Source organism: Herbidospora sp. NBRC 101105 (genome assembly GCF_030269205.1).
GTDB lineage: Bacteria > Actinomycetota > Actinomycetes > Streptosporangiales > Streptosporangiaceae > Herbidospora > Herbidospora solisilvae.
In genome coordinates this window covers 541,299-770,596 of sequence record NZ_BSSX01000002.1, presented here as the reverse complement: position 1 = coordinate 770,596, position 229,298 = coordinate 541,299, and the positions used below count along the sequence as shown (strand labels likewise).

At 71.6% G+C, this 229,298-nt stretch carries 197 protein-coding genes and 1 other RNA gene (1 of these 198 only partly in view); 100 read left to right on the top strand and 98 right to left on the bottom strand.

What is annotated here, in order from left to right; all coding sequences use genetic code 11:
* Positions 1-7 precede the first annotated feature (7 nt).
* From QSK34_RS12320 to QSK34_RS12310, 3 genes are all read right to left on the bottom strand, one after another.
* Positions 8-766, bottom strand: coding sequence for a citryl-CoA lyase (locus QSK34_RS12320; protein ID WP_202609744.1), 759 nt, complete (start codon positions 764-766; stop codon positions 8-10).
* Positions 763-1,869 (bottom strand): CaiB/BaiF CoA transferase family protein, encoded by a 1,107-nt coding sequence (locus QSK34_RS12315; RefSeq protein ID WP_285583343.1) that lies wholly within the window; start codon positions 1,867-1,869, stop codon positions 763-765. The genes QSK34_RS12320 and QSK34_RS12315 overlap by 4 nt, the downstream gene beginning before the upstream one ends.
* A gap of 69 nt (positions 1,870-1,938) precedes the next feature.
* Positions 1,939-2,748 (bottom strand): IclR family transcriptional regulator domain-containing protein, encoded by an 810-nt coding sequence (locus QSK34_RS12310; RefSeq protein WP_285583341.1) that lies wholly within the window; start codon positions 2,746-2,748, stop codon positions 1,939-1,941.
* Between the two features lie 118 nt (positions 2,749-2,866).
* Here QSK34_RS12310 and QSK34_RS12305 point away from each other — a divergent pair, with 118 nt between their 5' ends.
* A complete protein-coding gene (locus QSK34_RS12305; protein ID WP_285583339.1) occupies positions 2,867-4,258 on the top strand; it encodes an amidohydrolase family protein in 1,392 nt (463 codons plus the stop codon).
* A gap of 28 nt (positions 4,259-4,286) precedes the next feature.
* Here the strand turns inward: QSK34_RS12305 and QSK34_RS12300 are convergent, their stop codons facing one another.
* The 5 genes from QSK34_RS12300 to QSK34_RS12280 all read right to left on the bottom strand — a co-directional run bounded on the left by QSK34_RS12300 (position 4,287) and on the right by QSK34_RS12280 (position 7,013).
* Complete coding sequence (locus QSK34_RS12300) at positions 4,287-5,201, bottom strand: ROK family protein (protein WP_285583337.1); 915 nt, start codon at positions 5,199-5,201, stop codon at positions 4,287-4,289.
* 14 nt (positions 5,202-5,215) lie between these two features.
* On the bottom strand, positions 5,216-5,467 hold the full coding sequence (locus QSK34_RS12295) for a hypothetical protein (RefSeq protein WP_285583335.1): 252 nt from the start codon (positions 5,465-5,467) through the stop codon (positions 5,216-5,218).
* 80 nt (positions 5,468-5,547) lie between these two features.
* Positions 5,548-5,988, bottom strand: coding sequence for a peroxiredoxin (locus tag QSK34_RS12290; protein WP_285583333.1), 441 nt, complete (start codon positions 5,986-5,988; stop codon positions 5,548-5,550).
* A 66-nt stretch (positions 5,989-6,054) separates the two neighbouring features.
* Positions 6,055-6,480, bottom strand: coding sequence for a DUF3052 domain-containing protein (locus QSK34_RS12285; protein ID WP_285583330.1), 426 nt, complete (start codon positions 6,478-6,480; stop codon positions 6,055-6,057).
* A 122-nt stretch (positions 6,481-6,602) separates the two neighbouring features.
* On the bottom strand, positions 6,603-7,013 hold the full coding sequence (locus tag QSK34_RS12280) for a secondary thiamine-phosphate synthase enzyme YjbQ (protein ID WP_030454529.1): 411 nt from the start codon (positions 7,011-7,013) through the stop codon (positions 6,603-6,605).
* 268 nt (positions 7,014-7,281) lie between these two features.
* On the opposite strand from QSK34_RS12280, the gene aceE reads away from it, so the two are divergent.
* Entirely contained in the window at positions 7,282-10,029 is a 2,748-nt protein-coding gene (gene aceE / locus QSK34_RS12275) for a pyruvate dehydrogenase (acetyl-transferring), homodimeric type (RefSeq protein WP_353051380.1), read from the top strand.
* 13 nt (positions 10,030-10,042) lie between these two features.
* Here aceE and QSK34_RS12270 read toward each other — a convergent pair whose 3' ends face one another.
* Both QSK34_RS12270 and QSK34_RS12265 read right to left on the bottom strand, forming a co-directional pair.
* Positions 10,043-10,627: a TetR/AcrR family transcriptional regulator gene (locus tag QSK34_RS12270; RefSeq protein WP_161478930.1), complete on the bottom strand. Its 585-nt coding sequence runs from the start codon at positions 10,625-10,627 to the stop codon at positions 10,043-10,045.
* Positions 10,627-11,109 carry a hypothetical protein gene (locus QSK34_RS12265; protein WP_285583326.1) on the bottom strand — a complete coding sequence of 161 codons (483 nt, stop codon included), beginning with the start codon at positions 11,107-11,109 and terminating at the stop codon, positions 10,627-10,629. The genes QSK34_RS12270 and QSK34_RS12265 overlap by 1 nt, the downstream gene beginning before the upstream one ends.
* Positions 11,110-11,438: 329 nt before the next feature.
* Between QSK34_RS12265 and QSK34_RS12260 the strand changes: the two genes are divergently transcribed.
* The 7 genes from QSK34_RS12260 (at position 11,439) to QSK34_RS12230 (ending at position 18,492) form a co-directional block, all read left to right on the top strand.
* A complete protein-coding gene (locus QSK34_RS12260) occupies positions 11,439-13,205 on the top strand; it encodes a S1 family peptidase (protein ID WP_285583324.1) in 1,767 nt (588 codons plus the stop codon).
* 116 nt (positions 13,206-13,321) lie between these two features.
* Positions 13,322-13,831, top strand: a complete 510-nt coding sequence (locus tag QSK34_RS12255; RefSeq protein WP_285583322.1) for a hypothetical protein — start codon at positions 13,322-13,324, stop codon at positions 13,829-13,831.
* Positions 13,828-14,841: a peptidoglycan-binding protein gene (locus QSK34_RS12250; protein WP_285583320.1), complete on the top strand. Its 1,014-nt coding sequence runs from the start codon at positions 13,828-13,830 to the stop codon at positions 14,839-14,841. The genes QSK34_RS12255 and QSK34_RS12250 overlap by 4 nt, the downstream gene beginning before the upstream one ends.
* The gene (locus QSK34_RS12245; RefSeq protein WP_285583317.1) at positions 14,838-15,506 is read left to right on the top strand and encodes an ABC transporter ATP-binding protein; all 669 of its coding nucleotides are present in this window, start codon (positions 14,838-14,840) and stop codon (positions 15,504-15,506) included. Before QSK34_RS12250 ends, QSK34_RS12245 begins: the two co-directional genes overlap by 4 nt.
* A complete protein-coding gene (locus tag QSK34_RS12240; RefSeq protein WP_161478935.1) occupies positions 15,499-16,686 on the top strand; it encodes an ABC transporter permease in 1,188 nt (395 codons plus the stop codon). Before QSK34_RS12245 ends, QSK34_RS12240 begins: the two co-directional genes overlap by 8 nt.
* Before the next feature lie 49 nt (positions 16,687-16,735).
* Positions 16,736-17,389 carry a response regulator transcription factor gene (locus tag QSK34_RS12235; RefSeq protein ID WP_030454518.1) on the top strand — a complete coding sequence of 218 codons (654 nt, stop codon included), beginning with the start codon at positions 16,736-16,738 and terminating at the stop codon, positions 17,387-17,389.
* Between the two features lie 5 nt (positions 17,390-17,394).
* Positions 17,395-18,492 (top strand): sensor histidine kinase, encoded by a 1,098-nt coding sequence (locus QSK34_RS12230; RefSeq protein WP_285583989.1) that lies wholly within the window; start codon positions 17,395-17,397, stop codon positions 18,490-18,492.
* A gap of 6 nt (positions 18,493-18,498) precedes the next feature.
* On the opposite strand, the gene QSK34_RS12225 is transcribed toward QSK34_RS12230, so the two are convergent.
* From QSK34_RS12225 to QSK34_RS12215, 3 genes are read right to left on the bottom strand one after another with little or no spacing between them, the layout of a single operon-like run.
* The gene (locus QSK34_RS12225) at positions 18,499-19,194 is read right to left on the bottom strand and encodes a helix-turn-helix transcriptional regulator (protein WP_030454515.1); all 696 of its coding nucleotides are present in this window, start codon (positions 19,192-19,194) and stop codon (positions 18,499-18,501) included.
* A 9-nt stretch (positions 19,195-19,203) separates the two neighbouring features.
* On the bottom strand, positions 19,204-20,136 hold the full coding sequence (locus QSK34_RS12220) for an alpha/beta hydrolase (RefSeq protein ID WP_285583309.1): 933 nt from the start codon (positions 20,134-20,136) through the stop codon (positions 19,204-19,206).
* Between the two features lie 13 nt (positions 20,137-20,149).
* Positions 20,150-20,365, bottom strand: coding sequence for a hypothetical protein (locus QSK34_RS12215; protein WP_030454513.1), 216 nt, complete (start codon positions 20,363-20,365; stop codon positions 20,150-20,152).
* Positions 20,366-20,515: 150 nt separating this feature from the next.
* On the opposite strand from QSK34_RS12215, the gene QSK34_RS12210 reads away from it, so the two are divergent.
* Genes QSK34_RS12210 through QSK34_RS12200 form a run of 3 tightly spaced genes read left to right on the top strand, consistent with a single transcriptional unit; the run spans position 20,516 to position 23,441 of the window.
* Complete coding sequence (locus QSK34_RS12210) at positions 20,516-21,649, top strand: sensor histidine kinase (protein WP_285583305.1); 1,134 nt, start codon at positions 20,516-20,518, stop codon at positions 21,647-21,649.
* On the top strand, positions 21,646-22,761 hold the full coding sequence (locus tag QSK34_RS12205; protein WP_285583303.1) for a hypothetical protein: 1,116 nt from the start codon (positions 21,646-21,648) through the stop codon (positions 22,759-22,761). Before QSK34_RS12210 ends, QSK34_RS12205 begins: the two co-directional genes overlap by 4 nt.
* Positions 22,758-23,441, top strand: a complete 684-nt coding sequence (locus tag QSK34_RS12200) for a response regulator (RefSeq protein WP_161478940.1) — start codon at positions 22,758-22,760, stop codon at positions 23,439-23,441. Before QSK34_RS12205 ends, QSK34_RS12200 begins: the two co-directional genes overlap by 4 nt.
* Here QSK34_RS12200 and QSK34_RS12195 read toward each other — a convergent pair.
* Positions 23,426-24,487, bottom strand: a complete 1,062-nt coding sequence (locus QSK34_RS12195) for a Gfo/Idh/MocA family protein (RefSeq protein WP_285583300.1) — start codon at positions 24,485-24,487, stop codon at positions 23,426-23,428. The two genes, QSK34_RS12200 and QSK34_RS12195, sit on opposite strands and share 16 nt — an antisense overlap.
* Positions 24,472-25,134, bottom strand: coding sequence for a ThuA domain-containing protein (locus QSK34_RS12190; protein ID WP_285583298.1), 663 nt, complete (start codon positions 25,132-25,134; stop codon positions 24,472-24,474). Before QSK34_RS12190 ends, QSK34_RS12195 begins: the two co-directional genes overlap by 16 nt.
* Before the next feature lie 91 nt (positions 25,135-25,225).
* Between QSK34_RS12190 and QSK34_RS12185 the strand changes: the two genes are divergently transcribed.
* Positions 25,226-26,131 carry a DUF6518 family protein gene (locus tag QSK34_RS12185; protein ID WP_285583296.1) on the top strand — a complete coding sequence of 302 codons (906 nt, stop codon included), beginning with the start codon at positions 25,226-25,228 and terminating at the stop codon, positions 26,129-26,131.
* On the opposite strand, the gene QSK34_RS12180 is transcribed toward QSK34_RS12185, so the two are convergent.
* Complete coding sequence (locus QSK34_RS12180) at positions 26,100-27,848, bottom strand: ABC transporter ATP-binding protein (protein ID WP_285583295.1); 1,749 nt, start codon at positions 27,846-27,848, stop codon at positions 26,100-26,102. The genes QSK34_RS12185 and QSK34_RS12180 overlap by 32 nt on opposite strands.
* A 52-nt stretch (positions 27,849-27,900) precedes the next feature.
* Between QSK34_RS12180 and QSK34_RS12175 the strand changes: the two genes are divergently transcribed.
* From QSK34_RS12175 to QSK34_RS12160, 4 genes are read left to right on the top strand one after another with little or no spacing between them, the layout of a single operon-like run.
* Complete coding sequence (locus QSK34_RS12175; protein WP_202609747.1) at positions 27,901-28,311, top strand: MarR family winged helix-turn-helix transcriptional regulator; 411 nt, start codon at positions 27,901-27,903, stop codon at positions 28,309-28,311.
* A gap of 34 nt (positions 28,312-28,345) precedes the next feature.
* On the top strand, positions 28,346-28,714 hold the full coding sequence (locus QSK34_RS12170) for an MmcQ/YjbR family DNA-binding protein (RefSeq protein WP_285583293.1): 369 nt from the start codon (positions 28,346-28,348) through the stop codon (positions 28,712-28,714).
* A gap of 11 nt (positions 28,715-28,725) precedes the next feature.
* Positions 28,726-28,935: a hypothetical protein gene (locus QSK34_RS12165; RefSeq protein ID WP_285583291.1), complete on the top strand. Its 210-nt coding sequence runs from the start codon at positions 28,726-28,728 to the stop codon at positions 28,933-28,935.
* Positions 28,936-28,948: 13 nt separating this feature from the next.
* Positions 28,949-29,623 (top strand): hypothetical protein, encoded by a 675-nt coding sequence (locus QSK34_RS12160; protein WP_285583289.1) that lies wholly within the window; start codon positions 28,949-28,951, stop codon positions 29,621-29,623.
* 633 nt (positions 29,624-30,256) lie between these two features.
* On the opposite strand, the gene QSK34_RS12155 is transcribed toward QSK34_RS12160, so the two are convergent.
* The 7 genes from QSK34_RS12155 to QSK34_RS12125 all read right to left on the bottom strand — a co-directional run bounded on the left by QSK34_RS12155 (position 30,257) and on the right by QSK34_RS12125 (position 35,358).
* The gene (locus QSK34_RS12155) at positions 30,257-30,526 is read right to left on the bottom strand and encodes an HPr family phosphocarrier protein (RefSeq protein WP_161478948.1); all 270 of its coding nucleotides are present in this window, start codon (positions 30,524-30,526) and stop codon (positions 30,257-30,259) included.
* Entirely contained in the window at positions 30,526-31,551 is a 1,026-nt protein-coding gene (locus tag QSK34_RS12150; RefSeq protein WP_161478949.1) for a zinc-dependent dehydrogenase, read from the bottom strand. The genes QSK34_RS12155 and QSK34_RS12150 overlap by 1 nt, the downstream gene beginning before the upstream one ends.
* On the bottom strand, positions 31,548-31,985 hold the full coding sequence (locus tag QSK34_RS12145; protein WP_285583284.1) for a PTS mannitol transporter subunit IIA: 438 nt from the start codon (positions 31,983-31,985) through the stop codon (positions 31,548-31,550). Before QSK34_RS12145 ends, QSK34_RS12150 begins: the two co-directional genes overlap by 4 nt.
* A complete protein-coding gene (locus tag QSK34_RS12140) occupies positions 31,978-32,289 on the bottom strand; it encodes a PTS sugar transporter subunit IIBC family protein (RefSeq protein ID WP_285583987.1) in 312 nt (103 codons plus the stop codon). The genes QSK34_RS12145 and QSK34_RS12140 overlap by 8 nt, the downstream gene beginning before the upstream one ends.
* 5 nt (positions 32,290-32,294) lie before the next feature.
* Positions 32,295-33,395 carry a mannitol-specific PTS transporter subunit IIC gene (gene mtlA / locus QSK34_RS12135; protein ID WP_285583282.1) on the bottom strand — a complete coding sequence of 367 codons (1,101 nt, stop codon included), beginning with the start codon at positions 33,393-33,395 and terminating at the stop codon, positions 32,295-32,297.
* Positions 33,396-33,494: 99 nt separating this feature from the next.
* A complete protein-coding gene (pfkB, locus tag QSK34_RS12130) occupies positions 33,495-34,433 on the bottom strand; it encodes a 1-phosphofructokinase (RefSeq protein ID WP_285583281.1) in 939 nt (312 codons plus the stop codon).
* Positions 34,434-34,596: 163 nt separating this feature from the next.
* Entirely contained in the window at positions 34,597-35,358 is a 762-nt protein-coding gene (locus tag QSK34_RS12125; protein WP_161478954.1) for a DeoR/GlpR family DNA-binding transcription regulator, read from the bottom strand.
* 207 nt (positions 35,359-35,565) lie between these two features.
* Between QSK34_RS12125 and QSK34_RS12120 the strand changes: the two genes are divergently transcribed.
* From QSK34_RS12120 to QSK34_RS12105, 4 genes are all read left to right on the top strand, one after another.
* Positions 35,566-36,693: an ROK family transcriptional regulator gene (locus tag QSK34_RS12120; protein WP_285583277.1), complete on the top strand. Its 1,128-nt coding sequence runs from the start codon at positions 35,566-35,568 to the stop codon at positions 36,691-36,693.
* 61 nt (positions 36,694-36,754) lie between these two features.
* On the top strand, positions 36,755-36,898 hold the full coding sequence (locus tag QSK34_RS12115; protein ID WP_285583275.1) for a lasso RiPP family leader peptide-containing protein: 144 nt from the start codon (positions 36,755-36,757) through the stop codon (positions 36,896-36,898).
* Between the two features lie 88 nt (positions 36,899-36,986).
* Complete coding sequence (locus tag QSK34_RS12110; protein WP_285583273.1) at positions 36,987-38,726, top strand: asparagine synthase-related protein; 1,740 nt, start codon at positions 36,987-36,989, stop codon at positions 38,724-38,726.
* Positions 38,723-39,400: a lasso peptide biosynthesis B2 protein gene (locus QSK34_RS12105; protein WP_285583271.1), complete on the top strand. Its 678-nt coding sequence runs from the start codon at positions 38,723-38,725 to the stop codon at positions 39,398-39,400. Before QSK34_RS12110 ends, QSK34_RS12105 begins: the two co-directional genes overlap by 4 nt.
* Here the strand turns inward: QSK34_RS12105 and QSK34_RS12100 are convergent.
* The 8 genes from QSK34_RS12100 to QSK34_RS12065 all read right to left on the bottom strand — a co-directional run bounded on the left by QSK34_RS12100 (position 39,373) and on the right by QSK34_RS12065 (position 56,834).
* Positions 39,373-40,395 carry a hypothetical protein gene (locus QSK34_RS12100; RefSeq protein WP_285583269.1) on the bottom strand — a complete coding sequence of 341 codons (1,023 nt, stop codon included), beginning with the start codon at positions 40,393-40,395 and terminating at the stop codon, positions 39,373-39,375. The genes QSK34_RS12105 and QSK34_RS12100 overlap by 28 nt on opposite strands.
* A gap of 35 nt (positions 40,396-40,430) precedes the next feature.
* Positions 40,431-42,869 (bottom strand): LuxR C-terminal-related transcriptional regulator, encoded by a 2,439-nt coding sequence (locus tag QSK34_RS12095; RefSeq protein ID WP_285583267.1) that lies wholly within the window; start codon positions 42,867-42,869, stop codon positions 40,431-40,433.
* 130 nt (positions 42,870-42,999) lie between these two features.
* Positions 43,000-44,337, bottom strand: coding sequence for a DUF1996 domain-containing protein (locus QSK34_RS12090; RefSeq protein ID WP_285583265.1), 1,338 nt, complete (start codon positions 44,335-44,337; stop codon positions 43,000-43,002).
* 177 nt (positions 44,338-44,514) lie between these two features.
* Entirely contained in the window at positions 44,515-46,917 is a 2,403-nt protein-coding gene (locus QSK34_RS12085) for a glycoside hydrolase family 3 C-terminal domain-containing protein (RefSeq protein ID WP_285583263.1), read from the bottom strand.
* A 65-nt stretch (positions 46,918-46,982) separates the two neighbouring features.
* Positions 46,983-50,018 (bottom strand): non-ribosomal peptide synthetase, encoded by a 3,036-nt coding sequence (locus QSK34_RS12080; RefSeq protein WP_285583261.1) that lies wholly within the window; start codon positions 50,016-50,018, stop codon positions 46,983-46,985.
* Complete coding sequence (locus QSK34_RS12075; RefSeq protein ID WP_285583259.1) at positions 50,015-51,253, bottom strand: glycosyltransferase; 1,239 nt, start codon at positions 51,251-51,253, stop codon at positions 50,015-50,017. The genes QSK34_RS12080 and QSK34_RS12075 overlap by 4 nt, the downstream gene beginning before the upstream one ends.
* On the bottom strand, positions 51,241-51,561 hold the full coding sequence (locus QSK34_RS12070) for an acyl carrier protein (protein ID WP_030454484.1): 321 nt from the start codon (positions 51,559-51,561) through the stop codon (positions 51,241-51,243). Before QSK34_RS12070 ends, QSK34_RS12075 begins: the two co-directional genes overlap by 13 nt.
* Positions 51,558-56,834: a non-ribosomal peptide synthetase/MFS transporter gene (locus QSK34_RS12065; RefSeq protein WP_285583256.1), complete on the bottom strand. Its 5,277-nt coding sequence runs from the start codon at positions 56,832-56,834 to the stop codon at positions 51,558-51,560. Before QSK34_RS12065 ends, QSK34_RS12070 begins: the two co-directional genes overlap by 4 nt.
* 518 nt (positions 56,835-57,352) lie before the next feature.
* Here QSK34_RS12065 and QSK34_RS12060 point away from each other — a divergent pair.
* Positions 57,353-60,742 (top strand): discoidin domain-containing protein, encoded by a 3,390-nt coding sequence (locus QSK34_RS12060; RefSeq protein ID WP_285583254.1) that lies wholly within the window; start codon positions 57,353-57,355, stop codon positions 60,740-60,742.
* 318 nt (positions 60,743-61,060) lie between these two features.
* On the opposite strand, the gene QSK34_RS12055 is transcribed toward QSK34_RS12060, so the two are convergent.
* Complete coding sequence (locus QSK34_RS12055; RefSeq protein WP_285583252.1) at positions 61,061-61,618, bottom strand: hypothetical protein; 558 nt, start codon at positions 61,616-61,618, stop codon at positions 61,061-61,063.
* Between the two features lie 167 nt (positions 61,619-61,785).
* On the opposite strand from QSK34_RS12055, the gene QSK34_RS12050 reads away from it, so the two are divergent.
* Genes QSK34_RS12050 through ppgK form a run of 3 tightly spaced genes read left to right on the top strand, consistent with a single transcriptional unit; the run spans position 61,786 to position 66,040 of the window.
* Positions 61,786-63,744, top strand: a complete 1,959-nt coding sequence (locus QSK34_RS12050) for a sensor histidine kinase (RefSeq protein ID WP_285583250.1) — start codon at positions 61,786-61,788, stop codon at positions 63,742-63,744.
* Entirely contained in the window at positions 63,741-64,373 is a 633-nt protein-coding gene (locus QSK34_RS12045) for a response regulator transcription factor (RefSeq protein WP_285583248.1), read from the top strand. Before QSK34_RS12050 ends, QSK34_RS12045 begins: the two co-directional genes overlap by 4 nt.
* 29 nt (positions 64,374-64,402) lie before the next feature.
* A complete protein-coding gene (gene ppgK, locus QSK34_RS37760; RefSeq protein WP_353051379.1) occupies positions 64,403-66,040 on the top strand; it encodes a polyphosphate--glucose phosphotransferase in 1,638 nt (545 codons plus the stop codon).
* Positions 66,041-66,140: 100 nt separating this feature from the next.
* Here ppgK and QSK34_RS12035 read toward each other — a convergent pair whose 3' ends face one another.
* On the bottom strand, positions 66,141-67,040 hold the full coding sequence (locus QSK34_RS12035; RefSeq protein WP_285583245.1) for a diacylglycerol/lipid kinase family protein: 900 nt from the start codon (positions 67,038-67,040) through the stop codon (positions 66,141-66,143).
* A 109-nt stretch (positions 67,041-67,149) separates the two neighbouring features.
* On the opposite strand from QSK34_RS12035, the gene QSK34_RS12030 reads away from it, so the two are divergent.
* Genes QSK34_RS12030 through QSK34_RS12020 form a run of 3 tightly spaced genes read left to right on the top strand, consistent with a single transcriptional unit; the run spans position 67,150 to position 72,119 of the window.
* On the top strand, positions 67,150-67,593 hold the full coding sequence (locus tag QSK34_RS12030; protein ID WP_285583243.1) for a winged helix-turn-helix domain-containing protein: 444 nt from the start codon (positions 67,150-67,152) through the stop codon (positions 67,591-67,593).
* 48 nt (positions 67,594-67,641) lie between these two features.
* Positions 67,642-71,475 carry an ATP-dependent RNA helicase HrpA gene (gene hrpA / locus QSK34_RS12025; RefSeq protein WP_285583242.1) on the top strand — a complete coding sequence of 1,278 codons (3,834 nt, stop codon included), beginning with the start codon at positions 67,642-67,644 and terminating at the stop codon, positions 71,473-71,475.
* A complete protein-coding gene (locus tag QSK34_RS12020; protein WP_285583240.1) occupies positions 71,472-72,119 on the top strand; it encodes an HAD family hydrolase in 648 nt (215 codons plus the stop codon). The genes hrpA and QSK34_RS12020 overlap by 4 nt, the downstream gene beginning before the upstream one ends.
* Here the strand turns inward: QSK34_RS12020 and QSK34_RS12015 are convergent, their stop codons facing one another.
* The 3 genes from QSK34_RS12015 to QSK34_RS12005 all read right to left on the bottom strand — a co-directional run bounded on the left by QSK34_RS12015 (position 72,120) and on the right by QSK34_RS12005 (position 76,359).
* Positions 72,120-73,586, bottom strand: coding sequence for a serine/threonine-protein kinase (locus QSK34_RS12015; protein ID WP_285583238.1), 1,467 nt, complete (start codon positions 73,584-73,586; stop codon positions 72,120-72,122). It lies immediately after the preceding gene.
* A gap of 18 nt (positions 73,587-73,604) precedes the next feature.
* Positions 73,605-75,134 carry a choice-of-anchor I family protein gene (locus QSK34_RS12010; protein ID WP_285583236.1) on the bottom strand — a complete coding sequence of 510 codons (1,530 nt, stop codon included), beginning with the start codon at positions 75,132-75,134 and terminating at the stop codon, positions 73,605-73,607.
* A gap of 70 nt (positions 75,135-75,204) precedes the next feature.
* The gene (locus QSK34_RS12005; RefSeq protein ID WP_161478972.1) at positions 75,205-76,359 is read right to left on the bottom strand and encodes an SGNH/GDSL hydrolase family protein; all 1,155 of its coding nucleotides are present in this window, start codon (positions 76,357-76,359) and stop codon (positions 75,205-75,207) included.
* Between the two features lie 157 nt (positions 76,360-76,516).
* On the opposite strand from QSK34_RS12005, the gene QSK34_RS12000 reads away from it, so the two are divergent.
* From QSK34_RS12000 to QSK34_RS11990, 3 genes are all read left to right on the top strand, one after another.
* Positions 76,517-79,108: an ATP-binding protein gene (locus QSK34_RS12000; protein ID WP_285583233.1), complete on the top strand. Its 2,592-nt coding sequence runs from the start codon at positions 76,517-76,519 to the stop codon at positions 79,106-79,108.
* 66 nt (positions 79,109-79,174) lie between these two features.
* A complete protein-coding gene (locus QSK34_RS11995) occupies positions 79,175-79,990 on the top strand; it encodes a tyrosine-protein phosphatase (RefSeq protein ID WP_285583231.1) in 816 nt (271 codons plus the stop codon).
* Between the two features lie 79 nt (positions 79,991-80,069).
* Positions 80,070-80,867, top strand: coding sequence for a hypothetical protein (locus QSK34_RS11990; RefSeq protein ID WP_285583230.1), 798 nt, complete (start codon positions 80,070-80,072; stop codon positions 80,865-80,867).
* On the opposite strand, the gene QSK34_RS11985 is transcribed toward QSK34_RS11990, so the two are convergent.
* Positions 80,854-81,864: a Gfo/Idh/MocA family oxidoreductase gene (locus tag QSK34_RS11985; RefSeq protein ID WP_285583228.1), complete on the bottom strand. Its 1,011-nt coding sequence runs from the start codon at positions 81,862-81,864 to the stop codon at positions 80,854-80,856. The two genes, QSK34_RS11990 and QSK34_RS11985, sit on opposite strands and share 14 nt — an antisense overlap.
* Positions 81,857-82,756, bottom strand: coding sequence for a proteasome assembly chaperone family protein (locus tag QSK34_RS11980; RefSeq protein ID WP_161478976.1), 900 nt, complete (start codon positions 82,754-82,756; stop codon positions 81,857-81,859). Before QSK34_RS11980 ends, QSK34_RS11985 begins: the two co-directional genes overlap by 8 nt.
* 102 nt (positions 82,757-82,858) lie before the next feature.
* Here QSK34_RS11980 and QSK34_RS11975 point away from each other — a divergent pair, with 102 nt between their 5' ends.
* Positions 82,859-83,245, top strand: a complete 387-nt coding sequence (locus QSK34_RS11975) for an ankyrin repeat domain-containing protein (protein ID WP_285583226.1) — start codon at positions 82,859-82,861, stop codon at positions 83,243-83,245.
* Here QSK34_RS11975 and QSK34_RS11970 read toward each other — a convergent pair.
* The gene (locus QSK34_RS11970) at positions 83,242-85,341 is read right to left on the bottom strand and encodes an ATP-binding protein (RefSeq protein WP_285583223.1); all 2,100 of its coding nucleotides are present in this window, start codon (positions 85,339-85,341) and stop codon (positions 83,242-83,244) included. The genes QSK34_RS11975 and QSK34_RS11970 overlap by 4 nt on opposite strands.
* Positions 85,342-85,469: 128 nt before the next feature.
* On the opposite strand from QSK34_RS11970, the gene QSK34_RS11965 reads away from it, so the two are divergent.
* Positions 85,470-85,634 carry a hypothetical protein gene (locus QSK34_RS11965; protein ID WP_285583221.1) on the top strand — a complete coding sequence of 55 codons (165 nt, stop codon included), beginning with the start codon at positions 85,470-85,472 and terminating at the stop codon, positions 85,632-85,634.
* Here QSK34_RS11965 and QSK34_RS11960 read toward each other — a convergent pair whose 3' ends face one another.
* The 4 genes from QSK34_RS11960 to QSK34_RS11945 form a co-directional block, all read right to left on the bottom strand.
* Positions 85,635-86,738: a terpene synthase family protein gene (locus tag QSK34_RS11960; protein ID WP_285583219.1), complete on the bottom strand. Its 1,104-nt coding sequence runs from the start codon at positions 86,736-86,738 to the stop codon at positions 85,635-85,637. It abuts the gene before it with no gap.
* Between the two features lie 186 nt (positions 86,739-86,924).
* A complete protein-coding gene (locus QSK34_RS11955) occupies positions 86,925-87,767 on the bottom strand; it encodes an ABC transporter permease (RefSeq protein ID WP_285583217.1) in 843 nt (280 codons plus the stop codon).
* Entirely contained in the window at positions 87,764-90,334 is a 2,571-nt protein-coding gene (locus QSK34_RS11950) for an alpha/beta fold hydrolase (RefSeq protein ID WP_285583215.1), read from the bottom strand. The genes QSK34_RS11955 and QSK34_RS11950 overlap by 4 nt, the downstream gene beginning before the upstream one ends.
* Positions 90,331-92,622, bottom strand: a complete 2,292-nt coding sequence (locus QSK34_RS11945; protein WP_285583213.1) for a beta-glucosidase — start codon at positions 92,620-92,622, stop codon at positions 90,331-90,333. Before QSK34_RS11945 ends, QSK34_RS11950 begins: the two co-directional genes overlap by 4 nt.
* Before the next feature lie 56 nt (positions 92,623-92,678).
* Here QSK34_RS11945 and QSK34_RS11940 point away from each other — a divergent pair, with 56 nt between their 5' ends.
* Positions 92,679-93,800, top strand: coding sequence for a hypothetical protein (locus tag QSK34_RS11940; RefSeq protein ID WP_285583211.1), 1,122 nt, complete (start codon positions 92,679-92,681; stop codon positions 93,798-93,800).
* Here the strand turns inward: QSK34_RS11940 and QSK34_RS11935 are convergent.
* From QSK34_RS11935 to QSK34_RS11910, 6 genes are all read right to left on the bottom strand, one after another.
* A complete protein-coding gene (locus QSK34_RS11935; RefSeq protein WP_285583210.1) occupies positions 93,781-94,803 on the bottom strand; it encodes a CopD family protein in 1,023 nt (340 codons plus the stop codon). The two genes, QSK34_RS11940 and QSK34_RS11935, sit on opposite strands and share 20 nt — an antisense overlap.
* Positions 94,800-95,369 carry a copper resistance CopC family protein gene (locus QSK34_RS11930; RefSeq protein WP_285583208.1) on the bottom strand — a complete coding sequence of 190 codons (570 nt, stop codon included), beginning with the start codon at positions 95,367-95,369 and terminating at the stop codon, positions 94,800-94,802. Before QSK34_RS11930 ends, QSK34_RS11935 begins: the two co-directional genes overlap by 4 nt.
* A 181-nt stretch (positions 95,370-95,550) precedes the next feature.
* On the bottom strand, positions 95,551-96,189 hold the full coding sequence (locus QSK34_RS11925) for a cupin domain-containing protein (RefSeq protein ID WP_161478985.1): 639 nt from the start codon (positions 96,187-96,189) through the stop codon (positions 95,551-95,553).
* Complete coding sequence (locus QSK34_RS11920; RefSeq protein ID WP_285583205.1) at positions 96,177-97,016, bottom strand: DUF6807 domain-containing protein; 840 nt, start codon at positions 97,014-97,016, stop codon at positions 96,177-96,179. The genes QSK34_RS11925 and QSK34_RS11920 overlap by 13 nt, the downstream gene beginning before the upstream one ends.
* Positions 97,004-98,038, bottom strand: coding sequence for a Gfo/Idh/MocA family protein (locus QSK34_RS11915; RefSeq protein WP_285583203.1), 1,035 nt, complete (start codon positions 98,036-98,038; stop codon positions 97,004-97,006). Before QSK34_RS11915 ends, QSK34_RS11920 begins: the two co-directional genes overlap by 13 nt.
* 250 nt (positions 98,039-98,288) lie before the next feature.
* Entirely contained in the window at positions 98,289-100,085 is a 1,797-nt protein-coding gene (locus tag QSK34_RS11910; RefSeq protein WP_285583201.1) for an alpha/beta fold hydrolase, read from the bottom strand.
* A 229-nt stretch (positions 100,086-100,314) separates the two neighbouring features.
* Between QSK34_RS11910 and QSK34_RS11905 the strand changes: the two genes are divergently transcribed.
* Genes QSK34_RS11905 through QSK34_RS11895 form a run of 3 tightly spaced genes read left to right on the top strand, consistent with a single transcriptional unit; the run spans position 100,315 to position 103,467 of the window.
* Positions 100,315-101,604 (top strand): extracellular solute-binding protein, encoded by a 1,290-nt coding sequence (locus QSK34_RS11905; RefSeq protein ID WP_285583198.1) that lies wholly within the window; start codon positions 100,315-100,317, stop codon positions 101,602-101,604.
* Between the two features lie 7 nt (positions 101,605-101,611).
* Positions 101,612-102,613: a carbohydrate ABC transporter permease gene (locus QSK34_RS11900; RefSeq protein ID WP_285583196.1), complete on the top strand. Its 1,002-nt coding sequence runs from the start codon at positions 101,612-101,614 to the stop codon at positions 102,611-102,613.
* Positions 102,610-103,467, top strand: a complete 858-nt coding sequence (locus QSK34_RS11895) for a carbohydrate ABC transporter permease (RefSeq protein WP_161478990.1) — start codon at positions 102,610-102,612, stop codon at positions 103,465-103,467. Before QSK34_RS11900 ends, QSK34_RS11895 begins: the two co-directional genes overlap by 4 nt.
* On the opposite strand, the gene QSK34_RS11890 is transcribed toward QSK34_RS11895, so the two are convergent.
* Positions 103,442-104,470: a LacI family DNA-binding transcriptional regulator gene (locus QSK34_RS11890; protein WP_030454448.1), complete on the bottom strand. Its 1,029-nt coding sequence runs from the start codon at positions 104,468-104,470 to the stop codon at positions 103,442-103,444. The genes QSK34_RS11895 and QSK34_RS11890 overlap by 26 nt on opposite strands.
* Before the next feature lie 157 nt (positions 104,471-104,627).
* Here QSK34_RS11890 and QSK34_RS11885 point away from each other — a divergent pair, with 157 nt between their 5' ends.
* From QSK34_RS11885 to QSK34_RS11870, 4 genes are all read left to right on the top strand, one after another.
* Entirely contained in the window at positions 104,628-105,998 is a 1,371-nt protein-coding gene (locus QSK34_RS11885) for a glycoside hydrolase family 5 protein (RefSeq protein ID WP_285583192.1), read from the top strand.
* 12 nt (positions 105,999-106,010) lie between these two features.
* Positions 106,011-108,893, top strand: a complete 2,883-nt coding sequence (locus QSK34_RS11880) for an endo-1,4-beta-xylanase (RefSeq protein ID WP_285583190.1) — start codon at positions 106,011-106,013, stop codon at positions 108,891-108,893.
* 85 nt (positions 108,894-108,978) lie between these two features.
* Complete coding sequence (locus QSK34_RS11875; protein WP_285583188.1) at positions 108,979-110,511, top strand: glycoside hydrolase family 43 protein; 1,533 nt, start codon at positions 108,979-108,981, stop codon at positions 110,509-110,511.
* A 65-nt stretch (positions 110,512-110,576) separates the two neighbouring features.
* Positions 110,577-111,419 (top strand): hypothetical protein, encoded by an 843-nt coding sequence (locus QSK34_RS11870; RefSeq protein ID WP_285583186.1) that lies wholly within the window; start codon positions 110,577-110,579, stop codon positions 111,417-111,419.
* Here the strand turns inward: QSK34_RS11870 and QSK34_RS11865 are convergent.
* Positions 111,416-113,200 (bottom strand): S9 family peptidase, encoded by a 1,785-nt coding sequence (locus QSK34_RS11865; protein ID WP_285583183.1) that lies wholly within the window; start codon positions 113,198-113,200, stop codon positions 111,416-111,418. The genes QSK34_RS11870 and QSK34_RS11865 overlap by 4 nt on opposite strands.
* Positions 113,201-113,275: 75 nt before the next feature.
* On the opposite strand from QSK34_RS11865, the gene QSK34_RS11860 reads away from it, so the two are divergent.
* The 6 genes from QSK34_RS11860 to QSK34_RS11835 are packed head-to-tail and all read left to right on the top strand — an operon-like array spanning position 113,276 to position 121,289.
* Entirely contained in the window at positions 113,276-114,499 is a 1,224-nt protein-coding gene (locus QSK34_RS11860; protein ID WP_285583181.1) for a metal-dependent hydrolase family protein, read from the top strand.
* Entirely contained in the window at positions 114,496-115,515 is a 1,020-nt protein-coding gene (locus tag QSK34_RS11855) for a DMT family transporter (protein WP_285583179.1), read from the top strand. The genes QSK34_RS11860 and QSK34_RS11855 overlap by 4 nt, the downstream gene beginning before the upstream one ends.
* On the top strand, positions 115,482-116,648 hold the full coding sequence (locus QSK34_RS11850; RefSeq protein WP_285583176.1) for an acyl-CoA dehydrogenase family protein: 1,167 nt from the start codon (positions 115,482-115,484) through the stop codon (positions 116,646-116,648). Before QSK34_RS11855 ends, QSK34_RS11850 begins: the two co-directional genes overlap by 34 nt.
* Positions 116,645-118,231: a thiamine pyrophosphate-binding protein gene (locus QSK34_RS11845; protein WP_285583171.1), complete on the top strand. Its 1,587-nt coding sequence runs from the start codon at positions 116,645-116,647 to the stop codon at positions 118,229-118,231. Before QSK34_RS11850 ends, QSK34_RS11845 begins: the two co-directional genes overlap by 4 nt.
* Positions 118,228-119,346: a Glu/Leu/Phe/Val dehydrogenase dimerization domain-containing protein gene (locus QSK34_RS11840; RefSeq protein WP_285583169.1), complete on the top strand. Its 1,119-nt coding sequence runs from the start codon at positions 118,228-118,230 to the stop codon at positions 119,344-119,346. Before QSK34_RS11845 ends, QSK34_RS11840 begins: the two co-directional genes overlap by 4 nt.
* Positions 119,343-121,289 (top strand): acetate--CoA ligase family protein, encoded by a 1,947-nt coding sequence (locus QSK34_RS11835; RefSeq protein ID WP_285583168.1) that lies wholly within the window; start codon positions 119,343-119,345, stop codon positions 121,287-121,289. The genes QSK34_RS11840 and QSK34_RS11835 overlap by 4 nt, the downstream gene beginning before the upstream one ends.
* Here the strand turns inward: QSK34_RS11835 and QSK34_RS11830 are convergent.
* Together QSK34_RS11830 and QSK34_RS11825 are read right to left on the bottom strand one after the other, a co-directional pair.
* On the bottom strand, positions 121,277-121,858 hold the full coding sequence (locus tag QSK34_RS11830; RefSeq protein ID WP_285583166.1) for a TetR/AcrR family transcriptional regulator: 582 nt from the start codon (positions 121,856-121,858) through the stop codon (positions 121,277-121,279). The two genes, QSK34_RS11835 and QSK34_RS11830, sit on opposite strands and share 13 nt — an antisense overlap.
* Positions 121,859-121,888: 30 nt before the next feature.
* Complete coding sequence (locus QSK34_RS11825) at positions 121,889-123,277, bottom strand: sensor histidine kinase (protein ID WP_285583164.1); 1,389 nt, start codon at positions 123,275-123,277, stop codon at positions 121,889-121,891.
* 57 nt (positions 123,278-123,334) lie between these two features.
* Between QSK34_RS11825 and QSK34_RS11820 the strand changes: the two genes are divergently transcribed.
* Complete coding sequence (locus QSK34_RS11820) at positions 123,335-124,777, top strand: AMP-binding protein (protein ID WP_285583163.1); 1,443 nt, start codon at positions 123,335-123,337, stop codon at positions 124,775-124,777.
* A gap of 23 nt (positions 124,778-124,800) precedes the next feature.
* Positions 124,801-127,635 carry an NACHT domain-containing protein gene (locus QSK34_RS11815; RefSeq protein WP_285583162.1) on the top strand — a complete coding sequence of 945 codons (2,835 nt, stop codon included), beginning with the start codon at positions 124,801-124,803 and terminating at the stop codon, positions 127,633-127,635.
* Here the strand turns inward: QSK34_RS11815 and QSK34_RS11810 are convergent.
* The 4 genes from QSK34_RS11810 to QSK34_RS11795 are packed head-to-tail and all read right to left on the bottom strand — an operon-like array spanning position 127,617 to position 131,913.
* On the bottom strand, positions 127,617-128,336 hold the full coding sequence (locus tag QSK34_RS11810; RefSeq protein WP_285583160.1) for a GNAT family N-acetyltransferase: 720 nt from the start codon (positions 128,334-128,336) through the stop codon (positions 127,617-127,619). The genes QSK34_RS11815 and QSK34_RS11810 overlap by 19 nt on opposite strands.
* Positions 128,333-129,436 (bottom strand): M20 family metallopeptidase, encoded by a 1,104-nt coding sequence (locus QSK34_RS11805; RefSeq protein ID WP_285583158.1) that lies wholly within the window; start codon positions 129,434-129,436, stop codon positions 128,333-128,335. Before QSK34_RS11805 ends, QSK34_RS11810 begins: the two co-directional genes overlap by 4 nt.
* Positions 129,433-130,455 (bottom strand): dipeptidase, encoded by a 1,023-nt coding sequence (locus QSK34_RS11800; protein WP_285583156.1) that lies wholly within the window; start codon positions 130,453-130,455, stop codon positions 129,433-129,435. Before QSK34_RS11800 ends, QSK34_RS11805 begins: the two co-directional genes overlap by 4 nt.
* A 36-nt stretch (positions 130,456-130,491) precedes the next feature.
* Positions 130,492-131,913, bottom strand: a complete 1,422-nt coding sequence (locus QSK34_RS11795; protein WP_285583154.1) for a flavin-containing monooxygenase — start codon at positions 131,911-131,913, stop codon at positions 130,492-130,494.
* A 37-nt stretch (positions 131,914-131,950) separates the two neighbouring features.
* Between QSK34_RS11795 and QSK34_RS11790 the strand changes: the two genes are divergently transcribed.
* From QSK34_RS11790 to QSK34_RS11780, 3 genes are read left to right on the top strand one after another with little or no spacing between them, the layout of a single operon-like run.
* Positions 131,951-132,781 carry a Nif3-like dinuclear metal center hexameric protein gene (locus QSK34_RS11790; RefSeq protein ID WP_285583152.1) on the top strand — a complete coding sequence of 277 codons (831 nt, stop codon included), beginning with the start codon at positions 131,951-131,953 and terminating at the stop codon, positions 132,779-132,781.
* A 2-nt stretch (positions 132,782-132,783) separates the two neighbouring features.
* Complete coding sequence (locus tag QSK34_RS11785; protein WP_030454429.1) at positions 132,784-133,524, top strand: zinc ribbon domain-containing protein; 741 nt, start codon at positions 132,784-132,786, stop codon at positions 133,522-133,524.
* The gene (locus QSK34_RS11780) at positions 133,521-134,780 is read left to right on the top strand and encodes a bifunctional RNase H/acid phosphatase (protein ID WP_285583148.1); all 1,260 of its coding nucleotides are present in this window, start codon (positions 133,521-133,523) and stop codon (positions 134,778-134,780) included. The genes QSK34_RS11785 and QSK34_RS11780 overlap by 4 nt, the downstream gene beginning before the upstream one ends.
* 73 nt (positions 134,781-134,853) lie before the next feature.
* Here QSK34_RS11780 and QSK34_RS11775 read toward each other — a convergent pair whose 3' ends face one another.
* Complete coding sequence (locus QSK34_RS11775) at positions 134,854-135,429, bottom strand: GNAT family N-acetyltransferase (protein WP_285583146.1); 576 nt, start codon at positions 135,427-135,429, stop codon at positions 134,854-134,856.
* A gap of 229 nt (positions 135,430-135,658) precedes the next feature.
* On the opposite strand from QSK34_RS11775, the gene rnpB reads away from it, so the two are divergent.
* An RNA gene (rnpB, locus tag QSK34_RS11770) (RNase P RNA component class A) lies at positions 135,659-136,050 on the top strand.
* 143 nt (positions 136,051-136,193) lie between these two features.
* Here rnpB and QSK34_RS11765 read toward each other — a convergent pair.
* Positions 136,194-136,538 (bottom strand): hypothetical protein, encoded by a 345-nt coding sequence (locus tag QSK34_RS11765; RefSeq protein WP_285583144.1) that lies wholly within the window; start codon positions 136,536-136,538, stop codon positions 136,194-136,196.
* A gap of 88 nt (positions 136,539-136,626) precedes the next feature.
* On the opposite strand from QSK34_RS11765, the gene QSK34_RS11760 reads away from it, so the two are divergent.
* The 5 genes from QSK34_RS11760 to QSK34_RS11740 all read left to right on the top strand — a co-directional run bounded on the left by QSK34_RS11760 (position 136,627) and on the right by QSK34_RS11740 (position 140,312).
* The gene (locus QSK34_RS11760) at positions 136,627-136,809 is read left to right on the top strand and encodes a hypothetical protein (RefSeq protein WP_285583142.1); all 183 of its coding nucleotides are present in this window, start codon (positions 136,627-136,629) and stop codon (positions 136,807-136,809) included.
* Between the two features lie 4 nt (positions 136,810-136,813).
* Positions 136,814-137,914, top strand: coding sequence for a sensor histidine kinase (locus QSK34_RS11755; protein WP_285583140.1), 1,101 nt, complete (start codon positions 136,814-136,816; stop codon positions 137,912-137,914).
* Entirely contained in the window at positions 137,911-138,540 is a 630-nt protein-coding gene (locus QSK34_RS11750; RefSeq protein ID WP_285583138.1) for a response regulator, read from the top strand. Before QSK34_RS11755 ends, QSK34_RS11750 begins: the two co-directional genes overlap by 4 nt.
* A gap of 423 nt (positions 138,541-138,963) precedes the next feature.
* The gene (locus QSK34_RS11745; protein WP_285583136.1) at positions 138,964-139,407 is read left to right on the top strand and encodes a hypothetical protein; all 444 of its coding nucleotides are present in this window, start codon (positions 138,964-138,966) and stop codon (positions 139,405-139,407) included.
* 119 nt (positions 139,408-139,526) lie between these two features.
* Complete coding sequence (locus tag QSK34_RS11740; protein WP_285583134.1) at positions 139,527-140,312, top strand: hypothetical protein; 786 nt, start codon at positions 139,527-139,529, stop codon at positions 140,310-140,312.
* On the opposite strand, the gene QSK34_RS11735 is transcribed toward QSK34_RS11740, so the two are convergent.
* Together QSK34_RS11735 and soxR are read right to left on the bottom strand one after the other, a co-directional pair.
* The gene (locus tag QSK34_RS11735; RefSeq protein WP_285583132.1) at positions 140,306-141,373 is read right to left on the bottom strand and encodes a YhaZ family DNA alkylation repair protein; all 1,068 of its coding nucleotides are present in this window, start codon (positions 141,371-141,373) and stop codon (positions 140,306-140,308) included. The two genes, QSK34_RS11740 and QSK34_RS11735, sit on opposite strands and share 7 nt — an antisense overlap.
* Before the next feature lie 36 nt (positions 141,374-141,409).
* Positions 141,410-141,793, bottom strand: coding sequence for a redox-sensitive transcriptional activator SoxR (gene soxR / locus QSK34_RS11730; protein WP_161479022.1), 384 nt, complete (start codon positions 141,791-141,793; stop codon positions 141,410-141,412).
* 52 nt (positions 141,794-141,845) lie between these two features.
* On the opposite strand from soxR, the gene QSK34_RS11725 reads away from it, so the two are divergent.
* Positions 141,846-142,370: an NADPH-dependent FMN reductase gene (locus QSK34_RS11725; protein ID WP_285583127.1), complete on the top strand. Its 525-nt coding sequence runs from the start codon at positions 141,846-141,848 to the stop codon at positions 142,368-142,370.
* Complete coding sequence (locus tag QSK34_RS11720; protein ID WP_285583124.1) at positions 142,363-143,325, top strand: nitroreductase family deazaflavin-dependent oxidoreductase; 963 nt, start codon at positions 142,363-142,365, stop codon at positions 143,323-143,325. Before QSK34_RS11725 ends, QSK34_RS11720 begins: the two co-directional genes overlap by 8 nt.
* Here the strand turns inward: QSK34_RS11720 and QSK34_RS11715 are convergent.
* Positions 143,322-143,777 carry a MarR family winged helix-turn-helix transcriptional regulator gene (locus QSK34_RS11715; protein WP_285583120.1) on the bottom strand — a complete coding sequence of 152 codons (456 nt, stop codon included), beginning with the start codon at positions 143,775-143,777 and terminating at the stop codon, positions 143,322-143,324. The genes QSK34_RS11720 and QSK34_RS11715 overlap by 4 nt on opposite strands.
* Positions 143,778-143,835: 58 nt before the next feature.
* Between QSK34_RS11715 and QSK34_RS11710 the strand changes: the two genes are divergently transcribed.
* The gene (locus QSK34_RS11710) at positions 143,836-144,210 is read left to right on the top strand and encodes a cupin domain-containing protein (RefSeq protein ID WP_285583117.1); all 375 of its coding nucleotides are present in this window, start codon (positions 143,836-143,838) and stop codon (positions 144,208-144,210) included.
* Here QSK34_RS11710 and QSK34_RS11705 read toward each other — a convergent pair.
* The 6 genes from QSK34_RS11705 to QSK34_RS11680 all read right to left on the bottom strand — a co-directional run bounded on the left by QSK34_RS11705 (position 144,207) and on the right by QSK34_RS11680 (position 151,887).
* Entirely contained in the window at positions 144,207-144,482 is a 276-nt protein-coding gene (locus QSK34_RS11705) for a hypothetical protein (RefSeq protein WP_285583114.1), read from the bottom strand. The genes QSK34_RS11710 and QSK34_RS11705 overlap by 4 nt on opposite strands.
* Before the next feature lie 4 nt (positions 144,483-144,486).
* Positions 144,487-146,244, bottom strand: a complete 1,758-nt coding sequence (locus tag QSK34_RS11700; protein WP_285583108.1) for a hypothetical protein — start codon at positions 146,242-146,244, stop codon at positions 144,487-144,489.
* A 102-nt stretch (positions 146,245-146,346) separates the two neighbouring features.
* Positions 146,347-147,348: an NAD-dependent epimerase/dehydratase family protein gene (locus QSK34_RS11695; RefSeq protein WP_285583105.1), complete on the bottom strand. Its 1,002-nt coding sequence runs from the start codon at positions 147,346-147,348 to the stop codon at positions 146,347-146,349.
* Positions 147,349-147,421: 73 nt separating this feature from the next.
* The gene (locus QSK34_RS11690) at positions 147,422-149,557 is read right to left on the bottom strand and encodes a SulP family inorganic anion transporter (RefSeq protein ID WP_285583102.1); all 2,136 of its coding nucleotides are present in this window, start codon (positions 149,555-149,557) and stop codon (positions 147,422-147,424) included.
* A gap of 93 nt (positions 149,558-149,650) precedes the next feature.
* On the bottom strand, positions 149,651-151,144 hold the full coding sequence (locus QSK34_RS11685) for a hypothetical protein (protein ID WP_285583098.1): 1,494 nt from the start codon (positions 151,142-151,144) through the stop codon (positions 149,651-149,653).
* Between the two features lie 185 nt (positions 151,145-151,329).
* Positions 151,330-151,887 (bottom strand): YbhB/YbcL family Raf kinase inhibitor-like protein, encoded by a 558-nt coding sequence (locus tag QSK34_RS11680; protein WP_030454410.1) that lies wholly within the window; start codon positions 151,885-151,887, stop codon positions 151,330-151,332.
* A 238-nt stretch (positions 151,888-152,125) separates the two neighbouring features.
* Between QSK34_RS11680 and QSK34_RS11675 the strand changes: the two genes are divergently transcribed.
* Together QSK34_RS11675 and QSK34_RS11670 are read left to right on the top strand one after the other, a co-directional pair.
* Positions 152,126-152,635, top strand: a complete 510-nt coding sequence (locus QSK34_RS11675) for a PH domain-containing protein (RefSeq protein WP_161479032.1) — start codon at positions 152,126-152,128, stop codon at positions 152,633-152,635.
* Positions 152,632-154,089: a PH domain-containing protein gene (locus QSK34_RS11670; protein ID WP_285583094.1), complete on the top strand. Its 1,458-nt coding sequence runs from the start codon at positions 152,632-152,634 to the stop codon at positions 154,087-154,089. The genes QSK34_RS11675 and QSK34_RS11670 overlap by 4 nt, the downstream gene beginning before the upstream one ends.
* On the opposite strand, the gene sepH is transcribed toward QSK34_RS11670, so the two are convergent.
* From sepH to QSK34_RS11655, 3 genes are all read right to left on the bottom strand, one after another.
* Positions 154,086-156,119 carry a septation protein SepH gene (sepH, locus tag QSK34_RS11665; RefSeq protein WP_285583092.1) on the bottom strand — a complete coding sequence of 678 codons (2,034 nt, stop codon included), beginning with the start codon at positions 156,117-156,119 and terminating at the stop codon, positions 154,086-154,088. The two genes, QSK34_RS11670 and sepH, sit on opposite strands and share 4 nt — an antisense overlap.
* Before the next feature lie 314 nt (positions 156,120-156,433).
* The gene (locus tag QSK34_RS11660) at positions 156,434-157,711 is read right to left on the bottom strand and encodes a D-arabinono-1,4-lactone oxidase (protein ID WP_285583090.1); all 1,278 of its coding nucleotides are present in this window, start codon (positions 157,709-157,711) and stop codon (positions 156,434-156,436) included.
* Positions 157,708-158,910: an MFS transporter gene (locus QSK34_RS11655; protein ID WP_285583088.1), complete on the bottom strand. Its 1,203-nt coding sequence runs from the start codon at positions 158,908-158,910 to the stop codon at positions 157,708-157,710. The genes QSK34_RS11660 and QSK34_RS11655 overlap by 4 nt, the downstream gene beginning before the upstream one ends.
* A 175-nt stretch (positions 158,911-159,085) precedes the next feature.
* Here QSK34_RS11655 and QSK34_RS11650 point away from each other — a divergent pair, with 175 nt between their 5' ends.
* Positions 159,086-160,240, top strand: coding sequence for a lytic transglycosylase domain-containing protein (locus QSK34_RS11650; RefSeq protein ID WP_285583086.1), 1,155 nt, complete (start codon positions 159,086-159,088; stop codon positions 160,238-160,240).
* On the opposite strand, the gene QSK34_RS11645 is transcribed toward QSK34_RS11650, so the two are convergent.
* Positions 160,231-161,193 carry a ferrochelatase gene (locus tag QSK34_RS11645; RefSeq protein ID WP_285583084.1) on the bottom strand — a complete coding sequence of 321 codons (963 nt, stop codon included), beginning with the start codon at positions 161,191-161,193 and terminating at the stop codon, positions 160,231-160,233. The genes QSK34_RS11650 and QSK34_RS11645 overlap by 10 nt on opposite strands.
* Before the next feature lie 30 nt (positions 161,194-161,223).
* Between QSK34_RS11645 and QSK34_RS11640 the strand changes: the two genes are divergently transcribed.
* Both QSK34_RS11640 and QSK34_RS11635 read left to right on the top strand, forming a co-directional pair.
* On the top strand, positions 161,224-163,149 hold the full coding sequence (locus QSK34_RS11640) for a S9 family peptidase (protein ID WP_285583082.1): 1,926 nt from the start codon (positions 161,224-161,226) through the stop codon (positions 163,147-163,149).
* Positions 163,150-163,182: 33 nt separating this feature from the next.
* Positions 163,183-163,992: an inositol monophosphatase family protein gene (locus QSK34_RS11635; protein ID WP_285583079.1), complete on the top strand. Its 810-nt coding sequence runs from the start codon at positions 163,183-163,185 to the stop codon at positions 163,990-163,992.
* 70 nt (positions 163,993-164,062) lie between these two features.
* Here the strand turns inward: QSK34_RS11635 and QSK34_RS11630 are convergent, their stop codons facing one another.
* On the bottom strand, positions 164,063-164,227 hold the full coding sequence (locus tag QSK34_RS11630) for a hypothetical protein (protein WP_169806295.1): 165 nt from the start codon (positions 164,225-164,227) through the stop codon (positions 164,063-164,065).
* Between the two features lie 192 nt (positions 164,228-164,419).
* On the opposite strand from QSK34_RS11630, the gene QSK34_RS11625 reads away from it, so the two are divergent.
* The 5 genes from QSK34_RS11625 (at position 164,420) to QSK34_RS11605 (ending at position 169,311) form a co-directional block, all read left to right on the top strand.
* Complete coding sequence (locus QSK34_RS11625; RefSeq protein ID WP_030454400.1) at positions 164,420-165,073, top strand: response regulator transcription factor; 654 nt, start codon at positions 164,420-164,422, stop codon at positions 165,071-165,073.
* 59 nt (positions 165,074-165,132) lie between these two features.
* On the top strand, positions 165,133-166,425 hold the full coding sequence (locus QSK34_RS11620) for a sensor histidine kinase (protein WP_285583074.1): 1,293 nt from the start codon (positions 165,133-165,135) through the stop codon (positions 166,423-166,425).
* A gap of 233 nt (positions 166,426-166,658) precedes the next feature.
* The gene (locus tag QSK34_RS11615) at positions 166,659-166,958 is read left to right on the top strand and encodes a DUF4193 domain-containing protein (protein WP_161479042.1); all 300 of its coding nucleotides are present in this window, start codon (positions 166,659-166,661) and stop codon (positions 166,956-166,958) included.
* Between the two features lie 19 nt (positions 166,959-166,977).
* On the top strand, positions 166,978-167,775 hold the full coding sequence (locus QSK34_RS11610) for a hypothetical protein (RefSeq protein ID WP_285583071.1): 798 nt from the start codon (positions 166,978-166,980) through the stop codon (positions 167,773-167,775).
* A gap of 162 nt (positions 167,776-167,937) precedes the next feature.
* Positions 167,938-169,311: an alpha,alpha-trehalose-phosphate synthase (UDP-forming) gene (locus QSK34_RS11605; protein WP_161479043.1), complete on the top strand. Its 1,374-nt coding sequence runs from the start codon at positions 167,938-167,940 to the stop codon at positions 169,309-169,311.
* A gap of 38 nt (positions 169,312-169,349) precedes the next feature.
* On the opposite strand, the gene QSK34_RS11600 is transcribed toward QSK34_RS11605, so the two are convergent.
* A complete protein-coding gene (locus tag QSK34_RS11600; protein WP_161479044.1) occupies positions 169,350-169,649 on the bottom strand; it encodes a DUF4235 domain-containing protein in 300 nt (99 codons plus the stop codon).
* 68 nt (positions 169,650-169,717) lie between these two features.
* On the opposite strand from QSK34_RS11600, the gene valS reads away from it, so the two are divergent.
* The 6 genes from valS (at position 169,718) to QSK34_RS11570 (ending at position 175,742) form a co-directional block, all read left to right on the top strand.
* On the top strand, positions 169,718-172,240 hold the full coding sequence (gene valS, locus QSK34_RS11595; protein WP_285583066.1) for a valine--tRNA ligase: 2,523 nt from the start codon (positions 169,718-169,720) through the stop codon (positions 172,238-172,240).
* A 42-nt stretch (positions 172,241-172,282) separates the two neighbouring features.
* Entirely contained in the window at positions 172,283-173,452 is a 1,170-nt protein-coding gene (locus QSK34_RS11590; protein ID WP_285583064.1) for an AI-2E family transporter, read from the top strand.
* Positions 173,453-173,463: 11 nt separating this feature from the next.
* Complete coding sequence (dut, locus tag QSK34_RS11585) at positions 173,464-173,901, top strand: dUTP diphosphatase (RefSeq protein WP_030454392.1); 438 nt, start codon at positions 173,464-173,466, stop codon at positions 173,899-173,901.
* Between the two features lie 14 nt (positions 173,902-173,915).
* Positions 173,916-174,596 (top strand): DUF3710 domain-containing protein, encoded by a 681-nt coding sequence (locus tag QSK34_RS11580; protein WP_285583059.1) that lies wholly within the window; start codon positions 173,916-173,918, stop codon positions 174,594-174,596.
* 70 nt (positions 174,597-174,666) lie between these two features.
* Positions 174,667-175,053, top strand: a complete 387-nt coding sequence (locus QSK34_RS11575; protein WP_030454390.1) for an OB-fold nucleic acid binding domain-containing protein — start codon at positions 174,667-174,669, stop codon at positions 175,051-175,053.
* Between the two features lie 20 nt (positions 175,054-175,073).
* Positions 175,074-175,742 (top strand): DUF3159 domain-containing protein, encoded by a 669-nt coding sequence (locus tag QSK34_RS11570; RefSeq protein ID WP_285583054.1) that lies wholly within the window; start codon positions 175,074-175,076, stop codon positions 175,740-175,742.
* 4 nt (positions 175,743-175,746) lie between these two features.
* Here QSK34_RS11570 and QSK34_RS11565 read toward each other — a convergent pair whose 3' ends face one another.
* Both QSK34_RS11565 and QSK34_RS11560 read right to left on the bottom strand, forming a co-directional pair.
* Complete coding sequence (locus QSK34_RS11565) at positions 175,747-176,406, bottom strand: potassium channel family protein (RefSeq protein ID WP_030454388.1); 660 nt, start codon at positions 176,404-176,406, stop codon at positions 175,747-175,749.
* The gene (locus tag QSK34_RS11560; RefSeq protein ID WP_161479046.1) at positions 176,406-177,077 is read right to left on the bottom strand and encodes a potassium channel family protein; all 672 of its coding nucleotides are present in this window, start codon (positions 177,075-177,077) and stop codon (positions 176,406-176,408) included. The genes QSK34_RS11565 and QSK34_RS11560 overlap by 1 nt, the downstream gene beginning before the upstream one ends.
* A gap of 98 nt (positions 177,078-177,175) precedes the next feature.
* On the opposite strand from QSK34_RS11560, the gene QSK34_RS11555 reads away from it, so the two are divergent.
* Both QSK34_RS11555 and QSK34_RS11550 read left to right on the top strand, forming a co-directional pair.
* On the top strand, positions 177,176-179,224 hold the full coding sequence (locus QSK34_RS11555) for an APC family permease (protein WP_285583050.1): 2,049 nt from the start codon (positions 177,176-177,178) through the stop codon (positions 179,222-179,224).
* A 7-nt stretch (positions 179,225-179,231) separates the two neighbouring features.
* Positions 179,232-180,464: a class I SAM-dependent RNA methyltransferase gene (locus tag QSK34_RS11550; RefSeq protein ID WP_285583048.1), complete on the top strand. Its 1,233-nt coding sequence runs from the start codon at positions 179,232-179,234 to the stop codon at positions 180,462-180,464.
* 4 nt (positions 180,465-180,468) lie between these two features.
* On the opposite strand, the gene QSK34_RS11545 is transcribed toward QSK34_RS11550, so the two are convergent.
* Both QSK34_RS11545 and QSK34_RS11540 read right to left on the bottom strand, forming a co-directional pair.
* Positions 180,469-181,554: a hypothetical protein gene (locus tag QSK34_RS11545; RefSeq protein ID WP_285583046.1), complete on the bottom strand. Its 1,086-nt coding sequence runs from the start codon at positions 181,552-181,554 to the stop codon at positions 180,469-180,471.
* Positions 181,551-182,093 (bottom strand): RNA polymerase sigma factor, encoded by a 543-nt coding sequence (locus QSK34_RS11540; protein ID WP_285583045.1) that lies wholly within the window; start codon positions 182,091-182,093, stop codon positions 181,551-181,553. Before QSK34_RS11540 ends, QSK34_RS11545 begins: the two co-directional genes overlap by 4 nt.
* A 149-nt stretch (positions 182,094-182,242) precedes the next feature.
* Here QSK34_RS11540 and QSK34_RS11535 point away from each other — a divergent pair, with 149 nt between their 5' ends.
* On the top strand, positions 182,243-182,614 hold the full coding sequence (locus tag QSK34_RS11535; protein WP_285583043.1) for a hypothetical protein: 372 nt from the start codon (positions 182,243-182,245) through the stop codon (positions 182,612-182,614).
* Here the strand turns inward: QSK34_RS11535 and QSK34_RS11530 are convergent.
* Positions 182,608-183,579, bottom strand: a complete 972-nt coding sequence (locus QSK34_RS11530; RefSeq protein ID WP_285583041.1) for a glycoside hydrolase family 18 protein — start codon at positions 183,577-183,579, stop codon at positions 182,608-182,610. The genes QSK34_RS11535 and QSK34_RS11530 overlap by 7 nt on opposite strands.
* Before the next feature lie 79 nt (positions 183,580-183,658).
* Here QSK34_RS11530 and QSK34_RS11525 point away from each other — a divergent pair, with 79 nt between their 5' ends.
* From QSK34_RS11525 to QSK34_RS11510, 4 genes are all read left to right on the top strand, one after another.
* The gene (locus QSK34_RS11525) at positions 183,659-184,570 is read left to right on the top strand and encodes an LLM class F420-dependent oxidoreductase (RefSeq protein ID WP_161479053.1); all 912 of its coding nucleotides are present in this window, start codon (positions 183,659-183,661) and stop codon (positions 184,568-184,570) included.
* Between the two features lie 231 nt (positions 184,571-184,801).
* Entirely contained in the window at positions 184,802-186,187 is a 1,386-nt protein-coding gene (locus tag QSK34_RS11520; protein WP_285583038.1) for a 3' terminal RNA ribose 2'-O-methyltransferase Hen1, read from the top strand.
* A complete protein-coding gene (locus QSK34_RS11515) occupies positions 186,184-188,637 on the top strand; it encodes a polynucleotide kinase-phosphatase (RefSeq protein WP_285583036.1) in 2,454 nt (817 codons plus the stop codon). Before QSK34_RS11520 ends, QSK34_RS11515 begins: the two co-directional genes overlap by 4 nt.
* 283 nt (positions 188,638-188,920) lie before the next feature.
* On the top strand, positions 188,921-190,330 hold the full coding sequence (locus tag QSK34_RS11510) for a sugar porter family MFS transporter (RefSeq protein WP_285583034.1): 1,410 nt from the start codon (positions 188,921-188,923) through the stop codon (positions 190,328-190,330).
* On the opposite strand, the gene QSK34_RS11505 is transcribed toward QSK34_RS11510, so the two are convergent.
* From QSK34_RS11505 to QSK34_RS11490, 4 genes are all read right to left on the bottom strand, one after another.
* Positions 190,284-190,892: a DUF6879 family protein gene (locus QSK34_RS11505; RefSeq protein WP_285583032.1), complete on the bottom strand. Its 609-nt coding sequence runs from the start codon at positions 190,890-190,892 to the stop codon at positions 190,284-190,286. The two genes, QSK34_RS11510 and QSK34_RS11505, sit on opposite strands and share 47 nt — an antisense overlap.
* 228 nt (positions 190,893-191,120) lie before the next feature.
* On the bottom strand, positions 191,121-192,200 hold the full coding sequence (locus QSK34_RS11500; protein WP_285583029.1) for a HesA/MoeB/ThiF family protein: 1,080 nt from the start codon (positions 192,198-192,200) through the stop codon (positions 191,121-191,123).
* A 24-nt stretch (positions 192,201-192,224) separates the two neighbouring features.
* Entirely contained in the window at positions 192,225-192,716 is a 492-nt protein-coding gene (locus QSK34_RS11495) for a DUF1707 SHOCT-like domain-containing protein (RefSeq protein ID WP_285583027.1), read from the bottom strand.
* A gap of 9 nt (positions 192,717-192,725) precedes the next feature.
* Positions 192,726-193,448, bottom strand: a complete 723-nt coding sequence (locus QSK34_RS11490; RefSeq protein ID WP_285583025.1) for a PadR family transcriptional regulator — start codon at positions 193,446-193,448, stop codon at positions 192,726-192,728.
* Between the two features lie 617 nt (positions 193,449-194,065).
* Between QSK34_RS11490 and QSK34_RS11485 the strand changes: the two genes are divergently transcribed.
* The 7 genes from QSK34_RS11485 (at position 194,066) to QSK34_RS11455 (ending at position 204,207) form a co-directional block, all read left to right on the top strand.
* Positions 194,066-194,785, top strand: coding sequence for a metal-dependent hydrolase (locus tag QSK34_RS11485; protein ID WP_285583022.1), 720 nt, complete (start codon positions 194,066-194,068; stop codon positions 194,783-194,785).
* Positions 194,786-194,880: 95 nt separating this feature from the next.
* Entirely contained in the window at positions 194,881-197,667 is a 2,787-nt protein-coding gene (gene acnA, locus QSK34_RS11480) for an aconitate hydratase AcnA (RefSeq protein ID WP_285583020.1), read from the top strand.
* Positions 197,668-199,169: 1,502 nt separating this feature from the next.
* A complete protein-coding gene (locus QSK34_RS11475; protein WP_285583019.1) occupies positions 199,170-199,448 on the top strand; it encodes a hypothetical protein in 279 nt (92 codons plus the stop codon).
* Positions 199,449-199,703: 255 nt separating this feature from the next.
* Positions 199,704-200,831, top strand: a complete 1,128-nt coding sequence (locus QSK34_RS11470; RefSeq protein WP_161479065.1) for a sugar ABC transporter substrate-binding protein — start codon at positions 199,704-199,706, stop codon at positions 200,829-200,831.
* Between the two features lie 85 nt (positions 200,832-200,916).
* Positions 200,917-201,693 (top strand): ATP-binding cassette domain-containing protein, encoded by a 777-nt coding sequence (locus QSK34_RS11465; protein WP_062345540.1) that lies wholly within the window; start codon positions 200,917-200,919, stop codon positions 201,691-201,693.
* On the top strand, positions 201,690-202,943 hold the full coding sequence (locus tag QSK34_RS11460) for a sugar ABC transporter permease (RefSeq protein WP_161479066.1): 1,254 nt from the start codon (positions 201,690-201,692) through the stop codon (positions 202,941-202,943). Before QSK34_RS11465 ends, QSK34_RS11460 begins: the two co-directional genes overlap by 4 nt.
* A 43-nt stretch (positions 202,944-202,986) precedes the next feature.
* Complete coding sequence (locus QSK34_RS11455; protein WP_030454357.1) at positions 202,987-204,207, top strand: ROK family transcriptional regulator; 1,221 nt, start codon at positions 202,987-202,989, stop codon at positions 204,205-204,207.
* Here QSK34_RS11455 and QSK34_RS11450 read toward each other — a convergent pair.
* From QSK34_RS11450 to QSK34_RS11435, 4 genes are all read right to left on the bottom strand, one after another.
* The gene (locus tag QSK34_RS11450) at positions 204,155-205,576 is read right to left on the bottom strand and encodes an MFS transporter (RefSeq protein WP_285583009.1); all 1,422 of its coding nucleotides are present in this window, start codon (positions 205,574-205,576) and stop codon (positions 204,155-204,157) included. The genes QSK34_RS11455 and QSK34_RS11450 overlap by 53 nt on opposite strands.
* Positions 205,577-205,636: 60 nt before the next feature.
* Complete coding sequence (locus QSK34_RS11445; RefSeq protein ID WP_285583007.1) at positions 205,637-206,125, bottom strand: MarR family winged helix-turn-helix transcriptional regulator; 489 nt, start codon at positions 206,123-206,125, stop codon at positions 205,637-205,639.
* 51 nt (positions 206,126-206,176) lie between these two features.
* The gene (locus QSK34_RS11440; RefSeq protein ID WP_285583005.1) at positions 206,177-207,040 is read right to left on the bottom strand and encodes a neutral zinc metallopeptidase; all 864 of its coding nucleotides are present in this window, start codon (positions 207,038-207,040) and stop codon (positions 206,177-206,179) included.
* A 100-nt stretch (positions 207,041-207,140) separates the two neighbouring features.
* Positions 207,141-207,749, bottom strand: coding sequence for a neutral zinc metallopeptidase (locus QSK34_RS11435; RefSeq protein WP_285583003.1), 609 nt, complete (start codon positions 207,747-207,749; stop codon positions 207,141-207,143).
* A gap of 286 nt (positions 207,750-208,035) precedes the next feature.
* On the opposite strand from QSK34_RS11435, the gene dxs reads away from it, so the two are divergent.
* Positions 208,036-209,913 carry a 1-deoxy-D-xylulose-5-phosphate synthase gene (gene dxs, locus QSK34_RS11430; protein WP_285583002.1) on the top strand — a complete coding sequence of 626 codons (1,878 nt, stop codon included), beginning with the start codon at positions 208,036-208,038 and terminating at the stop codon, positions 209,911-209,913.
* Here the strand turns inward: dxs and QSK34_RS11425 are convergent.
* The 4 genes from QSK34_RS11425 to QSK34_RS11410 are packed head-to-tail and all read right to left on the bottom strand — an operon-like array spanning position 209,910 to position 214,322.
* On the bottom strand, positions 209,910-210,515 hold the full coding sequence (locus QSK34_RS11425) for a DedA family protein (RefSeq protein ID WP_285583000.1): 606 nt from the start codon (positions 210,513-210,515) through the stop codon (positions 209,910-209,912). The genes dxs and QSK34_RS11425 overlap by 4 nt on opposite strands.
* A 20-nt stretch (positions 210,516-210,535) precedes the next feature.
* Positions 210,536-211,138, bottom strand: a complete 603-nt coding sequence (locus tag QSK34_RS11420) for a LysE family translocator (protein WP_285582998.1) — start codon at positions 211,136-211,138, stop codon at positions 210,536-210,538.
* Positions 211,139-211,149: 11 nt separating this feature from the next.
* Positions 211,150-213,141 (bottom strand): 3-hydroxyacyl-CoA dehydrogenase NAD-binding domain-containing protein, encoded by a 1,992-nt coding sequence (locus QSK34_RS11415; protein WP_285582995.1) that lies wholly within the window; start codon positions 213,139-213,141, stop codon positions 211,150-211,152.
* Entirely contained in the window at positions 213,138-214,322 is a 1,185-nt protein-coding gene (locus tag QSK34_RS11410; protein ID WP_161479074.1) for a thiolase family protein, read from the bottom strand. The genes QSK34_RS11415 and QSK34_RS11410 overlap by 4 nt, the downstream gene beginning before the upstream one ends.
* 851 nt (positions 214,323-215,173) lie before the next feature.
* Between QSK34_RS11410 and QSK34_RS11405 the strand changes: the two genes are divergently transcribed.
* The 3 genes from QSK34_RS11405 to QSK34_RS11395 are packed head-to-tail and all read left to right on the top strand — an operon-like array spanning position 215,174 to position 218,455.
* Positions 215,174-216,724 (top strand): hypothetical protein, encoded by a 1,551-nt coding sequence (locus QSK34_RS11405; protein ID WP_285582992.1) that lies wholly within the window; start codon positions 215,174-215,176, stop codon positions 216,722-216,724.
* A 22-nt stretch (positions 216,725-216,746) separates the two neighbouring features.
* Positions 216,747-217,739, top strand: coding sequence for a LacI family DNA-binding transcriptional regulator (locus QSK34_RS11400; RefSeq protein ID WP_285583984.1), 993 nt, complete (start codon positions 216,747-216,749; stop codon positions 217,737-217,739).
* Entirely contained in the window at positions 217,736-218,455 is a 720-nt protein-coding gene (locus tag QSK34_RS11395) for a sugar phosphate isomerase/epimerase family protein (protein ID WP_285582991.1), read from the top strand. The genes QSK34_RS11400 and QSK34_RS11395 overlap by 4 nt, the downstream gene beginning before the upstream one ends.
* On the opposite strand, the gene QSK34_RS11390 is transcribed toward QSK34_RS11395, so the two are convergent.
* The 3 genes from QSK34_RS11390 to QSK34_RS11380 are packed head-to-tail and all read right to left on the bottom strand — an operon-like array spanning position 218,406 to position 221,415.
* Positions 218,406-219,236, bottom strand: coding sequence for a sugar phosphate isomerase/epimerase family protein (locus QSK34_RS11390; RefSeq protein ID WP_285582989.1), 831 nt, complete (start codon positions 219,234-219,236; stop codon positions 218,406-218,408). The genes QSK34_RS11395 and QSK34_RS11390 overlap by 50 nt on opposite strands.
* Entirely contained in the window at positions 219,233-220,282 is a 1,050-nt protein-coding gene (locus QSK34_RS11385; protein ID WP_285582988.1) for a dihydrodipicolinate synthase family protein, read from the bottom strand. Before QSK34_RS11385 ends, QSK34_RS11390 begins: the two co-directional genes overlap by 4 nt.
* Positions 220,279-221,415 (bottom strand): Gfo/Idh/MocA family protein, encoded by a 1,137-nt coding sequence (locus tag QSK34_RS11380; RefSeq protein WP_285582987.1) that lies wholly within the window; start codon positions 221,413-221,415, stop codon positions 220,279-220,281. The genes QSK34_RS11385 and QSK34_RS11380 overlap by 4 nt, the downstream gene beginning before the upstream one ends.
* A 105-nt stretch (positions 221,416-221,520) precedes the next feature.
* On the opposite strand from QSK34_RS11380, the gene QSK34_RS11375 reads away from it, so the two are divergent.
* Positions 221,521-223,068, top strand: a complete 1,548-nt coding sequence (locus QSK34_RS11375) for an alpha-amylase family glycosyl hydrolase (protein ID WP_285582985.1) — start codon at positions 221,521-221,523, stop codon at positions 223,066-223,068.
* A 4-nt stretch (positions 223,069-223,072) separates the two neighbouring features.
* Here the strand turns inward: QSK34_RS11375 and QSK34_RS11370 are convergent, their stop codons facing one another.
* Complete coding sequence (locus tag QSK34_RS11370; protein ID WP_285582983.1) at positions 223,073-223,939, bottom strand: NmrA family NAD(P)-binding protein; 867 nt, start codon at positions 223,937-223,939, stop codon at positions 223,073-223,075.
* A 58-nt stretch (positions 223,940-223,997) separates the two neighbouring features.
* Here QSK34_RS11370 and QSK34_RS11365 point away from each other — a divergent pair, with 58 nt between their 5' ends.
* Entirely contained in the window at positions 223,998-224,384 is a 387-nt protein-coding gene (locus QSK34_RS11365; protein ID WP_285582981.1) for a winged helix-turn-helix transcriptional regulator, read from the top strand.
* Here QSK34_RS11365 and QSK34_RS11360 read toward each other — a convergent pair.
* Positions 224,368-225,594: an HRDC domain-containing protein gene (locus QSK34_RS11360; RefSeq protein ID WP_285582979.1), complete on the bottom strand. Its 1,227-nt coding sequence runs from the start codon at positions 225,592-225,594 to the stop codon at positions 224,368-224,370. The genes QSK34_RS11365 and QSK34_RS11360 overlap by 17 nt on opposite strands.
* Positions 225,591-226,193 carry a DUF3000 domain-containing protein gene (locus QSK34_RS11355; protein ID WP_030454338.1) on the bottom strand — a complete coding sequence of 201 codons (603 nt, stop codon included), beginning with the start codon at positions 226,191-226,193 and terminating at the stop codon, positions 225,591-225,593. Before QSK34_RS11355 ends, QSK34_RS11360 begins: the two co-directional genes overlap by 4 nt.
* 489 nt (positions 226,194-226,682) lie before the next feature.
* Between QSK34_RS11355 and hemE the strand changes: the two genes are divergently transcribed.
* Genes hemE through QSK34_RS11340 form a run of 3 tightly spaced genes read left to right on the top strand, consistent with a single transcriptional unit; the run spans position 226,683 to position 228,952 of the window.
* Positions 226,683-227,720: a uroporphyrinogen decarboxylase gene (hemE, locus tag QSK34_RS11350; RefSeq protein ID WP_285582977.1), complete on the top strand. Its 1,038-nt coding sequence runs from the start codon at positions 226,683-226,685 to the stop codon at positions 227,718-227,720.
* Positions 227,720-228,178, top strand: coding sequence for a GNAT family N-acetyltransferase (locus tag QSK34_RS11345; RefSeq protein WP_285582975.1), 459 nt, complete (start codon positions 227,720-227,722; stop codon positions 228,176-228,178). The genes hemE and QSK34_RS11345 overlap by 1 nt, the downstream gene beginning before the upstream one ends.
* A gap of 12 nt (positions 228,179-228,190) precedes the next feature.
* Positions 228,191-228,952 (top strand): hypothetical protein, encoded by a 762-nt coding sequence (locus QSK34_RS11340; RefSeq protein ID WP_285582973.1) that lies wholly within the window; start codon positions 228,191-228,193, stop codon positions 228,950-228,952.
* On the opposite strand, the gene QSK34_RS11335 is transcribed toward QSK34_RS11340, so the two are convergent.
* A protein-coding gene (locus QSK34_RS11335; RefSeq protein WP_285582971.1) for a DUF4349 domain-containing protein crosses the window boundary here: on the bottom strand, positions 228,935-229,298 show its final stretch. The gene runs 614 nt beyond the window's last position; 364 of the gene's 978 nt are visible here — the last part of the coding sequence; its start codon lies off the right edge, out of view — the gene reads right to left on this strand; it ends in the stop codon at positions 228,935-228,937. The two genes, QSK34_RS11340 and QSK34_RS11335, sit on opposite strands and share 18 nt — an antisense overlap.

Sequence of the window (229,298 nt, the reverse complement as noted above, 5' to 3'; positions counted from 1 at the left end):
ACCTTCTCTACGGTTCGTACGTCGCGTTCCGGTCGACGGTCAGGTAGACATCCATGCCGATGGGGCGGCGGCGCTCCTCGGCCAGGTGACCGAGCAGGCCGGCGGCGCGGGCCAGCAGGGCGAAGCCGCGCAGCAGGTCGACCGGGAGGCCGAGGTCGGCCAGGGCCGCCCCGCAGACCCCGGCGCCGTTCAGCGGCAGCCTGCGGCCCAGCACCTCGGGGTGCACCCGCCCGATGGCCTCGAACAGCGCCAGATGCGGGCCGAAGACCCCCTCTTCACGGGCCAGCGCGAACAGCACCGGCGTGCGGGGGTCCTCCTCCTTGTGCACCGGGTGTCCCAGGCCGGGGATCAGCCGCTTCTCGGCCCGCGCCTCGCGTACGGCCTCCAGCGCCACGTTGTCCCAGCAGTCGTCCCCGTTGGAGAACTCGACCAGCTCGTGGAGGAACCGCCCCGCGTCCTCGGTCACGCCGAGGAACCGGGAGCCGCCGCCCAGCAGCCCGGCCGCCAGCGCCCCCTGGACGCTCTCGGGGGCGCTCAGCAGCGTCAGCCGGGCCGCGATGGCGGTCGGGGTGAAGCCGTGGTCGGCCAGGGCGACCAGGACCGCCTCGAACACCCGGGTCTCCCCGGGGGTGGGGCGGCGTCCGGCCACCAGCCAGAAGGCCAGCTCCCCGAAGCCGACCTTGCCCATCAGGTCGTGGGCCAGGTCGTGCCCGAGCAGGCTGATGGAGTCGGCGTCGGACGTGCCGATGCCGGTGGGAAAGTTCATCGCAGCCACTTCCTGATCTCGTCCCCGTGCTCGTCCAAGGCGGGCGGCGGCCGCCGGTAGCCGGCGGGAGTGCCGGAGAAGCGGATCGGGTGCCGCACCGACGGCACGCCGCCCGGTTCCACCACCGGCTCCAGGCCCAGGCTCTCGGCCAGCGCGACCCCTTCGGTCACCGTGTTGATCGGGCCGCAGGCCACCCCCGCCGCGCTGAGCTCGGCGAACAGGTCGGCTCGCGTCCGCTTCCGCAGCTCCGCGACCAGCAGCGGTTTCAGCTCGGCCCGGTTCGCGGTGCGATCTCTGGTACGCGCGAAGCGCGCGTCGTCGGCCAGTCCGGGCACGCCCAGGACCTCGCACAACCTGCGGAACTGCCCGTCGTTGCCCGCGGCGACGATCAGGTCGCCGTCGGCGCACTCCAGCGGCTCGTAGGGGAACAACGACGGGTGGGCGTTGCCCATCCGGTGGGGAGTGACCTCCCCGGCCACCACGGCGCTCGAATGGTTCACCAGCGCCGACAGGGCCGACGACATGAGGTTGACCTCGACACGCTGGCCGCCGCCGGCGTAGAGCGCGGCGAGGATGCCCGACACGGCGTGCAGGCCGGTGATCACGTCGAACACCGACATGCCCGCCCGGTAGGGCGGGCCGTCGGCCGAACCGGTGAGGCTCATCAGCCCCGAGACCGCCTGCACGATGAGGTCATACCCCGGCAGGTGGGCGCCGCCCTCGGCGCCGAAGCCGGTGATGGAGGCGTACACCACCTTGGGATTGCGCTCCCGGACCGCCGGATAGTCGAGCCCGTAGGCGGCCAGGCCGCCGGGCTTGAAGTTCTCGATGAAGACGTCGGCGCGGGCCGACAGCTCGTGGGCCAGGGCCTGGTCGGCGGGGTCCTTCAGGTCGAGGGCGACCGAGCGCTTGCCCCGGTTCACCCCCAGGTAGTACGTCGAGACGCCGTCGCGCTCCGGGGGCAGCCAGTTGCGGGTGTCGTCGCCGCCGGGCGCCTCGACCTTGATGACGTCGGCGCCCATGTCGGCCAGCAGCATCGTGGCGTAGGGCCCGGCGAGCACCCGGGAGAAATCGGCCACGAGGATGCCGTCGAGTGCGCCCATGAGATCCCTTCGTCCGTTACGCGGACAAGTGTCCGCGAGCCCGAGTCTTGTCGGGCGGCGAAGGTGATGTCAAGCGGAGACCTGGGAGACCGACTGGGGGATGGACTCGTGGAGGGCCACGTCGGCGCCGATCGCGCCGGCCGTGCGCAGCAGCGCGGGCAGGAACTCCTCGGTCAGCGTCTCCATCGAGGTCTCGGCCGAGTGGGCGTTCACGTTGATGGCCGCGATCACCCTCCCGTGGCCGTCGCGCAGCGGCGCGGCGACCGAGCGGATGCCCGGCGCGAGCTGCTCGTCGGTCACCGCCCAGCCGCTGGCCCGGACCGCGCGCAGCACCGCGTGGCGTTCCTCGGCCGAGGGGCGCCAGCGGGGCGTGATGCCCGACTGGCTCGGCGTCTCCAGGACGGCGTCGGCCTCGGCGGCCGGCAGGGCCGCCAGCAGGACCTTGCCCAGCGACGTCTGGAGCGCCGGGAACCGGGTGCCGATGCTGACCGACAGGGTGACGATCTTGGGTACCGCGACCCGGGCGACGTAGACGATGTCGGAGCCGTCGAGCTGCGCGATCGAGCACGACTCGCGGGTCAGCGCCGAGAGCTGCTCCAGGTGGGGACGGGCGATCTCCCACAGGCCCATGGAGTGGACGTAGGCGACCCCCAGCTCCAGCACCCGGGGGGTGAGCGCGAAGCCCCCCTCGGCGGCCCTGACGTAGCCGAGCTCCTCCAGGGTCAGCAGGATGCGGCGGGCGGTCGGGCGGGCCAGTTCGGTCGCCGTGGCGACCTCGGTGAGGGTCATCACCCGCTGGCGCGGGCCGAACGCCTTGATCACATCGAGTCCCCTGGCCAGCGCCTCGATGAAGTCGGGTCCGGTGTCCTTGCGTGGCATGGGTCGACTTTAGACCGCCCCGCGTGTCTTGACATCGGCGTAGGGGGCTCGCATTGTTGCATTCACATTTCTGCGACCGCCAGGCGGACGTTGGTCCGCGACTCTGGGAGGCAGCTCTATGCCCATCGTCCTCCGCAACGGACTCGTGCTGACCATGGACGACCGGCGAACCGTGCTGGCGCGCGGCGACGTGCTGGCCGACGGGGAGGACATCGTCGCCGTCGGGCCCGATCTGGAGGTGCCCGAGGGCACCGAGGAGATCGACGCGTCCGGCGGCATCGTCATGCCGGGCATGATCGACACCCACCGCCACCTGTGGCAGACCGCGATGCGCGGCTACGGCGCCGACTGGACCCTCACCCAGTACTTCGTCTGGTACTACCTCGAATGGGGCAGGAAGTTCCGCCCCCAGGACGTCTACGCCGGCAACCTGCTGGGCGGCGTCGAGGCCCTCGACGCCGGGGTCACCACCACCGTCGACTGGTCGCACGGGCTCCAGACCGTCGACCACGCCGAGGCGGCCGTCGACGCGCTGGAGGCGGTCCCGGGGCGGTTCGTGCTCGCGTACGGCAACATCCAGCAGGCCCCCTGGGACTGGGCGCCCTCCGCCGATCTGCGCGACTTCATCGGGCGGCGGTCATGGGGCGACATGCTGGGCCTCCAGCTCGCCTTCGACGTCACCGGCGACCCCGCCTTCCCCGAGAAGGCCGCCTTCGAGGCCGCCCGCGACCTCGGGCTCGCGGTCACCACCCACGCGGGCGTGTGGGGCGCGACCAACGACGACGGCATCCGGCTCATGTACGAGAACGGCTTCATGACGCCGGAGACGACCTACGTCCACGCGGCGACCCTCAGCCCCGACTCCTACCACCGGATCGCCGCCACCGGCGGCTCGGTGTCGGTCTCGACCGAGAGCGAGCAGAGCGCCGGGCAGGGCTACCCGCCCACGTGGCAGCTCCGGCACCACGGCATCCCCGTGTCGTTGTCGATGGACACCAGCGTGTGGTGGAGCGGCGACCTGTTCTCCGCCATGCGGGCCACCCTGGGCGCCGACCGGTCCAGGGAGCACCTGGAGGCCCACCTCAGGTCGGAGACCGTGACCCACTGCCACCTGCGGGCCGAGCAGGTCGTCGAGTGGGCCACCCGCGGCGGCGCGGCGGCCCTGGGCCTGTCGGACAGGATCGGCAGCCTGGAGCCCGGCAAGAAGGCCGACGTCGTCCTGATCAAGAACGACGCCTCGCCCGTCATGTTCCCGATCCTCAACCCCTACGGCCACATCGCCTTCCAGGCCCAGCGCGGCGACGTGCACACCGTGCTCGTCAACGGCCGGGTCGTGAAGCGCGACGGCCGGGTCGAGGGCGTGGACGCCGCCCGCGCGGCGGTCACCCAGACGGTCGACCACCTGATGAGCGAACTGGGCGACGCCTGGCTCTCCGGAATGAACCCCGACATCCCGGAGACCAAGATCCTCGACAACCCCTACATGTACACCGACTACCGATCGAGCTGAGCAGCCGAATCGAGGCGCCTCTCCTCGCCTACAGGTCGAGCTGAGGAGCCCAGTCGTGGACTCCCGCCGCGCGCCAGCCGAGGACGCCCGCTCCCAGCATCCCCGCGCGGACGCCGAGCGCCGTCTGGCGCAGCGGCGGGGGCTTGCGGAAGCTCAGGCGTTCGGTCATGCGGTCTCTGAGCGGGGTCAGCAGGGCCTCGCCGGCCTCGCCGAGGCCGCCGCCGATCACGATCATCGCCGGGTCCATGAGCAGCGTGTACGACGCCAGCGAGATCGCCAGCGCCTCGACGGCGTCGGCCAGGACCGCGTAGGCGTGGGGATCGGAGCCCGCCTGGGCCATGACGTCGACCGCCGTGGCGGGCTTGCCGGTGCGCTCGGTGTAGCGGCGGCCCAGCGAGGCCGCCGAGGCGTAGGTCTCCAGGCAGCCGGTCTGGCCGCAGGCGCAGCGCTCGCCGTCGGGCCACACGGGGGTGTGGCCGATCTCGCCGCCCCAGCCGTTGACGCCCCCGTAGGGCTCGCCCTTGATGATCAGGGCGCCGGCGATTCCCGTACCGATGGGCAGGAAGAGGAAGTCGGTCACGTCGCGGCCGGCCCCGAAGACGCTCTCGGCCAGGCCCGCCGTCCGGACGTCGTGGCCCAGGCTCACCGGCAGCCCCTCGGGCACGAACGTGGCCGCCGGGACGTCACGCCACCCGATGTTGGCCGAGAACAGGGCCGTGTCGGCGTCGACGATCCCGGGCACCGCCAGGCCGACGCCGCGCGGCGGCCCGTCGCCCGAGGCGGCCAGTTCGGCCACGTAGGCCCGGATGTTGGCGACGACGGCCTCGGGCCCGTCTTCCCGCCCGGTCGCACGCCCGGGGAAAACGGTCACCTCGCCCGATTCGCTGACGAGGCCGCCCTTCATCGATGTCCCGCCCACATCCAGGGCGACCACGTAACTCATCCGGACATCTAATCTCACGACCGGCCGAGTACGCGAGACAGGGCCGCCTCCACCTCCGCCGCCAGGTCGGCCGGCACGGAGGGTCGCCGGTAGTCGCGCCGGGGGCCGCCCTCGCCGGCGTTGCGGACGTGGCCGCAGGAGCGGCACTCCACCTCGCCCAGGCGGCAGACCAGGGTCGTGGAGCCGCACGAGAAGCAGGTGTCGAGTTGGAGATCGTGGGCCCGCTGGCAGTCCGGGCAGATCAGGACCTGGGCGTCAGAGCGCACCCCGCGCCTCCACGGGCTCGCGCCACGAACCGGGTCGGTCTGCCGGGCCCCGCATCGGTAGCAGGGCATGTCGGCCTCCCCTACAGCTCGCTGAGGACTTTCCGATAGTCGGCGACGTCGCGCGGCTGCCCGATCGCGGTCGCGACCGTCCAGCGCACCACGCCTTCGGCGTCGATGACGAAGGTCCCCCGGGAGGCGACCCCCTTCACCTCATCGAAGACACCATAAAGACGCGCGACCTGACCGTGGGGCCAGAAATCCGAGAGCAGGGTGAGGTCCCAGCCCTCGCGGTCGGCCCAGGCCCGCTGCGCGAACATCGAGTCGACGGAGACGGCCAGCACGACCGCGTCGCCGAACCCGTGTAGATCGTGAAGTTCCGCCTGGCAGACGCCGGTGAAGGCGAACGGGAAGAAGACGAGCAGCACCTTCCGGCCGCGCAAGCCCGAGAGCCGGACCGGCGTGCCGTGCTGGTCGGTCAGCTCGAAGTCGGGCGCGGGAGACCCGGCGGTCAGCATGTCCATGATCGCTCCGCCCGTAGTGAGCCTGCCGTACGGCGGCGGCCGTACGGCAGGACGGGGCCCAGCCGGCTAGCGGCGGCCCTTGAAGACGAGTCTCGTGCCCGACCAGTCTCTGGCCGCGCTGATGCTGCTGGTCTGCGCGAGGCCGGCGGTCGTGGCATCCTCGCCGATGTCGCTCGGCTCGACATGGCCGTCACGGCCCGCCTTGGGGGTCAGCAGCCAGATCTGGCCGCCGTCCGCCAGCGCCGTGGTCACACTGCTCAGGATGTCGAACAGATCGTCGTCCCCGTCGCGGTACCACAGGAGCACCACGTCGACGACCTCTTCATAGTCCTCGTCGACCATCTCGTTGCCGGTCAGCTCCTCGATGGACTGACGAAGCGCCTCGTCGCTGTCCTCGTCCCAGCCGACCTCCTGCACCACCTGACCCGGCTTGAGGCCAAGTCGTTCGGCCAGGCCGCGCTCGCCCTGCGCCTGACCCGCGGTCGCGCTCACTCTCATCCCTCCTGCTCGGATCGACCCCGCTCGGAAACCGCTGCGGGTATCGTTCGGCACAGTCCACACGCTGTGACCCATCGTCGTCAACGGTCGCCACGGTCAGTGACCCGCACCGTTATCTACGATTCGGACAAATAGGACAAACGAACACGACGTTCCATGTTGTCCACGTTGAGATCCACGATGGCGATCGACTGCCAGGTGCCCAGAGCCAGCCGCCCCCCGATGACGGGCACCGTCGCATAGGGCGGAATCAGGGCCGGCATCACGTGAGACCGCCCGTGGCCCCGGGAGCCGTGGGCGTGCCGCCAGCGGTCGTCGGCCGGGAGCAGGTCGCCCAGCGCGGCCAGCAGGTCGTCGTCACTGCCGGCGCCCAGTTCGATCAGCGCCACGCCCGCCGTCGCGTGAGGGACGAAGACGTTGAGAAGGCCGTCGCCTCCCTGGTCTCCGACGAACCTCGCGCATTCCGCGGTGATGTCGTGCACCCGTTCCCGGGAGCCCGTCCGCACCTCGATGACCTGAGATCTCACATCGGGATACTAAGGTGCGGCCTGCCCGTAAATCGGGGTCGTGCGACCAGGTGAGGGACAACCTAGGTCAAAACGTTACGCTGACGAAGTGAGCACACCCGGTGGTGGCGGGATGTGCAAGCTTGGGCGAAAATCGTCCTACCATCGGTGGTCTAGGCCAAAGACCACCCGGTTACCCCGCGGTAGAGATGCATCTTCCGCAGGGAGCAGCCAGGATGGAACCCGAACCCTAGACCGACAAAAGTCCATTCTCGGAAGGCGAGACCCAGTGGCTTCCGGACGCCAGCGTTTCTCGATCATCAGTGACGGCCTACCCAGCCAGTTCCCTGATGTCGATCCAAGCGAGACCCAGGAGTGGCTTGAGTCGCTCGACAACGTCGTCAGGACGGAGGGGCGAACCCGAGCGCGCTATCTGATGCTCCGCCTGCTCGAACGGGCGCGTGAGCACCAGGTCGGCGTCCCGGGTCTGCGCAGCACCGACTACATCAACACGATCGCCCCCGAGCGCGAGCCGTGGTTCCCCGGCGACGAATACGTCGAGCGGCGGATCCGCGCCTACAGCCGGTGGAACGCCGCGATCATGGTGACCCGGGCCAACGCCCGCACCAACGTGGGCGGCCACATCGCCACCTACGCCTCCGCGGCGTCCCTCTACGAAGTGGGCTTCAACCACTTCTTCCGCGGCAAGGACCACGGCGAGTCGGGCGACCAGGTGTTCTTCCAGGGCCACGCGGCCCCGGGGATCTACGCGCGCGCCTTCCTCGAGGGCCGCCTCACCGAGAACCAGCTCGACGCCTTCCGGCAGGAGCTGTCCCACGGGTTCAAGGGGCTGCCCTCCTACCCCCACCCGCGCCTGATGCCCGACTTCTGGGAGTTCCCCACGGTCTCCATGGGCCTGGGCCCGATCGGCGCGATCTACCAGGCGCGGTTCAACCGCTACCTGCACGACCGCAAGATCAAGGACACCTCGCGCAGCCACGTGTGGGCCTTCCTCGGCGACGGCGAGATGGACGAGCCCGAGTCGCTCGGCGCCATCGGTCTGGCGGCCCGCGAGGAGCTCGACAACCTGACCTTCGTCATCAACTGCAACCTGCAGCGGCTCGACGGCCCGGTCCGGGGCAACGGCAAGATCATCCAGGAGCTGGAGTCCTACTTCCGCGGCGCAGGGTGGAACGTCATCAAGGTCGTCTGGGGCCGTGACTGGGACCCGCTGCTGGCGGCCGACGTCGACGGCGTGCTGGTCAACCAGATGAACACCACGCCCGACGGCCAGTTCCAGACCTACTCCGTCGAGAACGGCGCCTACATCCGCGACCACTTCTTCGGCGGCGACCCGCGGCTGCGCAAGATGGTCGAGCACCTGTCCGACGACGAGATCCGCAAGCTCTCGCGCGGCGGCCACGACTACCGCAAGGTCTACGCGGCGTTCAAGGCGGCCCGCGACCACGTGGGCCAGCCGACGGTCATCCTGGCGCAGACGATCAAGGGCTGGACGCTGGGCAAGGACTTCGAGGCCCGCAACGCCACCCACCAGATGAAGAAGCTGAGCAAGGCCGAGCTCAAGGAGTTCCGCGACCGGCTCTACCTTCCGATTCCGGACAAGGACCTCGAGGGCGACCTGCCGCCCTACTACCACCCGGGTCCCGACAGCGACGAGATCGCCTACATGAAGGAGCGCCGCCACGCGCTGGGCGGCTTCCTGCCCAAGCGGGTCGTGCGCGCCAAGACCCTCAAGCTGCCGGGCGACGACGCCTACAAGCAGCTCTCCAAGGGCTCGGGCAAGCAGAACGTCGCCACCACCATGGCGTTCGTCCGCCTGCTGAAAGACCTCATGCGCGACAAGGAGATCGGCAACCGCTTCGTGCCGATCATCCCCGACGAGGCCCGCACGTTCGGCATCGACGCCATGTTCCCGACCGCCAAGATCTACTCGCCCTACGGGCAGACCTACGAGGCGGTCGACCGCGACCTGCTGCTGTCCTACAAGGAGTCGACCGAGGGTCAGATCCTCCACGAGGGCATCACCGAGTCGGGCTCGATGGCCTCCACGATCGCGGTCGGGTCGTCGTACGCCACCCACGGCGAGCACATGATCCCGATCTACATCTTCTACTCGATGTTCGGCTGGCAGCGGACGGCCGACCAGATGTGGCAGCTCGCCGACCAGATGGGCCGGGGCTTCCTGCTCGGCGCCACCGCCGGCCGCACCACCCTGAACGGCGAGGGCCTCCAGCACGAAGACGGCCACACGCCGCTCATCGCCTCGACCAACCCCGCCGCGATCTCCTACGACCCGGCGTGGGCCTACGAGGTCGCCCACATCGTGCGCGACGGCCTGCGGAGGATGTACGGCGAGAACGCCGAAGACGTCTTCTACTACCTGACCGTCTACAACGAGCCCTACCAGCAGCCCGCCGAGCCGGCCGGCCTCGACGTCGAGGGCCTGCTCAAGGGCCTCTACCTCTTCGCCCCGTCGCAGGGTGACGGCCCCAAGGCCAACATCCTGGTGTCGGGCGTCGCCGGGCCGTGGGCCCTGGAGGCGCAGCGCATGCTGGCCGAGGAGTGGGGCGTGGCCGCCTCTGTGTGGTCGGCCACCTCGTGGTCGGAGCTGCGCCGCGACGCCCTCGCGTGCGAGGAGTACAACCTGCTGAACCCTGAGGCCGAGCAGAAGGTCCCCTACGTCACGACCAAGCTGTCGAACGTACCCGGGCCCTTCGTGGGCGTCAGCGACTACATGCGGGCCGTACAGGACCAGATCGCGCAGTGGGTGCCGGGCGACTGGACGTCGCTCGGGACCGACGGCTTCGGCCTGTCCGACACCCGGTCGGCGCTGCGGCGGCACTTCCACGTCGACGCCGCCTCGATCACGCTGGCGGTGCTGACCCAGCTCGCCAAGCGCGGCGAGGTCAAGCCGGAGACGCTGAAGGACGCGATCGCCCGCTACCACCTCAAGAACGGCGTCACCGAGATCGGCACCACCGCCGAGTCGAACGACACCGAGGCGATGGGCGTCTGAGCCCACCCGTCTCTCAGAAGGCCCCCGAGTGCTTCGGGGGCCTTTTCGTTTCCGGTACGCCCCAGAGCCGGGCCAGCAGGACGAGGAGCGGCCCGGCGGGGTCGGGCTCGTCCGGGTGGTCCAGGGCCCACCGGTCGACGGCCGCGAACACCCCGGCCGTGGCGGCCTCGATGCCAGGGACCACGTCGACCAGCCCGATGCGGGTCGCGTCGGCGACCAGGTCGGCGATCCAGCCGTCGCTCCCGGAGCCGCCGCCCGCCGCCAGCACGGCCCGGTCGTCGGGGTGGTCGCGCAGGTGGGCCGACAGGCGTGCCGAACCCGAGCGGAGCCGCTCCCACAGGTCGTCGGCCGACTCCGCCGGCCGCCACGGGCCGAGCACACGCAGCGCCCGTGCCGAGGCGTCGGCGACGACGGCCGACCACAGGTCGTCCTTGCCGTCGAAGTAGTGGTAGGCCGAGGTCTTGGAGATGCGGGCGTCGGCGATGATCTGGTTGAACGAGGCCGCGTCCTTCCCGTCGCGGGCGAAGTGGGCGCGCGCGACCGCGAGGATCGCGGCACGGGACCCGGCGGGCAGCCGGTCGAAGCGAGGCAGCGGCATCAGGTTCCCAGGGTGTGCTGGAGGCGGGACGTCATGATCCAGTGTGCCGCCCACAGGGGGACGGCCACGGCCCCTCCGGCGTAGCCGGGCAGGCCGGGGAGCAGCGACAGGATCTGGAAGGCGCACCAGCCGTACCCGAGGATCGACCACCACCGCAGGAACTCCGGCGTGACGCGCCCGGCCAGCGCGGCGCGGACCCTCCCGACGATGAAGAAGTCCTCGGTGAAGTTGTACGGGATCGCGAACATCCACCACACCGCCCCGGGGCGGTCGGCGCCCGCCAGGACGAGGGTGCGCTCCAGGGCCCGGCAGTAGAGGGCGACCAGGCCGAAGAAGACCGCGACGAAGACCGGCCCGCCGACCGGCCCGGCGGCGGTGACCTCACCGAGGATGCCCGTGCCCCAGTGGGGGGCGTAGAGCGGGTGGGCGATCAGCGCGGTGACCAGCACGGTTCCGGTGACCTTGACTAAGACGGTCTGCATGTACTGATGGTACACACACCTGGTTCCCGTCTAGTTGAACCCGTTGTGACGGCGGCCAGGGCGTGGCCGGTGCGGGAGGCCCCCTCCTGGGTGAGGACCCGCCGGCCGGCGCGGTTGTCGGCCACGTCGGGCGGCGGCCGCAGGAGGGGGCGGCACGGGAGGTCGCGGACGGTGACGGTCCCGGGCGGGACGGCTCCGGCCATGACCGCAACGGTAGGAACGGGACAACGTGCCCGCCACGGGGTGTGCCCTGGGGTTTTCCCCCGGGTAATGGAAACCCCAAGTCACTCACAAGTGGTGGACAAGGCGGCTGTCCGACGATCAGTGCCGTGAACCTCAGAAGAATCATCGTCGCCACTGCGGCGGTGTCGGTGCTCGCCGCATCTCCCGCGTACGCGGACGAGACGCCCAACGTCCCGATCGGGACCAGGCTGGCCGCGCAGACCCACCCCGCCGTCCAGCTCACCAGCCTCACCTACACGGGCAAGGTCAGCGTGCCCACCCCGGCCGTCAACGAGGCCAACCTGTACGCCCTCGTCGACAAGATCACCGCCGACGTCGTGGCCGGCAAGGTCGCCTCCGACCAGCGGACCATCGCCAAGTACATGTTCGAGCAGATGAACGCCAACGTGGGCGCCTACCTCGTGCCCGGCACCCCGGAGCGCGTCGTGGACGCCGAGGTCGGCGGCATGTGCACCGGCTGGTGGGTCACCCCCGACGGCTACATGGTCACCGGCGCGCACTGCGTCGAGATGGGCGAGAAGGAGCTCTACGACGTCTTCGCCCAGCAGGCGCTCTCCAAGTTCTACGAGGAGGACGCCCAGGGGATCCTGGAGATGGTCAAGGACCTCTCGCCCGACGAAGAGATGATCAAGCTCGCCGAGAACCTCTTCATCAACTTCAACGCGGCCAACATGCAGGTCAACGGTCTCAAGAAGGAGATCGCCGTGCTGCAGGCCCACCCCGGCGGCGGCGTCGACAAGACCGCCAAGCCGATCGTGGCCGAGCTGGTCGACGTCGGCGAGAGCTACCCCGGCAAGGACTACGCGCTGCTCAAGGTCAACGGGCAGCAGAACCTGCCGACCGTGCCGCTGGGCGACGACGCCGACGTGCAGGTGGGTTCGACGCTGTACATCAGCGGGTTCCCCGGGCTGGTCACCAACACCCCGTTCTTCAGCCTGGAGTCGAAGCTCGACCCGGCGCTGACCGAGGGGCCGTACAACGCGCTGCGGACGACCGACAAGGGCGTGCCGTACATCCAGACGCAGGCGCCCTCCTACCACGGCAACTCCGGCGGGCCGGTGTTCTCCAAGGACGGCGACGTCATCGGCATGCTCATCGCGGGCACGGTCTCCGAGGGCGGGGAGGCGTCGGAGAACGAGTCCTTCGTGCTCCCGATCTCGGTGATCAAGGAGAAGCTGAACGAGAAGGGCATCAAGCCGACCGCGTCGGCGACCACGACGCGCTGGAACACCGCCCTGGACGCCTTCTTCCTGAAGCACTACTCCGAGGCGCTGCCGATCTTCCGCGAGGTCCAGGCGCTGCACCCGACCCACCCGTGGGTCGCCGAGTACATCACCAACTCGCAGCAGGCCATCACGGCGGGCAAGGACGAGTCGCCGCAGTCGACGGGTTTCTGGGTGCTGATCGGCGCCGGGGTGCTCGTGGCGATCCTGCTCGGCCTGGTGCTGCTCCGCCTGGTGGTGCGCAGGGCCAAGCGCAAGAAGCGTCCCCAGATCCCGGTCTACAACGGCGCCCCGCCCTACCAGGCGCAGGCCCAGCAGATCCCGGCCTACCAGCCGCCGCCCGCCCACTCCCTGCCCCCGGCCGAGAGCACGACCCGCTACCGGCCGCCGTCGCAGCCCTACCAGGCCTACCAGCAGGCCCACGGCGGTCAGCAGGGGCAGCAGCCGGGCAACCAGTACGGGCAGCACGGGCAGCACGGGCAGCACGGTGGTGGACCGATCCCGCAGCATCAGCCCTACGGCCAGCAGCCGCAGTCCCAGCCTCAGCAGCCGCAGGAGCGGAACGTCGCCGACCTGGAGCGCGAGCTGGAGCAGCTCCGCCGCCAGCTCGGCAACCGGCCGCAGCAGTAACGCCGACGGACCGAGAGAAAGGCCCGTCTTCCCCACGGGCCTTTTCTGTTCGCATAAACATGGGATAAGCGAATTCGCTTAATGGGTGTTTAACGGCGTCTCGCTAGAAATCACGCATGACCCGATTCAGAATTGCCTTGGTCGCGGCGGTCCCGCTGTTCCTGGCCGCCTGCGGAACCGCTCAGCAGAGCGGAGTCGCGACCGCCGGAGGCGGGTCCGCCTCCGCGGCGGCGGCGCCCAGCCCGGCGGCGTCCGGAGACGCCGTCAAGTTCGCCCAGTGCATGCGGGAGCACGGCATCGACGTGCCCGACCCCGAGCCCGGCGGCAACGCCGTCCGGGTGCGGATCAAGGAGGGCGTCGACCCGGCGACCGTCGAGAAGGCCAACGAGGAATGCGCCGAGTTCCGGCCGATCGGGGGCGGGCCGCCGATGGGCGACGCGGCCTTCGCGGACGCCGTGCAGAAGTACACCGACTGCATGCGGGACAACGGCGTCGACATGCCCGACCCGAAGGTCGACGGCGGGCGGATGCTCATCCGGGCGCCCAAGGACGTCATGGACTCCCCGGAGGCGGAGAAGGCGCAGGCGATCTGCGAGAAGCACCTGCCCGGCGGGGGCCCGAAGTGAGGAAGGGGCTGCTCGCCGGGGGAGTGGCGGTCGCCGCGCTGGCCGGGGGCGGCGTCGCGGCGGCCACGCTCGACACGCCCCCGCCGCCCGCGCCGGCCGCGGTGGCGACGGCCGAGATCACCCGCGGGGACCTGGCCGACGCCGAGACCGTCGGCGGCACCCTCGGCTACGAGAACCGGCGCGACCTGCCCAACGCCGCCCGCGGCACGGTCACCTGGACGCCCGAGGAGGGCGCCGTCGTCCGGCGCGGCAAGCGGCTCTACTCCGTCGACGGCAAGCCCGTCGTGCTGATGTACGGCTCCACGCCCATGTACCGCCGGCTCGACACCACCACGTCGGGGCGCGACGTCCGGCAGCTGGAGCGCAACCTGAAGGCGCTCGGCTACGACCCCGGCACGGTCGACGACGACTTCACCTGGTCCACGCATGAGGCCGTACAGGACTGGCAGGAGGACCTGAACCTCGACGAGACCGGCACGGTCGGGCCCGAGGAGGTGGTGGTCGCCTCCGGCGCGGTGCGTGTCGCCCAGGTGAGCGCCGAGGCGGGCATGCCCGCCGGGCGGTCGGTCATCGCCACGACCGGCACCAAGCGGGTCGTCCACGTCGACCTCGCCGCCTCCGACCAGCAGCTCGCCCGGCTCGGCGCCCCGGTGACGCTGGAGACCCCCGACGGGCGGACCGGGAAGGGGCGGATCACCTCGATCGGCACCGTCGCCCGGCCGCCCGCGCAGGAGGGCGGGGAGGCGACGATCGACGTCGAGATCACCGCCGAGGGGCGGCTCGGCCGGTTCGACCAGGCCCCGGTCGACGTCGGGCTGACCGGCGAGACCCGCGAGGGCGTGCTCTCGGTGCCGGTCGAGGCGCTGCTGGCGCTGCGCGAGGGCGGCTACGGCGTGCGGATCGCGGGCACGGTCACGAAGGTGACGACCGGGCTGTTCGCCGCCGGGCGGGTCGAGATCGAGGGCGCCGGGCTGGCCGAGGGCATGAAGGTCGAGGTGCCCGCCGAATGACCGCCGTCATCGAACTGGCCGGCGCGGCCAAGACCTACCCGGGGGGCGTGCGCGCCCTGCGCGGCGTCGACCTGCGGGTCGAGCAGGGCGAACTGGTGGCCATCGCCGGGCCGTCGGGATCGGGCAAGTCGACGATGCTGCACCTCATCGGCACCCTCGACCGGCCCTCCGAGGGCACCGTCACGATCGCCGGATACGACGTCGCCACGTTGTCGGACCGGGAGTTGTCGGCGCTGCGGGCCCGGCGCATCGGGTTCGTGTTCCAGCAGTTCCACCTGGCCGACGGCGTGACCGCGCTCGACAACGTCGCCGACGGCCTGCTGTACGCCGGGGTCGGCCGCCGCGAGCGCCGGGAGAGGGCCGCCGACGCGCTGGCCCGGGTCGGCCTCGGCCACCGGCTGGAGCACCGGCCGAACGAGCTCTCGGGCGGCGAGCGCCAGCGGGTCGCGGTGGCCCGCGCCGTCGTGGGCGAACCGGCGCTGCTGCTCGCCGACGAGCCGACCGGCAACCTCGACTCGGTGTCCGGCACGGGGGTGCTCACCCTCCTCGGGGAGCTGAACGCGGCCGGCACCACCGTGGTGATCATCACGCACGACGCCGACGTGGCCGCCGCCGCGCCGCGCCGGATCCGGCTGCGCGACGGCCTGGTGGTGTCCGATGGCTGAGCTGCGTCCGGCCCGGCTCACCTGGGGCGACCTGGTCAGGGTCGGCGCGGCCGGGCTGCGGGTGCGGCCCGCGCGGGCGGTGTTGTCGGCGCTCGGCATCGCCATCGGCATCGCGACCATGGTCGCCGTCGTCGGGATCTCCTCGTCGTCCAAGGCGCAACTGCTGGCCGAGCTCGACCGGCTCGGCACCAACCTGCTGCGGGTCACCCCCGGCCAGAGCCTGTTCGGCGAGCAGACCGCGCTGCCGCAGACCGCGCTCGCGATGGTCGGGGCGGTCGGGCCGGTCGAGGTGGCGGGCGCGACCGGCGACACCGGGACACCCGTCTACCGCACCGACCGGATCAACCCGCAGTCGACCGGCGGGCTGACCACCCGGGCGGCCTCCCCGGAGCTGCTGCGCACGTTGCAGACCCCGGTCGCCAAGGGCGTCTGGCTGAACGAGGCCACGGACTCCCTCCGGGCCGTCGTGCTCGGCGCGGTGGCCGCCGAGCGGCTCGGGGTGCGCGCCGTGGGCGAGCAGCTCTGGATCGGGGGCCGGTGGTGGACCGTCGTCGGCATCCTCGCCCCCTCGCCGCTCGCGCCCGAGGTCGACCGGTCGGCGCTCGTCGGGTTCGACGCCGCCGGGACGTACCTGAACTTCGACGGGCACCCGACCACGATCTACACGCGGACCGACCCGGCCCAGGTCGACGCCGTGCGGGCGGTCCTGCCGGCCACCGCCTCGCCGGAGAGCCCGGAGGAGGTGGAGGTCAGCCGGCCGTCCGACGCGCTGGCGGCGCGGGCCGCCGCCGACTCGGCGTTCACCGGCCTGCTGCTGGGGATCGGCGCGGTCGCGCTGCTCGTCGGCGGGGTCGGGGTGGCCAACACGATGGTCATCTCGGTCCTGGAGCGGCGCAGGGAGATCGGCCTGCGCCGGTCGCTGGGGGCCACCCGGGGGCAGGTGCGCGGCCAGTTCCTCGCCGAGTCGCTGCTGCTGTCGGGCCTGGGCGGGGTGGCCGGGGCGGTGCTGGGCGCGGCGGTGACGGTGGCGTACGCGACCTGGATGGACCTGCCCCCGACGGTGCCGGCCTGGGCGCCGGCCGGGGCGCTCACGGCGACCCTGTTCGTCGGGACGGTCGCCGGGCTCTACCCGGCGATGCGGGCCGCCCGCATGTCGCCCACCCTCGCCCTGAGCGCCTGACACAGGGCGCTTAACCGGTGTTTACCCCCGGACCGGCAGGATGCGGACCATGCGGGTGCTGGTGGCGGAGGACGAGAAGGTGCTGGCCCGGGTCGTGGCGGCCGGGCTGCGCCGGGAGACGATGGCGGTGGACGTCGTGCACGACGGCGACGCCGCCCTGGAACGGGCGCTGACCAACGACTACGACGTCATCGTGCTCGACCGCGACCTGCCGGCGGTGCACGGCGACGACGTGTGCCGCCAGCTGGTCGCCCGGCGTGTCCCGGCCCGCATCATCATGCTCACCGCCGCCGGCGACCTGCGGTCGAAGGTCGAGGGCCTGTCGATCGGCGCGGACGACTACCTGGCCAAGCCGTTCGACTTCCCCGAGCTCGTCGCCCGGTTGCGGGCGCTGGCCCGGCGGGTGCCGCTCGCGCACCCGCCGGTGCTGGCGCGGGCCGGGGTGCGGCTCGACCCCGCCCGCCGCGAGGTGTTCCGCGACGGGCGGTACGTCGCGCTCAGCCCCAAGGAGTTCGCCGTGCTGGAGATCCTGCTGCGGGCCGAGGGGACCGTGGTCAGCGCCGAGGACCTGCTGGAGAAGGCCTGGGACGAGAACATCAGCTACTTCACCAACTCCGTCAGGGTCACCGTCATGACCCTGCGCAAGAAGCTCGGCGACCCGCCCGTCATCGAGACGATCACCGGCGCCGGGTACCGCCTGTGAACCGCATGCCGATCAGGGCCCGGCTCACCCTCGTCTACGGGAGCCTGTTCTTCGCGGCGGCGCTGGTCCTCGTGATGATCAACTACATCGTCGTCAGCCGGCAGCTCACGCGGCGCGTGACGATCCGGCTGCCGATCGACGACCTGCCGCCGCTCACCGGCGACAAGCAGCTGTTCTTCTTCAACAAGCAGGTGGAGGACTACCACGAGACCGTCCTGGGCTCGCTGGTGTGGTGGTCGCTGCTCGCCGCCGTGCTCGTCGGCCTGGTCGGCCTGGCCGTCGGGTGGTACGTCGCCAAACGTGCCCTCGACCCCCTCCAGCACGTCACCGAGACGGCCCGCCGCCTGTCGACCGACACCCTGCACCGGCGCATCTCCATGACCGGCCCGCACGACGAGATCAAGGACCTGGCCGACACGTTCGACTCGATGCTCGAACGCCTCGACAACGCCTTCGACGGCCAGCGCCGTTTCGTCGCCAACGCCTCCCACGAACTGCGCACGCCGCTGGCCATCAACCGCGTGCTGCTCCAGGTCTCCATGCCGGACGAGCTGATCCCCGCCGCGCTCCGGCCGGTCCGCGACGAGCTGCTGGCGTCCAACTCCCGGCAGGAGCGCCTCATCGAGGGCCTGCTCACCCTGGCGCTGAGCGAACGCGACCTGTCCGGGCGGGAGCCCGGCGACCTGGCCGAACTGGCCCGGCCGTCGCTGCTGGCCCACGGCCTGACGGTGGCGCGGCAGTTCCCGGCCCCGGTGGCGGGCGACGGGGTGCTGCTGGAGCGGATGATCCGCAACCTGGTCGACAACGCGGTGACCTACAACGACGACCGCGGCGAGGTGACCGTCAGGACCGGCAGCGGCGGGGGCCATGCGTACGTGACCGTGGAGAACACCGGCCGCGAGATCGCCCCCGCCCAGGCGGCCCGGCTGTTCGACCCCTTCATCCGCCTCGACCCCGACCGGACCGGGTCGGCGGGCGGGGCCGGGCTGGGCTTGTCGATCGTGCGGGCCGTCGCGCGCGCCCACGGGGGCACGGCCGAGGCCCGTCCCCGGGAGGGCGGCGGCCTCATCGTGACGGTCCGGCTACCGCTTCTCGCCGTCTGAGCCTGTTCAGCTCAGGACGGGCTGGCGCAACATCCCGGTCTCGGAGGCGAAGGTCGCCGCCGGGCGGGCCGGCGCGCGTTCGCCCGTGGCTTCGGCGCCCGCGATGCGGTCGAGGCGGAACACCCGCACCGCCTCGCGTAACCGGCACCAGCCCACCAGATACCACTCGCCGCGCCGGTTGCCGACGAACACCCCCGGCTCGACCTCGCGTTCGGTCGGCACGCCCTTGGCGTCGGCGTAGCCGATGCGCAGCACGCCGCCCGACAGGACGGCCTGGTCGATGACGGTCGCGATCGGGTCGGCGGGGCGCTCGTCGTCGCGGATCAGCTGCACGCGCTCGGCCAGGGCCCTGGCGCGGTCGCCCTCGCCGTCGGGCATGGCCTCCATCACCTTGCGCAGGGCGCTCCTGGCCTGCTCGGCGAAGGGCAGCTCCTCGTGGCTGAGGGCGACCGCGATGGCCACCGCCTCTTCGGGGGTGAAGTTGAGCGGCGGCAGCGACATGCGCTTGTCGAGCACGTAGCCGCCGCGGCGGCCGAACTCGGCGTAGATGGGGACGCGGGCCTCCTGGAGCGCGGCGACGTCGCGCTCGATGGTGCGCACGCTCACCTCGAACCTCTCGGCCAGCTCACGGGCCGACCGGGGCCGGGGCGAGACGGCCCGCAGTTCCTCGACGAGGGCGTAAAGCCGATCCGTACGGTTCACACGGGCAGCCTAGATATCCCCACCGACAAAACCGCGCCGCAGCGCCTCGATCTGCTCGGCCGTCGAACGCCGCCCGATCGGGGTGTCGGGCAGCGCGCCCGCGAAGCCGTGGAACGCGCCCGGCCACAGGTGGAACTCGACCGGCACCCCGGCCGCCGCCAGGCGCAGCGCGTAGAGGGCGTCCTCGTCGCGGAAGACCTCCAGGTCGCCGACGTCCACGTAGGCCGGGGGAAGGCCCGACAGGTCGGTCGCGCGGGCGGGGGCGGCGTAGACCGGCACGTCGGTGAGGTCGCCCAGGTAGGCCTTCCAGGCGAACCGGTTGTTGCCGCGCGGCCACGAGACGGCCTCCTCGAACTGGGCCGCCGACGCCGTGTCGTCGCGGTCGTCGAGCATCGGGCACAGCAGGAGCTGGAACCGCAGGCGGGGGCCGCCCCGGTCCCTGGCCAGCAGGGCGAGCCCGGCGGCCAGGCCGGCGCCCGCCGAGTTCCCGCCGATCGCCAGCCGGTCGGGGTCCACCCCCAGGGCGGCCGCGTTCTCGGCCGTCCACAACAGCCCGCGGTAGCAGTCGTCCAAAGGGATGGGGTAGGGGTGCTCGGGCGCCAGCCGGTAGTCCACGGAGACCGCCATACAGCCGAGCGCCTCGACGAAGCGGGAGATCCGGGAGTCGTCCATCTCCGGCAGGCCGATGATCATGCCGCCGCCGTGGATCCAGTACAGGCACGGGAGCGGTTCGTCCCCCGCGCCGGCCGGGCGGTAGACGCGCAGCCGCAGGCCGTCGGCGTCGACGTCGCTCACCTTGGTCCCGGCGCCCGGCGGGAGGCACGCGGCGGCCCGCGCCCGGCGGATCTCCGCCAGGTCGGCGGTGTTGAGGTCGTAGGAGAGCGGCGGGAGCGCTTCCAGAGCGGCGCGCAGGTCAGGGTCCAGATTGGGGTGAAGCGTCATGAACCCATGCGTATCAGGCGAGGTAGGAGCGCGCCACCCGCGAGGCCGTCTCGTCGTCGATCTTCTTGGCCAGGCCCAGGAACAGCCGGACGATGCTGGAGATCAGGCTGACCAGGGCGGGCAGGTCGCCGCGGCTCACCCGGTCGTCGAACTGGATCGCGATGCCCGGATCCGTGACGCGCGCCGAAGTGATCGTCGAGCGGATCTCGCTCTCCGTCGCGTACTGCATGCTCCCCGGCCCTCCACAGGTGACGAATATCGTCTCAATTAGACCGGGTTACAGACGCGTACCTATGACGGTCATTCGGCTGACAGCCGGACGAACCGCTTTACACTCTCAGGGCGCGGTCATGATCCGGCCTTCCGAGTGGGGCGTCTGATGGCATTGGGTGTTCGGCTCGACGCGGGTGGCCGCATGCCCGCGACGGCCGCCCTCGACCGCGTGACCGCGCGCTGCGGGTCGGTCATCCGGGGCGTGGCGGGGCTCGTCGCCGTCACGGCGGCGCTGCTGGGGCTCGCCCCGCCGGTCGACTCCACGGTGCTGGTGCCGGTCATGGCCGGGCTGCTGTGCTGGAGCGTCTTCTTCACCTGGGCGGGCTGGACCTACGGCCTGCTGCCCTGGGTGATCACCGTCGAGGTGCTCATCACCTCGGCGTTGTGCCTCTTCCAGAGAGAGCTCGTCGCGGGCACCCTCATCGGCGACAGCGCGAGCTGGGTCGGCGGGCTGGTCACCATGACGATCGTGGTGGTCAACCTGGCCTGGCGGGCGGGTCCGGCCGTCCCGGCCGGGCTCGTGGTGGTCGTCGCGCACCTCTGCGGCTCCGGCGCCTTCGCGGTCGCCGGGATCCACGTGCTGCAGGTGGGCGCGACCGCCGTGCTGATGAGCCTGCTGCGCAAGGGCGCGGCCGACGCCGACCGGGAGCTCGCGGCGGCCCGCGACGCCGAGGAGAAGGCCACCGTCGAACGCGAACGCCGCCGCGACGAACGCGCCCAGAACAGCCGCATGCACGGCAGCGTGCTGGCCACCCTCATGATGATCGGCGCCGGCGGCATCGGCGCGACCTCCCCCATGCTGCGCGAGACCGCCGCCCGCCACCTGGCCGACCTCGACCGCATGTCCGAGGGCGGCGGCGCCGGGCCCGACCACGTGCCGCTGCACGAGCGGCTGACCGCCGTCGCGGCCCGGTCGGGGCTGACCATCCACACCCGGCTGACACCCGCCTCGGTGCCGTGGGAGGTGGCCGAGGCCTTCCTCGAAGCCGTCGCCGAGGCGATCGCGAACGTGGTCAGGCACGCCAACGTCACCGTCGCGGTCGTCACGCTGACCGAGACCGGCGGCGAGGTCGTGGTCGAGGTCCGCGACCGCGGGATGGGCTTCGACCCGGCCCGCGTGCCCGACCACCGCTACGGCCTGCGGGTGTCGATCCTGGCCAGGATGGAGATGGTCGGCGGCCGGGGCGTGGTCGAGTCGGGCCCGCAGGGCACCAGGGTCACCCTCCGGTGGGCGCCGTGAGCGCCTCGGAGACGAGCGTCCGCCGCAACTACAGCCTGGGCGCGCGCCGCGCCGCCGTGTCGATCGTCGCCGCCTGGCATCTCGGCTTCGACCTCGTCGGCACCGTCGGCACCTGGGAGGCCTACCGGTTCCCGTGGCTGGCCGGGCTCGCCTGGGTCCTGTACGCCGCGATCGGCGTGGTGGCCGGCGTCGCCCTGCTGCGCGAACGGCCGCTCGGCGTCGGCGTGTGGCCACTCGCGGTCGTCACGCTGGCCGTGTCGGCGATGGTGATGGCCGCCTGCGAGCCCGGCGACGTCGTCAACGCCGCCGACTGGGGGTGGGGCTCGGTCGGCTGGCTGGCCATGATCCTTTTCTGGCCCCGCCCGACCTGGCTGCGCGACCTGAGCGGGTTCCTGCTGGCCAACGTGGTCGTCACGCTGGCCGGGCTGGCGCTGGCCGGGGCGCTCGACGCGCGGTCGCTGAGCAAGTTCCTCGTCGTCAGCGTCGGCGCGATCCTCCTCCAGGCGGGCGCGAGCGCCGGCGGCCACGCCCTCGACCTGGCCGCCCGGTGGGCGGTGGAGAACTCCAACCGGACGGCCGGCGCCGAGGCCGCGCGGAAGGCGGCCGACCAGGTCCACGCCGACCGGCTGGCCCGCTACGCCGAGGTGCGCGCGGCCGTCGCGCCCGTGCTGACCCTGCTCGCCGAGGGCGCCGACCCGGCCGACCCCGACGTACGGCACGAGAGCGCCGTCGGCGCGGCCCGCCTGCGCCGCCTGATCGCCGAGACCGACGACGCCCCCGACCCGCTCCTGCACACCCTGCGGGCCTGCGCGTTCGACGTCGAACGGCGCGGCGTCGTGGTGCTCTTCCTGACCGCCGGCACGGTGCCGCCGCTGCCGCTGGAGGTCCGCCGCGCGCTGGTCGAGGCGCCCATCGAGGGCATGGCACGGGCCCGCAGCCAGGCCAGGGTCACCCTCGTCGCGACCCCGCGCGAGGTCATCGTCAGCGTCCTCACCGACGCCCCGTCGCTGCCCTCGGCCGACGGGTCCCGCGCCGCCAACGTCGCCACCCGCGTCGAGGCGGAGAACGGAGGAACCCAACTGTGGATAGAGAGCCGCTGGACCGCCCCGTGACCCTCGCGGTGGTGGAGGACACGCCGGTGGTGCTGGAGGGCATCCGGTCGTGGGTGGCCGCCGACCCCGGCAGACGGGTGGAGATCGTGGCCAGCGGCAACACCGTCGACTCCGTCCTCGGCGGCGAGGGCGCGCACGCCGACGTGATCCTGCTCGACCTCGAACTCGACGGCGTCAACTCGCTGCCGCGCATCCCCGAACTGGTCGCCGCCGGGCGCCGGGTGGTCGTCTACTCGGTGCACGAGGACGACGCGACCGTGATGGCGGTGCTCCGGGCGGGCGCGGCCACGTTCATCGCCAAGACCGAGACCAGGGAACACTGCGTCGACACCATCGTGGCCGTCGGCCGCGACCGGCCCTACGTGCCGCCGGTGATGGCCGGGGCCCTGGTTGCCGCCGACGGCCAGACCTCCCGGCCGATGTTGTCGGCCCGCGAGCGCGAGGCGCTGCTGCTCTGGTTCCAGGGCATGAACAAGCAGTCGGTCGCGCTCCGCATGGGCATCTCCGAGGCGACCGTGAAGCAGTACATCGAACGCGCGCGGGTGAAGTACGCCAGCACCGGCAGGGCCGCCCCGACGAAGACGACCCTGCTGGCCCGCGCCATCCAAGACGGCCTGATCACGGCCGACGACATCATCGAATACCAGTCACTCGCCGCCGACCATCACACGAGGGACTGAAGGGCGACCGGCTCCGGACGCTCGCAGGTGCTCCCCACCGTCTCCGCCCGCCCCGTGGCGGCCGAGCGCAGCAGCGACTCCATGACGTCGAGCACGTGCAGGGCCAGTTCGCCGGAGGCGCGCGGGCGGGGGGCGGTGACGAGGTCGTACACGCCGATGCCGCGGCCGGTGTCCCGGTAGCCGGCGGTCACCGGGAGCGTCTCCCACGCCCCGCCGACCCGGTGGACCAGCACGTCGCCGTCGAACCGGTTGGGGTCGGGGACGATCATCGTGCCGAGCTCGCCGTGCACCTCGATGTTGGGCGCGCGGGAGGCCGCGCCGTCGAACGACATGATCAGCGTCGACAGGGCGCCGGAGGCGTGCGTGAGGACCCCGGTGACGTGCGTGTCGGTGGTGACCGGGAGTCGCTCGCCCTGCCGGTAGCCGCTGCCGATCACCCGTTCGTCCCGGGTGCGGCTCGCCGCCCCGATCGCCGACACGACCGGCCCGAGCAGCGTCACCAGGGCGGTGACGTAGTAGGGCCCCATGTCGAGCAGCGGGCCGCCGCCCGGCCGGTAGTAGAAGTCGGGATCGGGGTGCCACGGCTCCGGACCGGCGGTGACCATGGTCGCCACGGCCGCCGCCGGGCGGCCGATGAGACCGGCGTCGAGGTGGTGGCGGGCGGTCTGGAAACCGGTGCCGAGCACGGTGTCGGGGGCGCAGCCGAGCCTGACCCCGGAGCCCTTCGCGACGATCGTCCTGGCCTCGTCGAGGGTCGCGGCCAGGGGTTTCTCGCCGTAGACGTCCTTGCCCCCGGCGATGGCCCGCAGCGCGATTTCGGTGTGCGCCGCCGGGATGGTGAGGTTGACGACCAGGTCGCAGGCGTCGACCAGGTCGTCGACGCTGAGGGAGCGCGCGCCCGTTTCGGTGGCGGTGGCCAGGGCGGGGGCCGGGTCGAGGTCCGCGACGGCGTACAGGACCAACCCGGGAAGCTTCGTGAGGGTCGCGGTGTACTGCTCGGAGATCTTGCCGCAGCCGACGATTCCCACCTTCACCGGCTCGCCCATGCCAGCCCCCTCTCGATCAGGGTCCGCACGCTGTCGTGTTCGAGGGTGGCCAGGTCGTGGCCCGGCGTGGCGACGAAGACGCGGCCCTCGCCCCACTCGCGGACCCACACGGCCGGCACGGTGACCGGCCTGCTCCACGGCCCCTGCGCGGCGTGGGTGGTGGTGGCCAGAACCGTGTTGTACGGGTCGGTCAGCACCCAGTACTGCTCGGTGACCAGGTCGAAGTCGGCGATGCCCTTGGTGATCGGGTGGTCGTGGCCGGTGATCTCGATCCGGTGGGGGACGAAGGTCTCCCCGCCCGCCTCGGGATGGCAGGCGAACTGCCCGCCGGTCAGGTGGAGGTAGTCGGGCTCGGCGCGGAAGGAGTCGACGACGCCGCCGTGCCAGCCGGCGAACCCGGTGCCCGCCGCGACCGCCCGGGACAGGCCGGTGCTCTGCTCGCGCGTGATCGTGCCCATCGTGAAGCACTGGACGACCAGATCGACCCCCGCCATCAGATCGGGGTCGGCGTAGGGGGCGGGGGAGTCCTCGACCGTGAGGGAGAACCCCTGCTCGGCGAGGTACGGGAGGAAGAGATCGGTGGCGGCGACGGGCTCATGGCCCTCCCAGCCGCCTCGGACGACTAGAGCGTGACGTAACTTCACCATCCGAATTATCCCATTTTGCGGGGCAAATGAGCAGATCTCGCGGCGCTTTCGCTACAGTTCCGGCCTCGACGGACGACCGAGGGGGACACCGATGCGATGGTGGCGGGCGGCGGTGACCGCCCTGGTGGCGGGGCTCGTGCTGGGGGTGCTGACCAACCTGGCGCAGGGCTGGCTGCCGGGGGCCTGGAACAACCTCGCCAACTCGGGGGCCGTGTGGTCGGTGGCGGCGTTCGTGGCGGGAGCGCTGGTGGCCGGGGGCCTGCCCCGGGAATTCACCATGTACGGGCCGGGAGTGGAGGCGGCGTACCGGGATCCGGGCCAAGGGCTCACTTCAGCCGGGCCGGAAGCCGAGGGCGAGGACCCCGGGCTCACCTCGGTCGGGCCGGAAGCCAGGGGCCGGGGCCGGGGTTTCGACCGGCCAGGTCGGGGCCCTGAGGCCTGGGAGGAGGACTCTGGCGGCCGGCGTTTCGAGGCTGGTTCTGACGCGGGCTTCGGTGCCGAGGCGTCGCCCTATGGTGCGGGCGTCACGCCCGCTGAGCTGCTCCGGTTGGTGCCGCCTGCTCCTTCCGCGCTGCCTCGGGCCCTGTTCGCGGGGCTCGCCGTCGAGGTCGGGCTCGTCGCCGGGTACTACGGCTTCGCCGAGTTCGGGCGCGGCGGGATGGGGGACCTGTTCTGGCCGCTCGTCTGGGTGGTCGTCGCGTGCGTGGCGGGGCCGGTGTTCGGGGTCGCGGGGTCGTGGTGGCGGCGCGGGGTGGCGCGGTGGCAGCGGGTCGGGGGACTCGCCGCGCTGGCGGGGGTCTTCGGGATGGAGGGCGTGCACTACGCGTTCGGCCTGGGTTACGCCCCGCAGGCGTGGGCCTGCCTGGTGGTGTTCCTGCTCGTGCCGCTGCTGGCGCACGCGGTGCGGGAGATCGGGCTGACGCTGCTGGCGGCGGTGCCGCTCGTCGGCGTCGCCTACCTGGTGGTCATCCTGCCGCTTCGGTCGCTGTCAGGGTGAGCTCGTCGCGGTTGACCAGGGCCGCGTAGTGGCCGCCCAGGGCGAGCAGCTCCTCGTGGGTGCCGCGCTCGACGATGCGGCCCCCGTCGAGCACGATGATCTGGTCGGCGTCGCGGACCGTCGACAGCCGGTGGGCGATCGTGAGGGTGGTGCGGCCTTCGGCCAGCTCGTCGAGGGCCTCCTGGACGGCCCGCTCGGTCTGGGTGTCGAGCGCGCTGGTGGCCTCGTCGAGGATCAGCACCGGAGGGTTGCGCAGGAGGGTGCGCGCGATCGCCAGGCGCTGCTTCTCGCCGCCGGAGAAACGGTAGCCGCGCTCGCCGACGAGGGTGTCGTACCCCTCGGGCAGCGACATGAGATGGTCGTGGATGCGGGCCGCCCGCGCCGCCCCGTGCAGCTCCTCGTCGGTCGCGCCGGGCTTGGCGAAGCGCAGGTTGTCGGCCACCGAGGCGTGGAAGAGATAGGTCTCCTGCGAGACCACGCCGACCGTCTCGGCCAGTGACTCGAAGGTCAGCTCCCGCACGTCGACGCCGTCGATGGTGACCCGGCCGCCCGTGACGTCGTAGAGGCGGGGGAGCAGGTAGCTGAGGGTGGTCTTGCCCGATCCGGTCTCGCCCACGATCGCGAGCCGGGTGCCGGGCGGGACCGCGACGTCGATGCCGGTGAGGGTGGGGGCCGAGCCGTACGAGAAGTCGACGTTCTCGAACCGCACGTCGCCCTTGACCCGGTCGAGCGTGCGCTCGCCGGGGTGGATGTCGACCTTGAGGTCGAGGTATTCGAAGATCCGCCCGAACAGCGACATCGAGCTCTGCACCTCGACCCCGAGCTGCAGCAGCTGCACCGACGGCCGGAACATCGAGGTCTGCAGGGTGGTGAACGCCACCAGCGTGCCGACCGACACCGCGCCGGTCCACCCCACGGCCCAGTAGACGACGGCCGGCATGGCCGCCATCACGATCTGGATCGACGACTGCCGCCACCGCCCCGCCATCGACGACCGGACCTCCAAATCGGCGAGGTCGTCGGAGGAGGCCGCGAACCGGTCGGTGAGCGTGCCGGTACGCCCCATCGTGCGCCCCAGCAGGATCCCGCTGATCGACAGCGACTCCTGCACCATCGAGGCCATCGACGCCATCTTGACCTGCCGCTGCGTGGTGATCCGCCGCCGCTCCTTGCCGACCTTCCGGCTGATCCCCACGAACACCGGCAGCAGCCCCAGGGAGATCAGCGTCAGCCGCCAGTCGAGCGCCACCATGGCCGCGATCGTGGCGAGCACCGAGGTCAGGTAGGAGATGAACGAGGTCGCGGTGGTCGTCACCACGGCCTGCATGGCCCCGATGTCGTTGGCGATCCGCGACTGGACCTCACCCGTCTTGGTCTTGGTGAAGAAGGCCAGCGACATGCGCTGGAGGTGGTTGTAGACGGACTTGCGCAGGTCGTGCATGACCCGCTGGCCGACCGTCGTCGAGATGAACGTCTGCAGCACGTCGAAGACGCTGGTCGTCACGGCGATCACGATCATGCCGAGCGCCAGCAGCGACAGCAGCCGCGCGTCGCGGTTCGGCAGGGCGACGTCGAGGATCTCCCGCAACAGGAACGGCGAGGCCAGCGACACCACCGACGACAACACGATCAGCGCCCCGACCGCGCCAAGCTTGCGGCGGTAGGGCCGGAAAAGGCGGATGACGCGCCCCAACGGCGCTCGGGGTTCATTGTCCATGATGTACACTCAAACGGAGGTTAGCTCACATTCATTCCACGAGGCGAGTGCTTTGTCCGACGGAGAACTGTTCGAGCTGCTCCACCGGGTCGACCACCGCATCCGGCGGGGCTTCCGCGAACGCCTCGAACCCCTCGGCATCAACCCCGGCCAGTCGCGCGCCCTGCGCGCTCTGGTCTCCGCCGGAGAGCCGCTGCGCATGGCCCGGCTCGCCGAACTGCTCGGCATCGTCCCCCGTTCCCTGACCTCGGTCGTGGACGCCCTGGAGGAGGCCGGCCTGCTCGCCCGTTCCGTCGACCCCACCAACCGGCGCTCCACCCTCGTCTCCGTCACCCCCGCCGGCCTGGCCGTCCACGAACAGGCGCGCGTGGCGCGACGGGAGGCCGCCGCGGAGGTCTTCTCCGTACTTTCGGACGAACAGCGCCGGCAGTTGTCCGCCCTGCTGCGCCTGCTCGACGGCTGAGAATTGTCGGTGGGGTCTGGTAGGCCTAGGGGGCATGGCGGTGAGTGTGGACGAGTTCCTGAAGATGCTTGACCATCTGCCCGAGGTGAAACAGGGCTTCGGTGGCGAGTGGGTGTCGCTGAAGGTGCGCGGCAAGGGGTTCGGCTACCTGTGGGAACGCACCCAGACCGTGGGCCTCAAGTCGACCATTGAAGAACAGGCCGCCCTGGTGGCCGAACGGCCCGACGTCTTCGAGGTGCAGTTCACCACGGAGTCGACGGGGTGGGTGGTCGTCCACCTCGACCGGATCGAGGCCGACGAACTGTTCGAGCTGGTGACCGAGGCGTGGTGCATGACCGCCCCGAAGTCGCTGGTCGAAAGCCATGAGATCGTGTTGTGGCCGGAGCTCTACCCCTCCTCCTGAAAGGCCGCGACGTGGCGACGTTCGAGATCAGGCGGTGGCGGCAGGATGATTTCTCCGCCGGCGCGGCCAGCCGCCGCCAGTGCACCTGGGGCGGCGACGGCGTCACCCCGTGCGCCGGCCCGCCGGCCTACACCGTGACCGACAGGGCCGAGCGCCGGTGGGCGGCCTGCTCTCGGCATGTGCTCTCATACATCGACGACCGGCTCCGCGACGACGAATAGGAACCTCATCACTGTGGCATCCGCCTGGGAATCCGCGCTGACGCACGCCTTCGGGCACCTGCTCGGCCACCCGCTCGCCGACCATGACGCCACCGCGACCTACGGGGCGTTCTACGGCGGCAACTGGCTCTACGAGACCGGGCTCGACCGCCACCCCGGCTGGGTGCGCCGGGAGGCGCTGTCGGGGCAGGAGACGGTCAGCCATCCCCAGGTGCTGATCCTCCTCGACGGCTACGCCGACCTGGTGTTCGACGCGAGCGGCTCCCTCTTCGAGGTCGACCCGGCCGACTTCGACGACGGCCTGGTCGCGTCGGTGTCGGTGTTCGCCAAGCCGGGGATCGTGCGGGGGTCCGATCTGGCCGTGCTGCTCGACCGGCATCCGGGGGAGCCGGAATGGCAACTGTGGCAGGCGCGCATCGCCTCCGACGGAACCCTTCTCGGGGCGCTCAAGGCCGCGACCGCGATCGGTGACTCACCCCGGAGCCTCATTCCTCCGTCTGACGAGCCTGACGAGCGGGCGGTGCTCGCGCACCTGGAGGCGTTCTCCGACCCGGTGTCCGATGACCTGGCCTACTGTCCCCAGGCGCTGAACGAGGCGGTGATCGCGATGTGGGAGGGCGCGGTCGACCAGTACGAGATCACGATCTGGAACCTCGACCAGCTCACCGCCCAGGGGGCGACAACCTAGCGCGCTCAACGGGGAGGTCGGAGGGGTGGGCATTCGGCAGATCCACCAAAAAGGGTTGCGGCAGGTCCACCACGAGAGGCTCGGCAGGTCCACCGAGAGGCTCGGCAGGTCCACCACGAGAGGTGCGGCAGATCGACCGCGACCCCCTCGGCAGATCCACCAGAAGGGCTGCGTCAGATCCGCCACGAAGGGCTGTGGGGTAGGTCCGCGGTAAGAGGCTTTGGGGCATCCGCCACGAAGGCTGTGGCAGATCACCATGACGCGTTCGGCAGATCCGCCATGTGCGTCTGGCGAACCACCGCACCCCTCGCGGCAGATCGACGAACCTTGGCCTCGCCGGATATGCATGGTGGAGGTTGTGGTAGGCACGTGAGCGGTGGATGCGGTCGATGGGCGGCCTGCCCAGGCTGGGCCTCGCAGAGCGAGTTCGTCCAAGGCCTCTTCGATCCTGGCGGCCGTCTCGGGATCCTGCTCGCAGATGTCCAAGTACCACCGGTTCGCCTTGTCGTGAGGTGGGATTTCCCGAGTCATCCCTCGCCGAGCAAGTCAAGCCTGGAACCCCCACTGATCGGCGGGACAATGCAGAAGACGGCCGGGCGCCCCCCGAATGGGTGCCCGGCCGTCCCTGATGTCCTACTCCGCGTCGAGGTCCCGTTCCAGCAGTTCCGCCAAGGTCGACAAGGCCGCCTCCGCGCCCTCTCCCTCCGCCGACAACGTCACTTCCGTCCCGTGGGTCGCCCCCAGCGACAGGACCGCGAGCATGCTGTCGGCCCTGACCGCCTTCCCCTCCCCGACGCGGATCTTCACCGGTACTCCCGTTCCGGCCGCGGCCTGGACGAAGAGTTTGGCCGGGCGGGCGTGCAGGCCTGTCGAGGAGGCCACGGTCACTGTTCTCTCTGGCATCACGGCTCCACGGTGACTTTGATGGCCTCGCCGCGCATGACGATGTCGATGCCCTCCAGGACGTCGGTGAGCGGCAGGCGGTGGGTGATCAGGTCGGCGACCGGGACCGCGCCGGTCGCGATGAGTTCGAGGGCCTGCTTGTTGTGGGCGGGGCTCGAACCGTTCGCGCCGACGATGGTCAGCTCGCGGTAGTGGACGAGGTTCGAGTCGAGGCGGATGATCGGGTTGTCCTTCGGCAGGCCGCCGAAGAAGCTGATGCGGCCCTGGCGGGCGACCATGCCGAGGGCCTGCTCCTGGGCGACGCCCGAGGCCGCGGCCGTGATGACCACGTCGGCGCCGCGGCCCTCGGTCAGCTTGAGCACCGCCTCGGTCACGTCGTCGCCGTGCAGGGCGGCGTCCGGGTTGACCAGGACGGCGGCCATCTCCAGGCGGTCGGGGTTCAGGTCGGCCAGGATCACCCGCCGGGCGCCGCGGGCGCGGGCCAGACGCACGTGCAGGCAGCCGATCGGGCCCGAGCCGATCACGACCACGTCGTCGCCGGGGCCCACCCGGGCGAGTTCCTGGCCGTTCAGCACGCAGGCCAGCGGCTCGGCGACCGACGCCTCGGCGAAGCCGACCCCGGCGGGGATGCGGTTGACGCCGTCGACGGCGAGGACCTTCGCGGGCACGACCATGTACTCGGCGAAGCCGCCGTCGTAGTGGTAGCCCATCGACTCCTGGTTGGGGCAGACGGTCATCCGGCCCCGCCTGCACTCGCCGCACTCCCCGCACGGGATCGCCGCGATCACCTGGACCCGGTCGCCGGGCTCGAACGCGCCCGTCCCGGTCACGACCTCACCGGCGATCTCGTGGCCCATCACGCGCGGGGGCCGGATGTGGTGGTGGCCGAACTTCAGGATCTTGGCGTCGGTGCCGCAGGTGGAGCAGTTGCGGACCCGGATCAGGAGTTCGCCCGGACCCGCCACCGGCTCCGGGGCGTCTTCGACCCGGATGTCGCCGGGCGCGTGGAAACGCGCGACCTTCATTCTGTTCCCTCCATGAGGAGTCGGAGGACCTCCGCCTCGTCGGCCGTCTCGCGCAGAGCCTCGGCCGCGTCGGGGTCCATGAGTATTTCGGCCAGTTCGGCCAGCAGGCGGACGTGGCCGTCGCCCTTGGCGGCGATGCCGACGCACAGGTTGACCTGTTCGCCGTCCCAGTCGACGCCGCCCGGGAAGCGGAGCACGCAGACCGCGTCGCGGTGCACGACCTCCTTGGCCTGCACCGTGCCGTGCGGGATCGCGACGCCCTCACCCACGTAGGTGGAGAGCGTGCGCTCGCGTTCCAGCATCGCCGCGATGTACGGCTCCGCCGCCGCCCCGACCGCCACGAGCGTCTCCCCGCACTGGCGGATCGCGTCGTCGCGGTCCTTCGCCACGCAGTCGAGCCTGATGGCGCTCGGGTCGAGCGGGATGTCAGCCACCGACCACGCCGCCGTTCTTGATGGTGTTCACCAGCTTCGTCACCGCCGGGTCGCCGATGAACACCTGGAACGGGATCAGCACCGCCCCTTCGGGCGTCGACTTGCGGGCGCGGGCGGCCAAGCCCGCGTGGGTGACGACGACGTCGGCGTCGGCCGGGATCTGGTCGACCGGTGAGTGGACGACCTCGATGCCGTTGCCCTTGAGCTGCTTGCGGAGCGTGGAGGCCAGCATGACGCTGCTGCCCATCCCCGCGTCGCAGGCGATGACGATCTTCTTGACTGCCGCGCTCTCGATGCCGGCCATGGGGATCACGCCTCCTGCGGAGTGGTGGTGGGCTCGGTCTCTTCCGCCGCGGTCTCCTTCTCGCCCCGGCCGAAGCCGAGCAGCGCCGAGGCGACCACGAAGGTCACGCTGGTGGCGACGAGGATGCCCGCGAGTACGCCGAAGTAGCCGCCCGCCGGGGTAACGGCCAGATAGGCGAAGATGCTTCCCGGCGCGGGGGAGGCCACCAGGCCCGACCCTGTCGCGATGAAGACCAGGATGCCGGAGGCGCCACCGGCGATCATGGCGAGGATCAGGCGGGGCTTCATCAGCACGTACGGGAAGTAGATCTCGTGGATGCCGCCGAAGAAGTGGATGATGATGGCCGCCGGGGCGCTCGGCCGCAGGGCGCGCGGGCCGAAGAAGAAGTACGCCAGCAGCAGGCCCAGACCCGGTCCGGGGTTGGTCTCCAGCATGAACAGGATCGACTTGCCGGCATCGGCGACCTGGGCGGCGCCGAGAGGGGTCAGCACGCCGTGGTTGATCGCGTTGTTCAGGAACAGCACCTTGGCGGGCTCGATGATGATCGAGGCCAGCGGCAGCACGTTGTGGGTGACGAGCCAGTTGGCGGCGTCGCCCGCCACCTCGGTGACCTTCTCGATGATCGGGCCGATGCCCCAGACGCCCAGCAGCGCCACGGCGCCGCCGATGATGCCCGCCGAGAAGTTGTCGACGAGCATCTCGAAGCCGGCCCTGACGCGGTCCTTCACCGCGCCGTCGAACAGCTTCAGCAGGAACGCGGCCAGCGGGCCGATGATCATCGCGCCGAGGAACATCGGCACCTCGGCGCCGACCACGACGCCCATCGTGGCGACCGCGCCGACCACGGCGCCACGCTGGCCGTGCACCATGCGACCGCCGGTGTACCCGATCAGCACCGGCAGCAGCACCTTGATCATCGGGTCGACCAGGGCGGCGAACATCTCGTTCGGGATCCACCCGGTCGGGATGAACAGGGCCGTGATCAGGCCCCACGCGATGAACGCGCCGATGTTCGGCATGATCATCCCGGCCAGGTAGCCGCCGAACCTCTGGATCGTGGCCTTTATCCCGGTGCCCTCGACGGGCGGGGTGTAGTCGGTGGTCATGTGTGCTCCTTTCCGGGGAGCTCGGGGGGTGGAAAGGGGAGGGCGAGCCGTGGCTCGCGTCGTGAACCTGCCTTCCGGAGACAGGCGAGCGGGCCGCGATCAGCCCCCCGAAAGCGGCCGCGTGGGATCGGGTTCGCTGACGGTCACCCGATCACGTCTGATGTCGCCGGGCCCCGGCATGCGGCTGCCCGGCAGCTGCACCGCCGCGGTCGCCCAGGCCAGCCCCTCGACGAGGGCCGCCTTCCCGCGGGCCCCGGCGGCGAGGAACCCGGCCAGTAACGCGTCGCCGGCCCCGACGGAGCTGCGCGGCTCCTCCGCCGCGCACTCGCCGTGCCAGACGGTTCCGTCGTCGACCAGCAGGGCGCCGTCACGTCCGAGGCTCGCCAGTACGGTCTCCGCCCCCATGGCGCGCAGTTTCGCGGCGGCCTCCAGGGCGTCGCCGACCGTCTCGATGGGGGAGCCGGTGGCCTCGGCGAGCTCCTCGCGGTTGGGCTTGACCAGCCGGGGACCGGCCTGCACCGCCGCCAGCAGGGCCGGGCCGCTGGTGTCGACGGCCACGTTGATGCCGGCCTGGCGGAAGCGGCGGCAGAGGGTGGCGTACACGTCGGAGGGGACCTGGGGCGGCAGGCTGCCCGAGGCGACCACCCAGTCCGCGCTGTGCGCGGCGCCGAGCACGGCGGTGGCGATCTCCTCCAGCTCGCGCCCGCTGAGCGTGGCGCCCGGCTCGTTGACCTTGGTGACGGTGCCGTCGGGCTCGGCGAGCGTGATGTTCGACCGGGTGGTCCCGGCGACCGGCACCATGATCATGTCGATGCCCTCGGCGTCGAGCAGCTCGATCAGCCGCCGCCCCTCCTCACCGCCGTAGGGCACCACCGCGCACGAGCGCACGTGGTTGGCCAGCAGCGCACGCGAGACGTTGACGCCCTTGCCGCCGGGGTCGAGGTGCGCGGCGGCGGCCCGGATGACCTCGCCCCGCGCCAGCGAGGGGACGTCGACGGTGCGGTCGAGACTGGGATTGAGGGTCAGCGTGAGAATCATGCGCGCCTCACCTCGGGTTCATGTGGCGTCGCATGAACGAGGCTCGGGATGCGCGAGAGAACCATGCGCGTCACCTCGGGTTCGTGAAGCGTCGCATGGATCAGGTTCGGGGTGCGCGGGGGATTCATGCGCGTCACCTCGGGCTTCGGGGTCCAGGGGGAGGTCATGCGCGGACCACTTCCGGGCCGTGGAGGGCCAGGTCGGCGGCCACCTGGGGGTCGAGGACGGTGTCGGTGATCACGACGTCGATCTCCGACAGGGCCGCGAAGCGAGCCAGGTAGGTGTCGCTGAACTTGGTGTGGTCGGCCAGCAGGACGCTGCGCTGCGCGGAGGCGATCATCGCGCGCTTGATCGCGGCCTCGGCCGGGTCGGGGGTGGTCAGGCCCTTGGCGACGGAGATGCCGTTGGTGCCCATGAACGCCACGTCGACGTGGATGTCGGCCAGGGGCCGCAGCGCCCAGTCGTCGACGGTGGCGAGGGTCCGGCCGCGGACCCGGCCGCCGAGCATGATGACGTTCAGGTTGGCCCGCGCGGCCAGGATCGTGGCCAGCGGCGGGGAGTTCACGATGACCGTCAGCTCGCGGTCGGCGGGGAGCTCCTGGGCCAGCCGCCGGGTCGTCGACCCGGCGTCGATGATGATCGCGCCGTCCTGCGGCAGCTCGCCGAGGGCGGCCTTGGCGATGCGTTCCTTCTCGGACGTCATGACCTCGTCGCGGGCCGCGAGCGCGGGCTCGAAGCCGAGCCGCTCGACGGGGATGGCCCCGCCGTGGACGCGCCGCAGCACCCCGGCCTTCTCGAGGGCGGTCAGGTCGCGGCGCACGGTCTCGGTGGTGACGGCGAACTCCTCGGCCAGGGTCACCACGTCGACCCGCCCGGCGGCGCGGGCCCGGCGCAGGATCTCCTGCTGTCGCTCCTCGGCGTACATGATGTTGGTTTCATCCTTGGGTGTGTTGTTTTATCTGTGATTACACCCGTTTTACGGGGAGGGTCAAGGGGTGAAACCACACCGAAACACTCCCGACCACGACATGTCATGACTTGGATGCGTATGGTGATCGCTTTTCGATGTGAAGGCGCTGTGTCACGATCGAGGCGGCACGACTCGTAATTCGAATTCGGCGGCGGGGTGCCCGTGCACGAGACACGTGACCTACTCGACCCGGAGGCCAGGAGCGACAGCGTCCTCCAGGTCATCAGGGCGCTGATGTGCCGTTCCGGCCTGCGCACGGAGCTCGCCAGGCGCACCGGCCTGTCGATCGCGTCGGTCAGCACGGCGGTGCAGCGGCTGCTCGACGACGACATCGCCCACGGCGGCAAGAAGGAGCCCGTCGCGCTGCGCCCGGTCACCGGGGTGGCGGTCGGGATACAGGTCGGCGCCCGGCACGTCACCGTGGCCGCGCGGTTACCCCACTGGCCCCGGGATCAGGTGCGGCTCGTCTCGCTCGGGCGGGGGCTGCGCGACGGCGGGGCCTGGATCGACGCCGCGGCCGGCGCGGTGGCCGACCTCGCCGAATCGATCGGGCGTGGTCCGGGCGACGTCGCGACCGTGGGGCTGGCCGTGCCGTGGCCGGTCGACCCGCGCGACCTGTCGCCCTCGCCCCCCTCGCCCTGGTTCGCCGCGCCCGACCTGCACCGCCGCCTCTCGGCCCGGTTCGGCGAGGTCAAGGTGGTCGTCGACGCCGACGCCCGGCTGGGCGCGCTGAACGAGCAGACCTACCACCATCCGTACGAGACCCTGCTCTACGTCGAGCTCGCCGAGCACGTGCTCGGCGGGCTGGTCGTCGGGCCGCGCATGCTGCGCGGCGCGCTGGGCCGGGCGGGGAGCGTCGGGCACCACTCCGTCGATCCCGTGGGGCTCGACTGCTGGTGTGGCCAAAGAGGATGTTTGGAACGTTACATCAGCGTTCCGGCGGTGCTGGAGGAGGTGTACGTGAGCATCCGGGCCCGAGGGGAGGAGCCGCCCACCTCGATCGGCGCGCTCATCGACCGCGCCCGGGGCGGCGACCCCGACTGCCGCTGGGCCCTCACCGTCGCCGCGAAGAGGCTGGCCCGCGCCCTGCGCGCGAGCGCCGTCACCCTGGAGACCCAGGCGGTCGTGCTGGGCGGCCCGCTCGCCCCCGGCCTGCGGCTGGTCGCCGCCGAGTGTGAACAGGAACTCCGCCGTTCGGTGTGGACCCGCCACATGGAACTGCGGTTCGCCCAGCCGGACGCCGCCGCCCACGGGGCGCTGATTCTCGGGCTCATCGGCCATCTCCGCTGACTCTCGGTAGAGTCACTCTGGTCTCTTCCGTATCCCACTTCACAGGCACAGGTGGTCATTCATGTCAGCAGAGGGGCCCGAACCGCCTTCGCCGGAGCCCGACTATGAGCCGCCCACCCTCATCCGCCTCGGCCGGGTCACCGAACTGTTCGGCGGAAACTCCAGCAGCGGAAACGCCGACGCGAATTCCGACTATTACTGGTGATTTCGGAATTCTGATCAGAACGGTCGGCGGCCGTCTCGACGGAGGCGCGGCCCTCCCGGGAAGACCGGCCTGGCCCGGCGCCGACGCGGTGCGGATCTACGGAACGCCTCCGTCCGGCCTGGTCAGAGCCGTCGACCGCGGCGACCGCCGGGTCGTCTTCCTCGGCCACGTCCTGGCCACCGAACGGGAACTGCGGACCGCCCCGATCCGGGAACTGCCCGGCGCCTATTCCTGCGTGATCGTCACCGAAGACGAGGTGGAGCTGCACACCGACCGCGCGGGTCAATTCCCCTTTCACATCTCGGTACGCGGCCACGAGACGCTGATCGCCCATCACGCGACCCTCCTGGCCGCGCTCCATTCCCGCACGCCCGACCCGCTCTCTGCGGCCATTCAGATCACGTGCCCGAATGTGCTCGCACTGACAATGGGCCGTTCCTTCTTCACCGATGTCGGCCGCTACGAGAATGCGCACCACGGCCCCGTGCTCCCGCTGCGCGAGGCGCTGACGGAGGCGGTCTCCCGGCGCGGCCCGGGAGTGAGCGCCGACTTCAGCGGCGGCATCGACTCGACCTCCCTCGCCTTCCTCGCCGCGGCCGACGGCCCGGTCGACGCGGTCGTCTACCACCACGAGCAACTCCCCGCCGCCGACCTCGACGCGGCCCGGCGAGCCGCCGCCCTGACCGACCGCATCACGCTGAGCGTGGTCACCGGAGACCGGGAGACGCTGCCCTACCAAGGGATCGACCAAGCTCCGGCGGTGCCGCGGCTCGACCTGCCCGCGCCCGGCCTCCGGGCCCATCGCAGTGCGGCGGGACTCCATGCGAACGTGCCGGGAGGTCCGGCGGTGCCGCGGCTCGACCTGCCCGCGCCGGGCCTCCAGGCCCATCGCAGCGCGGCGGGACTCGATCCGAACGTGCCGGGGCTCGACTGGCCGGCGCCCGGCATCCTGGCGCATCGACGGGCGGCGCTGCGACTCGACTGGGCCCGGCGGGCCGGAGGGCGGGTGCATCTCACCGGAGAGGGCGCCGACGCGCTGTTCCAGCCGCCGCCCTCCTACCTCGCCACCCTCGTCAGACACGGCGACCTGCGGAGATGGGCCGGTCACAGCGCCCGGCTGAGCCGGTTGCGGCAGGCGTCGGCGCTCGACCTCGCGCTGCGGGCGGCCCGCCTCGCCGCCACCTCCCACGGCCGGGCGCTCCGCGTGCTGGCCCGCTCCCTGACCCGTCCGCCCGCCACCACCCCGCCGCGCCCGGCCGACGCCGTCGCCTGGTGGAACGTGCCGGGCGAGACCGCCGGATGGCTCACCCCCCGGATCCGCCGCGACCTGGCCGACCTGGCCGCCGACCCGGCCACCGCCCGCGGGCTCCCGCCGGGCCTGACCCCGGCCCGGCACGCGACGCTGGCGTCCCTCCGCTCGGCCGCCGCCGCGCAGCGCTTCCTCCGCACCCTCGGCGACCACCTCGGGGTGCGGGTGCACGCCCCCTACCTGGACGACGCGGTCGTCGGCGCGGTCCTCGACGCCCGGGCCCCGATCCCCGACCCGTCGAGGGCCAAGCCGCAACTGGCCGACGCCCTGACGGGGCTGGTCCCCGAGGCGGTCCTGACCCGCCGCACCAAGGGCGCCTACCAGGCCGAGGAGTACGCGGGCGCCCGCGCGGCCCGCCGCCGGATCGCCGCCCTGCTGGCCGACTCACGCCTGGCCGACCTCGGAGTGGTGGATCCGGCCGCCGTGAGCGGCACGCTGACCCGGTTGAACGCCGGGGCGCCGGTCCCGCTGAGCGCGCTCGGGCGGCTCGTGGCCCTGGAGGTGTGGCTGCGCGGATGATCTACCAACTGGCCGACGACGAGCGGGGCCTCGTCCTCGTCGACGTCCGCACGGGCGAGTGCCACGTCCTCAACCCGCCCGGCATGGTGACCTGGAGCGTCCTCAGCTCGGGCGGCAGCCGCGACGACGCGGTGAGCGCCCTGGCCTCCCGCTATCCGGCCGTCCCGGGAGAGCGGCTGCGTGCCGACGTCGACGCGCTGCTCGACGATCTCCACCAGGTCGGGCTGGTGCCGGTCGCCGCGCCCCCGGCGGCGGCGACCGGCCGGGTGCGGCCCTTCGATGTGCCGATGGCGGCCGGGCCGCCGGGCCGCCCGGGTCTCCGGGCGGCCCTGTTCCTGGTGGTGGCCGCGGCGGTGCTGCTGCTGTTCCCGTTCCGGGTGGCCCATCGGCTGGCCCTGCGCGCGGGGCGGAACCGGCGGCCCCTCGATCCGGCGACCGCGCGCCGGATGGTGGCCGACGTGGGCCGGGCCGCCGCCTGGTTCCCCGGCCGGGCCGCCTGCCTCCAGATCTCGCTGGCCACGGTGTTGTGGGCAGGGGCCCGGGGACGCCGGGCCGAGTGGTGCTTCGGGGTGCGGCCCGATCCCTACACCTTCCACGCCTGGGTCGAGGCCGGCGGCGAGCGGGTCGCCACCGGCGACGAACCGTCCTACCACCGGCTGCGGTTCCTGCCGTAGTCCATGGGGAGGGCCTGGAGGCGTTCGACCGGGATTTCCGACAACACGACGTACTTCTCCGGGCCGTCGGGCTCGACGAGGTGGTCGGGGTCGAACAGCTCGAAGTAGGGGTCGACGCCGCCGTTGCGGGCCATGTGGGGGCGCGGGTCCTCCGCGTACGTCACGAGGGCGCCGCCCTTGTCGGTCATGATCAGGCCGTATTCCTGCATCGCCCGTGCGATGGTCCGGGCGGCGGGGGAGGTGAGGGTCGAGACGTCGAAGGCCGGGTCGAGGCGGAAACGCTGGCCCTCGCACGGGATGTCCTCGCCCTCGACGAAGCCGTCGTTGCGGGTGGCGGGCCAGCTGTTGCAGTTCGCCCTGGTGCGGACCGTCACGATGTTCAGCGCGTGGTCGATGTAGCCCCGCCGGAGTTCCTCGATGCGGATCGTGAACGCGCCGAACGGCAGGCCCGTGGCGGTCGCGCCGAGCGGGTTGTCGAAGATGCCGGGGTTGCGCGAGTAGTTCTCGATCTTGCCGCCCCAGCAGGCCGACCAGTTGCCCAGGGCGTCCTTCTCGGCGCGCCAGAAGTCCCAGTAGGTGTCGGTGGAGGGTTGGTAGATCGCCACGGAGGCGTCGGTGCCCTTCGAGACGATCAGGTCCCCGGGGGTGGGCACCGAGCGCAGCGAGTCGGTGATGACCGGGGCGAGGTGGGGCAGGCCCAGGCAGTCGGAGAAACGCCACTGCCTGCGGGGGGTGTGCCTGCCGACGGTGTAGACGGGCGCCGAGTACTCGTCGGTGTTGATCGCCCAGCTTCCGTAGTTCTGCTCCTTGTCGAGCTTGATGTTGTCCACGATGGCCTGCGAGTTCGGGGCCAGCGGCACGTTCCGGGGCAGCTTCTGGTTCCACGGGCCCCACTTCGCGAAGCCGTTGGTCGGCCTGGGGTGGGCGCCGGCCGTCGCCGGGGCCATCACCAGCGCGGTCGTCAGGGCCAGGATGAGCGCTTTGCGCAGCAGCATGGCGCGAGGGTAGGCGGGGCCGCCCTCCGGAGGCTTCAGGGTGCGACCCCGGGAATTCCGGCCGCCGACCCCAGCTCGCGCAGCTCCCGCCGCGAGCTGATGTCGAGCCGCCGGAACACGTGCCCCAGGTGGAACTCGACCGTCTTCACGCTGACCACGAGCCGGTCGGCGATCTCCCGGTTGGTCAGGCCGTCGCAGGCCAGCCCGGCGACGGCGCGTTCGGCGGGGGTGAGGTCGTCGAAGGGGCGGCCGGGGCCGTCGACGGCGAGGCCCGCGTCGCGGGCGGCGGTGCGCGCCAGGTCCTGGTAGGCGCGGGCGCCGATCCGCTCGAACTCCCGGTACGCCGCCCGCAACGCCCGCTCGCCCGCCTTCGACCTGCCCCGGAGCAGGTGGCAGCGGCCCGTGAGGAGGTCGACGAACGCGCGCTCCAGCGGGAACGGCGCGGCGTGCACGCGGGCCTCGGCGAAACAGGCCAGCGCCCGCTCGTGCTCGCCGCGGGCCATCGCGATCAGCCCTCGGGCCCGGGAGGCGCCCAGGCCGTCCAGGAGATCCGGGGGGTCCCCGAGATCGCCCGCCCGGCCCAGCTGGGCGAGGGCCTCCTCCCGGACCGCGCCGAGCAGGTGGGTGCCCGGTTCGCCGGCCGGATAGATCCCGGCCAGGTCGGTCGACGCGGCCAGCGCCCACGACGGGTCGTCGCGGGCCCGCGCGATGGCGATGGCCGCCGTGGCGGCGTAGACGCGGGCGGCCGGCACGCCGGTGGCGCGGGCCCAGCGGGCCGACTCCTCGGCGTGGGCGCCCGCGCGGGCCCACTCGCCCATCGCGGCCAGCGGGTAGGCGGCCTGGGCGTGCAGCATCGCGTAGTCCCAGACGCGCTCGTTGTCCTGGGCGTCGGCGACGGCGAGTTCGGTGTGCAGCACCGCCTCGGCCAGCTCGCCGCGCCGGTAGAGCGCCTCGCCGAGGAAACCGAGCGCCTGCCCGACCCGCAGCGGTTCGCCCTCGGCGGCGCGGTGGACGGCCAGCCGCAGGTCGGCGCAGGAGCCGTCGAGGTCGCCGCGCCACAGCCGGATGACGCCGCGGGCCACCAGGCCGTCGAGCCCGGCGGGCGCGCCGGGGGTGTCGGCGGAGGCCAGCAGCTCCAGCGCCTCCGCGCCGCGTCCGGCGACGGCCAGGCCGAGCGCCCGCGCGAACCACGCGAAGGCCGCCACCCAGGGCTCCCGCGCGCCCGCGACCGCCCGCGCGCCGAAGGTGATCATGTCGTGGTCCGAGACGGTGACGACGCCGATGACGGCGAGCTGGCTCGCGATCCGGGCGTCGAGGTCGGCCGGGCCCTCGTCGGCCTCCAGGTCCAGCGCGTGCAGCAGGAGGGTCCTGGCCTCGGCGACCTGGCCCATGAGGAGCGTCTGGTAGCCGTACACATAACGACCCCGCCTGCTCCGGTCGGCGGCCAGCCAGCCGCGGAACGGCAGGGTGCGGGCCAGGTCGCCGGCCACGAGCATGGCCTCCAGCGCGGCCAGCCGCAGGCCCCGGTCGCCGGTCAGCGGGAGCGACTGGGCCAGCAGCACCGCCGCCTCCTGGGTGCGGGAGTCGCGCTGCAGCCGGGTCGCCTCCCGGGCGATGTCGGCGGCCAGCGTCTCGTCGGGCGTGCCGCCCGCGGCGGCGATGCGGTGCCGCAGCGAGTCGTGCCGGGCGTGCAGAGTGCGGCGGCGGGGCTCGGGGATGTCGTGGTAGAGCACGCTGCGGACCAGCGCGCTGGTGAACTCCAGCCCCTTGCCGGTCCGCCTGACCAGGCCGGTCGCCACCGCCGCGTCTGAGTCGGCGGGCCAGCGCCGCCCCTCGACCGAGCCGGCCTCCAGCAGAGCTCTGACCTCTGGCGTGCATCTGCGCAGGCGGTCGCGGACGGCCGTCACGACCGAGCGGGGCGCGGGCAGCGGGCCGGCGCCGTAGGCGAGGGTGTGCGGGTCGAGTTCGTCGAGCAGGTGGCGGGCGTGCAGGGGATGGCCGCCGGTGTGCTCGTGCAGGCGGGCCGCCCCGGCCGCCGACAGTTCCGGGTGCCCGCATAGGGCGGCCAGCCGGATCAGGTCGCCGGCGGTCAGGCCGGACAGCGTGACACGTTCGGTCATCAGGCGTCGCCAGCCGTCGCCCAGGGCTTCCAGGTCGCCGACGACCAGCACCAGCACGTCGGGACGCCGCCGGATCGCCAGGCGCAGCGCGCCGAGCTGGTCGCGGTCGGCCCAGTGGGCGTCGTCGAGCACCACGACGCAGTCGCGGAACACCGGTTCGGGGCCCTCCCAGGCCAGTTCCGGCTCGTGTTCGTCGGCGGCGGCCCAGAAGACCGGCCGGTCCTGGCTCGCGGTGAAGCGGCGGGCCAGCGCCGTCTTGCCGATGCCCGGTTCGCCGTCGATCCCCACCACGTGTGCGCGGGTGGTGGCCAGCCAGGTCAGCTCGGCCTCGCGGCCGACGAAAACCTCCTGCATTCCGGCTATTCAACGCGCTCGCGCCGACTTCGCCCAAGTGTGGGCGGTAGCCGTAAAGAAAGCTGCTTTTGGCTTGTGAATCTTTCACGGGCTCCCGGCCGCGCCGAGCCGGGAGCTCTTCAGCGGCGCGTCACGGAAGTTCGAAGTTCTCCGTCAGCGCCGCGCCTCGATGGGGTTTGTAGAGGTCGTAGCCGCGCGGGTTGCACTGGAGCCCGCCGTTGATGCAGTGGCGGACCAGCGCGGCCAGGATCGCCGGGTCGTCCCAGGCGTTGAAGAAGTCGTAGTGCCACGAGTAGCCGCGGCCACTCGACAACCTGGCGTTCGACAGGTCTCCGCTCGCCGGGAAGGCGATCTTGAATTCCAGCATCGGCACCGCCACCGGGTGGGACGACGGGCAGTAGCCGCCGACCGGGTAGGCCATGTGGCTCTTGTGGTTGGCGCTGTCGAGGTTCACGCCGTCCCAGCAGCTCGGGGCCTGGTAACGCACGTTGACCTGGCTTCCGGCCGGGCAGCTGGCCGGAATGTCCCACTGGAAGGAGATGTCGCCGCACTCGAAGCCCTCGACCCGGCCGGGCGAGTCGCGGAACTCGGCGAGCGTGGCGGTCGGGCTGCCGACGACGAAGCGCAGGCCCTGCGGGAAGGGCACCACGCGCCAGTACTCGTGGATGCCGGACTTGTAGTAGATGACCTGATTGCCGATCGGGGCGATGAGCTGGTCGCCCTTGTAGAAGCTCGGGAACCAGTAGGCCGACTTGTCATGCGGGTTGGTGCACGACGTCGAGCCGTTGAGCAGCGACGCCGAGGTGCTGGACGCGTTCGTCGTGGTGTTGCCGACGAAGGTGTGCATGTGGGAGGCGCCCGGCAGGTTCGGGTAGACGATGGGGTCGTCCGGGCGGTGCTGGGTGAGCGAGCAGTTGGCCTGGAACTCGCGGTGGGTGACCGGGTCGGTGAACGTCGGGCTCGGGACCGGCTGCTGGCCGGAGCCGCCCGTGCCGTAGATCTTGAACTCCCAGAGCGAGTAGCCGTAGCCGGTGCCGCGCTGGGTGCCGTAGAGGCGGACGTAGCGCCCCGAACCGGTGACGTTCAGCGTCTGCGTGCCGCCCGTGCCGGTCGTGGTGGTGTAGACGTCCGTGTACGGCCCGCCCGCGTTGGCGGAGGTCTGGATCTTGAACGACTTCCCGTAGGCGCCCTCCCACTGGAGGACCACCTGGGAGATCACGGCGTTGCCGCCCAGGTCGACCTGGATCCACTGGGGGTCGCTGAAGGCGCTGGCCCAGCGGGTGCCGGTGTTGCCGTCGAACGCGGCGCCGGCGGCGTAGCCGTCGCCCTCGTTCGACGAGGCGGTGGCCGGCCGGTTCTGGGAGATGAGGGCGTCGGCGGCCATCGCGGGCGCGATGACGGCCAGCCCGGCCGTGATCGTCGCCACGATGGTGGCGACGATCAGGCTCAGGCGTATTCGTGGATGCACGGCGTCTCCTCGGCAGGAAGGGGGGTGATGGAGAGCGCTCTCCAAAGGAGAGTGGGCCGTGTCATCTCACCTTGTCAAGAGCGTGCCGGAAACACGCAGTTCACATACCGTGCTCCCAGACCAGATCGACCTGGTGCTCGATGGTGACGTCGGTGCCGGCGCGGATCCTGGGAACGCTCACGGCGAGGGGGACGCGACGCATTTGAGCCGCAGATCGACCACCGAGCGTCCGGCGTGCACGACGAACTCCCCGTCCTCGGTACGCCACCCGCCCGCCTCCCAGTGCTGGAAGGCCCTCCGGGGCAGCTCGACGACCACGTCGACCGCCTCGCCCGGATCGGCGCGCACGACGGCGAACCCGGCCAGCCAGCGCGGCGGCCGGCCCGAGCCGGGTTTGGACAGGTAGACCTGCACGACCTCCCGCCCCGGCCGCTCGCCGGTGTTCCTGACCCTGACCCGGACCCCGCCGCCGACCGGCGTGAGACTCTCGTAGGACCACGTCGTGTAGCCGAGGCCGTGGCCGAACCAGTAGCCGGGCGACCGGTCGGCGGTCAGCCAGCCGCGATGGCCGACGTTGAGCCCCTCGGCGTAGATCACCTGCCCGTGCACCGGCGCGGCCGGGACGAGCGGGACGTCGCTCCAGGTCGTCGGCAGCCTGCCGCCCGGTTCGCGGCGCCCGGACAGCACGTCGGCGACGCCGTGCCCGCCCTGCTGCCCGGGGAACCAGCAGAGCAGCAGCGCGTCGACCTCGTCGCGCCAGGGCATCGCGACCGGCCCGCCCGAGTTGACCACGACGACCGTGCGCGCGGCGGCGGCGACGGCCTTGACGAGGTCGTCCTGGCGGCCGGGCAGTCCGAGGCCGGTCCGGTCGTGCGCCTCGCTCTCGATCTCCTCGGTGGTGCCGACCACGACGACCGCGACGTCGGCGCTGCGCGCCGCGTCGACGGCGGCCCGGATCGCGGCGTCGTCGTCGGGCCGGGGCGGGTCGGCGGCCAGTACGCAGGCCCGGCCGGTGTGGGGCTCGATCGCCCGGGTGCCCGTGACGAGCACCTCGACGCCCTCTTCGAGCCAGACGACGGCGTGCCGGAAGGGCGGTTTCAGGTGGACGGTGGCGGGGTCGTCGCTGTCGCAGGGCACGTGGGTGTCGAGCACCCGCTGACCGTCGACGCTCAGGGTGAGGCGTCCCCAGCCGGCGACGGAGAGCCGCCAGTGCCCGGAGACCTCCGGGCGCAGGAAGGAGCTGACCTCGACGGTCGTGGTGCCCTCGACCACCGACGGCTCGGGCAACCATCCGGTCCGCCGGTCCTCGGCGAACAGCTCCTCGCCGTCGGCGCCGAGCATCCGGACCCACGCCCGGTCGACGGGAGAGGGCCCGGCCTGCACGTCGACGCCCGGCACGTGGACCAGTCCGGGCGCGACCTCCCGCAGCCCGTCGAGGATGGAGACGACCCCCGAGGGGTAGACGCCTCCGCTCCCGCCGCCCTGGATCCGGGTCCGCGCCGCGTGCGCCCCGATGACCGCGATCCGGGGCGTGGCCAGCGGCAGCACCCCGCCGTCGTTCTTCAGCAGCACGCACGAGTCGGCCACCGCCCGCCGCAGCAGCGCGAGTTCGGCGGGGTCGCCCGCGGGCCCGCCGGCGGCTCGCTCCGATCCGGCCGTCTCCGGCGCGAGCCCGCCGTTCCGGGTGAGCTGCACCCGCTCGGCCAGCGTCATCGGAACTCCACGGGGAGCCTCACGACCGGGGTGCGGCGTCGGCGCGGTCGCCGCCTCGGGCAGGACGCGGACCCGGTCGGCCAGCAACCTCAGCCGGGCGATCTTGTCGTGGACGACCTCCTCGGGGACCGTTCCCTCGCGGACGGCCGCGCGTAACGGGTCGCCCCAGAAGTCGTTCGGCCCCGGCATCGCGAGGTCCTGGCCCGACAGGGCCGAGGCGACCGTCGACCGGACGCCGCCCCAGTCGGACACCACCACCCCGTCGAAGCCCCACTCGGTCTTCAGCGGGTCGCGCAGCAGCGGGCTCTCGGCCATCGGCGTCCCGTTGACCTGGTTGTACGCCGACATCACCACCCACACCCCGGCCGCCACCGCCGCCTCGAACGGCGCGAGGTAGACCTCGCGCAGCACACGGGCGGCGATGAGCGAGTCGTAGGTCATCCGCTCGGTCTCGGCCTCGTTGCCCACGTAGTGCTTGGCCGTCGCCGCCACCCCGCGCGACTGCACGCCTACGACGTAGGCGGCCCCGATCAGGCCGGTGAGCAGGGGGTCTTCGGAGAAGCACTCGAAGTGGCGGCCCCCGAGCGGGGAACGGTGCAGGTTGAGGTTGGGGGCCAGCAGGACGTCGACCCCCTTGCGGCGGGCCTCGGAGCCCAGGAGGGCGCCGAGCTCGCCGACGAGGCCGACGTCCCAGGTCGCCGCCAGGGCGGTCGGTGAGGGCAGGACGAGCGAGGTGCGCCGCTCGTCCCAGCCGGGGCCGCGCACCCCGACCGGGCCGTCGGACATGACGAGCTCGGGCAGCCCCAGGAGAGGTTCCGAAGCGGTCCGCCATACCGACGACCCGGACAACAGCCGGACGAAGTCCACAGATCCCCCCGCGTCTGAGTGGGTTGGAGAGCGCTCTCCATTGAAGGGATCCGGGACGTGCCCTGTCAATCCACCAGCCGCGCCGCCTCCTCGTCGGTGAGGGCGTCGAACTCCTCGGCCAGCAGGTCCTCGATGGTCCTGGCCAGCTCCTCGACCGTCCGGCGGAGGAACAGATACCGGATCGGCACGTCGAGGTCGATGATCGCGCGGATGCGGGCCGCCACCCGTACCGCGATCAGGGAGTGGCCGCCGACGGCGAAGAAGTCGTCGAGCGCGCCGACCCGTTCGAGGCCGAGGACCTCCTGCCAGATGTCGGCCACCAGGCGTTCGGCGTCGGTGCGCGGCTCGACGAACGCGGCCCCGCTCTCGGCCACCGGATCGGGCAGCGCCTTGCGGTCGACCTTGCCGCTGATGGTCATCGGCATCGCGGCCAGGCGGGTCCAGAGCGCCGGCATCATGTACGCCGGAAGGATCTTCTCCAGGTGGTCGCGCAGGTCGCCGAGGTCGGCGTCGCCGACGACGTAGCCGACGAGGATGTCGCCCCGCGCGGTCACCGCCGCCTGGTCGACCCCGGGGCAGGTGAGGATCGCCGCCTCGACCTCGCCGGGTTCGACCCGGAACCCCCGGACCTTGACCTGGTTGTCCATCCGTCCGAGGAACTCCAGGTTCCCGTCGAAGCCCCACCGGGCCCGGTCGCCGGTCCGGTAGACCCGCTCACCCTCGAACTCGACGAAACGTTCGGCGGTCAGCTCCGGGCGGCCGTGGTAGCCGTCGGCCACCCCGGCCCCGCCGATGAGCAGCTCACCGGCGACGAAGGTCGGCGCGACGCCGCCCGCGCGGTCGGCGACGTAGCAGGTGGTGTTGGCGATCGGCCGCCCGATCCGGGGCTCCCCGCCGCCGGGGGGCACCTCCCAGGTGGTGGACCAGATGGTGGTCTCGGTGGGGCCGTACACGTTGACCAGGCGGCCGAGCCTCGGCCGCAGCTCGCGCGACAGCTCCTCTGGCAGCGCCTCGCCGCCGACCAGCCCGGTGATCGCCGGGTCGGAGAACCCGGCCTCGATCAGCACCCGCCAGCCCGACGGCGTCGACTGGATGTGGGTGATCCCGGCGTCCCGGATGAGCTTGATCTGCGCCGCGCCGTCGACCGCGACGTCCCGCCCCGCGATGACCGCCCTGCCCCCGCCGATCAGCGGCAGGTAGAGCTCCAGCGCCGAGATGTCGAACGACACCGACGACAACACCAGCCAGACCTGCCCGGGGTCCGACCCCAGCAGGTCGGCCATCCCGGCCAGGAAGTTCGCCAGCGCCGAGTGCCGGATCACCACCCCCTTGGGCCGCCCGGTGGAGCCGGAGGTGTAGAGGGTGTACGCGTGGTCGTCCGGCCCCGGCGGGAACCCCTCGGACGGGTCGGCGGCGAGGGCCTCCGACACCGTGACGACCTCGACGCCCGGCGGCAGCCGCTCGGCGGGCCCCTCGTCGGCCAGCACCAGCACCGCGCCGGAGTCCTCCAGCATGTACTGGATGCGGGCCGGCGGGTTGTCGGGGTCGATCGGCAGGTAGGCCGCCCCCGACCGCATCACGCCGAGCAGCGCGGGCAGCACCCGCACCGACCGGTCGACGCACACCGCGACGACCGACCCGCGCCGGTCGCCGAGCCGCCCCGCGATCCGGGCCGCGGCCTGGTCGAGTTCGGCGTAGGTCAGCACGTGCTCGCCGTCGGAGAAGGCGATCGCCTCGGGCGTGCGGGCCACCTGGTCGGCGAACAGGCGGGGCAGCGGCGCCGGGATGGGCCGCTCGGTGGCGTTCCACGTGGTGACGAGCCTCTCCCGCTCGCCGTCGGTCATGAGGGGCAACCGCGAGAGCGGCAGCGCCGGGTCGTCGGCGACGCCGTGCAGCAGCACCCGCCAGCGCTCGAACAGGGCCGCGACGGTCGGCTCGTCGAACAGGTCGGTGTCGTAGCGGACCACGGTCACCAGGTCGCCGCTGTCGTCGCCGGCCCAGAAGACGTCCACAGCGACGTCGCAGCGCACCCACTTCCACCCGTGCGGGAAGGGGGTCGCGGTCAGCCCGGAGAAGCGCTGCTCGCGCTCCAGCTCGCCCGGGTGCAGGGTGAGCGTGGTCTGGTAGAACGGCGTGACGCTGAGGTCGCGGCCGATGTCGAGCTCCTCGACGAGCCGCTCGAACGGCACCCGCCGCCGCGACAGCGCCCCCAGCAGGGAGGCCATCGTGCTCCGCAGGAACTTCTGGAACGGCGGGTCACCGGACAGGTCGCCGCGCAGCACCAGCATGCCCGACAACCCGGCGACCAGCGCCTGGGCCTCCTCGGTGTCCCGCCCGCCGTCGGGCACGCCGACGGTCACGTCGTCCTGGCCGGAGTGCCGCGACAGCAGCACCTGGTAGGCGGCCAGCAGCAGCGCGAACAGCGTGCACCGCGAGCCGCGGGCCACCTCCGAGAGCCGGGAGACCAGCGCCGCCGGGAGCCGGAACGCGATCTCGTCGCCGTGCCCGATCCGCTCGGCCGGGCGCGGCCGGTCGGAGGGCAGCTCCAGGGTCGGCGGGTTCGCCAGGCGCTCCCGCCAGTACTCCAGCTCCTTCGGGTCGATCTCCGGCGTGGACGCGGCGTGCTCCCGGGCGGTGACCTTCAGCGGATCGGGTTCGCCGCCGCCGTAGAAGACCACCAGGTCGTCCATGAGGACGTCCAGCGACCAGCCGTCGGCGATGATGTGGTGGGTCACCAGCACCAGCACGTGGCTCTCGGGCCCCAGGCCGATCACCGACACCCGGAACGGCAGGTCGGCGACCAGGTCGAAGGGCCGGTTGGTGCGTTCGGCGACGAGCGTCTCCGCCTCCTCGGTGGACGAGGCGCGCAGCCACTCCACCTCGACCGGCGCGGCCGGTTCGACGACCAGCACCGGCCGCCCGTCGACGGCGGGGAAGCGGGTCCGCAGCGTCTCGTGCCGCCGGGCCAGCGCCGTCACCGCCCCTTCGAGCGCGGCGGGGTCGAGCCGCCCGGTCAGCAGCCGGACCCGGTGCAGGTTGAAGGCGGCGTCCTCGGGGTCGAACTGCTGGAGGAACCAGGCGCGTAACTGGGCCGGGGTCATGCCGTCTCTCCTGAGCGCAGTCGGCGGGCGAGCGCCAGGCGCTCCTCCCGGGTGAGTAGATGTCTGGCCGAATAGGGGACCGGGTTCGCGGCCAGCCCCTCGATCGCCTCGGCCGCCGCGCCGAGCCCGCCGTCGGCGGGCACCCGGACACGCGGGCCGGTCAGCGCGGCCTTCAGCAGCGCCGCCGCCTCCTCGGGCGACCAGCGCTGCTCGGGCAACCACGACCCGAGCCCGGCCGCCGCGACGCGGGCGCCGTTCTCGGCCCGGTCGAAGCCGTGGGCCAGGACGACCTGCGGGGTGCCCGAGGTGGCCGCCCTGATCAGGGTGCCGATCCCGCCGTGGTGCAGGATCGCCCCCACCCGCGGCACGACCCGCTCGAACGGCAGGCCGGGGAACCAGCGCATCCCGTCGGGCAGCGTCGCGGGCACCAGGTCGCGGTGCCGCACGGCCAGCAGCGCGGGCCGCCCGACCGCCCGGCACGCTTCGACGGCGACCTCGTAGAACCGCTGGTGCAACATCCGGCCGGTCCCGCCGGTGACCAGGACGGCGTCCTGGTCGAGCAGTTCCTCGGCCTCCGGCGACAGCTCGTGGTCGCCGGCCGAGTCGCCGAGCGGCGCGCCGGTCAGGCGCACCCGCTTCGGCGCGGGAGTGCCCGCCCGGTCGAACCACGAGGGCCAGAGCGCCACGTCGAGGTGGGCCGAGGCGAACCACGCCGCCCAGTCCTTGACGGGCGGCAGCCCGTGGCCCGCGCGGATGGCGTCGAGGCGGTCGGCCATCGTCCGCGCGTAGGTGTGCGCGATGCCGCGCTCGGACATGTACTGGATCGGCGTCACCGCGACCCAGGCCGCCGGGGCGTCGAGCGCCTCGGCCGCGAACAGGGTGGAGATGGCCGTGGTGTGCCGTCCCACCAGGATCGTCTCGCCGGGAACGTATCGTTCCATCGTGTGCCGGATCTCGAACACGATCTGCTCGAACAGCCCGTTGGCCTCGTAGTAGTCGCGCCACCGCCCGAGGCCGGCGCCCAGCAGCGGGGGAGTGTCCGCCAGGTTCGCCTCGTACGCCTCCCGCGTGTCGATCGCGGTGAACTCCAGGCCGGCCCCCTCGGCCAGGTCCCGGAAGGGGCCGTGGGTGAGCAGCTCGACCTCGTGGCCGCGCTCGCGCAGCGCCCGGCCGAGGGCCACGAACGGCAGCACGTCACCATGGCTGCCGTGCGTGGACATGATCACTCGCGCCACGTGCGGTCTCCCAGGAGCGCCTTGATCTCACCCGTCGGCAGGGCGTCGACCTCGGCCAGCAGCGCCTCGACGTCCTCGCCCTCCTCGTCGAGGATCTCCTGGATGGCCCGTGCCGCCCCGGACGCGGTCAGGTCGCCCGCGAACAGCACCTCGACCGGCAGCACCACCCCGAACTCGCTCTCCACCCGGGCTAAGAACTGCACCATCGCGAGCGACTGACCGCCGAGGTCGAAGAAGTCCTCGTCCGGTGACGTGACCGGAACCCCGAGGATCTCGCTCCAGAGCCGCATGACCCGCTCTTCGTTCACTTTTCCTCCGTGCTGTGCCTGTTCCCTGAGGCGGATTCACAGCGCGGGACACGGCCGGCCTCCGGCCGTCCGCGTCCCGCTTTCGCATCAAGCGCTGCGAACCCGATGACATCGTCGGGGATGGCGTCCGGAACCTCCAGGTCGAAGTTCCACAACCGCCGCATCCGTGTCCCGACGGCGACCGTGGCCGCCATGACCAGGGCGAACAGGACGTACATGAGAGCGATCCCACGCCCCTCCCCGGTTCCGATGATCATGCCGACCGTACTGGTCAGCGGGCCGTCCGCGGCCATCAGCGGCTCGAACAGCGCCGTTCCGTAAGGGGCGATGAGCCCATAGCCGATAGGGAGTGTCGAAAAGGCCACAAGCTGGTTGAGTGCGAAGACCCGGCCGTGGAACCGCTGGGGAACCTTGACCTGGATGATCGTGTTGTAGACGCCGTTCAGCACGGTGAGCGAGGCGAACATCCCGAAGACGCCGGCCGCGATCACGACGAGGTCCTCGCGCACCCCGACGACCAGCGCGAACGCCGCCAGCGAGAGCGTGGCGAGGAGCTGGCCGCGCAGCCGGAGCCTTCGCGGGCCGCCCCAGAAGGTCATGGCGAGCCCGCCGAGGAACACCCCGAGCCCGCCGAAGAACGCCACCCGGCCCACGTCGGCCGTGTCGGCGAAGCTCAGCACCAGCGGCGAGACCAGCAGGAACAGCGGCGACATGAACAGGTTCACGAACGCGAAGAACAACAACATCCGCCGGATGCCCAGGTGCCCCCAGGTGTAGCGGAACCCCTCGGCCATCTCCTTGACCACGGTCTCCCGCCGCTTCCACGGCAGGGTGCGCGGGAACCTGATCGCGGCCAGCACGACGATCGCGACCGCGTAGCTGACCACGTCGATGAGCAGGATCCCGCCCAGCCCGACCACCGCGAGCAGCCCGGCGGCGACCAGGGGGACCACGAGCTGCGCGACCCCGGTCGCCATCCCGACGACCCCGTTGGCGTGCCCGAGGTACCGCTTGGGCACGAGCTGGGGGATCGCCGACGCGTAGGCGACCCGCTGGAAGGTGAGCGCGACCGAGAGCCCCACGAGCAGCGGGTAGACATGCCAGATCTGTATCGTTCCGGTCCAGACGAGGAGGCCCAGCCCGAGCTGGGTGCCCCCGGCCGCCAGGTCGGCGCACAGCAGCACCGCCCGCCGGTTGAACCGGTCGACCACGGCCCCCGCGAGCGGCGCGGCGAGCAGCCCCGGCACCAGGCCCAGCACCGAGAACAGCGCGAAGTTCGCCAGCGAGCCGGTCTCCAGGTAGATCCAGAGCGGGATGGCGAACTCGGTCAGCGCCGACCCGGTCATCGAGACGAGCTGACCGGCGGCGAGCACCAGGAAGCGCCGCATGCTCGGTGGGGGACCGGCCGATCCGGGCAGCCCGGCGTCCGGGACGGGGGTGTCCGTCCGGGAGACGCCCTCGACCCACCACGTGCCCGTCCCCTTCGCGGGCAGCACGTCACCGGCCGCTTCTTCCGCCAGTTCCCGGTGGACCGTGGTCACGATCGTGGCCAGCTCCTGGGCCCGGTACTTCACGAAGTAGTGCGCCGCCTCGTCCAGCACCACACAGGCCGTGACCCGCGACAGGCAGTGCCATTCGCGGTAGCGCTCCTGGTAGAACTCCATGACGGGGTCGCGCTCCCCGGCCACCGCGATCACCGGGGCCGACAGCGGCTCCGCGCCCTCCTCGAACAGCCGGGCGAAGTACCGCTCCGCCTCGCGGGTGCCGCGCCGCCGGTTGCGGACGATGAGTTCGAGCTCGGCCTGCTCGAACTCGGCCACGTCCAGGCCCGAGGCCACCAGGCCGTTGATGCGCGACTGGTCGCTGCCGTGGTCCTCCAGCCACTCGCCCACCCGGGCGAACAGGCCCCGGGGCCGCGTGAAGGGGAAGACGCCGCCCAGGTAGACGGCCTCGGCCGGACGGCCCGCCGCTTCGAGCCGGCGGGCGACGGCCGCGACGAGGGTGGTGCCCGCGCCGCAGTGGCCGTACAGGACGACCCGGCCCTCGACGGTGGCCAGGATCTCGGCGGCGACCTGGTCGGCGACCTCCTCGGCCGGGCGCGGCTCCTCGCCCAGCTCGTTGCCGGGGACGGCGATCGAGTGCAGCGCCCAGTCGGCCGGCATCGCGTCGGCCAGCGGCTTGAAGACGACGGCGCTGCCGCCGCCGTAGGGGGCGCAGACGAGGGAGGCCGTCACCCTGCGCTCGGGGGTCAGCCGGTGGAGCAGGCCGCCGGAGCCGGAATCCGACCGGGCCAGCTCGCGCACGGTCGGGTGGGTGAACAACCGCATCAGCGTGACCGGATGACCGGCCTTGCGCATGCGGGCCACCACCTGCATGGCGAGCAGCGAGTGGCCGCCGAGGTCGAAGAAGTCGTCGGTCACCCCGACCCGTTCCAGCCCGAGCACCGCCGCCCAGATCGCGGCGATGGTCTCCTCGGCCTCCGTCGCGGGCGCGACCAGGCCGGTCAGCACCGGCTCGTCGGCCGACGGCAGGGCCGCGCGGTCGACCTTGCCGTGCGCCTTGAGCGGCAGGGCCTCCAGCCACACCCACCGGGCCGGGACCATGTAGTCGGGCAGCCGCTCCTTCGCCCAGGCCCGCACGTCGGCGGCCGGGATCTCGTCGCCGACCAGATAGGCGACCAGCCGCTGGTCGCGCAGCTCCACCACCGCCTGCGCGACGGCGGGATGCTCGGCGAGCACCGTCTCGACCTCGCTCAGCTCGACCCGGTAGCCCCGGATCTTGACCTGGAGGTCGCGGCGGCCGAGGAACTGCAGCACCCCGTCGTTGGTCCAGCGCCCGAGGTCGCCGGTCCGGTAGACGCGGGAACCGGGCAGCCCGTAGGGGTCGGGAAGGAACTTCTCGGCGGTGAGGGCGGGCTTGCCGAGGTAGCCGCGGGCGAGCCGGTCGCCGCCCAGGTAGATCTCACCGGTCACCCCGGCCGGCACGGGCCGCATGTGCTCGTCCAGGACGTAGACCCGCGCCCCCGGCAGCGGCCGGCCGATCGGCAGCGTGGCCTGACCGGTCTGGCCCGGCTCGACCTCGAAGGTGGTCACCCCGACCGTGGCCTCGGTGGGGCCGTAGTGGTTGACCACCCGGCACCGCCCGGCCAGCTCGGAGGCCCAGCCGACGGTCGAGGCCTCGCCGCCGAGGATGAGCAGTTCCTTCGGGAGTTCGACGTCGAGGGCCGCCAGGTGGGAGGGGGTCATCTTCAGGTAGTCGGGGCGCACCGGCCACGGGCCGGTCGACTTCGGCGGGATCAGGTGCAGGGTGCCGCCCGTCATCAGCGACAGGTAGAAGATCGTCACCCCGAAGTCGAAGGCGAGCGACTGGGGGAGGGCGAACACCTTCCCCTCCTCGATCCCGAACCGCTCCCGCACGCCGGACAGGTAGGTCAGCACCTCCCGGTGCTGCACCGCCACGCCCTTCGGGCGGCCGGTCGTGCCGGAGGTGTAGATCACGTAGGCCAGGTCGTCGGGGGTCACCCCGGAGTCGGGCGGATCGGCCGCCTCGCCCGGTTCCAGGCCGAGTTCGACGGTCCCGCCGGGCAGCGGGCGTCCGGTGACCGACACCCGGGCCCCCGAGTCGCCGATCAGGTAGGCCAGCCGGTCGTCCGGCTGCTCCGGGTCGAGGGGGACGTAGGCCGCGCCCGCCTTGAGGACGCCCAGCAGGGCGGCGGCCACCCCGGCCGACTGCTCCAGGCAGACGGCCACCCGGTCGCCGGGGCGCACCCCCGACGCCCGCAGCCGGTGGGCCAGGTGGTTGGCGCGCCGGTCCAGTTCCCGGTACGTCACCACCTCGCCCCCGAACACCACGGCCGGGTCGCCGGTCACGGGCGGCAGCTCGTGCAGCAACCGGGCGGGCAGCGGCCGGGCCGGGGCCGCGACCCCGAGGGCCAGCACGTCGTCGGCGTCGGGCACCCACGCCACCTGCGACAACGGTGTCTCCGGCGCGGCGCGCAGGACGGTCGTCAGCGAGTCGGTCAGCCGGGCGACGGTCTCCGGCCGGAACAGGTCGGGGTTGTAGATGACCAGGCCGTCGCCGTCCCAGAGGTAGCAGGCCAGGTCGAAGCGGCTGACCGTCACGTCGGGGTGGAAGGCCGAGACGGCCAGTCCGTGGTCCTCCCGGGGCCCGTAGTTCTGCAGCGCCAGCAGCACCTGGAACACCGCCGACCGGCTGACGTCGCGCTCCACCTTCAGCTCGCCGACCAGCTTGTCGAACGGCACCTCCTGGTGCGCGTACGCGTCCAGGCAGGAGTCGCGGACCCGGAGCAGGAACTCCCCGAAGGTGGGGTCGCCCGACAGGTCGGCCCGCATCGCGAGGGTGTTGACGAACATGCCGGCGAGGGGTTCCAGCTCGGCGAGCGGGCGTCCGCTGACCGGCGAGCCGACGGCGAAGTCGTGCTGCCCCGACCACCGGCCGAGGGTGAGCTGGAGCGCGGCCAGCATGACCATGTAGGGCGTCACCCCCTGGTCGGCGAACCGGGACAGGAGGTCGAGGTCGACGCGGAAGCGGTGGCCGCGGCCGGAGGTGGTCTGCTCGGCCGGGCGGGGGAAGTCGAGCGGCAGCTCCAGCGGCGGCACCCCGGTGAGCCGGTCGCGCCAGTAGGCGAGGTCGCGGGTGTGGTCGCGGGTGCGTTCCCACAGGGCGTAGTCGCCGTACTGGATCGGCAGCGGGTCGAGGGCGCCGCCCCCGTGCAGGGTCAGCAGCTCGCGCAGCAGGATCTCGGCGGACCAGCCGTCGGTGACCGCGTGGTGGGCGGCCATCAGCAGGACGTGGTCGTCGGCGGCCAGGCGGATCAGCAGGACGCGGAGCAGCCCCCCGGCCGACAGGTCGAAGGGGCGGACCAGCGTGGCGGTGATCAGCTCCCGGGCGGCCCCCTCCGAGGCGGCCTCCACGAAGGAGAACTCGGTGGAGGGCTCGGCGTCCACGACCACCTCCGGCAGGCCGTCGTCCGAGGCGAGGAAACGCATGCGGAGGCTCTCGTGCCGGCGCGACACCTCCGTCACCGCCGCCGCGAAGGCCGTCGCGTCGAGGGCGCCGGTGAGGCGGGTCGTGTAGGGCACCGTGTACGCCGTCGTCCCCGCCCGGTACTGCTCCAGGAACCACAGGCGCTCCTGCGCGTGCGACAGCGGCGGGACGACCTCGGGAGAGCGGGGAGCGATGGTCTCCGAGACGGTCCGGCGCTGGAGCCGGCGAGCGAGAAGTGCCTGTTTGGCCGGGGAGAGACTGGTCAACAGATGCTCCGGATTCGTCGAGGCCCTCTTCGGGGCCGATTCGCAGCGTGAGCCGCGACCGGCCGGTGGCCGTCCGCGTCCCGCTCTCGCGGACAGCACGAATCCGCGCCCCCGCCGACTGATTTGGGAGCGCTCCCACGACGCCCTTCTGTGAGGCTATGGACGCGTTTTCAGCAGGGTCAAGGAAACGACGAAATTTCATTACGTTTCATGACATCGCGGTAACGGCCTGCAGTTTCAGCCCCACTTCAGCGCCGGCTCTTGACAACCCGACGGCGGGCCGCCCGACGTCAGATCTGGTCTTACTGCAGGTCAAAGCGGGTGTTTCGGCCAACCGGCCCAGTGCGTGGAGAGCGCTCTCCACCTGCGTCGACGCCCCCTTCCGGCCCTCCCGGGTGTTTCGCGGGTGTTTCCCCGGCGGGGATTGGGGCCTTGACACCTGTCAGCCGCCCGCGCGAGTCTCTTGATTTGGAGAGCGCTCTCCAACCGCGAAGCCCTTCACCCCCCAAGGAGCGGCCGTGTCCCGCTTAGGCCTGTTCATCGCCACCCTGGTCGCGCTCGTCGCGTCCGGGCTGGCCGTCACCTCACCGGCGGCGGCCGCCGACCCGCCGATCTCGCAGGGCAAACCCGCGACCGCCTCCTCCTCCGAAGGCGGGGCCTTCGGCCCGGCCGCCGCCTTCGACGGCGACCTCACCACCCGGTGGGCCTCCAACTTCAGCGACCCGCAGTGGATCCAGGCCGACCTCGGCTCCACCCAGCAGATCAGCCAGGTCGTCCTGCACTGGGAGGCCGCCTTCGGCCGCTCCTTCGCCATCCAGACCAGCACCAACGGCACGACCTGGACCGACGTCTACACCACCACGACCGGCACGGGCGGCGTCCAGACGCTCGACGTCACCGGTTCCGGGCGCTACGTCCGCCTCTACGGCACCCAGCGTGGCACCGGCTACGGCTACTCCCTCTGGGAGTTCCAGGTCTTCGGGCCGGGCGGCGGGACCGGCAACCCCGGAGGCGCCTGCGGGACCGCCAACGTCGCCCAGGGGAAGACCGCGACGGCCTCCAGCGTCGAGAACGCCGGCACCCCGGCGAGCGCCGCCTTCGACGGCTCGGCGACCACCCGGTGGTCCAGCGCCTACAGCGACCCGCAGTGGGTCCAGGTCGACCTCGGCTCGTCTCTGCCGGTCTGCAAGGTGGTGCTGACCTGGGAGGGGGCGTACGCGACGGCGTACAAGATCCAGTCGAGCGTCAACGGCACGACCTGGACCGACCTGCACAGCACCACGACGGGCGCCGGCGGCACCCAGACGATCGACGTGAGCGGGACCGGCCGCTACATCCGCATGCACGGCACCGCCCGCAACTCCGGCTGGGGCTACAGCCTGTGGGAGATGGCGGTCTACTCGGGCGACGGGGGCACTCAGGAACCGGAACAGCCCGGAGACTGGACCGAGGTCTGGCGTGACGACTTCACCGGTGGCTCCGGCACCTCCCCGTCGGCCGCCAACTGGCTGCTGCGCACCGGCACCTCCTACCCCGGCGGCGCCGCCAACTGGGGCACCGGCGAGGTCGAGACCATGAGCGCCTCCACGGCCAACGTGTCGCTGAACGGCCAGGGCTTCCTGGAGATCAGGGCGCTGCGGGACGGCGCCGGCAACTGGACCTCCGGCCGCGTCGAGACCCAGCGCACCGACTTCGCCCCCCAGCCCGGCCAGATGTTGCGCTTCAGCGCCCGCCTCAAGCAGCCCGACGTCGCCAACCCTCTCGGCTACTGGCCCGGCTTCCGCGCCACGGGAGCCGCCTACCGGGGCAACTACACCAACTGGCCCGGCGTCGGCGAGACCGACATCATGACCAACGTCAACGGCCGCAGCCAGCTCGCCCAGACCCTCCACTGCGGCACCGCGCCCGGCGGCGTCTGCAACGAGTACGACGGCAGGACCAGCGGTTTCGCGTCGTGCACCGGCTGCCAGACCGGCTACCACGAGTACACGCAGATCATCGACCGCACCAAGACCGACGAGGAGATCCGCTTCTACCTCGACGGCCGGCAGACCTGGGTCGTCAGGGAGTCCCAGGTCGGCGTGGCGGCCTGGCAGGCGGCCATTCACCATGGCTTCTACCTGCGCTTCGACCTGGCCATCGGCGGCTCGCTGCCGAACGCGCTGGCCGGTCAGACCACCCCGACGGCCGCGACCACGCCGGGGGGCGTGCTGAGCGTCGACTGGGTCCAGGTCGCCCGCCAGACCGGCGCCACCCCGGCCGCGATGACCGACCCGCCCACCCCCGCCGGGCCGTCGGTCGTGCGGGTGACGGGCACCCAGGGCAACTGGCAGCTCCAGGTGAACGGCCAGCCGTGGGAGGTCAAGGGCCTCACGTACGGCCCGCCGCAGGGCGCCGGCGACGGCTACATGCGCGACCTGAAGAACATGGGCGTCAACACGATCCGCATCTGGGGCGTCGACGACAACACCCCGGCGCTGCTCGACAAGGCCGCCCAGCACGGCATCAAGGTGATCGTCGGCCACTGGCTGAACCAGGGCGCCGACTACGTGAACGACACAGCGTACAAGACCGCCGTGAAGGCCGAGATCGTGGCCCGTGTGAACGCGCTCAAGGGCCGCCAGGGCGTGCTGATGTGGGACGTCGGCAACGAGGTCATCCTGACGATGCAGGACCACGGCCTGCCCGCCGCCACCGTCGAGGCCCGGCGGGTCGCCTACGCCCAGTTCGTCAACGAGGTCGCGGTCGCCATCAAGGCGGCCGACCCCAACCACCCGGTGACCTCGACCGACGCCTACACCTTCGCCTGGACCTACTACAAGGCCCACTCGCCGGCCCTCGACCTGCTGGCGGTCAACTCCTACGGCGCGATCCACACCGTCCGCACCGACTGGATCAACGGCGGCTACACCAAGCCCTACATCGTCACCGAGGCCGGGCCCGACGGCGAGTGGGAGGTGCCCAACGACGTCAACGGGGTGCCGGCCGAGCCGACCGACCTGCAGAAGCGCGACATGTACACCGCCAGCTACAACGCCATCCACAACCACACCGGCGTGGCGCTGGGCGCCACCCAGTTCCACTACGGCCTGGAGAACGACTTCGGCGGTGTGTGGCTCAACACCCTCACGGGCGGCTGGCGGCGGCACGGCTACCACTCGCTGAAGCGGGCGTACACGGGCACGGCCTCGGCCAACACCCCGCCGGAGATCAACTCCATGACGGTCCAGAACCAGACGGCCGTCCCCGCGGGCTCGCAGTTCGTCGTGGAGACCGGCGTCACCGACCCGAACGGCGACCTGATCCGCTACAACCTGATGTTCTCGAACAAGCACGTCAACGGGAACCGCGGCTTCGACCACGTGCGGTTCACCGAGACCGCGCCGGGCCGCTTCTCGGTGACCGCGCCGCAGGCCATGGGCGTTTGGAAGGTGTACGTGTACGCCTACGACGGCCACGGCAACGTCGGCATCGAGACGAAGTCGTTCCGCGTCGTGCCGCCCGTCGCCCCCGGCACCAACGTGGCGGTCGGCAAGACCACGACGGCCTCGACCTTCCAGGCGACCGGCGACGGCGGCCCCTTCAACGCCGCGCGCGCCACCGACGGCAGCTACACCTCCCGCTGGGCCAGCGAGTGGGCCGACCCGCAGTGGATCCAGGTCGACCTGGGCTCCAACCAGGCGGTGAAGCACGTGCAACTGGCCTGGGAGGGCGCGTTCGGCAAGTCCTACCGCGTCCTGACCAGCACCAACGGCACGACATGGACCGAGTCCTACACGACGACGACGGGCGACGGCGGCTTCGACAGCCTGAACCTGACGGCGACGGCCCGATACGTCCGCGTCGAGATGACCCAGCGCGGCACGCCGTGGGGCTATTCGCTCTGGGAGTTCGGCGTCTACGTGTAAGCGGGGGGTTCGCCCGGTCTCGGGGCCGGGCGAACCCGCGATGAAGGAAACCGCCGGTTCGACACCCGGCGGTTTCCGGCGTTCCCGGCCGAGCTCCATCGAAGCCGCGCGTGCGCCGACATGCCGAAATTCCGGGCAGACGCCCGAATGCCGCGTTTCTCTGCGGCCCCGTGCAGCTTCAGATCCCTTTCCGTTACGGCTCCGCCCACCCCCACACCGCCCGCCGCTCCGGGCCGGCCGCCGTGAGCGGCGCCGGCCGGTCGCGCGCCGCACCGCCGCAACGAGTTGTCTCGGGCGTCCCTCTCGGCGCCGGATGTCTCATGCCGTGACCGAAGGGAGCCGCCTCAGGCGCACGGCCACGGCGAGCATGGTCATCCCGTGCCACAACCCGCCCGTGTAGCTCCCGTGCGCGCTCACCGGCACCCAGATCGACAGGGCCACCCCCAGCGTGGTCGTCATGACCTGGCTCGTCGCGATCAGGACCGCCGTCCACCGGGGGAACACCCCCGCCCGCCAGGTGGCGGCGCCGAACACCACCAGCCCGGCGCAGAACACCAGCGGACCGACCGGGAACGACAGGAACGTCAGGGCCTCGGTGCCGAGCACCAGCCCCACGTTCCCCGTGATCGCGACCGCCGCCCCCGCCACGATCAGGGCGAGCCCGGCGAGGCCGCCGCGCCCGGTCCGGTCGCGCTGCGCCATGTGCACCCCCAGCAGCGTCACGGTCAGCAGCGTCCACGGCACGAGGACCAGGGCGTCGCGGAAGTCCGCCGGTTCGGGCCGGACGACCGACTCGGCCCCCAGGCCGAACCAGCCGAGCGCGCTCGCCGCCCCCGCCACGGCGAACGGGGTGAGCTTCTCGGAGGACGACGTCATGCCCCCTGCCTGAGGGAGGGGGCCGGTGATTCGCCGGAGAGGGGTCTCGTCGTCATGGGTCCACCCTGGAGCGCCCCGCCGCGCCCGCGCATGAGTCCCTGATCACGGCTGACCCGGGACTTCTCGTCCCATGACGACGGGACGTCCCGGATGCGACGATGTGCCGGATGAACAGCAGGAACAGACGCATTCTCGGTGATTCCGGATTCGCGGTCGCCGGGCTGATCCTGCTGTTCGTGGCGGGGGCGCTCGCCGTCGAGCCCACGCTGCGGGAGCTGGGGGTGGCGGGGTTCGTCGAGCGGTTCGACGCGTTCCGGGCGGTCACGGCGGTCGCGTTCGGGGTGCCGGGGGCGTTCGTGGTCACCCGCAGGCCGGAGCTGCGGGTCGGGTGGCTGCTGCTGGCGGTCGGGTTCGCGCAGGGGTTCTCGCTGGCCGCCGGCGCCTACGGGCTCGTCGGGATCAACGACCGGCCGCTGCCGTTCGACGACGAGCTCATGTGGGTGTCCGACTGGTTGTGGGTGCCGCCCTACCTGGCCGTGCCGACGTTGTTCCCGCTGTTCCTGCCCGACGGGCGGCTGCCCTCGCGGCGCTGGTGGCCGGTGGCGGCGCTGGCCGTGGCGGCGATGGTCGCAGGCTCGGCCGGCTGGGCGCTGACCCCGGCCCGGGACGTCGACGTGCCGGACCTGTTCCCGCCCGGCTACACCGGGGTGGTGCCGCCGTTCCAGCAGCTCGCGCCGCCGTTGCAGACGGTCGGGCAGGTCCTCGGGCTGGCCGCCGCCGTGGCCGCCATCGGGTCGCTCGTCTGGCGTTACCGGCGGGCGTCGGGGGAGGTCAGGCGGCAGGTGCAGTGGGTGCTGGCAGGGGGTCTGCTCACGCTCGCGGTGGTCGCGGCGGCCGCGCCGCCCGTGCTGGACAGCCCGGAGCTGATCGTGCTGGCGCCGGTCCCGCTGCCGGTGGCGCTCGCCGTCGCGGTCCTGCGGCACCGGTTGTGGGACATCGACCTGCTGCTGGCCCGCACCCTCAGCGTCGCCGCCCTCGTGGTGACCCTCGTCGCCGTGTACGCCGCAGGCGCCCTCCTCCTCGGCAACCTCTCCCCGCTGGCCCTGGCCGCGGCGGCGGTGCTGGCGCATCCGGCGTACACGAGCATCCACCGGCGGGCCAACCAGGTGGTCTTCGGCGAGCGCGACGACCCGGTGGCCGCGCTGCGCCGCCTCGGCGACCGGCTCGCCGGCGCCGGGCACCCCTCCGAACTGCTGGAGCAGGTCACCGAGTCGCTGGGCCGGGCGTTGCGGGTCCGGTACGTCGCCGTCGAGGAGGACGGCGAGGTCGTCGCGGCCTGGGGCGAGCCCGGCGGCCCCCTGGAACGGGTCCCGCTGCGGCACCGGGGCGCGGAGACCGGCACGCTCGTCGTCGGCGAGCCGCTGCGCCGCCGCGACCGCACCGTGCTCACCGAGCTCGCGCCGCACATCGCGGTGACCGTGCGGGCCCACCGCCTGGCCGCCGACCTCGAACGGTCGCACCGGCGGCTGCTGGCGGCCCGCGAGGAGGAGCGTTCCCGCCTCATGCACGAGCTCCACGACGGCGTCGGCCCCACCCTGGCCGCCCTGGCGTTCCAGGCCGACCGGGGCCGCCGCCAGGTCCCGGAGGCGGCGGAGCTGCTGGCCGGGCTGGCGACCCAGATCAGGGCGACCGTGGTGAACGTCCGGGCGATCGTCAACGACCTGCGCCCGCCGCCCCTCGACGACCTCGGGCTGGCCGGCGCGCTGGAGGAACTGGCCGGGCGGTTCGCCGGAGGCCTGGCCGTCGTCGTGCGGACGGGGAGCACGCCGCCGGTGCTGCCGGCCGCCGTCGAACTGGCCGCCTACCGGATCGCCGCGGAGGCGCTGAACAACGCCGCCCGCCATTCGGGCGCGTCGTGCTGCGCCATCGAGCTGGACGTCTGCGAAGGTGGCTTGCGACTCCGGATCGACGACGACGGCTCCGGACTGCCCGAGCCGGTGCGGCCCGGGGTCGGGCTGTCGTCGATGCGCCGCCGCGCCACCGACCTCGGCGGCACGTTCGACCTGGTCACCGAGCCCGGTGGCGGCACGTCCGTCCGCGTCGTCCTGCCCTGGGGGGAGCGATGAAGGTCCTCGTCGTCGAAGACCACCCGATGTTCGCCGACGGCCTGGTCGCCCTGCTCGGCGACCTCGACGGCGTGGAGGTCGCCGGGCACGCCGCGACGGGAGAGCACGCCGTCGAGTTAGCCCGCGAGACCCGGCCCGACGTCGTGCTGATGGACCTGCACCTGCCCGGCATGAGCGGGGTCGAGGCGACCCGCGTCATCGTGGCGGAGCTGCCCGGCGTGGCGGTGCTCGCCCTGACGATGCTCGGCGACGACGCCACCATCCACGACATGGTCCGGGCCGGCGCGCGCGGCTACCTGCTGAAGGAGGCCACCCCCGAGGAGATCGCCCGCTCGGTCGCCGCGGTCGCCGCCGGGCAGGTCGTGTTCGGCCACGGGGCCGGAACCCGCGTGCTGGCCGCGCTTTCGAAGCCATCGAAAAGGTCAAGGCCGTTCCCGGAATTGACCGAACGCGAATCGGAGGTGCTCACCCTCCTCGCGCGCGGGCTGACGAACCACGCCATCGCCAGAAAGCTCGTCCTCAGCGAGAAAACCGTCAGAAATCACGTCTCCAACATCTTCACGAAACTCGGCGTGACCGACCGCGCGGCGGCCGTTGCCCGAGCTAGAGACGCCGGTATGGGGGAATGAGGGTGATTCCTCCGGGTAACGCTCCGAGTATGAACGTTCTCGGCATCGACATCGGCGGCTCCGGAATCAAGGGCGCGCCCGTTGACACGAAAACGGGCGAACTCACGGCGGAGCGCCATCGAATTCCGACCCCGCAGCCGGCAACGCCGAAGGCGATCGCGGAGGTCGTGGCCAAACTCGTCGACCACTTCCAGTGGACCGGTCCGGTCGGCATCACGTTCCCGGGAGTGGTGGTCGACGGAGAGATCCGGACCGCCGCGAACGTCGACAAGTCGTGGATCGGCGTCAACGCCAACAAGCTGTTCGGCAGGAACCTCGACAGCGTCATGGTCATCAACGACGCCGACGCCGCCGGTCTGGCGGAGATGGCCTTCGGCGCGGGCAAGAACAACCAGGGCGTCGTCCTGGTCCTCACCATCGGCACCGGCATCGGCAGCGCCCTCTTCGTGGGCGGCAAGCTGGTGCCCAACACCGAGTTCGGCCATCTCGAGCTCAAAGGTAAGGAAGCCGAGTCGAGGGCGTCCGACGCCGCCCGCGACAAACGCGACATGTCATGGCAGAAATTCGCGAAGCGCATCGGTCAGTACCTGCGCCACATGGAAATGCTCTTCACTCCCGCCCTGATGGTCATCGGGGGCGGCATCAGCAAGAAGAGCGACAAGTACCTGCCCATGGTCGACCTGCGCACCCCGGTCGTCCCGGCCATGCTCCTGAACGAGGCCGGCATCGTCGGCGCGGCCCTGGCCGCCGAGGAGACCATGGCCCCGAAGCCGCGCACCACCACCCGCCGCACCACGTCGCGCCGCACCACCACGACCGCGGCGAAGCCCCGCGTCGCCCGCGCCACCACGGGCGCGACCCGCAGCGCCGCCCGCAGGTCCGCCGCGACCACCCCGAACCGCGGCACGTCGTCCCGGTCCGGCACCACGACGTCCCGCCGAGCCGCCACGTCCGGCACGTCGAGAAGCCGCACGACCGGCACCTCCCGCACGGGCACCTCCCGGACGACGGGCACCTCCCGCACGGGCACTTCCCGGACGACGGGCACTTCTCGCACGGGCACGACCCGAGCGACCGGCGCTTCCCGCACGACGGGCACCTCTCGCACCGGCACCTCCCGTGCGACCGGTACCTCTCGCACCGGAACCTCCCGCACGACCGGCGCCTCTCGCGCGGGCACCTCAGGGACCACCACGTCGCGCGCCACCACCGGCCGTTCGACGACAGGGCGGGCGACCGCGGGCACGGCCAGGACCTCGCGCACTCCCGTCGCGCGTTCGACCGGGAGCTCGCGGACGTCCACGCCGCGTTCCGGCACGACCTCCCGCACCTCCACGACGCGCTCGAACGGCACGTCGTCCGGCCGCTCGAACGGAACCTCGACCAGCCGCTCGACCTCGGGCCGCTCGACCTCGGGCCGCTCGACCTCGGGCCGCTCGACCTCGGGCCGCTCGACCTCGGGCCGCTCGGCCTCGGGCCGCTCGACTCCGGCCGCGCGGACGTCGCGGTCGACCGGCTCCGCCCGGAACTCCACCAGTCGCTCGAACGGCACTCCGGCGACCGGTTCGAAGTCGGCCGCGCGCCGGACCGCGAGTTCCGCCGGGGGCACCACACGCCGGTCGGCGACGCCGAAGCGGGCGTCCGGGTCGCGCCGGACGAGGGGCTGATCCGGGGCCCCGGCCAGATGGAGCCGGCCGGGCCCTTATTACGTGAGGTGACAGCACCGGGGGTGCTGACCTGGAGGCCAGGCAGCACCCCGCAGGGTCGTCACGCGCTCTTCGCGTAGGGCGCCGCCTCCGGCACGCAGAAGGTGATCGCCTTCGGCACGACCTTGACCTTGAGCTTGTCCGCCCGCCCCCGGGCGCCGCCGTCCATCTCGTACGTCGTCGGCTCCGCGAACCGGACCGTCACCTTGCGCGCCCGGGTGATACGCAGGAACGGCGACTCGTCCGACCGTCCGGTCGACATCTGGCCGAGGGTGCGAGCCCACTCGATCGGCCCCTTGGCCGTGGACACGCCGACCTCCAGCCACCCGTCGTCGGGCTTGGCGTCGTCGAACGCCTCGATGCCGCCCCCGACCGTGCCGACGTTCCCGAACAGCACGCAGGACGCGTCGCCCTCGAACCACCGCTCGCCGTCGAGGTCGATGGTCGTGGCGACCACGCTCGACCCGGCGTGCCGCAGGCCCGTCCACCAGTAGGCGAGCTTGCCCATGCGCTCCTTCAGGCCCCGGTCGGCGTCGGCGATCATCTCGGCGTCGAACCCGGCCCCGGCCATCACGGCGAAGTGCTCACCGTTGAGCCGGCCCAGGTCGAGCCGTTCGCGCCGGCCGTGGAACCCGATCCGGACCGCCTCTTCGAGGTCGGCGGGCACGCCCAGGTTGTGGGCCAGGAGGTTGGCGGTGCCGGCGGGCACGACGGCCACCGCGGCCTTCGACCCGGCCAGCACGTCGACACAACGCTGCACGGTCCCGTCGCCGCCCCACACGAAGACCAGCTCGGCGCCCTTCTTGAGGGCGTCCTTGGCGGCCTTCGGGGCCTTCTTGCTCTTCGGCACCTCGTACCAGAGCAGCTCACCGTCATGGTGCTCGGCCAGCAGCGACCGGAGGCGGTCGAGACCCCCGCCGAGCGTCTTCTTCTGATGCGCGACAACAGCGATCGTCTTCACGCGCGCAGTGCTACCCGCCAAAGTGCCGCACATGCCCGGCCATCTAACCCTTAATTCCTACTTGTATAGGTGGTATTGTTCTCGGCAACGACGAGGAAAGGGGACGACCATGACCCATGCGACAGTCATCGATCTCATGGCTCGCCAGCGCGACATCGCCGGAGCCGACCCCGGCGAAGGCGCCGTGCTGGGCGTCATCCCCGTGCCGGAGACGGGCGCCTCCCTGGTCGTCGTCGGCTACCTGGTCGGCGACACGGGCAAGGTCCCCCGTCCCGCGCGCGAGATCGAGATCGACCGCGACAGCCGCACCGTCACCGCCGACGGCGCCGAGATCGACCTGACCTACCGGGAGTTCGAACTGCTCGACTACCTGGCCGCCGCCCCGGGCCGCGTCTACAACCGCCGCCAGCTTCTGGCCGCCGTCTGGGACCGCTACGACGACGCCGGCGCCCGGACGGTCGACGTCCACATCCTGCGCCTGCGCCGCAAGCTGGGACGCCACGCGGGCCGGATCGTCACGGTGCGTAACGTGGGTTACAAGTACGCCGGGTAAAAACCATTGGCTGGAGGGCCGGGCAAGCTGCCTATCCTTGAGGATGGGATGAACACGCTCTCCGATCTCCAGACCCGCCTGTCCGGCCTGATGCTGCGCGACCAGCGGCGGTTGCGCCGCCGCGTCGACGGCGTGCGCAAGGTACGCGACCCCAAGGCCCGCCAGAAGATCCTCACCGAACTGTCCGGCGAGGTCGAGACCGCCGAGGCACGGGTCGCCGCCCGCCGCGAGGCGATGCCGGCGATCGGTTACCCTGCGCAACTGCCGGTCAGCCAGCGCAAAGACGACCTGCTCGACGCCATCCGCGACAACCAGGTCGTGATCGTGGCGGGGGAGACCGGGTCGGGCAAGACCACCCAGCTGCCCAAGATCTGCCTGGAGCTCGGGAGGGGCGTACAGGGGCAGATCGGGCACACCCAGCCACGCCGCCTCGCCGCCCGCACCGTCGCCGAGCGCATCGCCGAAGAGCTGAACATCGAGCTGGGCGGGGCCGTCGGCTACAAGGTCAGGTTCACCGACCAGTCGAGCGACAACACGCTGGTCAAGCTGATGACCGACGGCATCCTGCTGGCCGAGATGCAGACCGACCGCTTCCTCAGCCAGTACGACACCCTCATCATCGACGAGGCCCACGAGCGCAGCCTCAACATCGACTTCATCCTCGGCTACCTGAAGCAGCTGCTCCCCAAGCGCCCCGACCTGAAGGTCGTCATCACCTCGGCGACCATCGACCCCGAACGCTTCTCCCGCCACTTCGACGACGCCCCGATCATCGAGGTCAGCGGCCGAACCTATCCGGTCGAGGTCCGCTACCGCCCGATCGAAGACGAGCAGGACGACCAGACCCAGGCCATCGTCGACGCCGTCGACGAACTGGTCGCCGAGGGGCCGGGCGACATCCTGGTCTTCCTCAGCGGCGAACGCGAGATCCGCGACACCGCGGAGGCGCTGAAGGGCCGCCGCGAGGAGGTCCTGCCGCTCTACGCCCGCCTGTCGGCAGCCGAGCAGCACAAGGTCTTCCAGCGCGGCTCGCGCCGACGGATCGTGCTGGCGACCAACGTCGCCGAGACCTCGCTGACCGTGCCGGGCATCAAATACGTCATCGACCCCGGCACCGCCCGCATCTCCCGCTACAGCCACCGGCTGAAGGTGCAGCGGCTGCCGATCGAGCCGATCTCCCAGGCGTCGGCCAACCAGCGGAAGGGCCGCTGCGGGCGTACCAGCGACGGCATCTGCATCCGCCTCTACGGCGAGGACGACTTCACCGGACGCCCCGAGTTCACCGACCCCGAGATCCTGCGCACCAACCTGGCCAGCGTCATCCTCCAGATGACCAGCCTGGGCCTGGGCGACATCTCGGCGTTCCCGTTCGTCGAGCCGCCCGACCAGCGCCAGGTCAAAGACGGCGTCAACCTGCTCCAGGAGCTCGGCGCCCTCGACGCCAAGGGCCTCACCCCGATGGGCCGCAAGCTCGCCCAGCTCCCGGTCGACCCCCGCCTGGCCCGGATGGTCCTGGAGGCCCAGACCAACGGCTGCGCCCGCGAAGTGATGATCATCACGGCGGCGTTGTCGATCCAGGACCCGCGCGAGCGCCCCGCCGACAAGCAGCAGGCCGCCGACGAGAAGCACCGCCGGTTCGCCGACAAGGAATCCGACTTCCTGACCTACCTGAACCTGTGGCGCTACCTGCGCGAACAGCAGAAGGAACTGTCGTCGAGCGCGTTCCGGCGGCTCTGCAAGGCCGAATACCTCAACTACCTGCGCGTGCGCGAATGGCAGGACATCGACGCCCAGCTCCGCTCGGTCGCCCGTACCCTGGGCGTGGTGCTCAACACGGCCGACGCCGACCCGCAGCGGGTGCACCTGTCGCTGCTCGCCGGACTGCTGTCGCACATCGGCGTGAAGGACGTCGCGAAGAAGGACCAACCGGGCGGCCGCCGCCCGATGACCGAGTACATCGGCGCCCGCAACGCGCGCTTCGCCATCTTCCCCGGCTCGGCGCTGGCCCGGCAGCAGCCCCAGTGGGTCATGTCGGCCGAACTCGTCGAGACGAGCCGCCTGTGGGCGCGGGTGAACGCCAAGATCGAGCCGTCGTGGATCGAACCCCTGGCCCAGCACCTGGTCAAACGCACCTACAGCGAACCGCACTGGGAGAAGGACCAGGCCGCCGTGATGGCCTACGAGAAGGTCACCCTGTACGGCGTCCCGATCGTCACCGAGCGCAAGGTCAACTACGGCCGCATCGACCCCGAGCTGGCCCGCGAGCTGTTCATCCGCAACGCCCTGGTCGAGGGCGACTGGCGCACCCACCACCGCTTCTTCCACGAGAACCGCAAACTGCTCGCCGAGGCCGCCGAACTGGAGGAGAAGGCCCGCCGCCGCGACATCGTCGTCGACGACGAGACCCTCTTCGACTTCTACGACCAGCGCATTCCGAACGACGTGGTCTCCGGCGCCCACTTCGACGCGTGGTGGAAGAAGCAGCCCGACAAGTCGTCGCTGACCTTCACGCCCGAGATGCTGGTCAACGAGAACTCCGGCGTCTCCGCCCAGGACTACCCCGACGCCGTCCGCCAGGGCGGCCACCGGATGCGGCTGACCTACCAGTTCGAACCCGGCACCGAGGCCGACGGCGTGACCGTCCACGTCCCGCTGTCGGTGCTCAACCAGGTGACCGACGCGGGCCTCGACTGGCAGATCCCCGGCCTGCGCGAGGAACTGGTCACCGCCCTGATCCGGTCGCTGCCCAAGCACCTGCGCCGCAACTTCGTGCCGGCCCCCAACTACGCCAAGGCCGTGCTCGCCCAGGTGAAACCCGGCAGTGAGCCCCTGCTCGACGCCCTCGAACGGGAGCTGCTGCGGCAGACCGGCGTCGCCGTGCCCCGCGACGCGTGGAACGTCGAGGCGCTGCCCGACCACCTGCGGGTCACCTACCGGGTCGTCGACGACAACCGCCGCACGGTCGCCGAGGACAAGGACCTCCAGGGCCTGAAACGCCGCCTCGCCCCCAAGATCCGCGAGACCCTGTCGGAGGCCGCCGACACCCTCGAACGGACCGGCCTGACGTCGTGGACCATCGGCACCCTCCCGAAGGTCTTCGAACAGGGCCGCCTCAAGGCCTACCCGGCGCTGACCGACCAGACGACCAGCGTCGCGGTCCGCATGTACGAGACGGCGGCCGAACAGGAGCGCGCCATGTGGGCCGGCACCCGAAGGCTGGTGCTGCTCAACGTGGTGAACCCCGCCAAGCAGATCCTGCGCGGCCTGTCGACGGCCGAGAAGTTGTCGCTCTCCCGCAGCCCCCACGGCGGCGCCCCCGCCCTGTTCGACGACTGCGTCGCGTGCGCCGCCGACAAGCTCATCGCCGACGCCAAGGGCCCGGCCTGGGACGAACTGGCCTTCACCGCCCTGCTCGACCAGGTCCGCGCCGACCTCTACAGCGTGACCTGGGAGACGGTCACGAGGGTGGAGAAGGTGCTCGGCGTCTGGCACGCCGTCCAGAACCGGCTCCAGGGCCCGCCCGACATCGTGGCCGACGTCGACGATCAGCTCTCCTCGCTCGTCTACCCGGGCTTCGTCCTGGAGACCGGCTACCGCCGCCTCCCCGACCTGCACCGCTACCTGCGGGCCGTCGAACGGCGGCTGGAGAAGCTGCCCGACGACGTCCACCGCGACCGCACCCTGATGCACCAGCTCCACGACCTCGAAGACGACTACCGCGACCTGGTCGCGGGCCTGCCCCCGGTCCGCCGCACCGCCCCCGCGGTGGGCGAGATCAGGTGGATGCTGGAGGAACTCAGGGTCAGCTTCTTCGCCCAGCAGTTGGGCACCCCGACCCCCGTGTCGGAGAAACGCATCAGAAAGGCGATGGCCCAGCTATGACGATCCGCTCCGTGGTGCTCGACGTCGGCGAGACCCTGATCGACGAGTCGCGCATCTGGTGGCGCTGGTCCAAGCGTCTCGGCGTGACGCCGCTGACCTTCATGGGCGCCCTGGGCGCGATGGCCGCCACCGGTGGGTCCTACCGCCAGGCGTTCGAACTGGTCGCCCCCGGCCGCGACATCTCCGCCGAACTGGCCGCGTGGAAGAAGGACGACCCCGACGGCCTGCGCGAGAACTTCGACGCCGACGACCTCTACCCCGACGTGCGGTCGTCGCTGGCCGCGATGCGCGACGCCGGCTACCGGGTCGTCATCGCGGGCAACCAGCCCATCCAGGCCTACGACCAGCTCGTGGCCATGGACCTGCCCCACGACGGCATCTACACGAGCGCCGGGTGGGGCGTCTCCAAGCCCGCGCCCGAGTTCTTCGGCAAGGTCCTGGCCGTGACGGGCCACGCGCCGGAGGAGATCCTCTACGTGGGCGACCGGATGGACAACGACGTCCTGCCCGCCCTGGCGGCCGGGATGAAGACGGCGCTGCTGCGGCGCGGGCCGTGGGGATACCTGCACGCCCGCCGCGACGACGCCGCGAAGGCCGACATGATCGTCGACAGCCTGACCGAACTCGCCGAGCGGCTCGGGTAGCTACCTGCGCGTCAGCGTTCCGGTGTAGGAGAGCAGGCCGAGGTCGTCGTTCCAGACGTACTCGGCCTGGTCGCCCTTCAGGGTCAGCACCACGTTCCCCGGCACGCACTGACCGCCCAGCCCGTCGAGCCGGAACTCGGCCGACTCGGCCGACGCCTTCGTGAGCGTCAGGGTGCCCTCGCACGGGTCCTCGGACCACTTGCCGGTGGTCTCGCCCGCGTCGAGGTCGATGGAGATGTCGTGCTCGCTCATGACGGGGTTGGACGGCACGATGTGCCCTTCCCACCTGCCGTCGAAGGCCTCCGGAAGGCCCGAACCCGCCGGCGTCTCGCCGGACTGCGCCTCAGGGGTCAGCGTCGACCTGACCGTGGTCGTCCCCGGTTCCCCCTGCTCGGGCGCGAGCAGCGGCGGGACGACGATGACCGCCACCGCGAACAGCGCCGCCCCGAGCGCGGCGAAGGCGAACGCGAGCGCCTTCCGGTTGCCGGGAGTCGAGGGCCGCTCGGCAGCGCCGGATGGCACGCCTCCCCGCGTCGGGTGTCCCGCCCAGGCGGGCGGCTCGGTGAACCGCCGCCGATCGGGGTCGTCGGCCCAGAGGTGGGGCGCCGGATCACTCGAACCACGGAGGTCGCCCGGCCCGCCCCCGGCCGCCGCCTCGCCCGCGCGTAGCGGGTCGGGGGCCGCGCCCACCAGCGTCAGCAGCAGGTCGCGTGCCGAGGGCCGGACCGTGGGGTCCTTCGCCACGCACCGGGCCACCAGTCCCCGCAGCGGTGCGGGCACCCCCGACACGTCGGGGTCCACGGTCATGATGCGGTGCAGCACCGAGGCCACCGAGTCGGAGCCGAAGGCCGCGCGGCCCGTCGCGGCGTAGACGATCGTCGCCCCCCACGCGAACACGTCGGAGGCCGCCGACGCCGGGTGGCCCGCGATCTGCTCGGGGGCCAGGTAGGCGGGGGTCCCGATGGGGCCGCCGGTGATGGTCTCGCTCTCGCTCGGCCGGGCGATGCCGAAGTCGACCACCCGGGGCCCGTCTGGGCCCAGCAGCACGTTGCCCGGTTTGAAGTCCCGGTGCACCACCCCGGCCGCGTGGATGGCCGCCAGCGCCGTCGCCGTCCCCACGGCGAGCCGGTCGAGCTCCCCGCCCGTCAGGGGCCCGGAGGAGGAGACCCGCTCCTGCAGCGAGGGGCCGGCGACGTACTCCGAAACCACGTAGGGCCGCCGCCCGGCCACGTCGGCGGCCAGCACCCGCGCCGTGCAGAAGGGCGCCACGTCACGCAGGGCGGCCAGTTCGCGGGCAAGCGAATGCCGGACGCCGTCGTCGGCCCCGCGCAGCAGTTTCACCGCCACGTGGGCCCCCGAGGGGGAGACCCCCAGGTAGACGACCCCCTGCCCGCCCTCCCCGAGGCGTCCGGTCAGCCGGTATTCGCCCAGGGAGCGCGGGTCGCCGGGGTCGAGCGGGGTCACCATGCCCCAAACGGTAGACCGTCAGCGGATCTCGTAGATCGCCGTCGTACCGGAAATCTCGTGACCCACCACGAGCAGCGGCTTATGGGTCGGGCTGTCGGAGGCGGGCACGAAGAGCACGCCCTCGGGGCCCGAGTCGCCGCCGGTGCCGGCCTCCACGTCACCCGCGAAGTTCCGGCTGTTCACGTAGTCGGCGATCTCCGGGTGGCGGGGGTCGGTCACGTCGAAGGCGACGATTCCGCCGACGCGCTCCAGGCCGGCGAAGGCGTAGGTGCGGCCCTTGACCTCTCCGACGGCCACGCCCTCGGGCTCGGGGCCCTTGTTGTCGCTGCGGGAGTCGAAGGACGTGTTCTCCTGGTCGGCGTTGAACTCGGCCGGGAGCTCCTTGGCGACGAGCCGCTCGATCTGGTCGCCCGAGTCCCACACGAGGCGGCCCTCGGCGTCGCGGACGGAGACGGAGCGGGCGCCGATGGCGTGCAGTTCGGTGGTGACGCCCTCGGCTTTCTTCGGCGAGGTCGAGGTCACGGTCAGGCGGCCGAGCTCGGCGTCGGCCTTGAGGGCGTCGGGGAGGGTCGTCTTGAGGTCCTTGACGCGGACCTCCTCGGCGAAGCACTCCCAGTCGCGGGCGTCGCCCTCGTTGGCGGTCACGAGGTAGGTGCGGCCGTGCGACTCGTAGGAGGCCAGCGCGTCGGGCTGGTACATGCCCTTGACCGGACGCGGCACGATGTTGATCCTGCCGTCCTTGTCGGAGGCGTCCAGGCCGCCGCCGGGGCGGTTGTGGTCCTTCAGGCCGAGCGGCACGACGTCCTCGACGCGGCCGGAGCGCAGGTCGACGATGGCGAGGGCGTTGTTCTCCTGGAGCGAGACCCAGGCGGTGCGCCCGTGCCTGTCGGTGGTGATGTACTCGGGCTCGAAGTCCTGGGCGGCGTTGGCCCTCGGGCCGTAGATTCGGATGCCCTGGGCGCGGAGCCGGTCCTCCTTGCCGATGTACTTGGTGAAGTCGGCCGTCTTCACCGACCCGCGGCGGACGTCCACGATGCTGATCGAGCCCTCGGGGTCGACGTCGCCGTCGCAGTAGCCGGACGGCTCGCCCTCGTTGGCGACCAGCACCTTCGAGCCGTCGGGGGTGAAGGTCAGCATGTCGGGCAGCGCGCCGACGGTCACCGACCGGAGCTTCTTCAGGGTGGCGGCCGAGAAGAGGCCGACCGTCCCCGGCTTGGTCTTGTCGCCGGCCTGCTGGGCGACGGCGACGAGGCCGTTCTTGACGGCGACGCTGTTGGCGCCGGGGGTCTGCAGGGTGCCGGCCTTCTTGGGGGCCCTCGGGTCGCGGATGTCGAGCACGTCCACGGTGCCGTCCTGGGCGTTGACGACGAAGACCCGGCGGGTCTTCGCGTCGTACGCGGTGATCTCCGACGCGCCGGCGTCGAAGGCGCCGGTGGTGTACCGGCCGAGGAACTGCAGCGTGATGCCCTTGTGGGGGGTCGCCGCCGCGGGGGTGGCGGCGAGCAGCCCCGCGACGAGCGCGCCGGTGAGGAGGGTCCTGTTGTGCATGCGCGAAAGCGTGGCGAAACCCGGTGACGCGGCGCTGAATGCGCGGTGGCCCGAGGGTGAAACGGATGTCTCAGACGATCTGGGACAACCGGATCGAATAGGCCAGTTTCCTCCGGCCCGCGTCGCTCAGGTGGATGTGGTCCCCCGAATCGTAGGAGGCGCGCAGCTGGTCGGGGTACGCAGGGTCGCGCAGCGCCGCGTCGAAGTCCACCACGGCGTCGAACGCCCCGCTGGTGCGGATCCACCGGTTCACCTGCTGCCGCACCGCCTCCCGCTCCTCGGTCCACGCGGGGTAGCCGTAGAAGGGGGTCAGCGTGGCGCCGACGACGCGCACCTTCTGCCGGTGGGCCAGCCGGATCAGGCTCTTGTACGCGTTGATCAGCGGCGCCGCCGAGGTGTAGTCGCCCTTGCAGATGTCGTTGATGCCGGAGAACACCACGACCGTCTTCACCCCCGGCTGGCCGAGGGCGTCGCGGTGGAACCGCTGCACCACACTCGCGCCGGTCACCGGCTGGAGCAGCCGGTTGCCCGAGATGCCCACGTTCAGCACCGAGGCCCGGCCCCCGAGCCGCTTGCTGAGGAAGTCGGTCCAGCGGCGGTTGGAGTCGGTGGGCTGCCCGGCGCCGTCGGTGAGCGAGTCGCCGATGGCCACGATCGCGGGCACCTTCGCGGGCGCGGTGACGGCCACGCGGTCCAGGAAGTACCACTGCGTGCTGGTGTAGCTGAACTTCCACGCGTCGTCCTTGGCGGCGTGGTCGCCCGGGTCGGACAGGAAGGTGGTCGCGTAGGCCCTCTCGTGGCCCGTCACCCGCGTGTGCGTGCCCGGCACGAACACGCTGACGACCAGGTCGCTGCCGGCCGCGTAGCGCTTGGGCAGCGGGTCGCTCCACACCGCCTTGCCGGCCGGGATGCGGACGTAGTTCCGGCGGCCGAAGAGCACCGGCTGGTTGGTGCCGGTCTCGATCTCCGCGCCGTAGGCCTGGAGGCCGGCGTGGATCGACCGCAGGACGACCGGGGCCGAACCGTACAGGTTCGAGAGCCGGATGCGCAGGCCCGAGCCGCCCGCGGAGAGCCGGACGATCATGCGCACGGTCTGCCCGCCGATCGCCGTCGGCAGCCGGTCGGTCGCGGCCGACCAGGTGCCCACCAGGTGGGTCTTCGGCGCGGCCTCGGCCTGCGCGGGGGTGACTAATCCCGCGACCAGCACCGATATCAGAACGATCACCCGGACGACCGGCCGCGACATCCCTCTCCCCTGAACGTTCGATCTCTGAGACGCCATACATTACGGCCATTTGGCCCAGGAGACGGTTGGTTGCGGATGAATGGTGACAGGCGTGCTTGAATCCTGACTAGATCACTTTCGTGAGGGGACCCCCAGGATGTCGGAAGCTCCCCGCGACGACGACGACCGCCTGCCGTCGAAGCGCCGTTCGTCCGTCGCCGCCCCCGCCGCCGTCGGCATCGTGGCCGCCGTCGCCAGCGCCATGGCGGCCGTCACCAACATCTGGGACCTCCCGGTCGCGGCCGGGCTCGGCATCACCGGGGTGGCCGCCGCGCTCGCCGGGGTGCTCGCCTGGGCCACCGCCGACCCGTCCGGCCGCCGCGAGCGCGGGGCCAAAGCGGGCGGCACGCCCGTCCCGGCCGAGCTCCCGCCGGTCATCGCCCACTTCACCGGCCGCGCCGACATCCTGGCCGAGTTGCGCGAGCTGTTCGCCCGGCGCGACGGCGACTCCCCGATCGTGGCGTCCCTCTACGGCCAGGGCGGCGTCGGCAAGTCGGCGCTGGCCTCCCGGTTCGCCCACGAGATGATCGGCCGCTACCCCGACGGCCAGCTCTACTTCGACCTGCGCGGCGCCGACGGCGCGGTGCGGCCGGAGGAGGTGCTGATGGCCTTCCTGCGGGCGCTGGGCGCCCGCCTCACCACCGACGTCGGCAGCCTGCGGGAACTGCAGAAACTCTGGTGGACGTGGACCACCGGCCGGCGCCTGCTGATCTTCCTCGACAACGCCCAGGACGGCGACCAGATCAAGGACCTGATCCCGACCGAGCCGCGCTGCGCCGTCATCGTCACCTCGCGCAAGTCGCTGATGCTGCGCAACACCTACGACGCCCAGCTGCAGGCGTTCACCGAGGCCCAGGGCGTCGAGCTGCTGGCCCGCCTGGCGGGGTCGGAGCGGGTGGCGGCCGACCTCGACGCCGCCCTCGGCATCGTCCGGGCCTGCGACCGGCTGCCCCTGGCCATCAGCATCTGCGGCGGCCGCCTGGCCACCCGGACCCACTGGTCCCTCTCCGACCTGCACGACCGCCTCGACGACGAACGCCGCCGCCTCGACCAGCTCGAAGTGGGCCGCGAGATCGACAAGAGCGTCCGGGCGTCGGTGCAGCTCTCCTACGACGAGTGCACCGGCACCCAGCGCCGCCTGTTACGCCTGCTGGCCCGTTTCCCCGCCCCCGACGTGCCCGGCTGGGTGGCCGGCGACCTGCTCGACGTCTCCGAGACCGACGGCGCCGACCAGATCGAGGCGCTCGTGGCCAGCCATCTGGCCGAGGTGACCGGCCGCGACCTGACCGGCCAGACCCGCTACCGCCTCCACGACCTGGTCCGCCTGTTCGCCCAGGAACAGCGCGCCGACCACGCCCCCGCCCGGCACGCCGCCATGGAACGGGTCCTGTACGGCTACCGCCGCCGCGCCGAGGCCGCCGCCGCCATCCGCTGGCCGCAGGACTGGAGCCCCCGCCCCGGTACGCACCCCACCACCCACCCGGCTGAGGAGATCACCTGGCCCCGCATCGAGGCCTCCGGCTCGGCCATCCGCGTCCTGAAGAGCCCCGAGATCACCTCGGGCACCTGGTTCTCCGCCGAACGCCTGTCGCTGCTGTCGGCCGTGCAGACCGCCCAGGCGGAGGAGATGTGGGACCTGGCCTGGGGCATCGGCCGCGCCTTCTGCTCCCTGTGCCACTCGCTGCGGGCCTACTGGTCGGACTGGCAGGCCGTCGCCGACGTCATCTGCGAGGCCGCCGAACGGATGGACGACCCCCGAGCCCTCGGCATCGCCCTGCTCGAACGCGCGGCCGTCGCCGGGGGAGTGGGGCGCGGGGAGGAGGCGCTGAAGGACGCGCAACGCGCCCTCGACCTGCTGACCGAGCAGAACGAGGCCTGGTGGGCGGCCCGCGCCATGCGCGCGGTCGGCATGACCCTGTTCACCAGCGGCCACCTCGACCGGGGCCAGGAGTACCTGATCGGCGCCATCACCGCCTTCAAGGCCGGGGGAGACGGCTGGTGGACCGCCCGCACCCAGCGCAACCTGGCCGAACTCCGGCTGGCCCAGCGCGGCTACACCGAGGCCCGGGAGTTGCTGGAGGAGGCGCTCGGCACCTTCCAGCGGGCCGGCAACCGCTACTCCGAGGCGCAGACCCAGCGGGCCCTGGGCGAGGTGCTGGGCGCCGAGGCCCGGATGCTGCTGACCCGGGGCGACGCCCACGCGGCCGAACGCAACTTCGTCCTGGCCGCGAACGCCCTCGGGTTCGCCATCCGCTCTTTCCGCGACCGGGGCGAGGAGTGGGAGCAGGCCCGCAGCCTGCGCGCCGCCGGGGAGATCGGCGACCCCTCGAACATGCTCACCGAGCACGCCAACGTGCGCGACGCCAAGGAGATGCTGGCCAAACTGGGCGATTCCTGGGGCGTGGCCCGGTCGGAGGTGAGCGAGGGCCGGGTGCTGGAACGCCTGGGCCGGGTCGACGAGGCGGTGGCGATGCTGCGCGGGGCCGTCCACGACTTCGAGGCCCTGGGCGACCGGTGGTGGCAGGCACGGTGCCTGCGCACCGAGGCGGAGGTGCTGATCAGGGCCAGCCGCCTGACCGAGGCCTACACGCCCGCCCGCCAGGCCCTGGACATCTACCTGCACCTGGGCAACGAGTCGGGCGCCCGCCGCGCCCGGGAGGCACTGGACCAGGCCAGACCGCCCCGCTGAGGGGGTACGGAAGGTTCATATAGGGGCCATGTGACTGACATTAGCTACCAGATAGGCTCATAAGTGATGAATGAGAATGGGCGTTGGATAGTTCTCGAAGGCGCGGTCAACGTCCGGGACCTGGGGGGCCTGCCGACCGTTGACGGCGGCGTCACCCGTTCCGGCCAGGTGCTGCGCGGCGACAACCTGCAGAGCCTCACCCCGGCCGACGTGAACCTGCTGGTGGCGGAGCTGAAGCTGCGCCACGTCATCGACCTGCGGTCGAACACCGAGGTCCGGCTGGAGGGCCCCGGCCCCCTCACCGGCGAAGCGGCCGTGGAGATCCACCACCACACGCTCTTCGCCGAGGGCGGCCTGTTCACCGACGCGGCCAGCGACGACCCCGACGAGGCCGAGATCGCGGAGCTCGACGAACGCGCCCTCCCGTGGGCCGACGCCGAGCGCCTCGACCCCGAACTGCGCGTCACCGGCCACTACTACGGCTACCTGCGCGACCGCCCCGACTCCGTGGTGGCCGCGCTCCGCGTGATGGCCCACGGCGACGGCGCCGCGCTGGTCCACTGCGCGGCCGGCAAGGACCGCACCGGCGTGCTCTGCGCCCTGGCCGAAGAGGTCGCCGGCGTGACCCGCGAGGCCATCGTGGCCGACTACGTGGCGACCGGCGAGCGCATCGCCGCCATCCTGGAGCGGCTCCGCTCCAGCGACACCTACCGCGTCGACCTCGACTCCAAGCCCGCCGACAGCCACATCCCCCGCGCCGAGTACATCGAGCACTTCCTGGAGATCCTCGACACCCGCTACGGCGGCCCGATGGGCTGGCTCGCCGAACACGGCTGGACCGACGACGACACCGCCGCCCTGCGCTCACGCCTGCGCGACTGAAAAGCTCTTCTTCCGTTACGGCTCCGCCTGGCCGGCCACCCGACCAGGCGGGACCACCCGAGTCGCGAAGGCCGGCACGATGACGACTCTCCGAGGGACCGGCCTCCTCGACTTCGCCCGGCACTTCTTCGGCTGGGCGAACGGCTGGGAAGACTGGGCCTCGGCCGGCGTGACCATGGAGCCCGATCCCACCGGGCGCTCCGATGTCGCGAACTGGACGATGCGGGCACCCGGCCACCAGGGGCGGCTGGTGCTGTCGGGCGACGGCCGGGCGGTTCTGGAACTCCTTGAGGTGGCGACGGGCCGATCACACGTCGAACGGCGCGAGGTCGACACGTCGGCGGACTTCGACGAGATCATGATGACCATCGCCGACTGGGTGACTCCACCGGCAGGCGGTTCTCTCCTGGACCTGGCCCGGGAGTACCTCGCCGAAGCGGGTGCTGACGACGTCGACGACGCCCGCCCCTATCTCCGGGCGGCGATGATCCGGTGGCTGCCCGAATTCGAGCTCGACATCAGGCAGACGGAGCGCGAGCACGACTTCATCGAGCCCGACTACCCGCTCTCCTATCGCGAATTCCTGCAGATTCTCTGGGACCGCCTCTGGCCGGCCATCGAGAACAGGGACGCGGCGACGCTCTCCCGGCTCGCCGGGCTCATCCTGGAGATCGCCGCCGAGAACCCAGACCCCGACAGGACGTATCTCCGGGGACTGGCCGAGGAGATGATCCTCGAATCGCTCGGGTTCTACTACGCGGAGATCCGCGACGTACTGCCCGGGGAACTCCGAGACGCGGCCGAGAGGTATCACGGGCCGAACTCCTACTCGCCCGCCGACGACCCCGACGGCCCGCTGTTCCCTAACCGAGAGTGATCACGCGGCCCTCGTCGGCGGAGACCCGCGCCGCCCTGAGCACGGTCAGGGTCTCGGCCGCCGACTCCGGGGTCACGGGCGGCGGGGCCTCGCCCCACAGTGCCCGGACCACGCCCTCGTAGAAGGCGCGGTAGTTCCCCGGCTCGGTCGGCACCCGCTCGTCGCCCACGAAGCCGGGCTCGCCGTCGCCGAATCCCGGCTCGGCCGGGCTGCGGCCGGCCCTCAGGCGTTCCTCCTGCGGGTCCATGCCCCACTTCACGTACGCGGCCTCCGAGCCCAGCACGCGGAACCTCGGTCCCAGGTCGGCGGCGACCGCGCTCACCCACAGGTGGGATCGTGCGCCGTTGGCGTGGGTCAGGGCGATGAAGCTGTCGTCGTCGGCGCGCACGCCCTCGCGCCGGATGTCGGCCTCGGCGTAGACCGAGGTCACCGGGCCCAGCAGCTGGAGGGCCTGGTCGACCAGGTGGCTGCCCAGGTCGTAGAGGAGACCGGCGAGGTCTTCCGGGCCGCCCTGCTCGCGCCAGCCGCCCTTCGGGACCGGACGCCAGCGTTCGAAGCGCGACTCGAAACGGCGGATCTCGCCCAGGCGGGGGCGGAGCCGCTCGATCGTCAGGAAGTCGCCGTCCCAGCGCCGGTTCTGGAAGACCGTCAGCAGCAGGCCCCGCTCGCGGGCCAGCGCGGCCAGCTCCAGGGCCTCCTCGGCGGTCGCGGCCAGCGGCTTGTCGACCACGACCGGCAGGCCGGCGCGCAGCGCCTCCCCGGCGATCGGCACGTGGGTGCGGTTGGGCGAGGCGACTACGACGAGGTCGACCAGGGGATGGAGGTCGGCGGCGTGCCGGACCACGGCCACGCCGGGGCCGATGCGGGCCGCCTTCTCGGGGTCGCCCGTCACCACGGCGGCCAGCCGCAGGCCGGGGGTGGCGGCGATCAGCGGCGCGTGGAAGAACTCGCCGGCCGGGCCGTATCCGACCAGCCCGACCTTGATGTCGTCAGCCATCCCGGTCGTCGCGCTCCGCGAGGAAGGCCTCGAACTGGGCGGCCAGTTCGTCGCCCGTCGGCATGGGGGTCGACTCGGCCAGCAGGTTGTCCTTGCCGGCGGTGAAGGCGTCGTACTGCTGCTCCAGTCCCGCGATGGCGCCCGACAACTCGGCGCTGGCCTGGATCTGCTCCTCGATCTCGGCGGTGGTCTTGTCGGCGGCGTCGCGGAGGGCGTCCATCGGGAAGACCAGGCCGGTGCCCCGCGTGATCGCCTCGAGGGCGGTCACGGCGGCCTGCGGGTATTCCGCCTGGGCCAGGTAGTGGGGGACGTGGATCGAGTAGCCGAGGGCGTCGTGGCCCTTGGAGCCCAGGCGCAGTTCGAGCAGGGCCGCCACGCTGCCGGGGACCTGGACCTTGCCGAACGGGCTCACCTGGCCGTTGATCAGCTCGGGGCGGCTGCCGTGGGCGGTCAGGCCGATCGGGCGGGTGTGCGGGACGCCCATCGGGATGCCGTGGATCGTCACCATCTTGCTGATGTTCAGCCGGGTCGCCAGCATGCCGATGGCCTCGGTGAACAGCTCCCACTCGCGGTCGGGCTCGGGGCCGGTGAGCAGCAGGAACGGGGTGCCGGTCAGGTCGTGGGCCAGGTGGAGCGACAACTCCGGCATGTCGGCCTCGACCCAGCGGTCGGTGTCGAAGACCATGATCGGCCGCCGCGAGCGGTAGTCGATCAGGCGGTCGACGTCGAAGGTGGCCACGACCCGGTGGTCCAGCTCCGCCATCAGGTGCCCCAGAGCCAGCCGTCCGGCCCCGCCCGCGTCGACGAAGCCTTCGAAGTGGTAGAGCATCACCGGATCGGTCAGCTCGGGGACGTCACCGTCGAGCCGGTAGAGATCCGTCGGGTCGTACACGACTGGCAGCCTTTCTCACGGTCTGTCTCATCTACAGAACCTACGGCGAGGTGAATCGATTCCACGCCGTTTCGGGGACCCTACCGTTGGACAATAGGGCGCATGGAGCCGGATCAGGAACTCGTCGACTTCGCCACCCGGCTGTTCGGCTACGCCCGCGCCGGGCAGACCGCCGAACTGGTCGCCTACGTCGACGCCGGGGTGCCGGCCGACCTGCACAACGAGAACGGCGACACCCTGCTCATGCTGGCCGCCTACCACGGCCACGCCGACACGGTGCGGGCCCTGCTCGACCGCGGCGCCGACCCCGGGCGGCCCAACGACAAGGGCCAGTCGCCCATGGCCGGGGCCGTGTTCAAGAAGAACCACGACGTGGTCAGGGCCCTGTTCGAGGCGGGCGCCGACCCCCACGCGGGCCGGCCGTCGGCCGCCGACACCGCGCGGATGTTCGGCGACACGACCGCCCTGGAGATCTTCGGAGAGGCCTAGAGCGACTCCAGCTCGCCGAGGGCCACCGCGATGGTGTCCTCCAGCGACAGGGCCTGCCCGGCGGTGAACAGGCGGTCGAACTCCTCGACGCCCAGGGTCTCGCGGCACTCCTTGATGGTGCGCTTGAAGTCGTCGCTCAGGAAGGGCGAGCCGAGCTGGGCCAGCCCCGAGGCCCGCCAGTTGTGCTCCGAGGCGCCCAGCAGGTAGGCGGCGTGGGCGACCTCGCCCGACGAGGCGGCGTGGCGGGCCATCGTCTCCAGGCACAGCAGCACGCCGGGCACGTCGTGGAAGTGCCGCTTGATCCGCAGCGCCTCGCGGGCGCTGGTCTTGACCTGCTCGGGCCGGCCGGTCTCGATCTCGATCAGGGCCTGTATCCAGACCGCGTAGGAGCGGATCCACAACTCGCCCCGCTCGTTGCAGATCTTCAGGCAGTCCTGGACGAGGGTCTCGGCCTCCATGTAGTCGCCCTGGTAGGTGAGCACCAGCGCGAGCTCCGCCACCGCCGGGAGCAGGCCCGGGTTGAGCTCCCGGCCGCTCTTGTGGAACTCGATCGCCACGCCGAGCAGCGCGGTGGCCCGCTTGAAGTCGCCCTTCAGCATGGCGCTGGTGCCGAGCATCTTGGTCGCGAAGATCACCGCGCCCGAGTCGCCGACCTCCAGCGCCTCCGAGGAGCACTTCTCGGCCGCCTCGGTCGCGCCGTCGTGGTCGCCCTGCATGTTGCAGACGTAGGCGAGCGTCCACAACGCCCGGCAGCGCTCCTTGCTGGCCTGCCGCGCCATGCCCAGGGCACGTTCGAGGTAGTGGCGGCCCTCGCGCATGAAGCCGCAGGCCACCCACATGAACCAGAGCGACGACAGCAGTTCGAGGCCGATGCGGTGCTCACTGTGCGCCGACAGGCAGTAGTCGACGGCCGTGCGGACGTTGTCGTGCTCCTGCCGCATGCGGACGAACCAGTGCACCTGGCGCGGGCCCGACCAGGCGTGCTCGCCGCGTTCGGCGAGCTGGAGGTAGTAGTCGCGGTGGCGGCGGCGCAGGTTGTCGGTCTCGCCGAGCTTGTCGAGCCACTCCTCGCCGTACTGGCGCAGGGTGTCGATCAGGCGGTAGCGCTGGCCCGACACGGTGTTGTAGCTGAGCAGCACCGACTTGTCGACCAGGCCGGTGATGACGTCCATGATGCGGTCGGGCGGCAGCGTGTCGCCGGCGCAGACGTAGCGCGCGGCGTCGAGCTCGAAGTCGCCCGCGAAGACCGACAACCGCGCCCACAGCAGGCGCTCGGCCGGTTCGCACAACTCGTGGCTCCAGCCGATCGCGGCCCGGAGCGTCTGGTGGCGCGGTAACGCGGTGCGGGAGGCGCCCGCCAGCAGCGAGAACCGGTCGGTCAGCAGCCCGAGGATCTGGTCGACCGACAGGGCCCGCAGCCGGACCGCCGCCAGCTCGATCGCCAGCGGGATGCCGTCGAGCCGCACGCACAACTCGGCGACCGACGTGACGTTGTTCTCCTCGACCGTGAAGTCGGGCACCACGGCGGTGGCGCGCTGCCGGAACAGCTCCACGGCGTCGTTGTTGTAGGGCGACTCGGCCGGGTCGTCACCGGGCACCGGCAGCGGCGGGATCGGGATGACCGACTCGCCGGCCGCGTTCAGCGACCGGCGGCTGGTGGCCAGCACCTTGAGGTTGGGGTTGCGGCTCTGCAGGTCTTCGATCAGCTCGGCGCACGCCTCGACCATGTGCTCGCACGTGTCGAGGATGAGCAGCACGGTCCGGTCGCCCAGCCAGTCGGCCAGGGAGTCGCCGCTGGTGCGGCTCGACTGGTCGGCCAGGCCCAGCGCGGTGCGGACCGTGTGGTGGAGCATCGAGGGGTCCTGGAGGCGGGCCAGGTCGACGTACCAGATGCCGTCGTCGAACTGCGGGCGCAGCTGATGGGCGACGCGCAGGGCGGTGCGGGTCTTCCCGACGCCGCCGATCCCGGTCACCGTGACCAGGCGCGACTGCTGGATGCGCTGTCTGATCTGGGTCAGTAGCCGCGACCGCCCGACGAAGCTGGTGAGCTCCGCGGGGAGATTGCCGTCTCTTCGCCAACCTGCTGGGGTCGCCATGCCGCCTCACGGGGGTGTCGCGTTCCGGCTTGCACCTGCTCCGGCATCGTACCTTTAGTAGCTTTTGGCCGTGGGGAGCGTGGTGGAGATACCTCATCCGGCTCCCGCCCTTCGCTAGGCTTGGAGCCATGTCTGAGCCGCAGCCCGATGAACTGCGCCCGGTCGACCTGTCCGACGACGGCCTGCCGGTGCTCCCTGACCAGACCATCGACGACACCGATCACGGATGGGGCGAGTGGCGGGAGTCCGACGACGACGCCCGTCTCCTCGAGGGCCGTCCGCCCCATTGGTGATCATGCAAGCTGGTCCCACCACCACGTTATGGCGGGCAGCGGCAGCGGGTCGAGGCGGTCGTCGCTGGCCCGCTCCTTCCACGTACCCGGCATCGTGACGGGGTCGGCCTCGGCCCGGTCGGTCGGGTTGCGCGGGTCCAGGTAGCGGCCGGTGCTCATCGCCCAGGCCAGGTAGCCCCTGATCCACTCGCCCAGGCCGTAGACGTAACGGTCCAGTTCGGGTGACGCGCCGGCGCGCACCTCGTCGCCGACCTTCAGGAACAGGGTCATCACGCGGTCGCGCATGCGCACCGCCTCGGCCGAGGCCTCCTCGACCGACAGGCCGCCCGAGGTCAGCACGCTGACCAGGTTCTGGATCTGCGGATAGCCGTAACGGTGCTGCCGGTACGACTCCTTGTTGAACGAGATCAGGTCGTTGTCCCACGCGATGATCGCGTTGGCCATCTCGGTGAGCGCCCGCACCCTCGCGTCGGCCATGTCGTCGGCGCTGACCTCGTAGCCGGCGCTGATGTCCACGAACATCACGCTGGCCCCGCACGCGCTGGCGTTCAGCCACATGGTCACGTAGTCGTCGACGGGCGGGATCCGCCCCTCCAGCCGGTTGGCCGTCTCCCAGATCAGCCCGAAGAGGTACTTGCGCTGCTCCTCGACCCAGCGGGCGAGCTGGACCGGGGTGGCGGTCCGCTCCATCCGTAAGCGGATGTCCCGCAGGCCCTCGGCCCACGGGTCGTCGGTGAGGATCCGCGCGGTGGGCGCCTCGACGATGCGGGTCAGTTTGCTGACGAACTGCACGAACGCGTCGAGCGACATCTCATGGACACGTTCGTCGCAGTACATGTCGTCGAAGGTGAACAACCAGAAGACGTAGTCGGCCGCGAGGCGCAGCCCTTCTCCGCGTCCGTGCGGGAGCGCCAGCGCGGCGCAGTGCCCGATGCGCTGGGCGGCGAGGTACTGCCGTTGTTCGGGGGAGCGGAAGAGGCCGAAGTCGTCCATCCATTTCACCGTGGCACGGTCCACATCGTCGGCCTCGGGGGAGATGGCGTACGGGAAGGGGCAGTAGAAGGAGGGGACATCCAACCGGGGCGACGAAACGACACTGGTCACGAGCAGGTCCTTCCGATTTCGTCTGGCCGGGCGCGACAAAAGTGAACCGGCGATGGCACGGTCCCGGGTGCGCAGGAATTTTCGGCCCGGTGCGTTGTGTGGGCTTGATTGCGCTTAATTAAAGCGTCAGAGCTTAATTGAGCTTTTTGTCCCATCGATTCCTACACGAAATCGGAGGCCTGTCAATCAGGAAACGACGTCCTTACGCCGGAACCGGCGGAACGCGAAAGCCAGCAGCACGGCCGCGTACGTGACCGCGATGGCGGTGCCCTTGATCATTCCGCTGTAGTCGGGGACCGGGGCGAGGGCGTCGAGCCAGGCGGTGTTCCAAAAGGTCGGCAGGAATTCGCGCAGGCCGCCGAGGGCCTCCACCGCCTGCAGGATGGTGCTGACGATCACCAGGCCGACCGCGCCGCCGACCGCCCCCAGCGGCGAGTCGGTGCTCACCGACAGCAGGAACGCCAGTGATGCGACGACCAGGTTGGTGACCATGGCGTACAGGATGACGATTCCGAATTTCGGCAGCACGTCCAGGGCCGCGATGACCTCGCCGGTGCCGGGCACCCGCACGTCGTTCCAGCCGAACGCCAGCGTGCCCGCCAGCACCGCCATCACCGGCACGACCGTGACGGCCGCGGCCGAGTAGGTCAGCGCGACGATCAGCTTCTGGCGCAGCAGGCGGTCGCGGGGGATCGGCGCGGCCAGCAGGTAGCGCAGCGACGACCAGTTGGCCTCGCTGGCCACGGTGTCGCCGCAGAACAGCGCCACCGCGACCATCAGCAGGAAGCTCGCCGAGACCGACAGGGCGAACGCGGCGAAGTTGAGGCCGCCCTCCATGGCCAGGTCGGAGATCCGCAGGCCGTTGCCGTTCCGGTTGTTGTTCGGGCCGAACTGGAAGGCGATCACCAGGATCCACGGCAGCGCCGCGAGCAGCCCGAACATGACCATCGTGCGGCGGCGGCGGAACTGGCGGACGAACTCGACCCGCAGCGGGAGGGTGCGCCCGGGCGCGTAGCCGGTCGCGGTCATGCGTTCTCTCCGATCAGGTCGAGGAACACGTCCTCCAGGCGGGTGGAGCCGTTGAGTTCGCCCCGGCGCAGCAACTCGGCGACCGGACCGGCCGAGACCAGGCGGCCCCGGTGCATGACGACGGCGTGGCTGCACGTCTGCTCGACCTCGCCGAGCAGGTGGCTGGACACGATGACGGTCCGGCCCTCGGTGGCGTACGCCTTCAGCACCCGGCGCATCTCGGCGATCTGGGGCGGGTCGAGCCCGTTGGTGGGCTCGTCGAGCACGAGCAGGTCGGGCAGGCCCAGCATGGCCTGGGCGATGGCCAGGCGCTGCCGCATGCCCTGGGAGTAGGTGCGCACGGCGCGTTCGACGGCGGCGCCGAGACCGGCGATCTCCAGCGCCTCCTCCAGGTGGGCGTCGCCCTCGGGACGGCCGGTGGCCTGCCAGTAGAGCTTCAGGTTGTCGCGGCCCGACAGGTGCGGCAGGAAGCCCGCGCCCTCGACGAAGGAGCCCAGCCGCGACAACACCGGCGAGCCCGGCACGACCTTCTCGCCGAAGATGCGGATCTCGCCCCCGTCGGGGTGGATGAGGCCCATCATCATCCGCATCGTGGTCGTCTTGCCCGCGCCGTTGGGCCCGAGCAGGCCCAGGACCTGCCCCTTCTCGACCCGGAACGACAGGTCGTCGACGGCCTTGTGGCCGTTCTTGTAGCGCTTGGCCAGCCCGGTGATCTGCAGCGGCACCTCGGCCAGCGCCGGGTCGGGCGCCACGGCGGCGCGGCGCGGACGGCCGGTCAGCAGGATCACCGCCGCCGCCAGGACCGACGCGAGCGGGAACGCCCACGTCCACCAGGCGGGGCCCTGGGCGGGCGCGGCCAGACCGGCGTCGACCGGCATCGTCAGCGTCGTGGAGGCCAGGCCCACCCTGTGCACGCTGGGCTGCGCCGGGAGCGCGTAGGCCATGTCGGTCGTGGTGATCGCCAGGCGCAGCACGTGGCCCGCCTCGACGCGCCGGTCGATGGCCGGGAGGGTGACCCTGACCGGTGTGCCGGTCGGGGTCGCGGCGACGCGCAGCGGCGCGGCCAGGCCGCCCGGCAGCACCGCGAGCTGGCCGGAGGCGGCGTCGTAGAGCTTGGCGAAGAGGGTGACCTCGCCCTCGCCGTACACCTTGATCTCGGCGGTGGGCGAACCGGTCACCGTGAGCGTGCGGTCGAGCGGGCGGGTCTGGAAGACCGCGACCTGGCCGGGCAGGTCGAGCGAGGCGCCGGCCGACCCGCCGCCTCCCGTGCCGCCGCCGAGCAGGCCGCTCAGGCCGGGCACCGAGGAGATCGCGGCGGGGCTGCCGCCGGGCGGGGTGGCCACCTCCTGGTCGGGGCCGAGCAGGTCCAGGTCGGTCGTCACGGTGCCGCCGAGGCCGGGGTAGGCCGCGCCCTCGGCGTGCAGCAGGACGTTCTGCCGGGTGCCGGGGTCGCGGCCGCCGTCGCGGGAGACGGTGAACCCCTGGCCGGTGGCCGCGCCGTCCTTCTTCAGGTGGGCGTCGAACCAGTTGAGGGTCTGGGCGAGGACGAAGTCGGCCTCGGCGTCGCCGCCGTCGTGGCCCCCGGCGATCCAGGCCACCTCGACCGGGGCGCCGGTCGCGGCGATGGCCTTGGCGTTCAGGTCGGCGTGGCCGAGCGGGAAGAGCGAGTCGCGCTGCCCCTGGATGATCAGCGACGGGACCTTGATCCGGCCCTGGACCGACTCGGGGCTCGACCGGCGCAGCAGGTCGACGGCCTCGGGGGTGGCCTTCCCGGTGGCGGCGATCTGCTGGTAGACCGCGCAGATCGCCGGCAGGAACCGCCCGCACTGCGCCTGCTCGGGGGTGACCCCGCCGGGCGCGGGCTGCCCGGTGGAGCCGTTCAGCAGCCGCGCCAGCCCGTCGGCCTGCGAGGCCGGGTTGAGCCCCGACCCCCCGGCGCTGAAGAAGATCCCGGCCCACATCTTCTTGAACACGCCCGTGGCCGGACCGGCCCCCGACGCCTCGGGGAACAGGGCGTCGGCCAGGTCGTACCAGGTGATCGAGGGCGCGATGGCGTCGACGCGGGCGTCGTAGGCGGCGGTCATCAGCGCGATCGCGCCGCCGTAGGAGCCGCCCGCCATGCCGACGCGCGGGTCGCCGGCCGCGTCGAGCAGCACCTCGGGCTTCTTCGCCAGCCAGTCGATGAGCTGCCGGACGTCCTTGACCTCGTAGTCGGGCGAGTTGAGCGCGATCTCCCCGGTCGAGCGCCCGAACCCGCGCGCCGACCAGGTGAGCACCGCGTACCCCTGCTCGGCGAGCTGCCCGGCCTGCTCGCGGACGCTGGTCTTGCTGCCGCCGAACCCGTGCCCGAGCAGCACCGCGGGCGCCCTGCCCCCGCCCTCGGGCGGGAAGTAGGAGGCGTCGATCAGCACCCTCTGGTCGTCGGCCGGGCCGTCGACGACGGGGATGACCACGTCCTGGCCCTGGGGGAGCCCGTCGGACGGCCAGGCGATCCAGATGATCCCGGCGGCGGCCACGAGCACGGCGGCGAGCACGGCGAGGCCGCGCCGGCCCCCGCGAAACGTCATATCGCGAGAATATCGGCGCTGGCTGAGAGTCCGCTGAGGACACGATACGCCCCGGGAACGGCCCGCCAGCCGTGCTCGGTCCAGACCTCCACCGCCCGCCGGGGGATCTCCACGGTGACCGGCACCGTCTCGCCCGGCCCGGCCTCGCACGTCGTGAACGCCGCCAGCCAGCGGGCCGGGCGGTCGCCCGGGTCCTCGGGGGCCAGGTAGACCTGCACGACCTCGCGTCCGGGCCGGTCGCCCGTGTTGGTCAGGGTGACGGTCACCGTCATGCCGTCGACGGCGATCCCGTCGTACGACCACGTCGTGTAGCCCAGGCCGTGGCCGAACGGGAAGGCCGGGGCGGTGTCGTGACGGTCCCAGGCGCGGTAGCCGATGAAGCGGCCCTCGTCGTAGGTGAGGACTCCGTCGGCCGGTGTGACGTTGGTCACGGGGCAGTCGTCGAGCGTGGCGGGCCAGGTGGTCGGGAGGCGGCCGCCGGGTTCGGCGGCGCCGGTGAGGACGTCGGCCAGGGCGTGGCCGCCCTCCTGGCCCGGGAACCAGGTCAGCAGGATCGCGGCGACCTCGTCGCGCCACGGCATCTCGACCGGTGACCCGGCGTTGACCACGACGACCGTGCGGGGGTTGGCGGCGGCGACCTTCGCGACGAGCTCGTCCTGGCGGCCGGGCAGCCGCAGCGACGTGCGGTCGAAGCCCTCGCTCTCGACCTCTTTCGAGGTGCCGACCACGACCACGGCCACGTCGGCCTCCGCCGCCGCCGCGACGGCCTCGGAGATCATCCGGCCGGTGGTGGGACGGGGGCCGCGGTGGCAGAGGGCGAAGCCCACGAAGGGCGGCGAGACCGGCAGGTGGCGCACCGTGTGGACCAGGCTGACCACGACCGGGCCCGGCAGGTCGGCGAGCACCTCGTGCTGCGGGGGGAGGAAGAACGCGGCCATGGGGTCGCCGTCCGGAGGCCCCACCACCCCGTCGAAGAGGGTCTGGCCGTCGGCCTCCAGGGTGAAGCGGCCGGTGCCCTCGACGGCCAGCGTGTTCCAGCCCGGCGCAGCGTCGAGCACTCCGCTGATCTCGACGGTGTGCAGCTCCTCGTAGGGGACGGGCAGCACGTCCAGCCAGAGGAAGGAGCCGTCGCGGAGCGGGAACTCGCCGAGCACCCGGCCGGCCCTGTCGCGGGCCGTCGCGGTGGCCGCCATCGCGGCCGGGGCCACCCGGACGCTCGCGTCGGCGCCCCGGCTGAAGACGACGTCGACCCCGGCGGCCCTGAGGCCTTCGAGGGGCGAGACGGCGTGTTCGGGGAACACCAAGGTGCTGCCGCCGCCCATGATCCGGGCGTCGGCGGCCAGGCCGCCGATCAGCGCGACCCTGGCGGCGGGCGCGAGCGGCAGCACGCCGTCGTTGGTCAGCAGCGTGAACGACCGGGCCGCGATCTCCCGGGCGAGCGCGGCCCCGTCCTCCGCGTCCCTCTCCGAGAGGTCCACGCGGGCGTGCAGGGCCTTCCGCCGGGCCACTTTCAGATCGACGAGCTCCTCCGGTACGCGTCCCGCCCGCACCGCCGCGGCCAGCGGCTCCCCGTAGACGCTGGCCGGCCCCGGCATGGCCAAGTCGAGCCCGCCCAGCGCGCACCCGGCGGCGTCGCGGGCCGCCGTCCAGTCGGACATCACGACCCCGTCGAACCCCCACTCGCCGCGCAGCACGCCCTCGATCAGCTCGGCGTGCTCGCACATCGGCACCCCGTTCACGCGGTTGTACGCCGCCATCACCCCCCACGGCGCAGCCCTGCGCACCACCAGCTCGAAGGGCGCCAGGTAGAGCTCCCGGAGGGTGCGCTCGTCCACCCGGACGTCCACGGTCATCCGGTCGGTCTCGGAGTCGTTGGCCACGAAGTGCTTCACCGTCACGCCGACCCCGCCCGACTGCACCCCGGTCACGTACGCCGCCCCGATCTCCCCGGTCAGCAGCGGATCCTCGGAGAAGCACTCGAAGTGGCGTCCGCCCAAGGGGGTGCGGTGCAGGTTGACCGCCGGGGCGAGCAGCACGTGCACGCCCTTGCGGCGGCACTCGGCGGCGAGCGCCGCCCCGGCCCGGCGGGCCAGGCCGACGTCCCAGGTGGCCGCGAGCGCGGTGGAGGAGGGCAGCGCCAGGGCGGGGTCGCCCGCCATCCAGGAGGCGCCCCGCACCCCGACGGGGCCGTCGGAGGTCACCAGCGAGGGCAGCCCGATCTCGGGCGCGGCGGGGAGCGTCCACATGTCCTGCCCGCCGATGAGGGCGGCTTTGCGATCGAGGTCCATTGCGATAGCTCATCCTTTGATTGCGCCGCGAGTAAAGAGAACGGCACAATTCGCGCGTGGCGACTGGAACAACGATGCTCACGCGGGTGCCCCGCCAGGTCGTGGCCTGGGGCCTGCCCCTCTGGTCGCGTGGCCTGCCGGGCCGCCCGACCCCGCCCGACCTCTTCCGGGTGCTCTACACGGCCTGGATCGTGGCGTTCTGCCTCAAGGTGCTCGGCGCGTCCTGGGACGTGTCCTGGCACTTCCGCTGGCTGCGCGACGACCTCGCGCCGCCCCATCTGATCAACACGGTCGGCACGATGATCGTGGTCGGCCTGACGATCGTGCACTGGTACACCGGCTACGGCGTCGACAGGGCGGCCCAGCGGCTGATCCTGTGGGGGACCGGCACCTTCCTGGTCGCCATCCCGCTCGACCTGATCAACCACCGGATCAACGGCCTGGACATCACCGCGTGGAGCCCGTCGCACGCGCTGCTGTTCATCGGCACCGCGTTCATGATCGCCGGGGTGATCCGGAGCTGGTACGTCGGCGCGCCCCCGGGCCGGCGGCGGACCGTCGTGCTGGCGGCGCTCTTCGGCTTCTTCCTGGAGAACGCGATCTTCCCGAGCGAGCACCAGGAGTACGGCGTGATCGGCCTGGCCGCCTGGGTGCGCGGCGAGCCGGAGGCCGAGCCGTCGCTGCTGGCCTTCGCCGCCGAGGACCTCGGACGGCCGGTCGACCTGATCGCCGTGCAGAACTTCGCGCTGCCGGTGCCCGACCAGGTCTACTCGCTCTGGGCCGGGATCGTCGGCATGGCGATCCTGGTGGCGGCGCGGGCGGCGACCGGATACCGGTTCACCGCGACGCTGGTCGCGGCCGGTTACGTCGCCTACCGGATGGTGATCTGGCCGCTGCTGGCCGGGGTGGGCTTCCCGACCTCGGCGATCCCGTTCTTCCTGCTGCTGGCCGCGGTCTGCGTCGACCTGGCGTTCCTGATCCCCGTGCTCTACGCGCGGGTGGTCGTCGGGGCCCTGCTGGTCACCGGCGGCGTGTTCGGCGGGCTCTGGCTCCAGGACGCCTACCTCGTCGCGCCGCCCTACGCCCCCTGGGCGTGGCCCTACGCGATCGGCGGGCTGGCGGTGGCGTGGCTCGTCGTGGAACTCGTGGGCCGGCGGCTCAGCCGCCCGTCCGCGTGATGACGACGGCCACGCCGTAGGCGAGGCCCAGCACGGTCAGCTCGACCGCCGCCCAGGCCGCGAACGCGGTCGGGCGGCGGGCGACCACCCCCGGCAGCAGCCGGAACCGGATGTTGGCGCCCAGCAGGGCGATCAGCCCCGCCAGCACGGTCTTGACGACCACCAGCAGGCCGTATTCGGTCGTCACCAGCGAGGCGGGGAACGCCTCGGCGGGGGAGAGCAGCAGCTCCACGATCCCGCTGAACAGGCCGGAGGCGGCGACCACGAGCAGCGCCGTGGTGGCCAGCCGCGAGAACCTCGGCAGGGTGCGGCCCAGCAGCTCGCGGTCGGAGGCCAGCAGCAGCGCCACCGCGAGCAGCCCGCCCGTCCAGAGGGCCGCGCCGATGACGTGCAGCTCCATGGCGACCATGCTCAGGTCGTGCCAGTACCAGTTGGTGGCGTGCCCGGTCACCGGGAGCGGCAGCAGCCCGAACACGGCCGCGCCGACCCGCAGTTCGGCGGGCACCTTCTCGCCGAACCTGACGGCGAACATCCCGATGGCGGCGCTCAGCGTGGCCGCCGCCGCGCTCACCACCAGCCCCTGCCCCGAGCCGATCGCGTCGACGAACAGCGGGACGTCGGGGAACCGGTCGGGCATCACCTCGGCGGCGCTCAGCAGCGTCGCCACCAGCGCCGCGAACGCCCACACGATCGCCGAGTAGACCGCCCAGCGGCGGGCCCGGGACGCGGCCGGTTCGGTGGCCTCCGGGTGGTCGAACCCCAGCAGCTTCGGCAGGAGGCTGAGGCCGACGGTGACGAGCGCGGCGACGTCCAGGACCAAACGGGTCACCGGGAGCCCGAACTCGACCCAGGGGCCCGCTGCGGGCAGCCCGAAGGGCGGTTCGGGGAGGGTGGCCCACGTGGCCACCACGACGGCGGTCAGCCCGGCGCCGGCCAGCCCCGCCAGGGGCAGCGCGCCCAGCCGCCGGTCGACGGCGGCGGGGCGGGAGTCGAGAAGGGTCATGCGAGGGTCCGGTCGTGGGCGGGGGGCGTCGAGCCGGCGCGGCGCGGGCGCGACTCGTGGCGGTGCAGCACCCAGGTCGACAGGGCCAGCATCAGCAGGGCGAAGACCAGCAGGCCCCAGACCCAGCTGCCGCCCGAGGCGGCCGGGATCGGGGCCGACACCGCGCCGGGCGCGGGCGCCAGCGTCGCCGCGGCGCCCGTCGGGGTTCCCCCGCCCGAGGGGGTGTACGTGAACCGGATCGTCCCGGTCACCGGGTGGCCGTCGTTGGAGACGATCTGCCAGCCGATGACGTACACGCCCCCGGAGGGAAGGGGTTTCACCGTCGCGGTCACGATCTCGTCGCGGACCGTCAGGCCGGCCTCGTAGCGCGCACCGTCGGGGCCCGTCAGCGCCAGTTTGGCGAAGTCGGGGCGGACCGGCTGGTCGAAGGTCAGCGTCACCCGGTCGAGCCGGGAGACGGTCGCGCCGTCGGCCGGGTCGCTGCTCTTCAGGACGTTGTGGGCCGACGCCGGGAGCGGCAGCAGCAGGACCGCCAGGAGGACCAGCGGGACGGTGAGAAATCGCACGAATGGCAGGGTAAGCCCGGGCCGCGTGAGCGTCACCTTTCTCACGCGGCCCGGACGCCTCGGCGGGCAGAGTCGTTCCGCCCCGATGACCGTGAACCTAAGCCGCGTGATCAGGTGAGTCAATGTCTTCTTTTAAGAAAGTTTACTGATAGTACTGCTTTAAGCCGCTCTTAAGCCCCGCTTATCCGGGATAGGTGAACAGATGCCCGCACATGCCGTCGCGCGGCTCGCCGGACGCCTCCTGGATGCGCGCCTCGCGCAGGTAGTCGTAGTCGCCCCGGCGCAGGGACGCGAGCTGCTTCTCGGTGTCCTCCACCGCCTTCAGCGGGCCCTCGCGCCACAGGTCCTCGAAGTCGTCGAGCCGGTCGCCGACGAGCCGCACGGCGTGCTCCAGGAACTTCTCGAACCCCGGCCGGCCCGCCTCCTTGAGCTGCCGGAAACCCTCCAGCGCCAGATCGCGCCGCCAGCGCGGGGCCATGCCGGCGGCCCGGTTGTAGTCGCCGCTCAGCACCGCGTTGGGGAAGGTGAACACCGCGTCGCCCGCCTCGGGCAGGCCGCTGTTCTGCATCACCACCACGATCTTCAACCCGCCGTCGTTCACTAACCGGTGGACGGTGCCGGGGGTGAACCACACCACGACCCCCGGCACGAGCGGGGTCTCGTGGTAGCCCTCCCAGGTCAGGGTCTGCACCGACCCGCTGCCCGCCACCACGACGTAGGCCTCCGCGCACAACGTGTGCAGATGCGGCGATCCGCCGCAGCGGCCGTCGGCGCCGGGCCATTCGTAGACACTCAGGGCGGTGACGCCTATGCCGAACATGCGTGCTCCTTCACGTACGCGACCAGCCGGGGCCGGTCCCAGGCCCCCGAGCAGACGACGACGCGGTAGCCAAGCCGCATGCTCTCTCCAGGCGGCAGGTTAACAATCTCGTCGAACGCGATCGAGGGGTTGACCGCCGCGAACGGCGTCGTCCGCACGAACCACGTCACCGGGACCGGGGCCTGGAAGAGCAGCGTCGACGATCGGTCGACGCCGTCGTGGCGGCCGACGTAGGCCAGCCACCGGGAGGTGCGGCCCATCATGTCAGGGCCCTCTCCGGTCTCGGCGATCACCTCGCCGTGCTCGAAGGAGCGCGGGCCGCGCCAGAAGAGGCCGCAGTAGCCCGCCATCGGGCGGCCGTTGGTCGTCGGGCTGCCGAACACCAGGCCGGCCCCCCGGACGTTGCGGAGCGTCGTGGCGAACTCCAGCGCCCACGAGTCGTCCTCGACGTCGGTCACCCGGAACTCGCGCAGCTCGTCGATCCAGTGCTCCCCGTCGCGGGTGTGCCAGCTCAGCCGCTGGACGCCCGGACCCTCGAAGCCGTCGTGCCGGATCGTGCCGGTGTTGGGCAGGTCGACGTAGCCCGCCGCCTCGCGGACGTAGGTGCCGCCGCCCCAGAAGTTCTGGCCCGACAGGTCGGAGACCGTCATCGCCAGGCCCTTGTGCCAGCGGTGGTCGTGCGGCCGGAAGGCGCTTACCAGATCGCCGTCGAGGGTCCTGATCGGGTGGAAGTAGGGCTTGGGCGACTCGAAGACGTCGGTGTCGCGGTCGTCGTAGACGTAGCGCAGGATCTCCACGCCGCGTTCGTCGTAGATCAGCTCGTCCACGCGCCGCCGTCCAGCCGGTGGTAGAAGGGGTCGTCGGGGGTCAGCTCGGCGCGGGTCACGGGGCGTCTGCGGTGGGCCGAGGCGTAGATGCCGGTGGCCAGTTCCAGGGCCTGGCGGCCCTGGCGGGCGCTCATCGGCGGGCGCTCGTCCTTCTGGTAGGCGTCGAGCAGCGCCGCGAGCTGGGCCTCGTGGGAGCTGGGGCGGTCGTCGGGGGGTTGCCACAGGTCGGTCGTGGCGGTCCAGTTCTCGTTGCGGTAGCCGTACAGATGACGGAGTTCCACGGTCGCCTCGGTGAAGTCGAAGCGCAGGTAGCTCTCCTCGCGGCGGGACAGCAGGCTCGTCACGACGGAGGCCAGCGCGCCGGTGGTGAAACGGACCGTGGCCATGGCGACGTCCTCGTACTCGACGTCGCGGTCGAGGGTCGCGGTCGTCGCGCTCACTTCGGCCCAGTCGCCCAGGATCGAGAGCATGACGTCGATCTGATGGATCGCGTGGCCGACCGTCGGGCCCCCGCCCTCGGTCCGGAATCGGCCCCGCCACGGGACCGTGAAGTAGTCGTGGTCGCGGAACCAGGTCGTCACGCACTGGGCGACCAGCGGGCGGCCCAGCAGCGGCGCGATCTCCTTCAGGTGGACGGCGCCGGAGCCGAAGCGGTGCTGCGAGACCACGGAGGCGTAGCCGGGCCCTTCGGCGGCGGTGATGGCGTCCCACTCCGCAAGTGAACGACACGCGGGCTTCTCGATCCACACCCAAGCGCCCGATTTGAGACATTCGATCGCCTGGACGGCGTGCACGCCCGGCGGCGTGCACAGGTGCACCAGGTCCGGGCGCTCGCGCTGGAGCAGCTCCGCCACCGACGAGTAGGCGTGGGGGACGCCGTGCTCACGGGCGAACCGCCAGGCCCGGCCCAGGTCCACGTCGGCGACCGCGACCACCTCGGCCCGGCCGGCCTCCGCCCGGAGCGCCGGCATGTGGCAGACGCCGGCGATCCCGCCGGTCCCGACGACGGCGACCCGGATCATCCGGCCATCCCTTCAGGTTGTGACCCGCGCGGGCGCCCACGCTCCCAGGGGCGCCCGCACGGGCGTCTCACCTCACGACGAACGTCGTGAGCGATCAAGGGCCGGGGTTCCGTCCGGAGGACGTCGTAACATGCGGAAACCCGTTTCCCGAAAGTTTCATAAGATTACCGAGACTTTTCGTTGCGGGTAACGTAAAGGCTGCACACGGGGCGCGTCAACGCCCTGCGGTGGAAACGGTTGCCGGAAAGAGTCAGAGAACCCATCCGACGAGCCAGGCCGTGAAGACGAGCCCGGTCGCCGCGGGGAGGATCAGCACACCCGGCGCCCGCTCGCGGAACGCCGCCACCACCGACAGGGCCGTCGACACGACCGCCAGCGCGCTGGTCCAGAAGATGATCGGCGGGATGCCGACGGCGAAGGCCACCTCGTCGTCCACCGAGAGCACGCTCCAGGCCACGATGGCGCAGAAGACCGCGCCGGTGATCCCGGCCAGCAGGGTCAGCAGGCCGTCGCGGCGCACCGTGAGCGCGCCCCCGGCGATCTGGAAGAGCGACAGCAGCGCGAACGCCCCGAGCGGCGCCAGCACCCACGGCGCCCCCGCGGCCGTGTAGGCGGCCCCGGTGAAGTGGACCGAGGCCGGGTCGATCGTCGCCCGGGGAGGCGTGGCGGCGTCGCAGGGGGCGGGGGCGGCCGGGTCGGCCAGGAACGCGGTGATCGTGCGACGGCCGCACTCGCTGCCCAGGAACACCCCGTGGCCGACGCCCGCGAACTCCTGGAACCGCGCGCCCGGCAGGTTCTCGGTGGCCCGGCTCGCCGCCGCCGACGGGGTGGTGGGGTCGTACTGCCCGGCCAGGATCAGGACCGGGGCCTGGGTGATGGCCCCCTCCTCGCCGGAGGGGGGCAGCCGCCACTCCGCGCACACCGTCGCGTCGTTGTCGGCGGTGAACAGGCGGCGGTCGGCGAAGGTGTTGGCGGGCGCCTCGTCCTGGCACTGCACGGCGTAGTAGAGGCCCCACTCGTGGCTGGTCAGCGCGCCGCCGGCGCCGTCGACCAGCGGCTGGAGCAGGTCGGTGTGGCCGCCGGCCAGGCCGTCGATCAAGGCCGGCAGGATCGGCAGCGCCTCGGGGTCGGCGAACGACTCGGCCAGCAGGGTGGCGACGTCGTCGCCGGTCAGCCGGACCATGACGCGACGGCGGGTGAGCGGGTCGCGGGTGGCGAGGGTGACCGGGTCGGCGTTGAGGTTCCGGACGGCGAGGTCGAACCGGGCGGTCACGCCGAGGCGGTCGAGGGTGCTCCGCAGGGCGGCGGGGGCCTCGTCGTACCACTGGCTGCGCTCGGGCAGATAGGAGTCGAGCACGAGCGACTTGGCACCGTCGGGGTCCATCGCGGCGGCCAGCAGCATCGCGCGGGTGGAGTAGCTGACGCCGAACAGGGTCCACTTGTCGTAGCCGAGCGAGCGGCGCAGCTCGACCACGTCGGCGGCGATCTCCTGGGTGCGGTAGCCCCGCAGGTCGACCGTGAGCCGCGCCTTGCACGTGCGGGCCGCCAGCCCCATCGCCCCGTTGGGCGCGGGCGCGGGGGTGGCCGTGATCGGCATGGGGCTGGGGCTCGGGCTGGCCGTGACGGCGGTGGGCGGCGCGAGGTCCTTCAGGATGCCGTCCACGATCTCGGGGCATTCCAGGCGGGGTTCCGACCACCGCCCGCCGCGCTGCTCGATGACCACGACGTCGCGGTCGGGCGCGATCGAGGTGATCAGCTCGGTCAGCGGGATCGAGGCCGAGCCGGGGCCGCCGCTCATGAAGACCACCGGCTCACCGGCCGGGCTGGCCGCCTTCCTGATCGCGTAGCCCACCTTGATCGTGTCGCTCTGGTAGGCGTCGCGCCGCTCGGGCACCAGGAGGTAGCCGCACGTGGTGCCCTCCGGCACGGCGACCGGGCAGGGCCGCTCCTCCATGTCCGCGCGCGCCCGTGCGGACGCGGGAGCTGAAAGTCCCATGAGCGTGACGGAAGCCGCGATCAGGCTCACCGCCGTCTTCCATCCGGGCACCCGTCAACCTCACTGCCAAATCCGCACTTGATGGGGGATCGCACGCGATTTCACGTGATCTCCGCCCGGACCACGGCAGAACCCTAGCGGCAAGGGCCGAGTAACAGCTCCACAACGGCCGTTGATCCCGTGGAAAACGCGATGTAACCTCCGTGCCATCAAGGGAAACTATCGGAATTTCATCGAAAGTTTCTTGGAGTCCATTCCCAGGACGGAAGGAACCACCGATATGTCGCTGACACGACGCGCAGTGGTGACGGCGGCTGCCGCCGCGCTGCTGCTGGCGGGCTGCTCATCCCCGAGCGAGGAAGCGCCCGCAGCCGGGGGCCAGGCGGCGCAGGAGAAGGTCGTCATCGACTGGTGGCACATCCAGAACATCGAGCCCATGTTGCCGGTGTGGGACGCGATGGCCAAGGAGTACATGGCCGCCCACCCGAACGTGACGATCAACATCAACCCGCTGGAGAACGAGGCCTTCAAGGCCAAGATGACCACGGTTGCGCAGTCGGGCGAAGGCCCCGACATCTACCAGACGTGGGGCGGCGGCGTGCTCCAGCAGCAGGCCGACGGCGGCATCGCCAAGGACATCACCGCCGACATCGCCGACTGGTCGGGCACCTTCAACCCGGCCGCCCTCGCGCCGTACCAGTTAGGCGGCAAGACCTACGGCGTCCCCTACGACATCGGCATGGTCGGCTTCTGGTACAACAAGGACCTCTTCAAGAAGGCCGGCATCGAGCAGCCGCCCGCGACCTGGACCGAGTTCCTCGACGCGGTCAAGAAGCTGAAGGACGCCGGCATCACCCCGATCGCCCTGGCCGGCAAGGCCAAGTGGCCGGGCCACTACTACTGGACCTACCTCGCGATGCGGATCGCCGGTCTGCCCGCCCTTCAGGAGGCGGCGACCTCCAAGTCGTTCGAGAACCCCGACTTCATCGCCGCCGGGCAGAAGCTCAAGGAACTGGCCGACCTCAAGCCGTTCCAGAACGGCTTCCTCGGCGCCCCCTACGACACCCCCGACGGCCAGGCCGCCGCGATGGGCGGCGGCAAGGCCGCCATGGAGCTGATGGGCCAGTGGGCGCCGACCGTCCAGAAGGACACCGCCGGTGACCTCGGCGAGGCGCTCGGCTTCTTCCCCTTCCCCGCGGTCGAGGGCGGCAAGGGCGCGGCCACCGAGGCGCTCGGCGGCGGCGGCGGCTTCGCCGTCGGCGTGGACGCCCCGAAGGAGGCCACCGACTTCCTGAAGTTCATCCTGTCGGCCGAGAACGCCCGCAAGGAGATCGCCACCGGCGCCCTCCTGCCCGTCGTCAAGGGCACCGAGGACGCCGTCACCGACCCGCGCGGCAAGATGGTCGTCGACGTCCTGGCCAAGGCGACCGGCTTCCAGCTCTACCTCGACCAGGCCTACCCGCCGGCCGTCGGCGCGCAGGTCAACGACAGCGTGGCCGAGCTGATCGCCGGGACCAAGTCGCCGGAAGAAGTGGTCAAGGCCATCACCGAGACCGCGCAGGCGGAGTAGTCGCGGCGTGAAGACGACAAAAGGACCGGAGAGCGCCGTCGCGGCCTCTCCGGTCCCGCGACGATTGGTCCCCCCGCCGCAGCCCCGGGCGAGCAAGAACCGGGGCAAGGCGCGGAAGCGGATCACCATCATCCTGTTCCTGCTCCCCGGCGTCATCCTGTTCTCGCTGCTGGTGCTGGCGCCGATCCTGCTGGCGATGTACTCCAGCGTCTTCAAGTGGAACGGCTTCGGCCTGCTGCCGACGAACTTCGTGGGGCTGGACAACTTCACCCGGCTGCTGGACAACGAGATCTTCCTCGGCGACCTGCGGCGCGGCGCGCTCCTGATCGTGTTGTCGCTGGTGGTGCAGCTGCCGCTGGCGCTGGCCATCGCGCTGCTGCTGAACCAGAAGATGCGCCTGCGGGCCCTCTACCGGCTGCTGTTCTTCGCGCCGTACGTGCTCAGCGAGGTCATCGCGGCCGTGCTGTTCAGCATGCTGCTGTCGCCGGAGCGCGGGCTGGCCAACGAGGTCCTCGGCTTCCTCGGACTCGGGACCTCCAGCTTCCTGTCCGAGCCCGAGACGGTCATGTTCTCGTTGTTCATCGTCATCACGTGGAAGTACTTCGGGTTCTACGTGATCCTCTACCTGGCCGGGCGGCAGAGCATCCCCAAGGAGCTCACCGAGGCGGCCCAGATCGACGGCTGCGGCCCCTGGCACGTGTTCCGCTACGTGACGCTGCCGCTGCTCGGCCCGACGATCCGGATCACGATCTTCCTGTCGGTGATCGGCACCATCCAGCTCTTCGACCTGGTGTACGTGCTGACAGGGGGCGGCCCCGTGCACGCGTCGGAGACGCTCGGCGTGACGATGTACGACATCGGCTTCAACCGCTTCCAGGTCGGTTACGCCAGCGCGATCAGCGTGGTGATGTTCCTGCTCAGCCTGGTCTTCGCCATCGGCTACCAGCGGTTCGTGCTCAAGCGCGACCTCGACGGGGCCACCACGACCATGGGAGGTGGCCGCAGATGAGCGTCCACGCGCGGGAACGCCGGACCACGCCGGCCAGGATCGCCCGGCCGATCGCCCTGCACACGATCGTCATCGTCATCGGCGTGTTCGTGCTGGTGCCGATCGTGTACGGCATCCTGGGCGGCTTCAAGGACAACCCGCAGCTCGCCAACAACCCGATCGGCCTGCCGGCACCGTGGGTACCTGAGAACTACACGAACGTGCTGGCGTCGTCGGACTTCTGGCGGCAGGTCTTCAACAGCTCCCTGATCGCGCTCAGCACGGCGCTGGTCACGGTGGCCGTCTCGGCGCTGGCGGCGTTCGTGTTCGCCCGGTTCGCCTTCCGGGGCCGGGAGTTCCTGTTCACCATCTTCGCGGCCGGGCTGATGTTCCCGTTCGCGGTGGCGATCCTGCCGCTGTTCATCATCCTTCGGTTCTTCGGCCTGCTGAACAACCCGCTCGGGGTGATCCTGCCCCAGGCCGCCTTCGGCCTGGCGCTGACGATCATCATCCTGCGCTCGTTCTTCCGGTCGATCCCGCACGAGGTGGAGGAGGCCGCCATCCTCGACGGCTGCTCGCCGTTCGGGTTCTTCTGGCGGATCCTGCTGCCGATGGCCCGCCCCGCGCTGGCCACGGTGTCGGTGCTGGCCGTCGTCAACAGCTGGAACAACTTCTTCCTGCCGCTGGTGGTCTTCAACGACAAGGTGTGGTGGACGCTCCCCGTGGGCGTGCAGCAGTTCAGCGGCCAGTATTCGGCCGACACCGCCAAGATCCTCGCGTACGTGGTCCTGGCGATGATCCCGGCGCTGGCCTTCTACGCGGTCGCCGAGCGGCAGCTCATCGGCGGCCTCACTGCGGGGGCGACGAAAGGGTGATCGGCGTCGTGCTCTCGCGGACCACCAGATCGGTGGCCAGCTCGACCCGGCGGGCCTCGGGGTGTTCCCCGCGGCCCATCGCCAGCACCATCCGGGTGGCCAGCGCGGCCATGTCCTGGAGCGGCTGGCGGACCGTGGTGAGCGGCGGCCACGCCGACTGGGCCAGCGGCAGGTCGTCGAAGCCGACCACGCTGAGGTCCTCGGGCACGCGCAGCCCGCGCTGCCGGGCCGCCTCGAACACCCCGAAGGCCTGCATGTCGCTGCCGGCGAAGATGGCCGTCGGACGGTCGGGCAGCGACAGCAGGGCATGACCGTGGTCGTGCCCGGCGTCGGCCAGGAAGCTGCCGTAGCGGATCAGGCCCGGCTCGACGGGCACCCCGGCGGTCTCCAGGGCGGCGCGGTAGCCGTCTATGCGGGCCCGGCTGCACAACATGTCGGCCGGGCCGCCGATCATCCCGATCCGGCGGTGGCCGAGCTCCAGCAGGTGCCGGGTGGCGGCCAGGCCGCCGTGCCAGTTGGTGGCGCCGACGGAGGCGACGCCACCGGCCGGCTCCCCTTCGGGGTCGACCACCACGAAGGGCATCGACCGGGCCGCGAGCTGGTTCTGGAGACCGGCCGACAGGCGCGAGGCGACGACGACGACGCCGTCGGTGCGGCGGGCGGCGATGCGCTCCAGCCAGTCGCGGCCGGGGCCGGCGTGGGTGTGCAGGACCGAGATGACCACGCTGGCCTCGGCCTCGCGGGCGGCCGTCTCGGCGCCCCGCACGATCTCCATCGCCCAGGGGCTCTCGATCTCGGCGAACACGAGGTCGATCAGCCCCACGGGGCCGTCGCCGGGGCTGACGCGGCGCTGGTAGCCGTGTTTGTGCAGCAGCCGTTCCACCCGCTGCCGGGTCTCCGGCGCGACTTCGGGGCGACCGTTGATGACCTTGGACACCGTGGGGACCGACACACCCGCCTCTTGGGCGATTACGGCGATCGTCACCCGCCTTTTCGCTGGCATGGCCGGAAGTGTATCCGAAAGGTTTCGGGTACGCGTACCTGGGGCGTCATTCCCGGTGGTAGCGCTCCCAGCTCTTTGTTGACGGTGCGCGAGCTGGATATCTATGCTGCGGCTTGCGAAATATTCGGTAACAGTCCGAAACTTTCAAGGGGAAGCGATGCCCGACCTGCGCGTGTCCGGATCTCACCTCGTCGACCCGTCCGGGCGTCCGGTGCGCCTTCGTGGCGTCGGGCTCGGCGGCTGGCTCAACATGGAGAACTTCATCACCGGCTACTCGGCCAACGAGTCGACCATGCGGGCGGCCGTCCGCGAGGTGCTCGGTGAGGAGCGCTCGGAGCTGTTCTTCGACCGCCTGCTGACCTCGTTCTTCGGCCCGGAGGACGCCGACCTCTTACGGGACCTGGGCATGAACTGCGTCCGGATCCCGGTCAACTACCACCACTTCGAGTCGGACGACCGCCCGTTCGAGATCATCGAACACGGCTTCCGCCACCTCGACCGCGTCATCGGCCTGCTGGGCGAGCGCGGCATCTACAGCGTCATCGACCTGCACGCCCTGCCCGGCGCGCAGAACCAGCACTGGCACTCCGACAACCCCACCCACATCGCCTCCTTCTGGCGCTACCGCCAGTTCCAGGACCGCGCGGTGCACCTGTGGGAGGCCATGGCCGACCGCTACAAGGACAACCCGTGGGTGGCCGGCTACAACCCCATCAACGAGCCCGGCGACGTGCACGGCCGGGTCGTCGGCCCCTTCTACGACCGCCTGGTCAAGGCGATCCGCGCGGTCGACCCCGGCCACGTGCTGTTCCTCGACGGCAACACCTACTCGACCGACTTCTCGATCTTCCGCGAGGTGTACGAGAACACGGTCTTCGTCTGCCACGACTACGCCCTGGCCGGCTTCGCGCACGGCGGCCCCTACCCCGGCGAGACGCGCGGCGAATGGGTCGACCGCTCGACCCTGGAGGCCACCTTCGAGAGGCGCACGGTGTTCCAGCGGGAGACCGGCACCCCCATCTGGGTGGGCGAGTTCGGCCCCGTCTACACCGGCAACCCCGAGGTCGACGCGCAGCGCTACCAGATCCTCCGCGACCAGCTCGAGATCTTCGACGCGCATTCGGCGGGGTGGTCGCTCTGGACGTACAAGGACGTCGGTCTCCAGGGACTCGTGACGGCCGGTGAACCTTACATCGGAGTTTTCGGCGACTTCATCGCCAAGAAGGGCCGTCTCGGGGCCGACCGGTGGGGCTCGACGATGGAGGAGATGGCCGGGGAGCTGGCGCCGCTGCACCAGTTCATGGAGGCGGAGTTCCCCTCCTGGGACCCCTACCCCTGGGGCGCGCGCTACCAGATCGACGACCTCATCCGGCACATCATGATCGCCCAGGCGCTCGTCCCCGAGTACGCCGAGGTCTTCCGCGGCCGCTCCGACGAGGAGCTGCTGGCCCTGGCCGACTCCTTCGCGCTCGCCTCCTGCGCCCGGCGTCAGCCCCTGCTCGACCTGCTCCACGAGAACCTGCACTAGGAGACCTCCCTCATGTTCCGAGCCGCGACGGCCATACTGCTCCTCCTGTTATGCCTGGCCGTCCCGGCTAGGGCGGATGTCACCACCATCGCCACCTACGACTTCTCCTCCGGCGCGCAGGGCTGGGGCCCGCGCGGAGACGGGGTCGTGCTCGACACCTCCTCCGGCGCGCTGCGCGTCACCGGGCGGACGCAGAACTGGATGGGCGCCCAGATCACCCCGCCCTTCGAGAAGGGCGTCACCTACACCGTGACCGCCCGCGTCTCCGGGGCGGTCGCGCTGACCGTCGAGCGCACCCCGGCGGGTGGCTCGACCACCTGGGAGCGGGTCGGCGCGGCGACGTCCGCCCCGGGGGAGTTCACCGAGTTGTCCGGGTCGTACAGCTACTCGGCCGACTCGACCCTGAACCTCTACTTCGAGAGCGCCGACGCGACGGCCGAGTTCACGGTCGACGACATCGTCGTCACGTCGGACGGTGACCCCACGCAGTCGGGCCTGTCCACCGACTTCGAGACGGGGACCGCGCAGGGCTGGAACCCGCGCGGCGGGGCGGCGCTCACCGCGTCGGGCGCCGCGGCGCACGCCGGGGCCTTCGGGCTCGCCGTCACGAACCGGCAGGCCTCCTGGGACGGGCCGTCGCTGAACGTGCTCGGCAAGCTGGCCAAGGGCTCCAAGTACACGCTGTCGGTCTGGGTCCGCAGCGCCGAGGCGCAGTCGCTCGGCCTGTCGATCGAGCGGCGGCAGAACGGCACGCCCTCCTACGAACGTGTCGTCGCCCCCGCGTCCGTCACCGGCTGGACCCGGCTGACCGGCACCTACACCCTCGCCCACGACGTCGACTTCCTGAGCGTCTACGTCGAGTCCGCCGAGGGCGTGCTGCCGTTCGAGATGGACGACTTCACGTTGGAGTACGTCGAGCCCAAACCCATCCAGACCGACATCCCCTCGCTCAAGGACACCGTGCCCTTCACACTCGGCGCGGCCTTCCACCGCGGCGCCACTCTCGGGGAGCACGCCAAGCTGATCGACAAGCACTACGGAAGCGTCACCCCCGGCAACGCGCTGAAGTGGGACGCGACCGAGCCGGCCGAAGGTCAGTTCACCTTCGACGAGGGCGACGCCCTGGTCGACTTCGCCACCGGCAACGGCCTGGAGTTCCGCGGCCACACCCTCGTCTGGCACAGCCAGACCCCCGCGTGGGTCTTCGAGGGCGCCACCAAGGAGGTCCTGCTCCAGCGCGTCGAGAACCACATCCGCGCCGTGATGGGCCGCTACAAGGGCCGCATCGGCACCTGGGACGTCGTCAACGAGGTCATCGACGAGAACCAGCCCGACGGCCTGCGCCGCTCGCCGTGGTTCGAGATCACCGGCCTCGACTACATCCGGACCGCGTTCCGGGTCGCCCGCGAGGTCGACCCCGCCGCGACGCTGGTCTTCAACGACTACAACACCGAGTTCCCGCGCAAGCGGGAGGCGATGTACAAGGTCGTCAAGCAGCTCCGCGACGAGGGCGTGCCGATCGACGCCGTCGGCCACCAGCTCCACGTCAACATCGAGCAGCCGCCGGCGTACTTCATCGAGGACACCATCGAACGGTTCGCGACCCTCGGCGTGGAGCAGCAGGTCACCGAGCTCGACGTGTCGGTCTACACCGACTTCGTGTCGACCTACCCGACGGTGCCCGCCGAGGTGCTCGCCCAGCAGGGACGGCGCTACAAGGAGATCTTCGACGTCTTCCGCCGCCAGGCCGCGAAGTTGTCGTCGGTGACGATCTGGGGCGTGGCCGACGACGAGACCTGGTTGTCGACCTTCCCGATCAACCGCGTCAACGCGCCGCTGCCCTTCGACGACGAACTCCAGGCCAAGCCCGCGTTCTGGGGTATCGCCGACCCGTCGAAGCTGCCCGCGTCGCGGCTCGCGCTGGTCGTGCCGGCCGGGACGGTCACCGTCGACGGCAAGCGCGACCCGCAGTGGGACCGGCAGCCGGACCAGCCCGTGGCCCGGGTCGGGGCCGTGTCGGCCTCCTTCCAGCTGCGCAAGGCTCCTTCGGGGGTGTACGTCTTCGCGGACGTCACCGACGCGACCGACGACAGGACCGACTCCCTGACGCTGAAGCTCGGGTCGGGGACGTACAAGATCCAGCGCGGCGGCACCCACGCCCAGGGCTTCAAGGCGCACACCAAGAAGACCGACGGAGGCTGGCAGGCCGAGGCCCTGCTGCCGTCCGGCTCGGCCACCACCCTCGACCTGACCGTCGACGACGCCGCCACCGGCCCCGACGCGGTCTACAGCGGGACCCTGACGTTCGTCCCCGAGGTGAAGGAGTTCACCGCGCCCAAGGAGACCCCGGTGGTCGACGGCGTCGCCGAGGCGGTCTGGAACAAGGCCACCCCGGTCGACACCGGCACCTGGATCCAGGGCACGTCGGGCGCCACGGCCAAGGTCCGGGCGTTGTGGTCGCCCTCGGGTGTCCTGTACGTCCTGGCGAAGGTCACCGACCCCGTCCTCAGCGACGAGTCGCCGAACGTGTGGGAGGAGGACAGCGTCGAGATCTTCGTCGACCCCGGGAACAACAAGACCAAGGGCTATGACGACGACGACGGCCAGTACCGGATCTCCTTCACCGGCGCCGAGTCGATCGGCGGCACCTTCGACGCCTTCGCGATCCGCGGCAACCTGACGAGCGCCGTGTCGCGGACCTCCACCGGTTACGTCGTCGAGGCAGCGATCAAGCTGCCGACGGTGACCCTGTCGCGCGACCGGGTGCTCGGCTTCGACGTGCAGATCAACGACGCCACCGGCGCGGCCCGTACCGCGGCGGTCACCTGGCACGACCCGACCGGACAGAGCTATCTGTCCACGGCGCGATGGGGAGTGCTACGGCTCGGTAAGTAGTGCATGGTCCAATAGGTTCTGGCACCGGGCCCCGCCTTCCGCAGCGTGCGGGGCCCGGCGCCACTCAGCCCGGAGGCTCCCGCCGGTGTCCACCAATCCCGTTCTGCCCGGCTTCCACCCCGACCCCTCGATCTGCCGCGTCGGTGCCGACTACTACCTGGTGACCTCGTCGTTCGAGTGGTTCCCGGGGGTGCCGATCTTCCACAGCAGGGACCTGACGCACTGGCGGCAGCTCGGCCACGTGTGCCACGACCTGGACCTCGACGGCCTCAAGCCGTCGGCGGGCATCTTCGCCCCGACCATCCGCCACCACGACGGCGTCTTCTACATGATCACGACGTTGATGGAGACGGCCGGCAACTTCCTGGTCACCGCCACCTCGCCCGAGGGGCCGTGGACCGAACCCGTCTGGTTCCCCGAGACCCGCGGCTTCGACCCCTCCCTGTTCTTCGACGACGACGGCCGCTGCTGGATGCACGGCACCCGCGAACGCGAGAACAAGGAGTACGACGGCGACACCGAGATCTGGCTCCGCGAACTCGACCTGACATCGCTGAAACTGGTCGGCGACGAACACGTCATCTGGACGCCCCACCTGCGCGGCGCGATCTGGGCCGAGGGCCCCCACATCTACAAGATCGGCGGCTGGTACTACCTGCTGACCTCCGAGGGCGGCACCGCCGAGGAGCACGCGGTCATGGTGGCCCGCTCCCGCACCCTCACCGGCCCCTACGCCGGCAACCCGCGCAACCCCGTGCTGACCCACCGCCACCTCGGCCTGCGCCACCCGATCACCTCGACGGGCCACCCCGACCTGGTCGAGACCCCCGACGGCGAGTGGTGGTCGGTCCTGCTGGCCACCCGCCCCTACGGCGGCACCGACGCCACCCCCCTGGAGATGGCGGCCGTCCGGCGGGAACACGGCTACAACCTGGGCCGCGAGACCTTCCTGACCCGGGTGACCTGGGAAGACGAATGGCCCGTCTTCGACCAGGTGACCCTCGACTTCGCGGGCCCGTCCCTGCCGGTCCACCGGTGGCCGGCCGCCCCGGCGTGCGACCACTTCCACCGGCTCGACCCGGTCTGGCAGTTCCTCCGCACGCCGCGCGAGACGTTCTGGACGGTCGGCGACGGCCTGACCCTGAAGGTGCGCCCGCCCGGCCTGACCGGACACGGCAACCCCAGCCTGGTGGCCCGCCCGCAGGCCCACATCGACTTCGCCGTCCACACCGAACTGACCTTCACCCCAGAGGCGGGGGAGCACGCCGGCCTGGCCCTGATCCAGAACGACGACTTCCACATCCGCCTCTCCCTGCGCCCCGGCGGCCTCGAACTCATCCACCGCGCCGAAGGCGTCGACACCCTCGCCGGGCAGGCCGACGCCGCCGGGGGCCGCGTGTGGCTGAGCTTCGAGGCCCACGGCCAGGACTACCAGGCCCGCTACGCCCTCTCGCCCGGCGAGTGGCGCCCCCTGGGACCGCCGCTCGACGGCCGCATCCTGAGCTCGACGGTGGCGGGCGGCTTCATCGGCACGATGATCGCCCTGTACGCGACCTCGGAGGGACGGGAGAGCTCGAATTCGGCGCGTTTTTCCTGGTTTGACTATCAGGCGCTCTGACATTCGAGCGGGTGTTCTACCGAAACGGGTGCGCGGAAAGTAATCGGTCGGTAACGTCCTGACGTGTGCCGACAACACAACACGATTCACTCAACCAGCTCTTCCGAGAACGGCCTCAGCTCGCCCTCGACCTGGTCAGGCGGGCCAAACTGCTGGAGGTGCCCGACGGTCTCCCCGTCCGGGCACACCAGCTCGAACTGAGCGACCGCGTCTCCAAGGAGCTCCGTCCCGACCTGCTGCTCACCCTCGGTCCCGAGCGTGAGCCCTACGCGGCGCTGATCGTCGAGATGCAGCTGCAGCCCTCCGAGGCCAAGGCCCGCCAACTGCCGCGCTACGCGGCGGCGGTGTGGCTGCATCTCGACTGTCCCGTCCACGTCGTGGTCGTCTGCCCGGACAGACGCACCGCCCGCTGGGCCGCCACCCGCATGCCCACCGAGCTGGAGACCTACTACATCGACCCCTTGGCCGTCGGGCCCGACAACATTCCGGTGGTCGGCCGTGTCCAGGCGGCGGAGAACCCGCATCTCGCGGTGCTCTCCCTGATGGCCCACGGCGCCGACCGCGACGTCGCCGCCGACATCATGCGGGGGTTCAAGGACCTGCCCCCCGGTGACGCTGCGTCGTACTATGAATACACCCACCAACTCGCCGCTCTGGCGGTGAAGGCGAACATGGAGGAGTTCATGCTCACCAACTGGCCCGTCAACAGCCCGACCGGTAAGAAGTACGTCGGCGTGGGCCGGGTCGAACAGGGGGTCGCCGACGTGCTGGCGGTCCTCGAAGCGCGGAAGATCGTGCTGACCGACGAGCAGCGGGCCCGAATCACCGAGTGCGCGGAGCCCGAACACCTCAGTGACCTGGTCGTCCGGGCGGCTCTCGTCGACGACGCGGCCGAACTGTTCGTCTAACGCAGGTGGCGGTTGAGCCAGTGGAGCATTCTCTCTGAGCGGTCGATGCGTCGATCCAGGCGGGCGTCGTGGGTCATCGAGTGGCCTGAGTCCGGATAGAGGACGTACTCCACCTCCCTCCTCAGCCGTCGCAAGGCGACGAACATCTGTTCCGCGTCCGAGGGTGGGCAGCGGTAGTCCTGTTCTCCCTGCAAGAGCAGCAGCGGGGTCGTGATCCTCGCCACGTTGCGCAGCGGACTGATCTTCCAGAGGTGGGCCACCCCCTCTTCCGTCCAGGTGTCGCCCAGGCCCGAGTCCACGTCGTAGACGGCTCCGAGGTCGCAGGCGGCGAAGCCCGACACCTGGTTCGTCACCCCGTTCTGGCTGATGGCCGCCGCGAAGCGGTCGCTCGTGCCGATGAGCCAGTTGACCAGGAAGCCTCCGTAGGAGTTGCCGTAGCAGGCCAGTTCTCCGGCCAGGCCCGACTCCGTCAGGTGGTCGAGGACGGTGTGGCAGTCGGCGGCGTCCGGGCCGCCCCAGTCCGCGCCGAGCGCGTCGCCCCACGCGCGGCCCCGGTGGAAGGAACCCCGGATGTTGGGGCGCACGACCAGATAGCCCGCCGACGCCAGGAGCAGCGCGTCGGAGTCGGGGGCCACCGGCCAGGCCCAGGCGGGGCCGCCGTGCAGGGCCAGGACCGTGGGCAGGCCCCGGGCGGTGTCGAGGTCGGTTCCCGGCGGGGCGGTCAGGAAGACCTGCACGCCGTCGATCTCGATCTCCCGCTGGACGGGGGCCGGGTGCCGCGAGAGCCAGACCGAGCCCGAGGGCATCAGCCGCGTCAGCGGGTCGAGGCGGTAGAGGTCGGGGCGGGCGGCGCCGCCGAACGACACGATGGCGCAGACCACGCCGCCGCCTTCCGCGAGGGCGTGCACCACCGGGTCGAGTTCCCGCGGGGTCAGGTCGCGGCCGGTCCGCAGGTCGTGGGCGTACTCGCGGCCGTCGTCGCAGATCACCGTCAGGCGTTCGTCGGTGGTGGGGGCCTGGCCGGCGAACCGGTCCAGGTGGGCCGTCAGGGGCTCGCTCTCGTGCCAGACGGTCTCCGGGTCCCAGTCGGTGGGACGGCGGACCGGGGGCGCGACCGCGACGACGTCGCCATCCTCGGTGTACGTGAAACGCAGGACCGGGCCGGTCAGCTTCGTCCGCCGGGTGAGTTCGCCGGTCAGGGTGACCTCGTGGACCTGCGGGTGGGGGTCGCGGTCGTCGCCCAGGTCGGCGATGAAGCCGATCTTCTGCCCGTGGACGCGCAGGCACGACGCCCACCAGTCGCCGCTCGTCAGGCGTTTCACCGTGTCGCCCACCACGTGGACGTGGGTCGGGTACAGACGCAGGCCGTGGCCCTCCTCGCGCCAGTCGAGGCGGCGGATCACGCGGGCGACGTCGCCGCGCGCCACGGGTGACTCGTCGTCGGCCGCCAGGACGGCGAAGCGACCCTCGTCGAGCCAGGCGAACTCGGCGACGCCCCGTCTGAACGCCGTCACCGTGCGGGCGGGGCCGCCGTCGAGGGGGCGTACCCAGACCTGGTTCCCGTGCAGGTAGGCGATGGACGTGCCGGACGGAGAGAACGCCGGGGCGGCGGCCTCGGCGGTGAGGACCCTGGGCGGGCCGCCGGCCGTCGGGACGAGCAGGAGGCGGTGGCGTTCGCGGCCCCCGACGACGCGGCGTTCGACGACGGCGACGTGGCGGCCGTCGGGGGAGACGGTCAGTCCGGTGAGCAGACGGTCGGTCGCCAGGTCCTTCGGTCGCATCGGATCTCCCGTTATTGCCAAGGTAAACCCTGCTGTGTTTGAGTAGCGACTCAGTAAAACAGGAGGGGAGGACCGGTGGCCAGAGCGGTGCGGTGCGCGCGGCTCGTCGACGTCGTGGGCGAACGGGTGCTGACCGATCAGCTCGTCGTCGTGGAAGGCGACCGGATCGTCTCGACCGGTCCCGACGCGGGGTTCGACGGGGAGGTCCTCGACCTCGGCGACGTCACCGTGGCACCCGGGCTGATCGACCTGCACACCCATCTCGTCGGGGTGGCGGCGTGCGGCGACTACGCCCAGGAGCTCAAGCACAGCGCGGCCCGGCAGGCCTTCGCCTCCATCCCCAACGCCCGCGACACGCTGCTCGCCGGGTTCACCACCGTCCGCGACGTCGGCACCTTCCGGGCGTTCGTCGACGTCGCGCTGCGCGACGCCGTCGACGCCGGGCACGTGCCCGGGCCGCGCATGGCCGTCGCCGGGGCCTACGTGACCGTGCGCGGCGGCGGCGGGATGCTGACCGGATTCGCCCACGACGTCGAGGTGCCGAAGGAGTTCCGGTTCGGCGAGACGCGGTCGGTCGACGACATCCGGGAGCGGGTCCGGGAGATCGTCTTCCACGGCGCCGACCTGATCAAGCTGATCGCCACGGGCGCGGTGCTCGCCAACGGCACCGTCCCCGGAGCGCCCGAGCTGACCGAGGCGCAGATGCGCGCCGCCGTCGAGGAGGCGTCCTGGTACGGCCGCCACGTCGCCGCGCACGCCCACGGGACCGAGGGCATCAAGCGGGCGGTGCGCGCCGGGGTGCGGTCGATCGAGCACGCCTGCTTCCTCGACGACGAGGCCGCCGAGCTGATGGGCGCCCACGGCACCTACCTGTCGGCCGACATCTGGTGGGCCGACTGGATCCGCGAGACCGGCCCGTCGCAGGGCTACGACGCCGAACAGCTCCGCAAGAACGACGAGACCGCCGAGGCGCAGCGCGAGGGCTTCCGCAGGGCCGTGCGGGCCGGGGTGAAGATCGGGTTCGGCAGCGACGCCGGCGGCTTCCCCCACGGTCTCCAGGGCCGGCAGCTCGCCACCATGGTCGAGCACGGGCTCACGCCGATCCAGGCGCTGAAGGCGGCGACGCTGACCAGCGCCGAGTGCATGGGCTGGGACGACCGGGTCGGCTCCCTCTCGCCCGGCCGGTACGCCGACCTGGTGGCCGTGCCCGGAGACCTCGACATCACGAAGTTCGCCGACGTGGCGTTCGTGATGAAGGGCGGCGAGGTCGTCAAGGACACCCTGCGGACCACCTCATGACCACCGGCGAGCAGCCCGCGGCCCCACCGGTGCCCGATGCCCGGCGCGGCCGTGCGGAGGCGGTCGACGTGGTCGCGACAGGTGGCAGTCTCCCGGCCGCATCGGCGGGGCCGTCCCCGAGACGTCACTATCACCTGGGCGTTCTGGCACTCGTCTCGGTCACCGCCATCTGGGGGTCCACGTTCCCGCTGACCAAGGATCTGGTCGCGCGGCTCCCGATCGCCGACCTCTACGCCGCGAGGTTCGGGATCGCGGTGGTGGTTCTCATCGCCGTCCGGCCGCGCGTGCTCGGGAACCTGAGCCCCCGGCTGTGGGGGACCGGCGCGCTGCTGGGGCTCCTCTACGGCCTCGCGCTGACCCTCCAGACCATCGGGCTGGCCGAGTTGCCGTCGTCGGTCTCCGGTTTCGTCACCGGGTCCTACCTCGTGATGACGCCGCTGATCGCCCTGGTCTGGCTGAAGACGCGGGTCAGCCGGCCGACCTGGGCGGCCGTCGGGCTCGCCACCGTCGGCACCGCCTCGTTCAGCCTGCTCAGCGGGTCGGGCGGCGCGCCCGCGGGCGCCGTGGCGCTGACCGCCGTGTCGGCGCTGCTGTACGCCGTCCATCTGGTCGCGCTCGGGAAGTGGTCGCGGCCGGAGGAGGCGTACGCGCTGTCGGTCGTGCAGATCCTCACGCTGGCCGTCGTCATGACCGTCGCCGCCGCGCCCGGCGGCATCACGCTGCCGGAGGGCGCCGGGGACTGGATCGGCGTGCTCTACCTCGCCACCGTCGCGGGGGCCGGCACGTTCCTCGCCCAGACGTGGGCGCAGGCGCACGTGCCGCCGACCGCCGCCGCCGTCGTCATCGCGGTCGAGCCCGTGTGGGCCACCGCCTTCGCCGCCGTCCTGTACGGCGAGCCGCTCACCTGGACGGTCCTCGTCGGGGGCGGTTGCATGCTGGCCGCCATGGGGATCGTGGCCCGGCCCGTACCCGAGGAGAGACCATGCCCAGAATCCCCCGTCTCGGCCGTGAACTGAGCCCGGAGCAGGCCGACGTCGTCGCGCTGGCGCGGCGGTTCGCCGCCGAGGAGATCAGGCCCCGGGCGCGGGAGGTCGACGAGGGCGACCACGTCTTCCCCCGCGACATCTGGGCGAAGGCGGCGAAGGCCGGGCTGACCTCGTTCATGATCCCCGAGGAGTTCGGCGGGGGCGGGGTCACCGACCTGGTCACCCAGTGCCTCGTCCAGGAGGAGTTGTGCCACGGCGACATCTCCATCGGGAACCTGATCACCTCGGGCGGCTTCTTCGCCTCGCCCGTGCTGGAACTCGGCACCCCCGCCCAGAAGCAGCGCCTGCTCGCGCCGCTGACCGGTGACGACCCGCCCCTGACCGCGCTGGCCACGACCGAGCCCGGCGTCGGCTCCGACGCGGCGTCGATCACCACCCGGGCCGGGCGCGACGGCGACCACTACGTGCTGACCGGCCAGAAGACGTGGATCTCCAACGCGCCCTTCGCCGAGTGGTTCGTGATCTTCGCGACGGTCGCGCCCGGCACCCGCTCCAAGGGGGTGACGGCCTTCGTCGTGCACCGGGACACGCCCGGCTTCACGGTCGGGCCGCCGATGCCGAAGATGGGGCAGCGCGGCATCGCGTGCGCGGAGCTGTTCCTCGACGGGGTCCGCGTCCCGGTGGCCGACCGCCTCGGCGAGGAGGGCCAGGGCTTCCGCGGGCTCATGCGGACCTTCGACGCCTCCCGGGTGCTCATCGCCGCCGCCTGCACCGGTCTGTCGCGGGCCGCTCTGGACGTGTCGCTGGCGTACGCGAAGGAGCGGGAGCAGTTCGGCACGCCCATCATCGGCCACCAGGCGGTGGCGTTCCGGCTCGCCGACATGGCCGCGAAGACCGACGTGTCGGCGCTGCTGACCCGGCGGGCCGCCGACCTGTACGACCTCGGCGAGACCATCACCGAGGAGGCCGCGATCGCCAAGCTGACGGCGTCGGAGAACGCCGTGTGGTGCGCGTGGGCGGCGATGCAGACGTTCGGCGGCTGGGGCTACTCGCGGGAGTTCCCGGTGGAGAAGTGGCTGCGCGACGCCAAGCTGGAGGAGCTCGAAGAGGGCACCTCCGACATCCAGCGGCTGATCATCTCCCGCTCGCTGGCCCGGTCATGACGGGCGCGACGGCGGTCGCGGCCACCCTGGCCGCCTTAGGGGCCGACACGGTGTTCGGCATCCCCGGCACCCACAACCTCGCCCTGTACGACGCCCTCGCCCGCCAGGGCACCCGGCTGGTCACCCCCCGGCACGAGCAGGGGGCCGGGTACGCCGCCGACGGCTACGCCCGGATTTCGGGGCGTCCCGGCGTCGTCCTGACCACGACCGGCCCCGGCATCCTGAACGCCGCGGCGGCGGCCGGGCAGGCCTACTCCGACTCGATCCCGCTGCTGCTCATCTCGCCCGGCGTGCCGACGACGCATCCGCGCCGGAGCACCGGCTACCTGCACGAGACGAAGAACCAGTCGGCGGCCATGGACGCCGTCTGCGCGTGGAGCCACCGCGTGACGACGGTGGCCGAGATCCCGTCGGCGCTCGCGGCGGCGTTCGCCTTCTTCGCGGAGGGCCGGGCGCGACCCGTCCACATCGAGATCCCCGCCGACCTCCTCGACGCCGAGGGCGACTACACCCTTCCGGGTCGTGGCGGCCTCCCCGAAGCCGCTCGGGCCCTGGCCGGAGCCGGACGGGTGGGCATCGTCCTGGGCGGCGGCGCCCGCGAGGCGGGGGCGGCGGCCCTCCGGCTCGCCGACCTCGTGGACGCCCTGGTCGTCACCACCATCAACGGGACGGGCATCCTCCCTCCCACACACCCTCGCAACCTCGGCCCCGCCCTCTTCCTGAAAGCGACCCAGGCGTGGCTGAAGTCCTGCGACGTGGTCGTGGCCGTGGGCACGGAACTGGCCCCCTCGGACCTGTGGACCGACTTCACCTACGAGGGCACCCTCATCCGCATCGACGTCGACCCGGCCCAGACGACGACGGCGACGATCCCGATCACCGCCCGCGCGGAATCGGCCCTCCCCGTTTTGGCCACCCTGGTGGCGAACGCCGTGGAAGCGGATCACGCGCCCCACACCGGTCCAGATTTGCCCGCGATCGTCGGGGACGCCGGTGGCGACTCCAATGAGGTGTCCGGGAACGCGTCTCTCGCCGAGGTGACCCGGCGGATCGCCGAGGAACGTGCTGCCCTGGCCGCACCCTGGCGGGGCGAGCTCGACGCCATCGCCCAGGCCCTTCCCGCCCGCGCCGTGGTCGCCGCCGACAACTCGATGTTCTGCTACTACGGCGCCCTGGCCACCCTCCGGCACCGTTTCCTGTTCCCCACGGGATTCGGCACCCTCGGCTACGCCCTGCCCGCCGCGATCGGCGCCAAGGTCGCCGACCCGGACCTGCCGGTTCTGGTCCTGGCCGGGGACGGCGCGCTTCAGTTCAGCGTCCAGGAGCTGGCCACCGCCGTCGAGCTGGGGCTCAACCTGCCCGTCGTCGTCGCGGTCAACGGCGGCTACGGCGAGATCCGGGCCGAGATGACGGCCCGCCCCATGACCCCGGTGGCGGTCGACCTGCACGGCCCCGACTTCGTCCAGCTCGCCCGGGCCTTCGGCGCCCGCGGCGTCGGCCATCCGGCGGACCTGACGGACGAGATCGGCCGGGCGTTCGCCGCCGACCGTCCCACGGTGATCGTCGTCCAGGAGCACTCATGACCCCGTTCCTCCAGGTCGTCTGGACCGACGACGTCACCGGCCGCCCCGGCTACCTGGTCATCGACCGGCTGGGCCGGGGCGTCAGCAGCGGCGGCCTGCGGATGCGCGCTGGCGTCACCCTCGACGAGGTCGCCGACCTGGCCCGGGGCATGTCCCGCAAGGAGGCCATCGCCTACGAACCGGGCCTGGCCTACCAGCCGCTCGGCGGCGCGAAGGGCGGCATCGACTGCGACCCGCTCGACCCCGAGGCCACCGGCATGCTGCACCGCTACATCGCCGCGATGAAGCCCCTGCTGGCCACCTACTGGGCGACCGGCGAGGACCTGGGCCTGCGCCAGGAGTCGATCGAGGAGGCCTGTCACGCGGCCGGCCTGCGCACCTCGATCGACGCGGTCCTGCCGCTGCTCGACGACCCCGACACGGCCCTCAAACGCCTCGACGCCGCCTTCGCCGTCACGGTCGACGGCATCGGCCTGGGCGACCTGGCGGGCGGTTGCGGCGTGGCCGAGTCGGCGCTGACCGCGCTCGACCGGCTGGGCATCCGGGAGCCGACGGCGGTCGTCCAGGGCTTCGGCTCCATGGGCGGCGCGACGGCGCGGTTCCTGGCGCGGGCGGGGGTGCGCATCGTCGGCGTCGCCGACGCCGACGGGCTCCTGACCGACCCGGGCGGCCTGGACGTGGAGGCGCTGCTGCGCGCCCGCGACCCCTTCGGCCGCGTCCCCGGCGGCAAACGGCCCCGCGAGGAGTGGCTCGACGTCGACTGCGACCTGCTGGTCCCGGCCGCCGTCTCCTACTGCATCGGGGTGGACGAGGCTCCCCGGGTGCGGGCCCGCCTGGTGGTGGAGGCGGCCAACGTCCCGGTCACCCCGGAGGCCGAACACGTGCTGACGAGCAGGGGGGTGGTGGTCGTCCCGGACGTGGTGGCGAACTCGGCGACCAACTCCTGGTGGTGGTGGACCCTGTTCGGCGACATCCCGGCCGACGCCGACGCCGCCTTCGCGAAGATCCGCTCGTGGATGCGCCGGGTGACGACCGAGGTGATGTCCGACCCGGCCCGGACGCCGCGCGAGGCCGCCCACGCCCTGAGCGCCCGCAACCTGGCGGCCCAGCGATGACGGAGGCCCTTTTCGACCCCCGCACGGTCGCCGTGGTCGGCGCCTCCGACGACCCCGCCAAATGGGGCTACTGGCTGGCCAGGGGCGCCCTGAGCGGCGCGTCCCGCCGCCCGGTCCACCTGGTGAACGCCCGGGGCGCCGACGTCCTCGGCCACGCCACCCACCGCTCGCTGCGCGACCTGCCCGAGACCCCCGACCTGGTCGCCATCGCGACCCCGCCGCACACCTACGAGCAGGTCGTCGGCGACGCCCTCGACGCCGGGGCCCGCCACCTCGTCGCGATCACCGCCGGGGTCGTCTACCCGGGCGGCCTGCCCGCGCTGGCCGAGCGGGTGCGCTCGGCGGGCGCCCGTCTCGTGGGCCCGACCAGCATGGGGGTGTACGACTCCGCCGCCGATCTCGCCCTCACCTGGGGCACGCTCACCCCCGGCCCGATCGGCGTCGTCTCCCAGAGCGGCTCGGTCGGCCTGGAGCTCGGCTACCTGGCCGCGAAGGAGGGCCTGGGCCTGTCGCGGTTCGTGTCCGTCGGGGCCGCCGCCGACCTCGGCGTCAGGGAGCTGGCCGAGGCGGTCGTCGCCGCCCCGCACACCCGCGTCGTCGTCCTCTACCTCGAAGACCTGTCGATCGGCCGCGACCTGATCGCCCTGGCGGGCGGCAAGCCCGTCATCCTGCTGACCGTCGGCGGCTCGGCGGCGGGCCGCCGCGCGGTCACCTCCCACACCGGCGCGCTCGCCACCCCCGACGCGGTCGTGGACGCGTTGTGCCGGGCGGCCGGGGTGATGCGCGCCCGCACCCCCCAGGAGGCGATCCACATCGCCCAGGCGTGCCTGGCCGCCTCCACGCCGGTGCGGCGGGTCGCGGTGGTGGCCGACAGCGGCGGCCAGGGCGCGATCGCCGCCGAACTGGCCGAACGCCTCGGCCTGGAGGTCCCGGCGTTCACCCCGGCCACGGTCGAGGCGCTCGCGGCCCTCCTGCCGCCGGACGCGGGCCTGTCGAACCCGGTCGACCTGGCGGGCGCGGGGGAGGCCGACCTGGCGACGTACCCGAAGATCGCGGAGATCGTCGCGCCCGAGGTCGACGCCGTCGTGCTGACCGGATACTTCGCCAGCTACGCCGCCGACAGCCCGGCCCTGGAGGGCGCGGAGCAGGCCGCCGCCGCCCGCCTGGCCCGGACGCTCACCACGAGGCCCTGCCTGATCCACACGATGCGCCCCGAGGGCCCGACCGTGGGCTTCCTGCGGGCGGCCGGCATCCCCGTCCACGGCACGATCGACGCCGTCATGACCGGCCTGAGCGCGCTGACCTCCCCGCGGGAGGTCCGGCGGCCGGTGCCGCGATCCCCGGCGCCGCCGGGCGACGTCTCCGGATTCACCGCCCTTCGCCGCACCCTCATGGCCGCCGGGGTCGCCTTCCCCGACGGCCGGCTCTACGACGGCGGCGACCCCGGTCTGACCTATCCGCTGGTACTCAAGGCCCTGGGACCGGCCCACAAGACCGAGGTCGGCGGCGTCGTGCTCGGCATCGGGACCCCGGAGGGCCTGCACCGGGAGGCGGCCCGGATGCGGGAGAGGCTGGCGGGGCTGCCGCTCTGGGTCGAGGAGCAGCTGACGACGCCCGGAACGGAGCTGATCGTCGGCGCGCACCGCGACCCCCACGCCGGGCCGGTCGTCACCTTCGGCGCCGGGGGAGTGCTCGCCGAGCTCGTCGCCGACACCGTGACGGCCCTCGCCCCGCTCACCCACGAGCAGGCGAAAGAGCTGATCGGCAGGACGCGGGTGGCCCGGCTGCTGAACGGCTGGCGCGGCGCACCGCCCGCCGACGTCGACGCGGTCGCCCACGTGATGGTCGTCCTGGGCGACATCCTCCAAGCCCGTCCCGAGCTCACCGAGATCGAGGTCAACCCGCTCAAGGACGGGGTCGCGCTCGACGCCTACGCGAGCTGATCGGGCTCCAGCCCGAGTTCGACGGCGGCCGCCGTGCGCACCAGCTCGAACAGCCGCGCCCGGGTCAGCATCCTCTTGTGCACGGTCACCTGGACGGTCAGCCCGTCGATCAGCGACATCAGCCGCCAGGCCGCCCCTTCGGGGTCGGGGCACTCGAAGACCCCGTCGTCGGCCCCGGCCGCCAGGATGTCCCGCAGGGCGTCCTTCCATCGCAGGTCGAGCGCGCGGGAGACGTCTTCGAGCGACGGGTTCCGCATCGACTCCGACCAGGCGTCGATCCACAACGCCCACGATTTCGATTTGCCGCTCGGCGAATACAACTTGAGCATCGCGCGCAGTTTGTCGACCGGCCCCCCGGCCGATTCGAGAAGCGCGTCGAGATTGTCGAGATCGCGTTCGGCCGCGTATCCGAAGGCCGCGGCGAACAGTTTCTCCTTCGTCTCGAAATGGTAGAAGAGCAGCGCCTGGCTCACCCCCGCGGCCTGGGCGATGTCGACGGTGCGGGTGTGCCCGAAACCCTGGGCCGCGATGACCTCGCAGGCGACCTTGAGCAGATCCTCCCGGCGCATTCGGCTGATTCCCCGTGCCACATCGGAACCCTAGCGCGACACGGGGATTCGCAGTACGAACCGGGCGCCTTTCACGCTGTCCTCGATGCCGAGGGTGCCGCCGTGGCTTTCGCAGATCTGGCGGGCGATGGCGAGGCCGAGGCCGGTCCCGCCGACGTCGCGGGAGCGGGCGGCGTCGAGGCGGGTGAACCGCTGGAAGACGTGCTCCCACTTGTCGGGCGGGATGCCGGCGCCGTCGTCCACGACCTCCAGGACGCCGCACAGGTCCTCCTCGTAGACCTTGACGATGACGAGCGAGTTGGCGTGGCGCTCGGCGTTGTCGAGGAGGTTGGTCAGCACGCGGGCGAGGCGCAGGCGGTCGCCCATGATGATCACACCCGGCTGCAGGTCGCGGATGATCCTGACCCGGCGCCGGCGGCGGTCGAGCTCGGTCGCGGCGAGCTGGCCGAGGTCGACGGGGTCCATGCGCCCTGGGGCGCCCGAGTCGAGGCGGGCGATCTGGAGGAGGTCGTCCACCAGGGCCTGGAGGCGGTCGATGCTGGCCAGGATGGCCTCGCCGGTCTCGGCCCAGTCGGTCGTCTCGACGTCGAGCAGGGCGCTCTCGACCTCGGCGCGCATGGCGGTGAGGGGACTGCGCAGGTCGTGGGAGGCGTCGGAGGCGAACCGCCGCTGCTGCTCGACGGCCTCCTCCAGGCGGTCGAGGGTGGCGTTGGCGGTCTCGGCCAGGCGGCGGATCTCGTCGTGGTTCTTCGGCACCGGCACCCGGTGGTCCAGCTCGCTGCCGGTGATCGTGGCGAGCTCCTCGCTGATCGCGTCGACCGGCCGCAGCGCCCTGCCCACCAGCCAGTACGTGCCGATGGTCGTCACCGTGATGATGAGCCCGGCCCCGAGGAGCAGCAGCAGGTCGACGCGCGGGTCGACGTACCAGGGCACCACCGGGTCGGCGGCGTAGATCAGGTAGTCGCCCTCCGGGCTGTAGACGCGGATGGCGACGATCACCATGCACTGGTCGGGCCACAACGCGGTGTCGCAGTAGACCATGTCCTGCCGCACGGTCGTGTCCGGCGGCTGGAAGAACGCCATCCGGGGCCGGCCCTGCAACAACACGCTGGACGACTTGACGGACCCGTCGGGCCGGACCACCTGCAGCCCGGCGATGCCCTGGGCCGGCAGCACGGGCGGGATCTGCTCGTTCTTCAGCATGTGGATGGTCTTGAGGGTGACCCGCACGATCCGGTCGACGTTGTACTGGCTCGCCAGCCCCCGCAGGCCGACGAGGGCGGTCGCGACCACGGCCAGGCACAGAAGCGTCATGACCAGACCGGCGACCAACGTCAACCGGCCCCGCATCGACCACCGGCGCCATCCGAACAACCTGTTCCCCCTGATGTCCCAGGTGATCACAGAACGTCGGATCATGGCTACTCAAGGTGGTCAAGGCTGGGCAAACAGGTCGTCTGGCGCAATGCTCGACGTATGGACCCGAGCTTCTACCTGATCGCCCGGACCGACCCCGACCGCCTCGCGGTGATCGACGTCGACGGCACGGAGGTCCGCGCCGGGGAACTGCTCGCCCTCGCCAACCAGGTCTCCCACGGCCTGCGCGACCGGGGCCTGTCCGCCGGCGACGTCGTCGCGGGCACGCTCCGCAACGGCCTGGACGCCCTGGTCATGCTCCTGGCCACCGGCCAGACGGGCCTCTACTACGTGCCGGTCAACTGGCACCTCACCGAGGCCGAGATCGGCTACATCGTCACCGACAGCGACGCGCGACTGGTCGTCCGGACCCCGGAGGACGTCGCCGCCCTGGCCCTCGGCAACCCGGTCACCGACCCGCCCGACCGGACGTACGGCCAGGTCATGTGGTACACGAGCGGCACCACGGGCTTTCCGAAGGGTGTCCAGCGGCCCCGGACGTCCAAGACCCCGGAGGAGATCCTGCCGCTCTACCTGTGGTTCATCGACGAGGTCCTCGACCTGCGGCAGGGCGACGGCGTGCACCTGGTGACCTCGCCGATGTACCACTCGGCCCCCTGCGCGCACGCCCAGTTCGCCCTCCACCTGGGCCACACGGTCGTGATCACCCCGAGGTTCGACCCCGAGCCCGTGCTGGAACTGATCGAACGCCACCGGGTGACCGACACGATGATGGTCCCGACCATGTTCCACCGCATGCTCCGCCTCCCGGCCGAGACCAGGGAGCGCTACGACGTCTCCTCGCTGCGCCAGGTCACCCACACGGCCGCCGCCTGCCCCGTCCCGGTCAAGCAGGCGATGATGGACTGGTTCGGCCCGGTCCTCTACGAGTACTACGGCTCGACCGAGTCGGCCATCGCCTTCGCCGTGAAGCCCGCCGAGTGGCTCGCCCACCCGGGCACGGTCGGCCGCCCGGTCCCCGGCATGGAGGCCCGCATCCTCGACGAGAACGGCGAGGAGCTCCCGCCCGGCGTACCCGGAATGATCTACGTGAAGTCGTCGCTGGGCACCTTCGAATACCGCAAGGACCCGGAGAAGACGGCCGCCTCCAAACGCGGCGACTGGTACGCCCCCGGCGACATCGGCTACCTCGACCCCGAGGGCTACCTCTACCTGCTCGACCGCCGGACCGACCTGATCGTCAGCGGCGGGGTGAACATCTACCCGGCCGAGATCGAGGCCGCCCTGCTGACCCACCCCGGCGTGGTCGAGGCCGCGGTGATCGGGGTGCCCGACGAGGAGTGGGGGCACTCGGTGGTGGCGCTGGTCCAGACGGCGGAGAAGGTGACGGAGGAGGAGCTCAGGGAGCACCTGGAGCCCCGGCTGGCGCGGTTCAAGCATCCCCGCGTGATCGAGTTCCGCGACGAACTGCCCCGGACGCCGACGGGGAAGTTGTCGCGGACGAAGGTCCGGGAGAAATACGTAACGACAGATGCGGACTAAAGCCACATGATGGAATTCTGCCTGTGGACTATGACCTGGCGAGGCTGGGCCCGCGGGAGTTCGAACATCTGACGCAAGCTCTGTGCGTCGCCGCACTTGGAGACAAAGTGCAAATCTATGGCGACGGAGCCGACGGCGGGCGGGACGCTGCTGTTCAGGGACGAATTCACTGGCATCCGGAGATCGACGAGGGTGAGACGGAGACCTGGCACGGTTACACCGTCGTGCAGGCTAAATTCCGCCAGCGTCCGGGAGATCCGGCCGCCAACTTGAAATGGCTGCTCGGCGAAGTACGCCGGGAGATGACCACATGGGTCAACAATCGCCGAGGCCATCCCCTTCCGGACAATCTACTCATAGCGACCAATGTCACGCTTTCGCCGGCGGCCGGAGGCGGCATTGACAACGCACACGAGGAGATTTCGGCGGCTTTGAGATCGTTCGGCATCGATCTGCGTGGATGGCGGATATGGCACTATGACACCTTCCGTGCGCTCTTGGATGTGCATCGGGACGTCCGGGTGCGTTATGGCGGCTTCTTGACCAGTGGTGACGTGCTGGCCCGCCTTCATTCGTGGCTTGACAGGAAGAATGACAAACTCGGCGAGCTGCTGACCGCGCACACGATCAAAGACATGATGGCCCAGCAATACGTCCGGCTTGGTAAGGCGGGCGACAACAGTGACGACAAGCTCGCCCTGGACAGCATCGGCATCGACCTGCCCGCCGTCGCGGGAGGTCACAGCATTCGCGGGCGGGTCGGTCGTGAGGTGATGGCCGCCGAGTACATCCTCTTGCAGGGCAACCGTGTCGTCGACTTCACCGAGGACTCATCGCACATCCTGGTCTTCGGCGGCCCCGGACAGGGGAAGTCGACCCTCACCCAGATGGTCTGCCAGGCATACCGGGTCGCTCTGCTCAAAGACGCCGTGCTTGGTCCAGAACCGCGACGCCTATGCAGCCGACTGGCCGCTCATTTCGACGACTTGGGGTTGCCAACGCCGCGCAACCTGCGCTGGCCCATACGGGTGGTGCTGAGTGACTATGGCGACCAGTTGGCGGTCAACCCGTCTCTCTCGCTGATGCGGTACATCATGGGGAAGGTCTTGTCCGCGGCCTCGTTCGACGTCTCCGGGGTGGGATTGCACGACTGGCTGGGAGCCTGGCCGTGGTTGATCGTGCTCGACGGTATGGATGAGGTCGTTTCGCCAACGATTCGTGAGCGGGCAAGCGCAGGAGTGCGAGACTTCCTGATCGAGGCCGGTGTCGTGAAAGCCGATGTGCTGGTAGTGATCACCACGAGGCCGCAGGGATACCTGGGCGAGTTCAGAAGCGCTGATTACCGGACGGTGCATCTATCTGACCTTGAGCCCGACGAGGCGCTGTCCTATGCCCGCAAGCTCACGGCGCTGCGGCTCGGCGACGATCCGGATCTTCAACAGCAGGTGAACCATCGGCTCGCCGAATCGACGAAAGAGTCTGAGACCTACCGGTTGATGCGCACTCCGCTCCAGGTCACAATCATGACTTTGCTCCTGGAAAGACGGCAGAGAGTGCCCGCCAACCGCTATCAGCTTTTCCATGCCTACTTCGACACCATTTATGCCAGGGAGCTAAACAAGCCGACTACCTTAGGAAGGTTCCTGGAGGACTACCGGTCCGACGTCGAGGCCATCCACGAGTCGGTCGCACTGGAACTCCAGCGGCAGGCGGAACGGGTGGTCGAGCACGAAGGGGCGCTCCCTGCGGCCGACGTACGCCGGCATGCCTTCGAGCGGCTGCGGAGCGAGGGGAACGACGAGGAGCAGGCCCTGAAACTGGCCAAGCTGGTGGAAGTGGCGGCGGTACACCGGCTTGTCATGCTTGTTCCATACGGGGACAACGGGGTCGGATTCGAAATCCGTAGTCTCCGCGAGTACCTGGCGGCCCGAGCACTCACTCGGGGCGAGGGCGCGCAGGTCCTCGAACACTTGCGTCCTCTCGTACCGTCCGCGCACTGGCGCAACACCTGGTTGCTGGCGGCGGGCCGGCTTTTCACCGATCGTGAAGGGTTGCGTGAACAGGTCATCAGTCTGTTGAGGGAGTTTGACAACCGTGACCTGATGTCCTGGCTGATTCGGGCCGGTGCGGAACTGGCGACTGAGTTGCTCGGCGATGATCTAGCGATCAAATCACCGCAGTATCGACGGCTGTTGGCCGATCACGCCCTTGACCGGCTCGTCGGTCTTCCGGATGGCAGCCTGCACTATCTGGGATCGGTGCTGTCGGGCCTGGCGGCGGAAGATCCGCTTGTCCGGCAGAAGATCAAGGAGCGGCTCGCAGGATTGCTTACCGGGGAGGGCGGGTCGCGGGCCTATGCGCTAATGGTGCTCGCTCACATTTCGCACCTGTCCTCAGTACTCGGGGATTGGGCGAGCCGGCTGTTGCGAGATGCCGATGTCGAGGGTGATCGTGGCATCGCGTTCTTCAACGGCGCGAACCCCGCCGCCCTGCCGGAAGTCTCGGAGACCGGCCTGACTCTGCTGAACTATCTCGTCGAGGGTTTGCCCGAGTTGGCGCCGACGGAACGCGAAGCGGCGCTGCGCCTGTTCGCCTCACTTCCTGACAACCAGCTTCACTTGGCTCAGGCAAAGGGCTCGCGGCCCGCCGAGTTACTTCTCGCCCGCACGGATTCCACAACCGACTACAGCCTGCTGGAGGAGACGTTCGGCCGGCCGGCGGTCGCCGAGGCCTTCGCGATGATGGTCACCAACAGTCCACCAGAGCACTGGCAGATCGCCGCCTACCTGCGGGACATAGCCCGAACGTGGTCGGCCCGCCGGGCGACCGGCCCGCCGACTCAAGACCGCAGCACGTAGCCGCCGTCACGGAACCCGGTCACCCGCCACCCGTCCCGGAGCCGTCCGCCGAGCTCCTCCCGGACGGCCATGCGCCACCGCCTCGCCGTGGCCGGGTCATCCCGCCGCAGCTGTTCTATGTCCTCCGGCAACCGGATCAGGACGACGGGCGCGGACACCTCTCGCACGACGGGACCGTCGTCGACGGCGACCGCCGCCTCGGGCGCCTCCTCGGCCGGACGGGGAGCCGTGAGCCGCCACACCGCCAGCGCCCGGTCGGACTCGTCGCCCGCGTTCACCTCGTCGGCCATCTCCCCGTAAAAGTTCTCGTGGTAGCGCTCCGGCCGCGCCCCCAGTTTCACTAGGTTGAAGTAGGCGTTGCGCCGGACGAGGGGATCGAACGTCCACGTGATCGTGGAGATCTCCCGCGCCAGCGCCCACGACCGCTGGTGCCGCTTGAGCGCCAGCCCGGCCCCCGGCGTGACCACCCCGGTCACGTGGGAGTGGAGCGTCGCCTCCCCGGGCGGCGAGCAGAACCCCACCGACCCTCCGGCCAGCCGTCCGTCGACGAAGGCCCCGGCCACGTAGTTGCCCGCGTGGGAGAAGGCCCGCATCAGCTCCACGGTGACCGGAGGGTTCGACGGCTCAGGCCGCCAGATCGAGTCGAACACCCCGGAGAGGGCCTCGAACTCGGCCAGGGTGGTCAGTTCCCGCACGATCACGCCAGCACCGACCGCACCAGCTCCGTCAGCAGCCGGGCCCGGACCGGCATGTGCTCCACCAGGACGTGCTCCTCGGGCGCGTGCGCCCCGCCGCCGAGGGCGCCCAGCCCGTCGAGGGTGGGGGTGCCGACCCCGGCGGTGAAGTTCCCGTCGGAGGCGCCGCCGACCGACACCCCGGTCAGCGGGGGCATGCCGAGCGACGCGGCGATCTCCACGGCCCGCTCGAACAGGGCGGCGGAGGCCGCGCCGTCGAAGGGCGGGCGGTTGGGGCCGCCCAGCAGTTCGAGCCGGGTGCCGTCGAGGACGGGCGTGAGGGCGCGCATCAGCTCGTCGACCCGCTGCTGGGAGGCCACGTCGGGCACCCGCACGTCGATCGCCACCCGCCCGAGGGCGGGGATGGTGTTCGTGGACGTCCCGGCCGACATCAGCGTCGGCGTCACCGACAGGGACCCCGGCTGCGACGACGACGACACGGAGCCGGCGATCCGGGTGATGGCGATGATCTGGTGCGCGAGCTCGATGCCGGCGTTGGCGCCCTTCTCCGGTTCGAGGCCGGCGTGGGCGGCCCGGCCGTGCACCAGGAGTTCGTACCGGGAGATGCCCTTGCGCGCCAGTTTCAGCGCCCCGCCGTCGGCGCTGGCCTCCAGGACGAACGCGGCCGACAGGCCCCGCGCCGCGTCCTCGATCAGCGGCTGCGAGGTGGGGGAGCCGAGCTCCTCGTCACCGACGACCAGCACCGACACCCCGTCGAGGGACGGCAGGCCGGACAGGGCGTGGAAGAGCTGCACCAGGCCGGCCTTCATGTCGAAGACGCCGGGGCCGCGGGCGACGCCGTCGCGGCAGCTCCACGGCATGTCGCGCAGGGTGCCGACCGGCCAGACCGTGTCGTGGTGGCCGAGCAGCAGCACGCGCGGCCGCCCGAACGTCCACCTCAGGTGGGACACGCCCCGGATCGTCACCCGCTCGGGCGCGGCCCCCAGCCGCCGGGCCCCGACCTCGGCGACCACCTCGGCGCTCTTGGCCACCGCCGCGTGGTCGGCGGAGAACGACTCGCAGCCGACCAGTTCCTCCAGGTCGCCGACCATCTCGTCGAGGTTCACCGGCGCACCCCCAGCTCGGCGCGGAACAGGCGCAGCACGTTCTCGCCCAGGATCAGCCGGATCTCCTCGGGGGAGAAGCCGTGCTTCTCCAGCGCCTCGGTCACCAGCGGCAGGCCGCGCGGGCCGTCGAGGTCGGGGATCACCGCGTCGACGTCGAGGCCCGACGGGGCGGCCTCGCAGCAGGGCGGGGTGACGTCGTGGAGCACCTCGCGGATGAAGTCGGGGCCGAGCCCCACGTGCTCGATGCCGGCCACCGAGGCGATGTGGGCGATGTGGTCGACCAGGTCGTCGACCGTGACCTTGCGGGGGTGCTCGGTGAGGAAGGCGGGCAGGAAGTTCACGCAGATCACGCCGCCCGTTGCGGCGACGCCGCGGAGCTGGTCGTCGGTCAGGTTCCGGTGGTGGTCGAGCAGCGCCCGCGCCGAGGAGTGGGTCGCCATCACCGGCCGCCGGGCCAGTTCCAGCACGTGGGCGACGCCGGAGGCGCCCAGGTGGGAGACGTCGAAGACGATCCCCAGGTCCTCCATCGTCGCCAGGGCCTCGACCCCCGCCGCGGTCAGCCGGGAGCCGGTGGCGTCCTCGCCGCTGCCGTCGGCCAGGGGGGTGCGGCCCCAGTGGGCGATCGACGCGACCCGCACGCCGAGCCGGTGGAGCGTCGGGACCAGCTCGACGCTGGAGTCGAGGCCGGGCATGCTCTCCATGGCCAGGACCAGCGCGATCCTGCCGTCGGCCAGGGCGGCGTCGATCTCGCCGCCGTCGAGGCAGAGGCGCACCTCGTCGACATCGGCGGCGATCACGTGGGCGGCCTCGATCATGCGGAGGGTCTGCCGCAGCGCGCCCTCGGGGCGGTACCAGTCGTCGATGAACACCGGCAGCACCTGCAGGTCCACCCCGCCCTCGGTGAGCTGGGGGAGCCAGGTGTCGCGGAAGTACCGGGCCCATTGTTTCGGCGGGCGGGCGGCCACCGCCATCAGGAGGTCGTTGTGGGTGTCGGCCACCACCGCGTCGAAGTGCAGCATGGCGGGGCTCCTTCCGGGGAGGGCGTCTACCGGACGTTACCGCCCCGTCCCGAACTTGTATGCCCCTGGCCTGGGCCGCCGGGTGATCCTGCGGTATTCGCGGGCCGTGCGCGGCCAGTTGGTGGTGATCCTCCCGTCGGCGGTCTTGTACCAGCTCTGGCAGTCGCCGCTCCAGACCGTGGCCGCCAGAGCCCTGTTCAGAGCAGTCCGGTACGCCGCCAGCGCCCCCTCCGTGACCTCCATGGGGCCTCTCCGGGCGATCAGGTCGAGGCAGCCCATGACGTACCTGACCTGGGCCTCCAGCATGTAGACGATCGAGTTGTGGCCGAGGTTGGTGTTGGGGCCGTACAGGAAGAAGAGGTTGGGGAAGCCGGGGGCGGTCAGGCCCAGGTAGGCCTCGGCGCCGTCCTTCCACTGGTCGTGCAGGTCGCGGCCGCCGGCGTTGGTGACGGTCATCGGCATGAGGAACCCGGTGGAGTGGAAGCCGGTGGCGTACACGATCGTGTCGGCTCTTCTGAGCCCGGAGGGCGTCCGCACCCCTTCGGGGGCGATCCGGACGATCGGCTCGGTGACCAGGTCGACGTTCGGCCTGGTCAGTGCCGGATAGAAGAGGCTGTCGAAGACCACCCGCTTGCAGCCCGGCGGATAGTCGGGGGTCAGTTTTCGGCGCAGCTCGGGGTCGGGGACCTGGCGGCGCAGGTGGCTGAGCGCGGTCCGCCGGATCAGGTCGGTGCTCCACCCGCCGATCAGGGCGGGCCAGACCGTCTTCTCGACGTAGTCGAAGAACCATCGCCGGTACGCCCGATGGGCCCCCGGCACCCATCGGAACATCGCCCTGGTCAGCGGCGCGAACTCGGCGTCGGCCTTCGGCAGCACCCAGCTGGGGGTGCGCTGGTAGACGTCCACGTGCTCGGCCGTCGCCGCGACCGGCGGGATGAGCTGGGCGGCGGAGGAGCCCGTGCCGATGACGGCGACCCGCCTGCCCGTCAGGTCGCGGCCCGCCCAGCGGGCCGAGTGGAAGGCGTCGCCCGCGAACGTCCCGGCGCCCGGGATGCCGGGCACGCGGGGCCGGTTGAGCTGCCCGACGGCCGTGACCACCACGTCGAACCGCTCGACCGAGCCGGGCGTGACCACGAGCCAGCCCGCGCCGTCGTGGGCCAGTTCGCTCACCTCGGCGCCGAACCGGGGCCGGATCCCGTGCTTGGCCGCGATCATCTCCAGGTAGGCGAGGATCTCCGGCTGCCCCGGATAGCGCCGCGACCAGTCGCAGTAGGGGTCGAACGAGTAGGAGTACAGGTGGGAGGGGATGTCGCAGCCCGCCCCCGGATAGGTGTTGTCACGCCATGTCCCGCCGACCCCGTCGCCCTTCTCGAAGACGACGTGGGGGATCCCCCTCCGGGCCAGCCGCACGGCCATGCACAGGCCGCCGAACCCGGCTCCGACGATGGCGACGCGCATGAGAACACGCTAACCCGGGGGCCGGTAACCTCCCAGGGTGACTGAGACCACCCTGCAAACGGTCATTCGCACGCTGGAGTCGGCCTACGACCCCGCCACCGCGGAGTCGTGGGACGTCGTCGGCCTCGTCTGCGGCGACCCCGCCCAGCCGGTGCGGAAGGTGCTGTTCGCCGTCGACCCGGTGACCGCCGTCGCCGAGGAGGCCCTCGACTGGGGCGCCGACCTGATCGTCACCCACCACCCCCTCTACCTCAAGGGCGTCACCTCGGTCGCCGCCACCACCGCCAAGGGCCGCATCGTCCACCGTCTGATCAGGGCGAACGTCGGCCTCTACACGGCCCACACCAACGCCGACGTCGCCGACCCCGGCGTCTCCGACGCGCTGGCCCGCGCGGTCGGCCTGAGCGGGTCGTTGCGCCCGCTCGCCCCGCTGCCCGACCGCCCCCGGCTGGGCCTCGGCCGGGTGGGCGAGCTGCCGGTGTCGATGACGCTGGCCAAGTTCGCCGCCCTGGCCGCCCACGGCCTGCCCCGGACGTCCGGCGGCCTGCGCGTCTCCGGCGACCCCGACCGGCTGGTGAAGACCGTCGCCGTCTCCGGCGGCGCCGGAGACTCCCTGCTCGGCGCGGCGAAGCGGGCCCGTGTGGACGTGTTCCTCACCGCCGACCTGCGCCACCACCCGGCGAGCGAGTACGCCGAGGACGACGGCCCCGCCCTGATCGACGCCGCCCACTGGGCGACGGAGTGGCCCTGGCTCACCGACGCCGCCGAACGGCTGACCACGGCCCTCGCGGCGACGGGCAATAATGTGGAGGCGCGCGTCTCCGAGAGGGTCACCGACGCCTGGACCACAACAGCACAGCGAGGATAGGGATGAAAGCAGCACCGGACGCACAGAAGCGCCTCCTTGACCTGGCTGAGCAGGACGCAGCCCTCGACCGGCTCCGCCACCGCCGCCGCACCCTCCCCGAACTGGCCGGCATCGACGACCTGAGCAAACGCCTGGCCCAGATCGCCACCCAGATCATCGCCGCCGAGACCGAGGCCGCCGACCTGGGCCGCGAGCAGTCGAAGGCCGAGTCCGACGTCGACGCCGTCCGCCAGCGGGCCGAGCGCGACCAGAAGCGCCTCGACTCCGGCGCCGTCTCCTCCCCCCGCGACCTGGCCGGCCTCCAGTCCGAGATCGCCTCGCTGCACCGCCGTCAGGGCGACCTGGAAGAGGTCGTCCTGGAGATCATGGAACGCCGCGAGACGGCCGACGCCCGCGTCGACGCCCTGCGCGCCGAACGCGAGACCATCACCGCCGACCTCGTCGGCGCCGAGAGCCGCCGCGACACCGCCTTCGCCGAGATCGACAAGGACGGCTCCGAGGTCACCGCCCGCCGCAAGACGATCGCCGCGGAGATCCCCGCCGACCTGCTGGCCCTGTACGAGAAGCTGCGCGAGTCCAGCGGCGTGGGCGCCGCCCTCCTCCACGGCGGCCGCTGCCTCGGCTGCCGCACGACCATGTCGATCGCCGACCTGAACGCCATCCGGGCCGCCAAACCCGACGAGGTCGTGCGATGTGAGGAGTGCCGCCGGATCCTCGTCCGCACCAACGAGTCGGGCCTGTGACGAGCTACTCCATCGAGGCCGACGGCGGCTCCCGGGGCAACCCGGGCCCGGCCGGCTACGGCGCCGTCGTCTACGCCCCCGACGGCACGGTCGTCGCCGAGGCGGCCGAGTCGATCGGCGTGACCACCAACAACGTGGCCGAATACCGCGGCCTGATCGCCGGCCTCACCGCCCTGTCCGGGCTGGGCCTCGACGGCGTCCCGGTCGAGGTCCGCATGGACTCGAAGCTGGTCATCGAGCAGATGGCCGGCCGCTGGAAGATCAAGAACGAGGGCCTCCGGCCCCTGGCCACCGAGGCGGCCGCCCTGGCGCGCCGCTTCCGCGTGACGTGGACGTGGATCCCCCGCGAGCGGAACACCCACGCCGACGCCCTGGCCAACGAAGCGATGGATGCGGCGGCACGTGGCGAAAAATGGACGAGTACGAGTACGCATACGACGACGCGGCTCTTCGACCCGGATCCGGATCCGGCACGGAAAGACGAGGGTCAGGCTGCGGACGCGCCGCCGGAGCCTGCTGAGAAGGCTGGTGGCCCGCCTGCTGAGACGGATCTTCTAGACGACCTCGGTTCCGTCTCGACGACCACCCGTTCTTCCACGACTGTTTCGCCGGGCAATCCCTGGACCGGCGCGACCCGGGTGGCCACCACGCTGATCCTGCTGCGCCACGGCCAGACCCCGCTGTCGGTGGAGAGGCGCTTCTCCGGCCTGGGCGACCCGGCCCTCACCGAACTGGGCGAGGCACAGGCCGAGAAGGCGGCGGCCCGGCTGGCCGGGGCCAAACTCGACGCCATCGTGAGCTCCCCGCTGGCCCGCGCCCGGCAGACGGCCGAGGCCGTGGCCAAGGCGACCGGCCTGCCCGTCCACGTCGACGACGACCTCCGCGAGACCGACTTCGGCGCGTGGGAGGGCCGCACCTTCGCCGAGATCAGAGACCGCTGGCCCCACGAGATGAACGCCTGGCTGGCCGACCCGGCGGTGGCCCCGCCGGGCGGGGAGAGCTTCCAGGCGGCCGGTCACCGGGTGCAACGGGCGAGGGACCGCATCCTGGCCGGCCACCCGGGGGAGACCGTGCTGGTCGTCTCCCACGTGACCCCGATCAAGCTCCTGGTCCGCTATGCCCTCAACGCGCCCCCCGAAGCGCTCTACCGCATGCACCTCGACCTGGCCTGCCTGTCGGCGATCGACTACTACAGCGACGGCCCGTCGGTGCTGCGCGTTTTCAACGACACCGCCCACCTGACGTTCCCCCGCTGACCCGGGGCGTCTCGCCCGCTCGCGGCGCCCTTCTCCATCACCGCGCCCCCTTCGGCACGACGACGTCGGGCCGTCACCCGCAGGGCGCGATCTCCGCCGTGGAGGAAGAGAGCGGGAGCCGGACGTCGAGGACCATTCCGGTCATCGACGGCTTCTCGGCCCCCGCGCCCTCCAGCAGCGAGAGCATGCGGGTGTTGGTGGCGTAGACACTGGCGGTGACCACCCGCGCCCGGCGAGACGGCGCGAGAGCGAGCGCATGCCGCAGCAGCACCCGCCCGAGCCCCCGCCCCTGCCAGCGGTCCTCGACGAGCAGCGCCACCTCGGCCTCCCCGGGCGCGAGATCCATCAGGTTCGTCATGGCGACGACGTTGCCCGGCTCGCCCGCGACGTGCGTGACCAGCGTGGTCCCGCGCTCCGGGTCGGTGAACAACCGTATGACCGCGTCACTCAGCCGCGGTACCGGCCCGAAGTACCGCAGCCGCAGGGACTCCGGGGAACACCTCTCGTGCATCTCCCGCACGCCCTGCGCGTCGTCCGGCGTCATCGGCCGCGTGACCAGGTCGACCCCGTCGACCCGCAGCCGGGGATGGGCCTGCGGCCCGAACCGGATCGGCCGCGGTCCCCTCGGCGGCCGGTTCGTGGTGTTCATCGTCGACTACCCCCCTGTTCGATGCCTGTTGTAGCCGCACGCGCGACCACGTTCTGTGACATTCGACGCGTTGGCGCTTGCCGCGTGGTTGGGGTGCGCTTGAGAATCGGGCCACTTGGCGGGGGGCCACTACGCGATTGCCCAGGTCCTAGCCCTGTCGGGCGATGGGCCACTTGGAGTGGGCCACAAGGAGGGCGTGGAGAGCCGATAGGGTTGGACGTACGGCGGACGAGCCGGCCGGACGGCCGCGTCGGGACCCTTCGCGGGGTTCCGCCGAGGAAGGTCCGGGCTCCACAGGGCAGGGTGGTCGGTAACGCCGACCCGGGGTGACCCGCGGGACAGTGCCACAGAGAACAGACCGCCTTTCCCATACGGGGGAGGTAAGGGTGAAACGGTGGTGTAAGAGACCACCAGCGCCTCCGGTGACGGGGGTGGCTCGGTAAACCCCACCCGGAGCAAGGTCAAGAAGGAGACCTTCGGGTTTCCGCGCGCGCCGCTTGAGGACGGCCCGTCCGATGGTGCGCGGGTAGACCGCTTGAGACCACGAGCAATCGTGGCCCTAGATGGATGGCCGTCGGTCAGCGATGACCACAGAACCCGGCCTATAGGCCGACTCGTCCGCCTTCAACCCTCGCCGCTCAGCACCTCTAAAGGAAGATCATCGCGTAGCTGTTTGACGACGGTTCGTCGTGATCGTCGCTCGCGTTCCCGACTATTCGCTGACGGACGTCCCCCCACCCGGGCGCGTCTTACCCGGCCGGGCGTTACCGGAACGGGACGACGTACTCAGCCAGTTCGTTTTCAGCGATCGCAAGGAGAACCGTCGAGCCGGTGGCATCCGGCCTCCATCCCTCGCCGACTGCCCGCCGGACGACCGACGCCACCAGTCCCGGCCGTACCGTCACGGCTCTCGCGCCGATCCAGTTGTCCGGCCGTGCCCAGGGCAGGCTGACCTGGAGCACACTCCCGGGACGCACGCCGTGTTCCACCGAGAAGGACAGCGGACTCCAGCCGAGACCCTCGCAATACGTCGGCTTGTGCCGAACCCGCCACCGATAGACCGTGCCGTCCACGATGATGAGCCGGGAGCCTTTGCGAGGTAGGGCCATCGAAGCACTGTAATCGCCCAGGCCTCCACCCCCCTCTCCACCCAAAGCAGGGCCAACTCCACCCCGCCCCGCCCCTACCGTCCACCACATGACAAAACGCTCAGGCATGTGGCTCGACCTGCTGCACCGCCTTCTGGACGCCAACGGGGGAAAGATGAACGGCAAGCTCCTGCTCGCGATCGTCCTCGTCGCCATCCTCGTGGTGGTCGGCTTCGTCGCCTTCCGCCTTATCTTGGTGGACATGATGCTGACCCTGAAGGACGCGCGCTGAGCCGATGAGCGAGGTGCGCGCACGGGTCATGCGCCTGCTGGCGGCCGACGACCCGGAGACGGGTCGCCTGGTCAGGCTGCTGATGACGCTCGTCCTGGCCTGGTCCCTCGCGACCGCCTCGCCCGATCGGGCCCCGGCGTTCGTCTGGTCCGCGCTCGGGGCGTCGATGGTGTGCTGGCTGGCCTTCGTCCTGCTCGACGCGCGCCGTCCCCGGACGGCCGCGGCCCTGCTCGCGGCCGCTTCGGGGGCCGCTGCGGCGGTGTCGGGGTCGGCGGAGGCCGCGCCGACGGTCTTCCTGTTCGCCACGCTGCTGCTGTTCGCGGCGCACCTCACGCCGTCGATGGCGGTGATCGTCGTGGTCACCGCGGCCGATCTGGCGATCATGGCCGTGAGCATGTCGTGGTGGACGCAGCCACGGTCCGCGATCGTCGTCAGCGGGGCCGTCATGACGTGCGCGGTGCTGTTCGCCCTGCACCGCCGCCACTACCGGCGGGCCCAGCACGACCGGATGAGGGCGATGGCCCTGGCCGAGCGGGCCCGCATCGCGCGGGAGCTCCACGACGTCCTCGCGCACTCCCTCGGGGGCCTCGGGGTGCAGTTGGAGGTCGCCGAGGTCCTGCTCACCGAGAAGGGCGACGTCGGCGGGGCGGCGGCGCGCATCCGGCGGTCGAGGGCGCTGGCCAGGGAGGGGCTGCTGGAGGCGCGGTCGGCGGTGGCGGCGCTGCGTGAGGACGTTCCTCCGCTGCCCGACGCGCTGAGCCTGCTCGTGGCCGAGCATCGCCGTGATCACGACGTGGCCGCCGAGCTGCGGACCACCGGCGTGCGGCGGCCGATCACCCCGGCGGCGGAGGTCTGCCTGCTGCGCACCGCGCGTGAGGCGCTGACCAACGCGGCCAAGCACGCCGCGAACGCGCCGGTGACGGTCGAGCTCGGGTACGGAGAGGACGTGGTCCGGCTGGTGGTGCGCAACCCGTGCGCCGACCTTCCCGGCACGAGCGGGCACGGGCTGCGCGGCATGGGGGAGCGGCTGGCCCTGGCCGGCGGCACGCTGACCGCCGGGCCCTCCGGCGGGCATTGGACGGTCCGGGCGGAGGTGCCCGAGTGAAAGTCGTGGTGGTCGACGACCAGCAGGTCATGCGCGAGGGACTGGTGGCGCTGCTCGGACTGGTCGACGGGGTCGAGGTCGTGGGCGACGCCGGGAACGGGGAGGAGGCCCTGCGCCTGGTGGCGCGGGCGCGTCCTGAGGTCGTGCTGATGGATCTGCGCATGCCCGTCATGGACGGCGTCGAGGCCACCCGGCGGATCTGCCGCCAGTATCCGGAGACGGCGGTCGTCGTGCTGACCACCTACGACGACGACCGGTCCGTCGACTCGGCGCTGCTGGCCGGGGCGCGCGGCTATCTCACCAAGGACGCCGGGCGGGCCGAGATCGCCGCCGCCCTCCGGTCGGCCGCGGCCGGGCAGTCGACGTTCACGGCCGCGGTGTCGCGGCGGCTGGTCGAGGCGCTGACCCGCGCGGCGCCGCCGCCACCGGCGGCCCTTCCCGACGGGCTGACCGCGCGGGAGGCCGAAGTGTTGCGGCTGGTGGCGCGGGGGCTCAGCAACACGGAGATCGGCGCGGCCCTGTTCATCGCGGAGACGACCGTCAAGACGCACATCAACAACGCCTTCGCCAAGATCGGAGTCCGGAACCGGACGGAGGCCGCCGGGTACGCGCGCGACAAACTGTGAACACCCGTCGCCGCCATGTTCAGCAGGAAGCGCCTTCCACTGGACGACGGCTCGTTTCCGCAGTCCCAGCGCCGTCTTTGGGCCGGTATAAGGCGGTCAAGAGCCGGATACGACTCGGTGAGAAGGCTTCCGGGGGTTTCGGGCGACGGCCCGTGGCCGGGTGCCGGTTTTCGGTGAGGCGACCACCGCGGACTTCGCGACCGCGTTCTCGGCGGCCACTCGATCGCCACAACGACCGCCTCCTCTTCGACGTACACCGGAAGTCGAAGCCGAAATCGTGCCGTTCCCGAAAGGGGCCGGTCTGTGACGACGCGTTCTCGCAGCGACCTCGTCATAGCCAGGTGCCTTCTTGGGTGCCATCATGCGCGAGTGATCGAAATTGACGCTTCTTTATCGCGGGCCAAGCCCGTCTGGCGAATCGCCATGGCAGTCGTGGTGGGCGTCGTCCTGCCCGTGGCGCTCCTGGCAGGGGTGGCCGCGCTGACCCGGCTCTACCCCGCGTCGCAATATTGCGGTGAGTACACCGGCTGTTTCGGCTACCTGGTCCTGGCGTGGGAGGTCGGGCGCTGGGCCGCGATCGTGCTCGCCTGGCCGCTGCTGCATCTGCTCCGGGTCCGGCCCGCCCTGCCCGTGGCGGTCCTCGCCGGCCTCTTCCTGACCGTCGTCTGGCAGGTCGCGCAGGCGATGCCGTTCTCTCTGTTCTTGGAGTCCCTCGTCCTCATCGTCGCCAGCGGAGTGATCGCGTATCCGGCGGCGGCATGGTTCACCATGCCGCACATCACCCGGAGAACGCTCGTCATCGCCGTCGTCGTGGCTTTCGCGATCTACGCCTGCGCGTCCGCATACATCTTCCTCTTCGCCGGCTGATCCCGGCCTTCTGGAACGGTCCGCCCGCCCTTATGGTGGAATTCCAGATCATCATGCGACCCGAACCTCACGTCCCCGGAATCCGTCTCTTCGGTTGGGAACCCGAAACGGGAGGCGTCATGCGCAGGTTCCTGGTGCTCCTCGCCGTCGTCCTCGCCGTCGCCGCGTGCACCCCCGACCCGGCGGCGCCGCCGAAGGCCCCCGGCCCGAAGGTCGCCGACCTCTGGCGCGACTTCCCCGTCACCTCGGCGCTCGACCGCCCGCTCATCGTGCTCGACCCGCTGCCGCTCGCCGATGAGGCGGCCCGGGGGCGGGTGCCCGCCTCGGCCGCGCTGTCCGCGGTCGCGCCGCCGTCGAGGCAGCTCACCGTGCAGGGCCTGTCCCGGTACGTCACCCTCACCAGCGCCCGCGACGCCCTGGCGGCCATCCGTTCCCAGACCGCGCACGCGGCCCTGCCGGAGGCCCGCGTCACGGGGACGGAGCTCACCGTGTCCGCGTTCAGCACCGACCGGGGGCCGGTCGAGCTGCCGGCCTGGGAGTTCCGCCTGGCCGAGGGCGGCACGATCTGGTGGCCGGCCCTCACGGCGAGCCACTTTTGGCGGCTGGGCTCGATCGTGCCGTCCACGCTGGTCAGCGACCTGTCCGTCGACGGCCGGACGGTGTCGGCGACGTTCACGGTCAGCTGGGGCATGCCCTGCCCGGGCACGGCGGCACCGCGGATCGTGCCAACGGCCGTCGAGCATCCGTCGTTCGTCTCGATCGGGCTCAAGGCGTTGAGCAGCGACATGGGCGACTGCGACCAGCGGGTGGCCGCGCCGCTCACGAAGGCGACGCTCACCCTGAAGGAACCGCTCGGCAACCGGGTCGTGGTCGACTTCGCGGGCCGGGTCGTGCCGGGTCACTGACCGGTCAGCACGAACGGCAACTCCGCCCGGGTCTCCCCGTTCACCATGATCTCCAGCCGGCGGTCTCCCACGGGTTCGCTGCGGGTGGTGACCGGGCGGAACGAATGGGCCTTGATCAGCGTGAACGTCTGCCCGGCGGCCGTCGCGACCCGTTCGCCCAGGTGGAAGACGCGCCGCGAGCGCTCCCTGGTGACGGCGTAGCGCAGCACGAGCGGGCCGGGGGCGTCGGCCCGGACGGTCACCGTGAACCGCAGGTGCCCGCCGATCTGGACGGTCGCCGACTCGGCGGCCAGGGCGTCGACGGAGCCGCCGCCCGGGGTGGCCCCCACCAGCGTCAGCGCCCGCGGATGACCGGCGCGCAACAACCCGCGCAGGGCGTGGCGCAGCACGGCCCTGGTGTGTTCGCCCGGCTCGGACCCCCAGCGGTCGAGCAGGTCGAGCGCCAGGTCGGGATGGTCTTTGGTCAGGTCGTTGACGTGGTTGGCGACCGACCGGCGCACGTATTCGCTCGGGTCGTCGCGCAGCGCGTCGAGGATCGGCACGGTCACGCCGTCGTTCAGCCACGGCACCCGCGACCCCCACGGCAGGCGGGGACGGGAGCCCTCGGACGCCAGCCGCCGCAGGTGCTCGTCGTCGGCGTCGGCCCAGGCGCGCATCACCGCGAGGGCCTCGGCCCGGTGGCGGGCCAGGAAGGGCCGTACGGCGAACTCCCCGGTCGCGTACGGGGTCAGCACGCCCAGCGTCGTCATCGCGTCGGCCAGGTGGCCGAGCCCGGCGAGCGCGACCCATTCGGTCGCGGGCCAGCCGCTCCACATGTCGAGCCGCACCCGGGTGGTGGCCTCGCGGAGCAGCGCGGCGGCTGCGGGGAAGTCGGGCGGCATCGCCGTGGCGAGCGCGGCGGCGACGGACCGGACCCGGTCCTTGAGTTCGAGGCCGTCGAGCCCCGACAGGGCGGCGGCGACGAAACGGTCGCGGGGGAAGGCGGGGGAGCAGCCGGCGAGGCCGTCGGCGAGCAGGGTCACCGAGGCGGCGTTGATCTGGTCTTTCAGCGGTTCAGCCATAACCCGCCCATGCTGCCAGCCGCCACCGACAGAATCTCAGTCCAGCAGCGCGCATCCGTCGAACGACAGGCATCCGCATCCGGCGCACCGCGTGAACCGGTCGCGCATGCGTTCCAGCCGGTCGATGCGCGAATCGATGTCGGCGCTCCAGCATTGCGAGGCGCGCTCCCAGAACTCCCGGGTGGGCGCCCCGTCGGACGGCAGCAGGGCCAGCACCTCGCCCACCCGCGAGAGCGGGATGCCGAGGTGGTGGGCGGCGCGGATGAACGCCACCCGCCGTAGGGTGGCGCGGACGTAGCGGCGCTGGTTGCCGGCTGTCCGGCGGCTGTGGATGAGGCCCTGGCTCTCGTAGAAGCGCAGCGCGGAGTGGGGCACGCCGCTGCGGTCGGCCAGTTCGCCGATCGTGATGTCCGGGGTCATGCCCGGCACCCTAGCTTGACCTCAAGCGCGGTTGAGGTTCCAGGGTGGAGCCATGAACCTTGTCGTGATCGTCGGCAGTACCCGCCAGGGCCGGTTCGGGCCCGTCGTGGCCGAGTGGTTCACCGGCCACGCCCGGCAGCGGGCCGGCCTGACCGTGGAGGTCGTGGACCTGGTCCACGGGGAGCCCGGGGGCGAGGCGTTGCGGGCGGCGGACATGTTCGTCGTGGTCACGCCCGAGTACAACCACAGTTTCCCCGGCCCGCTGAAGACCGCCATCGACCGGCATGTGACGCCGTGGCAGGCCAAACCCGTGGGGTTCGTCTCGTACGGCGGCATCTCGGGCGGCCTGCGGGCCGTCGAGCACCTGCGGCAGGTCTTCGCCGAGCTGCACGCGGTGACGGTCCGGGAGACGGTCTCGTTCGTCTGGGCGCAGGGCCAGTTCGGCGACGACGGCCGTCCGCTCGATCCCGGCCCGTGCGGCGCCGCCGCCGACCGGCTGCTCGACCAGCTCACCTGGTGGGGGCGCGCCCTCGCGTCGGCCCGCCGGGCCCATCCCTACGGAGTCCCCGTTGCCTGACCTGTTCTTCACCACCGAGTCGAACGCCGCCGACGGCTGGTCTCCCGCGCCGTGGCCGGAGGGGCTCGTCTCCTTCGAGGTGTACGAGAGCCTCGACGCGGCCACCGTCATGACGTACAGCCGATGGACCACGGACGGCGCGGCCTTCCTGAGGGACCTCACCGGAGCCGAACCCACCGCCTACCACCTCTACCGGCACGGAACCGACGGACGCGAGCCCGGCTGCGTGGTCGCGGTCGAGGCCGAGTTCGACGGCCCCGACCCCGACCGGCTGCGCCGCTGGATCGACACCGTCTTCGACGCCATGGCCACCGAGGACCCCCACCCGGGCGGCATCTCGGGCCGCTTCCACACCAGCCTCGACGGCACCCGCATGCTCAACCTGGCCGGCTGGACCGGCGCCGAGGCCCACGAGGAGGCGCTCACCCTCCGCAGCCCGGCCTGGCAGCGGGTCTACGACTTCCCCGGGATGACCAGCGGTGGTTTCCGCCGGTACGCCCCCATCAGGCCGCGCGCCGACATCGACCCCAGCCCGACCGGCTGGGTCGCGAGCCACGTGGCGGCCTACGTCGAGTCGGGCGGCCGGAAAGGCGGCACCTACCAGGGGAAACCGGCCCTCCTGCTCACCACGACCGGCCGCAGATCGGGCCGCCCCCGCCGCACCGCCCTCTTCTACGGCACCGACGGTCCCCGCCACCTGCTGGTCGCCTCGAACGCCGGCTCCCCGGCCCACCCCGCCTGGTATCTCAACCTGGCCGCCGACCCCCACGTGACGGTCCAGGTCGGCGCGGAGGTCTTCACCGCCCACGCCCGCACCGCGACACCGGAGGAGAAGGGGCGGCTCTGGCCGACGATGACCGGCATCTTCCCCCTGTACGCCACCTACGAGGCCGCCTCCCCCCGCGACCTGCCCCTGGTGATCCTGGAGAGGACGGTCCCCGGCTGGGGGAGTTAGCCGAACCACCCCGGCACGTCGAGCCGGAACAGGTCGCCCGGGGTCATCCGCCGCAGCGCGTCCTCCAGGTCGTCGAGCCGGGCGGCCCCGAGTTCGGCGGCCCAGCGGGCCCGCAGTTCGTCGAACACCTCGGCCGACCGCCGCAGGGCGTCCACCCCGTGTTCGGTCAGCACGACCGTCTTGCGGCGGGAGTCGGCCGGGTCGGGGACGCGGGTGACGTAGCCGAGCCCCTCCAGCGTCTCGATGGTCTTGCCCGCCGCCTGTTTCGAGACGCCCAGGGTGCGGCCCAGCGACGCGGCCGAGTCGGCCCCCCGGGAGACCGCCTGCAGCACGAACCCGTGCATGGGCCGCATGCCGGGGTGGCCCCGCGCGGCGAGCTCCTCGTGGAGGGCGTCGATGAGCACGCGGAAGGCCATCAGCAGCCGCAGCGGCAGCTCGAACCCGTTTGACATGAAAGACAACCTGATTGACTATATGGACAACGACATTGTCTATCTTAGGGGATCCGCCATGACCGTCATCCGCGCCGCCGCCGCCCGCCGCTCCGAGACCCCGGCCGGGGTCATGACCACCTTCGCCTCACCCGGCCAGGGCGGGTCGCGGCAGTCCGTCTGGCAGGTGGACGCCCGGCCCGGAACCGCCGGGCCGAGGCACGACTTCGACTGCGAGCAGATCTGGGCGTTCGTCACCGGCGCCGCCACCGTCGAACTCGGCGACGCGACCTTCGAGGTCGCCGGGGGCGACACCGTGATCATGCCGCCGCACACCGCGCGCCGGGTCACCGCCGCGGCCGAGGGCTTCACCGCCGTCGTGACGGCCGCCGGCGACGCGAAGGCGATCCTGCCCGACGGGACCGTCCACGGCACCCCGCCCTGGATCGCCTAGAGCACCGGCCGGGCCCGCGCCAGCCACGCGTGCGGGTCGTCGGTGTCGACCGGGTAGACGAAGAACAGGTCGGCGTGGCCCGACGTCATGCTGTCCTCGGCCCAGTAGCGGCCGCACGACCCGCAACGAAGGATGCCGAGCCACCGCGAGTCGTCGCGCTCGACCACGTCGAGCAGGTGTTCCACGTCTCGCAGGTGCCGGGCCAGCACCAGGCCCTCGGTCTTGTCCCTCGGCGCCCGATGCCGGTCGTGCCCGCACGCGCATTCGTCCACGGGGTCACGATAGTGAGGGGGCGGTCTCGCGCAGCACGGTCGTCGTGCCCGCCGTCACCGTGACCTCTCCGGCCGGGTGCGTGCCGCCGTTCGGTCCCAGGGTGGCGATCAGGCCGCGCCCGGCCAGGACGTCTTTCACGGTCGGGCCGGTCACCGTGATGCGGGCGACGTCGCGGCTGCCCGCGACCAGGTAGTACCACTGGCCCGACGGCGCCTGCCACCAGGTCGCCGCCACCACGTGGCGCTTCAGGCGGCTGCAGTCCCAGGTGTTCGGGCGGGAGCCGGTCGGGATGGTCACCGTCCGGCCGGGGGTGGCGACGGCGAGCACCGCCCTGACCGAGCTCGTCCCGTCGGCGTTGGAGAACCGGGCGCACATCCAGCGGGCCCGCGCCGACTCCGGCAGCTCACCCGACCAGAACTCCCAGGCCGTCGCCGCCTCGGCCTCGACCGGGGGGAACGGCAGCGCGCACGACAGGTGCGCCCACGCGCTGAACCCGCCCGGCGACACGTCGATCTCCTCGGGTCCCATCCGGTTGATCTCGGCGGGCGGCGGCGCCTGGTGGGTCACGTTCGCCAGCGCGAGCCGTCCCAGGTCGAGCATCGTGTACGCCATCCCGTGGGCCACCCCCGGCGCGCGCAGCCGCAGCACCGGGCCGCGCCAGCACGGACCGGCCGTGACCTGCGGCACCGGGCCGGTCACCCCGCCGGCCAGGGCGACCGGCCGCCACTTCGCGCCCAGCCGGCTCAGGGTGGCCGCCGACACCTCGGTCACCCACGGCGGCACCAGGTAACGGCCCCCCGACAACTTCAGCGGGGTCGACCCGTCGGCCTTCAGCCGGGGCTCGGGAAACACCTCCAGCGAGCGCGACCGCCCGGTCTCGGCGTAGCGGGCGACCCGGCCGGAGTCGCGGAGCAGCACGACCGTGGTGCCGTCGAGGCGGCCCGCGTAGAGGAGCTGGGGCGCGACCGGCGGGCTGGGCAGCGCGCCCGACACCGGTTGCGCGGTCACCTCGCCCTGCCAGGCCCGGACCGCGCGGGTCACCAGCCCGTCGTCGTCGGTCAGGTCGCCCCGGGGCTCCCAGGTGTGCAGGTCGAGGGTGGTGGTGGTCCGCCAGGTGCCGGGGGAGACCCGGCTGACCTCGGGTAACGCAGGGGCGGCGGTGGCGGCGCGGACGTCGTGCAGACCCAGCAGGTGGGGCACGCCCGCGACGGCGAGCAGGCCCGCGGCGGCGGCCAGCGTGATCAGGACCTTGGACGGGCCCCGGCCGTAGATGCGGGCCAGCGTCGGGTCGGCGGCCGGGCGGTGGTCCTCCAGGCGGCCGTGTTCGTCGTCGAGCGCGTCGATCAGCGCCAGCGCGATCGTCGGCTCGGCCACCCCGGCCGCCCCCAGCAGACGCCGGGCCTCACCCGCGTCGAGGCCCTCGATGCGGGTGAGCGCGTAGGCGGCGCGGGCGGCCGGCGGGAGCTCCTCCAGCGCGGTGGTGAACGCGCGCTCGTCGCTGCGGACGACCGCGGGCACCACCTCAAGCCGGCGCCCGAACCCGATCAGCGGATAGGGCCGCCGCTTCAGCACCCGTTTCAGCACGTCGAGGCGGGCCTGCTCCGGGTCGCCCGGACGCCGCAGCAGCGCCCGCGCGGCGAGACGGTGGGCGAGCAGCACCCGCCGCTCGCCGCTGTCGGGCGGCAACGTCAGATAGGCCAGCCACACGAGGTCGCGGTAGGGCCGGGCAAGGGCGGAGTTCCCCTTGATGGACCTTGCCATGGAAACGCTTCTCCCGAGTCATCACGTGGCGTAGCCGACTGAACGCGGCTCGTGAATCCTAGGGGCAGCGTTCCGCTCTCGGTGGGGATGCCGGGAAAGTCGTCAGCGCCGGCTGTCCCAGTCGGCCAGGATCGCGGCCTCCTTGTCCGGATCGATCCCATGGGTGAACCGCGCTCCGAACACCCGCTCCCCGACCGGTATCTCCCGCAGCCACTCCCACGTGTCGCGCACCGTCTCGCTGACCGGACGGCACGTCAGCCCCGCCGCACGGGCCTTCGACGAGTCGGTCAGCCACACCCCCGGCATGCTGTCGTCGGCCCACAGCGGGAGCTCCGTCCACATCTGCACGCCGTGCTCGTGCAGCACCGCGTCGTCGACCCAGACCAGTTCGGCGTCCGACCGGGTCACCTCGACGCAGTCGCGCAGCCACTGGCCGTAGGTGGTGTTGGCCGGGACGCCGCCGGTCAGGAACTTGCCCGTGGTGCCCTTCTCGGCCTGCGCGATCGTGAACGCGGCGATGTCGCGGGCGTCGATGAGCTGCATCTCCCGGTCGGGGTTCCCCGGCGCGACCACCCGGCCGCCGCGCTCGATGCGGGTCAGCCACCACGGCAGCCGGCCGACGTTCTCGTGGGGGCCGAGGATCAGGCCCGGCTGGACGATGAGCGTGCCGCCCTCGAAGTTCTCGCTGACGGCCAGCTCGCAGCCCGACTTGAGCGGGCCGTAGTCGCCCTCGGTCGCCTCGGGGTCGCCGGGGAACTGCTCCGACTCCTCGTTGACGCCGATCTCGCCGGGAAAGCCCTGGTAGGCACTGATGCTGGAGATGAACGTGTAGTGGGCGGCGTGCCCGTTCAGCACGCGCACCCCGTCGAGCACCTTGGCCGGGGTGTAGCCGCACACGTCGACGACGGCGTCCCACTCGCGGCCGTCGACCAGGCGCAGCAGGTCGTCGTGGTTCTCGCGGTCGCCGTGCACCGTCTCGACGCCGGGACGGTCGGCCCGGCTCACCCCCCGGTTGAACATGGTCACGTCGTGCCCTCGCGCCAGGGCCTCCTCGACGACGGCCCGGCCGAGGAACACCGAGCCGCCGATCACCAGAATTCTCATGACCCCATCCTGGGTGCCCGATGTCGGGTGGTCCGCCCTGTTTCACGGCGGGCCGATTTCACCCTGTGCGAAGTCAGAGCCCCCGCAGCTCCGGCACGGGGCGGAAGCCCTCTTCGTCGAGCACGTGCACCCGGGCGGTCGGGATGTCGAAGTAGAGCCCCGACAGCTCCAGCTTCCCGGAACGTTCCAGCCGCTCCACCATCGGGTGGGTGCGCAGGTTGTCGAGCTGCTGGATCACGTTGACCCGGCACAGGTGGTCGAGCGGCGCCTGCTCGGGCCCGTGGGGGGTGTTCTCGAACCGCTCGACCGAGTGGTGCCCGTGGCGCAGCCAGTTGCCGACCGCCGTCAGGCCCGTGGGCGCGTCGCCGAGCAGCGCCGCCATCGCGCCGCAGCCCGAGTGGCCGCACACGGTGATCGTGCTGACACCGAGGACGCCGACGGCATACTCGATCGACGCCGCCACCGAGTCGTCGGCCGGCACCGACTCGAACCGCGGCACCAGGTTGCCGACGTTGCGGACCATGAACAGGTCGCCCGGCCCGCTCGCGGTGATCAGCGAGGGCATCACCCGCGAGTCGGCGCAGGTGATGAACAGGTGGGACGGCGACTGCTTGCGCGCCATGCGGGTCAGCACCGGCCGGATCAGCGGCGCGGTCCGGCGCTGATATTCGCGGGTGCCCTCCAGCAGGTCGCCCGGCTCGGCCGCCGGAGGGCGCCGGTCGGCCCACGGCAACCACGACCAGTCGAGCTTGGGCGGCGTCTTGGCCGGGAACACCCGCGTGCCGCTGGCGGCGGCCGTGTACCAGTCGTCGTGGAGCTCGTCGATGTCGACGGTGCCGCCGCCCCGTTCGTGCTCCAGCCGCCAGTTGTGCAGCGCCTCGAACGCCGCGTTGTCCATGAAGTCGACGTTGAGCAGCATGTCGACGTTGGCGCCGCGCGGGATCGTGCGCAGCGAGTCGGTCAGCCGGGGCACCCCGATGAAGATCAGCGACCCGGTCACCACCACACGCCAGCGCCCGCCCGACGGGGTCACCTCGACCGACACCCAGGTCAGCCGCCGCAGCGCCAGCAGCGCGGCCAGGCCGAGCCCGATGACGATGCCCTCGGCCAGCCCGACCAGCACCACCGCGCCCATGGTCAGGAAGTAGATCGGCATCTCGCCGTGGCCGCGCAGCCCGCGCGCGGTGCCCAGGTTGACCATCTTCACGCCGATGAACAGCAGCAGCGCGGCCAGCGCCTCCATCGGGATCAGCCCGAGCGCCGAGGCGAACGCGATCGTGGCGATCAGTACCCACACGCCGTGAAGCACCGTCGACCAGCGCGACCGCGCGCCCGCCCGGACGTTGGTGGTCGTCCGGACCACCACGCCCGACACCGGCAGGCCGCCCAGACCACCCGACACCACGTTGGCGACACCCTGCGCGCACAACTCCCGGTCGAGGTCGGCACGCGGCCCGTCGTGCATACGGTCGGCGGCCACGCACGTCAGCAGCGACTCGACCCCGGCGAGCACCGCCACCAGCAGGATCGAGGCGGCGATCGCGTGCCAGTCGCCCGTGGGCAGGATCGGCCCGGCGAGCTGGCTCAGCCCGTTGGCCAGGTCGACCTCGGTGAACTTCCAGCCCGCCAGCGCCGCCGTCACCGTCGCGATGGCGAGCGCCGCCAGCGGGGCGGGCACCAGCCGGACCTTGGGGATGCGGTCCCAGACCAGCAGCACGCCGATCGTCAGCAGGCCGATCATCACCGCGTCGCCGTGGAGGGTGGCCACCTGGGCCGGCACCTCCAGCAGGTTGTCGAGCGCCGACCGCTGCGGGCTGCCGCCCAGCACGATGTGGAGCTGCGACAGCGCGATGACGACGCCCACCCCGGCCAGCATGCCGTGGATGACGGCGGGGGAGACCCCCAGGGCGGCCCTGGCCACCCGGAACGCGCCGAGCACGATCTGCAGCAACCCGGCCGCGAGTGTGATGGCGCAGGTCGCGCGCCAGCCGTACACCTGGACGAGATCGGCCACCACCAGCGACAACCCGGCCGCCGGACCGCTCACCTGGACGACGGACCCGCCCAGCGCGCCCGCCACGATGCCGCCGACGATCGCCGCGACCAGCCCGGCCGCGATCGGCGCCCCGGACGCCACCGCGATGCCCAGTGACAGCGGGACCGCCACCAGGAACACCACGAGTGAGGCCGGAACGTCATGCCGCAACACCGATTGGACACGCTGCGTTGTCGAACTGTTACCCCCGGTCATGGGGCGACCTTATGCCAAGGTCAGCCGAGGGTCCTACTTGAGACGGGGAAATCAGCGGTAATAGTCGGGTTGGTCGGTCTCGGGGGCGCCCCGGTGGGTGCCCCGGCGGCCGCCGCCGCTGCGGGTGGTCTGCTCGCCGTAGAGCTCGTCGTAGGAGGGCCAGCTGCCGCCGTTGTTCTGCGGCGGGGCGGGCGGGACGGCCCCGGGGTAGCCCTGCTGGTCGTAGCCGTAGGAGCCGGCCACCGAGTCGGAGTCGTCGATCGTCGCCCAGCCGGCGCTGACCTCGTAGGAGCCGGGCGCCGGGGTCGGCAGGTTGCCGGTCTGGTAGGCGCCGGTCGAGAAGTCGTTGTAGGACGGCGCCGGCATCTGGTAGCCCGCCGCCTCGCCGGTCGACCAGGTCGACCCGCTGCCCGGACGGGGCGGCTCGGGGTCGTCGAACACGTCGCCGCTGGTGCCGGCCCACGACGCGGGGGTGGCGGCCGGCGGCTGGTAGCCCGCGCCGCCCGCGGGCGGCGCGGGCCAGCCGGTGGGCTCGGGGTAGGCCGGCGGGATCGGTTCAGGCTGCGGCGCCGCGGGGACCGGGAAGTTCCCGCTGGTGTAGCCGGTGTCGTAACCGCCGTCGTAGGCCGGGCGGCTGGGGAACGGTCCGGTCGGGGGCTGGTCGTAGGAGCCCGGCCGATCGAACATGCCGGTCGAGGGGCCCGAGGAGAAGGGGCCGGTCGCGGGGCCGCTCGGTTCGGGGGTGGGCGCGGAGAAGGTGACGGTCTTCTGCTCGGCGAGCTGCGAGGAGGGGGTGGCGCGCAGCCCGTCGACCATGCCGGTGTCGGGGGACAGGAAGCCGTTGGACGGGGTTCCGGTGTTCAGGGGGCCGGTGTTCAGGGGGCCGGTGCTGAGACCGGCGATCGGGGTGACCACCCCGGGGGTGAGCACGGCGGCGATCGGGGTCACGACACCCGGCGTCGGCGCGGGCTGGGCGGGCGGCTGCGCGGCGGCCGGGCGCTGAGGGAGGACGCCCTGGACGGTCGCGGCGTTGGGGTCGACGGAGCTGATGGGGGTCACCGACGCCACGGGGGCGGGGCCGGCCGCGGCGGGCTCGGGCTCGACCGGGCGGGGGGTGGCCATGCGCTGCTTGATGGTGCCGCCGAACGCCCCGTCGTCGGCGCGGACCCGCGACCAGTAGTCGTCGTCGTAGTCGTCGTCGGCGCCCCACTCGTCGACCCCGCGTTTGCCGCGGGGAGCGCCGGCGGGCTGCTGCTTGGCGCCCTGGCGGCTGCCGGGACGTGGGGGCGCGCCGGGGGCCTTGGCGGCCGGTTTCGGCGGCGCCTTCTTCGGCTCCTCGAAGGCGTCGAAGCCCTCGGGGAAGCTCTCGAAAAAGGTCTCCTCGGCGGGCCGGCTGCCCTTCTTCTTCGCGGCGCCCTCGGCCATCGCCTTGATGCGCTCGGAGGAGAGCGCGCTCTCTCTCCGGTTCATCGACCGCATGCCGAGTGCCACGACGATCAGCACCAACAGCACAACGGCGACAAGGCCCAAAATGACCGCGGTCATAGCACCACCCTCAAGGCCATGGCCTTCCAGCGGCGCCGGTGAGATCGCGCGGCCATCGACGCGACCTGCCCCCTGTGATCACCTGCGCTCAGCAATTCAGGATCCGATTCTGCTCGACCACAATGACCGTTGTCACACCCTAGGCGAAGATTGGTCCACCACTACTACCTGCGGTCATCAGCATGTCACTCGATGTCAGCCGCAGTGAGGCGACCTCGGGCGATCGTGTGTGACGCGATGGTGGCCAGACTCTCCGAGAGGGGGGCACCCTGCGGGAGGTCCAGTTCTTCGTTCAGGGCGTAGACGGTGAAACGGTAGCTGTCATTGGGCTGGCAGGGGGGCACATATCCGACTTTTCCACTAGTCGTCTGCCCCTGCCGTGCACCCCGGGGGGTGCCGTTCTCCGCGAGCTCGGTGGTGTTGGGGTCGATGTTGAAGACCACCCAGTGCACCATCGCCTTGTCTCCCGCGGCGTTGTCGTCGACCACGAGGGCCACCGACTTGGCGCCCGACGTACCCGACCAGCGGAGGGGCGGATTGCCCAAATCCCCCTTGCACGAGTAGCCCGACGGCAGCGGGTCGCCGTCACGGAACTGCGGGCTCGACACACTGATCACGTCGAGGTCGGCGGGCGATCCTCCGCCCACGATCCCGCAGCCCGAGGCCGATGCCGTCAGCGCCGCGACGGCCGCCGGAATGAGAGCGGCTCGGCGCGTGCGAACGGACTTCGTCAGCGACCCCATGCCCGATGATGCTACGCGGATCCCGCAGGTGCGCCGACCCGATCGCGATGATCCGCAGCGAGAAGAACCTCCGCAAACGCCGGGTTCGTGCGGTGGTCCACCCCGGTCGGATGGGTGTGACCTGGGATTCCTATGATTCTGGTGGGGAAGTGGTACTCGCCGGTAGAAATCTTCAAGGGCGGGTTGGGGGGTGACCAACGGCACATCCCGACGATTTAGGGTGGGATCGTGATGCCAGATGCGTGACGCGCTGCGTGACCCTGCCAACCAGGTCTCGCCGAGGGCCAGGTCGCTCTGGTTCGCGGAGGCCGTCATCGTGACGGTGCTGCTGGTGGTCGGGCTGGTGCTGCTGTCGATGTGGATGACGGGGTGGGACTTCCTGCCCCAGTGGCTGCTCGACCGCACCTGGGTGGCCGCGCTCGCCATCGGGCTGGTGCTCGTGCCGTTCGTGCTCGCCGAGCCGGTCGTCCGGTTCGCGGTGCACCGCTGGGAGCTGGCCGCCGACGTCGTCTACGCCCGCTCCGGCTGGTTGTCGCGCAAGTGGGTGTTCGTGCCGGTGTCCCGCATCCAGACCGTCGACAAGGCGCAGGGCTGGCTGGAGCGCTTCTTCGGGCTCGCGACGGTCGAGATCCGGACCGCCTCCTACGCGGGGTCGTCCACGATCAGGGGGCTCGACTACGAGGTGGCCGCGCGGCTGGCCGAGGAGCTGTCGCGCCGGGCCCAGGAACTCCGGGACGACGCGACGTGAGCCTCCCCTTCCAGGAGCCGGTGCCTGAGGCCGCCCGGCTCAGCCCGCGCCTGCTGCTCATCGACCCGATCAGGGTGCTGCCCTCGCTGCTCGTGCCGCTCGCGGGGGTGCTGGTGGCCGGCGGGTTCTCGCCGCGCTCGTTCATCTGGGCCGCGCTCGGCGTCGCCGGTTCGGTCCTGTACGCCGTCGTGCGCTGGGCCACCTTCTCCTACACCATCACCGGCGGCCGTCTCGAACTGTCCCGCGCCTTCATCGGCCGCTCCACCCGCGTCATCCCGCTGGAGCGCATCCGCGGCGTCGACGTCACCACGCCCTTCCTCCACCGGCTGCTCGGGCTGGCCGTGCTCAAGCTCGACACCGGCGCCGGAGGCGACAAGCAGGAGGGCGAGCTCGACGGCATCACCGTCGAGGAGGCCGAACGGCTGCGCGCCGTGCTGCTGTCCCGCCACCAGGCCGCCGCCCCCGAACTCCAGGAGCGGCCCGCCGCGCCGCGCGACCACGTGTTCCTGAAGGTCCCGCGCGCCTGGTTGCGTTACGGCCCGCTGTCCGGCGCCTACCTGTTCACCCCGTTCGCGCTGGTCGCGGGCGCGGTCGGCCTGGCCTTCCAGTGGGGCGGCGAGCTCGGCCTCGACGAAGACGACGCGGTGGCCGCCGGCGAGTGGCTCTGGGGCCACCCGCTGCTCCTCATCGGCGCGGCGGTCGTGCTGGTCGTGCTGATGCCGTTCCTCGGCGCGGCCATGTACGCCTTCTTCAACTGGAACTTCGTGCTGTTCGGCCGGGGCGACCACCTCGTGGCCGAGCGCGGCCTGATCAACCGGCGCGTGGTCTCCCTCGAACGCCGCCGCATCCGCGGCTACGAGATCGCCGAGAGCCCGCTGGAGCGCCGCGCCCGGGTGGCCCGCCTGTGGGCGGTGGTGACCGGCCTCGGCGACTCCCAGACCCGCGGCCAGCTGCTCCCGGTGGCCCCCCGCGCCGCCGTCGGCGACATCGCCGCCGAGGCCGTCGGCCCGTTCAGCGAGGCGCTGCGCCCCCACCCGCCCGCCGCGCGCCGCCGCCGCCTGTTCCGGGCGATCGCGCCGTGGGTGGCCGTGGCCCTGGTCATGTACGCCCTGGGCTACGCCCTCATCGGAGTCGCCGCCACGGTCCTGGCCGTGGCCGGAATCGCCCTCGGCCTCGACCGTTACCGGTCACTGGGTCACACCTACGACGGCACCCGGTTGTCGGTCCGCTCCGGGTCGCTGCGCCGGGCCCAGGCGGTCGTCGAACGCCGGGCGGTCGTCGGCTGGACCATCGAGCAGTCGTGGTTCCAGCGCCGAGCCGGGCTGGTGACCGTGATCGCCGGGGTCGGCGCGGGCAGCGGCGGCTACAAGGCGATCGACGCCGGAGAGACCCAGGCGGCCGCGTTCGCCGCCGAGGTCACCCCCGACTGGATGGCGCCCTTCCTCAAGCGCTAGTCCTGCTTGGGCGCCCCGAACATGATCTCGTCCCACGACGGCACCGAGGCGCGGCGGGCCCGCGACTTGCGGCGCGGAGCCGGCTTGGGCGCCGGGGCGGGCGCGGCGCCGGCGGGCACCGGCTCGGCCGGCTTCTCCTCCTTCGGCGCCGGCCGCTGCGCGGGCGGCTTCGGCTGCGGCGGCGCGGGCCGGGGCTTGACCGCCTTCGGCATGACCGCCGGGGTCGGCGGCTCCTCGACCTTGACGGGCTCCTCGGCGACCGGCTCGGGCGCGGCCTGCGGCGGCACCACGGCGGGCGCCTCCGGCGCGACGAACGCGGGCCCCTCCTCGGCGGCACGCTCCACGCCCGCGGCGACGGCCCCCGCGTCGGCGGCCAGGGGTCCGGGCCCGGCCTCCGGGGCGGCCTTCGCCTCGTCGACCGCCGAAACGGCCTGCGGGCCGGGCGTCGCGGCGGCGGCCTGAGAAGGGGTCGCCGGGGCGGTGACCTGCGGCGCGGCCGAAGGAGCCGGAGCGGCGTCCCCGGTCTGGGAAGCCGTGTCGGCCTGGGCGGGGGCCTGCGGCGCGGCCGAAGAGGCCTGAGCGGTGTCGCCCGCCTGTGGAGCCGTGCCGGCCTGGGCAGCGGCGGCGGGGGCCTGCGCCTCGGGCGCGACCGGCCGGTCTTCGGGCGCGGCCGACTGGTCGCCGGACACGGTCGTGGCGGTGCCCGGCTGGTCGGACGCGCCGGGGCGCGCCTCTGAGACGGGCGCGCTCGGCTGCGCGTTGGGCACGGCGGGCGTGCTCGGCTGCGCCTGCGGCACAGCGGGCGTGCTCGTGTGTGATTCCGGCGCGGCCGGCGTGCTCGCGTGTGTGTCCGGCGTGGCGGGCGCGCCTGTGCGCGGCTCCGGCGTGGCGGGTGCGCCCGGCTGCGCGCTCGGCGCGGTTGTGGCGCCGGCCTCCGGCCCCGCCGATGCGACGGCATCGGCCGTCGGCTCAGGCGTGCTCGGCGCTTCGGGAGCGGCGGTGGGCGAGGGTGCCTGCCCGACCTGCGCGGCCTGGGCTTCCGGGGCGGCGGGCGGCTCGGGTGCGCGCTGCGGCGTGGGCGCACCGGCCTGCGGCTCGGCCGCCGTGTGGTGCGGCTGCTGCGGCGCCGGCGCGTAGCGCGGCTCGGGGGATGTCGGCTCGGGCGTCGCGTAGCTGGTGGGCGCGCTCACCTGCGGCTCCGCGTAGCGCGGCTCCTGGTAGGAGGGCGCCGGGGCGGGCACGCGGGGCGGCTCGGGCTCGTGGAAGGCGGCGGGGGCGGCTTCGGGGGTGAAGCGGGGGGAGAAGTGGTCGGGCAGGTTGCCGGTCGGGGCGACCCTTAACGGCGGCGGCTCGGCCAGGTCGTAGTCGTAGTCGCGCGGCGGCACCGGGGCGAGCTTGCCCGCTATCCGGGGCACGAACGGCCGGACCGTCGCCTCTTCGGCCTGCGGCTCGACGTAGTCGTCGGCCGACAGACGCATCGCCTCGTCGTCGTAGGGGGAGACGTGGCGGCGGCGCGGGTCGAAGAGCCACTCGGCGTGGCGGGTGTGGCCGTTCCAGACGTACCCGAGCTTGATGCGCCACAGGTTGTCGTCGCGCTTGCAGGAGTCCCAGTCGATCTCGTCGGTGGGCACGCCGCGCCGGGTGAGGCGCTCGGCGACGAGCTCGCCGAGCGTGGGGCGGGCGGCCGCCTCGCCGGGGAGGCGGACGGCGCAGCGCTGGGCCTGCTGGGCCATGTATTCGCGTTCCTGGAGCACCGGCCCCTCGAACCAGCGGACGCGCTCGACCGGGATGCCCGCCGTGGCGGCGATCTCCTCGGCGGTCTCACCGGCGCGGATCCTGGCCTGGATCTCCTTGGGACGCAACGGGCTCTCCACTTCGATCTCATATTGACCGAGACGGGAGAAGTTGCCGCGGACGGCAGCACGGAGCCGGTCGTCGACGGGCAGCGTGAAGCGGGTACCTCTCCCGGCCGTGGCCAGGACGAGATAGGTGCCGTCCTCACTCACCGCGACGAGACGGAGCTCCTGCATGCGAGTCCCTTCGTCGTGCGAAATCTTCCCCCGGACCCTTGAGTCTCTCGCGTGAGCCGGTTGCCTTCCAAGCACCGTACCCGGCATGTCCGAACATCGCCTTCTCCAGGGGCTGCGGAGGCGACATGAAGCCGGTCACATTCTTAGGCAGAGTAATGGCGCGAGCCACGGCCGGCCCTCGGCCGTCCGCGTCTCGCCTCGTCGCGTTCACCCTGCTATAGACGGGCTGGTTGAGCAAGCGATTCAGGGTCCTCCCCGGATTCTCGCGTGAGACGTGGCGGATGGAGGTGAACTTGGGTCAACTGCACGGAGAACTAGGCGCCCAGGACACGGTCCAGGTAGGCGTTGGCGAAGAGGCGGTCCGGGTCGACCCGGTCACGTAGCGCGACGAAATCCCTGAAACGCGGATATACCTGGGAAAGATAGGTGGCATCCGTGTTGTGCATCTTGCCCCAGTGGGGCCGTCCGTCCAGGCCGGTCATGATCTCCTCGACGGCGGCGAAGTAGCCGGGGTTCGGCGTACGCCGGTAGACGTGGCAGGCGATGTACGCCGAGTCGCGGTCGTAGGCGGTCGAGAGCCAGGCCGTCGAGGGCGGGGTGACCCGCACCTCCACCGGGAACGAGATCCGCCACGGCGACCGCTCCACCAGGGCGCGCACCTCACGGAGGGCGTCGGCCAGATGGCGGCGCGGGATCGCCCACTCGGTCTCCAGGAACCGCACCTCGCGCACGCTGGTGAACACCTTGTACGCCGTGTCGCAGGTCTCCGACGTGCCGAGCACCGTCCCGGAGAGCCGGTTGACCGGCGGGATGATCGACGGGAACCGCGCCCCCACCCGGTTGGCCACCCCGAACAGGGTGTTCTCCACGAAGACGTCGTCGAGCCAGGTGCGGAACCGGCCCGGCGCGAGCTGCCCGCCGACCGCGCGGTTGTTCCGCTTCACCAGGCACAGGTCGGTGTGGGGCAACCAGAAGAAGTCGAGGTGCTCGTTCTCCAGCGTGATCGTGTCGAGGGCGTCGAGGATCTCGTCGAACCGCATCGGCGAGCGCTGGTTGCGCAGCAGGAACGCCGGCTCGACCCGGAACGTCACCGCCGTCACGACGCCCAGCGCCCCCAGCCCGACCCGGGCCGCGTCGAACAGGTCGCCCTCGGAGACCGTCACGGCCGAGCCGTCGGCCAGCACGAGGTCGAGCGCGGTCACCTGGTCGGCCAGCCCGCCGACCGACCGGCCGCTGCCGTGGGTGCCGGTCTGGACGGCGCCCGCCACCGTCTGGAGCGTGATGTCGCCCATGTTGGCCAGCGCCAGCCCGCGCCGGTCGAGCTCGACGTTCAGCACGTGGATCGGGGTGCCGGCGGCCACGGTGACGGTGCCGTCGCCGAACGACAGGATCCCGGTCAGGCCCTCGGGCCGGAGCATGATCCCGTCGGTGAGGGCCACGCCCGTGAAGGAGTGGCCCGTGCCGATCATGCGGACCGTGCGGCCCTGGCGCTTGGCGTCGGTCACCGCCTCGGCGACCTCGGCGGGTGAACGGGGCGTGCGCGTCTCAGCCGGAGTGATCGACTGGTTGCCCGCCCAGTTCGTGAACGTCATGAATGTGAACGATACTCAGAAACGACCGGCGTGCGTAGCCATCCCGAGCCCAGCAGGCCCACGAGCGCGGCCAGCAGGGCGCAGCCGAAGGCGAAGCCGTAGGCGTTGGAGGCGCCGAAGGTCTCCGCCAGGTGGCCGCCCGCCCAGGCGCCGATGGCCACGCCGAACCCGATCGACGTCGACAACCACGACATGCCCTCGTTGAGCTGCGGCGCCGGGACCAGCCGCTCGATCAGGGAGAAGCCGGTGATCAGGGTGGGCGAGATGGCCAGGCCGGCGAAGAACAGCGCGACCGCCATCGGGGCCAGCTCGCCGATCAGCACGATCGGGGTCAGGCCGACGGCGAAGACGCCCAGGCCGCGCACGAACCGGCTGCGGAGGGTGATCTTCCAGGCGCGGGAGCCGTACCAGAGACCCGAGACCATCGACCCGGCGCTGAACGAGGCCAGCAGCAGCCCGGCCACGCCCTTGTGGCCGTGCTCCTCGGCGAAGGCCACGGTGACGATGTCGACCGTGCCGAACACGGCGCCCATGCCGAGCAGGACGACCGACAGCAGCGCCACACCCGGGATCGCGATCGGCGAGCCCCGGTGCTCCCGGTGCCGCACGACCGGCGGCTGGCTCGACTTGAGCAGCGAGAACGCCAGGGTGCCCGACACCGCCAGGACGACGGCGACGATCAGACCGGCGTACACGTTCAGCGACGTGGCCACCAGCGCGGTGAAGGCCGGTCCGGTGACGAAGATGACCTCGTCGGCGACCGACTCGAACGAGAAGGCGGTGTGCAGCTTCGCCGGGTCGTCGAGCAGGTGCGACCAGCGCGCCCGCACCATCGACCCCAGCTGGACCGCCGTCGCGCCCGCCAGGGCGGCGGCGGCGAACAGCGCCCAGACCGGCGCCTCGGCCTGGGCCAGCAGCATCAGCGCCACCAGCGCGCCGCCGTGGGCCAGCACCGCTGGCACGACGATCCGCGCCTGCCCGAAACGGTCGCTCAGCCGCCCCATGACGGGCGCGCCGACGGCGGTGGCGAGAGCGAAGGCGGCCGCGACGGCGCCCGCCGTGGCGATGGATCCGGTGACCGCCGAGACGAGCAGGGTGATCCCGATGCCCAGCATGGACATGGGGATGCGCCCGACGAAACCGGAGATGACGAAGCCCTTCGCACCTGGCGTGCGGAACAGACCTCGATACGTACGCATGAGAGCAGTCCTCTACCCGTTCCCAAGCGTCCGGGCGAACCGAAATGACGGCTGCGGCCATGGGGGAATGGGATGGCACGCGGACGACTACTGCTTACTCCCCTTGAAACTCTCCTGACCATGGCTCACAGCCGATATGGATGGCAAGTGAGTTTCCGGTCGATAAGGTACCAACGTGAACCAGGCTCCCCGTCATCCCCGGTTCACGCCGCTCCGCGCCCTCGTGACCGGGCTCGCCGCGACCATCGTGGTGACGGTCGCCGCCGGCGGTGTGTTCCTCCTCAACGACACCGGCCGTCCCGTCGCCGGTGAAGCCGCACCGCCCCCGCCTTCGCCGACCGTTCTGCCCGGCCCCCTCGCGCCGTCGGCGCCGCCCCGGCAGATCGGCGGGCCCGGCGTGCCGGTCACCCCGCCGCAACTGCTCGGCATCGCGCCCCGGCCGGTGCCCCAGGAGACGGTGCTGCGCATCGCCAAGGTGAAACACGTCGAGAAGGTCGCCCTGGTGGGCGGCGGCGGGGTCCGGCTGTCGGGCCACCCGCTGCAGCTGCTCGCCGTCGAACCGGCCCAGTTCCGGTCCTGGACGCCCGAACCGGTCGCCCAGCATCCGGAGGTGTGGAGCGCCATCGCGCGCGGCGAGGTGGTCGCCGACCCGGCCGTCATGAAGCGGCTCGGCATGGTGCTCGGCAAGGAGTACCAGGTCGACAACGGTCCCCGCCTGCGCATCGCCGCCTCGGCCCACCTCGGCTTCCCCAACATCGACGGCCTGATCTCCAAGGACCTCGGCGCGCGGCTCGGCTTCTCCGAGGGCGTGGTCGTGCTCGTGCACGGCGACAACGTCAGCGGGACGCGGGTGCGCAAGCTGATGGGCGACGGCTCCAGCGTCGTGCCCATCGGGAAGGTCAAGGAGGAGGCGGCGCGGCAGCCCGCCGCCCGGACCACCCTCGTCGGCCGCCCGGCCAGCTACCTGGAGCTCTACCGGAAGGCGGCCGCCGTCTGCCCGGGGTTGTCGTGGACGGTCCTGGCCGCGATCGGCCAGGTCGAGAGCAGCCACGGGCGCAACAACGGCCCCTCGTCGGCCGGGGCCCTCGGGCCGATGCAGTTCATGCCGGCCACCTGGCGGGCCTACGGCGTCGACGGCGACGGCGACGGGGTGGCCGACATCTGGAACGCCTACGACGCCGTGCCCGGCGCGGCCAACTACCTCTGCGCCACCGGGGCAGCCGGTGGCGGCGAGAGCCTCAGGAAGGCCGTGTGGGCCTACAACCACTCGTGGGACTACGTGAACAAGGTGCTCGGACTGGCCGGCGCCTACGCCCGCGCCTATCCCTGAGGCCGGGGGCGCGAGGGAGCCGGGCAGCAGGTGACCGGGCAGGCCGTCGGCTCGGGCTCGTCCACCAGGTCGCGGATCATCTCGACGAACCTCGGATGGGTGCCGGCCGTGCCCGCGCGGGCCAGCCGCAGGCCCAGCTCGCCGGCCCGGTCGCGGGCCTCCACGTCGAGGTCGTAGAGCACCTCCATGTGGTCGGAGACGAACCCGATCGGCACCAGCACGACCGACTCGACCCCCTTGGCGTGGAGGGTCTCCAGGTGGTCGCACACGTCGGGCTCCAGCCACGGGATGTGCGGCGGCCCGCTGCGGCTCTGCCAGACCAGGTCGAAGTCGCCGGCCCCGACCTCGGCGGCGACCAGCGCGGAGGCCTCCCGGAGCTGACGCTCGTAGGCGTTGCCCTGCGGCCCGGCCGAGACGGCCATCGACACCGGGATCGAGTGGGCCGTGAACACCAGCCGCGCGTCGCCGCCGACCTCGGCCAGGGCCGCGCGGGTGCGGTCGGCCATCGCGGCCACGAACCCCGGATGGTCGTAGAAGTGGCGCATCTTGACCAGCTCGGGCCCATCGGGCACCGCCGCGGCGGCCCGCGCGATGTCCTCGCGGTACTGGCGGCAGCTCGAATAGGACGCCGTGGCCGCCGTCGCGAACGCCGCCGCCTTCCTGATCCCGTCGGCCTTCATCTGGGCGACGGTCTCCTCCAGGAAGGGGTGCCAGTTGCGGTTGCCCCAGTAGACCGGCAGGTCGACGATCTTCTGCAGCTCCTCGACCAGCGCCCGGTTCTGCGCGTTGATCGGGCTGGCCCCGCCCATCGACTGGTAGTGGGCCTCCACCTCCAGCAGCCGCTCGCGCGGCACACCCCGTCCGCGCACCACGTTCTCCAGGAACGGGAGCACGTCTTCCGGACGCTCGGGCCCGCCGAACGACAGCACGACGATCGCGTCGTAGTTCCCCATGTGCCCAGCTTAGGGGGGTAGGTTCGACGGATGAGCTCGATCTTCCAGGATGTGCGTGACTACGTCGCCGTCCCGCGGACGGCGTCGCTGCGACTCGCCCCCGACGGCTCCCGGCTGGTGGCCGTCACGCAGTCCCTGAACCCCGACCGCAAGAGCTACGGCACGGCGATCTACGACATCCCCCTCGACCCCTCCGGCGAGCCCACCCGGCTGACCCGGTCGGCGAAGGGAGAGAGCGGCGCCGTCTTCACCCCCGACGGCGACCTGCTCTTCGTGTCCGCCCGCCCCGACCCCGCCGAGAAGGACGCGGACGACCGGCCCGCCCTGTGGCTCCTGCCGAAGACCGGCGAGGCCCGCCGCCTGGCCACCCGCCCGGGAGGCGTCTCCGGCGTGCGGGCCGGCGGCTCCTCGATCGTGTACGTCGCCGACGTCTACCCCGGCGACCCCGAGTCCGAGCGCGACCGCCGCAAGGAACGCGAGGAGGCCGGCATCACCGCGATCCTCCACGAGGGCTACCCGGTCCGCTTCTGGGACCACGACCTCGGCCCCGGCAACCCCCGGCTGTTCTCGCTGGAGCACGGCGACCTGACCCCCGACGCGGGCGCCGCCCTGCAGCGCACCTCCTTCGACGTCACCCCCGACGGCACGACCGTCGTGGCGTTGTGGCGCGACGACCTGCCGGGCGGCGACCACCGCGTCCGCGTGGTCGGGCTGACCGGCGGCGAGCGCCGGGTCCTGGCGAGCGACGACGACCACAACTTCGAGGGCCCCGTCGTGATCTCGCCCGACGGCCGCTACATCGCCTGCCACCGCGAGCGCCTCACCTCCGAGACGGTGTCGGCCAGGGGTGAGCTCTGGCTGATCGACCTGGAGACCGGCGACCAGCGCGCCCTGGGCGACTCCGGCTACTCGATCGCCTGGGCCCCCGACTCCTCGTTCCTGTACGCCGCCTGCGACGACCGCGGCCGCCGCCCGATCTTCGCGGTGTCCCTCGACGGCGAGCGCCGCAGGGTCACCCCCGACCACGGCGCGTACACCGAGATCAACGTGGCCCCCGACGGCACGGTCTACGCCCTGCGCGGCGCCGTCGACCACCCGCCGGTGCCGGTCAAGCTCGCCGACGGCCGCTACGTCGTCCTGCCGTCGCCGACCCCGGTCCCCGACCTGCCCGGCACGCTCACCGAGATCACCGCCACCGCCGAAGACGGCACCGAGATCCACGCCTGGCTGGTGCTGCCCGCCTCCGACGAGCCCGCCCCGCTGCTCCTGTGGATCCACGGCGGCCCGCTCGGCAGCTGGAACGACTGGTCGTGGCGCTGGAACCCGTGGATCATGGCCGCGCGGGGCTACGCCGTCCTGCTGCCCGACCCCGCCATGTCGACCGGCTACGGCCAGGAGATGATCGACCGGGGCTGGGGCGAGTGGGGCCCGGTCACCCACGGCGACCTGATGGCCATCACCGACGCGGCGTGCAAGCTCCCCGAGATCGACGAGACCCGCACGGCCGCCATGGGCGGCTCCTTCGGCGGCTACATGGCCAACTGGGTGGCCGGCCACACCACGCGCTTCAAGGCGATCGTCACCCACGCCTCCCTGTGGAACCTCGACCAGTTCGCCGGCACGACCGACGTCTCCTCCTACTGGCAGCGCGAGTTCGGCCTGCCCGGCTCGCCCCGCTACGAGCGCCTGTCGCCCCACCACCGGCTCGACCAGATCGCCACCCCGATGCTGGTCATCCACGGGGACAAGGACTACCGCGTCCCGATCGGCGAGGCCCTGCGGTTGTGGTGGGACCTCCAGCGCACGGGTGCCGAGGCCAAGTTCCTGTACTTCCCGGACGAGAACCACTGGATCCTCAAGCCCGGCAACACGATCGCCTGGTACGAGACGATCTTCGCCTTCCTGGCCCACCACGTGCTTGGAGAGGAGTGGCACCGGCCCGGCTCGGTGGCCTGACCGCCGTTGGGCGGGCCTCGATAGCCTTGGCGCATGCCGCTCAACCCGGACAAGTTCCTCGATCTCGCCCGGAGCATCGCGATCGAGGCGGGCGACCTGCTCCTCGCCGAACGCGCCGCGCTCTCGGCCCGCCCCGAAGTGGTGGAGACCAAGTCCAGCCCCACCGACGTCGTGACCGCCCTCGACCGCGCCGCCGAGGACCTGATCCGGGCCCGGATCACCGAGAACCGCCCCGACGACGCGATCCTCGGGGAGGAGGGCGGCGACACCCCCGGAGCGGGCGACGCCCGCTGGGTCGTCGACCCCATCGACGGGACGGTCAACTTCCTCTACGGGCTGCCCGCCTGGGCGGTGTCGATCGCCGTCGAGGTCGACGGGGAGATCGTGGCCGGGGTGGTCAACGTGCCGCCGATGGGTGAGGTCTTCACCGCCGTGCGCGGCGGTGGGGCCTTCCTCAACGACCGGCCGATCACCTGCTCGACCGGGGTGCCGCTCGACCGGGCGCTGGTCGCGACCGGGTTCGGGTACGCCGCCGGGCGGCGGGCCGTCCAGGCCCAGGTGCTGGCCGAGGTGCTGCCGCGGGTGCGGGACATCCGCCGGGGCGGTTCGTGCGCGGTCGACCTGTGCTCGGTGGCGGCCGGGCGGGTGGACGCCTATTACGAGCGCGGCACCAACTACTGGGACCACGCCGCCGGCGGGCTGATCGCCCAGGAGGCGGGCGCGAAGGTCGGCGGGCTGCGCGGGACGGCGTACAACATCGAACTGGGCCTGGCCGCCGCGCCCGAGCTCTTCAGTCAGCTCCACGACCTGCTGCTGACGCTCGACCCGGAACGAGACCTCTGAGAAAGACGGACCCCGCCCGGCCGGTTGGCCGGGCGGGGTCCGCTGCTGCTCGGAGTTCAGCCTGGGTCAGTCAGCGCTGAAGAGGGATGCCGTGGTCGTCGGCCAGCCTCCGAAGATCTTCGATCTCGGCGGTGAGGGTGTCGGCGAGGAAATCGTCACCGGACGACTCGGCCTCCTGGAGTCCCTTGTAGGCCTGGTCGAGCCGGGTTTCGATCGTGGTCGTGAACTCGCCCATCTCACCTTCTTTCCTAAGGGGGTTTCATCGAGCCGACGCGGAAGCGGACGCGCAGGCTCGGGGGTATGACCACCTCTACCCACCCCGCTTAAACGCCTAAACATGGAAATTTCTCCATCTCGGGATGAGGCTTACCGTGCACTTACGGTCACTGCCGCGAGAATGAACCCACCTGATGAAGGAGGAAGCCCGATGCGGGTGCTTGTGGTGGAGGACGAGCGCGTGCTCGCCGACGCGATCGCGACCGGTCTGCGCCGGGAGGCGATGGCCGTCGACGTGGCCTATGACGGCGCCGCGGCCCTGGAGAAGACGGGCTACATCGACTATGACGTGATCGTGCTCGACCGTGACCTGCCGAAGGTCCACGGCGACGAGGTGGCCCGGCGCCTGGTGGCGCAGCGCAGCGCCTCGCGGATCATCATGCTGACCGCCAGTGGCGACGTCGACGACAAGGTCGAGGGGCTGGAGCTGGGGGCCGACGACTACCTCGCCAAGCCGTTCGTGTTCATGGAGCTGGTGGCGCGGGTGCGAGCACTCGGACGCCGGTCGGCCTCCGCCCTGCCGCCGGTGCTGGAGCGCTCGGGCATCCGGCTCGACCCCGGCAAGCGCCTGGTCACCCGTGACGGCAGTGAGATCACGTTGACCAAGAAGGAGTTCGCCGTCCTGGAGGAGCTGCTGCGCGCCGAGGGGGCCGTGGTCAGCCAGGAGGACCTGCTCGACAAGGCGTGGGACGAGAACATCGACCCGTTCACCAACGTGGTCCGGGTGACGATGATGACGCTGCGGAAGAAGCTGGGCGAGCCCCAGGTGATCGAGACGGTGCCTGGAGTGGGGTACAAGCTGTGACCGACTGGACCGAACGCAAAGAAGAGGTGACCGCGGAGCGTCCCAAGCCAGGAAACCGGATGACGTCGCCGGTGGGCACCGGGCCCTACCGGAGCCAGCCGCCGCCGCCGAGCGGCCCGCCCGCCTGGGACGGGCCGCCGCCCGGCGAGGCCCGGCCGGTCAGGCCGCCGCTCGCCGAGCAGGTCAAGGAGCTGGCCGGCCGCCTCAGCATCCGCTGGCGGCTGACCATCACCTACGGCGCCATGTTCTTCGCCGCCGGGGCGCTCCTGGTGTTCGTCATGTACTCGCTGGTCGGCTGGGCCATCAAGGACGCCTGGACGCCGGTGCCGCTGGGCGGCGACGTGCCGGCGGAGATCTCCCAGATCTGGGACGACTACTGGCTCGGCCAGCGCAGCGCGACCATCGAGGCGGCCCAGACCTACGTGCTCCAGCGGTCGCTGATGGCCCTGCTCGGGGTGGGCATCCTGGCCCTCATCCTCGGCTACGTCGTGGCCGACCGGGCGCTGAAGCCGGTCATGCAGATGACCGCGACCGCCCGCAAGCTCTCGGAGACCTCGCTGGCCCACGAGCGCATCGACCTCCAGGGCCCCGACGACGAGCTGAAGGAGCTGGCCGACACCTTCGACGCCATGCTCACCCGGCTCAACAGCGCCTTCGACGCCCAAAGACGGTTCGTCGGCAACGCCTCCCACGAGCTGCGCACGCCCCTGGCGATCAACCGGACCGTCCTGGAGGTGGCCCTCTCCGACCCGGAGGCCTCCGAGGACCTGAAGGTGCTCGGCCGGACCCTGCTCGGCACCAATGCCCGGCACGAACGTCTCATCGAGGGCCTGCTGCTGCTCGCCCGCAGCGAACGCGATCTGTCGGTGCGCAAGGCCGTCGACGTCCAGGACGTCGTGAAGACCGCCGTCGACCAGCTCGCGCCCTTCGCCGCCGAGGAGGGCGTCGACGTCGAGTACGACCTCCACCCCGCCCAGGCCACCGGTGACCCGGTGCTGCTCGAACGGTGCGTCAGCAACCTGGTCGAGAACGCGGTCAAGTACAACAACGGGTCCGGCGGAAAAGTCTGGGTGCGATCGGGAATCGTCGACGGGGCCTCCGTTGTTCAGGTCGCCAACACCGGCATTCTGGTCCCTGCCTACGAGGTCGACGCGCTCTTCGAGCCCTTCCGGCGGCTGCACGCCGACCGGATCGAGTCGGCCAAGGGGGCGGGACTGGGACTGTCCATCGTGCGCGCCATCGTGCGCGCCCACGGGGGGACGGTCACGGCGGTCCCGCGTGACGGCGGCGGCCTCGTGGTGACGGTGCGACTGCCGGGCTCGGCTCCCGCGACGACTCCCTCGGCGCGGTGATCGTGCCCTGCTGCACATCCACTCGCGCAATGTGGTTGGATGTGCCGTCGAACGCGGTGGGTCATCCCGCCAATGCTGTGGTTTCGCCATATTTGGCTAACCGGAGCCGAGGTGGGGAACACCCTCGCGAGTCGGGAGGTTCAGCGTCCATTCATCCGGGGTACCGAATGCCCGGTATGGGCGCCACCCTCCCGAAGCGTCAGAGATATAGATGAGGGGGATGGAGTACGCAAATGGCTACCGACTACGACAGCCCGCGCAAGACTGACGACGACCTGAGCGAAGACAGCCTTCAGGAACTCCAGGCGCGGCGCAGCGACAAGTCGTCGGGCAGCATCGACATCGACGAGACCGATCTGGCCGAGTCGCTCGAGCTGCCGGGGGCTGACCTGTCGAACGAGGAGCTCTCGCTCCGAGTGATCCCTCGGCAGGCCGACGAGTTCACCTGTTCACGGTGCTTCCTGGTGCACCACCGCAGCCAGCTCGCCTCCGAGAGGAACGGACAGCAGGTCTGCCGCGAGTGCGCGGCCTGATTCCGGGAAGGGTCCGTTGATGTCTTCAGAAGCGGATCAGACCAGAGATCAGAGTAGAGATCGCGAAGGCGACGACGAAGTCGCCGAGATCATCGGCAAGCTTGTCAGCCAGGATGCACCGGGGGAAACTGACGGCGCCGAGCGGCGCAGGCTGCTCGGCCGCCTCAGCGGCGCACTGGCCACGTCCGCCCGCAAGGCGGGCGCCAGCGGGGTCGGCCGCGGCCGCTGGCTGGCCGACCTGTTCATGAACGTCGCCATGCGGTTGCCGATCCGCGACCTGGCGACCCTGCAGGAACACCACTACGGTCTCACCGGCGAGCAGCTGGCCGACGACCTCGTCCGCACCGCGACGAAGGCCACGATGGCCGTCGGCGCCGTGGGCGGCGCCCTTGCCGCGGCGGAGTTCGCCGCGCCCCCTCTCCTCCTCTCCGCTCCGGCGCAACTCGTCGCCGAGACCGTCGTCGTGGCCGCCATCGAGGTCAAGCTGCTGGCCGAGCTCCACGAGGTCTACGGCGTGCAGGTGCCCGGCACCCGGCCCGCGCAGGCGGCGCAGTTCGCCATCGCCTGGTCCAAGCAGCGCGGGGTCGACCCCCTGAAGCCCGCCTCGGTCACGCTCGCCCTCGGGGCGGCGGCCAAGACCTCCCTGCGCAACCGGCTCATGCGGACCCTCGGCCGCCACCTCACCACCCTCGGCCCCTTCCTCACCGGCGCCGTCGCCGGAGGGGCGCTCAACCGGCTCGCCACCAAGCGGCTGGCCCAGGCGGTGCGCACCGATCTGCGCCGTCAGCGTGGTCTTCCCCCTGCTCCGCAGAGCTGATATCAAACCGTTACCCCCTGGTCTAAACCATTCGGTAACAGGTCACGACCTGCGGGAGATCATTCTCACACTTGACGTAATGAATTGTGCACGTCGTTGGGGGTATGGGCGGTTCCGGGGACCTTACGTATGGTTGTTCGTAAGGCGATAACTGGAGGGCTCATGCGTGGCACCAGCTCGTTCCTGATCGTCGCGAACCGGTTGCCGGTCGACCGTGTGGGCGAAAAACAATGGCGTCGCAGTCCCGGCGGCCTCGTGACCGCGATCGCTCCGGTGATGCAGCGGAGAGACGGGGCGTGGCTGGGCTGGCACGGCGCGGCCGGAGAGGAACTCAAGCCGTTCGACCACGACGGGATGCACCTCATTCCCGTGCCGTTGTCGCAGCTCGAGGTCGAGTTCTACTACGAGGGATTCTCCAACGCCACGCTGTGGCCCCTCTATCACGACGTCGTCGCCACCCCCGTCTACTCGCGGGTGCTCTGGGACGCCTACCGGGCGGTGAACGACCGGTTCGCGCGGGCGGCGGCCGACGCGGCGGCCCCCGGGGCGGTCGTGTGGATCCAGGACTACCAGCTCCAGCTCGTGCCGGCGATGTTGCGCAAGCTGCGACCCGACCTGAAGATCGGTTTCTTCCTGCACATCCCCTTCCCGCCCGCCGAACTGTTCTGGCAGCTTCCCTGGCGCAAGGAGATCCTCGAAGGCCTGCTCGGCGCCGACCTCGTCGGCTTCCAGCGCCCCGGCGGCGCCTCCAACTTCGTCCGGCTCGCCCGGCGGGTGCTCAACCTGCCGGCCAGCCGCAACGAGATCCAGGTCGACGACCGGATCGTGCGCGCCGAGGCCTACCCGATATCGGTGGACTTCGGGTCTCTCGACCAGCTCGTCCGCGAACCCCACATCATGACGCGGGCCAAGGAGATCCGGGCCGAGCTCGGCAACCCCGACCACGTGCTGCTGGGCGTCGACCGGCTCGACTACACCAAGGGCATCGGCCAGCGCCTCAAGGCCTACGGCGAGCTGCTGGCCGAGGGCCGGATCGAGCCGGGCGAGGCGGTGTTCGTGCAGATCGCCACGCCCACCCGGGAACGGGTCGAGGAGTACATCCGGCTGCGCAACGACATCGAGCTCCAGGTCGGCCGCCTCAACGGGGAGTACGGCCTGTTCGGCTGGTCGCCGATCAACTACATGCACCAGTCGTACAACAGGGAGGAACTGGCGGCTCTGTACTGCGCGGCCGACGTGATGGTCGTGACGCCGCTGCGCGACGGCATGAACCTGGTCGCCAAGGAGTACGTCGCCTGCCGCCACGACCTGCGCGGCGCCCTAGTGCTCAGCGAGTTCGCCGGGGCCGCCGACGAGCTCAAGCACGCCTACATGGTCAACCCCTACGACATCGACGGCATGAAGCGGGCCATGATGACCGCCATGCACGAACCGCCCCACGAGCTGGGCCGGCGGATGCGCTCCCTCCGCCGCCGCGTCGCCACCCACGACGTCGACCGCTGGGCCAGCGACTTCCTCAAGGACCTGGAGGCGTGAGCGAACCCTGGCCGGCCGGCGACCGACCAGGGTGAGCCTCAGTCCTTGATCTCCTCCGCGACGTCGCGGGCCATGTCCTTCCAGTTCTTCCAGCGCTTCGCCGCGGCCCTGGTGGCGACGATGCGGGTGACCTCCATGCCCAGGCCCATCACGACCGCGTAGGCGATGGCCTCGCCGAGGCTCACGTCGGGGGAGTCGACGCTGGCCGGGGGCTTCCTGCCGGTGGCCTTCTCCCAGGCGAAGGACAGGGCCTTCTTGGCGACGAAACCGACGGCCAGCCCCACCAGGCCGCCGACGATGCGCCACTGCATGTCCGGTTTCTCTTCCTTACCCGCCATGATCCCTCCTCGGTATCGACCTTATTCTGGTGCGTCCGCCAGGCCCGTACGCCATAACATCTGGTGGCATGACGACTCAGCGACCACTGCCCCCCGACAGGCCCTCCCTCGACGGCTTGGAGCAGGCGTGGGTAGACCGCTGGGCCGCCGACGACCTCTATCGGTTCGACCGGTCGCGTCCGCGTGAGCAGATCTTCTCGATCGACACGCCGCCTCCCACCGTCTCCGGATCACTCCACGTCGGCCACGTCTTCTCCTATACCCACACCGACACGATCGCGCGGTTCCAGCGGATGCGCGGCAAGGCCGTCTTCTACCCCATGGGGTGGGACGACAACGGCCTGCCGACCGAGCGCCGGGTCCAGATCGTCTTCGGCGTGCGATGTGACCCCTCGGTGCCCTACGACCCGGACTTCCAGCCGCCGGAGAAGCCGGGCAAGCAGCAGGTGCCGATCTCCCGGCGCAACTTCATCGAGCTGTGCGAGCGGCTGACGGCCGACGACGAGAAGGCGTTCGAGGAGCTGTGGCGGCGCCTCGGCCTGTCGGTCGACTGGTCGATGACCTACCAGACGATCGACGCGAACGCGCGGGCGGCGTCCCAGCGGGCGTTCCTGCGGAACCTGGAGCGCGGGCAGGCCTACCTCGCCGAGGCCCCCACGCTCTGGGACGTCACCTTCCGGACCGCCGTCGCCCAGGCCGAGCTCGAAGACCGCGAGTGGCCGGGCGCCTTCCACCGCATCGCCTTCCACCTGTCGCCCGAGCAGCAGGCGCAGGGGTTCGCCGGCCGGGTCTGGATCGAGACGACCCGGCCCGAGCTGATCCCCGCCTGCGTGGCGCTGGTCGCCCACCCCGACGACGAGCGTTACCGGCCGTTGTTCGGGTCGACCGTGCGCACCCCTCTCTTCGGGGCCGAGGTGCCGGTCCTGGCCCATCACCTGGCCGAACCCGACAAGGGCTCGGGCATCGCGATGATCTGCACCTTCGGCGACGTCACCGACGTCACCTGGTGGCGCGAGCTCGAACTGCCCACCCGCGCCGTCGTCGGCTGGGACGGCCGGATGCTGCCCGACGCCCCGGAGGGCGTGAACGCGGAGCCGTACCGGGAACTGGCCGGGAAGACCGTGCACAGCGCCCGCGAGCGCATCGTCGAGATGCTCGCCGCGAGCGGCGAGCTCGAAGGGCAGCCGCGGCCGGTGAAGCGGCCGGTCAAGTTCTACGAGAAGGGCGACAGGCCCCTTGAGATCGTGACCACCCGGCAGTGGTACATCCGCAACGGCGGGCGCGACGCCAAGCTGCGCTGGGAGATGCTCGACCGGGGCCGCGAGCTCATCTGGCACCCCGCCCACATGCGGGTCCGTTACGACAACTGGGTCGAGGGGCTGGCCGGCGACTGGCTGATCTCCCGGCAGCGGTTCTTCGGCGTGCCCATCCCGGTGTGGTACCAGCTCGACAGCGAGGGCGAGGTCGTCTACGAGGCGCCGATCGTGCCGCCCGAGAGCATGTTGCCGATCGACCCCTCCAGCGACGTGCCGCCCGGTTTCACCGAAGACCTGCGCGGCAAGCCCTTCGGCTTCGCCGGCGACCCCGACGTCATGGACACCTGGGCGACCTCCTCGCTGACGCCGCAGATCGCGGGCGGCTGGGAGCGCGACGCCGACCTGTTCCGGCGGGTCTTCCCGATGGACCTGCGGCCCCAGGCCCACGAGATCATCCGCACCTGGTTGTTCTCGACGATGGTCCGGGCCCACCAGGAGGAGGGCGTGCTGCCGTGGAAGCACGCCGCCATCTCGGGCTGGATCCTCGACCCCGACCGCAAGAAGATGTCGAAGTCCAAGGGCAACGTGGTCACGCCCATGGGTCTTCTCGAGCAGTACGGGTCCGACGCGGTCCGCTACTGGGCCGCGAACGGCCGTCCGGGCACCGACACCACCTTCGACACCGGGATGATCAAGATCGGCCGCCGTCTGGCCATCAAGATCCTCAACGCGTCGAAGTTCGTGCTCTCCTTCGACGACAACCCCGGCGAGATCACCGCGCCGCTCGACCTGTCGATGCTGGCCGCCCTCGACGAGGTGGTCCGCGACGCCACCCGCGCCTTCGAGGCCTACGACTACACCAAGGCCCTCGAACGGACCGAGCGGTTCTTCTGGGCGTTCTGCGACGACCACCTCGAACTGGTCAAGGCGCGCGCCTACGACGGCGACGCCTCGGCGGTGGCCGCGCTGCGGGCCGCGCTCGACACGCTGCTGCGGCTGTTCGCGCCGTTCCTGCCGTTCGTGACCGAAGAGGTCTGGTCGTGGTGGCGGGACGGCTCGGTCCACACCGCCGCCTGGCCTGCCGTCGCCGGTCGCGGCGGCGACCCCGAGGTGCTCGAGGCGGTGGCCGACGTGCTGGCGCGGGTGCGCAAGGCCAAGTCGGCGGCCAAGGTGTCGATGCGGGCCGAGGTGACCCGGCTCGACGTGCGCGGGGAGAAGGCCGAGTTGGTCAGGCTCGCCCAGGACGACCTGTGCGCGGCGGGCAACGTCGAGGAGTTCGTGCTGGAGAGGGCCGAGGGCCCGCTCGTGGTCAACACCGTCCTCGAAGAAGGCTAATCCGGTTGCGCGCCCGGCCGGTTCCCGTGCCAGGCTGGACGCGTGATCGCAGAACGTGAGCATGCCCATCCGGGGAAGGGCCGGCGGGCGAGCGTACCGCCCACACTGAACATCGTCGCGGCCTGGTCGTGGCGGGTCATCGTCATCGGCGTGGTCGTCTACTTCTTCGCCATGATCCTGGCCAGGCTGAGCTTCGTGACCCTCCCGGTCGCGATCGCGTTCCTGCTCACGGCGCTGCTCTACCCGATCACCAGCCGGCTGCGCCGGGCCGGGTTCCGGCCGATATACGCCACCTGGACGACCATGCTCGTCGCCCTGGCGTTCATCGGCGGCCTCGGCTTCCTGATCGGCAACCGGGCCAACGACGAGTTCCCCGGCCTGGTGGCGCAGATCCAGCAGACCGCGCGCGACGTGCAGGCCTGGCTGCTCACCGGGCCGCTCCACCTGCGCGAGGCGCAGATCGCCGACTTCGTCGAGGAACTGACGCGGCAGATCAACGAGCAGCGCAGCCAGATCACCGACACCGTGCTGACCGGCGCGACCGCCCTCGTCGAGGCGCTGGCCGCGATCGTGCTGCTGCTGTTCGTGACGTTCTTCCTGCTCAAGGACGGCGACCGGATCTGGGCCTGGTTCCTGCGGGCCTTCGGCGGCGTGTCCGACCGGGTCGACCGGGCCGGCCGGGCCGCCTGGCGCACCCTGTCCCACTACGTGCTGGGCACCGTCGCGGTCGCGGCCGTCCACGCCCTGGTCATCGGCATCGTGCTGGCCGGGATGCGGGTGCCGCTGTGGGCGCCGCTCGCGGTGCTGATCTTCTTCGCGTCGTTCATCCCGATCGTCGGCATCTTCTTCGCCGGCGGTGTGGCCACCCTCGTCGTCTTCGGCTCCCAGGGCTGGGTGTACGCCCTGATCTTCGTGGGCGTCCTGGTGGTCGAGCAGCAGCTGGAGAACCACGTGCTCCAGCCCCTGATCGTCGGCCGGGCGCTGGAGTTCCACCCGCTGGCCATCATCATCGTGCTGGCGGTCGGCGGCATCATCGGCGGCATCGCGGGGGCGGTGGTCGCCGTCCCGGTCACGGCGGTGATCTACCGGGCGCTGCCCGAGCTGCGCCGCGACCGGCCCGTGGAACCGCCCAAGCCGGTCGAACCCGACCCGCCCGAACCAGAGCCCTCACCAGGCGCGGGAGACGCCGTCCCGGGCGGCCCCAACCGGTAGGGTTGCGATCCATGAGTGTCGAGGTGCTGATCCACCGGCTCGACCCTGAGCTGCCGCTACCCGCATACGCCCATCCGGGCGACGCGGGTGCCGATCTCTACGCGGCGGAAGACGTCGAGCTGCTCCCGGGCGAGCGGGCCATGGTCGGCACGGGCGTGGCGATCGCGCTGCCCGACGGCTACGCCGCGTTCGTCCACCCACGTTCCGGGCTGGCCGCCAAGCACGGCGTGACCCTGGTCAACGCGCCTGGAACGGTCGATGCCGGATATCGAGGCGAGATCAAGGTGACGCTGCTCAACACCGACCTCAAGGAGGCCGTCCGGCTGCGGCGCGGTGACCGCGTCGCCCAGCTGGTCATCCAGCGGGTCGAGAAGGCGGCGTTCTACGAGGTGGAGCGGCTCCCCGGATCGGCGCGCGGCGCCGGCGGCTTCGGCTCCACCGGCAGATAGGAAAGGTGACCATCGTGTTCCGACGCCGACGCGGCGCGGCCGAGACCCCGTCCGAGCCCACTCCAGACCGGCAGCCGGCCTCCGCGCCCGAGGGCCCGGCCCGCGAGTCCGGCCCCTGGGACGCCGCCGACAGTTACCCCGAGGCCGACCGGGTCGACCTGGGCGGGCTCCACCTGCCCATCGGGCCCGACTTCGAGGTCCAGCTCCAGGTGGCCGGCGACCAGATCGTCGGCGCGCTGGTGCTGGCCCACGAGAGCGCCCTGCAGCTGCACGCCTTCGCCGCCCCGAAGAAGTCGGGCCTGTGGGACGACCTGCGGGTCGAGCTCACCCGCGACGTCGAGTCGGCCAAGGGCACCGTCAAGGAGGCCGAGGGCCCCTTCGGCACCGAGCTCCACGCGGTCGTGCCGCAGCAGAACGGCCCCGAGGCGTCCATCCGCTACATCGGCGTCGACGGCCCGCGCTGGTTCCTGCGCGCCGTGATCACCGGCCGCGCCGCCGTCGACCCGGCCGCCGCCGCGGTGCTCGAAGGCGTGGTGCGCGAGGTCGTGGTCGTCCGGGGCGACGAGCCGATGGCGCCCCGCGAGGGCATCCCGCTCCAGCTTCCGCCCGAGGCCCGCCAGGCCCTGGAGGAGCAGTCGGAGGACAAGGGCTACGACCCCTACGAACGAGGCCCGGAGATCACCGAGACCCGGTGAATTCCCGCTTTTGCCCGGTCGATATGGGACCGTTATGCACCTGGACGCCCATCGCCTAGGCTGAAGCATCATGAGCACACAGGAGCCCGTCAAAAAGGGCGGACTACGCGGCTTCTTTCGCCGGCTGGCCACCAGCCAGGCCGAGCTGGAGGCGGCTGAACTACGGGAAGACCTCGAAAGCCACGGGGCCACTCCCATCGCGGCGTGTGGCGAACGCCAGCGTTTCTGCGTGGCCGGTACCCTTCGTACGGTGACCCTCCGGCCACGAGGCGGCGCCCCGGCACTCGAAGCCGAGCTGTACGACGGCTCCGACGTCATCGACCTGGTCTGGCTGGGCCGACGCAAGATCGTCGGCATCGAGCCGGGCCGGGTGGTCCGGGCCGAGGGACTCGTGAGCCTGCAAGACGGTCGCAAGGTCATGTTCAACCCGCGGTACGAACTTCGCCCAACCGGGTGACGAGGAACGGTGAACCACACGTGAGCACTGCCGAAGAGGCCGCCCCCCCACCGCCGGTGAGCGCCCACGAGAGCGTCGAGGCCGTGGTGCGGGCCCAGATCGCCAAGGCGTTCGGTGGCAGGCGGGGCACCGTCGAGGCGGCCGTGCCGACGATCGCCTTCACGCTGACCTGGATCTTCACCGAAGACCTGAAGTTCTCCGTGATCCTCTCGGTCGCCCTGTCGGTGGTGCTGCTGCTGGTCCGCATCGTGCAGCGGTCGACGCCGCAGTTCGTGCTCAACAGCCTCTTCGGCATCGGCATCGGCGCGTTCTTCGCGCTGCGCAGCGGCAACGCGGAGGACGCGTTCCTGCCCGGCATGCTCTGGATCGCCGTCGTCGAGGCGCTGATGATCCTGTCGATCCTGGTGCGCTGGCCGTTCCTGGGCTTCCTGCTGGGGGCCACCAACCCCGACGATCCGATCGCCTGGCACCGCGACAAGGGCATCGTCGACCTGTGCGTGAAGCTGTCGTGGATCATGGCCCTGCCGGGCCTGATCAAGCTGGGCGTGCAGATCCCGCTCTACCTGGCGGGCAACGTCTTCTGGCTCGGCATCGCCAAGGTCGCCCTCGGCTGGCCGGTCTACCTGGCCGCGCTGGCCACGGTGGGCTGGATGCTGGCCCGCGGCCGGACCACCCAGCCCACCACCTGACCCGTCAGTGGGGAGCGAGGAGCTGGCTCAGCTCCTCCTCGACCTCCTGGCTGGCCACGAACAGCAGTTCGTCGCCGGCCTCGAGCGGGTCGTCGGCCGAGGGCACCAGCACCCGGCCCTCGCGCAGGATCGCCACCAGCGCCGAATCGGTCGGCCACGGCACCGAACCGGCCCGCTGGCCCACCACGGGCGCGTCTTCCGGCAGGGTCAGCTCGACCAGGTTGGCCTGACCCTGGCGGAACGTCATCAGCCGCACCAGGTCGCCGACGCTGACCGCCTCTTCGACGAGCGCGCTGATCAGGCGCGGCGTGGAGACCGCGACGTCGACGCCCCACGACTCGTTGAACAACCACTCGTTCTTCGGGTGGTTGATGCGGGCGACCACACGCGGCACGCCGTATTCGGTCTTGGCCAGCAGCGAGACCACCAAATTGACCTTGTCGTCGCCGGAGGCGGCGATCACGACGTGGCAGGCGTTCAGCCCGGCCTCGTCGAGCGCGGAGATCTCACACGCGTCGGCGAGCAGCCATTCGGCCCTCGGCACACTGTCGATCTTGATGGCCTTGGGGTCGATGTCGATCAGCAGCACCTCGTGGCCGTTCTCGAGGAGCTCGGCCGCGATCGAGCGGCCGACGGCGCCCGCCCCGGCGATCGTGACGCGCATCAGTTCTCCTCGGTCTCGGCCGGAGTGCCGGACAGCACCTTGTTGATGTGGTCCATGTGGGTGCCCGCGGCGACGACGTGGAGCACGTCGCCCTCCTGGAGCACGGTGTCCTGGGCCGGTACGACCGCCTCGCCCATCCGGTTGAAGAACGCGACCCGGCCGCCGACGGCGGTCTCCAGGTCGACGGCGCGGGTGCCGATCCAGGCCGGGTTGTAGGTGACCTCGGCCAGCACGACGGTGCCCGTCGGGTCGCGCCACAGCGGCTCGGCGCCCTCGGGCAGCACGCGGCGCAGGATCTGGTCGGCCGTCCACCGCACGGTGGCCACGGTCGGGATGCCCAGCCGCTGGTAGACCTCGGCACGGCGGGGGTCGTAGATGCGGGCCACGACGTTGTCGACGCCGAAGGTCTCGCGCGCCACGCGGGCGCTGATGATGTTGGAGTTGTCGCCGCTCGACACGGCGACGTAGGCCTGGGCCGACTCGATGCCCGCCTCTTCCAGGACGTCTCGGTCGAAGCCGATCCCGGTGACCCGGCGCCCCCGGAACCCCGCGCGCAGGCGCCGGAACGCCTGGGGATCACGATCGATGATCGCGACCGAATGGCCGTTGTCCTCCAGGATGTGGGCGAGCGTGGATCCCACGCGCCCGCACCCCATGATCACGATGTGCATGCTCCCCGCCGGTGTCGAGACGTCGATGGGGACAGTATCCCGTCTACGGGCACCGCCGCGTGCCGTGTCCCTGGTCAGGGCGGCTAGGCTTCTCAGTCGTGCCAAAGGTGACGGATCTCGTCAAGCGCCTTGTGGTCGGGCGCGCCTTGCGCAGCACCGAACTGCACGGGCAGCTTCTGCCCAAGCGCGTCGCCCTGCCGGTCTTCGCCAGCGACGCGCTCTCCTCTGTGGCCTACGCGCCGCAGGAGATCCTCGTCATCCTCTCGATCGCCGGTGTCGCCGCCTACAACTTCAGCCCGTGGGTCGCCGTGGGCGTCGTCGTGATCATGCTGACGGTGGTGGCGTCGTACCGGCAGAACGTGCACGCCTACCCCTCCGGGGGCGGCGACTACGAGGTCGCCACGGTCAACCTCGGGCCCAACGCCGGGCTCACGGTGGCCAGCGCGCTGCTGGTCGACTACGTGCTCACGGTGGCCGTGTCGGTCGCCAACGGCGTCGACTACGTCGGCGCCACGATCCCGTTCGTGGCCACCCACAAGCCGCTCGTGGCGATCCTCATCGTGGTGGTCCTGACGCTGATGAACCTGCGGGGCATCCGCGAGTCGGGCATCGCGTTCGCGGTCCCCACCTATCTCTTCATGGCGTCGGTCATCGGGATGATCCTGTGGGGACTGTTCCGGCTGATCGTCCTGGGCGACCAGCTGCGCGCCCCGACGGCCGGGTTCGACGTGGTGCCCGAGGAGGTGGACCTGGCCGGGTTCGCCCTGGCCTTCCTGGTGCTGCGGGCCTTCGCGTCGGGCTGCGCCGCCCTGACCGGGGTCGAGGCGATCAGCAACGGCGTGCCGGCCTTCCGCAAGCCCAAGAGCCGTAACGCCGCCACCACGCTGCTGCTGATGGGCACGGTCGCCGTCAGCATGTTCGGCGGCATCATCTTCCTGGGCCTGAAGGCGGGCGTGACGGTCGCCGAGCCGGCCCACGTCGCGGGCGGCCTGCTGCGGCCCGACGGCACGGCGGTCGGCCCGAACTACTACCAGGAGCCGATCATCTCGCAGGTCGCCTCGGCCGTCTTCGGGCCGGGAACGCTCCTGTTCATCCTGGTCTCGGCGGTGACGGCGCTGATCCTGTTCCTGGCGGCCAACACGGCGTTCAACGGCTTCCCGGTGCTCGGCTCGATCCTGGCGCAGGACCGCTACCTGCCCCGCCAGCTCCACACCCGGGGCGACCGGCTGGCCTTCAGCAACGGCATCATCATCCTGGCCGCCGGGGCGGGCCTGCTGATCTGGGCGTTCGACGCCGACGTCAGCAAGCTGCTGAACCTCTACATCGTGGGCGTGTTCGTGTCGTTCACGCTCAGCCAGACGGGCATGGTCCGCCACTGGACCCGGATGTTGCGCACCGAGACCGACGCCAAGGTCCGGTTCCAGATGATGCGCGCCCGGGTGATCAACGGGTTCGGCGGCGTGATGACCGGGATCGTGCTCGTGGTCGTGCTGATCACGAAGTTCACCCACGGCGCCTACATCGTCTGCATCGCCATGCCGGTGCTGTTCCTGATGATGAAGGGCATCCGGCACCACTACGACGCGGTCGCGACCGAGTTGTCCGCGCCCGAGGACGACATCGACGCCTCGATGCTCCCGGCCCGCAACCACGCGATCGTGCTGGTCTCCAAGATCCACAAGCCCACGCTGCGGGCGCTGGCCTACGCCCGCGCCACCCGCCCCTCCACCCTGGAGGCCGTCTCGGTGGGCGTCGACCCGGCCGAGTCGCAGCGCCTCCAGGAGGAGTGGGACCGGCGCGGCATCCCCGTGACGCTGAAGATCCTCGACTCGCCCTACCGCGAGATCACCCGGCCCATCCTCGAGTACGTCAAGTCGCTGCGCCGCCGCTCCCCGCGCGACGTGGTGACCGTCTACATCCCCGAGTACGTCGTCGGCCGCTGGTGGGAGCACCTGCTGCACAACCAGAGCGCGCTGCGGCTGAAGGCCAAACTGTTGTTCAAGCCCGGGGTCATGGTCACCAGCGTGCCGTGGCAGCTCCAGTCGGCCGACCGGGTCATCGGCCGGATCGAACCGGCCGCCCCGGGATCCGTGCGACGGCCCTATGGATCTTCGTCCGGTCGGTCCGACGGCCAGTCCAAGGCATGATGGAGGGATGCTTGAACTGACGGTGGGCCAGGTGGCCAATGGCGGATGGTGCGTCGCCCGGCACGACGGGCGGGTGGTGTTCGTCCGGCACGCGCTTCCCGGAGAGCGGGTGCGGGCCCGCGTCACCGAGGAGACGGCCCGCTTCCTCCGCGCCGACGCGGTGGAGATCCTGGAACCCTCGCCCGACCGGGTGACCCCGCCCTGCCCCTTCAGCGGGCCGGGCCGGTGCGGCGGCTGCGACTGGCAGCACGCCTCCCTGGAGGCGCAGCGGCGCCTGAAGGCCGACGTGGTGGCCGAACAGTTGTCCCGCCTCGCGGGCATCGACCGGAAGATCACGGTCGAGGAGGTGCCCGGCGCGCCCGACGGCCTCGGCTGGCGCACCCGCGTCCAGTACGCCACCGGCCGCGACGGCCTCCTGGGCCTGCGCCGCCACCGGTCCCACGACGTCGAGCCGGTGACCGACTGCCTGATCGCCGACCCCACGATCGAGGAACTGCGCGTCGCCACCGAGGGCTGGCGCGGCGCCTCCTCGGTGGAGTTCATCGCCTCGACCGGCGGCGACCGCGCGGTCGTGGTCACCCCCAAACCCCACCGCGACGTGCGGATCCCCGACATCGACGCCAGCGTCATGCTCGACGAGGGCCGGCGCGGCACCCGCGTCCTCCAGGGCCACGGCACCCTCACCGAACGGGTGGGCGAGCGCGACTTCCGCGTCTCGGCCAGCGGCTTCTGGCAGGTCCACCCGGGCGCGGCGGCGGCCCTGCTCGACGCCGTCCTCGACTTCGCCCGGCCCAAGCCCGGCGAGTGGGCCCTCGACCTCTACTGCGGCGCCGGCCTGTTCGCCGCCGGCCTGGCCGAGGCGGTCGGCCCGTCGGGAGCCGTCCTGGGCATCGAGAGTGAGGCCCAGGCGGTGCAGGACGCCCGCTGGAACCTGCGCGGCGTCGCCCAGGTCTCCTTCGAGCGCGGCCGCGTGGAGGAGGCCCTCGACCGGCTGGAGATCGAACGCGCCGACCTGGTGGTGACCGACCCGCCTCGGGCGGGGCTGGGACGCGAGGTCGTGGACCGGGTGGCGGGGCTGCGGGCCTCGCGGGTCGTGTACGTGTCGTGCGACCCGGCGACGCTGGCGCGGGACATCAAGTGGTTCGGGGAGCTCGGGTACGAACTGGCGGACATCCGCGCTTTTGACCAATATCCGATGACGCACCACGTGGAGTGTGTCGCGCTGCTGGTCAGGGCCTAGTGTCCTAAGGCCGCGCCGCCGTCCGGTCGTCCGGCACCCAGCCCTGGCGCAGGAACAGCGTGTAGCCGATCACCGCGGGGACCGTCACGTTGAGCTTCCCCGGATCCGTCGTCAGGATCTCCTCGCAGGAGTTGAGGCGCCCTGACGTCGGATCGATGATGAGCACCCATCTCCTGGGGAGCCCGACCGTGGCCTCGAAGGCGATCGCCTCACCGGCGCGCCCCGCCCGGTCGACGGTCGTCCCCAGGTAGGCCAAGGGCTGGCCGGCCAGCATCCGCCACAGCGCGGCCGACAGCCGCGGCGAGACGATCTGCTCGCTGTGCAGGTCGATGACGGCTCGGACAAGCCGGTACCCGTCGGGGACGTCCGCGGGAACCGGTCCCGTTCCGAGCAGGGCCCGGCGGAGGTGCCCGGCCTCCAGGGGCAGGCTCTCCGCGGCCGGCCCGGCCAGGGAGCCGGCGGGGAAGACCTCGTCGGACACGGGGGAGCCGCCGGTCACCGCGGCCGCCGTCTCGGGGTTTCCGTATCCGATGACGACCGGCTCGGCTCGGTGTTCGCGGCGTCGTGCCGTGCCGGAGCGCGAGAGCGGCGTCCACTGCTCCACGACGGTGGGAACCACCGCGGTGCCGGCCTGCCCCTGAGCCACCGCCACGTTGAGGTACCACGCGTTGAACTGCACGTATGCGAACGCGGCGTGGGCCGGCACGGACGTGACAGGCTGGCGGTCGGCCGTATCGGCCAGCTTCAGCAGAACCGCGTCAGCGGCGGGCGGTGTGCCGTTCAACTCAGCCCTCCCGTTCACCAGGTCGTAGTGCAACATCGCCACGGTGGGCGGCCGGGAGACGTCCACCCCGTCGAGGGACCTGAACGTGACGAGGCCCGCGACCGACGCCAGCGCCGCGGCTCCCGCCAGGCCGAGTGCCCGGCGTCGGGTGGGCAGGGAGGCCGCCGCCGGTTCGGATGCGGGAGCGAGGATCCGGGCCAGGAGCGCGCGCGACCGAGGGTGCCGCGCGACGCCGTCGAACATCGTGGCCGGCACCGGATCCAGCTGTGCCATGAGGCGTTTCACGTCGTCGAACTCCGTCGTCATGTCCTTCTCTCCTTCGCGGCGGCCTCCGGCCGCACCTGGAGATCGTCGAGGGCGGCCAGGAACCGTCGTCGCGCTCGCTGCGCGCGGACCGCCATGGTCGCGGGTGTGCAGCCCAGGACCAGAGCGGCGTGGGAGATCGACAGATCCTCCCAGCCGATGAGCCGCAGGACTTCCTGATCTTGCGGCGACAGCCGTCGTAAGGCCTGCTCCAGGCCCGACGCGGCGACGGCGTCGTCGGCGTGATCCCCGGCCGTGTCCCTCCCCGCCCACGAAACGCTCATCAGGCGTGCCACCAGCCTTCGGCTGCGCCGCTCCCGGCGCTGCTCGTTGGCCACGAGGTTGCGGGCGATGCCGTAGAGCCACGGCAACGCCTCGTCGTCGCGGACGGGGAGATCTGCGATCTTGCGCCAGGCCACCACGAACGTCTCCGCCGCGACGTCGCCCGCGGAGTCGCCGCCGACGCGGCGCGCCGCGTACCGCAGCACAGGCTCGTAGCAGGCGTCGAAAAGCCGGGTGAACCTCGCCACGTGCTCCGGCATCCCGCCTCCCTCTCGGCCTGACACCCACCTATGTCCGGGACGTGGATTCGGATAACAGTCAAGCCCTCCGGATGCCTGTGCGCCTGGTGCGCCAACCAATCCGGTCAGTAACGGCGGTCGGCTCCCCGCGTGGGACAACCCTGAGCCTCATGAGGAGCACCGCCTTACTGGGCCTCGTCCTGGCCCTGACCGCATGTGGCACCGCCACCGGTGAGGCCCCCGGCGGCCGGCCGCATGATCAGGTCAACGCGGCCGCCTGCCTGGAGTTCGCCCTGGCCGCCGACGACCTCCGCGCGGCCGCCCGGGTCACGAGCGGCGAACTCCGCGCCGCGCTCACCCCGGCCCTGCGCCACATGGACCGCGCCGTCCAGGCCGCCAACGGCGACGTGGCCCCCGTGATGGACGACGCCGTGCTGGCCGCCGAAGCGGGCGACACCACCGCACTGGCGGCGGCGCTGGTGGCGGTCGAGGGGGCGTGCCGGAGGGCGGGCACCCCGATCGAGGTGCCCTTCCGCTACTGACGCGGGGCGGTCAGGATCTGGGCGACCGCTTCGGCCGGGGTCGCGCCCCTGACCGACAGTTCGCCCAGGCTGTTCTTGGTCTGGAAGGCGACCAGGGTCTTCGCGTCGGCGACCGTCAGGTCGTCGGCGCTGGCCAGGACCGGGGTCAGGCCCAGGTGGGGCCAGGCCGGACGGTTCAGCAGGCGGGTGAGCTGGCGGTTGGTCGCGTGGGCGGCGTCGGCCAGGGCGCGGAGGTTGTCGCGGGCGCCGGGGCTGAACGGCACCAGCACGTTCACCCTGCCGATCTCGGCGCCCGCCGCGCGGGTGGCCCTGAGCATCGCCCGGTCGGCGATCGACAGGCCCGACCTGGTCGCGGGGAGGGTCATCGTCACCATCAGCTCGGAGCCGACGCGGCGGGCCTCCTCCTGGAGGCGCTGGATCGCGGCGGCGCGGCGGCCCGTCGTGGCGAGGTCGGCCGAGTCGGTGACCTCGAAGTCGATCAGCTCGGGGCGGTAGGCCTTCAGGACCGACCGGTAGGCGCGCAGCAGCCGGGCCGGGCCCGCGCAGGTCGCGGCCAGTTCGGCGCCCCGGGGGCCGCCGAACGACAGGCCCACGGGACGGCCGGTCTTGTGCAGGGTCGAGACCAGGGGTTTCTTCGCCGAGGCGGGCAGGCCGCTCCACGTGGGGAGGCAGCCGGTGGCGTTGACGTGGCCGACCAGGTAGGACGGCGCCCGGGAGATCCCGCCCTCGGCGCGGATGGCGTCGACGAACGTCACATAGGGGACGGTCCGTTCGGGTTTGGGGGCCACCGCGACGGCTGGGGCGGCGGCCACGGGCGGGGTGACCGGCGCGGCCCATTCGGGCAGCGGCTCGGCGGGGAGCAGCACCAGGGCGGCGGCCGTGGCCCCGACGAGCGCGGTCGCCGCGGCCAGGACGAGGGCGCGCGGAGGCGTGCCCACGGGGCGGGGCCGAGGAGCGGAGTCCACCTGATTCACCACCGAGCGTCGCGCGACGACTACTATCCGCAAGGGACCCTAGCAAGGGCCGGACGGCGATAATGGCCGAATGAAGTTGAGGATCTTCACCGAGCCCCAGGAGGGCGCGACCTACGACGATCTGCTCGCGGTCGCGCAGGCGACCGAGCGGCTGGGGTTCGACGCGTTCTTCCGATCCGACCACTATCAGGCCATCGGCTCCGGAGACCCCGGGCCGGGATCCACCGACGCCTGGCTGACCCTCGCCGGGCTGGCCCGCGAGACCGCGACGATCCGGCTCGGCACCCTCGTCACGCCCGCGACCTTCCGCCTCCCCGGCCCGCTGGCGATCAGCGTCGCCCAGGCCGACCAGATGAGCGGCGGCCGCATCGAGCTCGGTCTGGGCACCGGCTGGTACGACGCCGAGCACCACTCCTACGGCATCCCCTTCCCGCCGGTGAAGGAGCGCTTCGACCGCCTGGAGGAACAGCTCGCGATCATCACCGGCCTGTGGGCGGCCGAGAAGCCGTTCTCGTACGCCGGAACGCACTACCGGCTCACCGACTCCCCGGCCCTGCCGAAGCCGGTGCAGAACCCCCTGCCGATCATCATCGGCGGCTTCGGCGCCACCCGGACCCCCAGGCTGGCGGCCACCTACGCGGCCGAGTACAACATTCCGTTCCGCTCCCTCGACGACGTCGCCGAGGGCTTCGCCCGGGTGCGGGCGGCCAGCGCGGAGACCGGCCGCTCGCTGATCTACTCCGTCGCCCAGACCGTCTGCGTCGGCGCCGACGAGGCCGAGGTGGCCCGCCGCGCCGCCGCGATCGGGGAGAGCCCGGAGCAACTGCGGTCGGGCGGGCTCGCGGGCACGCCGGAGGAGGTGGTCGACAAGATCGGCCGATTCGGCGAACTGGGCGCCGAGCGCGTCTACCTGCAGGTCATGGACCTGTCCGACCTCGACCACCTCGACCTGATCGCCCGCGAGGTCATGCCCCACGTCTGACCGTCCAGCCGCGTGGAGCTGCATATACCGAAATTTCGGGCGGCGTAAGCCGCCCGACCCTGCACTTGGCGCACGTGGGATCCGCGAGTCGTGACCTCTGCCTGTCCGGATGGTCGGAGACCAGGTCCCCGTCCGGCTCGGCATCCGAGGCTCGACTCCTACCGGCAAAGCGGGAGCGGTCAGGGGAAACCCGGTCGCTCCCGCGTATTTCGGCAAGGCACACTTCTCCCTGTGCTGCTGACCATCTCCACCACCCGTGAACCGGCGACCGATCTCGGCTACCTCCTGCACAAGCATCCAGATCGAGTCCAGCGGTTCCCACGGGCGTTCGGGGTCGCGCACGTCTTCTATCCCGAGGCCACCGACCAGCGTTGCACCGCCGCGCTGCTGCTCGACGTCGATCCGGTGCGGCTCGCGCGCACCCGCGGCAAGAGCACCCCCGACTTCAGTCTCGGCCAGTACGTCAACGACCGTCCCTACGCCGCCTCCTCCCTGCTGTCGACCGCCATGGCCGAGGTGTTCCGGACCGCCAGGGCGGGGCGGTGCGACGCCCGGCCGGAGCTGGCCCAGGCCGCCATCCCGCTGGAGATCGTCCTGCCGGCGCTGCCGTGCCGGGGCGGCCCCACGCTGGCGCGGCGGTTGTTCGAGCCCATGGGCTGGGACGTCACCGCCGATCCCATCCCGCTCGACCCGGCCTTCCCCGAATGGGGCGACTCCCGCTACGTCACCCTCACGCTGAAGGGCGAGCTCCGGCTCGCGGACGCGCTCAACCACCTCTACGTCCTGCTGCCGGTCCTCGACGACGCCAAGCACTACTGGATCGCCGAGGACGAGGTCGACAAGCTGATCCGCGCGGGCGAGGGCTGGCTGGCGGCCCATCCCGACCTCACCCTCATCACCCGGCGGTTCCTCAACCGCCGGACCGCGCTGACCAGGGCCGCCTTCGCGCGGCTGGCCGAGGTGGGCGACGACGAGGAGGAGACGCTGGAGCCGCCGGCCGAGGAGGAGGTGCGCATCCCGCTCAACACCCTCCGCCGCGACGCCGTGGTGTCCACGCTCGCCGAGCTCCAGGCGCGGAGCGTCATCGACCTCGGCTGCGGGTCGGGGCAGCTCATCTCGGCCCTGCTCGACCAGGGCGTACCGAAGATCACCGGGGTGGACGTCTCCGCCCACACGCTCATGATCGCCGCGCGCAGGCTCAGGCTCGACCGAATGGGGAGCCGGACCCGCGAGCGGGTGGACCTGTTCCAGGGGTCGGTCACCTACACCGACGCCCGGTTCGCCGGATATGACGCCGCCGTCCTGATGGAGGTCGTCGAGCACCTCGACCCGCCCCGGCTGCCGGCCATGGAGCGGGTGGTGTTCGGCACGGCCAAGCCCACGTACGTGCTGGTCACCACGCCCAACGCCGAATACAACCCGCGTTATGAGAACCTGACCGGCCTGCGCCACCCCGACCACCGCTTCGAGTGGACCCGCGCCGAGTTCCGCGACTGGGCGGGCGGCGTCGCCGGACGGTACGGCTACCAGGTCGAACACCGCCCCGTCGGCGACGACGACCCCGAGGTCGGCTCGCCCACCCAGATGGCCGTGTTCACGAAGGAGGCCCAGGCATGACCGAGATCCGTGTCCCGGCGATGTCGCTGGTCGTGCTGGTCGGGGTGTCCGGGAGCGGCAAGTCCACCTTCGCGCGCCGGCACTTCACACCCACCCAGGTCATCTCCTCCGACTTCTGCCGGGGGCTGGTCGCCGACGACGAGAACGACCAGGCCGCCACGCCCGAGGCGTTCGACCTGCTGCACCACATCGTCGGCGTGCGGCTGCGGCGCGGGCTGCTGACCGTGGTCGACGCGACCAACGTCCAGTGGAAGGCACGGCAGGCGCTGGTCGCGCTGGCCAAGAGCCACGACGTGCTCTGCGACGCGATCGTGCTCGACGTGCCCGAGGAGGTCGCGGTGGCCCGCAACGCCGTCCGGCCCGACCGCGACTTCGGCGCCCACGTCATCCGCAGGCAGCGCAACGACCTGCGCAAGTCGCTGTCGAAGATCTCGCGCGACGGGTTCCGCCGCGTCCACGTGCTGCGCGGCGACGAGATCGACGACGCGGTGATCGCCTACGAGAAGGCGTGGACCGACAAGACCGAACTGACCGGGCCGTTCGACATCATCGGCGACGTGCACGGGTGCGCCTCGGAGCTGGAGACCCTGCTCGCCACCCTCGGCTACGAGGACGGCGTCCACCCCGGCGGCCGGACGGCCGTGTTCGTCGGCGACCTCGTCGACCGGGGGCCCGACAGCCCGGGGGTGCTGCGCCGGGTCATGGGCATGGTCGAGCGCGGCGCCGCGCTCTGCGTCTCGGGCAACCACGAGCAGAAGCTGGTACGCGCCCTCAACGGCCGCAAGGTCCGGGTCGCCCACGGCCTGGAGACGTCGCTGGAGCAGTTCGCCCGCGAAGACGACGCCTTCACCAGCCGGGCCAAGGCCTTCATGGAGGGCCTGATCAGCCACTACGTCCTCGACGGCGGACGGCTCGTGGTCGCGCACGCCGGGCTCAAGGAGGCCTACCACGGCCGCGCCTCGGGCCGGGTGCGCTCGTTCGCCCTCTACGGCGACACCACCGGCGAGACCGACGAGTACGGCCTGGCGGTCCGCTACCCGTGGGCCGAGCAGTACCGGGGCCGGGCCATGGTCGTCTACGGCCACACCCCGACCACGCACGCCGAGTGGGTCAACAACACCATCTGCCTCGACACCGGCGCCGTCTTCGGCGGACGGCTCACCGCCCTGCGCTATCCGGAGAAGGAACTCGTCTCCGTCCCGGCCGAGCGGGTTTGGTACGAACCGGCCCGCCCGCTCACCTCGCGGGGCCGCGAGCCCGACGTGCTCGACATCGGCGACGTCACCGGCGACCGCTACGTCGAGACCTCGACCGGCACGATCAAGATCAGGGAGGAGAACGCCACCGCCGCCCTGGAGATCATGAGCCGGTTCGCGGTCGACCCCCGCTGGCTGGTCTACCTGCCGCCGACGATGGCCCCGCCGGAGACCTCGAAGAAGGACGGCTACCTCGAACACCCCGACGAGGCCTTCGCGGAGTTCGCCGCCGCCGGGGTGACCCGGGTGGTGTGCGAGGAGAAGCACATGGGCTCCCGGGCCATCGTCGTGCTGGCCCGCACGCCGCAGGACGCCCAGGCGAAGTTCGGCGTCGAGGGCGCCGGCACGATCTTCACCAGGACCGGCCGCCCCTTCTTCGGCGACCTCCAGGAGGAGTTCGTGGCCGGGCTGCGCGAGGCCTTCACGCCCCTGCTGGAGGACTCCCCGTGGCTGGTGCTCGACGGCGAGCTGCTGCCCTGGTCGGCCAAGGCCGGCGAGCTGATCCGCAGCCAGTACGCCTCGGTCGGCGCCGCCGCCGGGGCCGCGCTGCCGGTCGCGGTGGCGGCGCTGGAGGCGGCGGCCGGGCGTGGCCTGGATGTGGGATCGATACTGGACCGCACCCGGCGCCGCGAGATCAACGCTGCCCGGTTCCGCGAGGCCTATGCCCGTTACTGCGAGCCCGTCTCGGGGGTTTCGGGCCTGCGGTTCGCGCCCTTCCAGATCCTCGCCTGCGCCGAGGGCGCCACCGCCGTGACCCGGCCGCACGACTGGCACCTCGACCGGCTCGCCGCCGTCTCCCATCCGCTGGTGACCGCGACGCGGCACACGTACGTGGACCTGGAGAAGGAAGACCAGCGCGAGGCGGCGGTCGAGTGGTGGACGGCGCTCACCGGCGACGGCGGAGAGGGCATGGTGGTCAAGCCGGTCGCCCACCCCGGCGGGCGGGTGCAGCCGGGGATCAAGGTGCGCGGGCCCGAGTACCTGCGCATCATCTACGGCCCCGACTACCTGGAGTCGCTCGACGAGCTGCGCAGGCGCTTCCTCGGCCGGAAGCGGTCGCTGGCGCTGCGGGAACATAGCCTGGGCATTGAGGCACTGTCGCGACTGGCGGCCGGTGAGCCGCTTCACCGCGTTCACGAGGCGGTCTTCTCCGTGCTCGCCCTGGAGTGTGAGCCCGTCGATCCCCGGTTGTGATCGGGGCTTCACGGGAGCGACACGTTCGTCACCCCCAGGGTCCTCTAGGAGGCCCTACGATCGGGGCAGACGACAGAGCGTGAACTTGCGATCACTCATGAATGAACGTCAAGCGAGACGGCCATGGTTCCACCTGCGTCATGACTGGCAGGACACCGAGCGCATCGGCAATGTCGTGGTGCAGCACTGCACTGTGTGCCTGAAAAGCAGAGTACGAATCCGGTAATGGCCCCTTAGTGTAGCCATTGCGCTACTTGCCGTAATTGTGGGGCAAGTAGGCTGCATGGGGGGTCCACCGGTAGCCGCGCGAGGGCAGGAGCGTCTCGGCTACGTCACGTTCATCGCGGCGGCCGGTGCCATCGGCGGATTCCTGTTCGGCTACGACAGCGCGGTGATCAACGGCGCCGTCGTGGGCATCCAGCGTTATTTCAACGTCGGCCCGGTCACCATCGGCGTGGTGGTGGCCATCGCCCTGCTCGGCTCGGCCGTCGGGGCCTGGTTCGCCGGGAGCCTCGCCGACCGGTGGGGACGCACCAAGACCATGCGGCTGGCCGCGATCCTCTTCGCCGTCAGCTCCGTCGGGCAGGCGCTGCCCTTCGCGATCTGGGATCTGGCCTTCTGGCGGGTGCTGGCCGGCGCCGCGATCGGCATGGCCTCGGTCCTCGGGCCCGCCTACATCGCCGAGGTCGCCCCGCCCGCCTACCGGGGGCGGCTCGGGTCGTTCCAGCAGCTCGCGATCGTGCTCGGCATCGCCGTCTCGCAGCTGGTGAACTTCGCCGTCAACCTGTGGGCCGGGGGAGAGGTCAACAACGCCCTGGGCCCCCTGCAGGCGTGGCAGTGGATGCTCGGCGCCTGCCTGGTGCCCGCACTGGTCTTCCTCGTCTTCGCCAGCGTCATCCCCGAATCGCCCCGCTACCTGGTCGCGGCCGGGCGCGAAGGGCAGGCCCGCGAGGTGCTGCGCGACATCGAGGGCGACCACGTCGACCTCGACGAACGGGTGACCGAGATCAGGAGCGTGCTGCGCACCCGGCGGCGCCCCCGGCTCGGCGACCTGCGCGGACCCCGTTTCGGGCTGCTGCCCATCGTCTGGACCGGCATCGTCCTGTCGGTCTTCCAGCAGTTCGTCGGCATCAACGTGATCTTCTACTACTCGTCGGTGCTCTGGCAGTCGGTCGGCATCACCCAGTCGGACTCGCTGCTGATCAGCTTCTCCAGCTCGATCATCAACATCGTCGGCACGTTCATCGCCATGGCCCTGGTCGACCAGGTCGGCCGCCGCCCGCTGCTGCTGGTCGGGTCGGCCGGCATGGCGATCGCGCTGGCCGTGGCGTCGTGGTCGTTCAGCTACAGCTTCAGCGTCGACGGGGTCGTGCAGCTCCCCGCCGCGCAGGGCGCCGCCGCCCTGATCGCGGCCAACGCGTTCGTGTTGTTCTTCGCGTTGTCGTGGGGGGTCATCGTGTGGGTGCTGCTGGGCGAGATGTTCCCCGGCCGGATCAGGGCGGCGGCGCTGTCGGTCGCGGCGGCGGCCCAGTGGCTGGCCAACTGGGTGATCACCGTGACGTTCCCGCCGCTGGCGAACTGGAACCTGGCGCTGACCTACCTCTTCTACGCCGTGTTCGCCGCGTTGTCCTACCTGTTCGTCGTCTTCATCGTGAAGGAGACGAAGGGTCGAAAACTGGAGGAGATGGGGTAGCGTCCGCCAGCCAGGGGTCGAGGTCGCCCGCCTGCCCGTAGAGGGTCTCCAGCTCCGCCAGGCAGGCCGCGATCACGTCGCGCTCGACGATCCGCCGCCCGCCGACATGGGCCCCGATGTCGTCGTAGCGGACCTCGTACATGAGGTCGCGGGACAGGATCAGGATCTCCGGGAGCGGCCCCGCCCGCTCCAGGTGCCGCACCGCTCCGGCGTCGAGCACGCGGGTGCGTTCACCCGCCCTGGCCCGGGCCTTCAGCACCTGCAGCTCCCATCGCAGGTACGCCGTCAGCGGCCGTTCGGCGATCCGCAACCGCCGCAGCTCCACCGAATCGGGCACGTCGGCGGCGAACTCCCCGGCCGACTCCTCGATCAGCTCCATCGCCCGGTCCCAGTCGCCCTCGGACCAGGCCACCCAGCTCGGGCTGTAGGGCTCGTGGAAGTGCTGGGCCCGCTCCAGCTTCCAGAGCACCCCCTCCATCTCGCGGTAGAGGCCGTAGAACTCGGTCGTGTACGCCGTCCGGTCGAGTGTGACCCCGGGTGCGCCTTGCACGATCTCCCGCACACATCCTCCTGACGGTCCGGCGACCCGCGCCGCTCGCCGGCCCGAAGTGGTGGTCAGTTCCCGTACGAGTTGCTGCAGATGGCTGTTTCGTTACGCTCCAGGCGGCGAATGGTGATCTGCCGTCTGACGGGCGTACTGGGCGTGGCGTCGTTTTGCGACTGTTTCATCCCGTTACCTTCCGTCCCGGTTCCCCGACACGAGGTGATCGTAAAGCGGCCGTCGCAGCCGTCAAGGCCCAAAGCACGTCGGGCATCCCGCGCGGGCGGGGTGGCGGGCGTAGACGTGGTGGTCGGGCGAGAGCAGATTGATCCCGTGGACGTAGCCCGGCGCCACCTCGGGCACGCCCGTGACCAGGGAGATGATCGCCTGCGCGACGAGATGGCCGGAGATGCCGGCCGACGTGCCGGTCACGCCGGGGCCGCCCAGATCGGGGATGCCGCCCTCGGGCCGGTGGGCCTGCTCGGCCGCGGCGACGCACTCGTAGCAGGCGCCCTTGGGCGGGTCGAAGACGCCGACGGTGACGAGCGGCCCGTTGTAGCCGCCGCCAGCCCACGGCACCCGGGCCGCCGCGCACGCCCGGCTGGCCCAGACGCGGATGCCCTCGCCCCTGGGCTCGTCGGCGCAGAGGGCGAGGGCGTCGTAGCCGTCGACCAGTGATCGCAGGTCGGCCTCGCCGGTGACGCGGTGACGGGCCGAGGTGACCACGATGTCGCTGTTGGCCTCGCCCAGCCGGTCGCGGGCCAGGTCGGCCTTCGGCAGCCCGACGTCGGCCTCGGTGTAGAGCAGCTGCCGGTTCAAATTGGACAACTCGACCAGGTCAGGGTCGACGCAGTGGAGCCGTCCGACGCCGATCGCGGCCAGCGCCCAGGCGGCGTGACTGCCGGTGCCGCCGAGCCCCACCACGACCACCCGCGCCCGCTTCAGGGCGAGCTGGGTCTCCCACGCGCTGTGGCCGGGCACCAGGTCGACGCCCCGGAAGAAGGCCTGGTTGCGGCTGTAGCGGTCGACCTCACGCGGGGTGAGCCCGCGCGGCGGGGGAGCGGTGGCCTCCTCCAGATAGCCGGAGCCGACCAGGTCGTCGACCACGCCGCGCGCCTCGTCGGGACTGAGCTCGGGGAACATCACGATCAGCCGGGCGGCCACCGCCTCGGGCCCGCGCCGCCCGTCGAGCAGCGACAGCGCCGCCCAGACCCAGCCCCCGGGGTCGTCGATCTCGGCGGCGAGGCCGTAGATCTCGCCGCCGATCCGGACGGTCCCCCCGGCGGTGCGGAACGGGCGGTGCTCCGCTTTGACCCGCGGGAACCGCAATCTCGATCTCCCCCGTGCGACGCCTTATCTGAACCGCGTGGGTGCCCGGCGCCCGTGATGACGCCGTGTGGCCGCCCCCACGACCAGCGAGACGATCCACAGGAAGAACAGGACCTTGAACACCGTGAACACGCCACCCACAAGGATCATCGCGATCAGCGCCCCGACGATCAAGGGCACGAACGGTCCGATCCCCGGCCCGCGCCGCATCCGGGCGTGCGGAGGACGGGCCAGGTGGTATCCCCAGTTGCCCATGTCGATCCCCGGAGGCGTCTGCGCCCTGGGCGCCGGGGGCGCGCCGACGCCCTGCCCGCCGGGCAGGTCGGCCAGGACGGCGCCCAGGTCGCCGGCGGTCTTGGCGGCGAGCGTGACGTCGAGGCGCTCGTCGAGCTCCTCGCGGGTGAGCCGCCCCTGCGCGAACGCGTCGTGCAGGAAGACGGTCACCTCGTCGCGCTCCTTGTCGCCGATCCGCATCGCGGCGGCCGGAACGATGGGCGGGAGACGGTCAGCGGTCATGACGGGTCACTACTCCTCGTCGGTGTCGCCGTCGGCCAGGACCTGGTAGAGCTTGCGCCGGGTCTCGGCCAGGATCTTCTTGGCCTGACGCACCTGGCTCTCACTCCCAGTCTGTGCGATCTGGAACAAAGCGGACGCGGCCTGGCGTGACAAATCAAACAATTCGTGGACGTTGTCTCCGATGTCGGGAGTCATCTCCTCCCACGGGGCGCGGACCTCGTCCTGGTGCTCGGTGACGTAGGCGCGGCCGGCGTCGGTGAGCGTGAAGGTCTTGCGGCCGTCGGCCTCCTCCGAGCGCACCAGCCCCTCGTCGGTGAGCTGCTGGAGCGCCGGGTAGACCGCGCCGGGGCTGGGCTTCCAGCCGCCCTGCGACCGCTCGGCGATCTCCTGGATGATCTGGTAGCCGTTGCGCGGCTCCTCCGACAGCAGGGCCAGGATGGCGGCGCGCACGTCGCCGCGCTTGGCCTTGCGCCCCCGCCCGAAGCCGCGCGGCCCGAACGGGAAGCCCGGTCCGAAGGGCCCGCCGGGCCCGAACCCCGGGCCGCCGCCCCAGGGACCGCCCCGGCCTCGGTGGCCTCGATGGCGGTGGTCGTGGGGGCCGCCGCCGGGCGTCTCCCAGGTGGCGGCGAAGCCGCGCAGGTTCTCCTTGAGCGCGGCCTTGAGGTTGCGGATCTCCCGGTGGAACTCGTGAGGGTGGGCCCAGGGGCCACCCGCGGCGTGTGCGTTGCTCATGTCATCCTCCAGAGTGTTACGCGATGCCTCAACGATATATCGAGAACATGTCGGTGCCAAGCAAAAGCCGCAAGTGACTCAAGTCACGAAAAAAGATGGGATCTGAGGGAACAGGTGCTGAGACCGCTCCGTTACATTGGGCAGAGACGGGATTGTTCCGCGCTGAGAGGGCTGGGGGGTGCTCTTGGAGCGGAGCGATCCCGTCTTGTTTTGTCGAGGTAGACCGGCACATTCACCTTCACCGCACGAGCCACCCCCGGCCTGCGGGCGTCGGCCCCGTCTCAATAGAGCCCGAGCCGCCATCGGCCCTCGGGGTCTCGCGCCACAGGCCCGTCCGCCCTCCGGCGGCCGCACCTGTCGCAAAAACTCAAGCCACTTGCTGCCCTTTGGGGTCTCGCGCCCGAGGTCTGTCCGCCCCGATGGCTGTCCAGAGGGTCCTCGGGCGCGCGAGACCCTGAGGGTCGGCGCTGGCTTGAACTCTTGGGGGGCGGCTGTGCCCAGTCCGAGCCTGCCTGGCTAAAGGTGTCTGGTTCCCCCTGGAACGGGGCAAAGCGGTCCTGCGAGCCGCACTGAATTTGTCGGTGCTTTGCCGTACGCTGCCGTGTCGTGATCTCGACATGATGGGCCATTCCCACGCGCTGACCGGGGCGATCGTCTGGCTGGGCATCGCGCCCGGGTTGTCCGCGCTCCCCTCGGTGTTCGACTTCCAGCCCTCGCTGGCGTTCGCCACCGCGATGTCGCCGGCCGAGCTGATCGCCGGGGCGATCATCTGCGCGGGGGCGGCCATGCTGCCCGACCTCGATCACCCCAGCGCCACGATCGCGCAGACGTTCGGCCCGGTCACGTGGCTGCTCAGCAAGGGTGTGAACTTCATCAGCGGGGGGCATCGCAAGGCGACCCACTCGCTGCTGTTCGCGATCCTCATGGGGGTGGGGGCCCACCTGCTGGCCGAGCGGTTCACCGTGGGGCAGGACATCCTCGTCGTGTTGTCGATCGGGCTGGCCTTACGCGCGGTCGGCATCGGCGTGCCGGGGAACAAGATCGCTTCGGCGGTGGTCAACATCGTGCTGACCGGGGGCATCTTCGCGGCCTTCTGGGGGCTGGGGGTGACCTACGCCTGGCTGGGGTTCGCGATCGGCATCGGCTGTTTCGTCCACGTCCTCGGCGACTGCCTGACCGAGCGGGGGTGTCCGGTGTTGTGGCCGCTCAAGCACAAGTGGCTGCTGCCGTGGGACTGGGGGCTGAAGACCGGGCGGAAGTTCGAGACCAAGATCCTCGCGCCGACGTTGTCGGTCGCCGTGTTCGCGCTGCTGTTCCTGCGGCTCATGCCGATGTGAGATCCCGCGCGAGAATGCGATATCTTGACATCAAGAGATATTCGCCCAAGGTTAGGCGAGCCTGACCGATCAACCCCTCCCGTGCGTACGGGAGGATGGCCGGGCGAGTTGTCAACAGAGAACCTTTGGGGAGGCGAGACTTCGTGTCCGCGAACAGCTTCGGCGCCCGTGACACACTGCGCGTGGGTGACGCGTCGTACGAGATCTACCGGCTGGACAGGGTCGAAGGGTCGGCGCGCCTCCCGTACAGCCTGAAGATCCTGCTGGAGAACCTGCTGCGCACCGAAGACGGCGCGAACATCACCGAGGCCCACATCAACGCCCTCGGCCAGTGGGACCCGTCGGCCGCGCCGAGCGTGGAGATCCAGTTCACCCCCGCCCGCGTGATCATGCAGGACTTCACCGGCGTCCCCTGCGTGGTCGACCTGGCCACCATGCGCGAGGCCGTGCGCGACCTCGGCGGCGACCCGGCCCGCATCAACCCGCTCGCCCCGGCCGAGATGGTCATCGACCACTCGGTCATCGTCGACTTCTTCGGCGGCCCCGACTCCTTCCAGCGCAACGTCGAGAAGGAGTACGAGCGCAACCACGAGCGCTACCAGTTCCTGCGCTGGGGCCAGACCGCCTTCGACGAGTTCAAGGTCGTGCCCCCGGGCACCGGCATCGTCCACCAGGTCAACATCGAGCACCTCGCCCGCGTGGTCATGATCCGCGACGGCAAGGCCTACCCCGACACCTGCGTCGGCACCGACTCCCACACCACGATGGAGAACGGCATCGGCGTCCTCGGCTGGGGCGTCGGCGGCATCGAGGCCGAGGCCGCGATGCTCGGCCAGCCGATCTCCATGCTCATCCCGCGGGTGGTCGGCTTCAAGCTCACCGGCAAGCTCCCGGCCGGCGCGACCGCCACCGACCTGGTGCTCGTCATCACCGAGATGCTGCGCAAGCACGGCGTCGTCGGCAAGTTCGTCGAGTTCTACGGCGAGGGCGTCTCCTCGGTGCCGCTGGCCAACCGGGCCACGATCGGCAACATGAGCCCCGAGTTCGGCTCCACCTGCGCGATCTTCCCGATCGACCAGGAGACGATCAACTACCTGACCCTGACCGGCCGCAGCGAGGAGCAGACCGCCCTCGTCGAGGCCTACGCCAAGGCGCAGGGCCTCTGGCTCGACCCGAACGCCGAGCCCGAGTTCTCCGAGTACATCGAGCTCGACCTGTCCACCGTGGTGCCGTCGATCGCCGGGCCCAAGCGCCCGCAGGACCGCATCTCGCTGAGCGAGTCGAAGGAGATCTGGCGCCGCGACGTGCGCAACTACGTCACCGACTTCGACGGCGACGGCGTCGACGAGGCCGTCGAGGAGTCGTTCCCCGCCTCCGACGCGCCCGCCTCCAACGCCCGCGCCGGCGCGCCCCGCCCTCACAAGGCGGTGCCGGTCACCCTGGCCGACGGCACCAGCTTCGAGATCGACCACGGCGTCGTCACCATCGCCGCGATCACCTCGTGCACCAACACCTCCAACCCCTACGTGATGCTCGGCGCGGCCCTGCTCGCCCGCAACGCGGTCGAGAAGGGCCTGACCCGCAAGCCGTGGGTGAAGACCTCGCTGGCCCCCGGCTCCCAGGTCGTCACCGGCTACTTTGAGCGGTCGGGCCTCCAGCCCTACCTCGACAAGATCGGCTTCAACCTGGTCGGCTACGGCTGCACCACCTGCATCGGCAACTCGGGCCCGCTGCCCGAGGAGATCTCGGCCGCGATCCAGGCCAACGACCTCGCCGTCACCGCCGTGCTCTCGGGCAACCGCAACTTCGAGGGCCGCATCAACCCCGACGTGAAGATGAACTACCTGGCCTCGCCGCCGCTGGTGGTCGCCTACGCGCTCGCGGGCACCATGGACCTCGACCTCAACAACGAGCCGCTCGGCACCGGCGCCGACGGGCAGCCCGTCTTCCTGAAGGACATCTGGCCCGAGCCCGAAGAGGTCTCGCGGGTCGTCGCCGACTCGATCGGCCAGGACATGTTCCTGCGCGACTACGCCGACGTCTTCAAGGGCGACGAGCACTGGCAGTCGCTGCCGATCCCGACCGGCGACACCTTCGAGTGGGACCCGGCCTCGACCTACGTGCGCAAGGCCCCCTACTTCGAGGGCATGCCCGCCAAGCCCGAGCCGGTCACCGACATCACCGGCGCCCGCGTGCTGGCGGTGCTCGGCGACTCGGTCACCACCGACCACATCTCGCCCGCGGGCTCGATCAAGCCGGGCACCCCGGCGGCCGACTACCTCAAGGAGAACGGCGTCGAGGTCAAGGACTTCAACAGCTACGGCTCCCGCCGCGGCAACCACGAGGTCATGATCCGCGGCACCTTCGCCAACATCCGGCTGAAGAACCTCCTGCTCGACGGCGTCGAGGGCGGCTACACCCGCGACTTCACCCAGGAGGGCGGCCCGCAGTCGTTCATCTACGACGCCTCGGTCAACTACCAGGCGGCGGGCACCCCGCTCGTCGTCCTGGCGGGCAAGGAATACGGTTCGGGCTCCTCGCGCGACTGGGCGGCCAAGGGCACCGCGCTCCTGGGCGTGCGCGCCGTCATCGCCGAGTCCTACGAGCGCATCCACCGCTCCAACCTGATCGGCATGGGCGTGCTCCCGCTCCAGTTCCCCGAGGGTGAGACCGCCACGTCCCTCGGCCTGACGGGCGAGGAGACCTTCGAGATCACCGGCGTCGAGGAACTCAACCAGGGCCACACCCCGGCGACCGTGACCGTCCGCGCGGGCGACAAGCAGTTCGAGGCGATCGTCCGCATCGACACCCCCGGCGAGGCCGACTACTACCGCCACGGGGGCATCATGCAGTACGTCCTCCGCTCCCTCCTGGCGAAGTAGCGCCGACGACGAAGCCGCCCGGTCCGTCCGGGCGGCCCACGTCTCACCCAGGAAGCCGCCCGGTCCGATCCGGGCGGTTTCCGCTGTTCAAGGCCTTCTTTCCGTTACGGCTCCGCCCGCCCGGCCCCTCCCGCCGCTCCCGCATCCCGCCGTCCGGGGCGCCGACCACCCGCTCCCGCCTCGCGCCGCGACGCCGGGGGAGCTCTGGCGAACACCCGGACTCGCCGTCCGACCGCTGACCGTGGCCGCCTGCCCGGTCCGGATGGGTTCGCATTTCTGTGGCCCAGAACTCCTTGCCCGCCCTGGCCGTCGAAATGGCGGCCTCCTTATTCGCCTGGCTCCGGAATGAGCTGGTGAAGAGTGCTGCCGTCATATTTCGGTGAGCGGCGGAATTGTGCCCTGACGCCCTTCTTCGTGGCGTGCCGAAGCAATTCAGCCGACCCTGTTTCGGTGTTCACCGAATTGACCGGCCGGGTGCTCCGGGTCTTCCGGTACGGATCAAGACTTCACCGGCAGGTGTAACTCTCCATTCGCCGAATTTGACGACTCTACCTGCGGCTCTGGCCTGTCGCGACAGATTTCTGTAACCTGCGGTGGCTTACGACCGGCATAACCGAGCGCGCACAGGCGATTCCCGAGCCCACTCGCCCCGGCGGCCTCATCAGGTGCCAGAGAATATGAATGACACGTACCGTAATCGGACATTCTTAAACCGGCGAGTACCGTCTTGATCAGTTCCTCCGAAGCTCCGGTAAACGGTCCCAGGACGGCACGCATGAAATTTTGCCGATCGCCTCTTCTGTGATTAGTCCCACACCTGGGCTCGACGCAGGCGGATTATCGGCAGTCCGAGGAGGCGGCCCCCAACGGCTGGGTGACCCGGGTGCAAGGGCCCTGCGGGAAACTCACCCAGGGCCCGATCTGAGCCAGAGGCATGACGTCCGGCATGGGCGGAGCATAACGGCGCTCGGTGGAGGGGCACAGGTGTTCGGAGTGCCTATTTGTGACTGGCCAGTGACAATGACGCTCGTCATGGTCGACGACGTGACCCGCACATGTCCCGGGCCGGATGTGCCCCACCCGACCCTCCCTTGAGTCGTGATCAGTTTCCGGCAGATCGGGGAGCCGCACATGGTCCCCGGCCGCACGTTCGAGGCACTCGCGCACACCCGTCGCCCCGAGGTCCTCCGGATCCTGCGCGAACACGACCAGCTGTCGGCCGGCGCAATCGCCGACCAGCTGACCATCGCCCGGCCCAATCGTCGGCGAACGCGACGGCACCACGATCTGGTACCGGCTCAACACCTCCGTCATGGAGGACGTGCTCTGCCTGGTCTTCGGCCTGATGAGCCGGGAGCACGCCACCGTCGCCCGGCTGGGCGCCCTGCGGCCCATGAAGGAGGCGGTATGAACCATCGGCCGTGGACGGGGAGCGCGGTGTCCGCCCTGAGCGTGGTCGTGATAGCCGGCGTGCCCTGTGGGACTCCCTTCCCGACCTCGTCGTGACCCGCGACCCCACCCCGCGGCGGGCGGGCTCGGCGGTGCCCAAATTCGTCGCGGTGGCCGCGACGCCGGGGGTGCCGCTGGTCATCGCGGCGGTGATGGTCGCGTCCACGAAGCTCGGCAACCGACTCAAGCCACACGTCTACCCGCGCCTGCGCAGTGCTGGGGCGCGGTGGCGGCGTTCTGGTGCCGCCCATGTCGGCCCGGTGGGATCGGCGGCGCTCATCGCCGTCGTCTTCGGGGTGATGCTGCCGCGTGCGGCGGCCCGGATGCGCTGACGCGCCGGGCGTGACCAGCTCACCGGACGCCGTTCAGGTCTGTGACCTGGGCGGCTTTCCGGTTTTTACCCGGCCTTGGTGGGGAGGTCGGCTTCTTTGCGGGTACGTTTCTCCATTGTTACCCCGGGCAACAAACGTTACCGTCCCGTGTCTTTCCCCCAAGTTCCCTTGGGCTTACGTTGTCTCAAACAACATTCACCCATTAGGTGAGTCACACCCCCCGATAGACCCCCGGCCAGAAAGGACCCACGCATCATGCGCAAGGGGATCCTCAGCATCGGCGCCGCCTTCGCGGCCCTTTCCCTCGGTCTCACCGCGTGTGGCGGGGGTGACGAGGGCACCGGCGCAGCTCCCGAGACGACCGGCGCCGCCCCCGCGACGTCCGCCGCCGCCCCCGCTGGCAAGATCGGCGTCATCCTCCCCGACAGCAAGTCCTCCGCCCGGTGGGAGACCGCCGACCGCAAGTACCTCGAAGAGGCGTTCAAGGCCGCGGGTGTCGCCTACGACATCCAGAACGCCCAGGGTGACAAGACCCAGTTCCAGACCATCGCCGACCAGATGATCACCGGCGGCGTGACCGTGCTCGCGATCGTCAACCTCGACTCGGGCACCGGCAAGGCCGTCCTCGACAAGGCGAAGGCCCAGGGCATCGCCACCATCGACTACGACCGCCTCACCCTCGGCGGCAACGCCGACTACTACGTCTCCTTCGACAACACCGCCGTGGGCAAGCTCCAGGGCGAGGGCCTGTCGAAGTGCCTCGACGACGCCAAGGCCGAGAAGCCGATCATCTCCTACCTGAACGGCTCGCCGACCGACAACAACGCCACCCTCTTCAAGGAGGGTTACGACAGCGTCCTCAAGCCGAAGTTCGACTCGGGCGACTACGTCAAGGGCCCGGAGGACTCGGTTCCCGACTGGGACAACGCCCAGGCCGGCACCCTCTTCGAGCAGCAGCTCACCAAGGAGCCGAAGATCGCCGGCGTGCTCGCCGCGAACGACGGCCTCGGCAACGCCGCCATCGCGGTGCTGAAGAAGAACAACCTCAACGGCAAGGTCCCGGTCACCGGCCAGGACGCCACCGCGCAGGGCCTGCAGAACATCCTCGCCGGCGACCAGTGCATGACCGTCTACAAGGCCGTCAAGCAGGAGGCCGACGCCACCGCGCAGCTGGCCATCGCGCTGGCCAAGGGTGAGAAGCCCGCCGCCACCGGCACCGTCAAGGACAGCGAGACCGGCGCCGACGTGCCGGCCGTCCTGCTGACCCCGGTCGCCATCTACAAGGACAACGTGAAGGACGTCGTCGCCGACGGCTACGTCACGAAGGAAGAGCTCTGCACGGGCGACTTCGCCGCCCTGTGCACCGAGGCCGGCATCAGCTAAGTCACTCCGCGGGTACGGCCCACGCACGCTCCCCCCGGCACAGGGCGTGGGCCGTACCCCTTTCTGGAACCAGGAGTAGCCCATCGTGTCCACGGCACCCGTTCTGGAACTGCGCGGAATCGACAAGAGCTTCGGCCCCGTGCAGGTCCTCCACGATGTCGCCTTTTCCGTTTACCCCGGAGAGGTGACCGCCCTTGTCGGCGACAACGGCGCCGGTAAGTCCACCCTCGTCAAGTGCATCGGGGGCATCCACCCGTTCGACTCGGGCGAGTACTACTTCGAGGGCAGGCAGGTCCACGTCAGCGGTCCCCGCGACGCGGCCGCGCTCGGCGTCGAGATCGTCTACCAGGACCTCGCGCTCTGCGACAACCTCGACATCGTCCAGAACATGTTCCTCGGCCGGGAGCGCAAGCGCGGCCTGGTCCTCGACGAGGACACGATGGAGGAGATGGCGGCCAAGACCCTCGTGGGCCTCTCGGTCCGGACGGTCAAGTCCCTCCGCCAGCACGTCTCCAGCCTGTCGGGCGGACAGCGGCAGACCGTCGCCATCGCCAAGGCCGTCCTGTGGAACAGCAAGGTCGTCATCCTCGACGAACCGACCGCCGCTCTGGGCGTCGCGCAGACCGCGCAGGTCCTCGAGCTGGTCCGTCGCCTGGCCGACAAAGGCCTGGCGGTCGTGCTCATCTCCCACAACATGAACGACGTCTTCGCGGTCTCCGACCGGATCGCCGCGTTGTACCTCGGCCGCATGGCCGCCCAGGTGAAGACCTCCGACGTCACCCACTCCCAGATCGTGGAGCTCATCACGGCCGGGCGCAGCGGGGAGCTCGGCCTGCAGAACGGCAAGGAAGCGACCGCATGACCACCACAACCGCCCCGGAGGAGAAGGCCGTCGCGCCATCCGCCGGGCTGAACCAGCAGGTCCGCGACTACGTGGAGCGGGTGCGCGGAGGTGAACTCGGCGCCCTCCCGGCGGTCATCGGCCTCATCGTGCTGTGCACGGTCTTCGCGATCCTGTCGCCGGTCTTCCTGTCGCCGGTCAACTTCGCCAACCTGTTCACCCAGGGCGCGGGCGTCACCGTCATCGCGATGGGCCTGGTCTTCGTCCTGCTGCTGGGCGAGATCGACCTGTCGGCGGGTTTCGCCTCGGGCGTCTGCGCGGCCTTCCTCGGCGTGCTCCTCACCAACGAGGGCTGGCCCTGGTACGCCGCCGTGCTGGCCGCGATGGTGGTCGGCGTCGTGATCGGCCTGATCATCGGCTGGCTGGTGGCCAAGCTCGGCATCCCGTCGTTCGTCGTGACGCTGGCGGCGTTCCTGGCCTTCCAGGGCGTCGTGCTGATCCTGCTCGACGAGGGCACCAACATCTCGATCCGCGACTCGGTCATCCTGGCCATCGCCAACGAGAACATGTACCCGTGGCTCGGCTGGGCGCTCGTGGTCGTCGGCGTGGTCGCCTACGCCGGTCTACAGCTCGTCAACAACCGCCGCAGGTCGGCCCGGGGCCTGGTCGCCGACCCGCTGTCGCTGATCGCCGTCCGCGTCGGCGCCCTCGCCGTCGCATCGGGTTTCGCGGTGTACGTGCTGAACCTGGAGCGCAGCCGCAACCCGGGCGTCATCTCCCTGACGGGCGTGCCGGTCGTGGTGCCGATCATCCTGGTGCTGCTGCTGGTGTGGACGTTCGTGCTGCGCCGCACCCGTTTCGGCCGGCACATCTACGCCGTCGGCGGCAACGCCGAGGCGGCCCGCCGGGCCGGTATCAACGTCGACCGCATCAAGATCTCCGCGTTCGTCATCTGTTCCTTCATGGCCTCCGTCGGCGGCATCATCGCGGCCTCCCGGGCCAACTCCGTCGACCCCAACACGGGCGGCAGCAACGTGCTGCTGTTCGCCGTCGGCGCCGCGGTCATCGGCGGCACGTCGCTGTTCGGCGGCAAGGGCCGGGCCCTCGACGCCATCCTCGGCGGCGCGGTCGTCGCGGTCGTCATCAACGGCATGGGCCTGATGGGCTACAGCTCCAGCGTGAAGTACGTGGTCACCGGCGCGGTGCTGCTGCTCGCGGCGGGTGTGGACGCCCTCTCCCGTAAGCGGGCGTCGGCATCCGGCCGCCGATAGGGTGGGCGCGAACGACGACCCCCCGGCACCAGAGGCAGGACGCATGTTGCGCGCAGGTCCCTCTCAGGAGGAGATCCGCCGTCACAACCTCGGAACCCTCCTGCGCCACGTCCACCTCGGCGGCCCGACCTCGCGTGCCGAACTGACCAGCCGCATGGGGCTGAACCGCAGCACCATCATGGCGCTGACGGCCGACCTCACCGCGGCCGGTCTGGTGCGCGAGGAACTGCCGAAGGAGACCGGCCGGGCCGGCCGCCCCTCACTGGTGGTCCGGCCCGAGTCCTCGCGGGTCTACGTCCTCGCCTTCGACGTGGGCGTCGACCGGCTGGTCGCCGCCCGCGTCGGGCTGGGCGGGGTCATCCTCGACCGCCGATGGGCGGTGCGCCCGCGCGGCGCCTTCGACCTCAACGAGTCGGTCGCCACGCTGGCCGGGTTCGCCCGCCAGATGCACCGCAAGACCAGGGCCGACACCGTCTGCGTCGGCGCGGCGGCGGCGTTCTGCGGCGCGGTGCGCAAGAGCGACGGCCTGGTCCGCTTCAGCCCCAACCTGGAGATGGAGGACGGCCCGTTCGGCGAGGAGCTGTCCAAGCGCCTGGCCATGGGCCTGCCGGTGACCGTCGGCAACGACGCCAACCTGGGCGCGCTCGCCGAGCACACCCGGGGCACCGGGGCGGGCTGCCGCGACCTCGTCTACCTGCACGGCGACGTCGGCATCGGCGGCGGCATCGTGGTCAACGGACAGTTGCTCGGCGGCGCGGCCGGCTACGGCGGCGAGGTCGGCCACATGGTGGTCAACCCCGGCGGCCGGGCCTGCGGCTGCGGCTCCCACGGCTGCCTGGAGGCCGAGGTGGGGGAGCGGGCGCTGCTCGAACACGCCGGCAGCTCCGGCATCCACCGCCTGGCGGCGGGCCGGGGCCGCGACGGCATCCACGCGGTCGTCGAGGCGGCCGACCGCGGCGACATAATCGCTCAGGACGCGCTCCACCGGGTGGGCGACTGGCTCGGCATCGGCGTCGCCAACCTGGTGAACGTCTTCAACCCCGAGGTCGTCATCTTCGGCGGCACCCTGCGCGAGATCTATCTCGGCTCTGCCGCGCAGGTCCGCAGCCGCCTCAACCTGGCGACCCATCCCGCGCTGCGGGAGACGCTGCGGCTGCGCACCTCGGAGCTCGGCGACGACGCGACGCTGGTGGGGGCCGCCGAGCTGGCCTTCACGAGGGTACTCGCCGACCCGCTCGAGGTGCTCGCGCGGATGAGCGTCTGACCGGGCGGAGCACCGCCAGGGCCACCGCGAACGCGACCGCGAGCAGCCCCGCCGACACGGTGAACGCCAGCCGGTAGCCCTCGGTCAGCGCGACCGCCGCCGGCGCGCCCTCGTCCAGCAGGCTCTCGGTGCGGCCCGCCGCCAGCGTCGACAGCACCGCCACGCCGAGCGCCATGCCGATCTGCTGGGTGGTGTTGAACAGGCCCGAGGCCAGCCCGGCGTCGTCGTCGCGGGCGTCCGACATGCCGAGGTTCGTCAGGGCGGGCAGCACCAGCCCGCCTCCGGCGATCAGCAGCATCACCGGCAGCAGGTCGGTGACGTAGACGGCGTCCACCGGCACGCGGGTCAGCCAGCCCATCGCGGCCACCAGCAGCACCAGTCCCGCGAGCAGCACCGTGCGCGCGCCGTAGCGATCGTTGAGCCGGGCCGAGACGAACAGCGACACCCCGCCGATGGCCGCGGCGGCGGGCAGCATGGCCAGGCCCGTCGCCAGGGCGCCGTAGCCGAGGACCCGCTGCATGAACAGGGCGACCAGGATCTGGAACGAGAACATGGCCGACAACGCCAGGATCTGCACCGCGTTGGCGCCCGACACGTTCCTCGACCGGAACACCCGCAGCGGCATCAGCGGGGTGCGCGCGGTCGCCTGGCGCACGAAGAACCCGGCCAGCAGCACGACCGACAACCCGCCGTAGGCGAGGCTCTGCCCGGCGCCGTGCTGCTCGATCCCGACCACGGTGTAGACGCCCAGCATCAGCCCGGCGGTGACCAGCGCCGCGCCGGCGACGTCGGCCCCGGCCGACAGGCCCGTGCCGCGCTCGGCGGGCAGCGCCCGGACCGCGAGCAGGATCGTGGCCAGCCCGATCGGCACGTTGACGAAGAAGATCCAGTGCCAGTCGAGGGCGTCGGTGAGCACGCCGCCGAGCACCTGGCCGATCGAGGCGCCGGCCGCGCCGGTGAAGCTGAACACCCCGATCGCCCTCGCCCGTTCGGCGGGCTCGGTGAACAGCGTCACCAGGATGCCGAGCACGACCGAGGAGGCCAGCGCGCTGCCCACGCCCTGCAGGAACCGGGCGGCGACCAGCAGTTCGGGGGTGCCGGCCAGCCCGGCCAGCAGCGAGGCCGCGACGAAGACGGCGTTCCCGGCGAGGAACACGCGTTTGCGGCCGATGAGGTCGCCGAGCCGTCCGGACAGCAGCAGCAGGCCGCCGAAGGGGATCAGGTAGGCGTTGACCGTCCAGCTCAGGGCGGCCGAGGTGAAGCCGAGGTCGTGCTGGATGGCGGGCAGCGCCACGGTCACGATGCTGCCGTCGAGGATGGTCATCAGCATGGCGGTCGACAGGACCGCCAACGCGGGCCAACGGGACATGGTCGTCTCCTGTTCGGGGGGAACAGAAGCGACCGTAGCAGATAGTTTTGTTGTAGACGATTATCGGACGCGCTGCCGGGCCCGCCGGGCGCCCTGCGGCGCTTCGACGGGGGTGGCCAGATGTCCTTCGGTCAGCCGGGTCAGCAGCTCGACGAGGGTCTTCCCCTCCTCCGCGGAGAGGGCGTCGAGGGCCTCGCGGTGGACGCGGTCGGCGATGCGCTGGCTTCGGGCGGCGACCTCGGCGCCCTTCTCGGTGACCGCGATGATCCGGGCCCGGCGGTCGGTGCTCGACGGGCGACGCTCGGCCAGGCCCGCCTGCTCCAGGGCGTCGACGGTGACCACCATCGTGGTCTTGTCCATGTCGCCGATCTCGGCGAGCTGGATCTGGGTGCGCTCCTCTTCGAGGGCGTGCACCAGCACGCAGTGCATGCGGGCGGTCAGCCCGATCTCGGCCAGCGCCGCCGCCATCCGGGTCCGCAGCACGTGGCTGGTGTGGTCGAGCAGGAAGGACAGGTCCGGTTCGGTACGGGAGGGCGCCATCGCGGTCATCTCCCCAGGATAGACAACCACTCCCGTACCAGATTTTCCGTAACGGGAGGACTATGCGACCCGCGCGTTGGGCGCGGTCCAGGTGTTGCACGACAGGAACGACTGCGAGTCGTAGCCCCGCTCCAGCCAGAAGGCCTGGTTGCGGCCCTTGCCGTGGACGGTGTCGGAGGCGTGCTTGGCGGCCCAGTCGACGACCTGGTCCCACTCCTCGAAGACGACCGGCAGGCTCTCCTGCACCGATCCGAGGAACACCCCGGCCATGCACTCGGCCTGCTGCTCGACCCGGTGGCTCAGGTAGTTGCGGGCGGTCTTGGTGCGCGCCTGCGCGTAGAGCCGGTTGAACGCCGGCACGATGCCCGCGCGCTGCTGGGCGTGGTGGCCGATCTCGTGGGCCATGGTCTTGGCCAGCGTCAGGCCCCACGGGTTGCGGATCGTGGCCTTCGGGAGGAACTGGTAGATGGTCTGCGACGACGGGCAGTAGTGGGCGGTGTAGGTGTTGCTGAGCTTGCCGCACGGCGTCTTGGTGCCGCTGGCCCGGATGATGATCTTCGGTACCCGGTAGGCGCCCAGTCCGGCCGCCCTGAACTGGCGGGCGTACATGCCGTTGACGCAGCGGGCGACCTTGAGCAGGTAGGCCTTGAGCGAGTTGGCGCTGCCCGCGCGTGGTTCGCCCGGCGAGCAGGTGAACGAGTCGACGGCGCCCGACCGGTAGAGCCGGTTCTTCGTCAGCACCGTGGGGAACACGCGCTTCGCGGCGGCCGGCGCGGCCATCGGCGCCGGTGCGGTCGCGGCCGGATCCGCGGCCGACGGGGCGGCGGCGAGGGGCGGGGGAGAGAGGGTGGCCTGGGCGGCGGAGCCCGTCACGACGAGGACGGAGAGAGCGCCGGAGGCCAGTGCGATCAGGGGAATTCGCATGGTGGGGAAGACCATATTGCAGGTCTTATTGGCGAGTAAAGTCGGGTAAATACGGATATTTACGGCGGCCACCCCCCGTGGATGACCGCCGCACCGCAGGTCAGGCCACCTGTGAGGCGGGAGCCTTGTAGGTGTTGCACACGCTCGGCGAGCCCGCCTTGAAGCCGCGGTCGGTCCACGCCGCCCGGCTCTTGCCGCCGCCGTGGGTCGGGTCGCCCATGTCCTCCTTGATGTACGTCAGGAGCTGCTGCCAGTCATGGGAGTCGCGCCCCGTGGAGGCCCAGATGCTGCGCAGGAACGCCCCGGAGAGGCAGTCGGCCTGCAGCTCCAGGCGGGCGTGCCACTTGTAGGCCGCCTTGGTGCTCTTCGGCATCAGCTTGTAGTGGGCCTTGATGATGCCCGCCCGCTGCTGGACGTGGTGGCCGTACTCGTGCGCCAGCACATAGAAGAGGAAGGGCGTGCCCTCGTACTCGAGCATCCAGCCGTCGACCAGGACGACCAGGCCCTGCGTGTCGTGGCAGTAGGCGCCGCCCCAGAAGCCGTCCATGTTCCCGCACGCGCGGGTCTTGGTCGGCTTGCTGATGAACTCCATGCCCGGCTTGCGGAACGGGAGCTTCGCCTTCTTGAAGAAGGACGTCCAGGTGGCGTCGAGGCACTCCGCGCCCTCACGCAGGTAGTTCTGCGCGGTCAGGAAGTCCTCGATCGTCACGGAGTATTCGGGACACGACCGGACCGGCAGCTTGCCGGAGGTGTAGATAGGGTTCTTCGTGAGAGCGGACAGACCGGTCGGAACAGGCCGTGCGTGGACCGTTCCGGGCGCCAGTAGGGGCGCCACCAGACCTGCCACCAGTAAGGGGATGATTTTTCGCACGAATCCAGGAGAGTAGGGGACAAGTCAACCACCCGTAAAGGGATTCCCCAGGCCTCGGAGCCGGAAGCCGGGCATTGTCGAACTACACTCCTACTGTTCGACGGCGAACGGGAAAGGAATCGCAGTGGGCCTTCTGGAGTCCCTGAGCGGACCGACCGACCTCAAAGCACTCGACGCGAGCGAGCTGCCCCGGCTCGCCGAGGAGATCCGTGACCTTCTGGTCCGCTCCGTCGCGAACTCGAAGGCGGGTGGTCACCTGGGTCCGAACCTCGGGGTGGTCGAGCTGACCATCGCGATCCATCGGGTCTTCGACTCCCCCCACGACCGCATCGTCTGGGACACCGGCCACCAGTCCTACGTCCACAAGATGCTGACCGGCCGCGCCGACCAGTTCGACGGCCTGCGCCAGGAGGGCGGCCTGTCGGGCTACCCGAGCCAGGCCGAGTCGCCCCACGACGTCGTCGAGAACTCCCACGCCTCCACCGCCCTCTCCTGGGGCGACGGCATCGCCAAGGGCTTCCGCCTGACCGGCAGCGGCCGCCACGTCGTGGCGGTCATCGGCGACGGCGCGCTCACCGGCGGCATGGCCTGGGAGGCGCTCAACAACATCGCGCTGACCAAAGACCTGCCGCTGGTCATCGTGGTCAACGACAACGGCCGCTCCTACTCCCCGACGATCGGCGGCCTGGCCACCCACCTGGCCAAGCTGCGCGTCACCCAGAGCTACGAGCAGGTCCTGGAGTTCGTCAAGGACAAGTTCGGCAACGTGCCGGTCCTCTACGACACCCTCCACGGCATCAAGAAGGGCCTCAAAGACGTCCTGGCCCCGCAGGTCATGTTCGAGGACCTCGGCATCAAATACGTCGGCCCGATCGACGGCCACGACGAGCCCGCGATGGAGACCGCGCTCCGCAAGGCCAAGTCCTACGGCGGCCCGGTCATCGTCCACGTCGTGACGAAGAAGGGCCAGGGCTACGAACCGGCCGAGAACCACGACGAAGACTGTTTCCACGCGCCGCAGCCCTTCGACATCGTCACTGGCGAGGAACGGCCCAAGCAGCTCGGCTGGACCGACGTGTTCAGCGAGGAGATGGTGCGCGTCGGCGCCGAGCGTCCCGACGTGGTCGCCATCACCGCCGCGATGCTCCACCCGACCGGCCTGGCCGACTTCGCCGCCCTCTACCCCGACCGCATCTTCGACGTCGGCATCGCCGAGCAACACGCGCTGACCAGCGCGGCCGGCCTGTGCGTCGGCGGCCTGAAGCCGGTCGTCGCGGTCTACGCGACCTTCCTCAACCGCGCCTTCGACCAACTGCTCATGGACGTCGCCCTCCACCGGCTCCCGGTGACCGTGGTGCTCGACCGGGCCGGCGTGACCGGCGACGACGGCGCCAGCCACAACGGCATGTGGGACCTGTCGATCCTCCAGGTCGTGCCCGGCCTCCAGGTCGCGGTGCCGCGCGACGCCACCCGGCTGCGCGAGCTGCTCGGCGAGGCGCTGCGGGTCACCGACGGCCCGACTGTGGTGCGTTTCCCCAAGGGCGCCCTGGTCAAAGAGGTCGAGGCGATCGGCGAGATCGGCTCGATGGAGCTGCTGCGCGAGGGTGAGGGCGAGCCCGACGTGCTCATCGTGGCGGTGGGCCCGATGGCCGAGGTCAGCCTCGACGCCGCCGGGCTGCTCGCCGCGCAGGGCATCTCCGTCACGGTCGTCGACCCGCGCTGGGTCAAGCCGCTCGACGAGTCGCTGACGCTGCTGGCCGCCGCCCACAAGCTGGTCGCGGTGGTCGAGGACAACGGCCGCGTGGGCGCGGTCGGCGACGCCGTGTCGCGGCTGCTGCGTGACCACGACATCGACGTGCCGGTCCGCAACTTCGGGCTGGCCCAGGAGTTCCTCGACCACGCCAAGCGGCCGAAGATCCTGGCCGACGCCGGGCTGACCGCGATCGACCTGGCGGGCGAGCTCGCCGACACGCTGCGCCGCCGCGCCGCCGTCGAGTTCTAACGCCGCTCGACGATCCGTCTGACGACGAAGCCGATCGTGGCCGCGACCACCGCGACCCCGGCCGCGATCGGCATGATCAGCCCCTCGTTCCGGCGGGCCGCCTCACCGGCGAGCGCGCCGAGGGTGACGTAGCCGACGACCCAGATCGCGCCGCCGATCAGGGCCCAGAAGCCGAACCGGCGGCGCGGCATGTCCAGGATCCCGGCCAAGACCGGGGTCAGGGCGTTCAGCCCCGGCACGAAATAGGTCAGCGCGATCAGCCAGCCGCTGCCGTGCAGCACCTCTCCGGCCTGTTTCCACTTCTCGTCGCCGACCCACCGGCCCAGCCGGCTCGCCCGCACACGCGGGCCGAAACGAGCGCCGATCCAGTGGCCCGAGAACGCGCTCACCGCGACCCCGCCCAGGCCGCCCGCGACCACCAGCGGGCCCTCGGCGACGCCGTCGACGGTGGTGCCCGCGATGATCAACGACAGGTCGCCGGGCACGATGACGCCGATGAGCAGCATGCCTTCGAGGGCGACGTACAGCAGGGTGACGGTGGCGACGAGGATCGGGCTCTGGTCGGTCAGCCATTCGAGGAGCTGGTCCACGGCATCGAACATCGTCGTCCTCTGCCCAGCGGCTACCCGGTCACGCCTTGGACCACCAGCCACAGCCCGGCCCCGGCCAGCAGCAGCCCGCTCGCGGCCAGGGTCGCGCGGTAGGCGCGCGGGCCGAGCCGGTGCCGCCCGGCCGCGACGAGCCCGGCCAGGACGACCTTCGCGCCGACGAGGAGCGTGTAGAAACCGATCATGAAGGCCGCCGCCTGCGCGAACCCGTCGGACCAGGCGGCCACGACGAGCGGCCCGCCCACGGTGATCCAGAACAACCACGGGTGCGGGTTCGTCAGGTTGACCAGCACACCCTTGCCGACCTGCGAGGGCACCCTCTCGCCGGGCGCCGGGAGGACGGCCGTACGGGCCGCCATGACGGCCTCGGCGCCGAGGTGGACGACGTACAGGCCCCCGGCGATCGACAGACCCCGCAGCAGACCGGACGGGAGCGCGCCCGCGAGCACGATCGAGAGCACCACGACGGGCAGGTCGGACAGCAGCGGCACGCACGCCATGCGCAGCCCGGCCGGGAAACCCCCGCGAAGGCTCGCGGTGATGACCAGGCCGAGCAGCGCGCCCGGAGCGACCCCGGCGCCGAGGCCGAGGCCGATTCCGAGCATCAGTTCCCGCACATCACGGGAGCCTAGGGGAGGAACCGGGCTCCGTTGACCGCCTCGGAGACGCCCGTCCGGTCGAGGTAGGGCGTGATGCCCCCCAGGTGGAACGGCCAGCCCGCGCCCAGGATCAGGCACAGGTCGATGTCCTGGGGCGCGGAGACCACACCTTCGTCGAGCATGATGCGGATCTCCTCCGCCAGCCCGCGCAGCGCGCGCTCCCGCACCTCCTGCTCGTTCGAGACGAACCCGCGGCCCGGGTGGAGCGTGTCGCCGCCGGTGGACACCATCGTGGCCAGCGCGGCCGAGACCGGGAACCGGTCGGGATAGGCGGTGTTCATCGTCTCGGCGACGTGCAGCGCGACCGCCGGGCCGACCAGCTTGAGCAGCGTGAACGGCGTCATCGGCAGGCCGAGCCCGTCGAGCGCGTGGTCGGCGACGTCGGCGGAGGTGCCGGAGTCGACCGAGGCCAGCACCTCGCCCATGAAGCGGGTGAGCAGCCGGTTGACCACGAACGCGGGCGCGTCCTTGACCAGCACCGCCGACTTGCGCAGCTGCTTGGCCGCGGCGAACGCGGTCGCGACGGTCACGTCGTCGGTCCGGTCGCCGCGCACGATCTCCAGCAGCGGCATGACCGCGACCGGGTTGAAGAAGTGGAAGCCGACGAGCCGCTCGGGGTGCCGGAGCTGGGAGGCCATCTCGGTGACCGACAGGGAAGAGGTGTTGGTCGCCAGCACGCAGGTGTCGGAGACGACCTCCTCGACCTCGGCGAACACCTTCTGCTTGACGGCCAGGTCCTCGAACACCGCCTCGATGACGAAGTCGGCGTCGGCGAACGCCTCCTTGGTCAGCGAACCGGTGACCAGCTTCTTCAGCCGGGTGGCCTGGTCGGCGGTGACGCGGCCCTTGGCCAGGAGCGTGTCGATCTCCTGGTGGACGTGGCCGACGCCCTTGTCGACGCGTTCCTGGTCGAGGTCGGTCAGCACGACCGGCACCTGCAGCCGCCGCGCGAACAGCAGCGCGAACTGCGAGGCCATCAGCCCCGCGCCGACCACGCCGATCTTGGTGATGGCGCGGCCCGGCACCTCGGGCACCCCGGCCGGCTTCTTGGCCCGCCGCTGCGTCAGGTCGAAGGCGTAGAGCCCGGCGCGCAGCTCGTCGCTCATGATGAGGTCGGCCAGCACGTCGTCCTCGGCCGCGAATCCGGTGTCGCGGTCGCTCGTGCGGGCCTTCTCGATGAGCTCCAGGGCCCGGTACGGAGCCGGCGCCGCCCCATGGACCTTCAGGTCGACCAGCTGACGGGCCTGCTCGACGACGGGCGCCCAGTCGACGGACTCGTGCCCCGGCCGCTCGACCACGACGTCGCCGTTGACCACCCGGGCGGCCCAGCGCAGCGACTCCTCCAGGAAGTCGGCCGGTTCGAACAGCGCGTCGGCGAGCCCCAGCCCGTAGGCCTCCGGCCCCTTGACCATGCGGTTCTGCGACAGCGGGTTCTCGACGATCAGCTTGATCGCCTTCTCCGGCCCGATCAGCCGGGGCGTCAGGTAGGTCCCGCCCCAGCCCGGCACCAGCCCGAGGAAACACTCGGGGAAGGCGACCGCCGGGACGCCGGCGGAGATCGTCCGGTACGTGCAGTGCAGCGCCAGCTCCAGGCCGCCGCCCATCGCGGCGCCGTTCACGAACGCGAACGAGGGGATCGCCAGCTCGCCGAGCCGCCGGAACACGGCGTGGCCGAGCCGGCCGACGAGGTGGGCCTGTTCCCGGCTGGAGATGGTGGCGGCCTCCTTGAGGTCGGCCCCCACCGCGAAGATGAACGGCTTGCCGGTGACGCCGACGGCCGTCAGGTCGGTGCGCTTCTCGATCGCGTCGAGGGCGTTCTTCAGCTCGTTGAGCCCGCCCTCGCCGAAGGTGTTCGGCTTGGTGTGGTCTTCGCCGTTGTCCAGGGTGATCAGCGCCATGGTGCCCGCGCCGTAGGGCAGTTCGACGTCGCGGACGAGGGCGTGCGTTACCAGCTCGCTCATGCCAGGTTCTCCCAGATGACGGTGCCGCCCATGCCGAGGCCGACGCACATGGTGGTGATGCCGTAACGCACCTCGGGGTGCTCGGCCATGCTGCGCGACAGCTGCGTCATCAGCCGCACGCCGCTGGAGGCCAGCGGGTGGCCGTAGGCGATGGCGCCGCCGTAGGGGTTCACCCGGGGGTCGTCGTCGGCGATGCCGAAGTGGTCGAGGAAGGCCAGCACCTGGACCGCGAACGCCTCGTTGATCTCGAACAGCCCGATGTCGCCGATGGACAGCCCCGCCAGCCGCAGCGCCCGCTCGGTCGAGGGGATCGGCCCGACCCCCATCAGCTCGGGGTCGACGCCCGCGAAGGCGTAGGAGACCAGCCGCATCCGCCCGGTCAGCCCGAGTTCGGCCGCGACGTCCTCGGCGGCGACGATGCAGCCGGTGGCGCCGTCGTTGATGCCGGAGGCGTTGCCCGCCGTCACGTTGCCGTGCGGCCGGAAGGGCGTCTTGAGGTTGCGCAGCCCCTCCATGGAGGTGCCGGGCCGCATGGCCTCGTCGGCCGTGGCCAGCCCCCAGCCCTCGGCGGCCTTGCGGGTGGCCATCGGCACCAGGTCGGGCTGGATCACCCCGTCGGCGTAGGCCTTGGCGGCGCGCTCCTGCGAGAGCACGGCGTAGGCGTCGGCCCGCTCCTTGGTGATCGCGGGGTAGCGGTCGTGCAGATTCTCCGCCGTCATGCCCATGACCAGGGCGGAGCCGTCGACCAGCTTCTCGGACAGGAAACGCGGGTTGGGGTCGACCCCCTCGCCCATCGGGTGGCGGCCCATGTGCTCGACCCCGCCGGCGATGGCGACGTCGTAGGCGCCGAAGGAGATCCCGCCCGCCACGGTGGTCACGGCGGTCATCGCGCCCGCGCACATGCGGTCGATGGCGTAACCGGGCACGGTCTTGGGCAGGCCCGCCAGGATCGCGGCCGACCGCCCGATCGTGAGCCCCTGGTCGCCGATCTGGGTGGTGGCCGCGACGGCGACCTCGTCGACCCGCTCGGGCGGCAACGACGGGTTGCGGCGCAGCAGCTCGCGGATGACGCGGACGACCAGATCGTCCGCCCTGGTCTCGGCGTAGAGGCCCTTGGGCCCCGACTTGCCGAACGGCGTGCGAACGCCGTCGACGAAGACGACTTCACGTGACGCGGGCACGGTATCTCCCTATCTGCGTGGGCTGACACCCTAATGCTACTCGCGAGTAACCATGGCGTTCACGGGGGTGCTCCGGGACGCGGACCCTGTTGGACGGGGGCGGTCTCAGGCAGTATGCGCGTAGACGATCGGAGGGCTGGGTCGATGTGGCGGCTGCGCGGCTGGTGGCTCCTGATGATCGCGGCGTCGGTGGGCGCGGTGGTCTCGCTGCTCGCCTCCTCCCTTCCCGTTCTCGTGGGCTCCGTCCTGGTCGGCACGGCGAGCGCGGTCGCCGGCGCGATCGCGGTCAGAGCGGAGAAGATGATCGAGGACGAGGGAGCCGCCCCCAAGAGGTTGGGGCCCCGGAACGTGCGGGTGAGGGACCTCGACGACCCCTTGGCCCTCGGGGTGCACCTCGCCCCGCCGGTGACCCTGCCGGACGGGACCGTGGACCTGGTGCCCGGCTTCGTCCGGCGTGACGCCAGCGCGGAACTGGAGGACGCGCTGCGGACCAGCCGGTTCGTGCTGGTGGTCGGGGAATCCACGGCGGGCAAGTCACGAGCGGCCTACGAGGCGATGCGGGCATGTCTGCCCGCCCACGTATTCATCCGGCCGACGGGCAGAGAGGACCTTCCCGAGGCACTCGCCCGAGCGGAGCGGCAGCGGCGCTGCGTGGTGTGGCTGGACGAACTAGACCTCTATCTCGGCGTCAACGGGTTGACCGCGCCCGCACTCAGCCCCCTGTTCGCCGATCCCGGCCGCCATCGGGTCGTGCTGGCCACGATGCGGTCGCACGAACGCGCCCGCTACAGCCCCACGAAGGCGCGTCGCCCGATTCGGGGGAGGCCCAGCACCACCGGCTGGCGGGTGACGTGCTCCGGCTGGCCACGGAGATCAGGATCGAGCGTCTGTGGTCGGCCGGGGAGCGCGCGCGGGCGGCGGACGAGAGTGACGACCGGCGGGTGCTCCGCGCGCTCGACCACGCCGACCGTTACGGCGTCGGCCAGTTTCTGGCGGCCGGTCCGCAGCTCTTCCAGGACTGGCGGGACGCCTGGGGATCATGGCCTGAAGGACGGCCTCGGGGCGCCGCCCTGGTGAGCGCCGCCGTCGACCTGCGCCGGGCGGGACTTCAGCAGGCCGTGCCGATCGACCTTCTCAGGGAACTGCACGAGCACTACCTGCCGGCGGCGGTCCGGTCCGAGCCCTGGGAGGAGGCGCTCCGCTGGGCGACCCAGCCGCTCCATTCGACGAGCAGTCTGCTGGTGCCCGTCGGGGACGACCACTATCAGGCCTTCGACTACCTCCCGGACGCCTACGACGACGCCCTCGGCTGGCCCGCCGTCCGTGATGAGATCTGGCAGGCGCTGACGTCGTTCGTCCCGCCCCCGGACGCGATCACGATCGCCTGGGCGGCCTTCCACCGTCACGAGCTGGGCGTGGCCGAGGCGGCGCTCGGCCGGGCGCTGGAGGCGGGCCACATCGAAGCCGCCCTCGACTTCGCCTTCATGATGCGGGACATGGGCCGGTCCGAGGAGGTGACCGGCTGGCTCTCGCGGGCCGTCTCCGGAGCCCGGGAGGCCGGGGCGACCGCGGAGGTGACCGTGGGGCTGAAGTACCGCCTCGCCTGGTGGGCGGGGGAGCGGGTGCGCGGAGCGGGGGATCCGGCCCGGGCACTGGAACTCGCCCGCGAGGCCGAGGCCGAGAGCGTGCGGCTGCTCGGCCCCGAACACGTGCTGACTCTGTGGTGCAGGCTGACCGCGGTCCGGCAGGTGGGCGCTCTCGGCCGTGCCGAGGAGGCCCGCCGTCTCGCCGAAGAGATCGTCGACATGGGCACCCGGTTGTTCGGCCACGACCACGAGGTCGTCTCGTCGGCCCGTTTCGAGGTGGCCGTCTGGACCGTTGACGGAGGCGACCCCCGGCGGGGCATCGCCCTCTGGCAGGAGCTTGTGGTCGACGACCTGCTGGTGGCGGGTGAGCTGGGAGACTCCCTGGCGAACATCGAAGGGGTCATGGACGATGTCGCGGATCCCGCACTGACCGCCGAGCTCACCGGCTGGCTGGCCGCCCTGGCCGGTCGCGACGACATCACGGGCACGATCGACGACGTCACGGCGATGCGGCTGCACGGCACGGTGGCCTGGTGGACCGGCGGGCGCGAGCAGGGTCTGGGAGACCACCGGCTGGCCCGAGACATGGCCGAGCAGCTGGTGGAGGCGGGGCGCGGGATCCTGAGCGCGGGTGACAAGGAGGTGCTGCGGGTCGAGGCCGTGCTGGGACATCAGCTCGGCCGTATGGGTGACCCGGTCGCGGCCCGCCGGTTGTGCGCCCGGGTGCACGAAGACGCCGTCCGCATATACGGAGAGCGGAGTACGATCGCCGACTTCACCGGGAACCTGGCCGAGATCTGGACCCTTGCCGACTGAGGCATACTTGGAAATCGCTTTCCTGGAGGATGTCGTGGTCACGCTCGAAGACGTCGCACGCCATGCCGGGGTGTCCCTCGCGACCGCCTCACGGGTGCTGAACGGCAGCGCCCGCCAGGTCGGTGCGGGCCTCCGGGCCAAGGTCGAACAGGCCGCGGCCGAGCTCGGCTACCGCACCAACGTGGCCGCCCAGACCCTCGCCCGGGGGGCCGGGAACGTGATCGGCCTGGTCGTCCACGACCTGGTCGACCCCTACTTCGCCGCCATCGCCGACGGCGCCGTGCGGGCGGCCGAGGCCCACGGGATGGTCGTCATGGTCGGCACCACCCACCGCGACCCCGCCAAGGAGATCGCCTACGTCTCCTCCCTGGGGGCGCAGCGGGCCCGCGCGGTGATCCTGGCCGGGTCGCGGACCGACGACCCCTCGGCCGCGGCGCTGCGGGCCGAGCTCGACCGCTACCGGAACGGCGGCGGGCGGGTCGCGGTCATCGGCCAGGATCTTCTCGGCACCGACACCGTCGCCGTCGCCAACCGCTCGGGGGCGGCCGCGCTGGCGGAGGCGCTGACGGCCATGGGGCACCGCGACTTCGCCATTCTCGCCGGGCCGCCCGGGCTGATCACGGCCGTCGACCGGTGCGAGGGGTTCGTGGGGGCGCTTCCCGGGCCGGCCCCGCAGATCGTCCACGGGCCGTTCGACCGCGACGGCGGTTACGCCGCCGCCCGATCGATCGGGCCCGGCGTGACGTGTGTGTTCGCGGTCAACGACGTGATGGCGGTGGGGGCGCTGGCGGCCTTCCGGGAGCGCGGCATCCGGGTGCCCGACGACGTCTCGCTCGCGGGCTTCGACGACATCGCGACCCTGCGCGACCTCGTCCCGGCCCTGACCACGGTCCGGCTGCCGCTGGCCGAGCTGGGAGCGCGGGCGGTGGAGCTGGCCCTGGGCGACGGCGAGGAACCCTCGGTGATGCACGTCGAGGGCGAGGTCGTGATCAGGGAGAGTGTGCGGGCCCGATGAGATTCGCGTTCAGCACGCTCGGGCTGCCGGGCGCGTCCCTCGCCGAGGCCGTCGAGCTGGCGGTCCGGCACGGGGTCGAGGGCCTGGAGGTGCGGCTCCATGAGGACATGCCGCTGGACGTCGATCCGCGTGACGCCGGGCTGGAGGTCGTCTCGATGTGCGGATACGTCCGCATCGCCGAGACCGGTCCCGACGAGCCGGTGATCGCCGCGCTGAGAGGACAACTCGCCCTGGCCGACCGGTTCGGGGCGCTCGGCGTCCGGGTGTTCCCCGGCGGGAACGACGTCGAGGCCGCGCTCAGACGAATGGAGGCGGTCGCGGGGGAGACCCGCGCGCGGGTGCTGGTCGAGACGCACGACCACATGGCGACCGGGGCCGCCGTGGGGGCGCTGCTCGACCGGTTCGGGCGGCCCGAGGCGGCCGGGGCGATCTGGGACGTCCTGCACCCCTGGCGGAACGGCGAGGACCCCGCCGCCACGTTGGAGGCGCTCGCGCCGCATCTCGCCTACGTCCAGGTCAAAGACGCCACCGGCACCACGCCCCGGCCGATGGGGCACGGGGAGGTGCCGCTGGACGTCTTCGCCGACCTGCTCCGGGGCTATCCCGGGTGGTTCTCCCTGGAGTGGGAGAAGGCCTGGCACCCCGAGGTCGAGCCCCTCGGCGAGGTCATCCCCGGGGCCCGGGAGTGGGTGCGATCAGTCGTTCGTAGCGGGTGATCATCTCGGCCACCACCTCGTCGGGATCCCGCGCCCAGACCTCGGCGTTGAAGATCTCGACCTCGACGTCGCCGTCGTAACCGGCCTTGCGGACCGCCTCGGTCAGGGGCCCGAAGTCGATCACGCCGTCGCCCATCATGCCCCGGCCCAGCAGCACGTCGGCGGGGAGCGGGACCAGGAAGTCGCACACCTGGTAGCTGAAGATCCTGGCGCGGGCGATCTCGGTGAAGACCTCCGGGTCCCACCACACGTGGAAGGTGTCGACCACCACCCCCACGTTCTCGTAGGGCTCGGCCAGGTCGTTGGCCTGCTTCAGGGTCGACAACACGGCCCGGTCGGCGCAGTACACCGGATGGAGGGGTTCGAGCGCCAGGCGTACCCCCGCCTGGGCCGCGTAGGGGGCGAGCACCCCCAGCGACTCCGCGACCCTCGCCCGGGCGGCGGGCAGGTCGCGGGAGATACGGCCCAGGGGTTCGCCGGGGACCACGCCCGGGAGGCCGCCGACCACCATGACCAGGCACGACGCGTTCAGGGCCGCCGCCTCGTCGATGGCGCGGCGGTTGTCGTCGAGGGCGTCGTCGCCGGTCAGGAAACCGCCCCGGCACAGGGACGAGACCCGCAGGCCCGCGTCGCGGACCAGCTTGGCCGACTCGGCCAGGCCCTGGTCGGCGACGTTCTGCCGCCACAGGCCGACGGCCTCGAGGCCGTGCCGGGCGCAGCCCTCGACGGCCTCCCGCACGGTCCAGCGTCTGGTCGTCCACTGGTTGAGGGACAGGCTCATCGGCCGTACACCGCCTCCAGGGAGCGCATGCGGGCGGCGGCCAGGTCGGGGTCGGCGATCAGCCCGGCCACGGCGGCCAGGCGGTACACCTCGCGCAGGTGCGGGAGCGAGCGGGCCGACTGGGCGCCGTTGACCATGACGAAGGCGTCCTGGTGGCCGTTGAGCCAGGCCAGGAAGACGATGCCCGTCTTGTAGTGGAAGGTGGGCGCCTCGAAGATCTTCCGCGACAGGTCGACCGTGGGGGCCAGGACGCGGTCGTACTCGTCGAGGTCGCCCGCGTCCAGGGCGGTCAGCGCGGCCGAGGCCACGGGGGCGATGGCGTCGAAGATGCCGAGCAGGGCGTGGGAGCCCGACTTGATCAGGGACGGGTAGTTGAAGTCGTCGCCCGTGTAGAGGCGGACCCCCTGCGGCAGCGCCGCGCGCAGGGCCACCTCGTGGGCCTCGTCGAGCAGCGAGACCTTCACGCCCTCGATCTTCGCGGCGTTCTCCCGGACCAGGGTCAGGAACTCGGCCGTCGCCTTCTCGACGTCCCGGGAGCCCCAGTAGCCCGCCAGGTTGGGGTCGAACATCTCGCCGAGCCAGTGCAGGATCGCCGGCCGCTCGACCTCGGCCAGCAGGCGGCCGTAGATGTCGTGGTAGTCCTCCGGGTGCCGGGCCGCCGCCGCCAGCTGCCGCGACGCCATGATGATCACGCCCGCCCCGGCCTCCTGGACGGTGGCGATCTGCTCCAGGTAGGCGTCGAGCACGTCCTTCAGGTCGGCCGGGCCGGTGAGCTGGTCGGTGCCCGCGCCGCAGGCCACCAGGTCGGGGGCCTCGGCCGCGCTCAGCCGGATCAGCTCCTTCGTCGCCGCCCAGTCGAGGCCGGCGTTGCGCTGGGCGGTGTCCATGGCGTCGGCGACCCGGAAGCCGTGGGACCACAGGTGCCGCCGGTAGCGGAGGGTGGCCTCCCAGTCGACGACGGCCGCGCGGCCCGGCGTGTTGTCGGCGAGGGGATCGGCCACGACGTGCGCGGCGGCGTACACGACCCGGCTCTTGAAGCTTTTCACGACGTCACCGCCATGCGGCGGCCCTCGGCCGCCGACTTCAGGCCCAGTTCGGCCAGCAGCACCCCGCGCGCCCCGGAGCGCAGCGTGTAGGGGAACGGCGTGTCGTCGACGACGTGGCGGACGAACTGCTCCCACTGGACCTTGAAGCCGTTGTCGAACTCGGCGTTGTCGGGTACCTCCTGCCAGTCGTCGCGGAACCTGGCCGTGGCGGGCAGGTCGGGGTTCCAGACCGGCTTGGGCGTGGCGCTGCGGTGCTGGACGCGGCAGTTGCGCAGCCCGGCGACCGCGCTGCCGTGGGTGCCGTCTACCTGGAACTCCACCAGTTCGTCGCGGTTCACCCGGACCGCCCACGACGAGTTGATCTGCGCGACCGCGCCGCCGTCGAGCTCGAACACCGCGTACGCGGCGTCGTCGGCGGTCGCCGGGTAGGCCTGCCCGCGCTCGTCCCACCGCTCGGGGATGTGGGTCGTGACGTGGGCGTAGACCGAGGTCACCGAGCCGAACAGGTTCTCCAGCACGTAGGCCCAGTGGGGGAACATGTCCAGCACGATGCCGCCGCCGTCCTCGGCGCGGTAGTTCCACGACGGGCGCTGCGCGGCCTGCCAGTCGCCCTCGAACACCCAGTAGCCGAATTCGCCCCGGATCGACAGGATGCGCCCGAAGAAGCCGCCGTCGATCAGCCGCTTCAGCTTCAGCAGGCCCGGCAGGAACAGCTTGTCCTGGACGACGCCGTTCTTCACCCCGGCGGTCTCGGCCGTGGCGGCCAGCTCCAGCGCCTCGGCCGAGGTCTCGGCGGTCGGCTTCTCGCAGTAGACGTGTTTGCCGGCCGCGATGGCCTTCTTCGTCGCCTCGACCCGGGCCTGGGTGATCTGGGCGTCGAAGTAGATCGTGTTCGCGGGGTCGGCCAGTGCGGCGTCGAGGTCGGTGGTGTAGTCGGCGACGTCGTGCCTGGCGGCCAGCTCCTTGAGCTTGGCCTCACTCCGCCCGACCAGCACCGGCCGCAGCCTGACCTTCGAGCCGTCGGCCAGCACGACCCCGCCCTCGGCGTTGATCGCCAAGACCGATCGCACCAGGTGCTGCCGGTATCCCATCCGCCCGGTGACCCCGTTCATCACCACGCCGAGCTCGGCCATACGGTCCTCCTTAGGTGGAAAGCGCTTTCCGCACGGTACGTCGGCTCTCTCCCGAAGCGCAAGGGGTCTGGTTAACTAGGCAAACGACCAGCAAAAAGGGAGTGTGTGTTGAGTCAGTGGTGGCGTGACGCCGTCGTCTACCAGGTCTACCCCCGCAGCTTCGCCGACGGCAGCGGCGACGGCACCGGCGACTTCGCCGGAGCGCTGGCCCGGCTGCCCTATCTGGCCGATCTGGGCGTCGAGGCCGTCTGGTTCTCGCCCTTCTACCCCTCGCCGCTGGCCGACGGCGGCTACGACGTGGCCGACTACTGCGACGTCGACCCCCGCTTCGGCACCCTCGCCGACTTCGACGCCTTCGTCGCGGCGGCGGCCGAGCACGGCATCCGGGTGATCGTCGACATCGTGCCCAACCACTGCTCGTCGGCCCACCCGGCGTTCCAGGCGGCCCTGGAGGCCGGTCCCGGCAGCCCCGAACGCGACCTGTTCATGTTCCGCGACGAGCCCAACAACTGGCAGTCGATCTTCGGCGGCCCGGCCTGGACGCAGGTCGCCGACGGCCAGTGGTACCTGCACCTGTTCGACTCCTCCCAGCCCGACTGGAACTGGCGCAACCCGGCCGTCCCGGCGATGTTCGAGAAGGTCATCCGCTTCTGGCTCGACCGGGGCGTGGCCGGCCTGCGCGTCGACGTGGCCCACGGCCTGTTCAAGGACCCCGGCCTGCCGGACGTGCCCGACCCGGCGCCCTCCGACCGCCCCTCGCCGTGGTTCCACCGCCCCGAGCTCATCGGCCACTACGCGTCGTGGCGGGCCATCCTCGACTCCTACTCACCCGACGTCTTCCCGGGTGAGCGCACGGCCGTCGGCGAGTTCTGGGGCACCGAGATCACCCACCTGGAGCCCTACTTCCGTCCCGGCGGCATGCCCCAGGCCTTCAACTTCTTCCTGTTCCAGACCGCCTGGGACGCCGCCGCCCTCAAGCACACCATCACCACCTCGATCGGCCTGGCCGCCGAGTCAGACGTGGTCGCGCCGTGGGTGATCAGCAACCACGACGTCGTGCGCCCGGTCACGCGCTACGGCGGCGGCCCGCTGGCCACGCGCGATCTCGACGTGGACGTCGCCCTCGGCACCCGCCGCGCCCGCGCAGCCGCCCTGCTGCTGCTCGCGCTGCCCGGCTCGGCCTACGTCTACCAGGGCGAGGAACTCGGCCTCCCCGAGGTCATCGACATCCCCGACGCCTTCCGCGACGACCCGGTCTTCCACCGCACGGCCGGCGCCCGCCTGGGCCGCGACGGCTGCCGCGTGCCCATCCCGTGGTCCGGCACGTCCAAGCCCTACGGCTTCACCGAAGCGGAGTCGACCTGGTTGCCCCAGCCCGCGAACTGGGCCCCGCTGACCGTCGAGGCCCAGCAGGCCGACCCCGGCTCGACGCTCAACCTCTACAAGCGCGCCATCGCGGCCCGTCCGCGCGGCGGCGGCTTCGCCTGGCTCGACAGGGGCGACGACGTGATCGCCTTCACGCGGGGCGACGGATTCACCTGCATGGTCAACCTGTCGGCCGAGACGCTGCCGATCGAGGGCGAGGTCGTCCTGGCGAGCGGCCCGCTGGAGGGCGGCCTGCCGCAGGACACGGCGGTCTGGTTGCGGTCGTAGGTCGTCAGGGACGCCAGCTCCGTCTGGTGGCCCATTCGCTGAGCGTCGTCGTCCCGGTCGTGATCACGGCCGGGTCCGGCGCCGCGGGCGGCGGTGATCCGGGCGGGGGAGGGGCGTAGGCGGCGGCGATGCCCGCGGCGATCGCGGCGCCGGTGAACGGGGCCAGCATCCGTTCGTACTCCTCCGGCTCGACCGTCCGCCACCGCACCTCGCGGCCCAGCGCGGCGGTCAGCTCCGCGGCGACCTGGTGACCGGTCAGGGACTGAGGGCCGGCCACGATCCGTGCCGGTGGCGGAGCGGGGTCGGTGACGAGGTCGGCGACGACGCCGCCGAGATCGTCGAGCGCCAGCCAGGGAACCGGGAGGCCGGCCGGCAGCGGATAGGCGGCCTCCCCCTCGCCCACCCGGGGAAGCGACCAGGGGGCCGCGAGATTCTCCATGTACGTGAACGCCGGCGCCACGACGGTCGCGGCGTCCACCACGCCCGGCAGTTCGGCGGCCAGCAGCACCCGGGCGTCCACGAAGGGCACGCCGACGGGCCCGCCGGGCGTCGGGCCGCCGGTGTTGAACACCACTCGGGGCACCGCGCCGCCCTTGAGCGCGGCCAGCACCGCCTCGGCCTGCGGCACGGCCGCATCGGCGGCGAAGACGAGCGGCAGGTGCACGATGACCGCATCGGCCCCGGCGTAGGCGTGCGTCAGGGACTCGGGTACGGACAGGTCGGCGTAGACGGGTTCGGCGCCCGCGGGCACGGGCGTGGAGAGGTCGCGTACGGCCGCGCGGACGCGGTGGCCGGCGGCGAGCAGCCGCCGCACGACGGGGGCTCCCTGGACGCCGGTCGCTCCGTGGACGACCACGATCGATGTGTTCATGGACCGGCACGTTAGTTTCCGCCGGGAAGCAGTCCCTAGAACGGAATATAGTTTCCCAATGGGAACTGACGGGGCGGACGACATCGCCCGCCTGACCGCGGCCCCCACGAGTGAGTGCGGTGTCGAGCGCACGCTCCGGGTCCTCGACGGCAAGTGGTCGACCCTGGTCATCCGTGAACTGCTGAGCGGCCCCCGGCGATTCGGCGAACTGCGCTCGGCCTTGGGCGACCCCAGCCCCAAGACGCTCACCGAACGGCTCCGCATGCTGGAGAACCAGCAGATCCTCACCCGCACGGTGCACGCCGAAGTGCCGCCCCGGGTGGTCTACGAACTCACCGAACAGGGCCGGAGCCTCAGCGGCATCCTGCACGCCATGCTGGTGTGGGGCCAGGAGCACCCCCTCGTCGAGGAGTCCCCGGCCGCGCCGGTCAGATCTCGCCCTTGATCTCCAGGCGCTGGAGCGCCCGTGACATCGGATGGGCCGTCAGGCCGATCTGCCACTCGCGGGCGCCCAGCGCCCGCAGCCGTTCCGCGATGGCCTCTTCGTCGAGATCGGCCGGGGGCTCCCAGGTCAGCCGCCGCACCGCGTCGGGCTGGAGGAGGTTCTCGGTCGGCATGCGGTGTTCGTCGGCCAGGGCGGCGACCACCGCGCGGGCGGCGGCGAGGCGTTTGGCGGCGGCGGGGTCGCGGTCGGCCCAGCGGTTGGCCGGGGGAGGGCCGTCGCCGGGGCCGAGGGGCTGGGGCAGCTCCGACTCGGGCATGGTGCGGCCGCGGGTGATGGCGGCCAGCCATTCGCGCAGGTGGCGGCGGGCGCTGCGGCCGGTGAAGGGGGCGATCTCGGTCAGCGCCTTGGTGGTTCGGGGCAGGTCGAGGGCGGCCTGGACGATCGCCGAGTCGGGCAGGACCCGGCCCGGGGCCAGGTCGGTCTCGCGGGCCAGGGCGTCGCGGATGGTCCACAACTCGCGGACGACCGCGAGGCCGCGCAGGGCGCGGACCCGGTGGATGCCGCTGGTGCGGCGCCACGGGTCGGTGCGCGGGGGAGCCGTGGGGGCGGCGAGGATGGCCGCGAACTCCTCCATCGCCCAGTCGAGTTTGCCCGACTCGGTCAGCTCGGCGTGGAGGGCGTCACGCAGCTCGATCAGGACCTCGACGTCGAGGGCGGCGTAGCGGAGCCAGTCTTCGGGCAGGGGGCGGGTCGACCAGTCGGCGGCCGAGTGGCCCTTCACCAGGCCGAAGCCCAGGACGACCTCGACCATGGTGCCGAGACCGACGCGTTCGTAGCCGAGCAGCCGGCCGGCCAGCTCGGTGTCGAACAAGCGCCGCGGCCGGAAGCCGATCTCGGCCAGGCACGGCAGGTCCTGCGTCGCGGCGTGGAGCACGACCTCGGCGCCGGACAGGGCGGCGTCGAGCTGCGACAGGTCGGGGCAGGCGATCGGGTCGATGAGCGCGCTCCCACTGCCCGCCCGCCGGAGTTGCACGAGGTAGGCCCGGCCGCTGTAGCGGTAGCCGGAGGCCCGCTCGGCGTCGACGGCCACGGGGCCGGTCCCGCCCGCGAAAGCGTTCACCGCCGCCGCGAGGTCGGCGGCCTCCGCTATGACGGGCGGGATCCCTTCGCGAGGTTCCAGCAGAGGCTGAACGGTTGTCTCATCGGTCACGTACTGGTCTTCCGGTCTGTCTCTTCATCGGTGCGTCTCGGCCGCAGGGCCGTGACATCGGGCGGCAGGGGAGGTATCCCGGCGGCGATGCACATCAGGTCGCACCAGGCGGCGACGTGCGCGGAAAGATCCTCGTCGAGAGGGGACCATGACGCGCGCAGTTCCAGCTCGGTCGTGACGGGATCGTTGTCCTTGTTCCCGAAACCCTCGGACACCGCTCTGGTAACCGTACCTCCCGCGGCGGCGAACCCGGCGCCGTGGGTCTCCAGCGCGTCGGTGAGCCAGCTCCACGCCACCGGGCCGAGCAGGGGGTCGGAGGTGATCTCGGGCTCCATGTCGGCGCGCACGTAGGCGACCAGCCGGAAGGGGCCCTCCCAGCCGCGCTGGCCGTCGGGGTCGAACAGGACGATGAGCCGGCCCACGGCCAGTTCGTCGTCGTCGCGGTAGACCGACGCGCCCACGGCGCCCGAATAGGGGGCCAGCCGCTGCGGCGCCGGGATGTCTTCGAGCTCGATCTCGGGGCGCACGGTCGCCGGGCGCAGCGTCGCCATGGCACGGACGAACGCCTCCGGCGGCCCCGGGCGGTCACCGATCGACATGACGGGCGCGGAGGCGGGTCGCGGGACGAGACGGAGCAGGGGGGTGGTCGTCGCGGTCATCGGTGGTGATCAAGCCGCCGCCAGGAACAGGAACAGGGCGCTCCCGCAGATCACGCACGACCACTCGGGGCACACCTCGTGACCCTCCTCGCAGGGCGGCTGCGTGAACTCTCGCTCGGTGTCGCAGGAGGCACAGCGCTCAGTGCGGTGTTCGGGGGAACTCCACATCGAAGTCATCGCCCTTTCATCGGAACCGGTCCGTCCGACGGTGGCACGTCGCGCCGACAAAACCCCGCATCGCGCTCGGCGTGTCTCGAAAGTGGTATTGGAATCGATGCCGGAGCACCATTTGGCGAACACTTTGCCTAGAGCGGCGCTCACGAGGCGTTTGACCGGGGTGTCGCGAGGGCCCAACGATACCGATCATTGGGTGGTCCTGTACCCGGGGTCCTGGCACGGACCGGCGCCCGGGCGTGGGACTCTGGTGGGGTGAATCCCCAGCTGGCCGAGTCGCCCTTCCTGCTGGCCTGCCGCCGCCGGCCCGTGCCCCACACGCCCGTCTGGTTCATGCGTCAGGCGGGGCGTTCGCTGCCCGAATACCGCAAGGTCCGCGAGGGCACCGAGATGCTGGCCGCGTGCGCGACCCCCGACCTGGTCGTGGAGATCACGATGCAGCCGGTCCGCCGCTACGGCGTCGACGCGGCCATCTTCTTCAGCGACATCGTGGTGCCGCTCAAGGCCATCGGGATCGACATCGACATCAAGCCCGGCGTGGGCCCGGTCGTCGCCGACCCGATCCGCGACCCGGCCGGGATCGAGCGGCTGCGCCCGCTCGCGCCCGACGACGTCCCCTACATCACCGAGGCCGTGACCGAACTGGTCAGGGAGCTCGGCGCGACCCCGCTGATCGGGTTCGCCGGCGGGCCGTTCACCCTCGCGTCCTACCTGATCGAGGGCGGGCCCTCCAAGAACCACGACCACACCAAGGCCATGATGTACGGCGCCCCCGCGCTCTGGCACGCGCTCATGGACCGGCTGACGACCATCACGCTGGCCTGGCTGAAGGTCCAGGCCGACGCGGGCGCCTCGGCGCTGCAGCTGTTCGACTCGTGGGTCGGGGCGGTCGCGCCGCGCGACTACCGGGAGTTCGTGCTTCCGTACACCTCGAAGATCTTCGCCGGGCTCGAAGAGCTCGGCGTCCCGCGCATCCACTTCGGGGTCGGCACCGGCGAGCTGCTGCCCGTCATGGGCGAGGCCGGGGCCGACGTCGTCGGGGTCGACTGGCGGGTGCCGCTCGACGAGGCGGCCACCCGCGTCGGGGCGGGCAAGGCGCTGCAGGGCAACCTCGACCCGGCGATCCTGCTGGCGCCGTGGGAGGTCGTCGAGCAGCGGGCCCGCGCGGTGATCGAGGCCGGGCGGGTGGCCGAGGGCCACGTGTTCAACCTCGGCCACGGCGTGCTCCCCTCGACCGACCCCAACCAGGTGGCCCGGCTGACCGACTTCGTCCACGAGTTCAGCGCCCGCTGATGGAGATCGTGGTCGACGACCTCTCGGGACCGGAGATCGCGGCCTTCCTGGAGGAGCACATCCGGGAGATGCGCGCCACCACCCCGCCCGAGAGCAAGCACGCCCTCGACCTCGACGGCCTGCGCCGCCCCGAGGTGACCTTCTGGTCGGTCCGCGACCAGGGCGTGATCGTCGGATGCGGCGCGATCAAGGCGCTCGACGACGTCCACGCCGAGGTGAAGTCGATGCGGACCGCCGCGGCGCGCAAGCGCAGCGGGGTCGCGTCGCTGCTCCTCGGCCACCTCATCACCGAGGCGGCGCGCATGGGCTTCACCCGGCTGAGCCTGGAGACCGGTTCGGCCGCGTTCTTCGCCCCGGCGAGGTCCCTGTACGAGAAGTTCGGCTTCACCTACTGCGAGCCGTTCGCCGACTACCGGCCCGACCCGCTGAGCGTCTTCATGACGAGGACGCTGACCTGACAGGCTGACGCCATGCGGGTCGTCTTGCTCTCGGCGTTACTGCTCCTGCTCATCGCCTCGCCCTTCCTGCCCGGCGGCCACGACCCCCTGGCGCTGCCCCTCTCGACGCTGGTGCAGATCTTCGGGGCGGTGGGCCTGCTCACCGTGGTCACCTCGGCGCCGCTGCTGGTCTGGCCGCGCAACCGGTTCTGGCGGGTCGCCCAGACCGTCACCCTGACGGTCACCGCCCTGGCGGTCTCGGCCGCCGCGGCGGCCGAGTCGGGCCCGCTCCTGGGGCTGGCGGCGCTCGCCTTGTGGGTGGTGGTGCTCGCGCGGCGGCCCTCGCCCGTCTGTTTCGTGGTGCTGCCGCTCGTCGCGCTGGCCGGGCAGGCCGTGCTCAACCGCCCGCTGACGGCCTACGCCCGCGACACCGCGATCGCCGACGCCGCCGAGCTGATCGCGGCCGTCGAGAAGCGGCACGCCGACCACGGCGGCTACCCCGACGCGCTCACCGCCGTCTGGCCCGACTACCGGCCGGGGGTGCGGGGGGTCCGGCAGTATCACTACGCCCGGAACGGGGAGTCTTACGACGTCTCCTTCGAACTCCCCAGGTTCTTCTTCGACGCGTTCGGGACCAGGGAGTTCGTCGTCTACAACCCCAGCGACCGGCACCTGATGCCGAGCCATGCCTCCTGGGTGCTGCTGTGGTCCGACGCCCGGATCCGCAACCAGCAGGGCTGGTACGAGTCCCGCGACGCCGGACCACCGCACTGGAGGTCATTCCTTTTCGACTAGCTCCTCTTCCCGCGCCTCCGCGGCCGGGACGGGAGCCGGGACGGGAGCCGGGAGCGGCTGGCGGCGCCGCATCCGCCGCCACCACGGCAGCGCGAGCAGGGCCAGCACCGCCAGCACGACCAGCCACGGCAGCAGCGCGCCCACGATCGTCGACAGTGCCTCGGCGAAGTTCTTCAGGCCGGTCCAGCCCGCCTTCAGGCCGGCCAGGAAGCCCGTCTCCTCCACCACCGGCTTGACCGGTGGCGCCGACGGGCCGACGAAGGTGATCGTCACCGTCGCCATGCCGGTCTGCTCGGCCAGCGACTTCTGCCGGGCCTGGAGGGCCTCCAGGTCGGCGGTGCGGGAC

What these genes read in the sequence shown, in the direction of transcription:
- QSK34_RS12320 (WP_202609744.1), bottom strand. Translation starts at nt 766, where the DNA reads ATGAACTTTCCCACCGGCATCGGCACGTCCGACGCCGACTCCATCAGC.
- QSK34_RS12315 (WP_285583343.1), bottom strand. Translation starts at nt 1,869, where the DNA reads ATGGGCGCACTCGACGGCATCCTCGTGGCCGATTTCTCCCGGGTGCTC.
- QSK34_RS12310 (WP_285583341.1), bottom strand. Translation starts at nt 2,748, where the DNA reads ATGCCACGCAAGGACACCGGACCCGACTTCATCGAGGCGCTGGCCAGG.
- QSK34_RS12305 (WP_285583339.1), top strand. Translation starts at nt 2,867, where the DNA reads ATGCCCATCGTCCTCCGCAACGGACTCGTGCTGACCATGGACGACCGG.
- QSK34_RS12300 (WP_285583337.1), bottom strand. Translation starts at nt 5,201, where the DNA reads ATGAGTTACGTGGTCGCCCTGGATGTGGGCGGGACATCGATGAAGGGC.
- QSK34_RS12290 (WP_285583333.1), bottom strand. Translation starts at nt 5,988, where the DNA reads ATGGACATGCTGACCGCCGGGTCTCCCGCGCCCGACTTCGAGCTGACC.
- QSK34_RS12270 (WP_161478930.1), bottom strand. Translation starts at nt 10,627, where the DNA reads ATGCCGCTGCCTCGCTTCGACCGGCTGCCCGCCGGGTCCCGTGCCGCG.
- QSK34_RS12265 (WP_285583326.1), bottom strand. Translation starts at nt 11,109, where the DNA reads ATGCAGACCGTCTTAGTCAAGGTCACCGGAACCGTGCTGGTCACCGCG.
- QSK34_RS12255 (WP_285583322.1), top strand. Translation starts at nt 13,322, where the DNA reads ATGACCCGATTCAGAATTGCCTTGGTCGCGGCGGTCCCGCTGTTCCTG.
- QSK34_RS12245 (WP_285583317.1), top strand. Translation starts at nt 14,838, where the DNA reads ATGACCGCCGTCATCGAACTGGCCGGCGCGGCCAAGACCTACCCGGGG.
- QSK34_RS12240 (WP_161478935.1), top strand. Translation starts at nt 15,499, where the DNA reads ATGGCTGAGCTGCGTCCGGCCCGGCTCACCTGGGGCGACCTGGTCAGG.
- QSK34_RS12235 (WP_030454518.1), top strand. Translation starts at nt 16,736, where the DNA reads ATGCGGGTGCTGGTGGCGGAGGACGAGAAGGTGCTGGCCCGGGTCGTG.
- QSK34_RS12230 (WP_285583989.1), top strand. Translation starts at nt 17,395, where the DNA reads ATGCCGATCAGGGCCCGGCTCACCCTCGTCTACGGGAGCCTGTTCTTC.
- QSK34_RS12220 (WP_285583309.1), bottom strand. Translation starts at nt 20,136, where the DNA reads ATGACGCTTCACCCCAATCTGGACCCTGACCTGCGCGCCGCTCTGGAA.
- QSK34_RS12215 (WP_030454513.1), bottom strand. Translation starts at nt 20,365, where the DNA reads ATGCAGTACGCGACGGAGAGCGAGATCCGCTCGACGATCACTTCGGCG.
- QSK34_RS12210 (WP_285583305.1), top strand. Translation starts at nt 20,516, where the DNA reads ATGGCATTGGGTGTTCGGCTCGACGCGGGTGGCCGCATGCCCGCGACG.
- QSK34_RS12195 (WP_285583300.1), bottom strand. Translation starts at nt 24,487, where the DNA reads ATGGGCGAGCCGGTGAAGGTGGGAATCGTCGGCTGCGGCAAGATCTCC.
- QSK34_RS12190 (WP_285583298.1), bottom strand. Translation starts at nt 25,134, where the DNA reads ATGGTGAAGTTACGTCACGCTCTAGTCGTCCGAGGCGGCTGGGAGGGC.
- QSK34_RS12185 (WP_285583296.1), top strand. Translation starts at nt 25,226, where the DNA reads ATGCGATGGTGGCGGGCGGCGGTGACCGCCCTGGTGGCGGGGCTCGTG.
- QSK34_RS12180 (WP_285583295.1), bottom strand. Translation starts at nt 27,848, where the DNA reads ATGGACAATGAACCCCGAGCGCCGTTGGGGCGCGTCATCCGCCTTTTC.
- QSK34_RS12170 (WP_285583293.1), top strand. Translation starts at nt 28,346, where the DNA reads ATGGCGGTGAGTGTGGACGAGTTCCTGAAGATGCTTGACCATCTGCCC.
- QSK34_RS12155 (WP_161478948.1), bottom strand. Translation starts at nt 30,526, where the DNA reads ATGCCAGAGAGAACAGTGACCGTGGCCTCCTCGACAGGCCTGCACGCC.
- QSK34_RS12150 (WP_161478949.1), bottom strand. Translation starts at nt 31,551, where the DNA reads ATGAAGGTCGCGCGTTTCCACGCGCCCGGCGACATCCGGGTCGAAGAC.
- QSK34_RS12140 (WP_285583987.1), bottom strand. Translation starts at nt 32,289, where the DNA reads ATGGCCGGCATCGAGAGCGCGGCAGTCAAGAAGATCGTCATCGCCTGC.
- mtlA (WP_285583282.1), bottom strand. Translation starts at nt 33,395, where the DNA reads ATGACCACCGACTACACCCCGCCCGTCGAGGGCACCGGGATAAAGGCC.
- pfkB (WP_285583281.1), bottom strand. Translation starts at nt 34,433, where the DNA reads ATGATTCTCACGCTGACCCTCAATCCCAGTCTCGACCGCACCGTCGAC.
- QSK34_RS12125 (WP_161478954.1), bottom strand. Translation starts at nt 35,358, where the DNA reads ATGTACGCCGAGGAGCGACAGCAGGAGATCCTGCGCCGGGCCCGCGCC.
- QSK34_RS12115 (WP_285583275.1), top strand. Translation starts at nt 36,755, where the DNA reads ATGTCAGCAGAGGGGCCCGAACCGCCTTCGCCGGAGCCCGACTATGAG.
- QSK34_RS12105 (WP_285583271.1), top strand. Translation starts at nt 38,723, where the DNA reads ATGATCTACCAACTGGCCGACGACGAGCGGGGCCTCGTCCTCGTCGAC.
- QSK34_RS12100 (WP_285583269.1), bottom strand. Translation starts at nt 40,395, where the DNA reads ATGCTGCTGCGCAAAGCGCTCATCCTGGCCCTGACGACCGCGCTGGTG.
- QSK34_RS12095 (WP_285583267.1), bottom strand. Translation starts at nt 42,869, where the DNA reads ATGCAGGAGGTTTTCGTCGGCCGCGAGGCCGAGCTGACCTGGCTGGCC.
- QSK34_RS12080 (WP_285583261.1), bottom strand. Translation starts at nt 50,018, where the DNA reads ATGACCCCGGCCCAGTTACGCGCCTGGTTCCTCCAGCAGTTCGACCCC.
- QSK34_RS12055 (WP_285583252.1), bottom strand. Translation starts at nt 61,618, where the DNA reads ATGACGTCGTCCTCCGAGAAGCTCACCCCGTTCGCCGTGGCGGGGGCG.
- QSK34_RS12050 (WP_285583250.1), top strand. Translation starts at nt 61,786, where the DNA reads ATGAACAGCAGGAACAGACGCATTCTCGGTGATTCCGGATTCGCGGTC.
- QSK34_RS12045 (WP_285583248.1), top strand. Translation starts at nt 63,741, where the DNA reads ATGAAGGTCCTCGTCGTCGAAGACCACCCGATGTTCGCCGACGGCCTG.
- ppgK (WP_353051379.1), top strand. Translation starts at nt 64,403, where the DNA reads ATGAACGTTCTCGGCATCGACATCGGCGGCTCCGGAATCAAGGGCGCG.
- QSK34_RS12030 (WP_285583243.1), top strand. Translation starts at nt 67,150, where the DNA reads ATGACCCATGCGACAGTCATCGATCTCATGGCTCGCCAGCGCGACATC.
- hrpA (WP_285583242.1), top strand. Translation starts at nt 67,642, where the DNA reads ATGAACACGCTCTCCGATCTCCAGACCCGCCTGTCCGGCCTGATGCTG.
- QSK34_RS12020 (WP_285583240.1), top strand. Translation starts at nt 71,472, where the DNA reads ATGACGATCCGCTCCGTGGTGCTCGACGTCGGCGAGACCCTGATCGAC.
- QSK34_RS12015 (WP_285583238.1), bottom strand. Translation starts at nt 73,586, where the DNA reads ATGGTGACCCCGCTCGACCCCGGCGACCCGCGCTCCCTGGGCGAATAC.
- QSK34_RS12010 (WP_285583236.1), bottom strand. Translation starts at nt 75,134, where the DNA reads ATGCACAACAGGACCCTCCTCACCGGCGCGCTCGTCGCGGGGCTGCTC.
- QSK34_RS12000 (WP_285583233.1), top strand. Translation starts at nt 76,517, where the DNA reads ATGTCGGAAGCTCCCCGCGACGACGACGACCGCCTGCCGTCGAAGCGC.
- QSK34_RS11995 (WP_285583231.1), top strand. Translation starts at nt 79,175, where the DNA reads ATGAATGAGAATGGGCGTTGGATAGTTCTCGAAGGCGCGGTCAACGTC.
- QSK34_RS11990 (WP_285583230.1), top strand. Translation starts at nt 80,070, where the DNA reads ATGACGACTCTCCGAGGGACCGGCCTCCTCGACTTCGCCCGGCACTTC.
- QSK34_RS11985 (WP_285583228.1), bottom strand. Translation starts at nt 81,864, where the DNA reads ATGGCTGACGACATCAAGGTCGGGCTGGTCGGATACGGCCCGGCCGGC.
- QSK34_RS11975 (WP_285583226.1), top strand. Translation starts at nt 82,859, where the DNA reads ATGGAGCCGGATCAGGAACTCGTCGACTTCGCCACCCGGCTGTTCGGC.
- QSK34_RS11970 (WP_285583223.1), bottom strand. Translation starts at nt 85,341, where the DNA reads ATGGCGACCCCAGCAGGTTGGCGAAGAGACGGCAATCTCCCCGCGGAG.
- QSK34_RS11965 (WP_285583221.1), top strand. Translation starts at nt 85,470, where the DNA reads ATGTCTGAGCCGCAGCCCGATGAACTGCGCCCGGTCGACCTGTCCGAC.
- QSK34_RS11955 (WP_285583217.1), bottom strand. Translation starts at nt 87,767, where the DNA reads ATGACCGCGACCGGCTACGCGCCCGGGCGCACCCTCCCGCTGCGGGTC.
- QSK34_RS11950 (WP_285583215.1), bottom strand. Translation starts at nt 90,334, where the DNA reads ATGACGTTTCGCGGGGGCCGGCGCGGCCTCGCCGTGCTCGCCGCCGTG.
- QSK34_RS11945 (WP_285583213.1), bottom strand. Translation starts at nt 92,622, where the DNA reads ATGGACCTCGATCGCAAAGCCGCCCTCATCGGCGGGCAGGACATGTGG.
- QSK34_RS11935 (WP_285583210.1), bottom strand. Translation starts at nt 94,803, where the DNA reads ATGACCCTTCTCGACTCCCGCCCCGCCGCCGTCGACCGGCGGCTGGGC.
- QSK34_RS11925 (WP_161478985.1), bottom strand. Translation starts at nt 96,189, where the DNA reads ATGTTCGGCATAGGCGTCACCGCCCTGAGTGTCTACGAATGGCCCGGC.
- QSK34_RS11915 (WP_285583203.1), bottom strand. Translation starts at nt 98,038, where the DNA reads ATGATCCGGGTCGCCGTCGTCGGGACCGGCGGGATCGCCGGCGTCTGC.
- QSK34_RS11905 (WP_285583198.1), top strand. Translation starts at nt 100,315, where the DNA reads ATGTCGCTGACACGACGCGCAGTGGTGACGGCGGCTGCCGCCGCGCTG.
- QSK34_RS11895 (WP_161478990.1), top strand. Translation starts at nt 102,610, where the DNA reads ATGAGCGTCCACGCGCGGGAACGCCGGACCACGCCGGCCAGGATCGCC.
- QSK34_RS11890 (WP_030454448.1), bottom strand. Translation starts at nt 104,470, where the DNA reads ATGCCAGCGAAAAGGCGGGTGACGATCGCCGTAATCGCCCAAGAGGCG.
- QSK34_RS11885 (WP_285583192.1), top strand. Translation starts at nt 104,628, where the DNA reads ATGCCCGACCTGCGCGTGTCCGGATCTCACCTCGTCGACCCGTCCGGG.
- QSK34_RS11880 (WP_285583190.1), top strand. Translation starts at nt 106,011, where the DNA reads ATGTTCCGAGCCGCGACGGCCATACTGCTCCTCCTGTTATGCCTGGCC.
- QSK34_RS11865 (WP_285583183.1), bottom strand. Translation starts at nt 113,200, where the DNA reads ATGCGACCGAAGGACCTGGCGACCGACCGTCTGCTCACCGGACTGACC.
- QSK34_RS11855 (WP_285583179.1), top strand. Translation starts at nt 114,496, where the DNA reads ATGACCACCGGCGAGCAGCCCGCGGCCCCACCGGTGCCCGATGCCCGG.
- QSK34_RS11850 (WP_285583176.1), top strand. Translation starts at nt 115,482, where the DNA reads ATGCCCAGAATCCCCCGTCTCGGCCGTGAACTGAGCCCGGAGCAGGCC.
- QSK34_RS11845 (WP_285583171.1), top strand. Translation starts at nt 116,645, where the DNA reads ATGACGGGCGCGACGGCGGTCGCGGCCACCCTGGCCGCCTTAGGGGCC.
- QSK34_RS11840 (WP_285583169.1), top strand. Translation starts at nt 118,228, where the DNA reads ATGACCCCGTTCCTCCAGGTCGTCTGGACCGACGACGTCACCGGCCGC.
- QSK34_RS11835 (WP_285583168.1), top strand. Translation starts at nt 119,343, where the DNA reads ATGACGGAGGCCCTTTTCGACCCCCGCACGGTCGCCGTGGTCGGCGCC.
- QSK34_RS11830 (WP_285583166.1), bottom strand. Translation starts at nt 121,858, where the DNA reads ATGCGCCGGGAGGATCTGCTCAAGGTCGCCTGCGAGGTCATCGCGGCC.
- QSK34_RS11825 (WP_285583164.1), bottom strand. Translation starts at nt 123,277, where the DNA reads ATGATCCGACGTTCTGTGATCACCTGGGACATCAGGGGGAACAGGTTG.
- QSK34_RS11820 (WP_285583163.1), top strand. Translation starts at nt 123,335, where the DNA reads ATGGACCCGAGCTTCTACCTGATCGCCCGGACCGACCCCGACCGCCTC.
- QSK34_RS11800 (WP_285583156.1), bottom strand. Translation starts at nt 130,455, where the DNA reads ATGCTGCACTTCGACGCGGTGGTGGCCGACACCCACAACGACCTCCTG.
- QSK34_RS11795 (WP_285583154.1), bottom strand. Translation starts at nt 131,913, where the DNA reads ATGCGCGTCGCCATCGTCGGAGCCGGGTTCGGCGGCCTGTGCATGGCC.
- QSK34_RS11785 (WP_030454429.1), top strand. Translation starts at nt 132,784, where the DNA reads ATGAAAGCAGCACCGGACGCACAGAAGCGCCTCCTTGACCTGGCTGAG.
- QSK34_RS11775 (WP_285583146.1), bottom strand. Translation starts at nt 135,429, where the DNA reads ATGAACACCACGAACCGGCCGCCGAGGGGACCGCGGCCGATCCGGTTC.
- QSK34_RS11765 (WP_285583144.1), bottom strand. Translation starts at nt 136,538, where the DNA reads ATGGCCCTACCTCGCAAAGGCTCCCGGCTCATCATCGTGGACGGCACG.
- QSK34_RS11760 (WP_285583142.1), top strand. Translation starts at nt 136,627, where the DNA reads ATGACAAAACGCTCAGGCATGTGGCTCGACCTGCTGCACCGCCTTCTG.
- QSK34_RS11755 (WP_285583140.1), top strand. Translation starts at nt 136,814, where the DNA reads ATGAGCGAGGTGCGCGCACGGGTCATGCGCCTGCTGGCGGCCGACGAC.
- QSK34_RS11745 (WP_285583136.1), top strand. Translation starts at nt 138,964, where the DNA reads ATGGCAGTCGTGGTGGGCGTCGTCCTGCCCGTGGCGCTCCTGGCAGGG.
- QSK34_RS11740 (WP_285583134.1), top strand. Translation starts at nt 139,527, where the DNA reads ATGCGCAGGTTCCTGGTGCTCCTCGCCGTCGTCCTCGCCGTCGCCGCG.
- QSK34_RS11735 (WP_285583132.1), bottom strand. Translation starts at nt 141,373, where the DNA reads ATGGCTGAACCGCTGAAAGACCAGATCAACGCCGCCTCGGTGACCCTG.
- soxR (WP_161479022.1), bottom strand. Translation starts at nt 141,793, where the DNA reads ATGACCCCGGACATCACGATCGGCGAACTGGCCGACCGCAGCGGCGTG.
- QSK34_RS11725 (WP_285583127.1), top strand. Translation starts at nt 141,846, where the DNA reads ATGAACCTTGTCGTGATCGTCGGCAGTACCCGCCAGGGCCGGTTCGGG.
- QSK34_RS11715 (WP_285583120.1), bottom strand. Translation starts at nt 143,777, where the DNA reads ATGTCAAACGGGTTCGAGCTGCCGCTGCGGCTGCTGATGGCCTTCCGC.
- QSK34_RS11710 (WP_285583117.1), top strand. Translation starts at nt 143,836, where the DNA reads ATGACCGTCATCCGCGCCGCCGCCGCCCGCCGCTCCGAGACCCCGGCC.
- QSK34_RS11700 (WP_285583108.1), bottom strand. Translation starts at nt 146,244, where the DNA reads ATGGCAAGGTCCATCAAGGGGAACTCCGCCCTTGCCCGGCCCTACCGC.
- QSK34_RS11695 (WP_285583105.1), bottom strand. Translation starts at nt 147,348, where the DNA reads ATGAGAATTCTGGTGATCGGCGGCTCGGTGTTCCTCGGCCGGGCCGTC.
- QSK34_RS11685 (WP_285583098.1), bottom strand. Translation starts at nt 151,144, where the DNA reads ATGACCGCGGTCATTTTGGGCCTTGTCGCCGTTGTGCTGTTGGTGCTG.
- QSK34_RS11680 (WP_030454410.1), bottom strand. Translation starts at nt 151,887, where the DNA reads ATGGGGTCGCTGACGAAGTCCGTTCGCACGCGCCGAGCCGCTCTCATT.
- QSK34_RS11675 (WP_161479032.1), top strand. Translation starts at nt 152,126, where the DNA reads ATGCGTGACGCGCTGCGTGACCCTGCCAACCAGGTCTCGCCGAGGGCC.
- sepH (WP_285583092.1), bottom strand. Translation starts at nt 156,119, where the DNA reads ATGCAGGAGCTCCGTCTCGTCGCGGTGAGTGAGGACGGCACCTATCTC.
- QSK34_RS11660 (WP_285583090.1), bottom strand. Translation starts at nt 157,711, where the DNA reads ATGACGTTCACGAACTGGGCGGGCAACCAGTCGATCACTCCGGCTGAG.
- QSK34_RS11655 (WP_285583088.1), bottom strand. Translation starts at nt 158,910, where the DNA reads ATGCGTACGTATCGAGGTCTGTTCCGCACGCCAGGTGCGAAGGGCTTC.
- QSK34_RS11645 (WP_285583084.1), bottom strand. Translation starts at nt 161,193, where the DNA reads ATGGGGAACTACGACGCGATCGTCGTGCTGTCGTTCGGCGGGCCCGAG.
- QSK34_RS11640 (WP_285583082.1), top strand. Translation starts at nt 161,224, where the DNA reads ATGAGCTCGATCTTCCAGGATGTGCGTGACTACGTCGCCGTCCCGCGG.
- QSK34_RS11635 (WP_285583079.1), top strand. Translation starts at nt 163,183, where the DNA reads ATGCCGCTCAACCCGGACAAGTTCCTCGATCTCGCCCGGAGCATCGCG.
- QSK34_RS11630 (WP_169806295.1), bottom strand. Translation starts at nt 164,227, where the DNA reads ATGGGCGAGTTCACGACCACGATCGAAACCCGGCTCGACCAGGCCTAC.
- QSK34_RS11625 (WP_030454400.1), top strand. Translation starts at nt 164,420, where the DNA reads ATGCGGGTGCTTGTGGTGGAGGACGAGCGCGTGCTCGCCGACGCGATC.
- QSK34_RS11620 (WP_285583074.1), top strand. Translation starts at nt 165,133, where the DNA reads ATGACGTCGCCGGTGGGCACCGGGCCCTACCGGAGCCAGCCGCCGCCG.
- QSK34_RS11615 (WP_161479042.1), top strand. Translation starts at nt 166,659, where the DNA reads ATGGCTACCGACTACGACAGCCCGCGCAAGACTGACGACGACCTGAGC.
- QSK34_RS11610 (WP_285583071.1), top strand. Translation starts at nt 166,978, where the DNA reads ATGTCTTCAGAAGCGGATCAGACCAGAGATCAGAGTAGAGATCGCGAA.
- QSK34_RS11605 (WP_161479043.1), top strand. Translation starts at nt 167,938, where the DNA reads ATGCGTGGCACCAGCTCGTTCCTGATCGTCGCGAACCGGTTGCCGGTC.
- QSK34_RS11600 (WP_161479044.1), bottom strand. Translation starts at nt 169,649, where the DNA reads ATGGCGGGTAAGGAAGAGAAACCGGACATGCAGTGGCGCATCGTCGGC.
- valS (WP_285583066.1), top strand. Translation starts at nt 169,718, where the DNA reads ATGACGACTCAGCGACCACTGCCCCCCGACAGGCCCTCCCTCGACGGC.
- dut (WP_030454392.1), top strand. Translation starts at nt 173,464, where the DNA reads ATGAGTGTCGAGGTGCTGATCCACCGGCTCGACCCTGAGCTGCCGCTA.
- QSK34_RS11575 (WP_030454390.1), top strand. Translation starts at nt 174,667, where the DNA reads ATGAGCACACAGGAGCCCGTCAAAAAGGGCGGACTACGCGGCTTCTTT.
- QSK34_RS11565 (WP_030454388.1), bottom strand. Translation starts at nt 176,406, where the DNA reads ATGCGCGTCACGATCGCCGGGGCGGGCGCCGTCGGCCGCTCGATCGCG.
- QSK34_RS11560 (WP_161479046.1), bottom strand. Translation starts at nt 177,077, where the DNA reads ATGCACATCGTGATCATGGGGTGCGGGCGCGTGGGATCCACGCTCGCC.
- QSK34_RS11550 (WP_285583048.1), top strand. Translation starts at nt 179,232, where the DNA reads ATGCTTGAACTGACGGTGGGCCAGGTGGCCAATGGCGGATGGTGCGTC.
- QSK34_RS11545 (WP_285583046.1), bottom strand. Translation starts at nt 181,554, where the DNA reads ATGACGACGGAGTTCGACGACGTGAAACGCCTCATGGCACAGCTGGAT.
- QSK34_RS11540 (WP_285583045.1), bottom strand. Translation starts at nt 182,093, where the DNA reads ATGCCGGAGCACGTGGCGAGGTTCACCCGGCTTTTCGACGCCTGCTAC.
- QSK34_RS11535 (WP_285583043.1), top strand. Translation starts at nt 182,243, where the DNA reads ATGAGGAGCACCGCCTTACTGGGCCTCGTCCTGGCCCTGACCGCATGT.
- QSK34_RS11525 (WP_161479053.1), top strand. Translation starts at nt 183,659, where the DNA reads ATGAAGTTGAGGATCTTCACCGAGCCCCAGGAGGGCGCGACCTACGAC.
- QSK34_RS11515 (WP_285583036.1), top strand. Translation starts at nt 186,184, where the DNA reads ATGACCGAGATCCGTGTCCCGGCGATGTCGCTGGTCGTGCTGGTCGGG.
- QSK34_RS11510 (WP_285583034.1), top strand. Translation starts at nt 188,921, where the DNA reads ATGGGGGGTCCACCGGTAGCCGCGCGAGGGCAGGAGCGTCTCGGCTAC.
- QSK34_RS11495 (WP_285583027.1), bottom strand. Translation starts at nt 192,716, where the DNA reads ATGACCGCTGACCGTCTCCCGCCCATCGTTCCGGCCGCCGCGATGCGG.
- QSK34_RS11490 (WP_285583025.1), bottom strand. Translation starts at nt 193,448, where the DNA reads ATGAGCAACGCACACGCCGCGGGTGGCCCCTGGGCCCACCCTCACGAG.
- QSK34_RS11485 (WP_285583022.1), top strand. Translation starts at nt 194,066, where the DNA reads ATGATGGGCCATTCCCACGCGCTGACCGGGGCGATCGTCTGGCTGGGC.
- acnA (WP_285583020.1), top strand. Translation starts at nt 194,881, where the DNA reads ATGGCCGGGCGAGTTGTCAACAGAGAACCTTTGGGGAGGCGAGACTTC.
- QSK34_RS11470 (WP_161479065.1), top strand. Translation starts at nt 199,704, where the DNA reads ATGCGCAAGGGGATCCTCAGCATCGGCGCCGCCTTCGCGGCCCTTTCC.
- QSK34_RS11460 (WP_161479066.1), top strand. Translation starts at nt 201,690, where the DNA reads ATGACCACCACAACCGCCCCGGAGGAGAAGGCCGTCGCGCCATCCGCC.
- QSK34_RS11455 (WP_030454357.1), top strand. Translation starts at nt 202,987, where the DNA reads ATGTTGCGCGCAGGTCCCTCTCAGGAGGAGATCCGCCGTCACAACCTC.
- QSK34_RS11450 (WP_285583009.1), bottom strand. Translation starts at nt 205,576, where the DNA reads ATGTCCCGTTGGCCCGCGTTGGCGGTCCTGTCGACCGCCATGCTGATG.
- QSK34_RS11445 (WP_285583007.1), bottom strand. Translation starts at nt 206,125, where the DNA reads ATGACCGCGATGGCGCCCTCCCGTACCGAACCGGACCTGTCCTTCCTG.
- QSK34_RS11440 (WP_285583005.1), bottom strand. Translation starts at nt 207,040, where the DNA reads ATGCGAATTCCCCTGATCGCACTGGCCTCCGGCGCTCTCTCCGTCCTC.
- QSK34_RS11425 (WP_285583000.1), bottom strand. Translation starts at nt 210,515, where the DNA reads ATGTTCGATGCCGTGGACCAGCTCCTCGAATGGCTGACCGACCAGAGC.
- QSK34_RS11415 (WP_285582995.1), bottom strand. Translation starts at nt 213,141, where the DNA reads ATGAGCGAGCTGGTAACGCACGCCCTCGTCCGCGACGTCGAACTGCCC.
- QSK34_RS11395 (WP_285582991.1), top strand. Translation starts at nt 217,736, where the DNA reads ATGAGATTCGCGTTCAGCACGCTCGGGCTGCCGGGCGCGTCCCTCGCC.
- QSK34_RS11390 (WP_285582989.1), bottom strand. Translation starts at nt 219,236, where the DNA reads ATGAGCCTGTCCCTCAACCAGTGGACGACCAGACGCTGGACCGTGCGG.
- QSK34_RS11380 (WP_285582987.1), bottom strand. Translation starts at nt 221,415, where the DNA reads ATGGCCGAGCTCGGCGTGGTGATGAACGGGGTCACCGGGCGGATGGGA.
- QSK34_RS11370 (WP_285582983.1), bottom strand. Translation starts at nt 223,939, where the DNA reads ATGAACACATCGATCGTGGTCGTCCACGGAGCGACCGGCGTCCAGGGA.
- QSK34_RS11365 (WP_285582981.1), top strand. Translation starts at nt 223,998, where the DNA reads ATGGGAACTGACGGGGCGGACGACATCGCCCGCCTGACCGCGGCCCCC.
- QSK34_RS11355 (WP_030454338.1), bottom strand. Translation starts at nt 226,193, where the DNA reads ATGTCGATCGGTGACCGCCCGGGGCCGCCGGAGGCGTTCGTCCGTGCC.
- QSK34_RS11345 (WP_285582975.1), top strand. Translation starts at nt 227,720, where the DNA reads ATGGAGATCGTGGTCGACGACCTCTCGGGACCGGAGATCGCGGCCTTC.
- QSK34_RS11340 (WP_285582973.1), top strand. Translation starts at nt 228,191, where the DNA reads ATGCGGGTCGTCTTGCTCTCGGCGTTACTGCTCCTGCTCATCGCCTCG.